This is a genomic window from Paenibacillus sp. SRL342 (assembly GCF_984798905.1).
In genome coordinates this window covers 3,862,306-4,092,991 of record NZ_OZ481790.1, presented here as the reverse complement: position 1 = coordinate 4,092,991, position 230,686 = coordinate 3,862,306, and the positions used below count along the sequence as shown (strand labels likewise).

The 230,686-nt window shown below is 44.9% G+C and carries 199 protein-coding genes and 5 pseudogenes (2 of these 204 running past the window's edge); 105 read left to right on the top strand and 99 right to left on the bottom strand.

The window, feature by feature from the left end:
* On the top strand, window positions 1-455 hold the 3' portion of the coding sequence (locus AC4E8D_RS17885) for a hypothetical protein (protein WP_490205051.1). 625 nt of this gene lie to the left of the window's left edge; only the last 455 of its 1,080 coding nucleotides appear in the window; the start codon falls outside the window, past its left edge; it ends in the stop codon at window positions 453-455.
* 46 nt (window positions 456-501) lie between these two features.
* On the top strand, window positions 502-1,422 hold the full coding sequence (locus AC4E8D_RS17880; RefSeq protein ID WP_221821586.1) for a tyrosine-type recombinase/integrase: 921 nt from the start codon (window positions 502-504) through the stop codon (window positions 1,420-1,422).
* Window positions 1,423-1,701: 279 nt separating this feature from the next.
* On the opposite strand, the gene AC4E8D_RS17875 is transcribed toward AC4E8D_RS17880, so the two are convergent.
* Window positions 1,702-2,631 (bottom strand): L-lactate dehydrogenase, encoded by a 930-nt coding sequence (locus AC4E8D_RS17875; protein WP_076217081.1) that lies wholly within the window; start codon window positions 2,629-2,631, stop codon window positions 1,702-1,704.
* Window positions 2,632-2,968: 337 nt separating this feature from the next.
* Between AC4E8D_RS17875 and AC4E8D_RS17870 the strand changes: the two genes are divergently transcribed.
* The 17 genes from AC4E8D_RS17870 to AC4E8D_RS17790 all read left to right on the top strand — a co-directional run bounded on the left by AC4E8D_RS17870 (window position 2,969) and on the right by AC4E8D_RS17790 (window position 18,928).
* Window positions 2,969-4,246: a WD40/YVTN/BNR-like repeat-containing protein gene (locus AC4E8D_RS17870; RefSeq protein ID WP_221821585.1), complete on the top strand. Its 1,278-nt coding sequence runs from the start codon at window positions 2,969-2,971 to the stop codon at window positions 4,244-4,246.
* A gap of 146 nt (window positions 4,247-4,392) precedes the next feature.
* Window positions 4,393-4,602 (top strand): hypothetical protein, encoded by a 210-nt coding sequence (locus AC4E8D_RS17865; protein ID WP_339304152.1) that lies wholly within the window; start codon window positions 4,393-4,395, stop codon window positions 4,600-4,602.
* Window positions 4,603-4,803: 201 nt separating this feature from the next.
* Complete coding sequence (locus tag AC4E8D_RS17860; protein ID WP_490205050.1) at window positions 4,804-5,583, top strand: phosphotransferase family protein; 780 nt, start codon at window positions 4,804-4,806, stop codon at window positions 5,581-5,583.
* Window positions 5,584-5,641: 58 nt separating this feature from the next.
* Window positions 5,642-6,067, top strand: a complete 426-nt coding sequence (locus AC4E8D_RS17855) for an NUDIX hydrolase (protein WP_237174907.1) — start codon at window positions 5,642-5,644, stop codon at window positions 6,065-6,067.
* 26 nt (window positions 6,068-6,093) lie between these two features.
* Window positions 6,094-6,516 (top strand): NUDIX hydrolase, encoded by a 423-nt coding sequence (locus AC4E8D_RS17850; RefSeq protein WP_490205049.1) that lies wholly within the window; start codon window positions 6,094-6,096, stop codon window positions 6,514-6,516.
* Between the two features lie 34 nt (window positions 6,517-6,550).
* Entirely contained in the window at window positions 6,551-7,297 is a 747-nt protein-coding gene (locus AC4E8D_RS17845; RefSeq protein ID WP_490205048.1) for a class I SAM-dependent methyltransferase, read from the top strand.
* Between the two features lie 138 nt (window positions 7,298-7,435).
* On the top strand, window positions 7,436-7,930 hold the full coding sequence (locus AC4E8D_RS17840; RefSeq protein WP_490205047.1) for an AAA family ATPase: 495 nt from the start codon (window positions 7,436-7,438) through the stop codon (window positions 7,928-7,930).
* A gap of 41 nt (window positions 7,931-7,971) precedes the next feature.
* Window positions 7,972-8,565, top strand: a complete 594-nt coding sequence (locus AC4E8D_RS17835) for a C39 family peptidase (RefSeq protein ID WP_490205046.1) — start codon at window positions 7,972-7,974, stop codon at window positions 8,563-8,565.
* Between the two features lie 317 nt (window positions 8,566-8,882).
* A complete protein-coding gene (locus tag AC4E8D_RS17830; protein WP_490205045.1) occupies window positions 8,883-10,103 on the top strand; it encodes a collagen-like protein in 1,221 nt (406 codons plus the stop codon).
* Between the two features lie 217 nt (window positions 10,104-10,320).
* On the top strand, window positions 10,321-10,926 hold the full coding sequence (locus AC4E8D_RS17825) for a hypothetical protein (protein WP_490205044.1): 606 nt from the start codon (window positions 10,321-10,323) through the stop codon (window positions 10,924-10,926).
* A 209-nt stretch (window positions 10,927-11,135) separates the two neighbouring features.
* Entirely contained in the window at window positions 11,136-11,528 is a 393-nt protein-coding gene (locus AC4E8D_RS17820) for a DUF2500 domain-containing protein (protein WP_490205043.1), read from the top strand.
* Window positions 11,529-11,675: 147 nt separating this feature from the next.
* Window positions 11,676-12,425: an SDR family NAD(P)-dependent oxidoreductase gene (locus AC4E8D_RS17815; RefSeq protein ID WP_490205042.1), complete on the top strand. Its 750-nt coding sequence runs from the start codon at window positions 11,676-11,678 to the stop codon at window positions 12,423-12,425.
* A 204-nt stretch (window positions 12,426-12,629) separates the two neighbouring features.
* Window positions 12,630-14,315, top strand: a complete 1,686-nt coding sequence (locus tag AC4E8D_RS17810) for a hypothetical protein (protein WP_490205041.1) — start codon at window positions 12,630-12,632, stop codon at window positions 14,313-14,315.
* Between the two features lie 159 nt (window positions 14,316-14,474).
* Window positions 14,475-14,897 (top strand): cell wall hydrolase, encoded by a 423-nt coding sequence (locus AC4E8D_RS17805; protein ID WP_221821779.1) that lies wholly within the window; start codon window positions 14,475-14,477, stop codon window positions 14,895-14,897.
* A gap of 75 nt (window positions 14,898-14,972) precedes the next feature.
* Window positions 14,973-15,431 (top strand): spore coat protein GerQ, encoded by a 459-nt coding sequence (gene gerQ, locus AC4E8D_RS17800; RefSeq protein WP_076217085.1) that lies wholly within the window; start codon window positions 14,973-14,975, stop codon window positions 15,429-15,431.
* A gap of 225 nt (window positions 15,432-15,656) precedes the next feature.
* The gene (locus AC4E8D_RS17795) at window positions 15,657-17,240 is read left to right on the top strand and encodes a sigma-70 family RNA polymerase sigma factor (RefSeq protein ID WP_490205040.1); all 1,584 of its coding nucleotides are present in this window, start codon (window positions 15,657-15,659) and stop codon (window positions 17,238-17,240) included.
* A gap of 371 nt (window positions 17,241-17,611) precedes the next feature.
* Complete coding sequence (locus AC4E8D_RS17790; protein WP_076250316.1) at window positions 17,612-18,928, top strand: hemolysin family protein; 1,317 nt, start codon at window positions 17,612-17,614, stop codon at window positions 18,926-18,928.
* A 70-nt stretch (window positions 18,929-18,998) separates the two neighbouring features.
* Here the strand turns inward: AC4E8D_RS17790 and AC4E8D_RS17785 are convergent, their stop codons facing one another.
* Window positions 18,999-19,649: a hypothetical protein gene (locus AC4E8D_RS17785; protein WP_490205039.1), complete on the bottom strand. Its 651-nt coding sequence runs from the start codon at window positions 19,647-19,649 to the stop codon at window positions 18,999-19,001.
* Window positions 19,650-19,880: 231 nt separating this feature from the next.
* Here AC4E8D_RS17785 and AC4E8D_RS17780 point away from each other — a divergent pair, with 231 nt between their 5' ends.
* Complete coding sequence (locus AC4E8D_RS17780; RefSeq protein ID WP_490205038.1) at window positions 19,881-20,393, top strand: hypothetical protein; 513 nt, start codon at window positions 19,881-19,883, stop codon at window positions 20,391-20,393.
* Between the two features lie 5 nt (window positions 20,394-20,398).
* Here the strand turns inward: AC4E8D_RS17780 and AC4E8D_RS17775 are convergent, their stop codons facing one another.
* The 4 genes from AC4E8D_RS17775 to AC4E8D_RS17760 all read right to left on the bottom strand — a co-directional run bounded on the left by AC4E8D_RS17775 (window position 20,399) and on the right by AC4E8D_RS17760 (window position 24,721).
* Window positions 20,399-21,349, bottom strand: coding sequence for a hypothetical protein (locus AC4E8D_RS17775; protein ID WP_221821569.1), 951 nt, complete (start codon window positions 21,347-21,349; stop codon window positions 20,399-20,401).
* Window positions 21,327-21,917, bottom strand: coding sequence for an RNA polymerase sigma factor (locus AC4E8D_RS17770; RefSeq protein WP_074095416.1), 591 nt, complete (start codon window positions 21,915-21,917; stop codon window positions 21,327-21,329). Before AC4E8D_RS17770 ends, AC4E8D_RS17775 begins: the two co-directional genes overlap by 23 nt.
* Window positions 21,918-22,164: 247 nt before the next feature.
* Entirely contained in the window at window positions 22,165-23,397 is a 1,233-nt protein-coding gene (locus AC4E8D_RS17765) for an aminopeptidase (protein ID WP_449005465.1), read from the bottom strand.
* A 91-nt stretch (window positions 23,398-23,488) separates the two neighbouring features.
* Window positions 23,489-24,721: an aminopeptidase gene (locus tag AC4E8D_RS17760; protein WP_449005464.1), complete on the bottom strand. Its 1,233-nt coding sequence runs from the start codon at window positions 24,719-24,721 to the stop codon at window positions 23,489-23,491.
* Window positions 24,722-24,931: 210 nt separating this feature from the next.
* Here AC4E8D_RS17760 and AC4E8D_RS17755 point away from each other — a divergent pair, with 210 nt between their 5' ends.
* The 20 genes from AC4E8D_RS17755 (at window position 24,932) to AC4E8D_RS17660 (ending at window position 52,002) form a co-directional block, all read left to right on the top strand.
* Window positions 24,932-25,204: a hypothetical protein gene (locus AC4E8D_RS17755; RefSeq protein ID WP_047843332.1), complete on the top strand. Its 273-nt coding sequence runs from the start codon at window positions 24,932-24,934 to the stop codon at window positions 25,202-25,204.
* Between the two features lie 180 nt (window positions 25,205-25,384).
* On the top strand, window positions 25,385-26,194 hold the full coding sequence (locus AC4E8D_RS17750; protein ID WP_076217060.1) for an MBL fold metallo-hydrolase: 810 nt from the start codon (window positions 25,385-25,387) through the stop codon (window positions 26,192-26,194).
* A 179-nt stretch (window positions 26,195-26,373) separates the two neighbouring features.
* The gene (locus AC4E8D_RS17745) at window positions 26,374-27,384 is read left to right on the top strand and encodes an aldose 1-epimerase (protein ID WP_490205037.1); all 1,011 of its coding nucleotides are present in this window, start codon (window positions 26,374-26,376) and stop codon (window positions 27,382-27,384) included.
* A 132-nt stretch (window positions 27,385-27,516) separates the two neighbouring features.
* On the top strand, window positions 27,517-28,905 hold the full coding sequence (gene fumC, locus AC4E8D_RS17740; RefSeq protein ID WP_490205036.1) for a class II fumarate hydratase: 1,389 nt from the start codon (window positions 27,517-27,519) through the stop codon (window positions 28,903-28,905).
* A gap of 176 nt (window positions 28,906-29,081) precedes the next feature.
* Window positions 29,082-31,826 (top strand): CHASE3 domain-containing protein, encoded by a 2,745-nt coding sequence (locus AC4E8D_RS17735; RefSeq protein WP_490205035.1) that lies wholly within the window; start codon window positions 29,082-29,084, stop codon window positions 31,824-31,826.
* 426 nt (window positions 31,827-32,252) lie between these two features.
* Window positions 32,253-33,875 carry a PucR family transcriptional regulator gene (locus AC4E8D_RS17730; RefSeq protein ID WP_490205034.1) on the top strand — a complete coding sequence of 541 codons (1,623 nt, stop codon included), beginning with the start codon at window positions 32,253-32,255 and terminating at the stop codon, window positions 33,873-33,875.
* A gap of 239 nt (window positions 33,876-34,114) precedes the next feature.
* Window positions 34,115-35,620, top strand: coding sequence for a factor-independent urate hydroxylase (gene pucL, locus AC4E8D_RS17725; RefSeq protein ID WP_490205033.1), 1,506 nt, complete (start codon window positions 34,115-34,117; stop codon window positions 35,618-35,620).
* Complete coding sequence (gene uraH, locus AC4E8D_RS17720; RefSeq protein WP_221821561.1) at window positions 35,620-35,997, top strand: hydroxyisourate hydrolase; 378 nt, start codon at window positions 35,620-35,622, stop codon at window positions 35,995-35,997. The genes pucL and uraH overlap by 1 nt, the downstream gene beginning before the upstream one ends.
* 43 nt (window positions 35,998-36,040) lie before the next feature.
* Window positions 36,041-37,444, top strand: a complete 1,404-nt coding sequence (allB, locus tag AC4E8D_RS17715; RefSeq protein ID WP_490205032.1) for an allantoinase AllB — start codon at window positions 36,041-36,043, stop codon at window positions 37,442-37,444.
* Window positions 37,441-38,748, top strand: coding sequence for a Zn-dependent hydrolase (locus AC4E8D_RS17710; RefSeq protein WP_490205031.1), 1,308 nt, complete (start codon window positions 37,441-37,443; stop codon window positions 38,746-38,748). Before allB ends, AC4E8D_RS17710 begins: the two co-directional genes overlap by 4 nt.
* 6 nt (window positions 38,749-38,754) lie before the next feature.
* Window positions 38,755-39,996: a pyridoxal-phosphate-dependent aminotransferase family protein gene (locus AC4E8D_RS17705; RefSeq protein ID WP_490205030.1), complete on the top strand. Its 1,242-nt coding sequence runs from the start codon at window positions 38,755-38,757 to the stop codon at window positions 39,994-39,996.
* Complete coding sequence (gene ggt / locus AC4E8D_RS17700) at window positions 39,990-41,585, top strand: gamma-glutamyltransferase (RefSeq protein WP_490205029.1); 1,596 nt, start codon at window positions 39,990-39,992, stop codon at window positions 41,583-41,585. The genes AC4E8D_RS17705 and ggt overlap by 7 nt, the downstream gene beginning before the upstream one ends.
* A gap of 45 nt (window positions 41,586-41,630) precedes the next feature.
* Window positions 41,631-42,953, top strand: a complete 1,323-nt coding sequence (locus AC4E8D_RS17695; protein ID WP_490205028.1) for a 5'-deoxyadenosine deaminase — start codon at window positions 41,631-41,633, stop codon at window positions 42,951-42,953.
* A 42-nt stretch (window positions 42,954-42,995) separates the two neighbouring features.
* A complete protein-coding gene (locus AC4E8D_RS17690; RefSeq protein WP_490205027.1) occupies window positions 42,996-44,276 on the top strand; it encodes an XdhC family protein in 1,281 nt (426 codons plus the stop codon).
* On the top strand, window positions 44,248-44,889 hold the full coding sequence (locus AC4E8D_RS17685; protein ID WP_490205026.1) for a nucleotidyltransferase family protein: 642 nt from the start codon (window positions 44,248-44,250) through the stop codon (window positions 44,887-44,889). The genes AC4E8D_RS17690 and AC4E8D_RS17685 overlap by 29 nt, the downstream gene beginning before the upstream one ends.
* A 132-nt stretch (window positions 44,890-45,021) precedes the next feature.
* Window positions 45,022-45,153, top strand: a complete 132-nt coding sequence (locus tag AC4E8D_RS17680) for a hypothetical protein (protein WP_490205025.1) — start codon at window positions 45,022-45,024, stop codon at window positions 45,151-45,153.
* A gap of 26 nt (window positions 45,154-45,179) precedes the next feature.
* Window positions 45,180-46,094 (top strand): FAD binding domain-containing protein, encoded by a 915-nt coding sequence (locus AC4E8D_RS17675; RefSeq protein ID WP_490205024.1) that lies wholly within the window; start codon window positions 45,180-45,182, stop codon window positions 46,092-46,094.
* Between the two features lie 33 nt (window positions 46,095-46,127).
* Window positions 46,128-48,542: a molybdopterin cofactor-binding domain-containing protein gene (locus tag AC4E8D_RS17670; protein WP_490205023.1), complete on the top strand. Its 2,415-nt coding sequence runs from the start codon at window positions 46,128-46,130 to the stop codon at window positions 48,540-48,542.
* The gene (locus AC4E8D_RS17665; protein ID WP_221821545.1) at window positions 48,539-49,057 is read left to right on the top strand and encodes a (2Fe-2S)-binding protein; all 519 of its coding nucleotides are present in this window, start codon (window positions 48,539-48,541) and stop codon (window positions 49,055-49,057) included. Before AC4E8D_RS17670 ends, AC4E8D_RS17665 begins: the two co-directional genes overlap by 4 nt.
* A gap of 365 nt (window positions 49,058-49,422) precedes the next feature.
* Window positions 49,423-52,002: a glycosyl hydrolase gene (locus AC4E8D_RS17660; RefSeq protein WP_490205022.1), complete on the top strand. Its 2,580-nt coding sequence runs from the start codon at window positions 49,423-49,425 to the stop codon at window positions 52,000-52,002.
* 106 nt (window positions 52,003-52,108) lie between these two features.
* Here AC4E8D_RS17660 and AC4E8D_RS17655 read toward each other — a convergent pair whose 3' ends face one another.
* A complete protein-coding gene (locus tag AC4E8D_RS17655; RefSeq protein WP_490205021.1) occupies window positions 52,109-52,729 on the bottom strand; it encodes a YczE/YyaS/YitT family protein in 621 nt (206 codons plus the stop codon).
* A 122-nt stretch (window positions 52,730-52,851) separates the two neighbouring features.
* Between AC4E8D_RS17655 and paiA the strand changes: the two genes are divergently transcribed.
* From paiA to AC4E8D_RS17625, 6 genes are all read left to right on the top strand, one after another.
* Window positions 52,852-53,370, top strand: a complete 519-nt coding sequence (gene paiA / locus AC4E8D_RS17650) for a spermidine/spermine N(1)-acetyltransferase (protein ID WP_490205020.1) — start codon at window positions 52,852-52,854, stop codon at window positions 53,368-53,370.
* A gap of 691 nt (window positions 53,371-54,061) precedes the next feature.
* A complete protein-coding gene (glpX, locus tag AC4E8D_RS17645; protein WP_076217229.1) occupies window positions 54,062-55,144 on the top strand; it encodes a class II fructose-bisphosphatase in 1,083 nt (360 codons plus the stop codon).
* A gap of 280 nt (window positions 55,145-55,424) precedes the next feature.
* Complete coding sequence (locus AC4E8D_RS17640) at window positions 55,425-56,474, top strand: LacI family DNA-binding transcriptional regulator (RefSeq protein ID WP_490205019.1); 1,050 nt, start codon at window positions 55,425-55,427, stop codon at window positions 56,472-56,474.
* A 53-nt stretch (window positions 56,475-56,527) separates the two neighbouring features.
* Window positions 56,528-57,700: a Gfo/Idh/MocA family protein gene (locus tag AC4E8D_RS17635; RefSeq protein WP_145321882.1), complete on the top strand. Its 1,173-nt coding sequence runs from the start codon at window positions 56,528-56,530 to the stop codon at window positions 57,698-57,700.
* A gap of 70 nt (window positions 57,701-57,770) precedes the next feature.
* Complete coding sequence (locus AC4E8D_RS17630; RefSeq protein WP_490205018.1) at window positions 57,771-58,496, top strand: ThuA domain-containing protein; 726 nt, start codon at window positions 57,771-57,773, stop codon at window positions 58,494-58,496.
* A gap of 96 nt (window positions 58,497-58,592) precedes the next feature.
* Window positions 58,593-59,699: a Gfo/Idh/MocA family protein gene (locus tag AC4E8D_RS17625; RefSeq protein WP_490205017.1), complete on the top strand. Its 1,107-nt coding sequence runs from the start codon at window positions 58,593-58,595 to the stop codon at window positions 59,697-59,699.
* 166 nt (window positions 59,700-59,865) lie between these two features.
* Here AC4E8D_RS17625 and AC4E8D_RS17620 read toward each other — a convergent pair whose 3' ends face one another.
* Both AC4E8D_RS17620 and AC4E8D_RS17615 read right to left on the bottom strand, forming a co-directional pair.
* Entirely contained in the window at window positions 59,866-60,684 is an 819-nt protein-coding gene (locus AC4E8D_RS17620; RefSeq protein WP_490205016.1) for an SPL family radical SAM protein, read from the bottom strand.
* Window positions 60,681-61,265 (bottom strand): bifunctional transcriptional activator/DNA repair enzyme AdaA, encoded by a 585-nt coding sequence (locus AC4E8D_RS17615; protein ID WP_490205015.1) that lies wholly within the window; start codon window positions 61,263-61,265, stop codon window positions 60,681-60,683. Before AC4E8D_RS17615 ends, AC4E8D_RS17620 begins: the two co-directional genes overlap by 4 nt.
* 190 nt (window positions 61,266-61,455) lie before the next feature.
* Between AC4E8D_RS17615 and AC4E8D_RS17610 the strand changes: the two genes are divergently transcribed.
* From AC4E8D_RS17610 to AC4E8D_RS17600, 3 genes are read left to right on the top strand one after another with little or no spacing between them, the layout of a single operon-like run.
* Window positions 61,456-62,436 carry a Gfo/Idh/MocA family protein gene (locus AC4E8D_RS17610; protein ID WP_490205014.1) on the top strand — a complete coding sequence of 327 codons (981 nt, stop codon included), beginning with the start codon at window positions 61,456-61,458 and terminating at the stop codon, window positions 62,434-62,436.
* Window positions 62,437-62,466: 30 nt separating this feature from the next.
* Window positions 62,467-63,237: an SAM-dependent methyltransferase gene (locus AC4E8D_RS17605; protein ID WP_490205013.1), complete on the top strand. Its 771-nt coding sequence runs from the start codon at window positions 62,467-62,469 to the stop codon at window positions 63,235-63,237.
* 12 nt (window positions 63,238-63,249) lie between these two features.
* Complete coding sequence (locus AC4E8D_RS17600) at window positions 63,250-64,143, top strand: NAD-dependent epimerase/dehydratase family protein (RefSeq protein ID WP_490205012.1); 894 nt, start codon at window positions 63,250-63,252, stop codon at window positions 64,141-64,143.
* A gap of 228 nt (window positions 64,144-64,371) precedes the next feature.
* On the opposite strand, the gene AC4E8D_RS17595 is transcribed toward AC4E8D_RS17600, so the two are convergent.
* On the bottom strand, window positions 64,372-65,388 hold the full coding sequence (locus tag AC4E8D_RS17595) for a LacI family DNA-binding transcriptional regulator (RefSeq protein WP_490205011.1): 1,017 nt from the start codon (window positions 65,386-65,388) through the stop codon (window positions 64,372-64,374).
* 411 nt (window positions 65,389-65,799) lie between these two features.
* On the opposite strand from AC4E8D_RS17595, the gene AC4E8D_RS17590 reads away from it, so the two are divergent.
* From AC4E8D_RS17590 to AC4E8D_RS17575, 4 genes are all read left to right on the top strand, one after another.
* Window positions 65,800-67,590 carry an L-fucose isomerase gene (locus AC4E8D_RS17590; RefSeq protein ID WP_490205010.1) on the top strand — a complete coding sequence of 597 codons (1,791 nt, stop codon included), beginning with the start codon at window positions 65,800-65,802 and terminating at the stop codon, window positions 67,588-67,590.
* 124 nt (window positions 67,591-67,714) lie between these two features.
* Complete coding sequence (locus AC4E8D_RS17585) at window positions 67,715-69,205, top strand: rhamnulokinase (protein ID WP_490205009.1); 1,491 nt, start codon at window positions 67,715-67,717, stop codon at window positions 69,203-69,205.
* A 70-nt stretch (window positions 69,206-69,275) separates the two neighbouring features.
* The gene (locus AC4E8D_RS17580) at window positions 69,276-69,938 is read left to right on the top strand and encodes a class II aldolase/adducin family protein (protein ID WP_237174947.1); all 663 of its coding nucleotides are present in this window, start codon (window positions 69,276-69,278) and stop codon (window positions 69,936-69,938) included.
* 131 nt (window positions 69,939-70,069) lie between these two features.
* A complete protein-coding gene (locus tag AC4E8D_RS17575; protein WP_036613800.1) occupies window positions 70,070-70,420 on the top strand; it encodes a hypothetical protein in 351 nt (116 codons plus the stop codon).
* Between the two features lie 284 nt (window positions 70,421-70,704).
* On the opposite strand, the gene AC4E8D_RS17570 is transcribed toward AC4E8D_RS17575, so the two are convergent.
* Window positions 70,705-71,331: an FMN-dependent NADH-azoreductase gene (locus AC4E8D_RS17570; RefSeq protein ID WP_074095370.1), complete on the bottom strand. Its 627-nt coding sequence runs from the start codon at window positions 71,329-71,331 to the stop codon at window positions 70,705-70,707.
* 236 nt (window positions 71,332-71,567) lie between these two features.
* Between AC4E8D_RS17570 and deoR the strand changes: the two genes are divergently transcribed.
* From deoR to AC4E8D_RS17540, 6 genes are all read left to right on the top strand, one after another.
* On the top strand, window positions 71,568-72,506 hold the full coding sequence (deoR, locus tag AC4E8D_RS17565) for a DNA-binding transcriptional repressor DeoR (protein ID WP_062836066.1): 939 nt from the start codon (window positions 71,568-71,570) through the stop codon (window positions 72,504-72,506).
* A 213-nt stretch (window positions 72,507-72,719) separates the two neighbouring features.
* Window positions 72,720-73,370, top strand: coding sequence for a deoxyribose-phosphate aldolase (gene deoC / locus AC4E8D_RS17560; RefSeq protein WP_076215422.1), 651 nt, complete (start codon window positions 72,720-72,722; stop codon window positions 73,368-73,370).
* A 223-nt stretch (window positions 73,371-73,593) separates the two neighbouring features.
* The gene (locus AC4E8D_RS17555; protein ID WP_237174948.1) at window positions 73,594-74,781 is read left to right on the top strand and encodes a NupC/NupG family nucleoside CNT transporter; all 1,188 of its coding nucleotides are present in this window, start codon (window positions 73,594-73,596) and stop codon (window positions 74,779-74,781) included.
* A 30-nt stretch (window positions 74,782-74,811) separates the two neighbouring features.
* Window positions 74,812-75,990, top strand: coding sequence for a phosphopentomutase (gene deoB / locus AC4E8D_RS17550; protein WP_490205008.1), 1,179 nt, complete (start codon window positions 74,812-74,814; stop codon window positions 75,988-75,990).
* 136 nt (window positions 75,991-76,126) lie between these two features.
* Entirely contained in the window at window positions 76,127-76,834 is a 708-nt protein-coding gene (gene deoD, locus AC4E8D_RS17545) for a purine-nucleoside phosphorylase (RefSeq protein WP_017688193.1), read from the top strand.
* 178 nt (window positions 76,835-77,012) lie between these two features.
* On the top strand, window positions 77,013-78,314 hold the full coding sequence (locus tag AC4E8D_RS17540; RefSeq protein WP_036613808.1) for a pyrimidine-nucleoside phosphorylase: 1,302 nt from the start codon (window positions 77,013-77,015) through the stop codon (window positions 78,312-78,314).
* Between the two features lie 125 nt (window positions 78,315-78,439).
* Here AC4E8D_RS17540 and AC4E8D_RS17535 read toward each other — a convergent pair whose 3' ends face one another.
* Together AC4E8D_RS17535 and AC4E8D_RS17530 are read right to left on the bottom strand one after the other, a co-directional pair.
* Window positions 78,440-79,423, bottom strand: a complete 984-nt coding sequence (locus tag AC4E8D_RS17535) for a TIGR03943 family putative permease subunit (RefSeq protein ID WP_490205007.1) — start codon at window positions 79,421-79,423, stop codon at window positions 78,440-78,442.
* Window positions 79,424-79,505: 82 nt separating this feature from the next.
* A complete protein-coding gene (locus AC4E8D_RS17530; protein ID WP_490205006.1) occupies window positions 79,506-80,540 on the bottom strand; it encodes a permease in 1,035 nt (344 codons plus the stop codon).
* Window positions 80,541-80,775: 235 nt separating this feature from the next.
* On the opposite strand from AC4E8D_RS17530, the gene rpmG reads away from it, so the two are divergent.
* The 6 genes from rpmG (at window position 80,776) to AC4E8D_RS17500 (ending at window position 84,983) form a co-directional block, all read left to right on the top strand.
* The gene (rpmG, locus tag AC4E8D_RS17525; RefSeq protein WP_036613813.1) at window positions 80,776-80,925 is read left to right on the top strand and encodes a 50S ribosomal protein L33; all 150 of its coding nucleotides are present in this window, start codon (window positions 80,776-80,778) and stop codon (window positions 80,923-80,925) included.
* Between the two features lie 49 nt (window positions 80,926-80,974).
* Window positions 80,975-81,682 (top strand): metal ABC transporter ATP-binding protein, encoded by a 708-nt coding sequence (locus AC4E8D_RS17520; RefSeq protein WP_490205005.1) that lies wholly within the window; start codon window positions 80,975-80,977, stop codon window positions 81,680-81,682.
* The gene (locus AC4E8D_RS17515; RefSeq protein WP_490205004.1) at window positions 81,628-82,521 is read left to right on the top strand and encodes a metal ABC transporter permease; all 894 of its coding nucleotides are present in this window, start codon (window positions 81,628-81,630) and stop codon (window positions 82,519-82,521) included. The genes AC4E8D_RS17520 and AC4E8D_RS17515 overlap by 55 nt, the downstream gene beginning before the upstream one ends.
* Window positions 82,508-83,590: a metal ABC transporter substrate-binding protein gene (locus AC4E8D_RS17510; protein ID WP_490205003.1), complete on the top strand. Its 1,083-nt coding sequence runs from the start codon at window positions 82,508-82,510 to the stop codon at window positions 83,588-83,590. The genes AC4E8D_RS17515 and AC4E8D_RS17510 overlap by 14 nt, the downstream gene beginning before the upstream one ends.
* 164 nt (window positions 83,591-83,754) lie before the next feature.
* Window positions 83,755-84,222 (top strand): hypothetical protein, encoded by a 468-nt coding sequence (locus AC4E8D_RS17505; RefSeq protein ID WP_490205002.1) that lies wholly within the window; start codon window positions 83,755-83,757, stop codon window positions 84,220-84,222.
* 59 nt (window positions 84,223-84,281) lie between these two features.
* Window positions 84,282-84,983: a M50 family metallopeptidase gene (locus AC4E8D_RS17500; RefSeq protein ID WP_490205001.1), complete on the top strand. Its 702-nt coding sequence runs from the start codon at window positions 84,282-84,284 to the stop codon at window positions 84,981-84,983.
* 114 nt (window positions 84,984-85,097) lie between these two features.
* Here AC4E8D_RS17500 and AC4E8D_RS17495 read toward each other — a convergent pair whose 3' ends face one another.
* From AC4E8D_RS17495 to AC4E8D_RS17475, 5 genes are all read right to left on the bottom strand, one after another.
* A complete protein-coding gene (locus tag AC4E8D_RS17495; RefSeq protein ID WP_237174956.1) occupies window positions 85,098-85,469 on the bottom strand; it encodes a DUF4363 family protein in 372 nt (123 codons plus the stop codon).
* A 26-nt stretch (window positions 85,470-85,495) separates the two neighbouring features.
* Window positions 85,496-86,224 carry a DUF421 domain-containing protein gene (locus tag AC4E8D_RS17490; RefSeq protein ID WP_237174957.1) on the bottom strand — a complete coding sequence of 243 codons (729 nt, stop codon included), beginning with the start codon at window positions 86,222-86,224 and terminating at the stop codon, window positions 85,496-85,498.
* Window positions 86,225-86,394: 170 nt separating this feature from the next.
* Window positions 86,395-87,258 (bottom strand): SDR family oxidoreductase, encoded by an 864-nt coding sequence (locus AC4E8D_RS17485; protein ID WP_124115137.1) that lies wholly within the window; start codon window positions 87,256-87,258, stop codon window positions 86,395-86,397.
* Window positions 87,255-88,322: a mannonate dehydratase gene (gene uxuA / locus AC4E8D_RS17480; RefSeq protein ID WP_490205000.1), complete on the bottom strand. Its 1,068-nt coding sequence runs from the start codon at window positions 88,320-88,322 to the stop codon at window positions 87,255-87,257. Before uxuA ends, AC4E8D_RS17485 begins: the two co-directional genes overlap by 4 nt.
* Window positions 88,323-88,362: 40 nt before the next feature.
* Window positions 88,363-89,040: a GntR family transcriptional regulator gene (locus AC4E8D_RS17475; RefSeq protein WP_026081054.1), complete on the bottom strand. Its 678-nt coding sequence runs from the start codon at window positions 89,038-89,040 to the stop codon at window positions 88,363-88,365.
* Window positions 89,041-89,313: 273 nt separating this feature from the next.
* Here AC4E8D_RS17475 and AC4E8D_RS17470 point away from each other — a divergent pair, with 273 nt between their 5' ends.
* Window positions 89,314-89,616 carry an ArsR/SmtB family transcription factor gene (locus AC4E8D_RS17470; protein ID WP_017688208.1) on the top strand — a complete coding sequence of 101 codons (303 nt, stop codon included), beginning with the start codon at window positions 89,314-89,316 and terminating at the stop codon, window positions 89,614-89,616.
* Window positions 89,617-89,706: 90 nt separating this feature from the next.
* Window positions 89,707-91,110, top strand: a complete 1,404-nt coding sequence (locus tag AC4E8D_RS17465; RefSeq protein WP_490204999.1) for an aldehyde dehydrogenase — start codon at window positions 89,707-89,709, stop codon at window positions 91,108-91,110.
* A 76-nt stretch (window positions 91,111-91,186) separates the two neighbouring features.
* On the opposite strand, the gene AC4E8D_RS17460 is transcribed toward AC4E8D_RS17465, so the two are convergent.
* A complete protein-coding gene (locus AC4E8D_RS17460) occupies window positions 91,187-92,098 on the bottom strand; it encodes a helix-turn-helix domain-containing protein (RefSeq protein ID WP_339176967.1) in 912 nt (303 codons plus the stop codon).
* A gap of 220 nt (window positions 92,099-92,318) precedes the next feature.
* Here AC4E8D_RS17460 and AC4E8D_RS17455 point away from each other — a divergent pair, with 220 nt between their 5' ends.
* The 9 genes from AC4E8D_RS17455 to AC4E8D_RS17415 all read left to right on the top strand — a co-directional run bounded on the left by AC4E8D_RS17455 (window position 92,319) and on the right by AC4E8D_RS17415 (window position 103,058).
* On the top strand, window positions 92,319-94,508 hold the full coding sequence (locus AC4E8D_RS17455; RefSeq protein WP_490204998.1) for a glycoside hydrolase family 52 protein: 2,190 nt from the start codon (window positions 92,319-92,321) through the stop codon (window positions 94,506-94,508).
* The gene (locus tag AC4E8D_RS17450) at window positions 94,505-96,652 is read left to right on the top strand and encodes an alpha-glucuronidase family glycosyl hydrolase (RefSeq protein ID WP_490204997.1); all 2,148 of its coding nucleotides are present in this window, start codon (window positions 94,505-94,507) and stop codon (window positions 96,650-96,652) included. Before AC4E8D_RS17455 ends, AC4E8D_RS17450 begins: the two co-directional genes overlap by 4 nt.
* Window positions 96,653-96,733: 81 nt before the next feature.
* Window positions 96,734-97,801: an NAD(P)-dependent alcohol dehydrogenase gene (locus tag AC4E8D_RS17445; RefSeq protein WP_490204996.1), complete on the top strand. Its 1,068-nt coding sequence runs from the start codon at window positions 96,734-96,736 to the stop codon at window positions 97,799-97,801.
* Window positions 97,802-97,985: 184 nt separating this feature from the next.
* Entirely contained in the window at window positions 97,986-98,234 is a 249-nt protein-coding gene (locus AC4E8D_RS17440; protein ID WP_017688214.1) for an HPr family phosphocarrier protein, read from the top strand.
* A gap of 144 nt (window positions 98,235-98,378) precedes the next feature.
* Entirely contained in the window at window positions 98,379-98,630 is a 252-nt protein-coding gene (locus tag AC4E8D_RS17435; RefSeq protein WP_062834756.1) for a type B 50S ribosomal protein L31, read from the top strand.
* Window positions 98,631-98,779: 149 nt separating this feature from the next.
* Window positions 98,780-99,085: a Dabb family protein gene (locus AC4E8D_RS17430; protein ID WP_221821497.1), complete on the top strand. Its 306-nt coding sequence runs from the start codon at window positions 98,780-98,782 to the stop codon at window positions 99,083-99,085.
* Window positions 99,086-99,234: 149 nt separating this feature from the next.
* Window positions 99,235-99,996, top strand: coding sequence for an SDR family NAD(P)-dependent oxidoreductase (locus tag AC4E8D_RS17425; protein ID WP_221821496.1), 762 nt, complete (start codon window positions 99,235-99,237; stop codon window positions 99,994-99,996).
* A gap of 255 nt (window positions 99,997-100,251) precedes the next feature.
* Window positions 100,252-101,979: a ubiquinone-dependent pyruvate dehydrogenase gene (gene poxB, locus AC4E8D_RS17420; protein ID WP_490204995.1), complete on the top strand. Its 1,728-nt coding sequence runs from the start codon at window positions 100,252-100,254 to the stop codon at window positions 101,977-101,979.
* 323 nt (window positions 101,980-102,302) lie between these two features.
* A complete protein-coding gene (locus tag AC4E8D_RS17415) occupies window positions 102,303-103,058 on the top strand; it encodes an SDR family NAD(P)-dependent oxidoreductase (protein ID WP_062834752.1) in 756 nt (251 codons plus the stop codon).
* Between the two features lie 108 nt (window positions 103,059-103,166).
* Here AC4E8D_RS17415 and AC4E8D_RS17410 read toward each other — a convergent pair whose 3' ends face one another.
* The 4 genes from AC4E8D_RS17410 to AC4E8D_RS17395 form a co-directional block, all read right to left on the bottom strand.
* Window positions 103,167-104,351: an MFS transporter gene (locus AC4E8D_RS17410; protein WP_449004913.1), complete on the bottom strand. Its 1,185-nt coding sequence runs from the start codon at window positions 104,349-104,351 to the stop codon at window positions 103,167-103,169.
* Window positions 104,352-104,582: 231 nt separating this feature from the next.
* Window positions 104,583-104,867: an ArsR/SmtB family transcription factor gene (locus tag AC4E8D_RS17405; protein ID WP_036613842.1), complete on the bottom strand. Its 285-nt coding sequence runs from the start codon at window positions 104,865-104,867 to the stop codon at window positions 104,583-104,585.
* Window positions 104,868-105,038: 171 nt separating this feature from the next.
* Window positions 105,039-105,380, bottom strand: a complete 342-nt coding sequence (locus AC4E8D_RS17400) for a ribosomal protein L7/L12 (RefSeq protein WP_237174968.1) — start codon at window positions 105,378-105,380, stop codon at window positions 105,039-105,041.
* 33 nt (window positions 105,381-105,413) lie between these two features.
* Window positions 105,414-106,619, bottom strand: a complete 1,206-nt coding sequence (locus AC4E8D_RS17395) for a cytochrome P450 family protein (RefSeq protein WP_490204994.1) — start codon at window positions 106,617-106,619, stop codon at window positions 105,414-105,416.
* Window positions 106,620-106,772: 153 nt separating this feature from the next.
* Here AC4E8D_RS17395 and AC4E8D_RS17390 point away from each other — a divergent pair, with 153 nt between their 5' ends.
* The 10 genes from AC4E8D_RS17390 (at window position 106,773) to AC4E8D_RS17345 (ending at window position 123,512) form a co-directional block, all read left to right on the top strand.
* Window positions 106,773-107,786: an aldo/keto reductase gene (locus AC4E8D_RS17390; protein WP_490204993.1), complete on the top strand. Its 1,014-nt coding sequence runs from the start codon at window positions 106,773-106,775 to the stop codon at window positions 107,784-107,786.
* 421 nt (window positions 107,787-108,207) lie between these two features.
* Window positions 108,208-109,308, top strand: coding sequence for an ATP-binding protein (locus AC4E8D_RS17385; RefSeq protein WP_490204992.1), 1,101 nt, complete (start codon window positions 108,208-108,210; stop codon window positions 109,306-109,308).
* On the top strand, window positions 109,296-111,764 hold the full coding sequence (locus AC4E8D_RS17380; protein ID WP_490204991.1) for a DUF5682 family protein: 2,469 nt from the start codon (window positions 109,296-109,298) through the stop codon (window positions 111,762-111,764). The genes AC4E8D_RS17385 and AC4E8D_RS17380 overlap by 13 nt, the downstream gene beginning before the upstream one ends.
* Window positions 111,749-112,972: a VWA domain-containing protein gene (locus AC4E8D_RS17375; protein ID WP_490204990.1), complete on the top strand. Its 1,224-nt coding sequence runs from the start codon at window positions 111,749-111,751 to the stop codon at window positions 112,970-112,972. The genes AC4E8D_RS17380 and AC4E8D_RS17375 overlap by 16 nt, the downstream gene beginning before the upstream one ends.
* 19 nt (window positions 112,973-112,991) lie before the next feature.
* Window positions 112,992-116,549 (top strand): DUF4132 domain-containing protein, encoded by a 3,558-nt coding sequence (locus AC4E8D_RS17370; RefSeq protein WP_490204989.1) that lies wholly within the window; start codon window positions 112,992-112,994, stop codon window positions 116,547-116,549.
* 85 nt (window positions 116,550-116,634) lie between these two features.
* Window positions 116,635-118,386, top strand: a complete 1,752-nt coding sequence (locus AC4E8D_RS17365) for a hypothetical protein (protein WP_490204988.1) — start codon at window positions 116,635-116,637, stop codon at window positions 118,384-118,386.
* Complete coding sequence (locus AC4E8D_RS17360; RefSeq protein WP_490204987.1) at window positions 118,373-118,651, top strand: hypothetical protein; 279 nt, start codon at window positions 118,373-118,375, stop codon at window positions 118,649-118,651. The genes AC4E8D_RS17365 and AC4E8D_RS17360 overlap by 14 nt, the downstream gene beginning before the upstream one ends.
* Window positions 118,652-118,870: 219 nt before the next feature.
* Window positions 118,871-119,413, top strand: a complete 543-nt coding sequence (locus AC4E8D_RS17355) for a sigma-70 family RNA polymerase sigma factor (protein ID WP_490204986.1) — start codon at window positions 118,871-118,873, stop codon at window positions 119,411-119,413.
* Window positions 119,414-119,426: 13 nt separating this feature from the next.
* On the top strand, window positions 119,427-120,824 hold the full coding sequence (locus AC4E8D_RS17350) for a hypothetical protein (RefSeq protein ID WP_490204985.1): 1,398 nt from the start codon (window positions 119,427-119,429) through the stop codon (window positions 120,822-120,824).
* Window positions 120,825-121,004: 180 nt separating this feature from the next.
* The gene (locus AC4E8D_RS17345) at window positions 121,005-123,512 is read left to right on the top strand and encodes a WG repeat-containing protein (RefSeq protein WP_339304034.1); all 2,508 of its coding nucleotides are present in this window, start codon (window positions 121,005-121,007) and stop codon (window positions 123,510-123,512) included.
* Between the two features lie 153 nt (window positions 123,513-123,665).
* Here the strand turns inward: AC4E8D_RS17345 and AC4E8D_RS17340 are convergent, their stop codons facing one another.
* Window positions 123,666-124,139, bottom strand: coding sequence for a YbaK/EbsC family protein (locus tag AC4E8D_RS17340; RefSeq protein WP_490204984.1), 474 nt, complete (start codon window positions 124,137-124,139; stop codon window positions 123,666-123,668).
* Window positions 124,140-124,193: 54 nt separating this feature from the next.
* Complete coding sequence (locus AC4E8D_RS17335; protein WP_490204983.1) at window positions 124,194-124,751, bottom strand: helix-turn-helix domain-containing protein; 558 nt, start codon at window positions 124,749-124,751, stop codon at window positions 124,194-124,196.
* Window positions 124,752-125,182: 431 nt separating this feature from the next.
* Between AC4E8D_RS17335 and AC4E8D_RS17330 the strand changes: the two are divergent.
* The 5 genes and pseudogenes from AC4E8D_RS17330 (at window position 125,183) to AC4E8D_RS17310 (ending at window position 131,085) form a co-directional block, all read left to right on the top strand.
* Window positions 125,183-126,976 (top strand): annotated as a pseudogene (locus AC4E8D_RS17330) (ABC transporter ATP-binding protein).
* On the top strand, window positions 126,973-128,721 hold the full coding sequence (locus AC4E8D_RS17325; protein WP_490204982.1) for an ABC transporter ATP-binding protein: 1,749 nt from the start codon (window positions 126,973-126,975) through the stop codon (window positions 128,719-128,721). The pseudogene AC4E8D_RS17330 and the gene AC4E8D_RS17325 overlap by 4 nt, the downstream one beginning before the upstream one ends.
* A gap of 79 nt (window positions 128,722-128,800) precedes the next feature.
* Window positions 128,801-129,766, top strand: a complete 966-nt coding sequence (locus tag AC4E8D_RS17320; protein WP_490204981.1) for an ABC transporter substrate-binding protein — start codon at window positions 128,801-128,803, stop codon at window positions 129,764-129,766.
* Between the two features lie 174 nt (window positions 129,767-129,940).
* Window positions 129,941-130,378 (top strand): hypothetical protein, encoded by a 438-nt coding sequence (locus tag AC4E8D_RS17315; protein ID WP_490204980.1) that lies wholly within the window; start codon window positions 129,941-129,943, stop codon window positions 130,376-130,378.
* Between the two features lie 308 nt (window positions 130,379-130,686).
* Entirely contained in the window at window positions 130,687-131,085 is a 399-nt protein-coding gene (locus AC4E8D_RS17310) for an RDD family protein (protein ID WP_449004924.1), read from the top strand.
* A 167-nt stretch (window positions 131,086-131,252) separates the two neighbouring features.
* Here AC4E8D_RS17310 and AC4E8D_RS17305 read toward each other — a convergent pair whose 3' ends face one another.
* The 6 genes from AC4E8D_RS17305 to AC4E8D_RS17280 all read right to left on the bottom strand — a co-directional run bounded on the left by AC4E8D_RS17305 (window position 131,253) and on the right by AC4E8D_RS17280 (window position 138,781).
* Window positions 131,253-131,843 carry a hypothetical protein gene (locus AC4E8D_RS17305; protein ID WP_339185409.1) on the bottom strand — a complete coding sequence of 197 codons (591 nt, stop codon included), beginning with the start codon at window positions 131,841-131,843 and terminating at the stop codon, window positions 131,253-131,255.
* Window positions 131,844-132,314: 471 nt separating this feature from the next.
* Window positions 132,315-134,006: a dihydroxy-acid dehydratase gene (gene ilvD / locus AC4E8D_RS17300; RefSeq protein ID WP_490204979.1), complete on the bottom strand. Its 1,692-nt coding sequence runs from the start codon at window positions 134,004-134,006 to the stop codon at window positions 132,315-132,317.
* Between the two features lie 15 nt (window positions 134,007-134,021).
* Window positions 134,022-134,687: a GntR family transcriptional regulator gene (locus AC4E8D_RS17295; RefSeq protein WP_490204978.1), complete on the bottom strand. Its 666-nt coding sequence runs from the start codon at window positions 134,685-134,687 to the stop codon at window positions 134,022-134,024.
* A gap of 552 nt (window positions 134,688-135,239) precedes the next feature.
* The gene (locus tag AC4E8D_RS17290) at window positions 135,240-137,216 is read right to left on the bottom strand and encodes a sigma-70 family RNA polymerase sigma factor (protein WP_221821475.1); all 1,977 of its coding nucleotides are present in this window, start codon (window positions 137,214-137,216) and stop codon (window positions 135,240-135,242) included.
* A 314-nt stretch (window positions 137,217-137,530) separates the two neighbouring features.
* Window positions 137,531-137,800 (bottom strand): hypothetical protein, encoded by a 270-nt coding sequence (locus AC4E8D_RS17285; RefSeq protein WP_221821474.1) that lies wholly within the window; start codon window positions 137,798-137,800, stop codon window positions 137,531-137,533.
* Window positions 137,801-138,235: 435 nt separating this feature from the next.
* Complete coding sequence (locus AC4E8D_RS17280; protein WP_221821473.1) at window positions 138,236-138,781, bottom strand: helix-turn-helix domain-containing protein; 546 nt, start codon at window positions 138,779-138,781, stop codon at window positions 138,236-138,238.
* A gap of 257 nt (window positions 138,782-139,038) precedes the next feature.
* Here AC4E8D_RS17280 and AC4E8D_RS17275 point away from each other — a divergent pair, with 257 nt between their 5' ends.
* Both AC4E8D_RS17275 and AC4E8D_RS17270 read left to right on the top strand, forming a co-directional pair.
* Entirely contained in the window at window positions 139,039-139,932 is an 894-nt protein-coding gene (locus tag AC4E8D_RS17275) for an MBL fold metallo-hydrolase (RefSeq protein ID WP_221821472.1), read from the top strand.
* Between the two features lie 26 nt (window positions 139,933-139,958).
* A complete protein-coding gene (locus tag AC4E8D_RS17270) occupies window positions 139,959-140,960 on the top strand; it encodes an alpha/beta hydrolase (RefSeq protein WP_221821471.1) in 1,002 nt (333 codons plus the stop codon).
* A gap of 774 nt (window positions 140,961-141,734) precedes the next feature.
* On the opposite strand, the gene AC4E8D_RS17265 is transcribed toward AC4E8D_RS17270, so the two are convergent.
* The 3 genes and pseudogenes from AC4E8D_RS17265 to AC4E8D_RS17255 form a co-directional block, all read right to left on the bottom strand.
* Window positions 141,735-142,424: an IS3 family transposase gene (locus AC4E8D_RS17265; RefSeq protein WP_221821470.1), complete on the bottom strand. Its 690-nt coding sequence runs from the start codon at window positions 142,422-142,424 to the stop codon at window positions 141,735-141,737.
* Window positions 142,425-142,440: 16 nt separating this feature from the next.
* Window positions 142,441-143,172: pseudogene (locus tag AC4E8D_RS17260) on the bottom strand (helix-turn-helix domain-containing protein); the annotation flags it as partial.
* 129 nt (window positions 143,173-143,301) lie between these two features.
* Window positions 143,302-143,730 (bottom strand): NUDIX hydrolase, encoded by a 429-nt coding sequence (locus AC4E8D_RS17255; protein WP_313771464.1) that lies wholly within the window; start codon window positions 143,728-143,730, stop codon window positions 143,302-143,304.
* 912 nt (window positions 143,731-144,642) lie between these two features.
* On the opposite strand from AC4E8D_RS17255, the gene AC4E8D_RS17250 reads away from it, so the two are divergent.
* Window positions 144,643-145,248 carry a GNAT family N-acetyltransferase gene (locus AC4E8D_RS17250; RefSeq protein ID WP_221821467.1) on the top strand — a complete coding sequence of 202 codons (606 nt, stop codon included), beginning with the start codon at window positions 144,643-144,645 and terminating at the stop codon, window positions 145,246-145,248.
* A 122-nt stretch (window positions 145,249-145,370) separates the two neighbouring features.
* On the opposite strand, the gene AC4E8D_RS17245 is transcribed toward AC4E8D_RS17250, so the two are convergent.
* From AC4E8D_RS17245 to AC4E8D_RS17215, 7 genes are all read right to left on the bottom strand, one after another.
* Complete coding sequence (locus AC4E8D_RS17245) at window positions 145,371-145,772, bottom strand: DUF3888 domain-containing protein (protein WP_221821466.1); 402 nt, start codon at window positions 145,770-145,772, stop codon at window positions 145,371-145,373.
* A gap of 325 nt (window positions 145,773-146,097) precedes the next feature.
* Window positions 146,098-146,271 (bottom strand): hypothetical protein, encoded by a 174-nt coding sequence (locus AC4E8D_RS17240; protein ID WP_221821465.1) that lies wholly within the window; start codon window positions 146,269-146,271, stop codon window positions 146,098-146,100.
* Between the two features lie 236 nt (window positions 146,272-146,507).
* Entirely contained in the window at window positions 146,508-147,266 is a 759-nt protein-coding gene (locus AC4E8D_RS17235) for a formylglycine-generating enzyme family protein (RefSeq protein ID WP_221821463.1), read from the bottom strand.
* Window positions 147,267-147,726: 460 nt separating this feature from the next.
* On the bottom strand, window positions 147,727-148,404 hold the full coding sequence (locus AC4E8D_RS17230; RefSeq protein WP_260632769.1) for a hypothetical protein: 678 nt from the start codon (window positions 148,402-148,404) through the stop codon (window positions 147,727-147,729).
* Between the two features lie 1,023 nt (window positions 148,405-149,427).
* Window positions 149,428-150,264 (bottom strand): alpha/beta fold hydrolase, encoded by an 837-nt coding sequence (locus AC4E8D_RS17225; RefSeq protein WP_145148156.1) that lies wholly within the window; start codon window positions 150,262-150,264, stop codon window positions 149,428-149,430.
* 250 nt (window positions 150,265-150,514) lie between these two features.
* Window positions 150,515-151,537: a glycoside hydrolase family 43 protein gene (locus AC4E8D_RS17220; protein WP_221821462.1), complete on the bottom strand. Its 1,023-nt coding sequence runs from the start codon at window positions 151,535-151,537 to the stop codon at window positions 150,515-150,517.
* A 1,057-nt stretch (window positions 151,538-152,594) separates the two neighbouring features.
* Window positions 152,595-152,837, bottom strand: a complete 243-nt coding sequence (locus AC4E8D_RS17215) for an RNA polymerase sigma factor (protein WP_490204977.1) — start codon at window positions 152,835-152,837, stop codon at window positions 152,595-152,597.
* Window positions 152,838-153,707: 870 nt separating this feature from the next.
* Between AC4E8D_RS17215 and AC4E8D_RS17210 the strand changes: the two genes are divergently transcribed.
* On the top strand, window positions 153,708-154,916 hold the full coding sequence (locus tag AC4E8D_RS17210; RefSeq protein WP_490204976.1) for a sugar efflux transporter: 1,209 nt from the start codon (window positions 153,708-153,710) through the stop codon (window positions 154,914-154,916).
* A 150-nt stretch (window positions 154,917-155,066) separates the two neighbouring features.
* On the opposite strand, the gene AC4E8D_RS17205 is transcribed toward AC4E8D_RS17210, so the two are convergent.
* On the bottom strand, window positions 155,067-162,383 hold the full coding sequence (locus AC4E8D_RS17205; protein ID WP_339304013.1) for a DUF5695 domain-containing protein: 7,317 nt from the start codon (window positions 162,381-162,383) through the stop codon (window positions 155,067-155,069).
* A 376-nt stretch (window positions 162,384-162,759) separates the two neighbouring features.
* On the opposite strand from AC4E8D_RS17205, the gene AC4E8D_RS17200 reads away from it, so the two are divergent.
* Window positions 162,760-163,692, top strand: a complete 933-nt coding sequence (locus AC4E8D_RS17200) for a helix-turn-helix transcriptional regulator (RefSeq protein WP_260632768.1) — start codon at window positions 162,760-162,762, stop codon at window positions 163,690-163,692.
* Between the two features lie 137 nt (window positions 163,693-163,829).
* Here AC4E8D_RS17200 and AC4E8D_RS17195 read toward each other — a convergent pair whose 3' ends face one another.
* From AC4E8D_RS17195 to AC4E8D_RS17175, 5 genes are all read right to left on the bottom strand, one after another.
* Complete coding sequence (locus tag AC4E8D_RS17195; protein ID WP_490204975.1) at window positions 163,830-165,815, bottom strand: glycoside hydrolase family 127 protein; 1,986 nt, start codon at window positions 165,813-165,815, stop codon at window positions 163,830-163,832.
* Between the two features lie 616 nt (window positions 165,816-166,431).
* A complete protein-coding gene (locus AC4E8D_RS17190) occupies window positions 166,432-167,415 on the bottom strand; it encodes a glycoside hydrolase family 43 protein (protein WP_221821457.1) in 984 nt (327 codons plus the stop codon).
* 28 nt (window positions 167,416-167,443) lie between these two features.
* Complete coding sequence (locus tag AC4E8D_RS17185) at window positions 167,444-168,262, bottom strand: carbohydrate ABC transporter permease (RefSeq protein ID WP_397376262.1); 819 nt, start codon at window positions 168,260-168,262, stop codon at window positions 167,444-167,446.
* A 31-nt stretch (window positions 168,263-168,293) separates the two neighbouring features.
* Window positions 168,294-169,190 (bottom strand): carbohydrate ABC transporter permease, encoded by an 897-nt coding sequence (locus AC4E8D_RS17180; protein ID WP_221821455.1) that lies wholly within the window; start codon window positions 169,188-169,190, stop codon window positions 168,294-168,296.
* Between the two features lie 84 nt (window positions 169,191-169,274).
* Window positions 169,275-170,612, bottom strand: coding sequence for an ABC transporter substrate-binding protein (locus tag AC4E8D_RS17175; RefSeq protein WP_221821770.1), 1,338 nt, complete (start codon window positions 170,610-170,612; stop codon window positions 169,275-169,277).
* Between the two features lie 244 nt (window positions 170,613-170,856).
* On the opposite strand from AC4E8D_RS17175, the pseudogene AC4E8D_RS17170 reads away from it, so the two are divergent.
* Together AC4E8D_RS17170 and AC4E8D_RS17165 are read left to right on the top strand one after the other, a co-directional pair.
* Window positions 170,857-171,069: pseudogene (locus tag AC4E8D_RS17170) on the top strand (GntR family transcriptional regulator); the annotation flags it as partial.
* 72 nt (window positions 171,070-171,141) lie between these two features.
* On the top strand, window positions 171,142-171,939 hold the full coding sequence (locus AC4E8D_RS17165) for a substrate-binding domain-containing protein (RefSeq protein WP_490206491.1): 798 nt from the start codon (window positions 171,142-171,144) through the stop codon (window positions 171,937-171,939).
* A 187-nt stretch (window positions 171,940-172,126) separates the two neighbouring features.
* Here the strand turns inward: AC4E8D_RS17165 and AC4E8D_RS17160 are convergent, their stop codons facing one another.
* From AC4E8D_RS17160 to AC4E8D_RS17130, 7 genes and pseudogenes are all read right to left on the bottom strand, one after another.
* On the bottom strand, window positions 172,127-172,963 hold the full coding sequence (locus AC4E8D_RS17160) for a class I SAM-dependent methyltransferase (protein ID WP_047843251.1): 837 nt from the start codon (window positions 172,961-172,963) through the stop codon (window positions 172,127-172,129).
* Window positions 172,964-173,488: 525 nt separating this feature from the next.
* Window positions 173,489-173,626, bottom strand: coding sequence for a paeninodin family lasso peptide (locus AC4E8D_RS17155; protein ID WP_221821453.1), 138 nt, complete (start codon window positions 173,624-173,626; stop codon window positions 173,489-173,491).
* Window positions 173,627-174,047: 421 nt separating this feature from the next.
* Window positions 174,048-175,226, bottom strand: coding sequence for a hypothetical protein (locus AC4E8D_RS17150; protein WP_221821452.1), 1,179 nt, complete (start codon window positions 175,224-175,226; stop codon window positions 174,048-174,050).
* Window positions 175,227-175,464: 238 nt separating this feature from the next.
* Window positions 175,465-175,759: pseudogene (locus tag AC4E8D_RS17145) on the bottom strand (LLM class flavin-dependent oxidoreductase); the annotation flags it as partial.
* 285 nt (window positions 175,760-176,044) lie between these two features.
* Window positions 176,045-177,040 (bottom strand): glycoside hydrolase family 43 protein, encoded by a 996-nt coding sequence (locus tag AC4E8D_RS17140; protein WP_036613892.1) that lies wholly within the window; start codon window positions 177,038-177,040, stop codon window positions 176,045-176,047.
* 375 nt (window positions 177,041-177,415) lie between these two features.
* Entirely contained in the window at window positions 177,416-177,769 is a 354-nt protein-coding gene (locus AC4E8D_RS17135; protein ID WP_490204974.1) for a hypothetical protein, read from the bottom strand.
* A gap of 508 nt (window positions 177,770-178,277) precedes the next feature.
* Complete coding sequence (locus AC4E8D_RS17130) at window positions 178,278-178,967, bottom strand: SDR family NAD(P)-dependent oxidoreductase (RefSeq protein ID WP_490204973.1); 690 nt, start codon at window positions 178,965-178,967, stop codon at window positions 178,278-178,280.
* 157 nt (window positions 178,968-179,124) lie between these two features.
* Between AC4E8D_RS17130 and AC4E8D_RS17125 the strand changes: the two genes are divergently transcribed.
* The gene (locus AC4E8D_RS17125) at window positions 179,125-179,709 is read left to right on the top strand and encodes a TetR/AcrR family transcriptional regulator (protein ID WP_490204972.1); all 585 of its coding nucleotides are present in this window, start codon (window positions 179,125-179,127) and stop codon (window positions 179,707-179,709) included.
* Between the two features lie 759 nt (window positions 179,710-180,468).
* Here AC4E8D_RS17125 and AC4E8D_RS17120 read toward each other — a convergent pair.
* Window positions 180,469-181,428, bottom strand: coding sequence for an L-threonine 3-dehydrogenase (locus tag AC4E8D_RS17120; protein WP_076250511.1), 960 nt, complete (start codon window positions 181,426-181,428; stop codon window positions 180,469-180,471).
* Between the two features lie 37 nt (window positions 181,429-181,465).
* Entirely contained in the window at window positions 181,466-182,656 is a 1,191-nt protein-coding gene (locus AC4E8D_RS17115; RefSeq protein ID WP_221821445.1) for a glycine C-acetyltransferase, read from the bottom strand.
* Between the two features lie 301 nt (window positions 182,657-182,957).
* Here AC4E8D_RS17115 and AC4E8D_RS17110 point away from each other — a divergent pair, with 301 nt between their 5' ends.
* Window positions 182,958-183,158, top strand: coding sequence for a hypothetical protein (locus AC4E8D_RS17110; RefSeq protein WP_221821443.1), 201 nt, complete (start codon window positions 182,958-182,960; stop codon window positions 183,156-183,158).
* Between the two features lie 661 nt (window positions 183,159-183,819).
* Here the strand turns inward: AC4E8D_RS17110 and AC4E8D_RS17105 are convergent.
* From AC4E8D_RS17105 to AC4E8D_RS17045, 13 genes are all read right to left on the bottom strand, one after another.
* Window positions 183,820-184,590, bottom strand: coding sequence for an AAA family ATPase (locus tag AC4E8D_RS17105; protein WP_373865029.1), 771 nt, complete (start codon window positions 184,588-184,590; stop codon window positions 183,820-183,822).
* 306 nt (window positions 184,591-184,896) lie between these two features.
* Window positions 184,897-185,967, bottom strand: a complete 1,071-nt coding sequence (locus AC4E8D_RS17100) for a hypothetical protein (RefSeq protein ID WP_221821442.1) — start codon at window positions 185,965-185,967, stop codon at window positions 184,897-184,899.
* Complete coding sequence (locus tag AC4E8D_RS17095) at window positions 185,964-186,839, bottom strand: ABC transporter ATP-binding protein (RefSeq protein ID WP_221821441.1); 876 nt, start codon at window positions 186,837-186,839, stop codon at window positions 185,964-185,966. Before AC4E8D_RS17095 ends, AC4E8D_RS17100 begins: the two co-directional genes overlap by 4 nt.
* Before the next feature lie 133 nt (window positions 186,840-186,972).
* Complete coding sequence (locus AC4E8D_RS17090; protein ID WP_490204971.1) at window positions 186,973-187,665, bottom strand: hypothetical protein; 693 nt, start codon at window positions 187,663-187,665, stop codon at window positions 186,973-186,975.
* Window positions 187,640-188,212 (bottom strand): RNA polymerase sigma factor, encoded by a 573-nt coding sequence (locus AC4E8D_RS17085; RefSeq protein WP_260632765.1) that lies wholly within the window; start codon window positions 188,210-188,212, stop codon window positions 187,640-187,642. Before AC4E8D_RS17085 ends, AC4E8D_RS17090 begins: the two co-directional genes overlap by 26 nt.
* Before the next feature lie 369 nt (window positions 188,213-188,581).
* Window positions 188,582-189,022, bottom strand: coding sequence for a hypothetical protein (locus AC4E8D_RS17080; RefSeq protein ID WP_221821439.1), 441 nt, complete (start codon window positions 189,020-189,022; stop codon window positions 188,582-188,584).
* Window positions 189,023-189,229 carry a helix-turn-helix transcriptional regulator gene (locus AC4E8D_RS17075; protein WP_076215179.1) on the bottom strand — a complete coding sequence of 69 codons (207 nt, stop codon included), beginning with the start codon at window positions 189,227-189,229 and terminating at the stop codon, window positions 189,023-189,025.
* A gap of 327 nt (window positions 189,230-189,556) precedes the next feature.
* Window positions 189,557-189,991 (bottom strand): Imm26 family immunity protein, encoded by a 435-nt coding sequence (locus AC4E8D_RS17070; protein WP_221821438.1) that lies wholly within the window; start codon window positions 189,989-189,991, stop codon window positions 189,557-189,559.
* A 32-nt stretch (window positions 189,992-190,023) separates the two neighbouring features.
* Complete coding sequence (locus tag AC4E8D_RS17065) at window positions 190,024-190,398, bottom strand: DUF2750 domain-containing protein (RefSeq protein WP_221821437.1); 375 nt, start codon at window positions 190,396-190,398, stop codon at window positions 190,024-190,026.
* Between the two features lie 202 nt (window positions 190,399-190,600).
* On the bottom strand, window positions 190,601-192,649 hold the full coding sequence (locus tag AC4E8D_RS17060; protein ID WP_260632764.1) for a glycoside hydrolase family 16 protein: 2,049 nt from the start codon (window positions 192,647-192,649) through the stop codon (window positions 190,601-190,603).
* A gap of 154 nt (window positions 192,650-192,803) precedes the next feature.
* Window positions 192,804-194,345: a response regulator gene (locus tag AC4E8D_RS17055; RefSeq protein ID WP_221821436.1), complete on the bottom strand. Its 1,542-nt coding sequence runs from the start codon at window positions 194,343-194,345 to the stop codon at window positions 192,804-192,806.
* A gap of 3 nt (window positions 194,346-194,348) precedes the next feature.
* Window positions 194,349-196,187 carry a sensor histidine kinase gene (locus AC4E8D_RS17050; protein ID WP_221821435.1) on the bottom strand — a complete coding sequence of 613 codons (1,839 nt, stop codon included), beginning with the start codon at window positions 196,185-196,187 and terminating at the stop codon, window positions 194,349-194,351.
* Window positions 196,188-196,260: 73 nt separating this feature from the next.
* On the bottom strand, window positions 196,261-197,913 hold the full coding sequence (locus AC4E8D_RS17045; protein ID WP_260632799.1) for an extracellular solute-binding protein: 1,653 nt from the start codon (window positions 197,911-197,913) through the stop codon (window positions 196,261-196,263).
* 199 nt (window positions 197,914-198,112) lie between these two features.
* Here AC4E8D_RS17045 and AC4E8D_RS17040 point away from each other — a divergent pair, with 199 nt between their 5' ends.
* Window positions 198,113-198,370 carry a GlsB/YeaQ/YmgE family stress response membrane protein gene (locus AC4E8D_RS17040; RefSeq protein ID WP_074095306.1) on the top strand — a complete coding sequence of 86 codons (258 nt, stop codon included), beginning with the start codon at window positions 198,113-198,115 and terminating at the stop codon, window positions 198,368-198,370.
* Window positions 198,371-198,530: 160 nt separating this feature from the next.
* Here AC4E8D_RS17040 and AC4E8D_RS17035 read toward each other — a convergent pair whose 3' ends face one another.
* The 3 genes from AC4E8D_RS17035 to AC4E8D_RS17025 form a co-directional block, all read right to left on the bottom strand.
* Window positions 198,531-199,322 carry an SDR family oxidoreductase gene (locus AC4E8D_RS17035; protein ID WP_221821433.1) on the bottom strand — a complete coding sequence of 264 codons (792 nt, stop codon included), beginning with the start codon at window positions 199,320-199,322 and terminating at the stop codon, window positions 198,531-198,533.
* Between the two features lie 406 nt (window positions 199,323-199,728).
* Window positions 199,729-200,175, bottom strand: coding sequence for a GNAT family N-acetyltransferase (locus tag AC4E8D_RS17030; RefSeq protein WP_221821432.1), 447 nt, complete (start codon window positions 200,173-200,175; stop codon window positions 199,729-199,731).
* Window positions 200,176-200,338: 163 nt separating this feature from the next.
* The gene (locus tag AC4E8D_RS17025; protein WP_036673638.1) at window positions 200,339-200,767 is read right to left on the bottom strand and encodes a MarR family winged helix-turn-helix transcriptional regulator; all 429 of its coding nucleotides are present in this window, start codon (window positions 200,765-200,767) and stop codon (window positions 200,339-200,341) included.
* A gap of 166 nt (window positions 200,768-200,933) precedes the next feature.
* On the opposite strand from AC4E8D_RS17025, the gene AC4E8D_RS17020 reads away from it, so the two are divergent.
* Entirely contained in the window at window positions 200,934-202,244 is a 1,311-nt protein-coding gene (locus tag AC4E8D_RS17020; protein ID WP_221821767.1) for an amidohydrolase family protein, read from the top strand.
* An 83-nt stretch (window positions 202,245-202,327) separates the two neighbouring features.
* Here the strand turns inward: AC4E8D_RS17020 and AC4E8D_RS17015 are convergent, their stop codons facing one another.
* A complete protein-coding gene (locus tag AC4E8D_RS17015; RefSeq protein ID WP_221821431.1) occupies window positions 202,328-202,747 on the bottom strand; it encodes an ester cyclase in 420 nt (139 codons plus the stop codon).
* A gap of 371 nt (window positions 202,748-203,118) precedes the next feature.
* Here AC4E8D_RS17015 and AC4E8D_RS17010 point away from each other — a divergent pair, with 371 nt between their 5' ends.
* Entirely contained in the window at window positions 203,119-203,475 is a 357-nt protein-coding gene (locus AC4E8D_RS17010) for a winged helix-turn-helix transcriptional regulator (RefSeq protein ID WP_221821430.1), read from the top strand.
* A gap of 196 nt (window positions 203,476-203,671) precedes the next feature.
* Here AC4E8D_RS17010 and AC4E8D_RS17005 read toward each other — a convergent pair whose 3' ends face one another.
* The 19 genes and pseudogenes from AC4E8D_RS17005 to AC4E8D_RS16915 all read right to left on the bottom strand — a co-directional run bounded on the left by AC4E8D_RS17005 (window position 203,672) and on the right by AC4E8D_RS16915 (window position 222,042).
* The gene (locus AC4E8D_RS17005) at window positions 203,672-204,505 is read right to left on the bottom strand and encodes an SPL family radical SAM protein (RefSeq protein WP_221821429.1); all 834 of its coding nucleotides are present in this window, start codon (window positions 204,503-204,505) and stop codon (window positions 203,672-203,674) included.
* A 15-nt stretch (window positions 204,506-204,520) separates the two neighbouring features.
* Window positions 204,521-204,760, bottom strand: coding sequence for a hypothetical protein (locus AC4E8D_RS17000; RefSeq protein WP_260632763.1), 240 nt, complete (start codon window positions 204,758-204,760; stop codon window positions 204,521-204,523).
* Between the two features lie 109 nt (window positions 204,761-204,869).
* Complete coding sequence (locus AC4E8D_RS16995) at window positions 204,870-205,238, bottom strand: YhjD family protein (protein ID WP_036613922.1); 369 nt, start codon at window positions 205,236-205,238, stop codon at window positions 204,870-204,872.
* Between the two features lies 1 nt (window position 205,239).
* Complete coding sequence (locus tag AC4E8D_RS16990) at window positions 205,240-205,587, bottom strand: YolD-like family protein (RefSeq protein WP_100527527.1); 348 nt, start codon at window positions 205,585-205,587, stop codon at window positions 205,240-205,242.
* Window positions 205,584-206,801 (bottom strand): DNA polymerase IV, encoded by a 1,218-nt coding sequence (locus AC4E8D_RS16985; RefSeq protein ID WP_221821766.1) that lies wholly within the window; start codon window positions 206,799-206,801, stop codon window positions 205,584-205,586. The genes AC4E8D_RS16990 and AC4E8D_RS16985 overlap by 4 nt, the downstream gene beginning before the upstream one ends.
* A 307-nt stretch (window positions 206,802-207,108) precedes the next feature.
* Window positions 207,109-208,569 (bottom strand): glycoside hydrolase family 1 protein, encoded by a 1,461-nt coding sequence (locus AC4E8D_RS16980; RefSeq protein ID WP_221821428.1) that lies wholly within the window; start codon window positions 208,567-208,569, stop codon window positions 207,109-207,111.
* A 20-nt stretch (window positions 208,570-208,589) separates the two neighbouring features.
* Entirely contained in the window at window positions 208,590-210,455 is a 1,866-nt protein-coding gene (locus tag AC4E8D_RS16975) for a beta-glucoside-specific PTS transporter subunit IIABC (RefSeq protein WP_449004686.1), read from the bottom strand.
* Window positions 210,456-210,601: 146 nt separating this feature from the next.
* Complete coding sequence (gene licT / locus AC4E8D_RS16970) at window positions 210,602-211,441, bottom strand: BglG family transcription antiterminator LicT (protein WP_076250546.1); 840 nt, start codon at window positions 211,439-211,441, stop codon at window positions 210,602-210,604.
* Between the two features lie 259 nt (window positions 211,442-211,700).
* Window positions 211,701-212,030 (bottom strand): metal-sensitive transcriptional regulator, encoded by a 330-nt coding sequence (locus tag AC4E8D_RS16965; RefSeq protein ID WP_047843212.1) that lies wholly within the window; start codon window positions 212,028-212,030, stop codon window positions 211,701-211,703.
* Between the two features lie 240 nt (window positions 212,031-212,270).
* On the bottom strand, window positions 212,271-212,510 hold the full coding sequence (locus tag AC4E8D_RS16960) for a glutaredoxin family protein (protein ID WP_074095290.1): 240 nt from the start codon (window positions 212,508-212,510) through the stop codon (window positions 212,271-212,273).
* A 33-nt stretch (window positions 212,511-212,543) separates the two neighbouring features.
* The gene (locus tag AC4E8D_RS16955; RefSeq protein WP_221821426.1) at window positions 212,544-212,747 is read right to left on the bottom strand and encodes a heavy-metal-associated domain-containing protein; all 204 of its coding nucleotides are present in this window, start codon (window positions 212,745-212,747) and stop codon (window positions 212,544-212,546) included.
* A gap of 5 nt (window positions 212,748-212,752) precedes the next feature.
* Window positions 212,753-213,382, bottom strand: a complete 630-nt coding sequence (locus AC4E8D_RS16950) for an NAD(P)/FAD-dependent oxidoreductase (protein WP_221821425.1) — start codon at window positions 213,380-213,382, stop codon at window positions 212,753-212,755.
* Window positions 213,383-213,394: 12 nt separating this feature from the next.
* Window positions 213,395-214,276: a DUF8832 domain-containing protein gene (locus AC4E8D_RS16945; protein WP_260632761.1), complete on the bottom strand. Its 882-nt coding sequence runs from the start codon at window positions 214,274-214,276 to the stop codon at window positions 213,395-213,397.
* Between the two features lie 28 nt (window positions 214,277-214,304).
* Window positions 214,305-216,692, bottom strand: coding sequence for a heavy metal translocating P-type ATPase (locus tag AC4E8D_RS16940; protein ID WP_486094569.1), 2,388 nt, complete (start codon window positions 216,690-216,692; stop codon window positions 214,305-214,307).
* An 80-nt stretch (window positions 216,693-216,772) separates the two neighbouring features.
* Window positions 216,773-216,973 carry a cation transporter gene (locus AC4E8D_RS16935; RefSeq protein ID WP_047843207.1) on the bottom strand — a complete coding sequence of 67 codons (201 nt, stop codon included), beginning with the start codon at window positions 216,971-216,973 and terminating at the stop codon, window positions 216,773-216,775.
* Window positions 216,974-217,333: 360 nt separating this feature from the next.
* A pseudogene (locus tag AC4E8D_RS16930) lies at window positions 217,334-217,984 on the bottom strand (RCC1 domain-containing protein); the annotation flags it as partial.
* 178 nt (window positions 217,985-218,162) lie between these two features.
* Window positions 218,163-220,094 carry a fructose-1,6-bisphosphatase gene (locus AC4E8D_RS16925; protein WP_221821424.1) on the bottom strand — a complete coding sequence of 644 codons (1,932 nt, stop codon included), beginning with the start codon at window positions 220,092-220,094 and terminating at the stop codon, window positions 218,163-218,165.
* 256 nt (window positions 220,095-220,350) lie between these two features.
* Window positions 220,351-221,067: a class I SAM-dependent methyltransferase gene (locus tag AC4E8D_RS16920; protein ID WP_221821423.1), complete on the bottom strand. Its 717-nt coding sequence runs from the start codon at window positions 221,065-221,067 to the stop codon at window positions 220,351-220,353.
* A 66-nt stretch (window positions 221,068-221,133) separates the two neighbouring features.
* Complete coding sequence (locus AC4E8D_RS16915; protein ID WP_221821422.1) at window positions 221,134-222,042, bottom strand: LysR family transcriptional regulator; 909 nt, start codon at window positions 222,040-222,042, stop codon at window positions 221,134-221,136.
* Window positions 222,043-222,187: 145 nt separating this feature from the next.
* Between AC4E8D_RS16915 and AC4E8D_RS16910 the strand changes: the two genes are divergently transcribed.
* Window positions 222,188-223,207: an alpha/beta fold hydrolase gene (locus tag AC4E8D_RS16910; RefSeq protein ID WP_221821421.1), complete on the top strand. Its 1,020-nt coding sequence runs from the start codon at window positions 222,188-222,190 to the stop codon at window positions 223,205-223,207.
* Between the two features lie 293 nt (window positions 223,208-223,500).
* Here AC4E8D_RS16910 and AC4E8D_RS16905 read toward each other — a convergent pair whose 3' ends face one another.
* From AC4E8D_RS16905 to AC4E8D_RS16880, 6 genes are all read right to left on the bottom strand, one after another.
* Window positions 223,501-224,541 carry an NADH:flavin oxidoreductase gene (locus tag AC4E8D_RS16905; protein WP_221821420.1) on the bottom strand — a complete coding sequence of 347 codons (1,041 nt, stop codon included), beginning with the start codon at window positions 224,539-224,541 and terminating at the stop codon, window positions 223,501-223,503.
* 205 nt (window positions 224,542-224,746) lie between these two features.
* Window positions 224,747-225,322: a TetR/AcrR family transcriptional regulator gene (locus tag AC4E8D_RS16900; RefSeq protein WP_221821419.1), complete on the bottom strand. Its 576-nt coding sequence runs from the start codon at window positions 225,320-225,322 to the stop codon at window positions 224,747-224,749.
* Window positions 225,323-225,647: 325 nt separating this feature from the next.
* Window positions 225,648-226,622, bottom strand: a complete 975-nt coding sequence (locus AC4E8D_RS16895; RefSeq protein WP_221821418.1) for a phosphotransferase enzyme family protein — start codon at window positions 226,620-226,622, stop codon at window positions 225,648-225,650.
* 409 nt (window positions 226,623-227,031) lie between these two features.
* Window positions 227,032-227,736 carry a hypothetical protein gene (locus tag AC4E8D_RS16890; RefSeq protein WP_260632760.1) on the bottom strand — a complete coding sequence of 235 codons (705 nt, stop codon included), beginning with the start codon at window positions 227,734-227,736 and terminating at the stop codon, window positions 227,032-227,034.
* A 101-nt stretch (window positions 227,737-227,837) separates the two neighbouring features.
* Window positions 227,838-229,232, bottom strand: a complete 1,395-nt coding sequence (locus AC4E8D_RS16885; protein ID WP_221821417.1) for a sensor histidine kinase — start codon at window positions 229,230-229,232, stop codon at window positions 227,838-227,840.
* Window positions 229,233-229,273: 41 nt separating this feature from the next.
* Window positions 229,274-229,981: a response regulator transcription factor gene (locus tag AC4E8D_RS16880; protein WP_127549319.1), complete on the bottom strand. Its 708-nt coding sequence runs from the start codon at window positions 229,979-229,981 to the stop codon at window positions 229,274-229,276.
* A gap of 157 nt (window positions 229,982-230,138) precedes the next feature.
* Here AC4E8D_RS16880 and AC4E8D_RS16875 point away from each other — a divergent pair, with 157 nt between their 5' ends.
* Window positions 230,139-230,396: a GlsB/YeaQ/YmgE family stress response membrane protein gene (locus AC4E8D_RS16875; RefSeq protein WP_024630063.1), complete on the top strand. Its 258-nt coding sequence runs from the start codon at window positions 230,139-230,141 to the stop codon at window positions 230,394-230,396.
* Between the two features lie 143 nt (window positions 230,397-230,539).
* Here AC4E8D_RS16875 and AC4E8D_RS16870 read toward each other — a convergent pair whose 3' ends face one another.
* Window positions 230,540-230,686: the end of a TetR/AcrR family transcriptional regulator gene (locus AC4E8D_RS16870; protein ID WP_221821416.1), read on the bottom strand. The gene runs 489 nt beyond the window's last position; only the last 147 of its 636 coding nucleotides appear in the window; the start codon falls outside the window, past its right edge; the stop codon is at window positions 230,540-230,542.

The window sequence follows — 230,686 nt, the reverse complement described above, 5'->3', positions numbered from 1 at the left end:
GTAACCATAATCTGATCGAGCAATTTGCCGAAGGCAATTTGTCAGATACGTTGCTGGAAGAGGGGCTGATGGCTCTTGCCTGGGGCGTGACTCCGTGGTGTTATTCACTCTATTCTGCACCAGATGAGCAGTCTGCTCGAATACTTGCCGTGGACAAGCTGGGCGATGAACCTGACTGGCAAGGGATCTACCATATTGATCCGTCCATTCAACAATTAAGTATCGTACCTGCGAATGAGCTGGCTTACTGGCCTGCCTGTGTGCAGAACGAATGGCCTGTTATTGATGTGGCGGGTGAAGGCGAGACGTTGCATATGGATTTGTATACTCAGATCTGTGAATCCGTGAATGGTCTGCACGAGAATCCATTGCCATCGTTTGTACTTACTCGCAGTCAAGGCAAACCCGAAACGATCATTCCGCTGATCGACATTGTCATTGTGGATGAAGCGTAGAGCACTGTTCAACTTATATAGAACCGAATTGAGGTGACGTAGACAGATGATGACCGAGGAGATTCAGGAGCAATATGCGGACGAGCTAGAAGCTTTTCACATATGGATGAAGGATGCCGGATATACAGGCCATACGGTAAAATCATACACAGGTGACGTAGTGGAATTCCTGGTCTCCATTCAAGGAAAGTCACTGGAGCAGGTCAAAAAGCTGCATGTGTTGTCTTTTCTGTCCCGCGCGCGGGAGCGTGGGGTTAGTGATGCCACGAGAAATCGCAAACATGCGGCGGTGAACTGTTTTTACAAGTCCCTCATTGAACTTGAATTGTTAAGCAATAATCCGGCGTTTGGGATCAAAAAATCCAAAACCGAGAAAAACCGTGCGCCCGTTTTCCTTGATGAAAGTGGGCTGACACGTTTTCTGGAGTCGGTAGAAGGAAAGTATCGTACACGTAATCTGGCTGTTTTTCTACTGATGGGATATATGGGATTACGGGTTGGAGAAGTGCATGCTCTGGATTGCAAAGACTATAATGCGGAGCGGCGTACATTGGATGTATTTGGTAAAGGTCGTAAATGGCGCTCCCTACCTGTACCGGAGACTGTGGCAAAAGTCTTATCACAAGCGATGGCTGAGCGTCTCGATCCTTGGCGACCGAAAGAGGAAGCGTTATTTGTCTCGCAAAAAGGGAAAAGACTGTCGATTCGCAGCATCCAGCTCATATCTACAGAAACGTTTGAACGCTTCCAGCAGGAATCACCAGCTAATCAACGTCAAAATTACTCCAGTCATAAGCTGCGTCACTCTTTCGCGACCATGATGTTACGGCGTGGAGCCGATCTGCGTACCGTGCAGGAGCTACTGGGTCACGCTTCGATTCAAACAACAACGGTGTACACTCACGTCACCAGTAGGGAGAAAGAAGAGGCTATGGCTCTGCTGGACGTTAAACTCCCGACATATTAGAAGTAAAAAGCCAATATTTATCCCAAAAAGGAGTCTGTCCAAGTGACAGGCTTTTTTGTTATTGATTTGGATGGCGGATATTTAAACATAATTAATATTATGTAAACTAACATCTAATACCTAATATCTAAATAGTCATATAAGTAGAAGTCAAAACAAAAAACCATTTGCTTCTTCTCTCTGGAAGAAACAAATGGTCCTTTTAGCTAGCACAGATATCTTAATTCACAACGTTTAACATGCTAAATCGTTCACGATATGAATGAATGCGAGGCTAGATTATTCCAATCCAGCGATCTGTTCTTTTAATTTGTTAGCAGATGCCTGGAAAGCCACTTTCTCGGATTCATTCAGCGGAAGAGGCAGAATTTCGCGCACACCGTTGCGATCGACAACACATGGAACTCCGAGATAAACATCCGATACACCATTGTAGTCTTCAAGGTAAGTGGATACGTTCAGAACGGAGCCTTCGTTGCCGAGAATTGCAGCTACAATGCGGTCCAGAGCAAGGGCGATTGCATAGGAAGTCGCTCCTTTGGCATTAATAATCTCATACGCTGCATTTTTGGTACGGTCAAAGATATCCTGTTGTGTTTCTTCATCCAATTCCAGATCTGTTCCTGCAACGTTAGCCAGGCTCCATACCGGTACTTCGGAATCTCCATGCTCACCAATAATGTGTGCGTGAATACTACGCGGGTCGATCCCTTTATTTTTACCAATCAGGTAACGGAAACGTGCGCTATCGAGCAATGTACCTGAACCGATGACACGGGAAGCAGGCCATCCACTTTGTTTCCAAGAAGTATAGGACAAAATATCAACAGGATTGGTTGCAATCAGCAAAATACCATGAGAATTCACTTCAGTAATACGCTCGATAATATCTTTGAAAATGCTTGCATTTTTCTTCAGCAGATCAATCCGGGTTTCGCCAGGCTTCTGGGAAGCACCGGCTGTAATAATAATGATATCCGCATCTTTGCAGTCGGAATAATCGCCAGCCCATACTTTCACGCCTCCCGTAAATGGAAGACCGTGGTTCATATCCAGCATTTCGCCGGTTGCCTTATCATGATTCACATCCACAAATACCAACTCGGACGAACGCTGTCTCAACATTAGCGTGTATCCCGTTGTTGTTCCCACCGCACCCATGCCTACAATCACGACACGACTTGGTTTCAGAGCTGCACTATTTGTCATGTTCATATCATCTCCTTTTTGGGTTATACTCCCATCCATATTAAGGGATTAGAGAATATAAAGCGAGTGTTGTCTATAAAATAGTTCACATTTCATGTCTTTTTACCAATTATTCCGTCGAAAAACAGTTTAGGATGAAATTAATGGTAATAAATGTGCGACCTATAGCCCAGAGTATGAGCTGGAAAAAGGGAGTGGGTCAACCATGAGTCGGCAATTGAGCCTTTTACATAAGGTTTGTGGTAGAATAGGAGCAGTGGATTCTGATGAATCGTAAATAAAACGCCATAGGACAGGCATGCGCGCCTGTATATTGGATGAGAGAGGTGGAACCCACTTGCGTTTGCAATGGATTAAAATCGCGCAGACAGCATTGCTGTCTATAGGTATAGCAGCTGTATTGGCTGCATGCACCGACTCAGATCAACCTCCGGAAGCAGAACCTCCGCAGCAGCAGGAGGACGCCGGGAATACAGGGCAGACATTAACTGTCGTTCCCCCTGTGAACAGTACAGAATCTGCAGATATGGCCAAGTACCAAATACAGACCCGTTTGACCGATTTTCAGTTGCTCAATGACAACGGAGGATTGGCGTGGGGTGTGACGCGGAATGCACTGCGCCTGTACTACACTCAGGATCAGGGAAAGACCTGGACCAATATTTCACCTTCGGAAAATGTACAGTTTCCGGCTAACCCTAAATATGGACAAAGCATTTATTTTGTAGATCGTGCACATGGTTGGATTGTTCGTGAAGGCATGGGTGGAACAGATACCATGGTGCTTCGCACCAACAATGGGGGCGTAACCTGGAGCCTGTCTTCTCTGTCCAAGACGGATAAAGTGACTGCGATCTCATTTGTATCTCCTGAGAAAGGCTGGATTCTCACCACGGTCGATACCGCTATTGGTAAACAGGACAAGAAACTTTACTTCACCGAGGACGGTGGAATTACCTGGAATCGGATGTCATCCAGTGATGAAGATGGCAAACAGGAAGCAGAAGAGATTTCCAAACGTGGATACACCATGGGGATGACTTTCTCGGATCCAAAACATGGTTTCTTAACAGCGCTGGAGTTCGGCACACCGAAGTTATATGTAACATCAGACGGCGGAGAGAACTGGAAAACTGGACCATCCTTCTTTGATCGAAACAAATTCAACGGGTGTGGTAATTTCAGTGTTAGTTCACCACAATTTTTTGGACGTGAAGCGCAATCAGCCTGGATGTCAATGTCCTGTTCTCAAGGGGAGAGCACGACATTCAATGGATTCTTTACCACCGATGGCGGAAAGAGCTGGAAGCTGTCCAATTTCACTTTAAACAAACAAACGGGTCCGAATCGTAACCTTTCACCGGTATTTCTGAACGCATCGGAAGGTTGGGCGATGCAAAAGGGCATAACCTACCACACCAAGGATGCGGGCAAAACATGGAGCGTTCTTCCTGCAAGCAGTGTACTGGAGAAAATTCTCGAAGACTATCCGGAGATTGTGAAGATGCAAATGGTTACTCCCAAGCTTGGCTGGATATTGGTTGAAAATACAGATGCAAAAAGATCGTTGTTATTGCAAACGGTAGATGGCGGTGTACATTGGAAAGTACTCTAAAGTAGAGTGTTATCGATGTTAATAGATAGGAGAAAGGAGAGGAGCCTAAGGGTTCCTTTTCTTTTTTGCTTAGTTTGTGAAATAAATCACAAATAAATCCACTAGAAGGTGATATATTTAACTCAACAAGAGAAGGAGTGATGAAGATGAGAACCAACGGTCAAACTCAAATCACGCAGGCGGATGAATTAACCAGATATATGCTTCAATTGTGCTACACATGTGACGATGCGAATCGTTGTACAACAGAGGAAGCAGTGAAGGCTTGCATGGCAGAACACGCACAAGCAGACCAGCCCGAACCAGCCGAAGGTGAAGATGTAACTCGCGAGTTTATGGATCTGATGTACGCTTAGGCTAATCATTCACAGAGAACGCTCCTGCGGGAGGGTTCTTTTTGATTTGGAGAGAAATGTATGCGCTTTTAAATTCACTTCGCAAATATTGCAGCATGGGTTATTATAGAAATAATTAAGGTAAATTACTCAAAATGTGGAATTGACTTACTGACTTTATCTGAAAGAGAAAGGGCATGAAATTGTAGAAAGGATAAAACTATGAACATTCAAGATCTCCCAATTGAAATAAAAGAACATATAGGGGAAGTCCAGAAAATCACTTTTCCTAAGCAAGGTCATACTTCTACTGTGGCTATTCTGGATACGTTCGACCAAAAGTACATCATCAAGAAGACAGATAACGATCTTTATAATGAATGGTTATCCGATGAATATAAGGTGCTCCAATACCTTTACCGTACGGGACCCCCTGTTCCAAAGGTATATTCATTTCATACTGAGGACACATCGGGATGGCTTCTGATGGATTATATTGATGGAATAAGTTTAAGAGAATTTCTCTCTAAGATGCCTGACCTCCAAAGTAAAGAAAAAGCGATTTTTAACTTTGGGCTTTGTTTAAAGAAAATACATGAATGCTCTTGTCCTGTTGAATTATTGAACAATGACATTCCTTGGTTAGATACAATGCTTAATAAAGCAGAATATAATCTAACTCACTTTGCTGTAGACGGATCAGCAGAACTACTTCAACAGTTGAAAGAAGCAAGACCAAAACCAATAGAGAACACTTTCATTCATGGAGATTTTACTATAGATAATGTGCTAGTTAATGATTGCAATATTGTTGGAATTATTGACTGGGCAGGTGCCGCTTATGGCGATCCAAGATATGATGTAGCATTAGCCATTAGACCGAAACATAATGCGTTTGATAATGAAAGAGATAGGGAAATATTTTATAACGGGTATGGAAAGTTAAGAATAACGGATGAAGAATACAATTATTTTGAAGATGGGATATATAACTTCTTTTAGTCTGGCTATAAATTGTTCTTCTAACGTATATTAATCTCTCTGAGAAGGAGTCGAATAAATGAGCCCTCCAAAACATATCGTATCTGCCGCTGCAATCGTGATCAACGAACAAAATGAATTATTACTTATTAGAGGACCACGAAGAGGATGGGAAATGCCAGGTGGTCAAGTAGAAGAAGGAGAATCCCTAAGTCGAGCTGCGATCAGAGAAACGAAAGAGGAGTCCGGAATCGACATTGAAATCATTAAATTCTGTGGAATATTTCAAAATATCGAAAATTCAATATGTAATACATTATTCCTAGCCAAACCAATAGGAGGAGAATTAATCACATCATCGGAGAGCTTAGAGTCTGGTTTCTTTCCGATCGAAGAAGCCATTTTAAAAGTCGAATGGAAAAACTTCAGAGAAAGAATAGAGTATTGCTTAAAACCTGAGATGCAACCTTTTTGCATTGAGTTCAGTGATAAGAATAATATTTAAAATTTTCCAGAAAGGAAGTTCAATCAATGAAACGAGTCGATGTAGTTTACTCATTATTAACGAATCCATCCAAATCTAAAGTGCTTGCGGTAAGAAATGTAGGACGTTCAAGCTGGTCGCTGCCTGGTGGAGCTTTTGAAGCTGATGAATCATGGGAACAAGCAGCAATCCGGGAAGCCAAAGAAGAAACAGGACTTGATGTTGGCGTCCACGGTATTGTAGCAATAAACGAGTGTAAATTTGAAGAAATCAAGGAACATGCCATTTTTATCACATTCAGAGCGGAAATCGTCGGAGGGAGAGAAGAGATATCAAGACCAGACGAAATCTCTGAGATTGCATGGTTGGATATAACACGGGCAGATGAGCTTATGCCTTACTACAAGAACGGTTTTAAAAGCTTACTTAATGGCAATGAGATTACATATTTCAACGAAGGTAACAAGTAATGTTCTGAATGTAGTGTATAAAGGAGGCTATCAGATGAACAAGTACAGTGTTTATGAAACAAACAGCTTCTATTGGGATACAAAAGGGAATGACTTTTTGAGAGCAATCGTGCTTCCGCATTATGGAGCATTTATTTCAGAAGAAAAACACCAACTTTTTGGGGATGTCTCAGGATTAAAGATGCTAGAGGTGGGCTGTGGAAATGGTCAATCCTTGCAGTATCATGGAGACCGCAAAGCAGGTGAACTGTGGGGTATGGATATATCCCAGAAACAGATAGAAAAGACACAACAACACTTGAGGACATACGGAATTCCTGCAACATTGATATGTTCACCCATGGAAGAGGAATGCGGTATTCCTACTAATTATTTTGACGCTGTGTATTCGATTTATGCCATAGGTTGGACAACCGATCTTGAAGGTACTTTCAGCCGAATCGCTTCTTATTTAAAGAAAGATGGTATTTTTATTTTCAGTTGGTCTCATCCAATTCATAGATGTGTCGTTGAAGAAAATGATAGATTTGTCTTCAATAAGCCATATTCTGATGAATCGTGGTATGCGATATCTCCTGACTTTTGTCAGGGTGAACTAACCTTGGCTGATCGTCAACTATCAACCTATGTCAATGCGTTAGCGAAAGCGGGATTTGTCATTGAACAAATGATAGAAGAATCCGATGAGGATATCATGCAATTACATAATAAAAGCGATAGTCTCCTTAAAAGAGCAAAGATGTTACCTGTATCCTTTGTGATTAAAGCAAGAAAACGATGATGAAATGAATCGGAGAGTGGACTATGTTTAAATATCAAATAGATACAGCTACCTATATATCGCTATTATTTATGGTTTGAAAGCAGATCAATGGAGAACGTAATAGATCAAATTTTATTTTAACTAAAGGAGCTAGTTATGAGAAGATTACCGCTTTTTATAGTGACAGGCGCAAGTGGAACAGGAAAAACAACGATCTCTTCGCTTGTTCGCAAGCAACTTCCCGAATTTGACGTCTTTGACATGGATATCATCGATAACGTGGATTGGCAGATTGCCAAAGAGAATTGGTTGAGGATTGCGTATAACATATCGCTAAGTGGGCGAGGGACTGTTTTATGTGGAACGATGGTTCCGGAAAACATTGCATCGTCCGATTACATAGATCGATTTGATCGAATTCTATATATGAATTTGCATTGTGACGATGTTACTCGCGAGACGCGTTTAAGAGCCCGTGGGTGGGACGAGAACCTAGTTGAAGATCACAAAAGTTTTGCCAACTGGTTACTCCAGAATTCGGAAACTGCGTTTGACCCGCCAATGCAAACAATTGATACGACAGAAGTTACAGTAGAGGGAGTAGCTGAACAAATTAAAGAATGGGTTTTAAAGAACTGGTGTGTTGAATGAACACCTAAAAGACATCTTGATGAGACGAAGGAGGTCACGTGTTGTTTCTCAATGTATTACTTTGGTTGATTATTCTCTGGGTGATCTCCCTTTATTTCAGTTTCCCTAAGAAAGATCGCATGTACACAGTCAATGTGCCAAGCACATATTACATTCAATCTTCAAATCGGTTGGATATTCAGAAAAACTACGAATGCGCTGCATTTTCAAGTGCGTTTGTCTTGAGACATTTCGGTTTGGAGTCCAACGGAACAAAGTTATATGAAACCTATCCTCGCAAATTACTGGATGGGACGGTATATCCCAAAGCGGTCGTTGTTTTTTTCAGGAAGCTAGGATATCAGGCAATGTACTTACGAGGAAATGTGAATACGTTGAAAAAACAGATCAGCCAGGGTGTGCCTGTTATTTTATTTATTAGAGTACATCCCAAGCAACGTTATTTGCATTTTGTTCCCGTCGTTGGCTATGATGAAACACATTTTTACTTGGCAGAATCGTTAGACCACAAGATTAATTGTGATGAAGGATATTACAATCGAAAAATCAGCATAAGTGAACTCAACATGTTATGGAGGTCCTTGTTACCTTTTTCTCAAAACTCCTATATCGTCGTACACCCGATGCAGATGTAAGACGACTCTCTTTCAAGGGGTATGATATATTAGCTTTAAACGAACTAATCTGCTTTATTCGGAACGTCTGCGTGATTAAACCAAGCAACTCATGCCCAAATGGCATGAGTTTTTTTGTGAACAAATACCGTTACGTAAACCAGCTCGACTCAATTAATGGTTATGACCAATTTAGATCAACCGTAGGGACGGTGTGATTCAATTTTATTGTTTTTCCTGGGAATAAGCTGAGTTTTTCACTAAAATGGTTGTTCGTCCACGCACCTTTTCATCTACATACGTACGTTAAACTATGTCTGTAGGGAGGTGTCCACACGGTGAGTTACTCAGAAGTGAAGAAACGTATGAAGAGAAAAAAGGCAACATTACATCCGTGTAAAATTAAAAGAAAAGAACGCCGATTGAAAGTGGTCAAAAAGTTCGTTCAAGTAAAATGTCCGCCTCCAGAAGTGAATATATCTACACCTACTGTTGTTGGCCCAACAGGGCCACAAGGTATACAAGGCGTACAGGGCGTACAGGGCGTACAGGGTATTCCAGGTAAACAAGGGGTTGAAGGACCACCAGGAGCTCAAGGACCAGCAGGGGGGCCACCTGGACCACAAGGACCTCAGGGACAGCCTGGTCCTGCTGGAGCGGTAGGCTCTCAAGGCCCGGTCGGACCTGCTGGACCCATGGGAGCACAGGGGATTCCGGGAGAAGCAGGGACCGTAGGGCCACAAGGTCCGCAAGGTAATCCAGGTCCTGCCGGAGCGATTGGACCTCAAGGTTTTCCTGGCCCCGCTGGAGCTGTTGGGCCGACGGGTGCGACAGGAGCAGCAGGTCCAGCAGGCCCAGCCGGTGCAGCAGGAGCGGTAGGTCCCGCTGGGGCAGTAGGTCCGGCAGGCCCAGCCGGTGCAGCAGGAGCGGTAGGTCCCGCTGGGGCAGTAGGTCCGGCAGGCCCAGCCGGTGCAGCAGGAGCGGTAGGTCCCGCTGGAGCAGTAGGTCCGGCAGGCCCAGCCGGTGCAACAGGAGCGGTAGGTCCTGCTGGAGCAGTAGGTCCGGCAGGTGCGACAGGAGTAGCTGGTCCTGCTGGAGCCACGGGAGTTACAGGTGCCACAGGAGCAGCTGGAGGCGTACTGGGGTTTGCTGACTTTTTCGCGCTGATGCCACCTGATAATGCAGCAACGGTTGCTCCCGGTACTGATGTAAGCTTTCCTCAGGATGGGCCGACAAGTGGAACAACTATCGCACGTACGGGGCCTAGTTCATTCAATCTGGCAGCCATTGGTACGTATCAGATTTTGTTCCAGGTGAGCATCAATGAAGCGGGTCAATTAATCTTAACCCTCAATGGGGCAGATCTGGCTCCCACAGTAGTTGGGCGAGCAACGGGAACGTCTCAGATTGTGGGTATGGCTTTGGTGCAGACAACCGTAATTAATTCTATTCTGACCGTACGGAACCCGGCTGGTAATGCTACAGCATTAACAATCACGCCACTTGCGGGCGGAACAAGACCTGTATCGGCACATCTTGTGATCACACAATTAGCTTGAGTACGTTAACAGCCTAGGCTAATTGTCCTCAGCTTTATTAAATATGCATCTACAATGGTAATATGGGTTTGCTTGAACTGAGATAGCAGTGCTTTACCCGAGGCTGTTATCTCAGTTGGAGCGGATAATGGTACAGGAGTAACTACATATCGGATCCCCTGTTGATTTGTGAGGAATGGTGAAAACGTCACTACTAATTATTTTCTCAGTTGTTAATATGATAAAATATTGGAAAAACATCAGAGGTGAGTACATGAGGAATGGACACTGGAGAAAAATAACATGGATTGTTGCGGCGTTATTATTAATCATGATCACGGCTTGCGGCAATAGCAAATTCAATCCAAACGAATTTTCAGAACAGGATCTGGCTGTGACGAAGACCGACAGTGAGGATAAGATTACGTATGGAATGAGTCAGGAAGAGGCGGAGAAGATACTCGGTGAGGGAACATCCACTGGTGTGGGTCAATCCTATCAATACAATAACGGAATCACGATTGGCTATAGGGATGCCAAAGTCGTTAGTATCATCTTGAATAAGGACTCGAAAGGGTACTTTAAGGCGGCTCGCGGGGCAGAGGCGGGGATGACACATCAAGAGATTCTCGACCTGTATGGCAAGGAACATGTTTTAGTCGAATCTGAACGTAATATCGATTATGCCTATCATATTCAGAAGGAAACATTCCTGGATGAGAAGTCGCTGCAAGCGGAAAAAGATGATCTGGCTATCTATCGTGCATCGTTTATGCTGACAAAAGAAGGACAGGTTAATCAGGTTATATTGTCGGATCAACGATTTGCAACAACCTTTAAATAAAACAGGGCTGCTAGTTAAGCAAGGTATTAGATAATGAAATAGTACTTATTTTCGGATAAAGCAACCCTTCGGTATTCTGCCGGAGGGTTTTCCCCTTCACACCGTTCGATTTCAATCCGGATAACAAGTTCCTTGTTTACGTGCATATACATTACAGGAGACGGGTCAAGACTCCGGCTGTCCTAAGTTGTATGAACGGAGGGAGAGACATGGGCATTGAATCATCCTGGATGTTTGATTTGTTTGGAACCGTCTTTCCGGTTGTATTTGTTCTAATCATAGGCATTGTCCTTCTGTCAGTGGGAAAAGAGGTATGGAGGTGGGGTCGCAATAACTCCGAGCCGCTGCTGACCGTACCCTCACGAATCACCAGCAGACGGATGAAGATGAGTCAGTCGCCATCTGAATCAGGCAGTACAGCACGAACACTATATTACGTCACCTTTGAAGTAGAGAGCGGAGATCGGCTTGAATTCAAAGTCAATGGTGAAGAGTATGGTTTGTGCGCTGAGGGGGATGAAGGACGGCTCTCGTTCAAAGGAACGCGTTATGTAGGCTTCGAGCGATATAATCGCGTATATTCTGAACGCCTACGTGGTTAAACTGAGCAGCTTGCGCCAGAATGGCGTGAGCTTTTTTTGATTATTTGCTGGACAAGCGTTTCTTAATGGGCCTATCGTGTTTTTATATAAGAAGAGGCTTAATGAGGTTATGATCGAAGGATCATTACAATAGAGGAGGCAATCAATATGTCATATACAGATCAGGTCGTTGTTGTAACAGGGGCCGCTCAGGGAATAGGACGGAGTGTGGCTGAGGCTTATGCAGTCGCCGGGGCCAAAGTTGTACTTGCCGACTACCAGGAAGCAGAAGGGGCGGCAGCTGCAGCTTCCATTCGTAATGAAGGCGGAGAAGCCATCTTTGTCCAATGTGATGTTCGGAGCGAGCAGGATATTACGAATCTTTTTCGTACAACCGTGGAAGAATTCAAACAAATTGATGTTTTGGTGAATAATGCAGGAATCGCCAAGTGGAAGTCACCCTATGAGCTGACGCTGGAAGAATGGGACGATGTACTCAATACCAATGTGAGGAGTTGCTTTTTGGCGAGTCGGGAAGCAGCCAAACATATGAAAAGCAATGAACATGGGGGTGCCATTATCAACATGGCTTCTACCCGTGCGCTGATGTCTGAGCCGGATACCGAAGCTTATGCCGCATCCAAAGGAGCGATTGTAGCTCTGACGCATGCGCTGGCGGTCTCACTGGGCAAGGACCAAATTCGGGTCAATTGTATCAGTCCGGGATGGATTGAGACAGGTGACGTGGAGAAATTGAAAAAGGAGGACCATGAACAGCATCCCTCCGGTCGTGTGGGTGTTCCTTCGGATATCTCCCGTGCTTGTTTATATTTGTCTGATCCAAGCAATACCTTTGTCACAGGGACCAACCTCGTTATTGATGGAGGCATGACCCGAAAAATGATATATGAGGACTAGAACCGGGATTGAGCCGGGCGAGCCCTAAGCTGTCCCAACTTAAGAGTAATAAGCCCAAGTTAAGCACTTGGGCTTATTTGTTTTTAATAACTCGGTTGCTATAATAAATGTGATTTTACAACAGTAGAGGAATGGAGGGAGTATATGTTCGGGAAACAATCCCGGAAGGTATTTTGGCTGTTACTGCTGATCGGAGGGATGATAATGATAGGGAATGAGTCACCTGCTGAAGCTGACGGCGCAGATATACGGGCGGCCTGGGTATGGCAGGCACAGTCTGTTAGCAACGGAGATGAGCTGTTAGCCAATGCAGCTAAACATAAGATAAACAGGCTGTACGTGAATGTAGACATGACGCTGTCCAAAGAGGTATACCAGACGTTTATAGCCAAAGCCAGCCGTGCGGGTATTACGGTTGAAGCACTGGGAGGCGATCCATCCTGGGCACTCAGTGGCCGTGAAGGCCCCATGCTCAGATTAGCGTCGTGGGTAAGTGATTACAATCAAGCTGTTGAGACTAACGAGCAATTTGATGCCATACATCTGGATATCAAACCCTATGTGTTACCGGCCTGGAAAGAGGATGCCAAGCCACTGGTACAATCATGGGTAGCCAATATGAATCTGTTATTTGAGCAAGTGAGACAGGATGGCGCAGTTGCAGTGAATATTGACCTGCCATTTTGGCTGGATTCCTATACCATCACAGGAAATAGAGTTTCTGAGGATGCAGATAACGAACCATTGTCACGTTGGTTCATTGAACGAGTGGAGCATGTCACTTTACTCGCTTACCGTGATAACGCGCAAGGGAACAATGGTATTATACGTTTAATTGAACAGGAAATGAACTGGGCCGATACCAGCAATGTGAGCGTTACGGTTGGGTTGAACACCAAGCCCATGCCTGGCGAGGAGTTCACGACATTTGCCGGGAAAGGTGCAGCGCAACTGGAAAGCGTTATCGAAGAAGTTGCCTCCGCATTCAGCGAGCATAGTTCCTACGCAGGTTCTGCTGTACATGACATCGTATACTGGGGACAACTGGAGCCGTCGGAACTGCCATCACCGGAGATTCCATCCAATCAGCCAGAGATTCGGGGAACGTATATCTGGGAGGCTTCTCAGGTGACGCATGACGGGGGAGAGCACATACTAGCGTTTGCTAGAGAGCAGAATATTAACTGGTTGTATGTGCGGTTAGATCTGGATCAACCCTATTCCAGTTACCGCAGTTTTGTGAAACGGGCAAAAGCGCAGGGCATAGAGATTCATGCGATGGGTGGACATCCGATCTGGGGCAAGAAGGAGAATCGTCCACGCATTAAGCGCTTGATTGATTATGTGAAAAACTATAATGCCGAATCCGAGCTGGATGAACGATTTGAAGGCATCCATCTGGATATTGAGCCTTACACATTGCCAGAGTGGGAGAATAGTCGGGACACCCTGTTGACCGAATGGGCTGCCAACATTACATTTTTCCAGGAAGAAACAAAGAAGGACAGTGATCTCGAAACAAGCGCAGACCTTGCTGTATGGCTGGATAGCTTCGCGTTGCCAGGAAAGGATACATCTGTGGCTGAATTTATGATCCGTACACTCGATCATGTGTCGCTGATGGCTTTCCGTAACAACGCCGAAGGTTCCAATGGGATTGCTGCTATTGTGAGTCAGGAGATGGAGATTGCGGATCGTTTGGGTAAAAGGTTGATGATTTCGGTAGAAATGAAGCAGAACCACGAAGGTCCTCATATTTCTTTTTATGAAAAAGGGGCAACGGAGATGGAGCTTCAGCTTGCCAAGCTTCCGGATCTGTTGGCCGAACATCAGGCTTACCAAGGCAACATTGTCCATGCCTATGATTATTGGATTGAAGCCAAGCCTTGAACAGGCGAGTATTATAAGAAACGAGTTGCTTCGGGACTTCACCTTGGGTGAGGTTCCGGGCTTTTTTTATGGAAAAAAGATGGAATCGTGTCACCGAATGGGCTCCTGCACAATACGATGTACGGTGATGAACAGCTGAAACAAAGGAGGAAACAGACTATGGCTGTTATTAAAGCCAACTCAGAGGACGTCAAGCTGCTGGCTAGGCTCATGAGGGCAGAGGCTGAAGGTGACGGCGAACAGGGTATGTTGCTTGTAGGCAATGTAGGTGTGAACCGGGTGCTTGTGGATTGTCTGGATTTTAAGGATATTCGCGATATCAATCGTATGGTATTCCAGAATCCAGGAGGCTACGAGTCAACACAGAAGGGGTACTTTTACCAGCGGGCTAGACAGTCCGAGATTCGTCTCGCACAACGGGTGATCAATGGAGAGCGCATCTGGCCAGCGAGCAATTCATTGTGGTTTTTCCGACCTGTGGGCGACTGCCCACCAACGTGGTATAACCAGCCAAATACAGGACGTTTCAAAGCGCATTGTTTCTTCAGTCCGACAGGCGATGACTGTCCGGAAGTATATTAAATTTTGGGAGGAATCACCATGATTAATCAGCCTTATCAACCAACGACTCAAACACTGGGTCAGCAAGCGAATTCTGTGTTGGGTCAACAAGCCAATTCTCAGGTTCAAGGTACGTCTTACAAAATTGGTAACGGAATGCCTGCCATGTCACCAATGCCAGGGATGGTATCACCAAGCTCCACAAGTGTACCCCCACTCGTATCCAGTGGAAGCCCAATGACACCAACGGGTGCAGTGATTACAACAACGGCTCCACAGTTTGAGCAATCATACATTGAGAATATTTTACGTCTGAACCTTGGTAAATTCGGTACATTCTATATGACTTACGAAGGCAACAAAGAATGGAACGCTCGTATTTTCCAAGGTATCATTGAAGCAGCGGGCCGTGACCATATTATCATAAGTGACCCTAAGACAGGAAGACGAATCATGCTGTTGATGGTCAACTTCGACTATGCTACATTTGATGAGCCGTTGTTGTATCAATATCCAGGAGTGGTAGGCAATTACCCGCAAGCTCCAAGCAGATAATCATTGGCCCTCATCATTTTGATTGATAACTGACATGTCTAACACATACTGATTTACTTCGCTGTCCTGAATGTGGAGGTAATCCGCAGACAGGACAGCTTTTTACATAAACATATATACGAAGGTTACTATAGGTTTAGAGTCATACGTAACCTTTTGGCGATAACATGGCACTTATACATGAATAGAACAAGCAGCATGCTTATATGAAGGGAGTCCATAGCATTGAATTCATGGATTGAAGGAGCGATGAAGGGCGAACCCGAAGCTTACGCACAACTGATGTCTCAATATCGCGGGATGGCACTTGCTGTTGCCTACCACCGGTTGGGAGATACATTTTGGGCTGAAGATGTCGTACAGGAGGCATTTACTGAAGCCTTTGGCAATCTGTCCAAGCTGGAAGCTCCTGAGGCTTTTCCCGGGTGGTTCAAGGTGATCGTGGAGAGGCAGTGTTATCGCTGGCTAAGACGGAAGCAGCATACCATGATTCCAGTTCAGGAGCTGGAGCATGTATTCCATGATGAGGATCAGGCGTATGATCCGGAAAAACAAGCGGTGCAAAATGAAATGCATCGTACGCTTCGTGATTCCATTGCAATACTGCCATCATCGATGCGGATTGCTGTTGAACTGTTTTATTTGGAAGGATACTCGCTCAAGGAAATATCGGATTTCCTCGGGGTGAAGGTACCTGCATTAAAGAAAAGACTGTTCGATGCCCGATCCAAACTCAAGCGCTCTATGCCAGTAAGGGATCTGGTCTCTGTATTCAGTGACTTGTATGAAGGGGGAAAAGGATTGTTACACATTATGAATGGGGATCACGCTGCCAATCGTTTAAGAGAGAGTGGAATTCAGGGAGACATCCTGGTATGGAGAGAGTTGTATACGTACGGCCCGGTAGCCAAAGAGATGGGAGATACGAAGGAGCGGAAGAATCGTGCATCCGTGTTAGAGCAGCAGTTGGGCATTCCACAGGCGGAATACTTGAAGATTGAGGAACTTGAGCACAAGTTGCATTCGTTTCAAAAATACAAGGAAATTGTCTTATGGTTCGAATACGATCTCTATGATCAGACGATGTTATCGTATCTATTGCATTATTTCAGAGGACAAGCGCTCCAGAATACAAAACTGAATCTGCTGTGCATTGACTCGTATCCAGAGATTGAGCACTTTAGAGGACTGGGACAGCTTACCTCCACACAGATTGAACGTCTGTCCGGTAGTTGGCATGTGATTGAGAAAAACGAGTTACAAGCCGGTGCACAGTTCTGGGAAGCTTATACGTCGACTGATTTCCGGCATCATCTGGATTACTTGCAGGCAGACACTTCTGCTCTACCCTTTGCAAAAGCTGCCTTTAAGGCACATTTGTCCCGTCTGCCATCTGTATCGAACGGTCTGGGGCTCATTGAGCAGGCAACACTAGAGACTATTAGAGCAGGTGTGGAGCGTCCGTATCCATTATTTCGAGAGGTAGGGGACAAGCTGCATATTCTTGGGATGGGTGATCTTGAATACTGGGCACATCTGAGGCGGATGACAGAAGGACCTCATGCCCTTCTTCAGATGAGCGGTGCAACCCCTTTCCCTAATTTCAAGCAGCATGATGAAAAATTCCGTGACGGAGTCCTGTCGCTAACGGAACTCGGAATTCAGGTGTTGAATGGAGAAGTCGATTGGGCACTGCTGAAGCAGGATGAATTCTGGATCGGCGGATTGCATAACGCAAGCGGGAAACAAGCCAAGTGGCGCTGGAACCCCACTTCTGAGACGATAGTGGAGATTGAGTCGACATCGTAATCAGGGGATAGAATTTGAGAAAATAACAGTATTACAAAAAGTGAGTATCCAGCACTGCGGAAGCATAAGCGAGGATACTCTCTTTGGTTTGGTTAGATTATGTTTGTGAAATGTTAAAAAAACAGCGTAATCGAGACTTTTGTTAAAGAAAAAAGGCGTTTGTGCCATTTCGTTGTCATAGGACACGGATTGACTGTGTAGTGTAGAATTATATAATAAAAGAAGCATATCTTTGTTATTCGACAGAACAAGGTGGAGGTGGAAGCATTGGGAAGTTGAAATTGCATATGAACGGCAGAATGGCAAATATCCTACATTTTCGAAGGAGGTGGACCTATTTGCCGAAGAATGACGGCGAATAGGATGAAAATTTGAGTGACCCCTTACCGAGTATTTTAAATTTAGTAATCATTGGTTTACTTGTATTAATGAATGGTTTCTTTGTGTCGGCGGAATTTGCGATGGTGAAAGTTCGTGGAAGCCGGATTGAGGCTTTGGTTGAAACAGGCAACAAAAATGCCATCTATGCTTCCAATATCGTACGTAATCTGGATGCATATCTGTCAGCTTGCCAACTAGGTATAACTTTGGCTTCACTGGGACTCGGGTGGCTGGGAGAACCGGCAATTGCACATCTGTTAGAGCCCGTGTTTACTGCATTTGGACTGGGACCAGTCTACGTTCATGGAATCTCTATTGCCATTGCATTTGTGATCATTACGATCTTGCACATTGTACTGGGAGAACTTGCTCCCAAAACGATGGCGATTCGAAAGTCTGAGACGATCACATTGTGGTCTGCGGCTTTGCTGACGTTCTTCTACAAGTTAATGTATCCATTCATATGGGCACTGAACGGTATGGCTAACGGCTTGTTGAGACTGTTCCGAATGGCACCAGCTTCGGAGATGGACTCGGCACATAGCGAAGATGAAATACGTATTCTGATGAAAGAAAGCAATAAGAGCGGTTTAATTGATAACACTGAATTAGCACTTGTTGATAATATATTTGATTTTACGGATACAACCGCCCGTGAAATTATGATTCCGCGGACGGAAATGATCTGTCTGAACGCCAATGAGTCCATGCTGGAAAATCTGGAGATTGCCAGTGAAAGTATGCGAACAAGGTATCCGGTATATAACGGAGACAAGGATCATATTATCGGCTTTATTCACATCAAGGATCTGATGCGATCCCAACTCACGGATACCATCTCCGTAATCCGGCCCATCCTGGCTGTGCCAGATACCACGCTGATCAGTGATCTGCTCAAGCGTATGCAGCGTAGCAAAACACAGATTGCGATTCTGATTGATGAATACGGCGGAACCTCCGGGCTTGTCACACTTGAAGATATCATGGAAGAGATCGTAGGCGAGATTCAGGATGAATTCGACCATGAGCGTCCTGTCATTGAGCAAGTGGATGAGATGGAATACTCCATTGATGGATTGATGCTGATTGAAGAAGTCAGCGAACGATTCGGACTGGAGATGGATCGTGCCGATTACGATACCATCGGGGGCTGGTTATACTCCAGAGTAGACGCTATTCCACCTGAGGTCGGTCAATCGGTTGAGTATGGGGGGTATGTATTTGTCATTCAAGAGACAGAGCATAAGCGGATTTCCCGAGTGAATGTGATTAAGCTGGAACTGTTGGTTGAAGAAGAAGGCGCGTAGCCGGATTCGAAATTGTAACAAATGAAGCTGTATGGTGACGTAATGGTCGTCGTACAGCTTTTTTGCATGCTCATGATTCTTTGGGTGCATGAATGACAATATCGGCGTAACGATTCTCCGTGACCAAGCTATTCTCGATAGAAATTCGCTTATAAGTGACGTAAACATTCTCTCCCGGAGCAAGATCATACTGGATATTCAGCTTTTTTCGAGTGGATTGGGTTGTTGTCGGTGTCTTAATGGTGATGATGGCGTACATAGGCGTATCGACAAAAGTAACCTCGTGAGAATTGTAGTCCCCCACCTTAGTGGTGGATAACACGGGATTTTGCTTAAACTGGGTCAGGTGATCATTCACCATGCCAAGTGTTACGGGTAACACATAAAACAGAAGTACCAGAGGCAGAAGGCAGAAAGCAACCCCGAAAACACGTAAAAATTTGACATGGGAAAGGGTTCGGCTGCTCTGCTTGAGGAAAAGAAAAGCAAGGATGGGGGACAGTACAAGTCCCCAGATCATAAAGGGCAATACATAGCGGTCAATCCCCATGCTTATCCAGCTTTCCCGAGCTGTAGCCAAGAAATATATTAAGGTCACTGCGGTAATCGCACTCACCAAGATAACAAGCCAACGTTTGAACGAGCCGGAAACTTCGATATGTAGTTCATTCGGATTGGAGCTGTGACGATGCCTTTTGGATTTGGATTGAAATTTACTCAAGTTATACACCTCATTTGCAAATCTTGTTGGTTAATATGGTTTCGTGTATCCATTACCCAATACATACGGGCTGGAATAATTTAGGTTTCAACCATGCTGGAGATTCATGCAAAGACAAAAGACGCTGCCGACAGAAACATCGGAGCGTCTAATTTTTTTGAAACCTGTCACCTGATCCGTCCGTTTATACCCTTACACAAAATCAAGTATGGAAGCGGAGGATGGATCAATATGCGGAAAATGAAAACGAAGAGTGCAGCATCTATGCTAAAAATAACCTTTGTTGCCTTGTTAATGGTGCCAACAATCCTGGTTATACCTACGTCCGAACCAGCCGTTGCAAGCCAGATGATCAACGTGTCCTCTGGTGCCCTTACACCCCCACCTCCGCCGGAACCATCCATCCATTCGCTTGTTAACACTCGAGAACTTGGACATATCTATCAAGCGGTCGGTGCAGTCATTCCTGGGGGTGGACTATCGGCTATCGTCAATACCAAGACCATGACATATACAGCAATGAAGACACTTTCCGTAGATTATCGACTTGAGCGCTGGACAGGAACAGCATGGGTAACTTTTAAAACGAGTTCCAACAATGCAACGAATACAAACTTACTGAATGCCGCATCGGATTGGACCGTAATGCCAGGATATTATTATCGCGTTACCAGTATTCATACAGCGTATGATGGAAGTACCACGGAAACAAGCAAACATGTCTCTGGCACCGTGTTATTCTGATCTTATCAACGGGTGCTACCGGGAAACTTCTGCTCTTGGAAATCGTTGGCAATAGCAGTCATTTCTTCTTCCGAAAGGGTGCCAAACAGACTCATATTGTTGGAACCCATCATCCACTGAAAGGAGTTATAGGGTGGGCCGATATACATCAGTGCTTCCGATCCATCCGCCAGCTTTACGGTGCTCATATCACGAAGCATGGCCCCTTCAATTTTCTCCCCAGGCATGACATAGACATAATCAAACTGGATAATCTCATCCTCTATGCTCTTGCCTTCACTGGTATATTGAACTCTCATTTGTGTGGACTCATAATAATCGTCTGGATTCACAGGGTTTTCAGTATCAAGCACGAGTTCGAATTTGACCTTGTTGAATCTCTCGGGAATGGCATTGGATAACAGAAAGTCACCCATGAACCCTTCGCGTGCGATCTCTTCCGTAACAAGTACTGGACGAAGCAGGTGGCTCGATAACTCATACGAAGGTGTATTAAGAGCTTCTTCTTCCTGTACTTTAAGAATGTCGTCTAAGCTGGTTTCCGGTGGTGGAGGTGTTTTGGCTGTTGACGGATCAGCCCCCAGATGGGTCGTGCGATCCTCGATGATAATGGATTTCATGCCATTGCCCCAATCCTTGATGGATTGCACAAAAGGGGATACCGCTTGCGTACCGGACGGCAGGCTGAAAATAACGGCTCCGATGGTCACGGACGCTGCTACGACAACTGAAAGTCGTAAGGTACGAATTCTTTTTTTACGTAAACCGATTCTGTTAATTTCCCTGTGTACCTTCTGCCAGGATTGCTGCATGGATTCGGTATGGGAGGCGGAAGGGGCAGAGACGGCCTGATGGAAAGCTTCATCAAAAGCCAGGTCAAACGCAGCGTCGAAATATTCGTCTTCCAGCTCTGAATCGAATGGCTCTACGTGCTTATCGGACTTGCCTTTGCTCAATGCTTCCACCCCATTCCTTATGTAATTTCTTCTTGATACTGCCACGGGCTCTGAACAAACGTTGTTTCACAATGTCTTCGGAGGTATCCAGCAGTTCGGCCATCTCTCGGTAAGAGAGACCTTTTTTCCACCGTAACTCCACCAGTACACGGTATTCCGGTTTGAGCTGTCCGAGATAATATTCAATGGACTCTTCCATCATCTGCGTTTCTACCATGCTTTCCACGGAAGCTGCCGTCTGATTCATCGTCTCCATATCTATAAAAACACTATCCGTATCCAATTGGTTACGGTTATTTTTATTTTTTCTCAGATAATTAATAGCTGTGTTCCGTGTGACAACCTTGAGCCAGGCTTTCAGTTTGACCTCGTCTTCAAAGATGGGTTTGTTTTTAATGATTTTGATAAAAGCTTCCTGAATAATATCTTCTGCTGCAGCACGCTCCTTGATGATATAAACGATAAGACCATGTACCATATTATAATATTCATAATACACTTCTTCTTGAAGTGCAGAGCCTAAATTATGGAAATCTGAGGCTAGTAATAACTGGAGCCGATTGGCCATGATGTTCTCCTTTCTGGTGAACAATCCACAAACATTGGTATCATTACATTTTACAACATAATATGGAAACGATACAATGGGATGTTGGTCCGGGAAAAACCAGTTGAGAGAAGTGTGTATAACATGCGGGAAAGTTTGCTTAAGATTAATAAAAGGCCGTCTCGCCAACCATGAAAAAATGGTTGCAAGACAGCCTTTTCGACTGTTCAGAGAAAATACATTAAGGGAGATAACTCTCCGTAATCAGTTAGAATGCCCAGTCTCCCTTAAGGAAGATAGCTTCACGTTCGCCGTTTGCCGTGATACCGTAGATGTCCGTCTCGGGTGAGCCCATCATGAAGTCCACATGGGTGATGCTGGTGTTCATGCCACGGGCTGCAAGCTCTTCAGGAGACATCGATTTGCCACCTTCGATATTGAATGCATAGGAACTGCCAATCGCAAGATGGCAAGACGCATTTTCATCATACAATGTAGTGTAATACAGGATGCCACTCTCAGAGATCGGTGAATGGAAGGGAACCAAAGCGACTTCGCCGAGGTAATGAGAGCCTTCATCCATGGAAATGAGTCTTTCCAGCGTATCCTGACCTTCTTCAGCTTGAAAATCAATGATACGTCCGTTCTCAAATGTGAGTGAAAAACGATCAATGATACTGCCGCCATAGCTGAGTGGTTTGGTGCTGGACACCTTACCGTTAACACCGTGCTTGGCTGGAGCGGTGAATACTTCCTCTGTCGGGATATTGGCGACAAAAGGGGTGCCTTGCTCATTCACGCTACCAGCCTGCGCCCAGATATGACCTTCTGGAAGCTCGACAGTAAGATCCGTCCCTGGGGAGAGGAAGTGCAATGCTTGATACTTCTTGTTGTTCAGGGCAACGGCTTTGGTCTCCAGTCGTTCAATATGCTGTTCCCAAGCCGCTACAGGGTCCTCCAGATCGGCTCTCACCGCAGCAAAAATGGCTTCCCACAGCTGGCTAACCTGCTCGGCTGCCGGGAGATCCGGGAATACTTTGGCTGCCCAATCGGGGGAAGGACAAGCCACACCCGTCCAGCTCATTTTATCCGCCTGTTGATACTGACGGTACTTGGCCATAGCCTGACCAAATGTACGTTGATGGGTCGAGATCCGCTCCGGGTCAATACCTTTCATCAGGTCTGGGCTGGATGACAATACGGTCAGAAAGGCTGCATTATTGGCCGCCAGTTCTTCAAGCTCCGCTGCATGCCATTTCGGCGGCTCTTGGAAGGATTCCTCAGGGGCCATCTCAAACCGCAATCGATTGACGGTTTCATCTCCGTATTTTACAATCACCTGCTTGGCGCCAGCTTCATATCCCTTACGTACCAGCAAACGTACGAATTCAGCGGTATCAATCATCGCAGAGATGACAAATACTTGTCCTGGTTGCACGTTAGCACCTACTCTTACAGCCAGTTCAGCGTAACGATCCAGTTTTTGTTCAAAACTTAACATATGAGTTCCCTCCAATTGTTGAATTTTCGACCTGTTGACGCAGGAAAAGAGAGGAGTAATCTCCTCTCTCCTAAATCACATCAAACGGTTATTAAAATGCCCAGTTTCCTTGCAGGAAGATCGGCTCTTCCGCGCCTTCGGAGGTCACACCGTGGATGTTCATTTCTCCGGATCCAATCATGAAGTCTACATGAGTGAGACTGGAGTTCATGCCACGTTCAATCAACTCTTCTTTGGACATCGTTTTACCACCTTCCAGACAGAAGGCATAGGCATTACCGATAGCCAAATGGTTGGAGGCATTTTCGTCAAAGAGTGTATTGTAGAACAAAATATTCGTATCCGAAATTGGTGACTGATGTGGAACGAGGGCTACTTCACCCAGATAGTGTGCACCTTCATCCATCTCGATCAGGTTTTTGAGTGCATCGAGACCTTGATCAGCGGTGTAATCTACGATTCGACCGTTCTCAAATGTAAGGGAGAATCCGTCAATCAGGTTGCCACCGTAGCTCAGTGGTTTCGTGCTGCGCACTGTACCGTTAACACCTGTTTTCAGCGGAGCCGTGAATACTTCTTCGGTAGGCATATTGGCAATAAAGACATGTCCTTGCTCATTCACACTTCCACCGGATACCCAGATATGGCCTTCTGGAAGTTCAATGGTCAAGTCTGTGCCTGGAGCTGTATAGTGAAGTTTTTTGTATTTCTTGTTGTTCAGCAGATCAGCGCGGGAATCCAGGTTTTGCAAATGGGTTTTCCATTCGGCAACAGCATCATGCTCACCGATCCGTACCGTTTTGAAAATGACGTCCCACAGGCGATCCACTTGCTGTGCTTCTGGAAGATCCGGGAACACTTTAGCTGCCCATTCCGGAGAAGGAACGGCCACGATAGACCAGCTGAATTTGTCAGCCATCTGATAAGCACGATATTTTTCGAGCGCTTTGCCGCGCACTTTTTGGCTGGTAATAATGCGTTCCTGCGCTACACCGTTCAGCAGATCAGGATTTTCAGCGATGACGTGCAGAATAGCGGCACCTTCTTCAACAAGTTCAGTCATTTCAGCTGCAAACCATTTCGGTTCAATGGAGAAGGCTTCATCAGGTGCAAGATCGTAATGAAGACGTGTAACGGTTTCATCGCTCCAGTTTACTTTGACCAATTTCGCACCTTTACCGTAAGCTGCTTTGACAATCAGTCGTACAAAATGTGCTGCCGAGATTGGAGCGTTAACCACGAGTGTCTGTCCAGGATGGACATTGACACCGACTTGTACAGCCAGTTCAGCATATTGCTGCAGATTCGTTTCAAAAGTGTTCATGCTATTTTTTCCTCCAATGTGATAATAATATCGTAGCTTGTTGGCTATTATAGTCCTCATTACAACTATGTAAGGACTCAGAATGGTTCCTTCATTGAATAAGGTATACGTTGCTACGTTATATATTGTACAATTAACCAATAATAATTACCAAACTAGGTTTACCAGAAATGTTGGAGACCGACTGTAGATGAAAGATTAAAGGAGAGAATGATTGTGAATATTGAAATTATAAGTGCTGAAATGCGCCGTGAAGGTGAAAAAGGATACGTGGGAAATACCGTTTACCGCACAGAAGGCGAAAAGTCAGTATATGAGATTACCTTCATGAGCAAGAACGGAAAAGATTGGGACTATAGCTTGCATTTCACGGAGCAATCCGGTGATGAAGAAGAGTTACTGCGTATGGACGAGTTGCTTGAAAATGATGACGATCTGTACAATCAATTGCTCGATGCTGCTTTGGAGGCATTTCCGGCTTAACTAGCCGAGATGTTCTTGTTCTATTGTGTTGTGTCGATGACTATACTAGACGGTGTATGCCCGAAACAGGGTGTATACCGTCTATTTTATTGGAAATGTTGAATAGATGATCCAGAAAAGGGAAGTCTACGAGATGAATGGAACCAGAGAGACAATCCGCCTAATGGGAGGTAACCGTGAATGGCATCTGACAATCTGATTACAGAAGGGTTGACGGGACTTGAAGAAGTCGCGCCCGATATTCTCAGTTTACGTACACTATTCGTTAATGTCGTGTTCATCGGAGAGCCAGGAAGCAGGAACTGGGTCCTCGTGGACACCGGAATGGCGAGGTTCACAGATCATATTGTTCAGGTTGCAACAGAACGATTTCAAGGTCCGCCGTCTGCGATCATATTGACGCATGGTCACTTCGACCATGTAGGAACCGTTATTGAGCTGGAACAATTCTGGGGTGTGCCAGTGTATGCTCATCCGCTTGAAATTCCGTATTTAACGGGATTAAAAGATTACCCGCCAGCGGACCCTTCTGTAGGTGGAGGTTTAATGTCCAGGTTGTCATTCGCATATCCCAATGAGGCGATCAATCTGGATGATCGGATATTCAGTCTACCCAAAGATCATTCCGTTCCAGGTCTATCAGGATGGGAGTGGGTGCACACGCCAGGTCATACGCCTGGACATGTGTCGCTGTTTCGGGAAGCAGACCGTTTGTTAATTGCGGGAGACGCGATCATCACAGTGAAGCAGGAGTCGCTGTGGAGTGTATTGCTTCAGGACAAACAGTTGCATGGTCCACCTTCCTATTTTACAACCGATTGGCAGGCTGCTCATCAATCTGTCCAGCATATAAGGCATCTGGAGCCGAAACTTGCAATTACCGGGCATGGGCATGCCTTGAGCGGAGATATGCTGAGTGAATCCTTGAAGCAGCTTGATCTGGACTTTGAAGAGAGCACTGTGCCGGATCATGGCAAATATGTGGATTAATTGAACCATCCTATGAAAGACAGCAGAGACAGCCGTAACGTATTACAGCTGTCTTTTTCCTGTCTTTTTTGTCTTTCTATTATGAATTTGTTCTCTATCATAGATTGGTATTTTGCGCTCGGGCATGATATAGTCGAGCCGTATAATATAACCTTAGTATGCAGGAGGTACATATAACGATGACACAGCAAAATGCAGCATTTGAAGAACAATTTGGAGGGATTCCGGCCGTTTGGCTTCGTTTTAATCAGTTTGAAGCGGCAGTTATTCCAAGCGTGGGTGCCAACCTCGTTGCTTTCCGTGATACAGAAAAGGGTTTCCGTTACTTGAGAGAGCCGAATCAGGATCAGATGGATGAATTTATGGCTGCACCTGCGGTCTATGGAATTCCGATTCTTTCTCCACCAAACCGTTATGAGGATGGACGTTTCCCGTGGAATGGTAAAGTCTATCAGTTGCCTGTGAACGAACCGGCTACGGGTAACCATTTGCATGGATTTTTGCATGATGCCGAGTGGAAGGTCGAGGGATACGGTTCTGATCAGCTGGAGAGTTATGTGTTGCTTAGTCAGGACGTGAAAGAAGGACATACATTCTATCAGTACCTGCCGTTTACGTTCACGGTGACGCTTCGTTACTCTTTGAGCAGCCAAGGACTTCAGCAACAATTGATCGTCCGCAACAACGGGACTGAATATATGCCGAATTTGTTTGCATTCCACACGGCGATTGCTGTACCTTTTGCACCGGACAGTCAGGCCTCGGATTACACGGCCAAAGTTACAATTGGACAACGTCGTGAATTGAACGAGCGATCTCTGCCAACAGGACAATTTCAACCGCTTACACCTGAGGAAGAACAATTGAAAAAAGACGGGGTTAGTCCGTTCTTTGCTGCCATGGATAATCATTACACTGCGGAGCCGCAGAGTGGACGTAACTATATGGAACTTACGGATCACCGTACTGGAGACAAACTGGTATACGATGTGGGTACTTCGTACAAACACTGGATGATCTGGAACAATAACATGGGTGGCGAATTCTTCTGTCCTGAACCACAGATGAACTTGGTTAACGCTCCTAATGTTGAAGGCATACCTGCAGAAGAAATCGGATTGATCGGTTTGGAACCAGGTGAACTATTCGAACAGAGCAGCCGATTGTATCCAATTGCGTCACAAAAATAATTCACGCTCATTTTGCGCTACGCTTACAATTTTGTCAAAAAGGTGAAAACCTGCTCGCAAATCATGTATAATATGACGAGATACACAAGCTTTGTAGAGACCCAAACCATTTTTTTGGAGGAGGACAAGCAAGTGGAATACCGCATTGAGAGAGATACGTTAGGCGAAATGAAAGTACCAGCCGACAGGCTGTGGGGAGCTCAGACGCAGCGCAGCAAGGAAAACTTCCCGATTGGCAGTGAACATATGCCGATGGAAGTTATCCGTGCCCTTGCCATTTTGAAAAAAAGTGCTGCGGCCAGTAACCATAAATTAGGTAAATTATCTGCGGCTAAGTCCGATGCTATTGCTTATGCAGCAGATGAGATTATTGCAGGCCGAATTGATGACCATTTCCCATTGGTAGTGTGGCAGACTGGTAGCGGAACACAATCCAATATGAACGTGAATGAAGTGATTGCGAATCTGGGGAACCAACTGCTGGAGCAAAAGGGCAAGGAAGAGCGTCTGCATCCAAATGATGACGTGAATATGTCCCAGAGTTCTAACGATACATTCCCAACGGCTCTGCATGTCGCAGGTGTTCTGGCTGTTGAGGATCAACTCTTGCCGGCCATTGCGGTATTAAAAGCTACTTTTGCAGAGAAGTCGGAGGCATTCAAGGATATTATCAAGATCGGACGTACCCACCTCCAGGATGCAACACCAATTACACTTGGTCAGGAGATCAGTGGTTGGGAAGCCATGCTGGGCAAGAGTGAGCGCATGATCCGTGAAAGTATACAGTATCTGAAGGAGCTTGCGATTGGCGGTACAGCTGTCGGAACGGGCATTAATGCGCATCCGGACTTTGGGGACTTCACTGCCAAGGAGATTGGCAAACATACAGGGAAAGATTTTGTATCTGCACCTAACAAATTCCACGCACTTACAAGTCATGATGAAGTTGTATATGCACACGGTGCGGTTAAAGCGCTTGCAGCTGATTTGATGAAAATTGCCAATGATGTTCGCTGGTTAGCCAGTGGTCCTCGTAGTGGATTGGGCGAGATCCGTATTCCGGAAAATGAGCCAGGCAGCTCCATTATGCCGGGTAAAGTCAACCCAACTCAGAGCGAGGCCATTACTATGGTGGTTACGCAGGTCATGGGTAATGATGCAGCGATTGGTTTCGCGGCAAGTCAGGGTAATTTTGAGCTGAATGTGTTCAAACCGGTTATCATCTATAACTTCCTGCAATCCGTGCAACTCCTGGCGGACTCCATTATTGCGTTTAATGACAAGTGTGCCGTAGGCATCGAGCCTAACCTGGATCAGATTGAACATAATCTGAACAACTCGCTTATGCTGGTTACAGCGCTTAATCCGCATATTGGTTATGAGAATGCAGCCAAAATTGCGAAGCTTGCGCATAAAGAAGGCTTGTCTTTGAAACAGGCGACGTTACAAACGGGCCTGCTTACCGAAGAGCAATTTGATCAATATGTCGATCCGGCCAAAATGATCGCTCCAAAGGCCTAAAATCAGCCATAATGAGCAATATAGATCACTGAAGAGGACGACCTGCATAAGCAGGTCGTTTTTCTTATGATTACCGATGAACTTAAAGCTTGTCAGACTATACGTATACATATAAACTACATATGCACCAGTTTTAAATTAATTATGGGATTCGTATATATTTGGAGGTTTCCGCGTTGTCAAAAACGAGAAGATTTACGATACGCTCCAAAATTTTATTGGGCTATCTTGTGGTTGTGCTTTTGTTTGGAGCTGTTCTGCTAGTGCTTACGGCCCAAATTAATGTGTTACAGAAGGAAAATGATTTTATCTCCCATCATGATCTGGAAGTACATAATCTGACCAACGCGATTGAAAAAAATGTCTTGAACATGGAGACAGGACAGCGTGGATTCATGATTACAGGCAATGAAAGTTACCTGGAGCCTTATTCCCAAGGCATATCCCAGTGGAGTTCCAACTATGATCAGCTGAATGCTCTCATTAGTGATAACCCTTCACAGCAGCAGAGTCTGGAGAATATCAAAGCACATATTACACGCTGGATTGAAATCGCTGGGGAACCGTCTGTGAACTTAAAAAAGCAAGGTGATCAAGCCGAGGTCATTGCGTTCTTCCAATCTGACCCGGGTAAAACGGAAATTGATCTCTTGAGATCTCAGCTTACGACCTTCCGTAACACAGAAATTGCTCTGACGGAAGCAAGAGTAACCGATCTTGCCAGACGAAGTTCCACCCTGCTGACGATTATGTACACGCTGTGGGGTATTATTGCAGCATTATCCATTGCAGCTGCGATTGTGATATCAGGAAATATCGTCAAAACGTTGCGAGATGTTATGCAAACCATTAGTGATATCTCCAAAGGTGGAAACCTGAAACAGCGGATTCAGGTGCGCACACATGATGAAGTGGGAGACCTGGGCCACGAAACCAACAAATTACTGGATGAAGTACAGGAACAGAATCGGGTCAAGGACCAGATCACAGGGATTGCCACACTCTTACAGAACCCGACCAATCTGGAAGGATTGTCCCGCTTGTTCCTGAACGAGATTGCCATGTTGTTTGAAATTCCCTATAGCGTCTTATATTACTGGAAAGACAATCGACTGCTGCGCGTGGCTGCATATGCTGGGGATGGAGAGAAAGAACGTTCGCTCGGTAAAGTGTCGCTTGCCCCGGGTGAGGGGCTTGTGGGTCAAAGTGCTGTGGAGAAGCGAGTTCTACGCATGAATGATCTGCCGCAGAACTATATCCGAATCTCTTCAGGTCTCGGGTATACATCCGCCACATCACTTACCGTAGTACCGGTCTTGTTCGAAGGCAGAACGATTGCGGTAATCGAGCTTGCTTCAATGAAGCCATTGCAAGAGAATGATATGAAGCTGATGAAAGAACTGACGGATATTTTTGGTGTTTCACTACACTCTACCGTCACTCGTATGGAATTACAGCAATTATATGATGAGTCACAAGTTCTGAATGAAGAATTACAGGCACAATCGGAGAAACTTCAGGCTCAGACCGAAGAGATGTTGTCTCAGACGGAGGAACTGCAAATGCAGACCGAAGAGCTTCATATGCTTAATGATCGCCTGGAAATACAGAAGAGTGCTGCTGAGACATCAGCCAATGAACTTGCAGTTGTGGCTGATCAGTTACGAACAAGCTCGGGGTACAAATCCGAATTCTTGGCGAACATGTCCCATGAACTGCGGACACCGCTCAACAGCATGTTGATTTTATCCGAAATATTGTCTGAGAATAAAAACCAACACTTGAATAGTGAAGAACAGAACTATGCTACGGTCATTCACAAGTCGGGCAAGGACCTGCTGAATCTGATCAATGATATTCTGGATCTGTCCAAGGTAGAGGCCGGGCAGATGGAAGTGGATTTCGATGATGTTTATCTAGGGAGTCTGCCTGAGGTCATGAATCAGTATTTCCTGAAAACAGCGGAGCAGAAAAAAATAGATTTCCGAATTCAACTCCAAAGTCCTTTGCCGGAAACAATCGTGACAGATGAGATGAGATTGCACCAAATTCTTCGAAATCTGCTCTCTAACGCATTTAAGTTCACCAGTGAGGGTGAAGTTGCCTTAACGATCTCCAGCATGAGTCTAACTCATCCGGTAGCCAAAGACCAAGAGACCGACGTGATTGCTTTCTCCGTCAGTGATACAGGGATTGGCATTGCGGATAACAAACTTCTACAGATCTTTGACGCATTCAAACAGGCGGATGGGGCTACGGCACGTAAATATGGTGGAACGGGACTTGGGCTGTCGATCTCTCAATCGCTTGCGACTCTGCTGGGGGGTTCAATCTCTGCAACAAGTCGCGAAGGACATGGCAGTGTGTTTACGCTATTCCTGCCACTGCGAAGAGATGAACCTGAGACTATGAATGCATCGCGTTTGTTCCTGAATGAGGTGGCTACCACTACACCTGAGGTCAATAAGATTCCTTCATTGACTTCCGAACAATCTGATGTTTTATTAACACCTCTGGAAGAAGCGTTGCTCAGCGGACGCCAAGTGCTTGTCGTTGATGATGATATTCGAAATGTATATGCGCTGGCTAACGCTCTTGAACAATACGGCATGAATGTTATTTCAGCGCAGAACGGATACGAGTGTCTGGAACTTTTGGAGCGCGGAGGAGTAACGCCTGATCTCATCATGATGGATATCATGATGCCGGAACTGGATGGTTATGAGACCACTCGCCAGATCCGTGAACGACTTGGCATGACCCAGCTTCCGATTATTGCGCTGACAGCCAAGGCGATGAAAGAGGATCGGGAGAAATGTATTGCAGCAGGTGCTTCGGATTATCTCAGCAAACCACTGAACATCAAAGAAGTATTATCCCGCATGAAATTATGGATGAATCACGAAACATTGGAGATCTGATCGTAGTTGAACTAAAAGTTATTTACACTGACACTACGATGACAGAACAACCCTCCAATCGCTGTTATCCCCAGATTTTTTCGATTCCCTTTTTCAAAGGGGAAAATCCGGGGATAAAGGCGAACGCTTCGCTTTTTCAGGTTTTTTCTGCCCTCTCCGTTATCGTGTAAATGGATTACTTCAACGTTATGTGGATCATAGTAACTTATAAAACCTATGCCGATTACAGTAAATTGCGCTGTAATTAGGTCATAGGTTTTATTTTTTTGCCGTGTAAGCTTTATTCAGAAAATTGATGTTATAATACTTAACAACAAATAAAAGTTAAATGCATAAAGATGGATTTAATTAGAAAAATCATGCGAAATTTAGTTTCGTTAACCAGAATGACATTATATTGTGTTATATATATGGGAGGTAGTGTCCATGCAACTTACGGTTAAAGAGGCTTTACAGGTATACCCGTTGTCAGAGGCCAAACTGGTTGCGGGTGGGGAAGGGACTTCACGGATGATGAAATCCGTTAACGTCATGGACGCTCCTGATATCGCGGATTGGATCAAATCCGGAGAGATGCTGTTCACCACCGCTTTTATTATGAAAGACAGTGAGACGGATGCATTACGTTTGATGCGACGTTTGAATGAACGCGGCTGTGCAGGACTCGGCATCAAGCTGGGACGTTTCTGGCAGTCCATTCCCCAAGGTATTGTCGAAGAAGCAGATCGACTTCGTTTGCCGCTGCTCGAGCTCCCCTTTCAATTCACCTTCTCGGACCAGATGAATGCCTTGTTCAAGGCTGAACATGAACGTAGCAACCGATTGCTGCATGAGGTCGTGCAGAAGCAGAAAAAATTAATGCAGTTTGCACTGCAACAGCAGCCACATCGGAATGTGTTTGCCGAACTTGCCACGGTGCTGAACTATCCGCTTGCCGTCATTGGTTCACGTGGGCATGTACTGTATGGTAGTGAAGGCATTGCAGGGGATGCTGTAACCCAAGGCTGGCCTTGGAAATCCGTCATGCACCGAGTGAAATGGAATCAGGGAAGTTGTCATCGCGTACCGATTAAACAAAATGATGAAGAATACGGATCGTTGCTTGTGTTTACCGATTCAGCCTTATCCCTTCGAGCGGAGGAAGAGCTGTTCCAACAGGCTGCGGATGTACTGGCATTTTATATGGATATGACTTATCGTGAGCATATTAATCCGACCGTGCAAGATGAGATGCGTACACTGCTTTCACAGTATCTGGATAACAAAATGACTGTTCAGGAATTGATCACCTTGAGTGAAAACAAAGGTGTACATTTATTCCAGGGAACTTATCAGTGCGTATTGATCACACTTGAGCCGACTGTATTTGCCGAGGGGAAACTGCTTAAACAGATTCATCGCGAATTACAGTATAATCCGCTGATGCAATTCACGGCTTCACAGCATTTTCAGATTGAGGATGGCATTCTGTCCATCTACACCTGCCCAACAGGGCGAGATTATGGAGAGGAGCTGTCAAGTTTTCTCTTGAGCCGTTTCGGTGATGTTCTGGCAGCTCAAGAAGCGAAAGGAGCACCGGCTCCGCGTTTCTGGATCAGCAAAATGAAGCATGAACCCAAATCGCTCCGTGAAGCATACCAGGAGTGTCTGGATACACGACAACTGGCTCGTCGATTCGGCATGAAAGACCGTGCGTTACAATTTGAAATGCTCGAATTTGCCTATGTGTTCCAACACGTACCGGATAACATCATGGAGAACTACTGCAATAAAGTACTCGAACCACTACTTGCCAGGGACGGTGACCCCAATCAGGTGCTGATGAATACATTGGAGTCCTTTATCGAGAATGACGGGCTGATCAATGAAGCTGCCAAGCAGCTGTTTGTGCATCGCAACACCGTTACCTATCGGATGGAGAAAGTCGGCAGCTTGCTGCAAATGGACTTTAAGAAGACAAATGATCTGCTGAAGTTGAAGCTGGTATTCACCTTCCGCAAGTTTGTTCGGGATAAAGCCGCTGCAAGACCATACAATGTCCAACTCTAAACCGCACATTGTGCAACATGACAATGCTACCGAGTTAGACCCCCAAGAACCGCATTCCCTTGATGGAGTGCGGTTCTTTCATGTTTGAGGACAACAAAAGCTGATTTTCCCGTGCACAGCAAACAAATCGCAACTATGATGTTATGTTATATTACAAAATTGCGTAAATATTGTTGTCGCGATATTGAACGACACTTAGAATGAAGAACAATAATCCACAACAGACCGGAGGTTCTAACATGAGCGACTTAATTAAACTTGTTAACAACTGGTCTATCACACAGTTCGTGCATACGTTTGGCGGCTTATTTGAGGAATCACCATGGGTGGCTGAGCGTGCCGGGCTTCTACGACCTTTTGATTCATTGGAACAGATGATGAAAGTGATGAAAAAAGTGGTTCAGGCATCGGATGATCAGGTGAAGTTGCAGTTGCTTCGAAATCACCCGGATCTTGGAGCACGAATCAGCATGAGCAGCAACTCCGTTCAGGAGCAGGCTGGTGCAGGACTTGATTCACTCTCACAAGAGCAATACAACGAACTTCAACAATTAAACAAAGCATATACAAGCCAATTTGGCTTTCCATTCATATTAGCCGTAAAAGGCCATACCGCAAGCTCCATCCTCGAATCCATGCGGCAACGTCATTGCCGAGGCAAGGAAGAAGAATTCGAGACTGCCTTGAAGGAAGTATTCAAGATTGCGGGCATTCGCTTGGAGCAGTGGCTCGCACAGATCGGTCATGAACATGAGTTCGTGAGCAAACCAGCCGCAGTGCAGCAGCGGACCATGTATTACGGCAAAGGGGATGTGTGGATGTATCGTTCCTACGCCAAACCGTTGACGGGCATACAGTCGATCCCGGAATCTCCGTTCATGGGACGCAGTAATATTCTGTTTGGATTGAACATTAAGGTCGCTGTGCAGGGTGATGAATTCTTGCCTTCTTTTGCAGAAGGGGATAATTCGCTGGTGGTCGCAACCGATTCGATGAAAAATTTCATTCTCAAACATGCAGCGGATTACACAGGAGCGACGGTGGAAGGGTTTCTTGCGATGGTAAGTCGGCGTTTCCTGGAGACGTATCCGCAGATGAGCAAGGTTCAAATGACAGCGGACCAGATTCCGTTTGAAGATATACCCATTGGATTAGAAGGAAGTTATCGACCGAGTGCGCTCGTATTTCGTTATTCGCAGAATGATCGTGCGACAGCTGCCGTGGAAGCAGAACGAACAAGAGACTCGATTGAACTCAGCAACCATTTCAGTGGTGTAGCCGATCTGAGACTGATCAAGGTCAAAGGCAGTGAATTTGCCGGATTTATGCAGGATGAATATACCACTCTTCCAGAGACAAGGGATCGACCGTTATTTATTTTCCTGAACATCAATTGGCGTTATGAAGATCCGAGAGATGGCATCGACGATCAGCGTGGACGGTATGTAGCGGCGGAACAGGTCAGAGATTTGGCTGCTGCGGTATTTCATGAGTGTCGATCCGCTTCCATTCAACATCTGATCTACCAGATTGGACGAAGGTTATTAAGTCGATTTGAGCAACTGAGTGAGGTTTCATTTGAATCCAACAATCGGACTTGGGAGACGGTGCTGGAGGAAGTGAAAGAGGGAGAAGGCAAAGTATTTACCGAGCCGAGACCACCATATGGATTCCAGGGTTTCTCGATGACAAGGGATGATCTGGGAACAGACGGCCGTAACGCCGGGAAAGAAGGTGACGTCTGATGTCGATATCTGGTGGACGAATTACAACACATGTGCTGGATACATCCAAAGGCGTGCCTGCTGCGGGTGTTCGGATCGAGCTGTATACCCTGAAGAGGGATGGAGAACAGGAAAGCAAGCTAAAAGTGGCTGAGTCGGTGACCAATGCAGATGGACGTTTGGATGCACCGCTGCTGGATGGAGGCAAGTTGGAGTCAGCCATATATGAGCTTCAATTCCATGTCGAGAGTTATTACGCACAGCGTTCGTTGGAGGAGCTAGGCCAAGCATTATGGACGATTGTTCCGATTCGTTTTGCCGTATCTGATGCCTCAAGCCATTACCATATTCCATTATTGATTGCTCCAGGAGGTTACAGTACATACCGGGGAAGCTGAATATGTACACATCCGGTTCTGATTCAGGGGGAGGGTCATCCACATGACAACATTTGATACCATCATCCGGGGGGCCCGGGTGGTGCTGAGAGATCGGGTAGAACAACTGGATATTGGCATCACTGGTGAGAAAATAACGGAACTATCCACGCGGCTGACCGCTGGTGAAGCGACTTGCATCATAGAAGCTGAGGGGCTTACAGTGATGCCGGGTGTCGTGGACATTCATGTACACTTCAATGAACCTGGACTCGCCAGTTGGGAGGGATTCCGATCGGGTTCGGCAGCCCTTGCCGCAGGGGGAATCACAACCTATGTCGATATGCCACTTAACGGCGTACCACCAACCACGAGACCAGAAGCATGGGAGATGAAAAAGAAAGCAGCGGCAGACCAATCGTACGTTGATTATGCGTTCTGGGGAGGTTTGGTTCCCGGCAATCGTGAGGAACTTGCTCCACTGTCACGGCTGGGTGCTGCCGGATTCAAGGCATTTATGTCCGAGCCGGGTGGAGAAGGGGAAGATATCTTTGCCAGAGCCGATGACCATACGCTACTGGACGGGATGAACGAACTTGCCAAATTAAACCGTGTGCTGGCACTTCATGCAGAGGACGAAGGCATGGTTGCCGAACTCGGTGCAAAAAGCATTGCTGAGGGAAAGACTGAACCGATGGATTATGTCCGGTCCCGTCCTGTGGAAGCCGAAGTCGTCGCGGTTGCGCGGGCATTGAGATACGGTGAACAGACCGGGTGTGCGCTGCATTTTGTGCACATTAGCACCCGGGAAGCCCTGGATCTAATTGCAGAGGCTAAACGGCGTGGGCAAGACGTCACTTCGGAGACATGCCCTCATTATCTGACGCTGACCGATCAGGATGTGATCCGATTGGGTGCTGTGGCAAAATGCGCTCCACCGCTTCGTAGCTCTTCCGAGCAGGAGCAGTTATGGGATGCACTGACGTCAGGATTAATTGATGTTATTGCCTCAGACCATTCGCCATGTCCGCCATCCATGAAACAATCCGATAGCTTTTTTGAAATCTGGGGAGGTATATCCGGAGCGCAAAGCACACTGCTGATCATGCTGGAGGACGGACATCTTCAGCGTAATATAAACCTCCCGTTGCTCGGAAGAGTACTCTCCCTTCAGCCTGCCAGAAGGCTTGGTCTGGAGAGTAAAGGGGAGATTGCAATTGGCAAGGATGCAGATCTGGTCCTGATTGACTGGGAGAGAAGCACAACCCTGAACACGGAGGATCTGCTCTACACGCATAAACAGAGCCCTTATGTGGGACGTACATTTAAGTGTCAGATTGCAGACGTATTTTGCCGTGGGCAGCGTGTTTATAACTCGGAATCCGGATTATCTCCTGAACCTATTGGGAAGCACATTGCAGCCTACTCCTCGAGTCCCATCGAAGCGGGAATGGAGGAGACGTCATGACGGAGTCTGGAGTATACCGGTCATCCGGTACAAATAATGCACCTCTTCCTTTGCCCAATGTAGAACAGGTGGAGCTGCAGGCCATGCTTGACTGGCTGTCGACATACGGTGCGGATGCACAGGGCGGTGTCACACGACTGTTGTATGACACGGCCTGGTGTGAAGCACAAGGTGCCGTTGCAGCCAAAATGCAGGAGAAAGGGCTGTCTCCCGAATTTGACCAGTCCGGTAATCTGTATGGCACACTCAAGAGCGAGGGTAAGGAATCAGCGACTGGTGCTGAAGAATTACCGATTGTCACCGGATCACATATAGATACGGTGGTGTATGGCGGCAAATATGATGGTGCTTACGGTGTGGTGGCGGGTGTCCTTGCTTTGGAGTATTTGCAGAAGCATTTTGGAGCACCGAAGCGCACACTTCAAGTGGTATCGTTATGCGAAGAAGAGGGAAGTCGATTCCCTTTTGCGTATTGGGGTTCACGCAGTATAACAGGAATGACAGTTCTCGAGGACGTAGAGCATTTGAAAGATCAAGACGGCCTTACCTTTGCACAAGCGATCCGCGATGCGGGCTTTGGACCCGATAGTGCATATAGACCTGCCGCGAAAAATTACGGTGCCTTTATTGAGCTTCACATTGAGCAAGGTCAGGTTCTGGAACGTCTTGGACATTCGATTGGAGTTGTATCCGACATTGTAGGTCAGAAGCGATTCAGTATCACCGTAAGCGGTGAAGCGAATCACGCGGGGACGACGCCGATGTCCTGGCGCAAGGATGCACTTGCCGGAGCAGCCGAGATGATTGCTGCGGTAAGGAGTATTGCATTGGATGCAGGCGAACCGCTCGTAGCCACGGTTGGGCGAATCACGGCCGATCCGGGTGTTGGGAACGTGGTTGCAGCCCGGGCGGTGTTTTCACTGGATATCCGCCATATCCGGCAGGAGAGTATTGATCGCTGCTGGCAGGATATGCTTCAAGCTTTTAGTCGAATCGCAGCCGAGCAGCAGCTTGGACTGGACTGGGAAGAACATCTATCTGTCACACCCATCCCCATGAATGCGCAGATGATCTCAGACATTCAGGATACCTGTGAGCAGGAGCAGTTGTCCTACTGGTTAATGCCAAGCGGCGCGGGACATGATTCGCAGATTTTTCAGCCGGCTTGTCCAACGGCCATGATTTTTGTGCCGAGTCAGGACGGTATCAGTCATAATCCACTTGAATATACAGCTGAAGCAGACCTGATGCACGGTTTTCGGGTTCTGGTCCGGCTACTCTATAAATACGGTTACGGGAGTTGAATGAAGATGTCCAACTATAAAGAGTTATCTCCGTCCTTGCGGACCATTATGACCCCGGGCCCCGTTGAGGTTGATCCACGCGTACTTAGAGCATTATCTTTTCCGATCCTGGGGCAGTTTGACCCGGAGTTCACATCTTTGATGAACGAGACGATGGCGATGCTACGAGAGTTATATATAACAGATAACGAGTGGTGTTATCCAGTCGATGGTACATCCCGTTCAGGGATAGAAGCTGTGTTGGTCAGTCTGATCCAGCCCGGTGATAAAGTTCTCGTTCCGATCTACGGACGATTTGGACATTTGCTGGTTGAAATCTCGGAACGCTGTGGTGCCGAGGTTGTTTTTTTTGAAACGGAATGGGGAACGGTATTTGATCCGGAAGAAGTGATCAAGGCTATTCATACCCATAAACCGAGTCTGGTTGCGATGGTTCACGGTGAGACTTCCACCGGTCAGATGCAGCCCCTTGCCGAGATTGGCAAAGCCTGTCGCGAGCTTGATATTTTACTCGTTGTAGATGCTGTGGCAACCATTGGCGGGACACCCGTGGAGACGGATGCCTGGCATCTGGATGCGGTGATGGGTGGCACGCAGAAATGCCTGTCCGTTCCTTCAGGAATGGCACCTCTCACGTATAACAGTCGTGTGGAGCAGAAACTGATGAGCCGCAAAACAGTTGAACGCGGACTGCGGGATGCAACCAGTGCGCGGGCAGAAGGCCGCACGATTGCCAGTAATTATTTTGACCTGAGCCAATTGCAGGATTACTGGAGTTCGGCACGGTTGAACCATCATACGGAGGCTACCTCCATGCTCTACGGTCTTCACGAAGGATTACGCATTCTGCTGCAAGAAGGATTGGAGGCCAGGTTCCAGAGACATCTGGTAAATGAACGTGCGTTGGTCGCTGGAATTCAAGGAATGGGACTGCAACTGTACGGGGATATGTCAAGCAAACTTCCGGTGGTCACTTGTATCACGATTCCGGAGGGGATTGATGGTGAGTCGGTGCGCAGCATGTTGCTGAACGATTTTGGTATTGAGATTGCCAGTTCATTTGGACCGTTGAAAGGACAAATCTGGCGGATCGGTACAATGGGATTCAGCTGCCAACGCAAAAACGTACTTCATGTGCTCGGAGCGCTGGAAGCTGTTCTATTACGTCATCGTCACGTATTACCAGCCGGTGAAGCGGTGCAGGCCGCATTGGATGTGTATGCAGGGAAGGAGGGCGCCTTATGTTAAATCAGATGCCAATCTCCAGGGAGGTCATGGTTACTACTCCTCATTATCTGGCGAGTGCAGTGGGAAGCTCCATCCTCCAGCAGGGCGGGAATGCTTATGATGCTGCTGTTGCGGTCAGTGCAGCTCTGGGTGTGGTATATCCGCATATGACCGGACTTGGCGGGGATGCCTTCTTCCTGATTCATGACGGAGCCAGCGGTGAGATTACCGCCTATAACGGAAGTGGCCGCTCAGCCGCAGGCATTCATGCGGATACGTTCAAAGCGATGGGCATGAATGCCATTCCTCAGCGCGGAGTACTTAGTGCCATCACGGTTCCGGGAATGGTGGATGCCTGGTGGGAAGTCTGGTCCCGGTACGGTAAGTTACCGTGGGAGCTGTTGCTTGAACCTGCCGTGCAGTATGCGGAAAAAGGATGCCCTGTATCCCGGAATCTCCGCCTGTGGATGGAAAGGGATGAAGAGTTCATTATGGGGCATACACCGCTGAGAGCGGTATTTGCGCCTTTGGGTACACTTTTGCAGGAAGGTGAGCTGCTGATCCAGCCTGATCTTGCTGCCTCCATTCGTCTGATTCAGACGGAAGGTCGAGATACTTTTTATACAGGAGAACTCGCGAATCGTCTGACTTCGGCTATTCGTGAGGATGGGGGCATGCTTGCACCAGCAGACTTTGCAGGGCATCGGGGCGAGTGGGTGAAACCCGTTAGCACGGAGTATCGTGGCTATGAAGTTCATCAGATGCCGCCCAACTCGCAGGGATTCTCGATGCTGATGATGTTAAATATGCTGGAGCATACGGATCTGTCCTCTGTAGCACGTACCTCACCGGAATTCTATCATCTGATGGCGGAAGTGGTGAAAAAGGCGTTTCGTGATCGTGACCGTTATCTGACGGACCCGGATTTCAGGGACATTCCGCTGGATCATCTGTTATCCAAGGGTTATGGAGACCAATTGTGGAATGAGATTCAGGCTGCTCCACCTGTGGCACAGCCATTTTTGTCCAAAACGATAGGTCAGGACACGGCGTATGCAGCGGTTGTGGATAGCGAAGGCAATGCCGTTTCATTCATCCAAAGCCTGTATTTTGACTTTGGTGCAGCCTATGTCCCAGGGGATACGGGGGTTATCATGCAGAACCGGGGGTCGTTTTTCTCCCTAGATCAGAGAGATGCCAACGTACTGGAACCGAACAAACGCTCATTCCATACCCTCATGCCGGGCCTTGTTACACGAGATGGCAAACCTTATATGCTCGTGGGTACACAGGGGGGAGAAGGCCAGCCGCAGACACAATTATCGGTGCTTACCGGAGTGCTTGATTATGGGCTGAACATTCAGGAAGCGATTAGCCTGCCACGTTGGGTTTATGGACGTACCTGGGGCGAAGAAGGCGATACGATGCGTGTGGAGAACCGATATCATGATGACGTATGTGCAACCCTTGCCCAGTGGGGACATAACGTTGAAGCGAGAGCGCCGTGGGACGGTATTATGGGACAGTCGCAAGGCATTGTCATTCGGGAGGACGGCATGATCAGCGGCGCAGCAGACCCTAGAGGCGACGGTATGGCTATTGGATGGTAACAGCTACATGAATACTATAGACAGACACAGATAGGGGAGATTGGCATGGGAACGATCCTGTTGAAAGGCGCACAGCTTGTGACGATGAATGCAGAAGAGGAAGTGTTCATCGGAGATCTGTTGATCGAGGATAACAAAATCAAGGAGATCGCAGCGCACATTGACGTTCAGGCTGACCAGGTCATTGATGCTCGTGGCAAAGTGGTGTTGCCAGGTTTCATCCAGACGCATATTCATCTGTGTCAGACCTTGTTCCGTGGACGTGCGGATGATCTTGAACTGATGGATTGGCTCCGTCAACGCATCTGGCCGCTGGAAGCAGCGCATGATGAGGAGTCCGTCTATTATTCGGCAATGCTTGGACTTGGCGAATTAATCTCCAGCGGAACGACGACCATTTTGGATATGGAGACGGTTCATCACACGGACTCGGCGTTTCAGGCGATGGCACAGAGCGGCATCCGGGTCATCTCCGGCAAGGTAATGATGGATCATGGAGACGAAGTTCCGGAACCCCTGCGTGAGGATACAGCGACTTCGCTGCAACAGAGTGTGGATCTGCTGGAGAAATGGAACGGGTTTGGCGGAGGACGCATTCAATATGCTTTCTGTCCACGCTTCGTTGTATCGTGTACCGAGGAATTGCTGGTAGAGGTGCGCGACCTGTCCAATAAATATCATGTCAAAGTCCACACCCATGCCTCCGAGAATCGCGGAGAGATTGAACTGGTCGAACACGAACGCGGAATGCGTAACATCGTATACCTCGATCATATCGGTCTGGCTACCCCCAGATTGGTGCTGGCACACTGTGTATGGCTGAGTGAGGAAGAGAAGGAAATCATCCGCAAGCGCGGTGTCAAAGTCACTCACTGCCCTGGATCAAATATGAAACTTTCCTCCGGGGTAGCCGATATTCCAGATCTGCTGAATCGTCAGATCGCCGTTGGGATTGGGGCCGATGGTGCCGCATGCAACAACAATCTGGATATGTTTCAGGAGATGCGCCTCACAGCGCTGATGCAGAAGATTCCTCATGGTCCAACAGTGATGGATGCCCGGACCGTATTGCGTATGGCTACCATGGGTGGTGCAGAGGTGCTTGGCTTGTCGAAGGAAATTGGCAGTCTTGAAGTGGGCAAAAAGGCAGATATGCTGCTGCTGGATCTGGATGATTTCCACACGTACCCTTCCTATGAGACGGATGTCTATTCCCGCGTAGTGTACTCCGCAACACGTAGCTGTGTGGATACCGTTATTATTGACGGAAGTATAGTGCTCAAGAATCGTAAGATTCAGACGATTGATCGTGGCATTGTGCTGCGTGAGTCGGATAAGAGCATTGCGAGATTGATGAAGCGTATCTGATCGAAGGAAGTTTATGCGATTCCAGAAAGGATGGAGACCGATATGGAAATGCATGATCTGTGTGCAATTGCAGCCCGTGAAACGCGCTGCGTGCTCGCAACGGCGATCAAGGTAGAGGGTCATGCTTACCGTAAGCAGGGAGTCTCTATGCTGTTGACCGAGGATGGCAAAATGATTGGCAGTATCAGTCCGGGATGTCTGGAGAGTGATCTTCAGGCCCGGGTGAGCCGTGTGCTGGATACAAACCAGATGGAATTCGCGGAGTATGACATGCGTCCCGAAGATGATCTGTCCTGGGGGGAGACGATTGGCTGCGGCGGACTCGTTGTTGTGTTGCTTGAACCTGTGTGTGGTGAACTCCGATATACGTTGCATAAGATGTACGAGTGTTTTCAATCCGGCATTGCAACAGCGTTAACCCGAACGTTCCAAGATGATTATACGAAGGTTCAATATGGCTGGAAACGGATTGAACTAACGAGTACTCCGCGCCACGCAATCATGCGTCCTTCGCTCGTCCCTCCTCATGATCGCGTGACGAATTATAATCCAGCTTCATTGCAAATTGAGGTACAGCACAGCAGTGGTAATATCAAGCATGAACATTCGGTATCAAAACAACATTCTCCCGAAACACCTCGCCTTACGCTTGTGCCTGGAGTGGTAACTGCTACGTCAAACGAATCTCACTCTTCCCATCTATCCGGTGATTCACAACATATCTCTGATACTGATGCTGAAATACCGACAAATGACGGGGGTTCAACGAATCCCTGGGACCTTCCGCAACAACTCACGTCGCTGTACACGCCTAAGCCTCGCCTGATTATCGTCGGAGCCGGGAATGATGTTATTCCTGTTGCCAGACTCGCCGGGTCTGCAGGATTCCGTGTTGTAGTAGCCGATTGGCGAGAGTCCTTATGCACCTCGGAACGATTCCCTGAAGCTGAACTGGTAATGGGTTTCCCGTGTGAGATTATGCCTTTGTTAAACGTGCACAACGGAGATTATTTGATTTTAATGAGTCATAATTATCCCCGCGAACGTGAACTGTTGGAGATGTTAGTGGACTGTGAGTACGCGTATCTTGGCATCATGGGTTCCAAAACACGAACAGCCCGTCTGCTGGATGGCTTACCACCGTTGAAATATGTGCATTCTCCCGTTGGATTGAGCATCGGAGCAGATGGGCCCGAACAGATCGCCATCAGCATTGCAGCGGAATTGATCGCATGTAAACAGAAGGTCTCTTCCTTGAGTTCTGAGGTTCAGAAGGGGAGCGTTGCACATGCGAATGACGGGCATAGTTCTGGCAGCAGGTAAGAGTCGTCGTCTTGGTCGGGATAAACTCGCGGTTGTCATGCCAGACGGGAGGTCCCTGGCTGCATGGTCACTGGAAGCTGCGCTGAATTCGGAGTTGGATCAAGTGGTTTGTGTGGTCAAACCGGAAGATTCGTTGGCATGGCTGCCTGTAAAATGGTTTGATTCTGCCGCGTATGCCTATCATCCCACAGCAAGACTTCGAATTGTGGTCTGTGCTGACTATGCCTGCGGCATGGCCAATTCTCTTCATTCTGGCGTGTTGTCGGCCATGGAGTACAAACCGGAGGGCATTCTCATGTTACTGGGCGATCAGCCTTTATTACAAGCACAGGATATCAATCGGGTGACCAGAGCACTGGCTACCCACAACCTGTGTGACTATGTCGCAGCTACCGATGGTGAGGGAGGCAAGCCGCCTGTTGCTTTTCGCTCCCATATGTTCGGGCCTCTGTTGTCTCTACATGGAGATGAAGGGGCACGCAAGATTATGCGCAGCGCTAATTATTCAGGTGTACATGTACCACTGTCTGAAACTAGTTTCTGGGATGCGGATACAGAACCGGAATTGGAACGCATTCTGAGTCATGTATATGAATCGCAGCAGACAGACTAAATAACAGGAGCAGATTATTAACTATGTATAATTTAATAACATGATCAGGTCATCCAGGCAGTCTGGTTGGCCTGTTTGTCTTCTTTTATCATGTGGTGAAAGAGAGTTTGTGTTAGCTTTCGATAGATCATCATGCATCAAGCACAAATAGAACGCAGGTTTTATACATTTATCCAAAACGATGTGAAGGTAATTGACGTTGCTGTTGAACTCTCATATGATTTGAAGAATTATCTGGATCAGACGGTTGAATTTCCTGCCTAAGGAAGAGAGAGAAAGGGGGTGCAGCGATGGTAACACCGGCATACGGTTCTGGAGCATTGCCATCGGTATGGCAGCCTGAGAATCTTCAAGAACTGCAAACGTTGAGAAGTAGACTCAAGGGTATATGTTGTTTCACGGCAGGTGGAACATTGCTAAGAACCCAGTGGGAGGGCGGCTTGGTTCCAGCGCCTGAACACATGATTAGCCTGGCTCGTATTCCTGAAATAAGCGGTGTATCTACTCGTGGAGACGAGATGGTCATTGGAGCCATGACCCGATTAAAAGAATGTGCTGCACAAGTGTTGCTGCATCAACTGCCGATCCTGCAAGAAGCGGTGAATGCAATTGCTGCTCCTTCCATTCGAAATGTGGCAACCATTGGCGGGAATATTGTATCCGGAGTAGGAGATACGTTGCCTGCTTTGCTTGTATATGATGCGGAGCTGCACTGGTTGACTGACAACGGAATAGAGATTCGTAGTGTGTCTTCCTGGCTTCAGGGTGGACGGGATGGCAGCCGTAATCCAGGGGACGTATTAATCTCGATTCATATTCCGATGAGACCGTCCTCTATGCTTGATGTGGAAGGTGAGTACAGACCTGCTGCACGAGCAGTTTCCTTTTATCGCAAGCTGGGTCGACGGGAGACGTTCAGTGCATCGCTGGTGACGGTTGCGTTATACGGTGAGATTGATTCGGATAACCGCTGGACCAAGATTGCGATTGCGGCTGGCGGGGGCTCAGGCATGGCGATGCGACTTCTGGAGTCAGAACAACAGCTTCTTGGTAACGAAGTTTCTGTCATGCAAGCCGCGGCTCTTTCAGCTGCTGTGGCTGATGAGTTTACAACGTATGATGATGCATTTGCAACAGAACAATATCGCAAACAGACCGCAGGCAATATGCTTGGTGCTGGGCTATGGGAGGCACTTCACGAATAGAAGACTTCGATCACACAAAGGGGGAGAGGGATCATGCTGCTGAACCGGAAACAGAGCGGGAAACGTTGGCACCTGCGGCCAGATGGGGCGCCCAAAGTAACAGGCCAGCTTCAATATCTGACGGATATGACGCTACCTGACATGATTCATGGCAGAGTATTGCGAAGTGAATATCCTCATGCTCGCATTCTGTCTATAGATACTTCGGAAGCTGAGGCGTTGGAAGGTGTCTATGCGGTTCTGACCTCCAAAGATGTGCCTGGTCTGAATCGTTTTGGTATTGCGACCCCGGACCAGCCTGTGTTCTGTGAGGATATTGTGCGTTATGTCGGTGACGCCATTGCAGCGGTTGCTGCGGATTCCCCGGAACGTGCGGCGTTTGCACTGGATACGATCCGTGTAGTGTATGAGGAACTCACACCTCTGAATAGTACAGACGCTGCCTTGGCTCCAGGTGCACCAGAGTTACATGAGCATGGTCCAGGCAATGTGCTGCATCGCACGGAGATCAAACGTGGAGATGCCGAGCAAGCTTTTGCCACGTGTGATCATATCGTGACAGAGACGTATTATACGCCTCGTCAGATGCATGCGTACATGGAGACAGAAGGTGGCCTGTTTGTCCCGGATGAAGAGGGGAGGCTGAATGTATACGCGGCAACGCAACATGGTTATAAAGACCGGATGCAGCTTGCGCGCATCATTGGTTGTCCTGAAGAAGATATCCGGGTGGTGTCTTCACCGATTGGTGGTTCATTTGGCGGAAAAGATGAACTAAACGTACAGCCCTATGGTGCACTACTGGCCTTGAGATGCCGACGTCCTGTGAAAATGCATAATTCTCGTAAAGAATCCGTACGTGCAGGGCTGAAACGTCACCCAATGAAGATTGAAATGCAGACTGGCATGAGTCGAGAAGGCATCATACAGGCGCATCGTGTCCGCATTACAGCAGATACCGGAGCGTATGCCACACTTGGTGCACCCGTGCTGAACTTCTGTACCGAGCATTGCCTTGGACCCTACGCTATTCCGAATGTGGATGTGGAAGGTGTATCTGTGTATACGAATAACGGGCTGTCAGGTGAGTTTCGCGGATTTGGCGGGAATCAGGCGATTTTTGCCATGGAAGGCCAGATGGATCGGCTTGCAGCAATCATGAACATGGACCCTTGGGAGTTCCGCAGACGTAATATGAGGGAAAAGAATGATCCTGGACCACTGAATCAACGCATTCTGGTTACGGATGGACTGTCCCAAGTATGGGAGGCATTGGATCGCTCCGAACTGTGGCAAAAACATCAGAGTCCCCCGGCAGATCCTTCTCTGCCTCCATGGATCAAGCGCGGAGTCGGAGCAGCCATCGCTATGCATGGTGCAGGGCTGGGTTATGGCATTCCAGATCCTGCGGGAGGCCGCCTGTCCCTGAACAACGAAGGTAAGATTGAGGTGGCGTTCAGCTACGAGGAATTTGGTCAGGGGCTTATTGCAACGCTGGAAATTATGTTATGTGATCTGTTTCAATGCAGTACATCGGATCTCAGTATCATCATCGGAGATACGGATCGTGTGCCACACAGCGGATCAAGCACAGCTTCACGTTCAACAACGATGGCATGGATGGCTCTTCAACGCTTGCAGACTCCATTTCGTTCCCGTGTTCTCACTGTCGCGTCTGAAATGTCGGGCATTCAGGCGGAGCAACTGGTGACAGGACCTGGCGGTGTATGGCGTAAAGACCAGCTTCCTGGTGAAACTCCTGAAGTGGAAACAGCTGGGCAAGGGGCAGGAACGAGCGAGAAGGAGGAAATGCAGGCGCTGAAGGGAGTAGATCAAGATTCTGCAGCAAAAGAAGGAGTTCGCTCATGTGCTGTGGTTTCGTATGCGGAGCTTGTCATGCAGGGCGAGCCCGATGAATGGATTTTCGATACAAAGTTCGATTACCCAACTACGCCGGACAATGTGGTAGGCGGGCATTATCTGTATACGTATGCGGCGGTTGCGGCAGAGGTGGAAGTGAATACTTTGACCGGAGAAACCAAGCTGCTGGATACGCGCCATGTTGTTGCGGCAGGCCCGGTTATCAACCCTATGGGCTATATCGGACAGATTGAAGGCGGCAGTGTCATGGCGCTTGGATTCACGTTAACCGAGGATGCGGTGATGCAGGACAGCCGTTATGTAACCACCAACCTCGACACGTATCTGATCCCAACCATTCAGGATATTCATACCAATCTGGAGGTTGAGGCAATTGAAGACTTGCCAGAAGGTGATGCGTTTGGCCCTAGGGGGATCGGTGAAATTGGCTCCGTTGCGCTTGCGCCGGCCATAACAGCTGCAATTCATCAGGCAACAGGCGTATGGGTTAACCGTCTTCCTGTACCGAGGGAACAACTGGTCAGACCTTTAAATGTACCTTTGCAGGAAGGAGTGAGTCCATCATGAGTAAGCCAATTGATAATCACTGGACAGCCGTGGTGAATGGCGAGCAGAAACATCTGGAGATTGCACAAACGACCCGACTTGTCGATGTGCTTCGGACTCATTTGCAGCTAACGGGTACCAAAGTATCCTGCGAAGTTGGTCGCTGCGGCGCATGTATGGTTCTGATGAATGGAGAGCCTGTGAATTCCTGTCTTGTCATGGCTTATCAATGTGAAGGCAGTGACATTATGACGATTGAAGGTCTGCACGGCGAGGAGAAAGGCACTCTGCATCCAATTCAACAGGCTTTTGTAGAGGAAGGTGGTTTTCAGTGCGGCTATTGTACTCCGGGCATGGTGATCTCAACCAAGGCATTACTGGATGCACATCCTGAGCCTTCTCAAGAACAGATTGAAACGGGATTGTGCGGGAATCTGTGTCGTTGTACCGGCTACGGTGGCATTATTCGGGCGGTACGCAAGGCAGGGGAACGCTGTGTGATAAAGGAAACATCTCCCGAGGAATCCGTTAGTTGAGCCGGGACGCAGGACGTAGACATAAAAAAAGATGAATTGAAGAAACGCACTTTGAAAAAGCACCCGATCCAGGAATGCTTTTTTTGTTTTTGTAGGTTTTCTGCCAAGTACATTCATCAAACGGGAGACGAAGTTTAGGCCCGAAACTGGTTAGATAATGAACCGTTTTCGAATTGTCTTCAATATTGGTGGGACGATGGACAAATGGCGTTCAAAGTACTGGTACAAAAGAATTTCAAACATTCTTATTCACCATATATTTACAAATATTGGTGTGCGTGCTATGTTTAAAATGAAAGCGCCATCATGAATGGGTTCATTGACATTTCATTATCATATTTCACTTGGGAAGGAAGATGGAATTGATGAAAAATTTGCTCAAAAAGGCAACCGCAATGATGCTGGCATTGGTCCTACTGCTTGGATTAATGACAGCGCCCGTTCATGCAGACACACCATTGTTCACCATCGAAAGCGAAGATGCTCAGCTCACCCCGGATCTTCAAGTGGTTACTTCAATCTATGGGCAACCCAAGCCCGGATTCTCAGGGGCCGGATTTGTCTGGATGCAGAACTCTGGCACATTAACCTTCACAGTGACTGTCCCGGAAACCGGCATGTACGCGATCTCCACACGATATATGCAGGAGCTCAGTGCAGATGGAAGGTCACAAAATTTAATCGTAAACGGTGTTACCAAAGGTTCGTATATGCTTCCGTACACGACAACGTGGTCAGACTTCGATTTTGGCTTTCACAAGTTGAATCAGGGTGCCAACACAATTGAGCTGAAGGCTGGCTGGGGCTTCGCGTATTTTGACACCTTCACAGTGGATCATGCTGATCTGGATCCTCTGAATGTGCAGCCAGTTCTCACTGATCCTGAAGCTACACCGGAAACTCAAATTTTGATGAATTATTTAACCGAGGTATACGGAAACAACATTATTTCTGGTCAGCAAGAGATCTACGGAGGAGGGAATGACGGAGATACAGAGCTTGAATTCGAGTGGATTCATGATCTGACTGGAAAGTATCCGGCTATCCGTGGCTTTGATCTGATGAACTATAATCCGTTGTATGGTTGGGAGGATGGTACAACCGATCGTATGATTGATTGGGTGAATAACCGTGAAGGTATTGCAACAGCTTCCTGGCATATCAATGTACCTCGTAATTTCAATACGTATGAGCTTGGGGACTTTGTGGATTGGAAAGAGGCGACCTACAAGCCAACAGAAACGAATTTTAATACAGCAAATGCGGTAATTCCCGGTACGAAAGAGTATCAATACGTGATGATGACCATCGAGGATCTGGCAGAACAATTGCTGATTTTGCAAGACAACAACGTACCGGTTCTGTTCCGTCCCTATCATGAAGCAGAAGGCAACGGGGGACTGAACGGGGAAGGGGCATGGTTCTGGTGGGCTTCGGCAGGCGCAGAAGTGTACAAAGAGCTATGGGATCTGCTGTATACCGAACTTACGGAGACGTATGGTTTGCACAATCTGATCTGGACCTACAACAGCTACGTATACAGCACTTCTCCTGCCTGGTATCCGGGTGATGATCAGGTAGATCTTGTCGGATACGATAAATACAATACGATCTACAACCGTTATGACGGTTTGTCTGGCGTACCGAATGAGGATGCGATTACATCGATTTTCTATAAGCTTGTTGAGTTGACGAACGGTACGAAAATGGTAGCCATGACGGAGAACGATACGATCCCAAGTGTGAAAAATCTGACAGAAGAGAAATCAGGATGGCTGTACTTCTGTCCTTGGTATGGCGAACATCTGATGAGTTCTGCTTTTAATTACCCGGCAACATTGAAAACGCTTTATCAAAGTGATTATGTCATTACGTTGGATGAGCTGCCAAATCTAAAGGTTAACAATCCCAACCCCAGTGCATCCATTACACCTGGAAACGTTGAATTTGACAAACACACACCCAATCAAAGCGATAAAACCGTAACCGTGAATGCAAACGGCAATACGCTAACTGCTCTCCGGGCAGGCAACAATGCGTTGACCGCAACGACAGACTTTATTTTGAACGGAAGCACATTACTGTTGAAAAAAGCTTATCTGGCAACCCTGCCAGTTGGTGAGCATTCGATTGTTTTGGATTTTAATCAAGGTCAGGACCCTGTGTTAAAAGTCAAAATTGTGGATTCAACACCGGGTACAAATGCTGTGATTTCTCCTGTGAATGCAACATTTGATAAAGCGACGACTCCGTCACAGGATATTAACGTAGCTCTCACCCTAAATGGCCGTCAGCTTACAAGCATCACAAAGGGGAATGTTACGCTTGTATCAGGTCAGAATTATACAGCGTCCAGCTCTGCTGTTGTTCTGAACCATTCCTACCTTGCTGCACTGCCGCTGGGCGAGAACGTATTGACCTTTCACTTTAATGGAGGCAATAACGCTGAACTTGCAGTGAATGTAGTAGACAGCACGGTTACTGTACCTGCGGGGGATTTGACGATTCAAGCTTTTAACGGCAATACAAGTGCATCCGCCAACGGTGTCTCACCCAAGTTCAAATTGATCAACTCAGGCAATTCGGCTATTCCGTTGAGTGATGTAAAACTCCGGTATTACTATACCATTGACGGGGAGGAAGCTCAGAGTTTCTGGTCCGACTGGGCCAGTATGGGCAGTGCGAATGTAACGAGCCAATTCGTTAAACTGGCGACTCCAGTTGCCGGAGCGGATCATTATCTTGAAGTGGGCTTTACAAGTGCAGCGGGATCACTGAATGCAGGCCAGAGCGCAGAGGTTCAAGCACGTTTTTCCAAAAACAATTGGACGAATTACACACAGACTAACGATTACTCGTTCAAGGCATCCGGTAGTCAGTTCGCAAACCATGATAAGGTTACCGGTTATGTGAACGGCCAGCTGGTATGGGGAATTGAGCCGTAAAAGGTAGAAAGAACGTTTAGTGAGCTGGATCAGGGTTGAAACCTCTGATCCAGCTTTTTATTTTGTAGACGGTGTACACTCATTAGATCGAATGTTCTTTCTCATGCTAAGTGCTCGACGATGTATCCATGTCTCTTAATATGTGATCTATTATCTTTTTCGTATGGCCCATGATGAACTGAAGAAGTAGACCCGCAAAACATACGGTTAACAACGTTCCAAGCCCGATCGGTCCACTGAGCAGAAACGCCAGAATCAAAAATACAAGGTAAATGAATGTTCTTGATATAAATAAAGGAGTTCGAGTGAGTTCATGCAGGATTAATGTTAAGCGGTCAATCGGAATGGGTGCGAAGTTAGTCTGCAAATAGATTGCTGTACCGATACTGATGATCACTAAACCAATGACAAAAGTCATCAATTTGGTGTACCAAACTTCGGGCGTAATCAAGAAATCAGATACATAAAGCCATATATCAATCCCCACACCAGTAATGAATGCGGTGACGAGTCCCAGAAACTCGGGTTTTTGCTGCTTCAACAGCGAATTGCATCCGATTAACAGGAAAGCAAGGATGACTTCCCAGCTCCCTACACTTAGGCCTACATGTTGTGACAACCCTACCAGCAGTGCGTCAAAAGGTGAAGTACCCAGTCCAGATTGAATGGTAAGGGAAATACCAAGCGTTAAGATTAGAATACCTGTGACAAAAAGAACATATTTCAATTCATTCAACCTCTTCTTTTATATTATGTTGCAAATACAACAAAATTGAGTTAAATTCAATGTAATACTTTTTTATTGCATTTGCAACAAATGATTAACTTGATAAAGGAATGTGATTATAGATGAAGATTCGTATAGGGATATGTACCATCGAACAGGTGTGTGAACTGCAGGAGATTAGTTATGAGACGTTTAATGAAACGTTTAAAGCGCAAAATTCACCCGAAAATATGAAAGCTTATCTGGAAAAGGCGTTTAATCGGGAGCAATTAGAAACGGAACTATCCATTGCGGATTCACAATTTCTTTTTATTTATGTCGATAATCAAGTTGCTGGTTATATGAAGGTGAATATTAATGATGCTCAATCTGAGAAGATGGGGGAGGAATCCCTTGAGATCGAGCGGGTATACATCAAGAAAGAGTTCCAAAAACATGGGCTGGGTAAGGTACTGCTCCTTAAAGCCATAGAGATGGCAACAGAGCATCACAAAACGAATATTTGGTTAGGCGTGTGGGAGAAAAATGAAAATGCCATCGCATTTTATGAAAAGATGGGGTTTGTTCAGACTGGAGCCCATGCCTTTGTTATGGGAGATGAGGAACAGATTGATTTGATAATGACCAAAACGATACTATAACTGGATCATCGAGGGAAAAGCTTGGGAGAAAAATGCTATTGAGCAGAATTCTTTCGGGCTTTTTTATGTTTAGTCAAAACCATTGAATAATAAAATGAAGAAATAGATGAAGATTAATACATAATAAATATTATGTAAACTTATTATTTTCGATGACCTCCATAAGCTGCATCTATGGCTTTAACAAAAGTTAAAGGCCTGATTAATACATCATTGTCGGTATAAATTAGCTCAATAATCGTGAAGGTAATAAGCTGATCCCAAGGATCATCAATACAATTTATTAGTTTATTTCTACGTTTGGACAGTCAGCCGAAAATCGTTTTCGTTCGTAGTCCGTTAGATAGCGTTACGTTCTTAATAATCAGTACATAAGTTGTATATACCTCATGTTAAAAGAACTTTTTACGCACGAAACGGACGTGTTAATCCACCATGTTGAATTATTTTGTTTTTGAGCGGAAAATGGAAAATAAAATTAATATTATAAGTAAGAAATCAGGAGGATTGGACGCTTAACATCAGCCCAAAAAAGGAGCGAAATTGATCAATATATTAATTGGATAAATAAGGTATACATCGTTGAAAAGGCGCTACTACGCCGATTATAGATCAATTTCATATGGATTTGCGATGGATTTAGTACCGCTTTCACGTTATGCTTTTGGAAATTGGAAAGGAAGTGGGAAAAATGGAACGCGAACTGGCGTTGGAAATTGTCAGAGTAACAGAATTGGCTGCGTTAGCCTCAGCCCCTTGGATGGGACGAGGCGACAAGAACAGTGCAGATGAAGCGGCTACTTTGGCCATGCGCGCCATGTTCGATTCCGTGTCCATTCGCGGCACGGTGGTAATCGGTGAAGGAGAAATGGATGAAGCACCCATGTTGTACATCGGCGAGGAAGTGGGCAACGCTGAGGGGCCTGAGGTTGACGTGGCTGTAGACCCGCTCGAAGGTACAGAAATCGTAGCCAAAGGACTAAACAACGCTCTATCGGTTATTGCAGTGGCGGGAAAAGGTAACCTGCTCCATGCACCGGACATGTATATGGAGAAACTGGCGGTAGGGCCTGCGCTTGTAGGCAAGGTCAGCATTGAAGACCCGGTTGAAGTCACACTGGAGAAAGCCGCTGCCGCATTGAACAAAAACATCTCGGATCTGACAGTGATGATTCTGGATCGTGTACGACATGAGAGCACCATCAAGACGCTTCGCAAGGTTGGCGTGAGAATTAAGTTCCTCAGTGACGGTGATGTTGCTGGGGCGATGGCACCGGCCTTCCCGGAGGCAGGCATTGATCTCTATGTCGGATCTGGAGGAGCGCCAGAAGGTGTGCTGGCTGCCGCAGCGCTATCTTGCCTTGGGGGTGAGATTCAAGGTCGCCTGATGCCTGCCAACGCAGACGAATTCCAGCGCTGCTTGCAGATGGGAATTGACAATCCTTACAAAGTGTTAACGATGCAGGATATGATCGGCACGGAGGACGTCATTTTTGCCGCAACAGGTGTGACGCCAGGTGAGATCTTGGGAGGAGTACGGTATCTTGCGGATGATCGCGCCGAGACGGATTCGATTGTTATGCGTGCCAAAACCAAAACAATTCGGTTTATTCGTTCCCAACACTTCCTGCCGAACAAAGAAGTACTGCACAAAGTAAGACAGCTCCAATCCACGCCAGAACCCTCGGATCGCATTCCGAGTCATGCGAAAACAAAGGAGCAGGCTGAGTTCAGCCAATCCTCCGTTGATCTTGGCGTTACAACGACGTTGTGAGCTGTACTCTCCAATTAATCGAACAAATAGGATCAACCGTAATTGTTGTAGTGTGTTTGATAAGTAACTTGAACCCCTAAAATTACAGGTGCTCGGATTCAATGAAAGTACCATCTCTGGCATGATAATAATGAGGGCTTGGATTAACCCAAACCCTCATTATTTTTTATGTTAAAAGCATTGACAACGGTTACATAGCATGAGAAAATGTACGCGCGTACATAAATATCGATTTTAATTACTACATCATTAATAGGTGAGCTAGAAGGGGGTGAAATTCATGGCATCTCGTAAAGAAGTGGCTGATCTTGCGGGTGTTTCCGAGGCGACGGTCTCCCGGGTGCTGAATGGGGTAGGTCCTATTAAAGAAGAGACACGCCGCAAGGTTCTTGAAGCTTCCGAACAGTTAGGCTATGTGCCCAGCGCTCTTGCTCGCAGTTTTGCCAGAAGTAAAAGTGGGAATCTTGGCGTGGTATTACCTTATGTTCCGAAGGCGCATCTGTTCTCGGCGTATTTTTTCTCGGAAATGCTGAGTGGGATTGGGAGCAAAGCCAGAGACAATGGCATGGACCTGTTGGTTATGTTCCGAACACCCGGTGAAGTGATGAATTATACAGATCTGTTCCGGCGTCAGAAAGTGGATGCCTGCATTATCCTTGGTGCCAGAGATGATCCTGAAGAACTGGCGGCCATGCAGCAGCTTCACCAGGAAGGACACCCATTCTGTGTCATGAATCAGCATTTTGAGGGGCAATCGTTCACGGAAGTGGATGCGGATCATGTGGAAGGAAGCAGGCTTGCCATACGTCATCTTACGGATCAGGGGTATCGCAAAATCGCTTTTCTCAATGGTCCGGACAGCTATTCCAACAGCCAGGAGCGAATGGAAGGTGTCTGTCTTGGCCTGCAAGAAGCAGGTATGGAGCTGGACCCGAGTCTATTGCTTGAGGGGAATTATAGTAGACGAAGCGGCACTGAGGCGGCAGCGATTGTAGCAGATCGCCTACATGAGATTGATGCTGTATTTGCGGCCAATGACCGGATGGCAATTGGGGTCATGCATGGTTTGCGTGAGCGGGGAATAGGGCCTGCGGATTTTCCGGCATTTGTGGGTTATGACGACTCCGATGCCGCCGAGATGGCGGTTCCGCCGCTGAGCAGCGTCAGGGTTCCATTTTTTGAGATGGGTGAACTTGCAGCTTCGAAGCTTATGCATGAGTCTGTGGGTGACACACATAAAGCGAATAACTCTGTTGTAACGGTAACCGAATCAGCGAGAGCGTTGTTGCCTACCGAACTGATCATCCGTGCTTCTTCTATCCGTCAATAGTTTATTGGTACACCTATAGAAAGACTTTTTATATTCCAAAGGAGGAAGTGACCATGTCAAATCGTCTTCGTGTCGGAATGGTTGGATACAAGTTTATGGGGAAGGCCCACAGTAATGCCTATCGCAGTCTGCCGATGTTTTTCCCGTCTGCTCCGCTGCAGCCTGAGATGTCTGTGATCTGTGGACGTAACGAGCAGGGAGTACAGGAAGCAGCGAATCAGTTCGGCTGGTCCGAAAGTGTAACGGATTGGCGTGAACTGGTGAAGCGGGATGATATCGATCTGATTGATATTAACGCGCCAAGTGATGCCCATAAGGAAATTGCGTTGGAAGCAGCTCGTCAGGGCAAACATCTGTTTTGTGAGAAACCACTGGCCCTGTCACTTGCGGATTCGCGTGAGATGCTTCAGGCAGCAGAGGATGCTGGAGTCGCACATATGGTCGGGTTCAACTACCGTTTCTCACCAGCGGTGCAATTAGCGAAGGATCTGGTGGAGAGCGGACGATTGGGTAAGATCTATCATTTCCGTGCTTTTTTCTTGCAGGACTGGATCATGGACCCTTCGTTCCCGCTGGTATGGCGTTTGCAAAAAGAAGTGGCTGGCTCCGGTTCCCATGGGGATCTGGGGGCGCACTTAATCGATCTGGCTCGTTTCCTTGTTGGTGAATTCCAGGAAGTCATCGGCATGAGCGAAACCTTTATCAAAGAGCGACCGCTTGCATCTGAGATGACCGGACTAAGTGCAAAGGGCAGTTCCAATGCAGATGCACCGAAGGGAGAAGTAACTGTTGATGATGCCACGCTTTTCTTGGCACGATTCGCAGGAGGTGCGCTAGGAAGCTTCGAGGCTACACGTTTTGCAGCAGGTCATCGCAGTACGAACTCGTTTGAGATTAACGGTAGTCTGGGTAGCGTACGATTTGATTTTGAACGGATGAATGAACTGGAAGTCTATTTTACAAAGGATGAAGAGGACGTACAGGGATTCCGTCGTGTACTGGCGACTGATCCGGCACACAAATATTCCGAAGCTTGGTGGCCTGCCGGACATACGATTGGATTCGAGCACACGTTCACACATGAAATGCTGGAGCTGGTGACAGCGATCTCTGAAGGACGACAACCATCACCGAGTTTCCACGACGGGGTCGCCTGTCAGGCTGTACTGGAAGCGGTAGAACGTTCGGTAACAGAACGGCGTTGGGTGACGCTTGAAGAGATGTGAGCAAGCAAGGCAGTGACGTCAGGAATAGGGTTGAACACAACTAAACTAGGCGAAAGCGAGTGAATAAACGATGAGTAAAGCACTGATTGTATGGGGCGGCTGGGATGGACATGAACCGGAGCAGGTAGCAGCGATTTTTGAACGTATTTTGAAGGAAGAGCAGTTTGAGGTTGAAGTCTCGAATACGTTGGAGTCTTATGCGGATGCAGAGAAGCTGATGGGTCTGGATTTGATCGTGCCTTTGTGGACAATGGGACAGATTGAGCAGGAGCTGGTCAATAACGTATCAGCGGCTGTTCAGAGCGGTGTGGGCTTGGCTGGTATTCATGGTGGCATGTGTGATGCCTTCCGAAATAACGTGGACTGGCAGTTTATGACGGGTGGACAATGGGTTGCTCATCCAGGCAATGATGGTGTGGAGTATATGGTAAACGTGAAGCGTGGCTCTAGCCCGTTATTGGATCATATTGAAGATTTTCAGGTGAAAAGTGAACAGTACTACCTGCACGTAGACCCGGCAGTGGAAGTGCTAGCAACCACTCGTTTCCCAGTGGTGGCTGGTCCGCATGCGGCGAATGGTCCTGTAGATATGCCTGTTGTCTGGACGAAACGCTGGGGCGCAGGGCGGGTATTCTACAACTCCCTGGGGCACCATGCAGACATTGTAGACATGAAACCCGTGACTGAAATGATGCGCAGTGGTTTCAAATGGACAGCAGCAGGCAAAGAGCTTGCCAAGAGTCGAGTAAGTGCATCAACAGAAGTGTACACAGGTATGGCGGACAACCAGAACTAATGAGATTATAGCTTGATTGCAAACGTAACTTCAGTATTAACCATTCATCCTCAACGGATAAACCATTTCTGATCCACGGCGAAGGGAGCCCCAGGTATGAAAACAATGAAAGTAGGCATTATTGGCTGCGGTAAAATCAGCGGCATCTATATGGAAAACTGTCATCGGTTCGAGGTGCTGGAACTTGTTGCTGTTGCGGATCTCGACCGGAAACGTGCCGAGGAGCAGGCAGCAGCCTATAACGTGCCTAACGTATACAGCGTCGACGAAATTTTGGCTGATCCCGAGATTGAGTTGATCATCAACCTGACGATTCCTTCCGTTCATGCGGATGTATGCTTGCGGGCGCTTGAATCTGGCAAACATGTTTATGTAGAAAAACCGCTCGCTGTTACCCGTGAAGAAGGGCAGGCCGTGCTCGAAACAGCGAAGCGTAAGGGACTGCTCGTGGGTTGTGCACCAGAAACGTTCTTTGGTTCAGGCATCCAGACTTCACTTCAATTGGTGGAAGAAGGGGTTATCGGCAAGCCGGTGGCGGCGACCGCATTTATGATGAGTCGTGGTCATGAGCACTGGCATCCCGATCCGGAGTTTTATTACGCATCAGGCGGTGGGCCAATGTTTGACATGGGTCCATACTATCTTACCGCATTGGTTCAACTAATGGGACCGATCAAGTCGATCGCAGGTATGACAGGTAAAGCCATGGAAGAACGGACGATTACGAGTGAGAAAAAGAGGGGCCAGACGGTTCCTGTCGAAATTCCTACTCATGTTACCGGTCTGTTACAGTTTGAACAGGGGGCCATTGGCACACTGATTACAAGTTTTGACGTATTTGGCGGAAGTGCATTGCCACCGATTGAGATATATGGCACGCACGGTACACTGCAGGTACCTGACCCCAACACCTTTGGTGGTTCGGTTCGTTACCGCTTGCTGGGTGAACATGAATGGACCGAAGTTCCGCTTCTCCCAGGATATCAGGAAAATACACGCGGCATCGGTGTGGCAGATATGGCCTATGCAGCACATAGTGGACGTTCACACCGTGCGAGTGGGGAACTCGCATACCACGTACTTGAGGCCATGTGGGCATTCCACGATTCATCAGATCAGCAGACGTTTTACCAGATGAAAAGCTCATGTCAGCGCCCGGCTGCATTGCCTGTGGATCTGCCATTGTATACATTGGATAAATAAGATAGCCATTATGCTTTATATCATGACGAAAAGCCCTTTTCCTTCGAACAAGGAAAGGGGCTGTTTTTTATTAAATCAAAAAATCTGAGGATAACAGCGAACGGAAGGTTGTTCTGTCATCGGAATGACCAGTGTAAATATTCTTTAGTTCAACGTATATAGCCATTTAAGGCTCAAAACCCGCCTGACTGATCCAGATCTCATCCTCTGAAAAAACGTTTTTCATCCGCTGAACAACAGTCTGATATGCATCTGGATGATACCAGTGCTCCATCTCCACTTCTTGATAGAGCGAGTCCATACCGAGTCGGCGGGTTCGCTTGCCCTCACTGCCATCACCCATGAAATAATCGTCAATGCATACACGCTGAACCAGAGGTCTCAAGATGGCTGCAAACTGTTCACTGCTGGGTAATACGGGAGCAATCGCAACCTGTGTCGGTATTCCGGCATCCCGCAACTGTTCCAATGCGCGTAATCGGCCTGCAATTGGGGGAGCGGAAGGGCTGAAATGCTTGCGCATATCGTCCAGATCCGTCTCTACCGTCATGCTGACCCGAACCCGGTCACCTAACTGTTGTAGCAGATCTATATCCCGGGTAACGAGTGGACTGCGGGTTTGGACTAATACAAAATCGGGTGGATGCTGTATCATCGTTTCAAGTAATGAACGTGTGATACACTCCCTATACTCGGCGGGTTGATACGGGTCGGTACTGGATGACATGAACAGAGTGACTTTCCCTTTGGTCAGGGCGCGTTGTAACTCTTTGGCAAATACTCGGGATGCCTCTTGTTTCACATCTACCCAGCTCCCCCAATCCTCTTTGCGAAATAAGGAGACAGGCATCTGTCTGACATAACAATAGGAACAACCGAAGGCGCAGCCTGTGTAAGGATTCAGCGTATGTGTATATCCATTAAGGAACCCAGTTCCCTTGTTGAGTAACGTTTTGGGTACTTTGTAAGTAAGATTCGTCTTCATAAGTTCTCATGCCTTTCGCGGTAGTGTGCAGGTGTGAGACCTGTGTGTTTGCGAAATACAGTAATGAAATAAGCTGAGTTAGGTATACCGACATTGCGTCCAATATCGGTGACGGTAAGTCCGGTATGTTCAAGCAACTTCCGAGCTTCAGTGATTCTTTTTTCCTGAATATATTGAACCGGTGTGCGGCCTGTAATCCGCTTGAACACACGATGCAGATGATAAGGACTGCCATGACTTACAGTGGCAAGGACATCCAAGGTTAGAGGTTCGGCGTAATGATGTTCGATGTAATCCGTGATTCCGTATATCCACTCCTGATCAGGTACCCGCTCGCCTGTGGGCTTGCAACGTTTGCAGGGTCTGAACTTTAATGCTAACGCTTCTTCAACATGTTGAAATACAAGCACATTTTCAGCTTTAGGTGCTCTGGATTTACAGGAAGGTCGACAGAATATACCCGTGGTTTGCACGCCGTAATAGAATGTTCCATCATAAGAACTATCGTTGTGGATGATGGCATGCCAGTATTTTTCATCTATAGATTCGGGCAGTATGCGATCTTGATCTCGACTTTCCACGGTGATCACCTCATCTTTAATTATACCCCTGATTCAAAAGGATTGACGAAGTTTCAACTTAAAAAGCAAGATATCAATATCTTGGATAAAGTACCTTCCTTCAATCTGAACGAAATATGAGCTACAATATAGAAGATGGTATACAGGATAGAACTCAAATGAAATTTATAGATGAAAGAGGTAGGTAAGCATGGTTCGTTTTGGCGTAGTGGGTACCAACTGGATTACAGAAAGGCTTCTTGAAGCCGCAGCACAGGTTAAAGGATTCAAATTAACTGCCGTGTATTCAAGAACTGAAGATAAGGCTAATGCATTCGCAGATAAATACGATGTTGAACACCGTTTCACCGATCTGGAAGACATGGCGGCAAGTGATGTAATCGACGCAGTCTACATTGCAACACCGAATACGGTTCATGCGGAGCAGGCTGAGCTTTTTCTGAGAAACGGTAAACATGTATTGTGCGAGAAACCTCTGGCTGCAAATAGCGCCGAAGTTCGGAGCATGATTGATACAGCACGAGAACATCAAGTTCTGCTCATGGAAGCGATGAAATCTACCCTTGTTCCCCAGTTCAAAATGGTGCAGAAGAACCTGCATAAAATCGGTCCTGTCCGCAAATATGTAGCAGGATACTCTCAGTATTCTTCGCGTTACGACAAGTACAAAGAGGGGATTGTCCTGAACGCGTTCAAGCCTGAACTCGCTAATGGAGCTTTAATGGATCTCGGTGTGTATTGTCTCTATCCATTGATTACATTGTTCGGTGCACCTAAGCGGGTTCAATCCCAAGCGATGATGCTGGAATCTGGCTTGGATGGACAAGGCAGTGTGCTGCTGGATTATGATGGGATGGATGCGGTCGTTACATACTCCAAAATCTCCAACTCTCATCTACCAAGCGAAATCATGGGTGAGCTGGGCAGCATCATCATTGACAAGATTGGCTCACCGGAACATGCAGAGATACGATACAATGACGGTACGGTGGAGCAGCTCACAGTCGAACAAAACCATCCGGCGATGTATTATGAAGTGGAGGAGTTTGTGAATCTGGTTCATGAAGGCAAAAAGGAGTCTGACATGAACACGTATGAACGCTCCGATGTTACGATGCAGGTCATGGATCAGATTCGGAAGCAGATTGGGCTTGTGTTCCCTAACGATTGATTCAAGCGCAGGAAAGGAAGTTGAGACGAGATGAGCAGAGATGAGCTGAGCAAGAGTAGAGAGGGTCAGAAGAACAGCGGAGAAGATCAGCAGTCCAATGATTCTGGAGGTTTGGAACTGACACAGATTGTTTTCATAGGAAGAACCTTTGAGGAATATATGAAGATGTTCAACCTGACCGTGGAGGATCTTACAGGCAAGTCCATTTTGGATTGTCCAGGTGGAGCATGTTCGTTCAGTAGCCAGGCGCGCAAGTGGGGTGCAGACCCCATGGCCGTGGATATTGCCTACGAATACGAGATCGACGAGCTTGAGGTAAAGGGATTTCAGGACATTGAGCATACGATGAAACAGATGGAATCGGTGCAAGGCATATATGTGTGGGATCAATTTGGATCAATCCAGGGGTTAAAGGAAGAACGAACTCGTGCCATCACAGATTGCATTGCAGATATGAGAATGTTTCCTGACCGTTATGTGGCGTCTATGCTCCCGGATCTACCCTTTACGGATGAACAATTCGATCTAACGTTATCTGCCCATTTCCTGTTTACGTATGCGGATCGATTGGATGTTGATTTTCATGTTGCAACCGTGATGGAGCTGCTGCGTGTGAGCAAACAAGAGGTTCGCATTTTTCCAACAGTGGATCTGTCTGGTGAACGTTACAAGCACATGGATGAATTAAAAGTAATACTCGAAGAGCGTGGGTGCATCGTATCCGAAGAACCAACAGCTTATGAGTTTCAACGGAACGCTCACACGATGCTTCAAATTGTTAAACATAATCGAACAAGATAGGAGGTTTTTTGGATGAATAAAGTACTTATACTTGGGGGTACACGTTTTTTCGGTAAACGTCTGGTGGATCACTTGCTGTGGGAAGGGAAGTCTCAGATCACAGTTGCAACTCGTGGTAAAACGGATGTTGACTTCGGACCCGAAGTCAACCGAATCAAGATGGATCGTGAAGACCCGGAATCTCTGGCAGAGGTTGCACAGACAGACATGTGGGATGTTGTGTACGATAATATCTGTTATTCCCCAGATGCGGCGAAAGCGGCATGTGAAGCTTTTGCAGGACGCACCAAAAGATACGTTCTGACATCCACACTCTCGGTATACGGTGATCCCCGACCTGGATTTAAGGAAACGGATTTTGACCCATATACATATCCATTACAGTATGGGAGTGCGGAGGATTTTTCGTATGGAGAAGGCAAACAGCTTGCGGAGGCTGTATTTTTCCAGGAAGCAGATTTCCCGGTTGTGGCGATGCGTATTCCCATTGTACTCGGGATTGATGATTATACGAGAAGACTTCATTTTCATATTGAACATGTGCAAAAAGGAAAACCGATCGGCATGCCAAATCCGGATGCAGAGATTGGATTCATCAATTCCACAGAAGCGGCAAGATTTCTCGCTTGGCTTGGACATTCGTCCATTACCGGTCCGGTGAATGCAGCTTCCAAGGGTGCGATTACGCTGTCAGCCATGATGCATCTGATCGAGACGGTCACGGGCATGCAGTCCCAGATCCTTAAGGAAACTGTGAAAGAAGACATGTCACCCTTCGGGATCGAGCAATCATGGACGATGGAGACGACCAAGGCAGAACAAGCAGGTTATACGTTCGAACCTCTGATGGACTGGTTCCCGGGACTCGTTCGTGAGGTCGCTCTCGCATTACAGTCGGAGCGGTAGAATATCGGCTCGGATGGAACCATAATGAAACTGAATGAACCTGACGAAACAACCGGTTCGGACGAACAGGTCATCTAACGAATGAATATCAAATAGGGTGCAACCAGAGTGTAATCTCCGGTGCACCCTGTTTATGTTGTATATTTTTCGAATTTGAACGGGACTTAATCTAGATAAGGGGGACTAATCTTTTACACGATAATATTTGGTCAACTCTTGCGCTTAACTCTATTCTTGTTCACGTGGGGCAGTAGCTGAAGCCCGTATGCGCAATTCTGACGGTAGAATAACGGTTTGGGCTTCGGAGGGGGCCTTGCCCTCAATTCGGTCAATCAGCATCTGTACGCCCTGAAACCCAAAGTCATATGCTGGCTGTGCAGCTACAGTCAGAAAAGGATCAAAAGCAGAAGCCAGATCCAGATCGTCGAAGCACACAACAGAGATGTCTTCTGGTACACGCAGTCCTCGTTTGCGCAAAAGCCGAATGACCCCAATCGCCAGCATGTTGTTGGCAGCAAAAATGGCTGTTGGTTGATCCGGTTGAGAGAGTAGTCGATCCAGTCCTTCTTCATCGCTGAAATCCCGGTACCCGGTTCGAAGCACAAGCTCGGGATTGATATCAGCTCCGGCCTCTCGTAAACCCGCTATATAACCTTCCTCCCGCAGTCTGGCGGTAGAAACCTCCGAAGAACCATTGACCAGTGCAATGCGTCGGTGCCCCAATTGCACCAGATATCGGATGAGCTCAATCGCGCCTTCTAGGCTATCTCCAGCAATGATATCTGACGTAATGCCAGGTACGGTGCGGTCCAGAAAGACAAATGGAATGTGACGTTCCTGCAGCTGTTTCAGATGAGGAAGAGAACGATCCCCCGCAGGGGCATAGAGTACACCATCCACACGAGTAGACAGAATCGCATCCACGTAATCCTTTTCCTTATTGTAATCCTCGTCACTATTGCCGAATAAAAGTCGGTACCCACGAAGATGGGCTGCATCTTCAGCACCACGTGCCAGTGTTGTATAAAAAGGGTTGGTAATATCCGTAATTAGCAGGGAGAGCATCTGGGTTCGTTGAAGCACAAGGCTGCGCGCATTGGAGTTCGGGATGTAACCCAGTTCGTCGATCACCTGTTGCACACGTTCACGTGTCGCGGAACTTATGCGGCCTGTATGATTAATGACCTTGGAGACCGTCATGGCGGAGACGTTGGCTTTTTTGGCAATATCATAAATGGTAATCATTAGAATCTAACCTTTCCGCAACATAGTCTTACCATTCTATAGGATAATGCCAATTGACAGCAAGATAGGCTCATGCTATCTTAGGGTTACCGATAACCCTAAAGGGTTCTGAACGTCTTTACTACATAAACCATTTCGTTGAATTCGCTCATGCACGTTCCATTTTCTTGAATAGAGGAACTACATACAAGGCTGATTAATGAAATGGTTTATTGGTATTTTTTCAAATATGTAAACGCATTCAAAATTAAGTAAGCTCTTGATAATCTGTGTATGCAACTCTTGTGTGCCAATCGGGTATCGGTTGTATCTCCGTCATTATCTCATTCCAATCAACGCACATGGATCAGACAGAAGGTTTCTCAATTCAACCCAAATTCTATGAAACGAATTGAAGGAGGACATTCCAGTATGACACATCAGGATTATCGTTATAAGCAGGCTTTTCCCAAGATTGGTATTCGTCCCACGATTGATGGAAGACGCAAGGGTGTTCGGGAGTCACTGGAAGAACAAACGATGCGGATGGCGACATCTGTTGCCGAGTTGCTTGCAGCAGAACTACGTTATCCTGACGGGTCCGCAGTGGAGTGTGTTGTGGCTGAGACCTGTATTGGCGGGGTGGCCGAGGCGGCCGCAGCATCAGAACTATTCAGCCGTTCGAACGTTGGTGTAACGATCACCGTGACACCGTGCTGGTGTTACGGTACGGAAACGATGGATATGTCACCATCCATTCCTACAGCTATCTGGGGTTTTAACGGGACTGAACGTCCGGGTGCAGTCTATCTGGCAGCGGTACTTTCTGCTCATGCACAGAAGGGGATTCCTGCCTTTGGAATCTATGGAGAGGATGTTCAAGACGGAGGGGATACAACAATTCCCGAGGACGTGCGTGAGAAATTGCTCCGGTTCAGCCGTGCGGGTTTGGCAGCCGCTACCTTGAAAGGGCAAGCGTATCTGTCCATTGGATCGGTATCCATGGGGATTGCAGGCTCGATTGTGAACGATTCATTTTTCCAGGAGTATCTGGGCATGCGCAACGAATATGTGGATATGAGCGAACTCACTCGTCGTATTGAAGAAGAAATCTACGATCCTGAGGAGTATAAGCTCGCACTGGCCTGGGTGAAGGAGAATTGTAGCGAAGGTCCGGACAACAACGCTGTCCATCTGCAAACGGATCGCAAACGCAAAGAGTACGAATGGGAAACCGTTGTGAAAATGACTCAAATCGTGCGTGACTTGATGGTGGGCAACCCAAGATTGGCAGAACTTGGTTTTACAGAGGAATCGATGGGCCACCACGCGATTGTATCCGGCTTTCAGGGACAACGGCAATGGACGGACCATTCACCTAACGGAGATTTTCTGGAGTCGATATTAAATTCTTCCTTTGACTGGAATGGCAAACGTGCGCCTTATCTCGTTGCAACGGAGAATGATAGTTTGAACGGTGTGTCCATGTTATTTGGCTCGTTACTCACGCATACGGCACAGATCTTTGCTGATGTGCGCACGTATTGGAGTCCGGATTCGGTACAGCGTGTAACAGGGCACCAGTTGGAAGGAAACGCGAAGGACGGTATTCTGCATCTGATTAACTCGGGTTCCGCGGCCCTGGATGGCACCGGACAACAGTCCAGAGATGGCAAGCCTGTGCTCAAGCCTTTCTGGGAAATTACAGATGAGGAAGTTCAGGACTGCCTGAAAGCAACATCGTGGAGACCGGCATCCGTAGAGTATTTCCGCGGGGGCGGCTATTCAGCGGATTTCTTGACCAAAGGCGGTATGCCTGTAACGATGACACGTCTGAATCTGGTCAAAGGACTGGGTCCGGTGCTGCAAATCGCTCAGGGTTACACGGTCGATCTGCCTGAAGATGTACATGATACGCTGGATCGGCGGACAGACCCAACCTGGCCATCCACCTGGTTTGCACCTGTTCTAACCGGATCGGGAGCGTTTACTTCCGTATACGAGGTCATGAATCAATGGGGAGCGAACCATGGGTCCATCTCATACGGACATATTGGTGCAGATCTGATTACTCTCGCTTCCATGCTTCGCATTCCGGTAAATATGCATAATGTACCTGAAACGGAAATTTTCCGTCCGCGTGCATGGGGATTGTTCGGCACAAGTGAGCCGGAGAGTGCAGACTACCGTGCTTGCAGTGTGTTTGGCCCGTTGTATCGTTAAAATAAAGTTCCATTCCTGTCAAACGCCATGTTCCTTGTGAGATGAGGTAACATGGCGTTCTCTTGAAAGCTGTGTTCAGAACTCGAATACGGCTTATCGCGTAGAGTTAAGGAGGCTTGAAAGAATGGGCAATCAAGCAACACATGTGCTTGCTGCCGATTACGGCGCCGGTAGTGGACGCGTAGTCCGGGGTTCTTTTGATGGAAACAGACTCTCGTTACAAGAAGTGCATCGATTCAACAATGAACCCGTGCAGCTGGGGGATGGATTGTATTGGGATTTCTTGCGACTTTTTCATGAATTAAAACAAGGCATTGTGAAAGGGACACAAGGCATCTCTCCATCGGTCCGTTCTATAGCTGTGGATACGTGGGGAGTGGACTATGGACTGGTGGATGGTGCGGGAAGGTTGTGCTCGAACCCACGTCACTATCGGGAAGCACGCAATGCACAGTGGATGGAAGAAGTTCTGCACATCGTGAAAGAAGAAGAACTGTATGCTATGTCGGGGGTTTTGCCGCAGCAGATCAATACAGTATTTCAACTGCTAGGCAGTGTACGAGAGCAGGCCGAAGGTTTGCGTCCGGATGTGCGCATGTTATTTATGCCGGATTTATTTCACTATTATCTATCTGGTCAGCAGGCTTGTGAGTATACGATTGCAAGTACCAGTGGGCTGTTGCATGCAGGCGAGGCGCGTTGGAATGAACATCTGATCGGGCGTCTCGGTATACCGGAAACATTATTTCCAAAACTCGTTCAACCCGGTACCGTGCTGGGCAATTTAACGAATGAGTTGTGCGCCGAGTTACGGACTGGACCGATGCAGGTAGTCTCTGTGGGATCACATGATACGGCATCTGCCTTGGCAGCGATTCCTGCGATGGATTCGGATTTCGCTTTTATCAGCTGTGGCACCTGGTCTCTTATGGGGGTGGAGCGTGATGCACCTGTATTGGATGAGCGAAGTCGTGCATTGGGATTCACCAATGAAGGGACGGTAAGTGGAAAAGTACGCACCCTGAAAAATCGTTCAGGCTTATGGCTGCTACAGGAATGCAAACGGCAATGGGAGCGGGAGAATCAACTTTTTACACATGAAGAACTGATTCGATTGGCTACCTTGGCAACGCCGCATCAAAGTTATGTATCGCCGGGAGATGGCGTGTATTTGGCGCCAGGAAATATGTCTGAACGAATACGGCAACAATGTAGTCTCACCGGACAGACTGTGCCTGAAACGAATGGAGCGATTGTGCGCTGCATTCTGGAAAGTCTTGCACTGGAATTCAGACAGACGCTGGATGAACTGCAGTTGATTACAGGTACAAGACCTCGTGTCATTCATATGGTTGGTGGTGGTGTACACAATCGCCTATTATGCCAGTTTACAGCCAATGCAGCCGGTGTCCCGGTGGTGGCAGGCCCGGCAGAGGCGACTTCAGCCGGGAATTGCATGCTGCAATTCCTTGCGCATGGAGAAGTGAGTAGCTTGGCCGAGGTACGGGAGGTCATGGCTGCTTCCTTTTCACCCGAGACCTATGAGCCTGAGGATACAGAGCTGTGGCAAGAGGCTTATGAAAACTACCAAAGTTTGAATCAAATCAAAAGGTAATAAATAGATTCAATGCAATGAGCATTGACGCAAAATGCTAAAAAGAAAAGTATGAGGAGTGGTGAGCAACATGTCTGAACAACAAGTAAGGGAAGAGTTGACGAAATATGCACGCAGAGCAGTTGCCCAAGGGTTGGTGGTAGGACCCGGTGGGAATCTGAGCGCTCGCTCTGGCGGAACGATGTTGTTGTCTCCGAGCGGTTATGCACTTGAAGACCTGGAACCGGACGAGTGGATCGCTATTGATATCGAGACAGGGGCGACTAGCGCGGGATCAACACGTCCGTCTTCCGAAGTATTAATGCATCTGTATAGTTATCGTGTGAATTCTGATATCCAAGCCATTGTGCATACGCATCCGGCATATACGATCGCACTTAGTCTTGTTTTCGATGAATTGCCACACTTGTTCCCTGATCAGTCGGCATTGGTTGGCGATATCGGATTTGTTCCATATGTTCTGCCAACGACGAAACTTCTTGCCGATGCAGTCTCCGCAAAGGTAGAAGAACATACGGCACTCATTCTCGTCAATCACGGATTGGTCACAACGGGTAAAAACCTCCGCGAAGCCTATTACCGTACTCAGGTGGTGGAAGAAAGCGCCAAGGTATATATGATCGCCAAGGCAGCCGGGGAACCCAAAGTGTTAACTGCTGAAGAATATAAGGAAATTCAATCCCTTGAAAGTGAAGCCTATCGTGTACAGTTGTTGCAACAACTCAAGTCTTAAACGGAGATTAATCATTCGTCAAAACATGACATGAAACTGGACAATCCACTATTTTTCTCGACAACTATTGCATAACCTGAAATACCGAGTATAATACTTGGTAAATAGACGAAAAGGGGATGCAATAAACGATGAAAACACATGCTGAATTGAACTCACTTCTTGTTGACGATTATCTGGATCTCCTGAACATTGCGAAACAGCTAGGTGATGACGAATGGAAAGATGCTATTCTGCAAGCATTGAAGGAAGAAGTCGATGCGAATCATCATTTGGATTCTAAAGAGGTAAGACAGGATTTATGGATTCAATTTGAAGGCATTAATGAACAAATGCATGATCTGTTAATGCAACTGAAGCATGCCGACAGTCCTGAGGAGAAAGAGCAGATTATTGAAATGATCTGGGGATTGAAAGTAGACCGTCATGCAATCACACGTAAACTTGAAACCATGAGCCGTGCCAGCGCTGGACATCAATAAGCTCTAGGTTGATTATACATTGAAAACCCGCGTGTTTCCTGGGATTATCCCCTAGGTCGCACGCGGGTTTTGTTTTTGCTTTAATTGTTATTCTATACTTTAAGTGAGTGTTCAAAAAGGTCGGTTTTCAGTACCGAGAAGATGGGATGAAGCTAGAAATGGAGTAGCGGAGCGTAGGGGAAACTACGTGAGCAACGGACATTTCGGCTGAATTCCATATTCGATGCTGATGATGCCATTAGGCATCCTTCGTAATCAAAAGCGGACTTTTTGAACTACCTTTCTTAAAACTGTTTTGCGAAAGTGCGTGCTTGCTCGATAGCCTGTTGCTTGATCTCATCCGCACGATCTTTATACTGATTGTGCCCCTCAACAAAAATGCCATCAAGCTTCGGCACACCGAGGAATGACATGATAATGCTTAAGTAACGATGACCGGATTCCATCTGAGCCGCTGGGCCTTCGGAATAAATGCCACCGCGAGCTTGAATATGCAACGCTTTTTTGTCAGACAACAGTCCAACAGGACCTTGTTCGGTATAACGAAATGTTTTGCCAGCTACGCAGATCGAGTCCACATAAGCCTTCAGAATAGGAGGGAACGAGAAGTTCCACATCGGGGTTACAAAAACATATTTATCTGCTGCGGCAAATTGATCCGACAATTCATTCAAACGGCTTACTTTGGTCTGCTCTTCGGCAGTCAGATCACTACCCGATTGCAGTTTGCCCCAACCACTGAAGACATCTGCATCGATATGGGGGATATCCGAACGATACAGATCGAGGTGAACAACCTCATCAGAAGGGTGACTTTCACGATACGCATCAATAAACGCTTTGCCTGTAGCCATGCTGAAGGAGGTTTCATGATCATGAGGATGGGCAGTAATATACAATAAGGTAGACATGTTGTTATTCCTCTCTGTGCGATTAATGGGGTGAAGCGATCTTGGCAATGATGAAGCGACCGCAGTAGTATGCATCGTTTCCTCCGTTTTATACGTCAGAAAGGGATATGAATGGATTGATCATGATACTGAACTGGATGCTTTATGGTGACCTGATACTCAATCCATGTATAATATATGGGACGAGTATTTATTTTCCAAAGACAATAGGATGAGTGAGATGAGCGCACATGGGAATGGACCTGGAGAAGCAACGATTAAGCATTGAAGCAGCGAAATTGTATTATCAGTCCGATTATAGCCAGCAGGATATTGCCGCAAGATTGGGCGTGTCACGTCCAACCGTATCAAGGTTACTTCAGTACGCCAAAGATCGTGGATACGTCCGGATTGAAATTATGGACCCGCTGGAGGATATCGACATCATTGCCGGAGAACTTAAGTCGAAATATGATCTGGATACGGCACTTGTGTGTTTTGCCCCGTTGAAGAGTGATGAGGAAATACAGAAGCATATTAGCAAACGAGCAGCAGACTACCTTCAAGAGACGGTTCAGGATGCGGATATCATCGGGGTGACTTGGGGAACAACCATGCATGCTGTAGCACGCCAACTTCGTCCCAAGCAGGTCAAAGGTGTCGAAGTCGTACAATTGAAGGGGGGCGTAAGCCACTCCCATGTCAATACCTATGCCGCTGAGATTGTTCATTTGTTCGCTGAGGCATTCCATACGGTACCAAGGTATCTGCCGCTGCCTGTGATTTTCGACAACATTGAAGTAAAAAACATGGTGGAAGCGGATCGACATATCGGCAGAATCGTGGAACTTGGCAGACAGGCCAACATTGCTTTGTTTACCGTGGGTACTGTGAAGGAAGATGCATTATTGTTCAGGCTCGGTTACTTCAATGAAGAAGAGCAACAATTGCTGATGAACTCCGGTGCAGGTGACATATGTTCACGCTTTTTCGACGCGGAAGGTCAGTTGATCAGTGAAGAGATTAACAGCAGAACCGTTGGAATTGATCTAGCAGAGTTGAGAAATAAGGAAAAATCAATCCTTGTCGCCGGGGGACAACGCAAAATTGAAGCCATACACGCCGCGCTCAAAGGTCATTACGCTAATATTCTGGTCACGGATCAGTACACAGCGCAGGCATTACTTCGATTTTAATTTCAAATGGATATGGATGACAACATCTGCCACGTAAAAAGGGCGGATGTTTTGCTTTTTTAGGAAGAAAATATAACGAAGAAGAAATGCAAGTGTAACTGTGAACAAAAGTTCAAGTTGATTTTTACATATGTTCATGTTAGTGTAAGGGTATAGAAAATAACTAGTTCAGATAAGGGAGAGATTCAATTGACTACACCACAATTAGCTAAAATGATCGACCATACGTTGCTTCGTGCGGACGCAACGCAAAGTGAAATGGCCAAGTTAACCGAAGAAGCAAAGCAATATCAGTTTGCTTCCGTATGTGTTAACCCAGGCTGGGTTGCTTATGCTGCTGAGCAGTTGCAGGGTTCTGGCGTAGATATCTGCACCGTTATTGGTTTCCCTCTGGGAGCATCTACATCGGAGACAAAAGCTTTCGAAACGAAAGATGCGATTGCTAAAGGTGCAACTGAAGTCGATATGGTCATCAACATCAGTGCTTTGAAAGATGGCAAAGATGATTTCGTTGAACAAGATATTCGTGCTGTTGTTGAAGCGGCTGCGGGTAAAGCTTTGGTGAAAGTTATTATTGAAACTTGTCTGTTGACGGATGAAGAGAAAGTACGTGCTTGTCAGGCAGCTGTGCGAGCTGGAGCTGATTTTGTTAAAACTTCTACAGGTTTCTCCACAGGTGGAGCAACGCCAGAAGATATCGCTTTGATGCGTCGTACTGTAGGTCCTGATGTTGGCGTTAAAGCTTCCGGTGGCGTACGTAGCCTGGAAGATATGCAGAAAATGATCGAAGCGGGTGCTACTCGTATCGGTGCAAGTTCTGGCGTTAAGATTATGCAAGGTGGTCAGTCTACATCTTCTTATTAAGCAAAAGCACTTTAGAAAAAGCTTAATAAATAAAAGTAATGTTATATTCTCTGTACTTGGGCGTTCGACTCAGGTACAGGGAATACAACTTACACTTTTTTAATTAACGGAACTTATTGTAAGCGCTTCATAAGTTTTCTGAAAGATTACTGATAAAAATGCTTAAGAACCCTTTGAGCTGAATTTTCACATCCGGCTTAACTACCTTCAAAGGAGAAATCAAATGAAATTTCTAATTGCCCTTCTTGGTTTACTCGTTGTTTTTGGACTGGCTTATATCGCGAGCAACGGCAAAAAGCAGATTCGTTACCGGCCGCTGGCTATCATGATTGTTTTGCAAGTTATACTAGCTTATGCTCTGTTGAATACAGGAGTGGGTACTTTTTTAATTGGCGGTTTCGCGACCGTATTTAAAAGTTTACTCGACTATGCGAATGAAGGTATCGCATTTGTATTTGGGGGTTTGACTACCGTAGGTGCCGAAAGCGGGGGGGCACCGTTCTTCCTCAGCGTATTGATGCCGATTGTTGTCATCTCCGCCCTTATCGGTATATTGCAGTATATCCGAATCTTGCCTTTTGTTATAAAATATATTGGTCTGGTATTAAGCAAAATCAACGGAATGGGCAGACTGGAATCATATAACGCGGTTGCTTCGGCTGTATTGGGGCAATCTGAAGTGTTCATTTCTGTGAAAAAACAAATTGGGTTGTTGCCAAAACATCGGCTGTACACCTTGTGTGCTTCGGCGATGTCCACGGTATCGATGTCGATTGTTGGTGCTTATATGACCATGATCGAGCCGAAATATGTGGTTACAGCTCTTGTACTGAACCTGTTTGGCGGTTTTATCATTGCTTCGATTGTGAATCCTTATGAGGTTACAGAGGAAGAAGATATATTGGAAGTACAGGAAGAGGAAAAACAGTCCTTCTTCGAAATGCTTGGCGAATACATCCTGGATGGATTCAAAGTTGCTATCATCGTAGCTGCGATGTTAATCGGTTTTGTTGCCTTGATTGCACTTGTTAACGGAATTTTCAGCGCTGTGCTTGGCATTTCGTTCCAAGAGCTACTTGGTTATGTGTTTGCACCATTTGCCTTCATCATGGGTGTTCCATGGAAAGAAGCGATTCAGGCAGGAAGTATTATGGCAACCAAAATGGTATCCAACGAATTCGTAGCTATGCTTAATTTGAAGGAAACTGCAATGTCTGCCAGAACAACGGGTATCGTATCTGTCTTCCTCGTGTCGTTCGCCAACTTCTCCTCCATCGGTATCATTGCTGGTGCGGTGAAGGGACTCCATGAGAAGCAAGGGAATGTGGTCGCCCGCTTCGGTCTGAAGCTGCTTTACGGTGCTTCGCTTGTCAGCGTGCTGTCAGCGATCATTACTGGACTGTTCTTGTAAGCTGGATTATTTGGAAGGAGTGCTTAAGTTATGTCAACATTCAAAAGAGTACATCTGATTGTTATGGATTCTGTAGGGATCGGCGAAGCGCCGGATGCAGCAGAATTTGATGATTTTGATGTAGATACCTTTGGTCACATTGCACGTGAACGCGGAGGTCTGAAAATGCCTCACATGGCCAGTCTCGGACTGTCCAACATCAAAGAAATCGAGGGTGTCCCTGTAGCGGATACACCTAAAGCGTATTACACCAAGATGCAGGAAGCATCCAGAGGCAAAGACACAATGACAGGTCACTGGGAGCTGATGGGTCTTTACATTGATACACCTTTCCGTGTGTTCGAGAATGGTTTCCCCGATGAGTTGATTCAGCGCATTGAAGAGAAAACGGGCCGCAAAGTAATTGGTAACAAACCGGCCAGCGGCACGGAAATTCTGGATGAGCTGGGTGCAGAGCATGTTGAAACTGGCGCGCTCATCGTGTACACATCCGCGGATTCGGTTCTGCAAATTGCAGCACATGAGGACGTTGTTCCACTGAAAGAATTGTATGAGATCTGTGAGTTCTGCCGTGAGATTACACTTGAAGATCCGTACATGCTGGGCCGCATTATTGCACGTCCATTTGTAGGAGAAGCGGGTAACTGGAAACGTACTGCGAATCGTCATGACTATGCACTCAAACCTTTTGGTCGTACGGTTATGAATGAACTGCAAGATGGTGGATTTGATGTGATTGCCTTGGGCAAAATCGCAGATATCTATGATGGCGAAGGTGTAACCAAGGCCGTTCGTACCGTCTCTAACATGGATGGTATGGACAAGTTGTCCGAAACGATGGATGAAGAGTTCACTGGACTCAGCTTCCTGAACCTGGTTGATTTTGATGCCCTGTACGGTCATCGTCGTGATCCGCAAGGTTATGCTCAGGCACTTGAAGACTATGATGCACGGCTGCCAGAGATTTTTGCCAAAATGACCAATGATGATCTGCTGCTGATCACAGCTGACCATGGTAACGATCCAACATACCGTGGTACAGACCATACACGTGAATATGTACCACTCCTTGCCTACTCTCCGCGCTTCAGCGAGGGCAAAAAGCTTGATCTGCGCAGCACATTTGCTGACCTTGGCGCAACCGTAGCTGAGAACTTTGGAGTGAAAATGCCGGAATATGGTACCAGCTTCCTGAAGGATTTGAAATAAGTTAATTCTAGGTGACGGAAACTTTAGGATTTAAGTATTTTTTCAAAAAATAGATAAGGGATGTCGGAGTAGCTGAGGCTGCTCCGGTTCCTGCCATCGTAATAGAGATAAACATATAACTGGAGGAGATTCATTCATGAGTACACATATTGGAGCAAAACCCGGAGATATCGCAGAAACGATCCTATTGCCAGGAGACCCTTTGCGCGCGAAGTATATTGCAGATACGTATCTTGAAGATGTTGTATGTTACAACGAGGTTCGTGGAATGCTCGGTTACACAGGTACATATCAAGGACACCGGATTTCGGTGCAAGGTTCAGGAATGGGTATTCCGTCCTTCGCAATCTATGCAAACGAACTGATCAGCGAATATGGCGTGAAAAACCTGATTCGTGTAGGTACTTGTGGCGGTATGCAGGAGCATGTACGTGTACGTGACGTTATCCTTGCACAAGCAGCATGTACAGATTCCAGCATGAACAAACACGTATTCGGTGGTTATGACTTCTCACCAATCGCTACGTTCTCCCTGCTGAAAGAAGCATATGACCGTGCAACAGCTAAAGGTATGAAGATTCACGTCGGTAACGTATTCAGCTCCGATTCTTTCTACCGCGATGACCGTTCCGTAACCGAGAAGTTGATGAAACACGGCGTACTCGGCGTAGAGATGGAAACAACAGCATTGTACACTATCGCTGCCAAGTTTGGTGTTAACGCACTGACGATCCTGACGGTAAGTGACCATTTGCTGACAGGCGAAGAAACATCTGCCGAAGAACGTCAAAAAACGTTCAATGACATGATGGTTGTTGCCCTGGATACAGCAATCACTCTGTAATTGTTGCATTTTATATTCATAATCATTTGATTTGGCTCGAAACTTTTGTTTTAAGCACGTAGTGAAGGAACCGGAATTGATTCTGAAGAAGCGAAGCGTTGAAGGAACGATCCGGAGCCGTAACGGACTAACATCAAAGTGTTCTATACAATCAGTACACACACAAGGAGAGATCATCATGAGAATGGTAGACATTATTGCCAAGAAACGCGACGGAAAAGAACTGACAACAGCTGAGATTGATTTTGTTGTTCAAGGATACACACAAGGAGAAATCCCGGATTATCAAGTCAGCGCATGGGCGATGGCGGTGTTTTTCAAAGATATGACAGACAAGGAACGCGCGGATCTGACGATGTCAATGGTGAATTCCGGTGAAACGATCGACCTGTCAGCTATCGAAGGCATCAAAGTAGACAAGCACTCCACAGGAGGAGTGGGCGATACAACAACACTGGTACTTGCTCCGCTTGTTGCTGCGCTGGATGTTCCTGTTGCCAAAATGTCCGGACGTGGACTTGGTCACACGGGTGGTACAACAGACAAGTTGGAATCCGTTGCTGGTTTCCACGTAGAGCTTGAAAAAGAAGAGTTCATTCGCCTCGTAAACGAACACAAGGTTGCAGTTATTGGACAAAGTGGTAACCTTACGCCTGCAGATAAAAAGCTCTATGCACTGCGTGACGTAACAGCTACCGTTAACTCCATTCCACTGATTGCCAGCTCCATCATGAGTAAGAAAATTGCAGCAGGTGCAGATGCAATCGTATTGGATGTTAAAACGGGTGCTGGTGCATTCATGAAAACAACGGAAGATGCTAAAGAATTGGCACATGCCATGGTAAGCATCGGTAACAATGTTGGACGTAAAACGATGGCTGTTATCTCCGATATGTCCCAACCACTGGGTCTGGCGATTGGTAACGCGCTTGAAGTGAAAGAAGCAATCCTCACCCTGCAAGGTAAAGGTCCAAAAGATCTGGAAGAACTGTGTCTGGCTCTTGGACGTCAGATGGTATTCCTTGCTGGCAAGGCAGATTCCTTGGAGCACGCTGAGGAAAAATTGAAAGAAGTGATCCAGAACGGTAAAGCCCTGGAGAAATTCAAAGATTTCCTGGCAAACCAAGGCGGAGACGCTTCGGTTGTAGATCATCCAGATCGTTTGCCACAAGCACAATATCTGGTTGAAGTCCCAGCAGACAAAGACGGTTATGTTGCCGGAATCGTCGCTGACGAAATCGGAACTGCAGCAATGCTGCTTGGCGCAGGCCGTGCAACAAAAGAGTCCGAGATCGATCTCGCGGTTGGTCTGATGTTGAATAAAAAAGTCGGTGACCCAGTCAAAGCTGGTGAGTCCCTCGTAACGATTCATGCCAATCGTGAAGACGTAGCAGATGTCATCGCGAAGATCAAAGAAAACATTACAATTGCGGATCATGCCGATGCTCCTGTATTGGTTCATGATATCGTAACGGAATAATACAATCAGAGCAGACGAGATGTAATCTCATGTCTGACTGAACATGAAAGCCCCAAAGCGATGTAATCCATTGCTTTGGGGCTTTTTGTCGTTGAGGTTCAAGTAGTTACTACTACTACTTGAACCTACGGGCTCTTTATTTTCTCATACACCATCACCGAGTCCGCATTGGTATAAATATAAGGCGTGGATGGCTCGGATACAGGTGTCACCTTTGTGGCCCGAATCTCAATCGTATCCTTACCGTTAACCTGTGCAGAGCCTATGCTGCCATCAATCTGCACCCAGCTGTCTGTAGGGAAGCTATCCGCTTCTGGGATGTGAATCATCACGCCAAAGGGAGCCGCATCCGCGGGGCAACACATGACGAGAAACCGTCCCAGTGCAAAATGTGATTCATGATCCATACTTTTGTCCCGATAAACGAACCCGGTTAAGGAGATATCTTTGCCTACAAATTGTCGCTGGAACATATCGATCGTGCCGAGGGTTTCAGAGAAGATCTCGGGATAGACTCGGATGACCTGTTCTGCATACAACTTCTCCGCCAGTTCAGCGAATTCACGGCTATACTCGTCTGGGGGAATGAATTGTACTTTGGTAGCCGATGCAGGCTGAACGGTCGTTGGTTTTTTTGTGTGATCTTGTACATTCAATTGTGTTGCCGGATCAGGTAAAGGCTCTTTGCGACGAATCTCGGGAGGGGCATAAGTGAGAGACATGCCTTTCTGGCTAGCCATGGAGCTGCCGAGCGCCCGATCAGGTAACAGAAACCCCAGCAACAAGGGGATAGCAATCAGACCATATACCAACGAGCTGCGTAGGAAACCGGAAGGAGGTGGATGTTCACAATCGCAATGAATCTCGTTACTACTGAACAGTCCATGCCACGCCATGATAACTGCAATAAACAATAAGGGAACAGGGCAGCATAACAGCAGTTTTTGCATGGTAGGCGCCAAATAATAATGAAGCGAATCACTTGAATTCAAGTGAATAATGTACACTGCCACCCCGCCGATCCAGCCCGCACGAATCAGGTTATGCCATTGAATGATGTGTGATCTTGGAACGGGAGGTTTGGTCATCGTATAGACCGTGTGATTCATATCATCACCTCATCTCTATTCATAGTCAGGATGAAAGTTCATGGGATTAACCATTCAGGTCATGAAGTATGTTGCTCAACCTTTATACCAGCAGGTTAATCAACCATGAGCCAGCGAAGACGAGCGTAATAATGGCTAGACTTAGACCAATAACAAACCGGGTACGGAAGGTGGAGAGCAGCATGAGCGTGCTTTTGAAATCCAGCATTGGACCAAGCACAAGGAAGGATACCAGCGGCCCCAGTGCAAACGTATGTGAGAACGCAGAAGCCACAAAAGCATCTGAAGTGGAGCAGAGAGACAATACATAAGCAAATCCCATCATAAACACATAGGAGGCGACAGGACCATTGCCAAGTGAGATCAGATCGCTGCGGCTAATGAATGTCTGGATGCAGGCTGTAATCAGGGCACCAATCACCAGATATTTGCTCATATCGACAAATTCGTCTCCGGCGTGAATGAAGAAGCTGCGCCAGTTTTTTACATGGTTATGATCATGATCATTTGCGTGTCCATGAGGTTGCGCCATTTTAAACCCGGGATGTGTCTTGACCTCTGTCACTGCGATCTTTGGCATCCGAAGGGGATTTCGACGAACAAACACATACACAAGCATGCCTATGGAAGCTGCTACGGCAAAGGCCAGCCCCATACGGGCAATGGTAATCTCAGGATGGGAGGGAAAGGCAAGCAAGGTTGCCGTAAATACGATGGGATTGACTACGGGACCACTCAAGATGAACGTAACTGCGATATAGGCTGGCATGCCTTTGTGCATCAACCTTCTCACTACCGGGATCATGCCGCATTCACAGATGGGAAAAATAATACCGAGTAGTCCTGCGACCAGCACGCCGCCGATAGGATTCTTGGGCGTGAGTTTGCGGACCATTTCTTCGGATACAAACCATTGCATGAGCGAGGATAATAGCACACCCATGAGCAGAAAAGGTGCGGCTTCAAGGAAAATACCTATGAATACGGTTTTCATATTTTGCAAAGCTTCACTGTTCCATGCTTCCTTCAGGTCTGGAGCCATTGTGATCAACACGGGAACAAGAAATGCACAAGGGATCAGGAAGGACAGGAGCTTCAAATTGGCTGCCATTTTCATGAAACAGACCTCCACAACTAGGACTTTGCTAAAATATATGCTTGTACGTGCAGCAACATACATCATTCCTATGTTCTAATCAACATTTTTACGATTAATCAAGATTCTTCATCCATATGTAGAACTGGCGTGAACTTGAATGTTCATTTTCCGGCGTGGAGTTGACAAAAGAAAAGCTATAGACTAATATCATTAAATAGTAATAATTACGATTAAATAAGAGGAGGCAACAACCATGAGAGTCATTGTAACTTTAGCCTGCACCGAGTGCGGGGACCGCAACTATACAACAACCAAGAACAAACGTAACCATCCAGAGAGACTTGAGATGAAGAAGTACTCCCCACGTTTGAAGAAAATGACGATTCACCGGGAAACACGCTAAATTTTTTTGCTCATTTTAAATCGTAATATTTACGGAAAGAGGGGAAGACATGATATTATCCTCCATGCGTGATGTTGTATTTGGATATGGCAAAGAGCCGGTCATTGATCAACTGTCGCTGGATATCCATGTGGGAGAGTTCATAGGCATTACTGGCCCTAATGGTTCTGCCAAAACAACCCTGTTAAAGCTGCTGCTGGGGCTATTGAAGCCCTGGAGCGGCACGATACATACGAATTCGCAGTTGAAACGTGGGAACACATCCAATATCGGCTATGTGCCCCAACAGGTGGCATCGTTTAATAGTGGATTTCCCAGCACGGTGAACGAACTGGTCCGATCCGGATGTTATACCAGACTGGGACTTTTTCGCAGATTTACATCGGAACAGGATGCCATCGTTGAACGCAGTTTGCGTGAGGTCGGTATGTGGGAATATCGGAATACACGCGTCGGTGAGTTGTCCGGTGGACAGAAACAGCGGATCTGTATTGCCAGAGCCATGGCTGGGCAACCGCAGGTTCTAGTACTGGATGAGCCAACAACGGGAATGGACCGCCACAGCCGTAAAGGATTTTACAATCTGATGCGCCACTATGTTGATGCTCATGGGATAACGATTATTATGGTTACTCATGGACTGGAAGAGATGGGAGATCGATTGGACCGAACCATTACTCTGGAACGGCAAGAAAGTGAGGAATGGCAGTGTTTGAGTACGAATTCATGCAACGTGCCTTCTGGGCAGGTGGACTGATTGGAGTCATGGCTCCAATTCTTGGGGTTTATCTGATGCTCAGGCGGCAGGTCCTAATGGCAGACACGTTATCCCATGTCTCACTCGCAGGGGTGGCGCTCGGTTCGGTCATGAATCTTAACCCGGTGGTCTGCGGATTTGCCGTTGCCATTATCGGTGCATTACTGGTTGAACAACTGCGGCGAAGTTACCGAACCTACAGCGAGGTACCTGTGGCGATCATCATGACTTCGGGGCTGGCTCTTGCTGTAGTGTTGATGAGTCTCAAAACCAATCTGTCCAAAACATTCAGCTCATACTTATTTGGATCTATTGTCGCGGTTAGCGATATACAATTGTGGATGATGGCAGGAGTATGTGTCATAGGTTTACTTTTTTTCATCCTGCTCCGGAGACCGTTGTATAGCTTTACGTTTGATGAAGAGACAGCTTCCATTGGAGGCGTTCAGGTGAAAGGATTATCGTTTGCATTTGCCATTCTGACAGGAATGACTGTAGCATCAGCCATGCCGATCGTCGGTGTGCTACTAGTGTCTGCTCTCATTGTATTGCCCGCTGCCTTGGCACTAAGAGTGTCTCGCAGTTTTACAACAGCCATTATTGTTGCGATAATTACAGGTTTAATCGGTATTTTTAGCGGACTCACCGCATCTTACCATCTAAATACACCACCGGGAGGAACAATTGCACTCATCCTGTTGGTCATCCTATTGACTGGAATATCAGCGCAAAAGCTGATTGCACGATATAACCGCAAGCGCCATCGCAAAGAAACGAAATCACAGCACGTCATTCTGGTCAACCATTCTAGGAGGAATATATCACATGAAACTCAGTAAAAAAGCTACGCTCGGATTGTTGTTTAGTCTTACACTTATCGTCGCAGGCTGCGGACAAAAATCCGCTTCTGATGCAAATACAAGTTCTACGGGTGCTTCTAATACGGTCTCCACAGAGAATGAAGTAGCAAAATTAAACGTGCAGGTTAGTTTCTACCCCATGTATGAATTCACTAAAAATGTAGCAGGCGACCTAGCGGATGTACATACGCTCGTTCCAGCAGGAATGGAGCCTCATGATTGGGAACCAACACCGCAAGATATTGCCAGCATTGAAAAAGCGGATGTGCTTGTATATAACGGTGCGGGTATGGAATCATGGATGGATCAGGTCACCGGAAGTCTGAGCAATGCTTCACTCATTCAAGTGGAAGCAAGCAAAGACATCAACCTGCTTGAAGGTGGAGAGCATGATCACCATCATGAAGATTCAGAGGCAACAGAACATGACCACGATCATGACCATGGGATTGAAGCGACTACAGAAGAACACGTCCACGATCATGACGCCGAGGCAGAAGCAGGACATGATCACGATCACGGGGGACTGGATCCCCACGTATGGCTGTCACCTGCATTGGCTGTAAAAGAAGTGCGCAATATTGAAGCAGGTTTGGCGCAGGCTTCTCCAGAACACGCTGAACAGTTCAAGCAGAATGCAGATGCCTATGTTGCTCAACTGGAGTCACTGGATCAGGACTTCAAGGCGGCTGTGACGGAAAGTAAACGCAAGGATTTCATCACACAACACGCTGCATTTGGTTATCTGGCACAGGAATACGGATTGCAACAGGTGCCTATCGCAGGATTGTCTCCTGAGCAGGAACCTTCGGCAGCGCAGATGGCATCTGTCATTGATTTTGCAAAAGAGCATCAGGTGAAGACGATTTTCTTCGAAACACTGGTTTCATCCAAAGTGTCTGAGACGATTGCAAGTGAAGTGGGGGCCAAGACAGCTGTATTGAACCCGATTGAGGGACTTACCGAGGAAGAAATTGCGGCGGGAATGGACTACATCAGTGTGATGAGAAAGAATCTGGAGGCTTTAGAACTGGCACTGAACGAATAATTAAAGATCAGTTTGATGCCTTTCACCGAAAAAGGTACAATAATACAACATGCTGAGGAATGGAGTGCCATTCCTTTGCCTTTTTGCGAAGCAGAGAGCACAGTGATGTGCTCTCTCTTTGTTGAATAAGGGACCGGATCGAGGAGAACAGGAGGACGCATTAGATGAATTTAAATGAAGAACATGAAGTGCTGTTAAGTGAACAGCCTGCCCATCTGTGGAGACGGCGTAAGCTCGAGCTGATGCACTGGACGGAACGTGATAAACATACGGTATCCGCGAAGAAAACGGAGATTTGGAACGGTGTTGAAGTTGATGCAGAGCTTGTGAACGCATTGTCCATACTTCGGAATGCGGGCGTGAAGACTGAATTTTCATGTGCAGGGGTGAGTCCGCTTGATGAACCTGTCGATCATTCCCTCTATGCGTATGTTACCCTTGTGCAAAGTGAAGTTGCGGATCAATTCGTGAACTACGCGCTCCGTCGGATGCGGAATCGACTGCTCGTTACGCTAGAGGCCGAAAAGGGCCGCTATGATCTATCTTCTTTTTTCATTGGACACAATCGGAGCTTCTGCTGGTGGATGGAGCACTGTGCTCTACAGTTTTGGAAGCCGAAACGAATCGATTGAAAAAAGCGTAGTATAAAGGATAGGCTTGTTTATTTGAAGGTAAAGGAGGTATGGCACGATTGAATAAGTGGGTCAAAACGATACTTTTTCTACTAGGCTCCGTCTTTCTTACACGATTCATCCCATTTTCGTCCTTGTTCCGTAACCTGGATACGATGATTCACGAATTCGGTCATGCACTAATGACACTGGTATTGTCCGGTAAAGTGCTGCGCATTGAATTGTACGCTGATCATAGTGGTGTAACTTACTCTTCCATGCTGACGCCAGGCAGATCGATCCTGGTTTCTCTGGCGGGATATATCAGTGCATCACTGTTCGCCTGGCTGTTGTTTTACTTATACCGCAGAGGCTTGCACATGTGGGGACTCGGTATTATGACAGCTGTCGCTCTGGTGTCACTCCTGTTATATGTAAGAGGGGAGTTTGGCATGTTATGGCTGACCGGGTTCATCGTACTGAATGTTGTCATTATGATTTTTGGTGCCAAGATCGTGAAGTTCTATTATCTGTTACTGGCGTTTCTTACGCTGGAAGAGTCGGTCGTTAGTGCCGTATACGTTGGATTAATGTCCTGGACTCAGCCTTCACGGGCAGGGGATGCAGCGAATCTTGCTCAGCAGACGTTCCTTCCGGCGCTATTCTGGGGCACGTTGTTCGCTTTGTTTGCACTGTGGTGTGCCAAGGGAGCACTCAGTCTCTTTTTCCGCAAAGAAGGCACTTCGCGACCGTCACGGTCTCGGGGATTACGAAGAGCGTAACGGATAGTAAGTTATATAAAGCAAAGAAGGCACTTCCTTTCTTCATAAAAGGATAGTGCCTTTTGTTATTGAACTTACATCTGATATTAGAGCCTGATATTAAAGATATTGAACCTAATCTCCAAGATTATCCCATAGGACATAAAAGTAATAAATCTCTTCCATAATCGCCTTATCATCCTCTGCCGCAACGCCGCCCTTGATCCGAGCAAGGGTGCCCAGTATATCATATATCGTTTCACGCTCCACACTGAACTGAATGCGGTTGACGATTTTATCCCAGGCCTTCATTGCGTAATTAACTTGAGACTTGGCTTCAGTCCATTGATTACCCTTAACCTGTTGCTCTAACGTTTGTATAGATTCAAGCAAGCGATCATCGGTGCCAAAGGGCTTTTTGAGAAAGGATCCGCTAGCCATAATTGCAACGAACACAAGAATGAGGAAGATCGGAAGCACATATAGCAGCCAGAAACGCGTTTTCATTCAACCGCCTCCTTGATGTGAAGAGTTTAGAAAGGCCCCTCATAATCGCCCATATCTATTTTTTCAGTGATTTTATCCTTGAACAGATCTACATACAATTTGTCATTGGGCAATATGGCGGCAAAAGCAATATCCTGTATCGTGATCTTTTGTTTCTTGAGCTGCTCGCTGAGCCAGTTGATATCTTTGTTTCTTTCCTCCAGATTTTGCTTAATCAGCAGGCCATCAATGATAATCTCGGTCATTAGCTTGCTCTTGGGCGGGTGCATATGCATGTCTTTGGCGGTTACCGGTTGATTCTCAGGTTTCAATACAACTGAAAGGCTGCCGTCCGGTTCCAGAATGGCATAATCCAGCGTTGTGATATCAAATACATCCTTTTGCCGCAGCATCATGGTCAATTCGTCAATTTTGACTCGCATTTTACTCAGGTTCTGTTCGAGAATTTTACCGTTCTGGATGATCAATGTGGGATCAGAGTCCATTAATTTGGAGATGGTGCGATTTTTAAGTGTAATATACTGAAAGATGATCGTAATGATTGTGAAAATGGTCAAGGCCACAAAATGAATCCACGCTTTCGATGAGAGATCGGTTGCAAAAGTCCCTGCAATGGAACCAATTGTGATGCCGTTAATATAATCAAAATACGTCAAGTTACCCATCTGTTGTTTGCCCAGCACCCTTGTGTAGATGATCAGAGTCAGAAAGGCAATAATAGAGCGTACGGCAACAACCCATGTTTCTTCCATCATGTATGTATCACCTTCCTTTACTTCACTTCGCATAGTTACTATAACAAGCTTTTCCTACACTGGATGATCTTATGCTTGAACGCAAAAAACCGAAACCTGGGTAAGTATCCCAAGTTTCGGTTTCTATAAATTCTCTATATTAGTTGAACTGATTAATTACACGTTACTCGTTATACACCAGAATAGGCCATAAATCCGCCATCTACCGGAATGACTGTGCCAGTGACAAAGCCGGATTGTCTTTCATCCGCAAGCCACATCAATGTGCCAAGCAGGTCTTCCGGTTTGCCAAAGCGGCGCATAGGAGTATGGGCAATGATTTTACTCGAACGTTCGGTAGGAGAACCGTCTGGTTGCAGTAACAGATTACGATTTTGCTCAGTCAGGAAAAACCCGGGTGCAATAGCATTGACACGAATTCCGGATTCGGCCAGATGAACGGCGAGCCACTGCGTGAAGTTGTTAATGGCTGCCTTCGCAGCGCTGTACGCTGGAACTTTCGTCATGGGCGATGGGGCGCTCATGGAAGAAATGTTTATGACAGTAGCGGGAACATCGCGCTCTATCATATGTTTTGCAAAGATCTGAGTAGGGATGAGAGAACCGACAAAATTCAGATCCATCACCTGACGAAATCCCTCTACACTTACATCGAAAAATGTAGTGACATCGCTCTTTTCCAGATCTTCCAATCTGAAAATTTCATTCGTGGTGTTGGCACTGGCGTTATTGCCACCTGCGCCATTGATCAGAATATCACATGGTCCGAGCTGTTCCAGCACCGCATCTGCCGCTGCTTGCACACTATCGGCCTGGGTTACGTCACAGGCAATAGCAATCGCTCTGCCACCTGCGGCTTCAATCGCAGCTACAACTTCCTGCCCCTTGGACACGGTACGATTCAGGATGGCTACACTTGCACCATGCCGAGCGAGTTCTTCCGCCATGGAGCGGCACAGTACTCCAGCACCTCCGGTGATTACAGCTGTTCTGCCATTGAGACGAGATGAGCGTTCATATTGGTGTTCACTCATGCTTTTGCCCTCCTTTGCAGGGAATCCCAGACGCCCCAGAGATACATGATCCCCAAAGCCCGGTCATAAAGTCCATAACCAGGTCGGCACTGTTCTCCCCAGAGATGACGACCGTGGTCGGGTCTTGCATACCCTTCATAACCGATATCGTGATAAGCCTCAACAACCCCTGCAATATCAACACTGCCATCCTGACTGCGATGTGAGGTCTCGATAAAGTCGCCATTATCGTAGATTTTGACATTACGAATGTGGGCAAATGGAATCCGATCCTTGAACTCGTGTATCATCCCGATAATGTCATTATCAGCATTTGCTCCCAAAGAGCCACTGCATAGTGTCACGCTGTTGTAAGGGCTGTCATAAAGATTCAAATATTTCCGAACATTCTCCTGACTTGTAATAATCTTTGGTAATCCAAAGATTGGCCATGGCGGGTCATCCGGATGGATGGCCATTCGAATCCCCAGCTGTTCGGCTGTAGGCATAATCTCTTGCAGGAAATAACGTGCGTGCTCCCACATATGATCCTCGGTTACATCCTTGTAGGCTTCGAACAGACCTGTTAAATATTGCAATCGTTCCGGTTCCCAACCTGGCATGGTGAGTGCGGAGTTTTCCGTAATGCGTCGAACGAGTTCTAGAGGTTCTATATCTGCGAGTTTACTGTGCTCATAGAAGAGGGCAGTTGAGCCATCCTCCATTTCCTTGTGCATATCCGTGCGAAGCCAGTCGAAGATTGGCATAAAGTTGTAACAGATGACCTTCACACCAACTTGAGCCAGTTTCTCCATTGTTTTAATATAGTTCGCAATGTATTTATCCCTTGATGGCAGGCCCAACTTGATATCCTCATGGATGTTCACACTCTCAACGACATCCAGATGTAACCCGGCCTTGTCCGCTGCTGTTTTGACAGCGAGTATTTTGTCCATTGGCCATTCCTCGCCAGCAGGAACATCGTGCAGTGCCCACACAATACCTTCAACTCCCGGAATCTGCCGGATATGATCCAGCGTTACCGTATCATTGCCTTCGCCGAACCAGCGAAAAACCATTCTCATCACGTTCACCTCATCATGAATAGTAGGAAGAAAAATTCAGTCATTGAAAATAGGACGGATATGTATCCTGCAGGACAGCCAAATCGGTGACAGTTAAATGCAAGTGTTCCTGCATCAGTCGCTCTGCTGTGTCGGCATCATGCTGCTGAATGGCCTTGACCATAGACCGGTGCTGTTCAATCAGGTGATCCCACTGGTGGTCTGAGGATAGGCGTAACATGCGACTTCGATTCAAATGTACATTCATCTGCTGGATAACAGTCCAGGTGTTGCTTTTGTTGCAGCCTGCAAAAAGAGTGCTATGGAATTCCTCATCCAATTGGAACATTCGTTCATCATCCGGTTTGACCCTGCATTCCTGTTGCCATGCAAGGTTCTGTTCAAGAGCTACCATCTGTTCGTTCGGAAAGTTCTCGCAGGCGAGCCTGATTACGGCTCGTTCGAGCTGTTCACGCATGAACCGTGCTTCCTCAACGAGGTCGACCTGAATCAGAGAGACGTATGTGCCACGCTGTGGATACACTTCTAGCAGACCTTCCTGAGCAAGCCTTACAAAACTTTCTCGAACAGGTGTCCGGCTTACCTGGAATTCCAGCGAAATCTCCTTCTCAGAAATAGCTGTTCCCGGAGGCATTTTCAAACTCAAAATGAGTTGTTTCAGCGTGAAGTAAACGACATCTCGCGTTGAGTAAGATTGCTTATTATTCATGGAAGACATATTGCTCGCAACAGGCAACAAACCGGCTTTGGATGATAACTTTGGGGTATATTCCACAACTTCAACTCCTTCAATGCCATACTACCATACTTGTATGGTAGTATGGAAGCGCTTTATCATCATTATATTAAATTTAGTTGATGGTTCACTTGCAGTTCATGTGATTAAAGAGTACAATCCAGTTATTAGGTTCGAATGTTTAAACGAACAGACATCAGACAGAAAATAATATGCGTAGAAATAATAAAGAAGAAATAGTATAGAGGTGAAACCATGGGACAAAAAGCAATTAGCGTTTTTCAAACCTGTATCCCGTTATTTCAGGTGTTAAGTGACAACCATCGTCAATCCATTTTGCTGACACTTACCGAGAAGGGCAGAATGACGGTGAATGAAATTACTGAACAATCCAGCCTATCCCGGCCAGCCATATCTCATCATCTCAAGCTGTTGTTAGAGAAGGGACTTATATCTGTGGAACAGAAAGGCACACAGCGCTATTATTCGGCTTCATTGAATGCATCGGTGGAACTGTTGAAGGAACTGGTAGCTGCTCTGGAAGAAGAGTGTCTGTAGATTAATAGTAATAAAACATGCTTTTGCATGTGCCTTATAGGTTCGTAAGTTTAAACGCTTGATCAATAATAAATAGAGGGGTGTGTATATATGACAACGACTATACAGGAAGTAACCAGTCAGGAAGTTGAACAGATCTTGGAGCAGCAACGACAGTTCTTTCGTTCCGGGGCCACACGATCTGCAGAAGCTCGAATTGCACGTCTGACCCAACTCAAGCAGGCCATCCAAAAGTACGAATCCAGACTGACAGGAGCTCTCTATCAGGATTTGGGCAAAAGTGAGTTCGAATCCTACACAACCGAGATCGGATTCATGATGGATAGCATCACACACACCATTCGTAAAGTGAATAAATGGGTGAAACCCGTTAAAGTGAAAACGCAAATGGCGCTCCTGGGTTCGAAAAGTTATATCATACCCGAACCCTATGGGGCGGTTCTGATCATCGGACCGTTTAATTATCCTTTTCAACTCTTAATCGAACCATTGGTAGGTGCTATTGCGGCAGGCAACACAGCCGTGCTCAAAGCGTCAGAGAATACACCTGCGGTGTCCGCTGTTGTCCGTGAAATGATTGCGAGCGTATTCGAACCCGCATACGTACAAGTGCTCGATGGTGCAAAAGATACAACGACAGCACTGATTAACGCGCCATTCGACTATATCTTTTTTACAGGCAGTGTGCCGGTAGGCAAAATTGTGATGGAGGCAGCTGCCAAAAATCTCGTTCCCGTTACGTTAGAACTGGGAGGCAAAAGTCCTGTTATCGTTGATGAACAGGCGGATATCAAAGTAGCAGCTGAGCGCATTATATGGGGCAAACTGCTCAATACGGGACAGACCTGTATCGCACCCGATTATTTACTTGTGCATGAGCGTGTGAAGGAACCGTTAATTACAGAGATGAAAGCAGCGATCGTGTCCTTCTTTGGTTCGGATATCCAGCACAACAAGGACTATGGACGAATCGTGAACAAGGGACATTTTAAACGTCTGACAACTTTGATTGAGCGGGATCAGGCCAAAGTGATATATGGGGGAGCTTCGGATGAGGAAAATCGCTTCATTGAACCTACTTTAATTGATGCGGAGTCCTGGGATGCAGCAACGATGGAAGATGAGATTTTTGGACCGATTCTGCCAATCATTAGCTACCGTAACATTGATGAAGCCATTGTAGAAATCGTAAAGCGGCCGAAACCACTCGCCTTGTATCTGTTCACTTCCGACACCCGGGTTCAGGACAAAGTGCTGCGCGAAGTTTCTTTTGGGGGCGGCTGCATTAACGATACCATCACGCATGTAGCGAATCCGCGTCTGCCATTTGGCGGTGTTGGTCATTCTGGTATTGGCTCGTATCACGGGCAGTACAGCTTCGAAACCTTCTCTCATCTCAAAAGTGTACTGAAAAAAAGCACCAAATTGAATCTGCCGATTCTGTATCCACCGTATGATAACAAGCTGAAGCTGATTAAGCGTTTGTTAAAATAACACTTCATATAAAAACAGAGAACAACTTGAATCGAATCATGCAAAGAGTTTAAGCCCAACAGCCTGCTACTGGACCTTATTCCAGAGCAGGCTGTTCCTGTCGGTAACGGGATGGTGACATGCCAGACCAGCGCTTGAACTGACGACTGAAATGGGCAATATCCTTATAACCAAGCATGACGGCAATATTCTGAACGGACAGCTTCGGATTGCCCAGAAGAAGCTTCGCTTCATGCAAAACCAACTGGGACAATACAGCACGTGGAGACTGACCAAACACCTGCTTGAACACGCGATTACAGTGAGAAGAACTGATGCCCAGCTCTGCTGCAATATCATCAATGCCATAGTGACCGTTGGATTCGTGTCCCTGTTTGAATTGTTGACTCATCAGGCCTTGCAATCGATTACGAATCTGGTGGGCGAGTTCGATCTTCTCGTGTCCGTCGGTAAACCATTGCGCTGCCTCTTGCGAGACTGCCTCCCACAGATGGCCAAATAGTTCAAATACCGCAGATTGCAGCTGCATACGCTGTACCATCGTATTTGCTACTTCATCATCCGCAGATGACATCAATTTGCGCAAAACAGGCTCGATCTGCTGCGTAACCGGGCTATCTGCACTGAATCGCACTTGTTTGATACGCGCCAGCAACGATAGGAACAACTGATCATCAATGTCAAAATGCATGCAAAAATACGTGAATCCCTTGCCGTTATGGCTCTGGCTGGAATGAATGCTTCCCGGAGGAATCAGGAGCAGTTCGCCAGCCTTTTGAATGTATAGGGTACCATTCACCATCATGCGTTGCTCGCCTTCCGTGACATAATTCAATTCATATTGAGGGTGCTCATGCGCCGGATAATCCCAGTCCATACCAACACTTCGTAAATGAATGGCGAACAGATTGACCGTTGTTTGTACATCTGGATAAAAAACTTCATGGACACTTTCTCCCAAAGTAGGAGGTAAATACGTTGAAGACATGGAAGATCCCCCTTTATTAGAGGTTGTTCTAAAAATGTGATTTTGATTACGCACGTATATCAAATGGAATGTTTTTTTGTAACCGCTTTAATCCATTATAGTCTATCAGCTTGATTTGGGTAAATATCCGATTGATTTGATCATGGTCGGAGGTGGAACCACGTGTTAGGATGGGGCTAATGAAAACGTATGCATACCATTCTGAGAGGGGTTATGATTCATGAGCACATTCAAATCCATCTTTTATAATGCACATCACGCACCGATTGGTGCTTTTGCGAGTTTTACACTGGGTTACAAAGGAGCCAAAGGCGGGCTGGGTCTTGAACTCGGCAAGCCGGCTGACCAGAATGTATATATTGGATTACAATCTCGCGATGGCGACAATTATCAGGCGCTTCCTTTTTATGAAGCTTCCGAGGATGAGAGCAGCCGCTATGATGTAGAGAAGTTGGAGAATGGGGACCCGGCGTCGACAAACGCGACCAAAGTTCAACAACCTCTTATTACGGCTTTTCGCGATGAAGAGATTACCCGTGAATTTACCTCAGGTACGGATACGTGGACTGCTGGAGATCTGACGTTCCGTATCTACTCGCCTGTACGTCCAGTACCTGATCCAACGAATGGGGATCGTGAAGAATTAATGGATGCGCTCGTACCAGCTGTATTGGTTGAGATGACGATTGACAATACGGAAGGTCAACAATCCCGCAAAGCCTACTTTGGCTATCAGGGCAATGATCCGTACTCTGCGATGCGTCTGATTGGGGGACCGGAAGGTGGTTCCATCACAGGTGTGGGACAAGGTCGACTTACAGCAATTATGTCTGCAGATGACGGACTGTGGCCCGCACGCGGATTTACGCTGGAGAAACTGTTGCAGGAGAAACATCGGGAGAATCTGGCATTTGGACTTGGCTCAACCGCTGCACTACTGATGGAGGTTCCGGCTGGAGAGAAACGTACGTATCAATTCGCAGTATGTTTCTATCGCGGGGGCATTGTGACGACCGGAATGGACACAACGTATTGGTATACGCGGTACTTCTCCGATATTCAGGCAGCAGGAGAGTATGCACTACAACGCTTCAGTGAGTTGACCGCATCCTGTGGAGAGGTTGAACAACGCCTTGGATCGGCTGCTTTGACCGAAGATCAATCATTCATGCTTGCTCATTCCATTCACAGCTATTATGCCAGTACTCAATTGCTGGATGCCGATGGTGAGCCACTCTGGGTGGTGAACGAAGGGGAGTATCGGATGATGAACACACTTGATCTGACGGCTGATCAGTTGTACTTCGAGCTTGCCTTGAATCCATGGACGGTGCGTAATGAGCTGGAGTGGTTTGTGAAACGATACAGTTATACGGATCAGGTTCGTTTCCCGGGGGAAGAGAAGTTATATCCGGGCGGAATCACCTTTACCCATGATATTGGTGTTGCCAATGTCTTCTCACGCCCTGGACACTCGGCATATGAGCTGGTTGGCATTGACGACTGCTTCTCACAGATGAGCCACGAGGAACTGGTGAACTGGCTCTGCTGCGCGACAGTATACATTGAACAGACACAGGATCAAGCTTTTGTGAAAAACATGTTGCCTGTTATCCAGGATTGCTTCGAAAGCATGCTTAATCGTGACCATCCCGACGCTGAGCAGCGTAACGGTTTGATGGGTCTCGATAGCAGCCGTACCCAAGGTGGAGCGGAGATTACAACCTACGACAGCCTGGATGTGTCACTTGGACAGTCTCGCAATAATATCTATCTGGCGGGTAAATGTTGGGCGGTCTATGTCGCATTGGAGAAGCTGTTCGCAACTGAGAAGTTGGCAGATCTGTCCCATCAAGCAGGGCTTCAAGCGGATCGCTGCGCTGCCAGTATTGCTGCACAGTTGACTGATGGCGGCTACATTCCAGCTGTTATTGCAGAAAATAATGATTCTCGAATCATTCCGGCGATTGAAGGTCTGGTGTTCCCGTACTTTACAGGCTGTGAAGCAGCACTGGATGTCAATGGTCGTTTTGGACCTTATCTGAAAGCACTCCAAACTCATCTGAACACGGTTCTTGTACCGGGAGCATGTCTTTTCGAAGATGGAGGCTGGAAACTGTCCTCAACAAGCAATAACTCGTGGCTGAGCAAAATCTATTTGTCCCAGTTTATCGCTAGAGAGCTGCTGGGTGTGAAATGGAATGAGACAGGCAAGGCAGCAGACGCGGCTCATGTCAACTGGCTGCTGCATCCGGAGGAATCCTACTGGTGCTGGAGTGACCAGATCCTGTCTGGTGTAGCGGTTGGCAGCAAGTACTATCCGCGTGGTGTAACGTCGATTCTATGGCTACTCGAAGGAAAAGGGAATCACCTTGGGCAGATCTATGCCAGCAAGGAGGCGGTACAATGAGCCAATCCGTCATTCAATCTGCCTTGTCAGGTCCACAGTACGATGCGTGGCTGGGGTATCACTCCGAATTGCCAGAAGCGAATGGACTTGCTCAAAAGACGGCTCCTGCGTGGAGCAAGCTGATATTGGTGGAAGAGAACCATGGAGTAATTACAACAGCTCTGACCGAACTTTCACGGGGACTGGAGAGGTTATATGGCGTGAAACCGTCGGTCAGTCATCTTTCTGATACTCAGGAAAGTGAACGGGACAGTCATGCTTCCGCTCCCGCAATACGAATCGGCACTTGGACAGGGAGCGATTCCGTGGCTGGGTTGTTCAGCGAGACAGAGCGTTCAACTGTTCAAGGGGAAGGGTATATCATTCGTGAGAACGAGACCGAAGGTTTACTGGTCATTGGATCAGAGACTCCCCAAGGTGTGCTGTATGGTGCATTCCATCTGCTTCGAGAGCTGACAATGGATCAAGGAAGAGCACATGAGGCGGATGACGCTGTGAATAAGTGGAGCTTCATTAGAGAGCAGCCAACCAATGCGCTACGGATGATTAATCAGTGGGATAACGTGGACGGCAGCATTGAGCGTGGTTACGCAGGAGAATCCATTTTCTATGATAACGGGGAATTCACGCTGGACTTGGGACGGATCCGGGATTACGCACGTTTACTCGCTTCCACGGGAATCAATGCCATATCGATCAACAACGTCAATGTACACCGCCGTGAGAGTCTGTTTCTGACGGAACGTTATCTTAGTGATGTGGCAAAGGTTGCAGCTGAATTCAGAGCGTATGGCATTCGATTGTTCCTGAGCGCCAACTACGCAAGTCCAATTGAGATTGGTGGATTGCGTACGGCTGATCCGCTGGATGCGCAGGTACGGGAATGGTGGAACATTCAAACGGCCAAGGTGTACGCAGTGATTCCGGATTTTGGCGGTTACCTGATCAAGGCAGACTCCGAGAATCGTCCGGGACCATTCACGTATAACCGTGATCATGCCGATGGTGCGAACATGCTGGCTGAAGCCCTTCGGCCATTCGGTGGATTGGTCATCTGGCGTTGCTTTGTCTATAACTGCAAGCAGGACTGGCGGGATCGTTCCACAGACCGTGCGCGGGCAGCCTATGACCACTTTACGCCGCTGGACGGGCGTTTTGCCGAAAATGTCATTTTGCAGATCAAAAACGGGCCGATGGACTTTCAGGTGAGAGAGGCGGTATCCCCGTTGTTCGGCGCCATGGAAAATACAAATCAGGTGATTGAATTTCAGATTACACAGGAGTATACCGGGCAACAACGTCATCTCTGTTATCTGGTTCCCCAGTGGAAAGAAGTATTGGACTTTGACACATATGCCAAAGGTGAAGGTTCAGAGATCAAGAGAATTGCGGACGGTTCTCTGTATAAACGACCATACAGTGGCTTCGCCGCAGTATCCAATATTGGTGCAGATGCCTGTTGGACAGGACATCCACTCGCGCAGGCGAATCTATATGGATATGGAAGACTTGCGTGGAACCCGGAGCTGTCCGCGGAAGAGATTGCCGATGAGTGGGTGAGACTCACATTTGGACATGAAGACGAAGTTGTGCGGCAGGTTACCGGCATGCTTTTGACTTCACTAGATATCTATGAGAATTATACTGCGCCTCTCGGTGTGGGTTGGATGGTTAATCCGGAACATCATTACGGGCCGAATGTAGATGGATACGAGTATTCCAAATGGGGAACGTATCATTTTGCCGATTGTCATGGCATTGGTGTAGATCGAACCGTGAAGAGCGGTACAGGATACACTTCACAGTATCACCCTGAGAATGCTGATCGTTATGAGTCCGTAGACACCTGTCCGGATGAGCTGATCTTATTTTTCCATCATGTGCCGTACACCCATGTTCTGCATTCGGGTAAAACGGTCATTCAGCATATTTATGATACACACTTTGAAGGTGTTGCGCAGGCGGAGGCGTTAGCCGAGACATGGAGAGGGTTAGAGGGCAAAATCGACCCGGTTATTTTCAGCAAAGTTGCTTCATTACAGGACAATCAGGCCGAACATGCGAAGGAATGGCGTGACATGATCAATACGTACTTCTATCGCAAGAGCGGCATTGCGGATGAACAAGGTCGAACAATCTATTGATTGGTGAAGTGAAGAAAGAAGATACCTTGTTTTCTTTGATGTAGAATAGACAGCATGGACATACATGAGGAGGAGAACCGTATGGGACAATATCAACTGCCTGAGACCATGAAGGCCGCTGTCATGACAGAGCCAGGACACATTATTATTGAGGAACAACCCGTCCCGCAACCGGCAGCGGATGAGGTATTAATCCAGGTGATGGCTGTCGGGGTGTGTGGCTCGGATGTGCATTATTTTGAACATGGACGCATTGGCAGATTTGTGGTGGAGAAACCGATCATTCTGGGTCATGAGTGTGCGGGGATCATTGCTGCTGTTGGCTCGAACGTATCACGTCTCAAAACAGGGGATCGGGTTGCTATTGAGCCTGGGGTGACTTGCGGACGTTGCACGGCATGCAAAGAAGGTCGTTATAACCTGTGTCCGGATGTACAATTTCTAGCGACCCCTCCGGTGGATGGGGCATTTGTACAATACATGGTGATGCGTGAAGATATGGTATTCCCGATCCCCGATCATCTGTCTTATGAGGAAGCAGCTATGAACGAGCCATTCTCAGTTGGTATTCACGCTGCACGCCGCAGCAAACTGGCTCCGGGTACAACCCTGGCGATTATGGGCATGGGTCCCGTTGGACTCATGGCCGTGGCTGCTGCCAAATCTTTCGGTGTAGAGAAGATCATAGTAACGGATCTGGAGGAAGTTAGGCTGGTAGCAGCTCGCCGCATGGGTGCCACGCATACCATTAATGTGCGGAATGAAGATGCGCTGGCTGTGATTCGCGAGTTAACAGGTGGTGTGGGTGTTGATACCGCATGGGAAACAGCGGGGAATCCAAAGGCGCTACAATCTGCTCTGTATTCACTTCGACGTGGAGGAAAACTTGCGATTGTGGGCCTGCCTGCACAGGACGAGATCGCACTCAATGTTCCCTTTATCGCAGACAATGAAGTTGATATCTATGGCATATTCCGTTATGCCAATACGTATCCGGCAGGAATTGAATTTCTGAGCTCCGGCCAGCATGACGTGATTTCCCTGATTACAGATCGTTATTCACTCGAAGAGACACAGCAAGCGATGGAGCGCGCATTACACAATAAAAGCGGCAGTCTGAAGGTCATGGTATATCCGAACGGTATGTAAGAACAACCTGGAAAGAGTCCTGCGGTTCAGGACTCTTTTTTTGTTTTTTTCACAAAAAAGTATGGGTCAAGCTCCCATAACATGGTATAATTCATGAAGATTTTAATATATAAATGGATACACACCATATTGGTGAATAAGTACTTAGCGAAAGGAACTGAAGGTTGTGAGAGTACATGAATTTATGATACACGCTGATTTTCATCGGGATGATCTGATGTCGGTATCTTCTCAAGCGTCACGTTTTTCCTCGGATATTATTTTGTCGTATATGGAGTCTGAGCATGAGCATCGTGTAGATGTCAAAAGCCTGCTTGGAATGGCGTTACTACCCATTCGATATGGTAGTGTTGTCAGATTACAGACAAGAGGCAGGGATGAACTGGAGGCTTTGGAGTACATGTTGAATGTACTGGAGAAAGGGACGGCGTGACACCTGATTAGGTGCAAAATCACAGATATCATATTTTTTTTAGCTATTCCTCAAAACCTGCTGGTACTTTGTCCAAAAAAAGAGTATAATAAAATGTAGTTTGATTCTAAAGAAGTACCCATATTAAAGGAGTGTAAATAGATTATGCCAAAAGTTGACATCCATCCAAAGACACAACTCGTAATTTTTTACGATGCAAGTGCTGATTTCAAATTCCTGAGTTCTTCCACGAAGTTCTCTAACGAAACTATGGAATGGGAAGACGGTAACTCTTACCCAGTAATCCGTGTGGACACTAGTTCCGCATCCCACCCGTTCTTCACTGGTAAACAAAGAAACGTGGATATCGGTGGCCGTGTTGATAAATTTAACCGTAAATACAACATCAACAAATAAGTTTGTCCATACATTGCAAAAAACCTCGGGATTTGTCCTGAGGTTTTTTTGTGTACATTAAAAATTAATTCAACCAATTATTGCGCTTACAACACATTCGGATGTACACTAGGAAACAGAGTACGAACATATTGGAGGAGGAAATAGAGATGAGCAGCATCACACATATGGTAACGTTTACACTTTACGCGGGTAAAGATACACCGGAGGCCGAAGCCTTTTTGAAGGAAAGTTCGGATGCACTGGCTGTCATTCCTGGCGTAGAGCAGTTTCAGATTCTGAGACAGGTAAGTGAGAAGAATGAGTTTGACTACAGCTTCTCGATGGTCTTTGCAGATCAGGCTGCGTATGATGCATATAACAATCACCCGGTTCACCGTCAATATGTAGAAGAGCGTTGGGAAAAGGAAGTCAGCCGCTTCCAGGAAATTGATCTTATTCAACATCATAATTAATAGTCTCCTCATATAGGAAAAAGTTGAACTACCATATACAGCATTGAACAATGCTGTATATCTCTCTGAATGATGCGTAATTGTGAGAGATAATAAACATATTTACGAAATCGTTTTCGGAAAATTAATTCAAGGAGGTTTTCGCTGTTATGCAATTGGATCTCTCAGGAAAAACGGCTCTGGTTACAGGAGCAACCGGACAATTGGGGAGAGTCATCGCCCGCACGTTGGCAGCCTGTGGCGCCAATCTGGCTCTACATTACATAAATAATGATACCAAGGCTCGGGAGCTTCAAGGTGAGATTGAAGCACTCGGTCGTAAGGCTGTAATTGTACAGGGGGATATTACAAAGCAGGATACGGCATTGCGGATGCGTGATGAAATTCAGCCTATCTTCGGCGGAGTCGATATCGTTGTTGCCAATGCGGTCATTCAATATGAATGGACAACGGTGTTGGAACAGTCTCCTGAAGATTACTTGAGCCAGTTCGAATCCTGTGTCATGCAGAGTGTCTATCTTGCCAAAGCTTTTATTCCACATATGCAAGATATCAGAGCCGGTCGGTTCATTGGCATCAATACGGAATGTGCAATGCAAAATTTCGCTCATCAATCGGCCTACACCGCTGGTAAGCGTGGAATGGATGGTGTATATCGCGTACTTGCCAAGGAGGTTGGCGAGTATCAGATTACCGTAAACCAGGTTGCACCTGGATGGACGATAAGCGAACGTGATCGGTCTAGTGAGCCTGGACATGATGAGGCATATACACGTACTGTGCCGCTGAAGCGCAGGGGTGAGGATCAGGAGATCGCCAATGCGGTAGCTTTTCTCGCTTCGGATCTGTCCTCATTTATCACTGGTGCCTATATCCCGGTAAGTGGTGGCAATGTGATGCCTGCTATCTAGTGTCTGATTTGGATTCGGGGAATCACATAAAAATGAATAAACTGAGTTTAACCGTAATCCGTTTGTCATTCGACAAGCGGATTTTTTGGCATTTTGCTAACAATGAAATAACTGTTCAAGGGGCAGGTTTTTGTTTCATATATCCAGACATACATATGAGTTGGTTCGGTTTTCGGAAGATTGGGGTATAAGAATAGGTATATTAACAGAGTGGAAACATAATCAAAATGAGCAATTAAAGGAGACCCATCACTTATGAAAAAAACAGTCGCGGACGTTCTGGTTGAATCCTTATTGAACGCTGGCATCAAACGCATATATGGCATTGTTGGAGACTCCTTGAATGCGGTACTCGACTCCATTCGTCGTTCGGGCAAGATCGAATGGATTCATGTACGTCATGAAGAAGTAGCTGCATTTGCTGCTGGGGCGGACGCTCAGGTCAGTGGAAGTATTGCTGTCTGCGCAGGTAGCAGTGGTCCTGGTAATATGCATCTGATCAATGGTCTGTACGATTGTCATCGCAATCGTGTGCCTGTACTCGCCATCGCTGCACATATCCCAAGTGACGAGATTGGCAGTGAATATTTTCAGGCGACGCATCCGGAGTATCTGTTTCAGGAATGTAGTGATTATTGTGAAGTCATTACGACAGCAAAACAGATGCCGCGTTCTCTCACGATGGCCATTCAGACAGCAGTCGCACGTTCAGGTGTGTCTGTCGTTGTATTGCCGGGGGATGTAGCAGGACTTGAAGCAGCAGATCTGCCTGTGCCTGAGCATGTGTATCATGCGACCAATCCCGTGGTACATCCTTCTGAGACTGAACTCGTGAAACTGGCGGAGTATCTGAATCAAGGCAAAAAAATTACGTTATTGTGCGGTGCAGGCTGCGCAGGCGCTCGGGAACCCCTTATGCAGCTCTGTGATCGCTTGAAATCCCCGATGGTTATTGCGCTACGAGGCAAGGAATATTTGGAGTATGACAACCCCTATTCCGTGGGTCTTACGGGTCTAATTGGGTATTCATCCGGTTATCATGCCATGATGGACTGTGATGTATTATTAATGCTGGGAACGGATTTCCCATATCGTCAATTCTATCCCGAAGATGCGAAAGTCCTTCAGGTCGACATTCAATCTTCCCATCTGGGTCGGCGCACGAAGCTGGATTACGGCGTATGTGGGGATGTGAAAGCGACCATTGAAACTTTGCTTCCTTATCTGACAGAGGAACACAGTGACAAACATCTGCGTAAAAGTGTGGATCGTTATGTGAAAGTACGCAAAGATCTGGACGAGCTGGCCGTTGGAAAACCGGGTAAAAAGCCCATCCATCCGCAGTACCTGACCAAGGTCATTAGTGATGCCGCAGCTGAAAATGCCATCTTCACCTGTGATGTCGGAACTCCGACAGTATGGGCGGCCCGTTATATCGAGATGTCTCGTAATCGCAGGCTGCTCGGTTCATTCAGTCATGGTACGATGGCAAATGCTTTGCCACAGGCAATTGGTGCTCAGGTCGCTGATCCGGGCAGACAAATCATCTCGTTGTCGGGTGATGGCGGTATTACGATGCTGATGGGTGATCTGTTGACACTGAAACAGCATAATCTGCCGATCAAAGTTGTGGTGTTTAATAATGGAGCGCTCGGTTTTGTTGAGTTGGAGATGAAAGCTGCCGGATTCCTGGAATCTGGAACAGAGCTTGTCAATCCCAACTTTGCGATGGTTGCTCAAGCCATGGGCATGGAAGGTATTCGGGTTGAGGATCCGGATGAACTGGAAGGAGCTGTGCAGCGTGCGCTTCAGCATGATGGTCCTGTGTTGATTGACGTGGTGGTGAATCGTCAGGAATTGTCCTTACCTCCGAAGATTGATATCAAACAGGCGGAAGGATTCACCTTATGGATGATGAAAGCCGTGCTCAACGGACGCGGTGACGAAATTATTGAATTGGCAAAAACCAATTTGCTGCGTTAAAGTGTTTTGATAAGCGGATATGCACCGTTTGAAGTTGAATAGATACCAACTTAAAAAATATTGTATATGTAAAAGAGGAGCATGCAACAAGACGTTATAGTTGTGTGCTCCTTCAATAAAAATGCTGAAAATATGACAGGTTATATAGTATGAATACATATTATATGATTTGTTTTTATGTCGAAAGTCTATTAGAATAGGTAAAGTCAGGAAGGTTTTATGCCATTTTTGACCTACATATTGCATCATTGCATGTAAGTACGTTTCATATCGTATTCATCGATCCAATCACAAGATGACACACACACATGGAGGAGATCAAAATGAGTCACGCAGGAAAAGTAGCCATTATTACTGGAGCAGGAAGTGGATTGGGCCAAGCAGCAGCACTGAAGCTGGCTGAGAAGGGTGCATCCATTGTCGTTGTGGATCTTGTCGAAGAGACAGGTCTTGAAACGGTTAAGCAGATTGAGAAGCTGGGAAGTAAAGCTATTTTTGTACAAGCAGACGTGAGTAAAGCACCTGAAGTGGAGAATTACGTAAAAAAAGCAGTCGAAGAGTTCGGACGAATCGACATGTTCTTTAATAATGCAGGTATTGCAGGTCCTGGGATCAAGCTGATTGAACATACGATTGAGCAGTTTGACCAGATCATTGATATCAACCTGAGAAGTGTATTCTACGGGTTGAAGTATGTAATTACTGAAATGCTCAAAACAGGTGGGGGTTCTATTCTGAACACGGCTTCCACAGCCGGTATTGTTGGTGTACCCGCAGTTGCACCATACGCAGCAACCAAACATGGCGTAGTGGGCTTGACCCGCACAGCTGCAATTGAATATGGCAAGGACAACATTCGTGTAAATGCGATTGCACCAGGTACTATTGAGACACCGATGGTTGTTCAGTTCGGTAAAGACAACCCTGAAGTGTTCAAGGCAACCGTTGATAGCATTCCATCTGGACGTCTGGGCAGACCGGAAGAGATCGCTAATCTGGTTTCCTTCCTGCTTGGAGATGAAGCGCCATATATCAATGGTGCAGTATATCCGATCGATGGTGCAGTTACGGCTCAATAGGAGTTCTGCTTATCGGTAATAGAATAGCCGTTAAAATGGTTAAAGAGAGGCTGCTGTATACATACAGTGCCTCTCTTTTTGGTTTGTTTTTTGTACTAGGAATGCATATTATGCAACGTTGTGCGTTGTATTGGTTTGTATACTTTTTACAGATGCTGAACGATACGAGCCTATAACGATGATGATGGCAACAGCAACCCCGACAGCGCCAATCCAGGTAATGGATGATAATGAAACGTTGCTGACCACGATTCCGCCAATACCTGCGCCGGCAGCCATCGCCAGTTGCATCACCGAACTGTTGAGGCTTAGCATAATGCCTGAGGATTCCGGAGCCATGGTGATCAGGTTATATTGCTGAGTTGGACCCGAAGACCAGGCGGCAAAAGACCACAAAATCAGAACAAGGAAGACAGCGAGATGAGAGCTTGCCGTTATATTCAACAGGACCAGACTCACGATATGCAAAGTCATGCCTGTGATTAGCGTTCGTTTGACACCCCATCGGTCAGCACTGAATCCTCCAACTTTTGAACCGATCAGGCTTGCTATGCCAAATGCGAGTAAAGCTGAACTGAGTAGTGCTTCGCTCATTCCTGAAACGGATACAAGGTAAGGTGAAATGTACGTGTAGGCAATGGAATAACCACCTAACCAGAAAAATGTCACCAGCAGTGCCAGTACAATTCGTGGCTGTTTGAGCAAAGACAGTTGTTTCTTCAGTGGAACAGGTGCTTCTGCTTTGGAAGGCGGAATGGCGGCCGCGATCACCAGCATGGCGAGAATGCCAAGAACGGCGATACCGGCGAAAACAAGCTTCCAATCCCAAGATGCAGCCACAAGCCTTCCGAGCGGAACGCCAACGATCAAAGAAGCCGTAAATCCAGTGATTACTGTGGCGATTGCACTAGCTTGTTTGCCCTCTGCCGCTATTTGGGAAGCAACCGTTAATGCCGTGACAACAACAACGCCCGCGCCCAAAGCCATCAATACTCGTGCTGCGACGAACAGTCCATAACCCGGCAACAGATAGGCAAGAACATTAGCCACAACGAATAGACCGAGGAAGTATAGCAACAGCTTGCGACGGTCCCAGCGCGAAGTCAGTGCAATAATGACAGGTGTACCTAGCGCATATACGAGTGAAAAAATCGTAATGAGCTGTCCGGCAGCGATTAAAGAGATATTCATGGTATGTGCAATACGATCCAAAATACCGGCAATGACATATTCGGACGTTCCCACAAGGAAACTGACCAAGGCAAGAACATAGATTTTGAGCGTAGAAGACATGGAAACATAACCTCTTTCTGATTATAATTATTATATTTTTAGAAATATAGAAATAAAGACGATAGAACAAGACATGAATGCTCTGAATGCAACCCATCTGCGCGAATGGTAATGCTACAACCTAGATAATGAATATTGGTATAAGCGTAAACTTAGATGACCTCGTTCTACTAATGAATATTGTACATTGTTTCAATATTTCTAATTATATAGAAATACAACTCAAATTTTTTATTTATTTAGCAGATAGGGAACAAACTTTTGTGCGGTCTCCGTGTTCAGGCTGTAGTAGATATACGTACCTTTCTTTTGCGATGTAAGCAGACCACAATCGGACAGCTGTTTCAGATGATGAGACAGAGTCGATAGGGCAACCGTAACAAGGCGGCTCTCCAGATCGGCAGGACACAGGTTGCTTTCGCCCGATAAAATCTGAATGATTTTGTAGCGTGTTTGTTCGCCCAGCGCTTTATGAATTTTGACGACTTGTTCAATCTCATTTGAGTTTGATTGCATGATAATTTGTCCTTTCGTCTTTATTTCTTATTTCTAGTAATATAGAAATAACAGTAGCATATGTCGTTTGAAAAGTAAAATCTCGGACGAAGGTTCCAGACTTTCTACTGCGTCTGTGTTAACAGCAGAAAGTCTGGAGTGACTTCCCCCGAGAGTTATGTGAGTTGTATATTACTGATCCAGAGAATCAACATAGTCTTTGGCTTCCTTCAACGAAAGACCTCTGGCTTCACGCAGTCGTTTGATCGCCATAATTTTTTTCCCTTGTTGTATAAGTGTAAGCAGTTCCTGATCCAGATCCGTTTGGGCTGGTTGGCTAGTGTGGGAAGGAGATGCTTCCTTCGGCGACAAGGTGTAATTGAAGTCTGAGCGTGCGCCTGCGGTTGAACCGTTCTCCAGACGCTCCACATCTCTTTTCAATTCATTCAATTGGCGTTGCAGGCTGGTGACTCTGACCAGTAACACAAGGATCAGAAGCAGCAAAACGATCCATACCAAGGTGTTCATTTCCATGATGTAAGGTGCCTCACTTTCATTTATTCATATTTAGCCATTATTTAAGTTGACCGGGATTTCCTTGACACCACTAACAATCATACCAGGTCTCCATTCGAGTTCATTTACGTCAGCCTGAAGCTGCATATTTGGAAAACGATTCAGAAGTGTGCTGACCGCAATTTCACCTTCCAGACGAGCAAGGGGCGCTCCGAGGCAGAGATGAATGCCTGTGCCAAATGCCAGATGCGAACTCTTCTCGCGGGTAATATCAAAGACATCAGGATCTTTGAACTGCTCCTCATCCCGGTTAGCGGAATCAAGCGCAACGATAACAAGTTCACCTTGAGCAATATGCTGTCCACGGAATTCGATATCGTCCAAAGCCCATCGAGAAGTACTGAACTCCACCGGACCATTGTAGCGCAACATCTCTTCAATGGCGTTGTGAATAAGCTCCGGCTGCTTGATGAGCAGTTCGCGTTGCTCAGGGTGCTCCAACAGAGCAAGTATCCCATTGCCGATGAGATTAACAGTCGTTTCATGGCCCGCGATGACTAATAAGGAGACAACGCCAAGCAGTTCTTGTTCAGTTAACTGCTGCCCGGATTCTTCCGCAATGACGAGCTGGCTGATCAGATCAGTGCCGGGATCTCGGCGAACTTTCGCAAACCAGGCCGTCAGGTAATCCGTAAACTCCCTGGCATGCTGCTCAAACAGCTCGGCGCTCTCGGCTATGGAAGCATCAATAATCGTATTGGACCAGATGCGGAATTTGTCACGATCCTCAAGAGGGACTCCCAAAATTTCACTAATGACAATGATGGGCAGCGGGAAGGCAAAGTCATCGATCAGATTCATTTTTTCCTGTGACGGGAGGTTGTCCAGCAGTTCATCAGCAATGTCCTGAATATGGCTCCGCATGTCTGCGACCAGTTTGGGTGTGAATGCTTTCTGCACAAGTCCACGAAGACGTTTATGATCCGGCGGATCGGAGAATAACATATTATTGGAGAAGATGCTTTGATTCTCAGCGCCGTAACGTCGGACCATGTCTTTGCTGAAGCGAGGATCTTTCAGGATCTGGACTGCGTCCACATATCGGGTAATAATCCAGCCGAATTCGCCATGAGGAAACATGATTCTGAAAACGGGCTCATCTTTTCTTAACTTTTCATACACCGGGTAAGGGTTATGCGTGAATTCTTTCGTGAAAAAAGCTGGCTTTGAGAACTCGTTGGCTTCATTCGGGTTCAAATGCAAAATCTCCTCTCATATTCCTGCATAATACCTGCACCCTCTATATATTCAATACACAAGCTTTTGAAACCTTGTTTCTTCTTCATATAGATGATAGAGCAGGAAAATAGAGGAAGATGGAAGAAGACATGGTAGAGAGAATCGGTTATTATGCTTGGTAAAAATGAAAATGAGGTGAACGCTGACATGTTTTACGCACAACTTCCTTTGCATCACCACCAGATTCCGGCAAGTCGAATTGTTCTTGGGTGTATGCGGTTTGGGGGTGAATGGGATGGGCTCCCCATTACTTCAGATCTTGTGGTAGAAGGTCATCGAGCGGTAGAAGCAGCTATCGAAATAGGCATTAATCACTTTGATTTGGCGGATATTTACACACGTGGTAAGGCAGAGCATGTCTTGGGGCGAGTTTTATCCGAAACTCCTGGCTTGCGTGAGCAGATCATTATACAGTCGAAGTGTGGTATACGTCTTGTAGGTGATGATGAAGGACCGCAACGTTATGACACCTCAGCTGCACATATCCTGGCGAGTGTGGACGGTATTCTGGAACGGCTCGGGATCGATTATCTGGATATTTTGCTGTTACATCGTCCTGATCCACTTGCCCATCCGCAAGAGATAGGAGAAGCACTGGCTGAGCTGCATCATTCCGGTAAAGTGCGCCATTTTGGTGTGTCCAACATGGGTTCTGAACAGATTCGCCTTCTTCAGCTTCATAGTAAAGTACCTCTGATTGTGAACCAGCTGGAGATGAGTCTGGACAAAATCGGATTCGTAGAAGCTGGTGTAACGGTAAATCGGCCGCAAGCCAGAGACAACGTGTTTCCCTATGGCACGATGGAATATTGTCAGGCAGAGCATATTCAACTGCAGGCTTGGGGTCCACTAGCTCAGGGGCGATTTACTGGCAGGGTGGTTGAGGGACAGCGCGCAGAGATTGAGCATACGGCTCAATTGGTTGATCGAATGGCCAAGGAGCGTGGAGTTACACCGGAGTCTATTGTACTGGCTTGGTTAATGAAGCATCCAGCAGGGATACAACCTGTCATTGGTTCGATTCGACCAGAACGTATCCTGGCCTGTCGTGATGCAACGAATATTGAGCTTACCCGCTATGATTGGTACGAGCTGTATTCGGCTTCATGCGGGCGTAGAATGTAAGTAGGGACTTCAAAAGAGATGGTCAGTTTCGATCAAAATTCATAGATGTTGGGTGAAATTTGAACATATAAGAAGACACAGGCAGCTAATGGCCTGTGTTTTCTTTGTGATAATCAGCTTCATTTGGTTGAAACACATGATCGAAAGTGTAATGAATCCTGAGGTCATATGGCCTACAATGCGTTTACATGGGTAATAAGCATGCTGATTCGGATCCGGAAACAGTGTGTTGGCACGGCTGTAAGGATGGTTCACCTTCATACTTGCGCTAGCGGCTATGTCCATGGAATTAGGAAAAGTGCTGATAAGAAGGACGTTTCAACCATTTTTATCGTTTTACCGGGTAGTTGTTCGAGGGCTGTGATAAAATGATAGGAATAAGAACATACGATCTGTTTAATTGAGAGGAGACACCTTGACGATGGAGATGCTCAAACCACCCGCCGAGATATTATACGAGGTTGAATTACGCGCGCTGCGAGAGGAAGATCAGGGGAAACGTCCCCCTAACTGGCTGTTATCTCCTGCCTATGTGCGCGATTTTATTATTGGCAGGGATAAGCCTGCATTATTGAATGGAGAAGAGATCCTGATTACCCGCAAATTCTATGGCAATGACGTGTTAATTGAACGTGCAGTGGTTACTCTGGCAGGCAATCGAGGATTAATGCTCGTGGGAGAACCCGGCACAGCCAAGACCATGCTTAGCGAACTGTTAACTGCTGCGATTTCCGGTACCAGTCTAAACACGATTCAAGGTACAGCAGGCACAACAGAGGATATGATCAAGTATTCCTGGAATTACGCCATGCTGCTTGATAAAGGCCCTTCGGAAGCGGCACTTGTGCCATCACCGTTATATAACGGCATGAAGAAAGGTATTCTTACCCGTTTTGAAGAGATTACACGTTGTCCCGCGGAAGCGCAGGATAGTCTGATCAGTATTCTCAGTGACAAGGTCATGAGCATTCCTGAACTGGATGGTGGTGTACTGTTTGCCCAACCGGGATTTAACGTCATTGCTACAGCCAATATTCGGGATAAAGGTGTTAACGAAATGAGTGGTGCATTGAAACGGCGGTTCAATTTTGAAACGATCAAGCCCATTCATAACGTGAAGATGGAAGCCAAAATCATTGAGTCCCAGGCACGAAGCCTGTTATTACATAGTGGAATTGATATTGACATTAACCCGGACGTGGTTGAATTGCTGGCTACAACATTTATGGAATTGCGTACCGGCATGACACGGGAAGGCTACAAGCTCGACACCCCTCAAGCATCCATGAGTACGGCGGAAGCAGTGTCTGTCTATGTCCAGAGCGCGATGACTTCCTATTATTACGAGGATAAGGCTATTGGGCTGGATCGGTTGGTGCAGAACATGCTGGGTACCATTGCAAAGGAAAACGACAAGGATCTGTCCATTCTCAAAACCTACTTCTCCAAGGTCGTAAAAGAACGTTCCAGAGAAGAGGGAATGTGGAAGGACTATTATGAGGAGAGAAAATGGATCGGTTAACAGCGGTACTGGACCCTGATGTTGATCAGTTACAATCCTTGTTCGAATCCCAGGTGTATAACCTGAGTAATCCTACGGTCTATTATCCAATACGACACCATAGCCCTGCATGTTCATATCACTTGTTACGATTAATCGGAGAGTACAAGCCGGATATCATTCTGATCGAAGGACCAGAGAGCGGTAATCCATTAATTCCGGTGCTGAGTGATGAGGCAACCTTACCTCCTGTCAGTCTGTACTATACCTACGAGAGTGAATTGGAGAGAGAAGCCTGCTATTATCCGATGCTTCGGTATTCGCCTGAATATGTAGCTTTGAAAGAAGCAAAACGGTTGGATATTCCGGCGAGGTTTATTGACTTGGACTATCAACACTTCTCCACTCGTGCATCCAAATCCGGCCAGACAGAACAAAAGGAGATCTCCATCCAGGACGAAACCTTGCTTGCGGGGTCTGACTTCATTAACCGGTTGTGTCAAAAAACAAACTGTCGCAGTTTTGATGAATTGTGGGAAAAGGTGTTTGAGATCGGTGGCCTGGAGAAATCTACTGAGGAATTCGTGCAGGATGTATTCACATATTGTACGTTATCCCGAATGTGCTATTCCACGGAACGATTACAATCTACAGGTGATCTGGCAAGAGAATCACATATGAAACAACATATTAATCAAGCGGTGCAGGAACATGACCGTGTGCTTGTCATTACCGGTGGATTTCATACGTATGGACTGTTGATGTCAGAAAAACATGAATCCCAATTGGAACAGCCAGAAATGGATAAACAGCATGCAGACCAACGTTTGGATGGACAAGGTAAACCAGGTACGTCTCAACAAAGTGCGGTGAATCCAGATACGGTTCACCAACAAATGTACCCGATGGTCTATACCTTTGCTGAAGCGGATCGGCTCAATGGATATGCGAGCGGCATGCCTTATGTAAATTATTACGATCAGATCTGGAACCAGCTGCTTCGCAAAAAGAGTACACCATATAATCTAACGGCTCTGGACTTGTTATCCCGGCTGATGCGCCAATTACGGGACGGACACGAGCATGTATCAACCAGTGATGCAATTGAGGCATACAGTATGATTCAAGGTCTTGCCGGGCTTCGGGGTAAAAGGGAAGGCGGCGTCTATGAGTTGATGGATGCAGCACTATCTTCCTTTGTGAAGGGGGAGCTTACCTTGGCGACCGATAAACCGCTGCAAGAGCTGCAGCAGTTATTGACAGGAGACGTCATTGGAAGTGTGGCTCCCAATTCATTCAGTATTCCCATCGTGGAGGACTTCAAGGCGCGTTGTACAGAGTACAAACTGCAGATCCGCACAACAGGACAGCACAAGAAAGTGCTGGATCTGTATGCGAAACCGGAGCACCGTCAGATAAGTCAATTGATTCAGTGCATCACCTATCTGGTTCCGGAATTCGCGAAACGGCAATCGGGGCCGGACTGGATCGCAGAGCGTGACATGAATCTCGTACGTGAAACCTGGGTTTATATGTACTCCTCCCGTATTGAAGCCAGATTGATAGAAAACTCTCTCTATGGCGGAACACTTGCTGGAGCGGCTACGCGCAAAATGGAAGAACAAATGCAAGAAATACCGGATCATCATAGCGGTGAACTTGCCCGACTCATGCTTCAAGCGCTACTTATGGGGCTTCAGGACACAGCGATGAAACTCTATGAACAGGTCCGCTCAGCGCTGAGAACGGACGGGAATTTTCTATCCCTATGTAATAGTCTGCATGTCTTGAACCGAATTCATCAACACCGCAGGTTGCTGGGATTATCTGACGAGCAACATCTCCCTGATCTGGTATCCGAAGCTTATAGGAACGCCGTGGACAAGTTGTTACAGCTCTCCAGAGCCAATCCGGATGAACATGAAGCCATTATTCAGGGATTGAAGCTGCTAGCTATGCTCGCGGAGTCATCGGAGGAGCATTTTCAGGATGAGACATTCCGAATACATCTGAATGAGCTTCTGTCTGATCACCAGCTTCCGGCTCAGCTGGAGGGTGTGTGTGTGGCTATTTCCTCAGGGCTCGGTGACAGGCCCAGGGATGAGATTGTTGATCGTGCTCGCGGGTATATCCATGGTACACCGGATCAGACCCGTCAAACGGCACTTTTTTTACAGGGAGTGTTCACTGTAGCACGTGACGCTTTTTTGTATGAAGATCAGCTGTTGTCCGAGTTGAATTATCTGATTGAACAGCTGTCATACGACGACTTCATCAGTATGGTACCGGAATTGCGGTTGGCATTCACCTACTTTACACCAATGGAGACGGGCTTGATTGCTGAACGGGTGGCGAGTCTGCATCAGGTTGAGCCAGAGGAAATGTTGAGGCCTGCGGTGGATGAGCAGATGCTGACTCAGTCCAAAGCATGGGACGAAGCGCTTCGAAAGGAGTTTGCGTCATGGAAGCTAATATGAATGAAGCGAATCGGACAACGGAAGAAATCGGAGAAATAGATGAACCCTCCAATCTGGATGGAAGCAACCGAGGGGATCATCATTCTGCTGAAACCTTAAATCGATGGCGTCTGATTCTCGGTGAATCCGCTGAAGAAGGGTTGTGTAATACAGACCAATACACTTCGGCTGAATTTCAATATACGGAAATCGATGAGATTCTGGGGTATCTCTATAACCGTGAATACGGTGAAGAACAAGGTTATCGAAAAGAGGGAGGACGCGGTGCGTCTAACCTGACTGTACCGAAATGGCTGCACAAGGTCAGGGATCTATTCCCCAAACCAACGGTAGAAATATTGGAAAAACAGGCGCTTGATCGTTATGGGCTGACAGAATTGTTAACGGACAAAAAGCTGCTTGAATCCCTTGAACCAAACATGAATCTGCTCAAGAACATTATGCAGTTCAAAGGAAGGATGAAAGGTGAGGTGTTAAAGAGCGCCAAGGATATTGTGCGAACCGTGGTTGAAGAGCTACGCAGCAAGCTGGAATCTCAGACCCGAGCGAGTATCATGGGCAAGCGCAGTCGCTATACCTCCAGTTCAGTGCGATCCTTACGCAATCTGAATTTCAAGCGAACCATCACCAAGAATTTGAAGAATTACGATAAAAACAAGCGCAGGTTTGTGATTGATCGTCTGTATTTCGATGGGAATATTCAGCCCCATAACAAGTGGAACATCATCATTGGTGTGGACGAGAGTGGCAGTATGCTGGATTCAGTCATCTACAGTTCGGTGATGGCCAGCATCTTCTATCGCTTGAATGCACTGCGCACGAAATTATTCATATTTGATACGCAGGTTGTTGATCTGAGCGACAGGTTGGAAGACCCCGTAGACGTGCTCATGAATGTACAGCTCGGCGGGGGCACACATATTACCAAAGCGCTGCGTTATGGCGAGACGTTAATCGATAATCCAGGCAAAACCATCTTTATTCTGGTCAGTGATCTGGAGGAAGGGTACCCGATCGCGCAAATGTACAAAGCCTGTAAAGATATCATCGATACAGGATGCAAGCTACTGGTTCTCACTGCACTCGATTTTAACGGGGATTCAGTCTATAACAAACATGCTGCACAGACGTTAACGAATATGGGCGCACATGTAGCAGCAATTACGCCTAACGAACTCGCGGATTGGATTGGCGAGATCATCACTTAAATTCAAGGAGGAATGTGTAATGCTTACCGCAGACCGCGCAGTTGAAACTTTGGTGGAGAAATTCGCAGTAACCTGTTCAAACGAGTATTCATTAAAAACAGATCGCAGCTCCGAAATTATCGATTACGTCTTGGGAACGACAGACAAGTTCCCGGATATGATGGGAAATTCGAGTCATTATGTGTATCAAACGATTGATCTGCTCATGAAGCTTGCCAAAAAAGACGATGGAGATATCTTTTACCGTGCCGGGGCTATTGTGATATATCTGGAATCCAATTATTCCAAAAGAAATTCATGGAGAACGGATGCCTTTACTGTCTGTATGGGAAATGACTCCGAAGCCTACGGATTAAGCGGGAAGAGCAAAAGCGCTGATCGCATGGATGGATTGTTGTCCCGGTTGGAGAAGATCAAACAGTTTGCAGGCGAGAACGAAATTCTGACTGAATTAAAGAGTAAATTAAAGCGTGCCCAGTGGCTTTTTGATTCCAAAAAAGCGGACAGTCAAGGGGATTACCGGGATGTAATTAATGCATTAATGCTGCTGCAACTATATTCAAGACTCAGTGACACGGCTTCTCATCTTGCAGAGGTTCAATCTTCTGTTCAATCGTTACCAGTGTTGTTTCAACATGTAATGGCTAATGATCCAGATAAGTTGCGGGACGAGCTACATACGTTGATTGAACCTGTAGTGGTCAGTAATATTCAAGGAAAACATAACGGATCTTCCCAAGAATTGAAGGATGAATTCCTCAAGGAGAAGCGTAGTCAGCTCATAGCTGAACTGTATCCCAATACGTCTTTCTCTTCAAAAGAGCAATGTTCACACACTGTATTCCATCAAACTATGGTGCTTGTGAGTGGTACCTTGTTGTACCTGATTAACATTAGCGGAGGTAAACAACGATTCCTTGATACGAACAGTGAGATTGGACATGTTTTGCTTCACACAATACATCAATTACATGAGATTTATCCACTTGAAGTTCGCCGTTACTTGCTGAGTATGGACCCTAGAGCAAAGAGTCCAAATGATCTGCTTGCTGGACTTGTGCCTCTGGATGAGCCTTATCAGTTGGTTGAAATGTTGCGGGACGAGCTTAATTCGTACACGGTATCTTGGAACATGTTACAATCTGCGATCGCGAATCGTCCTGAACAAGCGATTCGAGCATACGAGATTATGAAACCGCCATTCCTGAAACTCTGCATTCAGAAATTCATGGAGGATCAAGGAGTGACATTGCCTAATGCGGAGGGGTCACTGGAGCAAGCGGTATTTAACGCTCTTCGGCATCCTTTGGACGGGGGACGTCAAGGACTTGCGATTGCAAGATACTTAAGTGGGGAAAACACGCTGGAGGAATATTGGGAGGACCCGAATAGTCGTGGGTTGTTTAATCAACTGAATCGGGATAAGAAGCGTGTTCACAACCTCATTAGTATTAGTTTTCTGCCCTTGGATTCGGAGGCGATGCGCAGGTTCGCAATCCTGACCACTCATCCCGATTGGACACTGGATATTATCTCGGACATGTACAATTCATACGCGTTTAGTGGAGAGCAGCTGCTTCAACGTTACGGGCAAGACCCTGAGGTGCAACGTGAGAAATTGCTAACCAGCCTGATCTCACTCAATGGCATGACCGACTACAGATACAAATCGATGCCGCATGACGAATACCGCCGAATCATTCAGCAGAATCTGGACTATGCACTGACACAGTACAAGAAATTGCCAACAGATACGCGCATTTTAATTCTGGAGATTACCTTTGAACAGCGTGATGAGTTATCGAAGAAAATATTGGCTGAAGCGATTCGTGCCGGACTGCAGGATTCTTCCAAAAAGGCCAACGGCGTGGCGTTAGCGGAATTCAACCGTATTCCTGATCAGGACTTGTATACGCTCGTATACCTCTCGGAGAAAAAAGTGGCGATCAAAGAAATGGCTCTGACCGCGATCCGCAGTTTGGAAAACAGCAAGGAGCTGTATGGTGAGCTTTTGAAAAAAGAGAAGTCCGATGAGTGGAAGAGCTTGATCCAAATTCTGCTGGATACCGCAGATCTAAGTCCAGAGTATGCCCATGCTGCACTCGCTGATCAGGCGGATGCCAAAAAGTTGTCGAGACTGAGCTGGTTGTCCTTGAAAGATCTCCCTTCACTGATACGTATTGAAGACAATCAGCCTTTAGATGACCGGATTAAACAGTATGCTTTGGTCCAATCATTGGATCATACATCCGGTCCTAATGAACGGTTGAATGAATTACGAGATTACGTAAGTGAGGCATCGCTCGCTCGTTTTGCAAGTGAATTGCTTCAGGTCTGGATTCAAGAAGGTGCCCCCGCGAAAGAAAAGTGGGTGATGTATGTTTCAGCACTCTTTGGCGATATTCAGATTGTGAATATTCTGGCTCCGCAAATTAAGGAATGGACAGAAAACAGTCGTGGCGCGATTGCAGCAGATGCTGTAAAGGTGCTCGCTTATCTGAAAGATCCATCCGCTCTTATGGCGATTGACAAGATCAAACGTGGCGTGAAGAACCGTCAGGTGAAAGGTGCAGCAGAAGAAGCATTGCAACTTGCAGCCGATAATATGGGACTTACCTCGGAACAACTGGAGGATCGGCTGGTCACCACACTTGGTTTTGATGGAAAAGGAACCATGCAGCTGAGTTACGGAGAGCGTTCCTTCTTGGTTAAGATCAATGGAGACTTACAAGTCGTTGTCTTAAATGAAGAAACGGGCAAATCCGTGAAGAGTCTTCCTGCTCCTGCACAGAAAGATGATCCTGAATTGGCAGCGCAGTCCAAGGCACGTTTCACACAGCTGAAAAAAGATCTCAAATCCATGGTTAACATTCAGGCGCAGCGTCTGGAAGAGTCATTGTCCAAGCAACGTCTGTGGTCTGCCGATGAGTGGAAAGCACTGTTCGTACAAAATGTAATCATGCAAAAATTTGCTGTTGGTCTGATCTGGGGAACGTATGAGGATGGCGCTCTGATCAGCACGTTCCGTTATATGGAGGATGGCACTTTCAATTCTGTGGATGAAGATGAGGTTGATCTGCCTTCGGGTGCGCAAGTGGGACTTATACACCCGCTGGAACTGGATCAGGCGACGCTTGAAGGTTGGACAACGCAGTTGGAGGATTACGAGATCAAGCAGCCATTCGAGCAATTGAATCGTGAGATTCACCAGCCGGAAGATGAGGATAAAACGAAGAATGAATACGATCATCTGCCCGAGTCTGATTTTTCACCAACGGCTTTCCCCAAAGCACTGGAGAAATACGGTTGGATCAAAGGACCGGCACAGGACGGCGGGTGGTATCATGAATTCTATAAAGAGTACGGAGATCTTGTTGCGGAATTGCAATTCAGTGGTACAAGCATCACGTATTACGAGGGATTGGATGACATTACCCTGGAATCCCTACATTTCTTCAAACCGAATAACAAGCAATATTATTACTATGGGGACAATAAACCCATTGCTCTAGGCAACGTTCCAGGTCGCGTGTTCAGTGAAACGATCTACGATATTCTGAGAGCAACGGGGCGTTGATGACGTGAGTGGATTCAAGGAAAAATTCCGGATTTTTTCGAAGCTGTGTACGGAGGATTATTTGATTCGGTATGCCAACAAGGGGTTGTATAAAAGGTCTTTGAAAGAGTTGGACAACGGTGTACGTGTAACGTACACATGGAATGAATCATCGGTGAATTGTCAGCTCAGTGACGGGACACAATGTACGCTTGAGAATACACTAGATCATTGGGAATGCTCCTGCCCGGCCGATCATATCTGCAAGCATGTGCTGATTGCAATTTTGTATGATCAACGGGAATATACGGCAGAGGATTCAATGAATGCAGACGAGAAGCATGCGCTGGATAAGGACTCAGGGATATCAGATAATGATCCGTTGGATGTATCAAAAGACGTATCAGAAACAGAAACAGAATCAAATTTAGTATCAAATGTGGACGATCCAAGCGAAATTCCGCATACGGTATCACGTGAGATCGAGTCTCGCTTCCGCTGGATGACGGAGTCTGACCTTCCCGTGTTAATTAAATCGTATAGTTCTTCCATGATTGAGGAAGTTGTTTTCCGATTGAGATACCCAGAGGAAATTAAGATCATTGAAGATTCACTTCTTACGGTTCATCTGACCACCCAGAATATCGAGGTTTCTTTTACGGAGGAACCGAACCTTGCAAAAGCACTATGTAAGGTGCAGCAGACAGCCGGGAAAATGGCCAAGCTTGAAGCTTTGCTACGGTACCGGAACTTAAAAGGCCTGGATGATACGGATGCATTAAGTGGACGGGTGTACGAGGCCAAGTTCTCTCTTCAGACAGTGCAGGAATGTCGGGTTATGCTGGCAGGATTGTTGAAGACGGGACTGGCCCGCCTTCCTCAGTCCTATATGGCACAACTGGAGACTTTGGCAATTGCAGCTCATAGTGGCAACCTGCCTGACATAGAACGCAGCTTACGAGGGATTCAAGGGGAACTACAGTTGTTTTTCAACAGACATATACGTTTCTCCATGCAATCCATGTTGGATCGGGTAAGCAAGCTGTATCTTGCACTCCAGGTTCTTGAAGAAGAAAAGGTACCTGTCATTCAGCAGAGTCAGCTCATTGGCAGTTTTCGAAGTAAATACTTTACGGTGCCTTCACTTCACCTGTATGGACTGGGAGCTGATGCGTGGGAGACACGATCCGGTTTCCGTGGAATCACCTATTATTTCTATTGTTTCGATGATGAGGAAATCTACACCTATAGCGATGTACGTGCTGTATATTACGATGATCAGCAGTTCTCATATACAGAGCATTATGGTGCATTCACACCATGGCTGCCTAATCTGACCTTTCGCCAGTTTGTGGGTGAAGAAGTTCAATTCCATTCAGTTAAAGTAAATGAAGAACGCCGGATCTCTTCCGGGGAAGGTGCCAAGCTTGCGATTTTGCCACGAACGGGTGTGGAAACGTTGAATATGGGCAAAACCATGCAAGATGTAACGTCTGTACTTCAAGAGGAATCGCGATCGTACGACTTGTTTGCTGCTCCCAAAGAACGATTGGCTGTAATCAAAGTTGCTCGAATCGTGGACCATAACTTTGTCAAACAAACGCAGGAGCTTGTCCTGACGGTTGAGAGTGCCAAAGGAGAACGATTGGCACTCACTCTTCCGTATTCAACTGATTGGCAATCGATGATCCAAAGACTGGAGTCAGGATATGGTTCCCAATCGCTTGAACATTTCTATGCCCTTGTGCGTGTGGAACCAAAACGGATTAGCCCAATTAGTTTCCTGAAGGGTCAAACGGTGCTCAGTCTGAAACTGGATATCGGTAATGGAAGGATGGGCAGACTTGGAAGAATATAATCAGTTTATGCAGAGAATTAACGGCTGGTCAGAAGAGTTGCTCCTGCGTGGGTTATCTCAGTTTACGACCCGGGATATTGAGGTACTTGAGCAGCTCGCAGCGGAATCCTTGCGGTTGCAGATGAGTTTCCTCGATGAGTTGTTGAATCACCTCATCAAGGAAGGGCGTAGCGTGGCTCTTGGACAAGGTAATGAAGAGCTTCTGTTATTTCAGTATTGTCGTCTCACCCAGTATGTGCAGCTCAGTATGAAAGAAGAGGCGTAATATTGGTTAGTATTCCAAGCGAAGGCACATGAAGCGATATGATGTAATAAATAAGATATAGTATAGGATATAAGAAGATTTGCAGAAGGCCACAAGGTCACTGCAAATCTTTTTTTATCGTGGAGTAAGAAAAAGTCATTTGTTAAACGAATATAGGTAGGTAGCACGGATCAATACGAGCATTCGTGATATGAGCATGGAAGGGAGGGATACATAATCGTGGAAGAAGAACAAATACGGAAGGCAGTAGTGAATCGTGATCCTGAAGCCATGGAATGGGTGATGAACCACTACGCAGGTTTGTTATGGAAGATTGCTCATTCCATCCTACATCATGCATCGGCGGAAGAGATTGAAGAATGCGTAGCAGATACATTCTTTGCTTTTTGGCAGAATCCGGATGCATTCCAATCTGGGCGAAGTAGCCTGAAAAATTACCTTGCAACGATCACAAAACATAAAGCGATTGATCGCTACCGGAAACTTAATCGAAGAACTGAGCTTACATATGAAGAGGAGATTCATTCGGTGCAAACGGAGGATTTGTTGGTTCAGGTGGTCAGTAAAGAGACATATACGGAACTTAATCAAATGATTGAATCTTTTCCAGAACCGGAACGGGAGATTATGAAACGTCGGTTTTACGAAGGACAGAGACCCCATGAGATATCGGAAGCATTGTCCCTACACGTTAGGCAAGTCCATAACAAGCTTTATCGCTCCAGGCAACGATTGAGGACATGGTGGATGAACAGGAAATAAAGGAGGTGATCCAATGCGAAAATCCGAAAAAGAATTTACTGAGCAGAACCTCTTTAACATTAAGAAGTTATTCTATGATAAATTGGCGCTGAATGAACCACGAACCATGACGAGATCAGATTCATCATTATATGCACCTGTATTATATCCATCCGCACAGACCAAGAAGTCCATGAATAAAAGAAAAAGGTATCGCAAAGCCATCTATATTCCTGTAACCGCTGCGTTATCGTTATGTCTTGTTACAGGGGCAGCTGCATCCATGGGCATCATTAACCTGCCTTCTATTCTTCATTTTATAGGTGCAGATCGGATTGGCATTATTCAGCCTGTTCACCAGGTGAGTGAAGATCAAGGGATTCGAATGGAGGTTATAGGTGCTGTCAGGGACGGAGATACAACGGAAATCTATGTTTCTTTGTCAGATCTGACGGGTCAACGTATTGACGAGACGCTGGATGTATATGATTACAGGGTCACCGGAGGTAATGCAAACAACGCTCAGATTATTCATTATGATGAAGCTAATAAAACGGCTATTGTTCGATTCCTCATTCAAGGAAAAGTCAGCAAAAATCGAATTACCGTTCAGATTAATACGCTGATGTCAGGTACATCTCTTCAAGATGGTTACAACGTACAAGTGGACTGGGAGAAGTTGCTACAAGAAAAGCAAATCAATAGCTATGATATCCTGGATCGAGATCGTATAAGTGGCTGGGGAGGTGAAACTGATATTCAAATGGAAACCGATCCAATTCCGGTATTGCATCGGGATGTAACGAATATCCCTGTTGAGGGTATTGATTGGATGCATATTTCCAATATGGGTTTTGTGGATGGCAAGTTGCACATTCAGATTAATCCGGATAATGAGATAGGCGAGTATAATCATGGATATTTCTACTTCACGGATGAGCAAGGTCAAAAGCTCAATATTCCCCAATATTCCATTAGCTACGGGAGATACATGAAAAATGGAGTAGACATTGGTGGGGATTACATTGAGTATGTGTATGATCTGTCCTCTGTTGACCAATTAGATAAGCTCAGACTCCAAGGCAGCTTTACGAGCATTAGTGAAGTTGTACAAGGGAATTGGAAAACTACTTTCAACCTGAGTCAAAATGCTTTGAGTAAAAAAGGAAACATTCAGCTTGATGCAAATGGAGCCTCACGGGCAAATGTAACTCTTTCCGCAGTTGGCGTCACGCTTACAGGTGAGGCACTGAGCAAGATTCGGGTGGAGGACTTGAATATTGAAGTTCACCTGAAGGATGGTACCAAGTTGTCTGGCTCATCCGGTTTCCTCCAGCTGGATCAGGATCTCATTAAGTGGATATCCCCTAAGACCATTCCGGTGAATGATGTGAGCTACCTGCTAATCAATGGAGAAAAAGCGACTTTGTAAGAAGAATAATTAAAAGGTGAATCAAAAATCGGGGGATAAGTGCAATCAGAAGGTTGTTCTGTCATCGGAGTGGTAAGTGTGAATATTCTTTAGTTCAACTTATATAAAAGAATTACATGTCATATCCCGATTTATGACGCATACCATTAGGCGAATGCGGTCATAAGGGAGGAAACTGAGATGTCCATGAGCGAACCGCTGTTAACGCAGATTGTGAATCAACATATTCCGGCTGGTGCAACGGTCGTCACTATTGATAAACCTGTTCAACATCCAGCGATCTATGCGGCAGATCTTACCGGTGACGGTATGCCGGAGATTGCTGCAGTCTATCAGTTGAATGGTGAGCTATATCTGCTCATTCTGAAATTTGTTCAAGGGCATTGGATCAAGATGGCACTAATTAAGGGATTGGGGTATGGGGTGACTTTAATGACTGCTGCCCCTGTAACTTCAACGGCAAGGAACAATCTCATTATCGGTTGGCGGATTGGTTCTATTTGGTCTAAGCTTGCCGTATATGAGTGGACTGAATCAGGGCTCAAAGATCTGGCGCCTGACGATCTATATTATAGCTATGCAGAGATTATAGATATGCCTGGTACACATGGACGAGATGGCAAGGTGGAGATTGCACTCTGGATTCATGATACAGGGGAAGCCTATCGTGTGGAGATTATCCGATGGCAGAATGGTAAATGGGTTCCTGCACCGGACGTATATGCAACCTATTATCCAAAAGTGGTGCAATATTACGAGCAACTAACCCAGCAATATCCTGATTATATCTTTTACTGGTATTACCTTGCGGATGCTCAGTACCATGCGGGCCAGTATCCTGCAGCACTCGCTTCCGTTCGGAAGGCACTCAGTTTCCCGGAAGCGTATCCTTCCAGAGAAGTACTACAAGAGCTGGAAAAGAAAATTGAGCAGGCGATGGTCCCTATAAGCCATGCCAGGGTAGCAACAAGGTTATATCCAGTCTCCGTTCGAACCACGAGTGGGACGCGTTGGGGGTATATGGATGCCCAAGGGCACATTCGGCTTGAGCCTGTACTGGATGACGCGCAAGAGTTTCAGCCCAATGGATTGGCTGTGGTTGTGAAGGATGGTCGTGCCGGCGTTATTAATCTTCAGGGGCAATATGTCGTTCAACCTGTATACGATTCCATCAATTCCTTTTCCGAAGAACGCGCAATAACAATTGATTCTCAAGGATTTAAGATGATTAATGAACAAGGTACTGTCCTGACCAAACGGGCGTACCCGTATATCTCGAATATGAACGACGGCCGAGCGTTGTTTTACGATTCAAACCCTGGTCAGGCAGATGGATCGATGAGTCGGTACGGTTATCTGGATGCGTCGGGCAATGAGGTGATTCCGGCACAGTTCGCTTCGGCGAATGATTTTCAAGATGGCAAAGCAGTTGTGCAGATTAAGGACAATGAATATGCACTCATTAATCGCAATGGACATCGGCTAGCAACATATCCATATGCCTATGTGGGACCACTAGGGGATGGGCTGTTGGCTTTTCAAAAAGAAGTATCGGGCAAATATGGCTACATCGACGAACGGGGGAATATTCGTATTCAGCCCAAATTTTCATCGGCATTTCCTTTTAACGGCGGCCAAGCGATTGTTAATACAGCGGAGGATTACAAATCGAACTATGGTGTCATTAATGCGGAAGGATCGTTTATTATTCAACCCGCGTTTAATGACATTCGCGAACTAGGCGAGCATCGTTATGCGCTGGGGCAAGCAATTCATCCGGAGCAGCCTTATATTGGCTCTGTATACGCGATTGCAGATACTAACGGTAGAAAGCTTACGGAGTTCCTATATCGGGAAGTAGGCAATTACAAAAACGGCCTTGCTTCCGCATCGGATGGAAGACAGACCTATCTGCTGGATCTGAGTGGTAGGCCTGCAGCTGGGTATCCTCATGTCGAAGGTTCGGGTACGCTGGAAGTCATGGCATCAGATCTGATTAAGGCCTATGTAGATCAGCGCTTATCGTATGTGAATCGGGCCGGACAGATCATCTGGCGGCAAAATACAATCGTTCCACTTCATCCACCGTACCGTGTACGCGAAGAGAAGTACAAACCAAACAGGGACTATCTCGTATATTATCCGCAGGTGGAGGGATTAACGAACCAAGCGGAGCAGCTTGCGCTGAATGCCAAGTTGAAGCAGCTCTCCCAGGTTAAACCGATCCCTGCAGATCAGCAGCTGGATTACACGTATACAGGTGATTTTGATATTACGTTTTATCAGCAGCAATTGCTGCAACTGCAACTCACAGGCTATAACTATCCGGCGGGTGCAGCGCATGGTATGCCTACAATGAGCTATGCGATCATTAATCTGACGAATGGTCGGTTATATGAGCTTAAGGATTTATTTAAACCGAATAGTGACTACGTAAAAGTGTTAAGCCAGATTGTGGGGGATCAGATCAAAAACGATCCTCAATACTCGTATGTGTTTCCGGACACCTATACGGGGATTAGTGCGGATCAGCCGTTTTTTGTTACAGCGGATGCTCTGCATCTCTACTTCAACCCATATGATATCGCACCCTATGCGGCAGGGTTTCCAACGTTTAAAATTCCCTTTCTCCAGATCAAGGATATCATTAATACAGAGGGTTCGTTCTGGAAAGCTTTTCATAGTTGATTGAGGGACAGCCAACATTTTAACGAAAATATACGCTAAGGACGTTGAGGCACAAAGACAGCGAATTTTTCCTGCTTTAAGCAAATGTTCGCTAATACTTAGCGTATATAACAGTCAAAATGTTGGCGCTACCCCATATAGAACTACTATAAATCAATCATTCCATCCTTTACATACATCAATCCACTCTGAATAACTAGAGTATTTTTCTAATTGTTTTATTGTAAGTTCAATAGCACTATTGCTACTCCCGCAAGCTGGATAGATTGTCTCAAAACGTTTTAGAGATATGTCTAGATAAACAGAAACATCATTTTTGATAGCAAATGGACAAACACCTCCAATGGTATGACCAACCATATCAATGGCTTCTTCAGGAGAAAGCATTTTTGCTTTTGTTTTGAAATACTCTTTGAATTTTTTGTTATCCACTTTTGCATCACCGGCGGCTACTACTAAAACAGCTTGTCCATTCACCATAAAAGAAAGTGTTTTTGCGATTCTCTCTGGCTCACAATCTAATGCAGTTGCAGCCAAATCCACGGTTGCACTAGATACTTCAAATTCGATAATTTCAGAATCCATACCATATTGTTTAAAAAAATCTTTTACTTTTTCAATTGCCATAATCATCACACCTCATTTTAAAATATTTTCTAGAAGATCATAGATGAAACTTACCTATGTTCTTGGGTAAAAAATCATGTTGTAAATGACACATGGTTCTTGATAGGGATTATTATATGAATGAAAAACATTAGCACGAAAGCGGAGTGCTTGATTTTCTTTTAGAACAATTTTTTTTGTGTTGACTACCAGCTCTAACATACCTTGTACCACAAAAACATATTCTTCCACACCATCAAGGTGCCTTTCAGATGGATGGTGACATCCAGGATCAAATTCGATATAAAATATTTCAACGTTACGGGTAGGGTCAAAAGGAAAAACAGGAAAAGCTCTCATTTTTCCATCATTTTCAATGATAGCATCTTTGGATCGTGTATCAACCACACTGCACTCATCTTCTAGTTCTTCCAATAATAAAGATAAAGGAACTTTTAAGCCGACTGCGATTTTCCAAAGAGTTGTAATCGTTGGTGAAGATTGTCCTCTTTCAATTTGTCCAAGCATAGGCTTACTTACATCAGTAAGTTTAGAAACATCTTCAAGTGTAAGATTTCTAGTTGCTCGTATTTCTTTTAACCGTTCTCCAATAGTTAATACTGGCGATTGCATTGCATCACTCCTTTTGTATGTTATAACATTTTAAAATATAATATAACATACTATCAGTTGAATTCAATAGGCGGCAGTTTAATGATGTAAGTAACTCCTTCACATATTTATCCATACTAAATGGAAAATATTACGGGAGTTACAGATCAAAGAAGTCATATTTATCTATACAAGTAAAAAACGAAAATCTTCTCCAACAACACTTCTTTTGCTTGGCGAGAATGTAAATACTTCACCAGTCATTCTCAAGTTACGCGACGAGGTCATATGTCCAATAGGGCTTATAAGATGCTGTGAGACAATAATAATCCGTGATGAGGTAGTATTGCTCCGTGAAGAGGTAGTGATCATTCAGGGCTCTATGAGATATTAATGTGCGTATATAGCACTGAGCTATATTGAGAATGATTATTAATATCAGGAGGGGTGAGATGAACAACACATCTGAAGTGTCCGGACTAATGCAAGTAACGAAGGAGCGCAAAGGTCTGCTGATTACAGCAAGTATCTTCTCGACCCTGTCGAGTCTGTTGCAGATCCTTTTGTCGGAGTGTATAAGATCGTCGAGGAACTGCTAACGCATGCGGGGCAACCCTCTGCCATGGACAAAGATTTGTTGATCTATTGGGGGATCGTCGCATCCGTAGCCCTGATTGCAGGGCTTGTTGCGCTCTATATCGGAGGGATGTGCTCACACATCGCTGCGTTCAACATTTTGTACCAGCTCAGAGAGACTTGCGGAACATGTTGCCAAAGTACCCATGGGGTATCACACTCGGACGGCAACCGGTGAGCTGAAGAAGATCATCGAAGTCAGTGTGGAGAAAATCGAGAAATTTATCGCCCATCAGTTGCCTGACCTGGTAAGTGCGATCGTTATTCCACTGATGCTCTTGGGATATATGTTCTGGCTCGATTATCGCATGGCGCTGACACTTTTGGTTCCGATTGGAATAGGGTTCTGGCTCCAAAGTCGCCTTTTCCGCAGCGAAAAAGGCCGTCAGGCTTATCGTGATTTTCAACTTGCCATCGAAGAGATGAATGCGACGGGTGTTGAATACGTGAGAGGTATGCCGGCAGTGAAAGTATTTGGGATTACAGCCGATTCGTTTCTGACGTTTAAACAGGCGGTGACGCGGTATCGGGATATTTCATTGAAAATAACAGATTTGTGTAAAACATCCTACGGGCTGTTTTTTGTAATCATGATCTCGTTATTTACCTTCATCGTTCCGGTGGGTATTCTGCTGTCGAGTGGAAATGCGGGTAATAAGTCGTTTGCGATCACGTTTATTCTGTTTCTGATCATTACCCCGAGTCTATCTGCTCCGTTATTGAAGTTAATGTATCTGGGTAGTGGGATGCGAGAGATTGTGGAAGGACAGAAACGGATAGAATCGGTGTTTGCCGAGCCGGTTGTACAAGAACCTGTGTTTCCCAAAGTTCCGGATACATATGAGGTTGCCTTTCGGCAGGTATCTTTTGCTTATGAACGTAAGGAGAGCAAAGCATATAAACCCGTACTTGAACAGATTGATTTTGTAGCCAAAGCAGGCGAGATGACCGCACTTGTCGGACCTTCTGGCGGAGGGAAGTCAACCATTGCAAACCTATTGCTTCGTTTCTGGGATGTACAGGAAGGTGAGATTACGATTGGTGGGATTCCGATTCAGGAGATGGGGACCGAGAAACTAATGGATACCGTGTCCTTTGTATTTCAGGATGTACATCTGTTCTACGATACGATTGAAGAGAATATTCGGATGGGCAATACATCAGCTTCACGACAGGACGTTATAGCTGCGGCTCAAACTGCTTGCTGTCATGAATTCATTGAGAAATTGGATGCCGGTTATGACACCAAAATCGGAGAAGGCGGCACGTATCTATCTGGCGGTGAAGCACAGCGAATTGCGATTGCACGGGCATTGCTCAAAAATTCCCCCATTCTGGTCCTGGATGAAGCGACAGCCTACGCGGATGCAGAGAATGAACACAAGATCCAGCAAGGTCTGGCCCAATTGGTTCAAGGCAAAACGGTACTAATTATTGCGCATCGTCTAACAACGATTCGTTCAGCCGAGCAAATACTCGTGATCCAAAAGGGAACGATTGCCGAGCGTGGGACACATGATCAATTACGTGCATTAGGCGGAGTATATGAGCACATGTGGCAGGCCCATATCAGTGCGGCTTCCTGGAAGCTTGGAGGTGCAGGACGATGAAGAATTATTTATACAATATATCTGACGGTAACCCGCGTAGTCTGCTTCCTTCGGTAATTGCAGCGATTCTGGACGGGATTGCAAAGATTTTTCCTGCGGCGCTGCTTGTGGATATATTCAATACGATCTATAAGTCTTTCGCTGATCCGGACAAAGGACTGGATATCAACCGAATGTGGATTGTATGCTGCATCCTGTTTGCCTGGCTTCTGGTGGAGTATGCGGCTTATGCTTCGCTCTATGATAAGACCTATCGGGCAGCATACAGCCTCGCGGCTTCAGGAAGGTTGAAGCTGGCGGAACATATTCGCCATCTGTCGTTAGGATTTTTCGGAAAACGTGATCCTGGGGATCTGACGAACCTGATCCTGAGTGATTATGGTCAAGTCGAGCATACGATTTCTCACAATCTGTCACAGCTGATCAGCGCGATTGTGCTTCCGGTCCTTGCTTTTGGCGGACTTCTGTTGGTGGATTGGAGAATGGCCGTAGCCATGTTTATTGCCGTTCCCTTAGGTGTGGCTCTGTTATGGCTTACGGATTCGATTCAGGCACGGCTGAGTGAGAACCATGTTCGAGCCAAAAACGAAGCCGCCAGTCGGCTTCAGGAGTATCTGAGCGGTATTCGTGAGATTAAGGCCCACAATATGGGGGGCAAACGTTTTGAACGGCTGCGTCGTTCTTTTGACGAATTGAAATCAGCTTCCATTCGGTTGGAAGGTATCATGGGACCGATGATCATGGGCGCGATGTTGCTTGCACGATCAGGTATGACGTGGATGATTCTGGTGGGCAGTTATTTGCTTGCAGGCAGTGAGTTGTCCCTACCGGTATTTCTGTTATTTTTGCTAGTTGGCACAAAGGTATTCGAACCGTTAACGGTTGTACTCATGAGTTATGGGGAGATGCGGTATTCCGCATATAGTGCAAGGCGCATTATGGATGTGCAGCAGGAAGCTCCGATGGCAGGAAAGGGAGATGTACAGCCCAATCAGGCGATTTCATTCGACCGGGTGACCTTTGGATATGATGACCAGCAGCCGGTGTTGAAAGACTTGTCCTTTACGATTGAGCCGCATACCATTACTGCGCTGGTTGGGCCATCCGGTAGTGGTAAGAGTACAGTCACACGTCTCATTGCCCGCTTCTGGGATATACAGCAAGGCACTATTCGCATTGGTGGCAAACCCGTTGATCAGATGGACCCCGAGAAGCTGTTGCAGGATATCTCTGTGGTCTTCCAGGACGTATATCTGTTCCAGGATACGATCGGCAACAACATTCGTGTAGGAAAGAAAGACGCTTCGCAATTCGAGATTGAGGAGGCAGCACGCAGAGCTTGTTGTCATGCGTTTATCTCCAGTCTGTCCCAAGGGTACGATACGCTGGTTGGCGAGGGTGGATCGACGTTATCTGGTGGGGAGAAGCAACGTATTTCCATTGCACGTGCTTTGTTGAAAAATGCATCGATCGTATTGCTTGACGAAGCCACCGCTTCACTTGATCCGGAGAACGAAGCCGCGGTGCAGCAAGCGATTAATGAATTGGTCGCGGACAAGACGGTCATTTTGATTGCACACCGATTAAAGACCATTCAGAATGCCGATCAGATCCTTGTATTGGACCAAGGTCAGCTCGTAGAGCAAGGAACTCATGCGCTTTTGTTAGATCACTCAGGCATCTACGCTCGGTTGTGGCAATTACAACAGGATGCGAAAGGCTGGCAGGTAAAAGTGAACGGATAATGAGTTCGATGAGATAGATAAGTAACTGAAGCAAATAAGCCTAATGTGGCTATTGAACTGACATAAAAGGAGAATGACAATGATGTTTAAACGAATTCCTGTATGGATTGCACTATACTGTATGCTCACCTTGGCGGCCTGTGGAACAACCCAGACGACCAGCGAAGTGAACAGCCCCTCCGAGGGAACGGTAAAAGCAACGACCAAAGTGATTACCAACCCGAATGGAGAAGAGATTACGATCCCTTTGAATCCAGAGCGCATTGTTGATCTATCCGGCTCTACAGAAGAGCTACTGATCATTAGGAAAACACCTGTGGCCACGATGAGCGCGGATTACGGTAACCCGGAGGAGATCACGCCTACCATCAAGGATCAACTGAGTACAGATACCGTTAATTTGGGCTGGTATGGTTCACCGTTCAGCATTGAAGCTATAGCGGGTGCTAATCCGGACCTCATTATTCTGGGAAAGGATTTTAACACGGATCAGTATGAAACCTTATCCAAAATTGCGCCCACGATTGCATTGCCATACTCATACTATGATTGGAGAGAAAGATTGACATTCCTGGCAGATACGTTTGAAGAAGAAAGCAAGAAAGATGAATATCTGTCCAAATATGATGCGAAATCAGCAGAGTGGAAACAAAAGCTTGAGACGGCTGTACATGGTGAATCCTTTGCCGTAATTGAAACATATCCAAACAATCTGGTCATCTATTCCAATAAAGGTGCAGCGGAGATGTTATACGGTGAATGGGGCTTAAAGCGCACAGAGGGGATCCCTGATCCAGAGGGCTGGGGAGGCAAAGAGATCGCTCTAGAGGCTCTAGTTACCGTTAATCCGGATCGTCTCCTATTGATGGAGAATAGTGAGAATAAGATGGTAGACAGTAAGGTGTGGAATAACATGAACGCAGTGAAGAATGGCAAGATCTATAAAATCTCTAATGTCGATAATTACAATTATTCGTACACAGCGATGGGTAGAATGGAGCTTATGGACGGTTTGGGTACGATGATTCTGGAAGGTCAGAAGTAAGAAGTAGTCGTTGGATTAGAGCAATTGAAACGATAGATAAATTTAACATTTAACAGAACCTAATAACGCCTATGTGTAATTGTTTAATTTGTTCGAAAACATGTAACTTGAGCGGTTCTGGCTGCGTTTAGACATTGGGGTGATCTGATGTTGGTGAACGCGGTTCAACGGTACATGGTATTAGGACTGATATTTATCGGGATTTTCTTTACAGCACTCATCGTTCTTGAAAGGATTGAAGGATACCATATTACAACGACAGAGTATTACGGTTTACGTAATCTAGGGGGCTTGATATATATTTTGTCGCTCATCCTGGGATTCGGTCATTATTTAGTCGCTTTTTATGTTGTTATTTTTAGCACGATCTCATGGCTGCTGCGGAAATATGTACACTTTCCTATGGTGAGAACTTTCATCTATATGATTGGGTTTGGATGGGGCGGGCTGTGGGTTTTTGATCTCATGTACAATCCATATTTCGTGAATGGATATCATCTGAATCAAAGGACATCGATATGGATTTTTGCCATTGCTGGTGTAGTGTATAGTATCTTGGAGAATAAGATTGTGCGAAGAGGGCAGATGCAGAACGAACAGAAGGCTACTTAACACATGTTGAGTAGCTTTCTTGGTTTACATAATTATTATGGTGTTTTCATTGGGGATTCAGAAGCTAATTACAATATTAGAAAGGATTATGTAAGAGTATGTAGTGAACATGAACAGCGGTTGAGTTGATAGTTTGTTATAAAATTCACAAGGGATGCGAGTGAAATGAAATAGGAGTTTTATCGTAAATAGGTAAAATTTTCTGTTATACTATTTGAGTTGTGTACATAAAGTTAGTATTTTAATGAAGGGAGTTCATGAAGTAATTTAGCCGTTTAGTTTAAAATTGTAGTTTGGAGGAAAGCATTTTGTATAAAGCAGGTTTTTGGATTAGATTAGCAGCAAGTGTGTTGGATAGTCTGATTATTTCAATTCCATTAGTAATTATTGCAGGTGTGCTTACGGGGAACTTTGATGCGGATGAGCCGATTGCCAAACTACTTAGTGCGTTATACTCAATTTTATTACCAGTTTACTGGTATGGTCGAACCATAGGCAAACGTATATGTGGAATTCGAATCCGCCAATACGATACACACGAACCGCCAAAAATTGGTACGATGCTGATGCGAGTTGTTGTGGCTGGACTTGTGTACGTATTAACTTTGGGTATCGGAGTTATTGTGAGTGCTTTTATGGTCGGTTTGCGTGAGGATCGACGTGCGATTCATGACTTCGTAGCAGGAACAGAAGTAGTTTGGGATTAATCGGATTAAAGTCAGGTAGAAGTAAAAAAAAAGGCTGCACAGAGAGTTAAAAATCATGTGCAGCCTTTAAAAACATTATTACTGTTTCACAAAACTCGTATTTTGTACATATGTATTCAATTCATATCGCTATCGTTTCCCGATAGTTTAATCCGTGCTTGTTGAAGCTATTCAAGACTAAAGACAATCTTTGTTCCCGTCTCTTTTTCACTGAATGGCTTAAAATATTCTATAAACGTTAACTCAAGTCCTGGAGTTTTATCAGGTAATGGCGGTGATACTACATAATTAGTAAAAGCATGACCTGAATGACCACCACCTTTTAGCATTCGGCAATCATATTCATCTCCAATTTGCAATTCAAAATGGTGGTGATTATTAGTAAATGAGGGTACCTCAGTCTCATCCCAATCAATATTAAAAGTCACTACACTTGCATTATTATATTGCTTTATTGAATTTAAAGTATAAAAGAAATTCCCTTTTTCGACTGATTTTAATACGGGTATATGTTTTCTGAAATCCGATGGATCAACCATTGGTTTATAATGCTCTTCACTTCTCAATGTTCCAAAAACGACTTTCAGAAAATCCTCGTAAAGTTCAAAAGTTTCAGCCCATTCAGAGATATATTCAAATGGCGGGAAACCAGGATTGTTGTGTGAAAGCTGCTTCCGAAGTTTCAACATCTCACAAATTTGCTCGTCAATTTTAGAAATCCGTTCGTCATAATGCTCCGTTGGTCGTTCAAAAGGCATTCGTTTCAACTTTGATCTCCCCTTTACCTTGCTTAGTTATCGACTTCTCCCAGAGGTTATTCTCCACCTTCACTAAACTATCCTGCCCGTTAGTTTAATAAATTTACGGGCCAAATAACGATTAGATATACGCCTAATCGGTAATCGGACCATGTTCTTGTCCCTCGACAAACATTCCTGCACTAGCCGGAACCTGCCTGCTATTCGTAGCGAACCCCCAATTAATGAAAGTCGAGAAACGGTACAAGCAAAAATACACCCCCTAGAATTTCATCGGCTAAACTCAGGGGTTTTTCCAATGTCTATTCTAGGGGGTGCACTTCATTTTCAAATGATGAAACTAAATTCTTCATCTTTTTCTTGCGACATTCTTGATCTCTAAAGCTGGCGTTTTGTTGTTTAGCGCGCTTCATGCATTCGTTGTAGTAGCTTCTCCCCTCCCATTTTATATGTAGCAACATGTTTAATTGTCTATTCCATCAAATCTGTTACTGCACCTCTTGAAGCAGAGGAAACTAATTTAGCATATTTGGCAAGTACACCGGATTTCACTTTCAGTGGCGGTTGTACCCAAGCTTGCGCTCGAGCGGCCAACTCTTCTTCTGGCACTTCAACCTTAATTTCCTGAATGTCGCTATCAATGGTGATAATATCTCCATTTTGGAGCAAAGAGATCGGTCCACCTACTTGTGCCTCAGGGGATACATGGCCGACTACAAATCCATGCGAGCCACCCGAGAACCTACCATCTGTTATGAGAGCAACTTTCCCACCGAGACCTTTCCCTACAATGAGTGCTGTAACGGAAAGCATCTCAGGCATACCTGGTCCACCCTTCGGTCCACAATAGCGTATGACCAATATGTCCCCTTCTTGAATTTCATCATTCATGATCGCTTCTGTCGCTTCATCTTCGCTATCGTACACCTTTGTCGGTCCGGAAAACTGTTGTATCTTCATGCCTGACATTTTGGCAACAGCGCCTTCAGGAGCTAGGTTTCCTCGAAGCACAACCAGTGGTCCATCTGGTTTAAGCGGATTATTGAGTGGACGTATGATCTCTTGATCATTCTGAAGTGGAGCAGCTTCCGCTAAATTCTCCGCCAACGTTTTACCAGTTACGGTGAGGCAATCCCCATGAAGTAATCCCTCAGCGAGCAATAGCTTCATTACCCCGGAAACACCACCAATATCATTCAAATCCTGCATGACATACTGACCACTTGGCTTCAGATCTGCCAAATGAGGAACACGCAAGCGAATTCGCTCAAAATCATCCAAGGTCAAATCCACTTCTACGGAGTGCGCAATAGCTAGCAGATGGAGAAATGCGTTGGTTGATCCCCCTAGAGCCATAACAACGGTGATCGCATTCTCAAATGCTTTCTTCGTCATAATGTCTCTTGGGTAGATTTCCTGTTCAAGAAGTGAGATGACCTGCTTACCGGCTGCTTCGCATTCCAATGCTTTATCCGCTGAGATAGCTGATGTCGAAGAAGAACCAGGCAAACACATACCCATTGCTTCTGCAGCTGCGGCCATCGTATTAGCGGTATACATCCCCCCACAAGCCCCTGGACCTGGACAAACACTGCATTCGACCTTATGCAATTGTTCGTCTGTTATTTTTCCATCTTGATATTGCCCAACGGCTTCAAAAGCTGAAACGATATCCACTTTTTTACCGTCGAGATTACCAGGTTGAATGGTTCCTCCATATACATAAACAGAAGGAATATTCATCCGTCCAATAGCCATCAAACATGCAGGCGTATTCTTGTCACACCCACCGATTGCAACAACACCGTCAAAACGCTCGGCTCCGGTCACAATTTCAATCGAATCAGCTATAGCTTCCCGACTTGGTAGCGAGAACAACATCCCGCCATGCCCCATTGAGATCCCATCAGAAACGGTAATCGTATTAAAAATTAGTGGAGCACCGCCGTTATTACGTGCGCCCCGCTTAGCTTGCACCGCTAAATCATTGATGTGCATATTACACGGTGTTACTTCACTCCACGTACTTGCTATTCCGATCATTGGCTTTTTAAAATCCTCATCTTGAAATCCAACTGCACGCAGCATCGCTCTGTTCGGTACCCGGTTAGCACCTTCACTGATTACCTTGCTACGAATGCGAAGATCTTTTTTATTTTCCATGTTTCTTCCCTCATTTCAAAGTATTTCGTTCAGTTCCTGCATCGGTCGAATAAAATTTTGTTTCATTAAATTATGGGCATTGTTGCTATTTTTGCCTTCAAAAGCTTTAATAATCTGATCATGTTCTTCAACTGAAGCTAGTGTAGCCGTAATAGGTTGTTTTAAAAATACGTATTTAAATCGCCTAATGTGAATCTGAAGAGATGTATTAAATGTAGCTACATAAGGATTATCTGAGAGCTCCACAATATAATTATGAAATTGCTCATCCACCTCCATAGCCTGATAAACTTGTCCATTTTTAATAGAACTTGCGAATTCCAAATTTATGGATTTTAGTTTCTCGATCTGTTCTGGAACAATAGTTTGGGCGGTGATTTCAGCAGCTAAGGCCTGAAGAGCAGCCATCGTTGAATACATCTTAAAAATATCGTTATTCTCAATATTCGTTACTTTTGTTTCTTTTCCTGGATGCATGGACACGAGGCCTTGAACTTCGAGTAACTGAAATGCCTCCCGAATCGGTGTCCGGCTGACTCCAAGCGATTCAGCCATTTCCGCATCAATAAGCTTTTCACCTGGTTGCAGTGTTCCATCAATGATCCATCGCTGAATCTGAGAAAACGCTCTTTCTTTTGCGGACATACGGACTGGTAAGGAAAAATCTTTAGGTATTGGCATTGTTTTCATCCTCATTACAATTATTCTTATATGCAATATATCGCATACACGATCGAGAAGCAATTATTATTTCATTTACTCGCTCAATTAAGTTTATCCAGATAACTACCTGTTTTTATTGAGAGTCTGAGACAAAAAAGAGAACTATAATTTAAGAGTCTTTCTTTGAGAAATGTTACATAAGTAATATATTTTAATGTGAATGTTCTTATATAAAATTATTTGGTACTAATGAGGGCTTATGTACTTTTTATTTTAGTACACATCTAATCGGCAATCGGACGATGTTCTTGTCCATTACGGTAATCGGTACAAGTTCTTGTCCCTCGACATGAGTTTGTAGCTTTAACTCCCACCCCTCCGTCGTATAATCTATCTAAAACGCCGAACTCATATTCCGAGTTCGGCGTTTTTAAAATTCAATGGTCACAATTAATATGCCGGTTTGATCGACTCTCGCATCCTCCAGATTCATGAATTTATGCCCTTTGTCTAAATAATGGCAAATGAATGCCTTCCAGCCCTTAGTTTCGGGCTAGATATTTTTGTTTGTCAGTAAAAAGTATTTTCGTATAACTTCCCCGTATGCGCATCAAGCACTTCGGGCGTCCGCTCGTGCTCGCTACCAATCATTCGATACACTAGTTCGTACGGGGCCTCTTCCGGCCGAGCATTGTGCATCCGTTCCCATTGCAGACGCAGCTTGGCCTGTGCCGTCCATCGGAGGATGGCTGTCTGGTAATCAAATGAAGGCACGGTCTCCAGCTTCTTTAACTGTTCTGGCCTTATGGAGGGGGACATCAAACTTTTGACCCTCCCATTAGAGCGGTCAACAGCTAGTTGATAGCATTCATCCCTGACAGATACGTCTTGAACATATACACCAAAGCGAATGATTTCCAAACGATCTTCGTCGTCGGTCTCTTCAGTTAGAAGCTTGAGATACGGCAACATTTCGGCTGCTAGTCCTCGGACATAGTCCATAGCTACTTCTATACATGCGTCTCGATCCCAGGTTAATGGAGCTAGTTGATCTGGCTTACCATGCGAAACAAAGTCAATCAGTTGTCCGGATTGGCTGTCTACTCGCGCCTTGACTGCTCCCTCCATCTGATCAGCCCAATAGGCCTTCCAAGACCGGTCATTCTTGGCTGGACGCTCTTCATTCTGTTGCTTCCACACCATCAACTTGGTGTTCGAGCCAATATTGTCGTCTTGTACTAACTGAAATTGGTCGTTGTCTACGCCAATCCACTCTTCTAGGCTTCGTGCGGGCGGGAACTCACCTGGCCACTCGTCCAGAGTTCTTGGGTCAGAGGGGACAGCTTCTGCCCTATAGGCTGTCGGAACTTCCTCCTGTGATGATGCAGTATAGATTAGCCCTCTACTTCGGGGGGCGTAAACAAGATGGACCTGATCGTCACCATCCGTGTACACGGCTTTGTCCAATACGCAATATTCCACATGTAGCAAAAAATTCGCCTTCAGACACGCCATCTGTTCCTCTTCTGGTGTGATCATGGTTGGGAGTGCTGGCCCTGGAACGGTTCCGTAGTACCTAAATCCGACCACGCGACCGCTGGGGTGAACCATAATCAGGCATCCAGTCTCAGGAAGCGGCAGCCCCATCGCCTTCTGCTGTCGTGTGTACCCAAACATCCCTTCCATCCACTCCATCTCACAATACGGAAAATCACGCAGTGCGCCGGGATAATGATCTTCCAGGAATTGCACTGCCTGCTGTTTGAGCTCCTCCTCAGATATCCGTGTCTCGTTGTCCAATGAGGCCCAGGAAATGGCATAGTCTAGCAAGTTGCCGTCCCTGGAGAGCGTGGCAGAAACGGCGTCATCACTCCCCGTTTTAACCCATAAGAATCCCGCTTCTCCCTTCCGTGTTCCCCTCATGGTATTCTCTTGATAGTCATTGACGATCAGATCATAATCCGGTGAAACGGCAAACTGGTGCTCTGCCTGTTGTCTTAACTGCAGGCGTAATGTATCCAGGTCTCGTTCGAGAAAATCTTGAGCCATTTCGTTGCGCAAATGTTCCAGCCCCTTCCGTAATTGTGTTTTTACAGTACCTAATGGCATATCCAGGAGATGGGCGATTTGCTGCTGGGTCAGGTCCTTCTTATATTTTAAGAAAAGGAGCTGACGCAGCTTCGGATTCAGACTGGCCAATGCACGCTCCAGATCCAGGGTTTGATCGATATCATTAACGACCAATGGCTCTTGCGCCTGCGGGTCTTCGCTCAGGTGAACACGCTTGGATTTCTCCAAATGATTGAGCGCCCGGTTCACCACAATTCTGGTAAGCCAGCTCTCAAACGCTTCGGCTTGCTGCAGCGTTTGCAGTGACTCATAAGCCTTAACCAGGGCATCCTGAACGATATCCTCCGCATCTTTGGACTCCCGTACATAATGGCGAGCCACTCGGTGCAGCTTATCCGTTCGATCCTTTATAAGAGAAACGAAGGCATCGTGATCTCCGTTTTGTGCGGCGTTGATTTGTTGCTGTGCATCGATCATTGTCGTTCACCTCCTGTTATATAGACAGCTTACTCGGGGGTTTGGATTTAATTAATGTAACATTATTCTGGAACTGACCGATCAAGTGACCACTCGCATGCGGCAAGCACGGGTGCCAAAGAGCGCGTCACTCTTGGTGTGTTCCTGCTGAAGCTCCTTCATCCACTGAAGCGGTTCTTCCAGCCCGGTACGGGTATTGGAGAACTCACAGTCCTTTCCCCGTTCGATCCCCCGGTAGTCGATGGCGCGAGCGACATGGATTTCTTTCGCAATATCCTCATGGTTTCCACGCCCTTAAACGTACACCCAAATCATCACTCTTCCATTGTCCATCCACTAATTTGGCCTTCCTGATCGGTATTCTCTACCTCGATATCTGCATTCCACCATTGTTCCTTGAATCCTTCCTTCTGTGGCTCCAGCTCTACATTGGTCATTTTAGTTTTGACGATCGTTAGCGTTACGCGGCGCTGTTCTTGCTCTAATGCTTTATAAAGGTTTTCAGTCAGATACGGCTTTGAATTCTTCAAAAAAGCATCTTTAGCATTGAACGGTACGTGCACCTTCAGAAACTCCGGAATCACTTTCTGAATCTCCGTTGGAACTTCTACCTCTTCGGCCTGCTTCTCTTCTGCTGCTTCGCGGCAGCGGCTGTAATCGGAATATCCATTGTTCGTTCATTTTTATTTCTGAAATTCCTTTCCATTCCCAAGTGTCTATATCTTTGCCATTCTGCTCATGTATCCCCAATAGTAATGTGGTTGATCTGTTGCTTACTTTGTTTTACAATGCTATCGTTTCCCGTTAGCTTAGCAATGATTTACTCTTTTATTTCATTTTCCTTTTGCAGAAGACTCTTGACCAGAAGAAAGGTGCATTTCCTATCAACACAATAGTAACCTCCCAGCCCGTTTTACCTTTCGAGAATAAATTGATTTAATGACAAAACCAACAACGCTGAAGTAAAAATATGTAAGTGTTTTTAGCAGACTTACTATTTTGACATTGTCAGTTTGGACTTAAAAAGTTGGAGGCGTCGACACGGCAATCACCAAGGTCTCACCTTTATATACATTCTTATAGCTATGCGGTGTCTTGGCATCGAAATATATACTATCCCCCTCTTCTAACGTATATCTATCATTCCCAAGCATGAACTCCAGGCAACCCGAATGGACATACAGAAACTCCTCTCCTTCGCTGTGTCCTACGCCAACATCACCAGAAGTCGCACCTTCTTCAAGCACCCCCCAGATTGGTCCCATCTTATTTTTACTTCCTTCGCTAAGGGAATACCATGTAATACGTGAGCCTTCAGAATGTACCAACGGTTTACGTTCGTCTTTTCTCACAACGATGCTTTGTTCTTTCTCTCCAAATAGATCAGTAAAATTCACGTTTAACGCATTGGCAATCCTTTTTAGGACACTTATCGACGGATTCGCTTTGTTCCGTTCAATTTCGCTGAGAAAAGAGACTGAGATAGATCCTGCTTTTGCTACTTCTTTAAGAGTTAATTTCTGCTTTTTGCGGGTATTTCTAATGACCTCGCCTATAGAATTCATCTTTCATGTCTCCTTCACATTTGAATTTTTTCGCTCTCAGCGAAATTTATAATTTGATAATAATTAAAATATCTAGCAATAGCAAGCTTTCTTACGGTGGTCCAATTTCGGTGTAAAAACGTTGATTTAAGAACATTATTGGATTAAGATTTTAACAAGACTGATGTGCAAATACGTTCCCGGGACATGTACACATAATTCTTTTTAAATATAGAATTTCATTTCCAGCGAAATTTTGAAGGAGGGCGATGAGCTATATGACTAAGCTACCTAAGATTTACACCGTAGGCGATACTACTGTTACCCGAGTCACCGAAATGGTAATCAGTGGTGTTCCACCAGAAATTTATTTCCCAGGTACGTGGGATCCCTCTGTATTAGAAGAGAACCAACAATTCTTCCCTGAGGGCTTGCTTGACGAAAATTCGCAACTCATCGTGAGTATTGGCACCTGGGTCGTGAAGACACCCCATCATACGATTCTTATTGATACGGCTACAGGTAACGATAAAAACCTGCCACTAAATCCGGATCTTGCTAATCTGCAGCTACCTTATCTCGAGCGACTTCAAGAGGCAGGCGTTACTCCTGAAGAAGTCGATTACGTGTTACTAACTCATTTGCATGTGGATCACGTCGGTTGGAATACGAGGCTAGTTGACGGCAAATGGGTACCTACATTCCCCAATGCCAAGTACGTATTCCCTATTAAAGAACAAGAGTATTACTCCAGCGAAGCGAGCCATAACAAAGAAAATGAAGCAAATTTCAATGTTTATGAAGAGAGTGTACTTCCGATCGTTGAGGCAGGCTTGACGGAAACTATCGGTCCAGAAGGCGGAAAGTTACTAGATATATTTACATTCATTCCGACTCCAGGTCACAGTATCGGACAAATGTCTATTCGTCTTTCATCGGGTGGTGAAGAAGCTTTGTTCGGCGCCGATATCATGCATCACCCATTCCAAGTTATGCGACCGGACTGGAATTCTATGTACTGTGAATTTGGCGATCAGGCCCGAATTTCACGCCGCTGGGCTTTGGAATATGTTGCCGACCGTCCAATTATCTATTTCAGTACGCACTTCCCAGAGAGTTCAGCGGGATACGTCACCCGAAGCGAAGACGGCTTCAACTGGCGCTTTATCTAATACATTGAAGAGAGGCGAAAAATATAATGTCTAACAACACATTCAACAAATCTATCTCCATCGTATCTGAGAACTTTAACATAGCTAGCGATACGCCTGGTATTGAGCTATCGGTCCTTAATAAACGTCTTGCATCTATGACTGTCTTCTCTAATGAGAAAACGATCGTCATGGTTCACGGTGCTACTTATCCAATTGGCAGCCTATATGATGTGGAGCTAGACGGTTTCACCTTCCTTGATTACCTCGCAAGTCACGGTTATGACGTCTATGCAGTAGATGTTCGTGGCTATGGTGGATCCACAAGACCGCCAGAAATGGAGCAACCTGCTGATCAGAATCCTCCGCTTGTCCGTACAGAAACCGGAGTTCATGACTTTGGCTCGGCCGTAGACTTCGTCCTAAAGCATCGAAATCTATCGAAGGTCAATGTACTTGGGATGTCTTGGGGCGGTACGGTGGCTGGGGCATATACAAGCCGTAATAATAACAAAGTGAACAAGTTAACCCTTATTGCTCCTCAGTGGCTGAGCAACAAACCAATCCCTATTGATACAGGCGGCCCGCTTGGCTCTTATCGCCTTGTGCCCGCAGCTACTACTAAAGAACGCTGGTTAAGTGCTGCTCCTGAAGGAAAACGTGACAGCTTGCTCCCTGAGGGTTGGTTTGAAAAATGGGTTGAAGCAACGCTGGCCTCCGATCCTAATAACAAGACCGTACACCCTGAGCATATTCGCGCTACCAACGGGCCGATTCTAGACATACGTGAATATTGGACGGTTGGCAAAGCCTTCTATGAACCTAAAGATATCACCGTACCCGTACTCCTCATTCATGCGGAGTGGGATATCGATGTACCATTAGATTTGGCACAAAACTTCTTTACTTCCTTAACTGGAGCTGCTTATCGCCGTTGGGTGGAAATCGGAGAAGGTACTCATATGGTACTGCTCGAAAAAAATAGAGTTCAAGCGTTCCGAGCTGTTCAATCATTTCTAGACGAGAATTACACACCAGCGGGTCAATAACGACGCGATTAGCGGATTTTAATACTATCTCGCACCCGCAGCTTATTACTGCGGGTTCTTTATTAAGCAAACAAAAACGACAATCATTCTATATTCATTAAAGGAGGAAAATTCACCATGAATCATACTATGATTACATCGGCACAAGCGCCGGCGGCAATAGGCCCCTTATACGCAAGACATTGCTACCGGAAATGTTGGCTCCAGATCAACTGCGGAGCAGGTTACGTTGCCTCATGATGCTATGATCTCTAAGTTAAGAAGTCCTAATGCAGTGATTAGTGGAAAAAAAGGATATTTTCCCGACGGAACTTATGATTATGTAAAGAAGCTTTATATTTTGGCTCGTTACTATTCAACTCATTTTTGTATATCCGACACGTTGACCTTCCCTCTCCTCAATTTATTCAACTAACATGCCCGTTAGCTTAATGAAATTAAAGAGGGCAAAATAACGATTACACCTATTCTGCAATAGAAACATTTTCTTGTTTGTGCCTAACAATGACAAATCAGCACAAAGTACAATATCTGCATATGTTTCTCCTCCCTTAATCCAGAATCACATTCATCTTCCTCCCCTTTTCTTGCTAAGTGCTTGTTAACGAACTTGTTTTATCTATTTCAAATGGGATTACAGTTCCAGTGGAAATACCTCCTAGCGTTGAAAGAACTTGTACCGACAAAATAAAAAAGTCGCTATTTTGGTCATAACCCTGTCAAGTAGACAGTACAAAAAAGACAAAATTTAAGCTGCGGCCGTTTCCCGGTATTCTACCGGAGAACGGTCGTTAGTTTTTTCTGAAATCGGTTTTGGTTGTAAAAGAGCTGTTCCAGTTTACGGTTAAAAGGCTTCGAGGTATATTGAAATCCTTGATCCGAGTGCAGAATTACGCCACTCAGATCCGCGTGCTGACGGAGTCTATCCAGCGTTTCATGAACCAAAGCCAGGTCATTTCGTTCAGATAGATGCCAAGCTAAGATCTCATTATTGTATAAATCCTGAATGACAGACAGGTACACAAAGTGTTCTCCAGCACGAATATAGGTGATGTCTGTGACCAGTTTAGTACATGGCGTATCCGTCTGGAACTGGCGCTGAAGTCGATTCGGATTCACCACAGAAGCTTGTTTTCCAAAGAATCGACGCTTCTTTCGAATGACAGAAGAGATTCCTAATTGTTTCATTAATCGACACACCTTTTTGTGGTTGACTCTAAGGCCTTCTTTTCGTAAAGCTACCGTCATTCGAAGATAACCATAATAGGGATGTGCCCGATGGATCGCAAGCATATGCGACTCCAATTCATGTTGTTTGTGTCTACGTTCTTTTGCCGCTGGTATGCTTTTTCTCCACTTGTAATAGCCCGAGCAAGACACCGCAGCTAACTTTAAGAGCCAAGAAAGGCTGTGGCGTACTCGTAAATCCTCTATGATCTGAAATCGGGCAGCTTTACTCGTCACTCCTTGTGTAGATTTGGATTCGGTGTTCACGATTAACTAGTTCATCACGGATACGACGATAGCCATAACGCCCCTGATGTTCCTCGTAAATGGATTGAATAAGGAGTTTCAGGTCTGCGTCTAGATCGGGCTTGTCAAACTGTTTCACCCAGTAATAGGGTGCTACGTGGGACTTCAGCGAACGCTAGCAACGCAACCACCGGGAATTCAAGCCTTAATTCGTAGACTACTTGCGCTTTGTCTTGTTTGGTGATTTTTCCTTGTTTTGAACTAAGGCATTCAACTTTTTTAAATAAGTGTTTTCCATACGTAAACGTTCTAATTCAGCTTGTAGAACTTCGACTGATTCATCGGCAGGTTCTAGCTTCTTCGTCATATTTTTGTTCGTATTTTTCATGAGTGGACGCCCCTTTTTCTTTGATTTCAGGCCGTCCATTCCATTCTCATTGAATTGAATACGCCATTTTCTAATAATCCCAGGAGAGGGTATATTGAATATGACCGCAGCTTCATTTGGAGACGTCCCATTCTCGTTCATATAGGTGAGTACGTCTAGTTTAAATGTCTTAGTGTAAGCTGTATAGCTCTTTTCAAAAGCTTTGACGCCGTGATATTCGTATTGCCTAATCCACATACGTAAAGTTTCATGATTTATCCGTAATGATTTTGCAATACTTTTGACTCCTTCAGCACCATTCTGATATCTATGAATGGCTTTCAATTTCTCATGTAAACTGAATTTAAGCAAAAAAACTGCACCTCCATTGTTAGTGTGTCTAACAAATGGGGTGCAGTTCAGTTATCGGCTGTTTTTTGTTCATTTAATTGTATTGAGCTATCCGTTCCCCGTTAGTTCAATACACTATCCCTCTTACAACTAAACACTCCTTTGAAACTTGACATCAAATTTTGTCGTTGACGCAGTTACATACTCCATATAATTCACAGATCCGTTAAAGTTCAAATAAGCTTCATAACGCATGCGGATTCCAGGTAAAGTAATCAAATCCAGAACATTTTCCTTTGGTACCCACCTGCATTCGCTCGTTTCATTAGAAGTAGCTAACTCTCCCCCCACAGCTTTACACACAAAATCAAACATGACCTTCGTAGGGACATCAGTCACACCGTCATACCACTTATGGATTGCTGTATTCGAAACAACACTAATCAAATGGCTAACCTTGGCATCTATTCCACTTTCCTCTTTGATTTCACGAATGACGCCATCAATCAGGTTTTCTCCTACTTCAGTTATTCCACCAGGATACACCCAACCATCGTCATGAGCTTTTACTAAAAGGATATTTCCAGTTCCATCTTCTACAATTCCGCCTGCAGATACACAATATGTGTCGGGAACGCCATTTTACAACCTCCAAATAAGATAAAGTTGTATATTTATTCCACACAATTCCTACACTTTCCTGCCTTTGTGGATTTCTAAAAGATACTGCCGGCATGATTGAAGCAACCTGCCCGTTGGCTTAATGAGGCAGGCATTATCACTCCAATATAATTTCTTCGTTCTCTACCGTCCCTAAAGGTATATAAAAAGGATCGTCAGCAAATCTGCAACGATCCCTATTATCATCCACTAGTTGTAAACCGCAGTTGATCACGAGGATGCTTTAAGCTAACATTTCTACGTTAGACTAATCGATGCTCGTTGAAGCTATTCCAGTCTAAAGACAATCTTTGTTCCCGTCTTCTTGTCACTGAATGGCTTACAATATTCTATGATCATTAATTCAAGTCCTGATGTCTTATCTGGTAATCAATGTTCCAAAAACGTTTTTCAGAAAATTCTCGTAAAGTTCAAAAGTTTCAGCCCATTTAAAGATATATTCAAATGGCGGGAAACCAGGATTGTTATTTGAAAGCTGCTTCCGAAGTTTTAACATTTCACAAATTTGTTCGTCATAATGCTCCGTTGGACGTTCAAAGGGCATTCGTTTCAACATTGATCTTCCCTTTTTAACTAAAATTTATTAAGTTAACTTGGTTTTGTTATTGAATTCTATCTGAATTTATCCCCCACCTTCACTAAACTATCCTGCTCGTTAGTTGAACTTAATAGAACACCTGTAGAGAATTTGTGATGCATGAAAGTACAATAATTCAACGGTTAATGCATTCAACGTCGATACCAATAAATATATACTAATCCCACCACGTTAAGATAATGAATCACAATGGAATCGGAGGTGTAAATGACATGAATCAAAATGTTACTTTAATAGGCAAGACAATAAAACTCTTACCCCTAGAATCTAAACATAAAGAAGATTTACTTGAAACACTGATGGATCCAAACATATGGGAATTTACTTGGAGAAAAAATGCAACATTTGATGATATTAAGCATTTAATCGAACAAGCCATACAAAACCAGCTTCATGGCACCCAACTCCCTTTCGTCATCGTCGAACTCATGTCGGAAAAAATTATTGGAACCACTAGAATCGGAGATATTGATATGATCAATCAAAATGCGGAAATCGGCTGGACATGGCTAACACCAACTTACTGGCGTACAGGTGTAAATACGGAATGTAAGTTTTTACTGTTAAATTATTGCTTCGAACAATTAGCGCTAGTCCGCGTGCAATTTTCCATCAGCGGCTATAACATAAGGTCACAGCGAGCGATAGAACGGATTGGGGCAACTAAAGAAGGCATATTTAGGAAGCATAGGCGGGATACTCAAGGTAGATTTCATGACAATGTTTTTTATAGCATTACGGATAACGACTGGCCTGAGGTAAAAAGCACTCTTAAACATATGATCCATATAAAATACTCGCCAAAAAACACAAGATAGATGTTTGTATAAAAAAAAGTAAAAGAAGCACTCTGATATTTTCCTAGCCAAATGCCATTGGTAAGCTCAATAAATGCCCATCGTAACAAGGGCCTTTATTGAGCTATAGTTTCTTTGTTAGTTCAATGATTTTTAATAATTTCTTGCCAGTTAGGAGGCAAGTCATAATCCCTTATATGCTTATACTCAAGAACCACTATTGATCCCGAGTTATCTATACTAAACCTCATTGAGTCGAGTCCAACATTTAAATGAGGTCCTACGTACGGGATAGTTTTAACCTGAACATCAATATGTGAAGAATGATATTTAACGTCTACATCAGTTCCATCCAAAAAAGGCGTAAACGTAGGTGATACAGTTAATTTATTTTTGTAGTAGTGGTTAATCTGTTCCTGTATTTTTGGAGCTAACAAAGTAAGTACAAGCCGTTTCAATGGTTCATCGTTTGGCTTTGCACAAATGGGCTGGATTACCATCAAGAAAATGATGACTGTTAGCAATGATCCCATAAATCTTTTCATTTCTGAAACCCTCATCCCCAGATTTTTAAGGATAGTTTTCACTAAATGAAGATAATTTATTATGCTAACATGCCCGTTAGTTTAATGAATTGAAGGGCAAGATGACGAATAGTTATGCGTCTAACCGGAAATAGTAACATGTTCTTGTCCTCAACAGCAAGTTTCAGTCTGATATTTCGCTTTTTTAATACCCATCCAACCATGTTTAACCTCTCTTTGATTCAGTTGTCCATAACAATATGAACATTTTTATGTGTTATGGTACTTAATGAAGTTTAAAGTGCATGTGATCAATGTTTAGATATATATCTAATTGTCAATCAGACTATGTTCTTGTCAATTCCGGCAATCGGTACAAGTTCTTGTCCTTGGCTTGGGACAAGAACTTGTACCGATAAAATAAAAAAGCCGTTAAAATAGCGACTTCAATGGGGACCACATGTTCTTGTCCCTCGACAGGTCCGCAGCAGTTTTTCAATCCTGCTATTTTATCTTTCATGGCCTATAATTTCATACTGTTCATTCTAAAAACGACGACATTAACTATCTTTTCTTGTTCTATAATCTTACCATAAAAGACTAATATCCTATTGAATTACCTTGCCCCCGTTAGCGCAGCTAAGGCAGCCGTCTTAGTCGTCGGCTGCCTTCGAGTCATCAGTAAGCTATAGTTTCACGATAGTTGAACACTTACCGTATGCTCAACGACTTGAGCAAACTCGATGTGTCGTTTTCTCAAGGATTTGTAAGTGCAATTCTAAAACCAAGATCATCTATTTTGAAAATGGGCATGCTTTTCCTTCTACACGTAGAACCACAATTGTTCTCCACTTCAGCCCAACTGCCTCCCCTGAAAACTCTATAGTTCCCATATCGTTCAGCATCATATAGATCCCAGCACCATTCCCAGACGTTACCGATCAAGTCATAAAGTCCCCATGGATTAGGAAGCAACTGTCCTACTTTATGAACAGATCCATTGGAATTTCCTTGATACCATGCAATTTGATCAATTCTTGCATACCGATATTCCGTTGATCCTGCTTTGCACGCATACTGCCATTCAGCGTCTGACAGTAATCGAAATCCATTCGCTATTTTGTTATATATTGTGTTCTCACTTTCGTTTGTAACTGTGTAACATTCCATCCTGCCAAGCTTTCTCGATAACTCATTACAGAAAGCAATAGCATCCATCCACGAAACTTCCGTAATTGGCAGCTTACTCACAATCGGCTCTATTTTTTCTTCATGCATGACAAAATGATATAACTGCTGTGTTACTGGATACTTCATTACATGGAATGGCTCAATAGCTTCAGTCCACGTTACAGTCTTTTTACTACTTCCTGGGTTAGATAAAGTGTAATCAGTACTAAGCCATTTATCTGTATTAAGAAAATCGCGTAGTTCAATTGATCCGCCTTCTATGGGTACCATCAAATCCATTATTTCTTTTAGAAAACGTGCCTTGTCACTCCCGTACTTTTCCATATCTTATTCCTCCCCCACTCTAACTTACCGCCAACCAAATTCGACCCAGAAACTGTATTACCCTGCTTAATAGTTGCTAACGACGATAAACTCGTCGATACTTTTAGTGTGGTTCACCGCGTCTAATCTTGAAAGTATCCTGCCCGTTAGTTGAATAAAAGCAGCCGATCACATGGAGCAGCTGTATATTATGCTAATGTTTTCCATGACTAAATTCAGTTCAGAATTTCTCCCTGAATCGCTAGGCATCCAATCGCCTTAAATCGTTCGTTCTACCTCCATGGTTTTGCCGAAATAATCGGCTGGATCAACGTCTTCCATCAGTCCCCATTCGACCATATCTGGCGTACGGGTCAGCAATTTCCGATGCGACTATCGAGAATCCTCTCTATCGCTGGATATTCCTCGAATCTTCTTTCGATGAAATGTTGAATAACCGCCCCGTAAAGGGGCGGTTTTCTTAGGCTTGCATAAATGCTTCTAACGGTTCCAGAATCGCGAACGTCTTCTTTGCATCCTTCTTCCGTTGCTCATCATAGAGTTTGGTCAACTCTTCGAATGATTTAGCTTTAATCTTCGTATAACTCGATTTGGTGTATCTGATTATGTACCTCTTTACCCCTTCCTCTTCACTCCACTCGTAAACGACATCATATTTGTCCCTCAAATTCTTTAAATGAAGTGACCGGCGCAACACTGCAAAGTGTTCTTCAATGGCTTCATCGCATTCCTCCATAATCTTCTCGTATGTGCAGCCAACTCGCATCAGAATCTCCGATGCCCGTTCATCGCCGTATCTCGCGAGAAATTCCTTCAACGAAACCAGCGCATATAGCAATATTTGTTCCTTGTCATGCGGATTCCTGTATTCATAACAGCCTACAACCAAATTGCGGTCGGTCATCTCCTCCTTACTGAATTGCATATTAAACAAATACTCGAGTGTCTTTTGCTTCATAACGGTTTCCAACATCTGCTCTTTATCAATCCTGATGCCCGTTGTCACCCAAGGAAACGGTAGTTGGCCGTTACCTTCACGCGGTATGCTACCCCTAAGATTCAAAATCGGCATACCCGTAGCAATTGCGTACGACCTGTTATATCCTTCGCCCGCGAATTTTTCCTGTTCTTCTAGCATGTGTCCTGCCTCCTTTTAGTACCAAGTTCCATTCGGCGACTATTGCATATCCATAAAACTACCACTTTTTTGTGCTGGTCTCTTATTAATTCATCAGCGCTTTTCATTAACCCACAGATATTTCTGGGATATATTGTATCATATGAGAACAATAAGTCCATCTAATGGTTCCGTTATCCTGCACGTTGGCTAATGCCGACTGCCAGTCTATAACTTTATTTTCACAGAACAGCTGAAGCCCAGGCGACCGGCACGCCACTGCTCTCTCCGATCCGGACGAGATCCGCGCAGCTTCATACATAGTGCCCAAAGGTGCAGCTCACACACAGGACGTTCCTATTAAGCTAACCTGCCCGTTAGCTTAATGAATTAACGAGGGTAAGAACCGTTTAGGTTTATGCCTAATCGGTAATCGGACTATGTTCTTGTCCATTCCGGCAATCGGTACAAGTTCTTGTCCTTGGCTTGGGACAAGAACTTGTACCGATAAAATAAAAAAGTCGCTAAAATAGCGACTTCAAAGGGACCATGTTCCTGCCCCTCGACATATTTACATACTCAGTAACGGTATTAAGCTCAGCTGTTGAAGTACATGCAATATATAATGGAAATATTTTAATTTGTTCACCTCTTCGATTTTTATATATGCATATGTCCTGGCCTTAGATTAAGATTAATTATCAAAACTTAGGGTTAAGGTGGTCTTCTTCTATCTTCGAACGAAGCTCTCTTCATTAGAATATACAGGTTAGTTGGCGTATACAAAGTACTATTAATTTCAGACAGTGTTTCAGTATGGAAAGTCGTTGATAATAACTCATTGAGTTTGGTTTTTAGTTCGTCATGGAGTGAAGAAGCGGTCGCTTCCTTGCACAACAAGGTTGATACAACCAGGATTGTCCGGGAACAACATGATACAGTCGAATTTCTGTAATCGTTAAAAGAGCAGGACACCCCTACTCCAAAAGGGTGTCCTGCTCTTTTTTTATTTCGTATGTTTTTCTAACCAGTTTTAATCAAAGCTTAGCTCTTCAGAAATTCGATCAACGCTGCATTAAATGCTTCAGGATGTGTCGCATTAAAGCCATGTGGTCCACCTTCTACAACAACAAGCCGGCTGCCAGGGATAGATTCATGTGTACGTTGTCCACTGACTTCAAGCGGCACAATGGCATCGGAATCGCCATGAATAACCAGGGTCGGAATATTGAATTTCTCCAGGTCCTGACGGAAATCGGTAAGAGCAAAGGCAGCAATGCAATCCAGGGTACCCTTAGGGGATGCCAGAGCAGCAATATCCCGGTTATATAGACGGAACGGCTCGCTCACAAGGTCTGTACGATCTCCTGCAGCGAAAAAGTTATTTGTAAATCCATCCAAGAAGGCTAGACGATCACCCTTAACCCCATTTTGGAATTCAGCAATGGTTGCATCGTCCAATCCTCCCTGTGGATTATCCTCGGACTTATACAGGTAAGGAGGAACAGCGCCTGCAAATACAGCTTTGGAAACCCGTTCCGTTCCATATGTTCCGATATAGCGAGCTACTTCGCCGCCTCCCATGGAGAACCCAACCAGTGTAGCGTCGCGCAGATCGAGGTGCAAAATCAATTTATGTAAATCAGATGCAAAAGTATCGTAGTCATAACCATCCCAAGGTTGGGAAGACTGACCAAAACCACGACGATCATACGTGATAACACGGTAGCCCGCTTCAATCAGGATAGGTACTTGTTTCTCCCAGGATCTTCCACTCAAAGGCCAGCCATGAATAAGGATGATGGGTTTCCCCTCGCCATGATCTTCGTAATACAGTTCAATTGGTTGTGCATTCTCTTCGCCTACGTTTACTTTAGCCATGGAAAATCCCTCCGTTTAGTTATGATCGTTTAATTGTTACTATTCAAATGCTACATATGCAATCTACTATTGTCAATCGTACCCAAGAATTAAATAGAATCGTTCATTGTAAATCATTTTCTCCTGTTCTACACATAGTCTCACAGTAAAATATTCTTTGTTCAGCAGAGATTTTCTCCAAAGTTTGAGTAACACAACTGATCCTCCTATCAAAAAAGCAGCCCCGTCAGGAGCTGCCTCATGTTATGCCTTATTTTGTAATCCTATCTGTTTCCGCTAACTCGCCACCCGGATAAGGATTGATCTTCTGGATCGTTCCGTCTTCGTTGTATTTCAGTTCGGAATATTTAACGCAGCGCTTGTGGTTGACGCCTTCCGACAGGGAGCTGTCGTGATAGAACAGATACCACTTATCTTCAACTTGCACAATGGAGTGGTGGGTTGTCCAGCCGATAACTGGAGAGAGAATCTCGCCCTTGAACGTGAATGGTCCCATCGGGTTCTTGCCGATCGCATATACGAGCTTATGCGTGGTTCCTGTAGAGTAGGACAGGTAGTAATAGTCGTTATATTTATGCATCCATGGGCCTTCAAAATATCTCCGTTCCTCATCCCCGGCCAGAATCGGATTCCCGTCTTCATCGACAATTGATATCTCGGCAGGCTTGCCCTGGAAGGACAGCATATCGTCACTAAGCAGTGCAACTTGCGGTCCAAGCGCTGGCTGTTCAGAAGCCGGTCCTTCTGCATCTGGAACGAAGCTGCCGGTCTGCCATTTCTCCAGCTGGCCGCCCCAGAGTCCGCCGAAATAGATGTATGACTGATTGTCGTCATCCACCAGTACGGCCGGATCGATACTGAAGCTGCCTTCCATATAATTTGGTTGCGGCGTGAACGGGCCTGCCGGAGACTCTGATGTTGCCACACCCAGACGGAAGATGCCGTCATGATCCCGTGCCGGGAAGAACAGGTAATAGGTATTGTCCTTATAAGCGGCATCCGGTGCCCAGAGCTGCTTGGAGGCCCACGGAATATCTCTCAGATGCAACGCTTCGCCGTGATCGACCACCGGGGAATCGAAGTTGTCCATCGAGAGGACATGATAGTCTTCCATTTTATACTGGTCCCCGTTATCGTTGCTCGGCTCGTCATGATCAAGGTCATGGGAAGGATAGATGTAGAGTTTGCCCTCGTAGACATGGGCGGACGGGTCCGCAGTGAAGATGTGGGTTACGAGTGGCTGGTGGGGCTTAGGTAGTTGTTGTTGATTCATAAGGCATCTCCTTTGGTATTGGATAATAGAATCCTTCATAATTAGGGCTGGTGTTCTCTGTACCGTTGCCCAAGGCGCGCAGCCCCAGGTAGACGCCGGTGAAGCAGCTGGCTGAGGCAAGCCAACAAGGGAGGCGCTTCATCGTCCAGCATGTAGGCATTCCCGCGCTCGGTTCAGAATAGCGCTCAAGTATCCAGCGATTACGGTAATTCATTGATTGCATCCTCAGAATTCAAAGCAAGCGTTTACAATCTCTAATGTTATTGTATAAGCCCCGCTTATTCTTTCCTATACACATAATAAAGATCTTTCCCCGAAAAAATGTACAATTCCCGCCTATTTGATTATATTGGAAATATACACCTATTGCTCGCGTTTTGCTTCTTGTTTTGTGTCGCCGCACAACAAGGCCAAGAAAAAAAGGCCGCTGGCGCAAATGATTGCGGGTGGCCTTTTGCTGTAATCGAATATGAGGGTGTGCAGAAAAGGAGGAAAGCGCGTATTAGCTTGAAAAATTAGACGCGTTCATTGTGCCTCTTCTGACCACGAATAGGTCGTTCCTGCCGTTCTTAGGTAAACATTTAGGATAGCGTCACCATACATACCTGTGGACGAAATGGAGAATCGCTCCGACGGAATCGGTCTACACTGGAATTCTATCCAGTTTCTTCCCTTTTTGCGAATCTTGATAACTGACTTGCGACTGTAAAGCCTTCGCCCATTTCCAGTGAATTTCCTTCCTCGGCAAAAAACTGGAATTGTAGTTAGATATCCCGTCTATAAGTCAACTTTTTGCCAAGTTTATCAAAAAGGAATCTTCGGGGATACCTATTTAGGTGGAGCATCCATGTTGGAGCCAAGCAAATCTTCTACCGTTACTATGGATTGGATTCAAGGGTAAGAAAGATTATTAATGTTGAACAAAAGTGCTCTCCGACTGAGATCGGCGAATGTTGCTTAGATAATCTGTACTCACTCTTTACTTTGTATTTGAGTTTGTTGTTTAGAACACTAACGAGATGTAATCATCTCTTCAGCTATTTTGACCAGATCCTCTTTACCTAGCGTCCCTCCATCCAATTCGATGGTAAGTAACGTAATTAGTTTCCTTATCCCTGGCATCGGGACTTTTATTCAGAATTCCAGCAATTTCAGCAAACGATTTTTCTTCAAAAACGCGCAGAATCAATAGGTTCCGTTCAACTACATTTAGTTTCTCAAGCGCCCGGCTTAGTGGTTCGTTAAAGAGTTGGCTATCCAGCATTTCAGCAGGACTAATGGTAGATTGATCTTGAGCCATTAATCTGAAATTCCATTTCTGTTGCATTTTTTTCGACGGATTATGTTTATGTAGTGATGATAGGCCAATTTGTAGAGCCAGGCGGAGAAATTAACCTCAGGCTAACGTAGTCCTGAATTTCGCCCGCTCGTACTCTTTTAATTCTGTATTCAGTTTCCTCATCCATGTTTCTTTAAGACACCTCCCAGGTATTCGCGATGAAGTTGATATATGTATAACAAACTAGGTAGTTCTAAAGGGACATTTTTTAGAAAAAGTTTCTAACAACAATATGGTAACTTAGGGAGTTCGCATCTGTGTATTTTATAAAACAAAATTAAAGCTGATTTGAGTACACCTGATTTGTTTTGAAACCTCAACTTTTTTATCATGGGCATCCCTTCCTTTGGTGCTCATCTCATCTTTTTAAATCTATCGCCTGTCTTTAATTGCGTTAACTTTAACGCTCATCCCCCTATCTTGTAAAAGGAGATTTTTGGTGGCTTCAAGCATAGTTTACAGCAGAATGAGGCCTTCGATCATGCTCCACATGTACTGTCTTAGAAATGACTATGTATCTCTTTAATAACAACCTGTTGATAGTGAAAAGGGAACCTCCTTTTTCCGGGAAATGCCTTTAATTTACTGTATACTCACACGAGTCTATGGTAGGTTTAGGCAAGCATTTGGCACGAATGTTATATTGTTTGTGTTGTCATTTAGTACATAATAAAGATGTACGATTGATTCTATTCAGCCATGAATGTGAGCGTTTATTAGCTTCCCAAAGTGGATGTGAAGAATTCACCAGTAAAATGCACTTAGACGAGATAAAGCAAGGTCATGCATGGTGGTTACACAACAACAAATTCTGAGGAGTAATTTTACACTATGATCAATCGATTCATCAGCTTGTTTTCCATTCCTTCGTATGCTTTACTCTTTATGTGTATGACATTACAGGGAATGGGCATTTCACTCAGTACCCCCTTTTTATCTATTTATTTCACGGAACAGCTTGGCGTATCCATTGGAATGTTTGGTCTTTATCTAGCTGTTACACTAATTGCAGGAATATGGATCAGTACGCTAATCGGGAGACGTTCTGACCTCGGCTTGAATCGGAAGAACGTTTATCTTTTCTCTACTCTCTCTAATGTCCTGGCCTTTAGTGGATACTTGTTCATTCAAGATTTTCCGATGTTGTTCATTTACATGACTGTGTTTACTGCCCTTGGTGCACTAGGGATGCCCCAGTTGTTCGCTATTTCCAGAGAAGCAGTGATAAAGAGTCATTTTACGGAGCGTGCGTTTGCTAATTCTACCTTGCGTTCTGCTTTCTCTCTCGGCTTTATTACAGGTCCTTTAATCGGCACTTTATTACTCACTGCTATTGGATTTAAGGGGATTTTTTTGGGGACGATCGGAGCTTTCCTGCTCGTAGCTCTGCTTGTTTTCCTGTTTCTCAAATCAAACACAGAAATGAAGAGCAGTAATGCTGAAGCGAATATAAAAAGTTTCCGACTGGCTCAAAACCGGGATATTCTAATTCCTTTTCTCATTATGATACTCATGTATACGGCTCATTGGATGAGCACCATAAACACGGCTCTCTTTATTACAAACAATCTTGGGGGAACGACAAGTCATGTCGGTTTAGTCAGCAGTATATGTGCTGCGCTGGAAATTCCCTTTATGATTGTACTCGGTCTACTTAGTGCAAAGTATAGTAACCGAATCTTGGTGTATTGCGGGGCTATTTTTGGAGGAGCTTATTATTTCGTTATCCTTATCTCGAACGAGATGTGGCAAATGCTTGCAGCACAAATTTTGCTCGCTGTTTTTGTCGCGGTCATTTCTGCGATTGGAATTAGCTACATTCAGGACCTGCTGCCTAGTATGCCGGGATATGCTTCCACACTCTATTCGAATTCATCCACTATCGGCAGGCTGATTGGTAGTCTTGTTGGTGGTGGAGTAGCCAGCATTGTGGGTTACCGATACTCATTTATCTTCTGCTTTATACTTATCATTGTTGCTGTAATTATGCTTGTGGTAAGTGGACGACAGCCTGTAGATGAACCGCAAATTTCGACTTAACTACGCCAATTCAACGGGATAATTTAGATTTTTAAGTTTTTCCAGGTATGGGGTAATTAACATTGGGCACGGCATCATGCTTGAAGCACTCCCTAAAAAGGAAACCGACCTTGGTCCTTCATAAAACAGAATCAAGGTCGGTTTCTTTAATTATAGCTGCAAGAAAATCTTATACAGAACCTGAACAGCTTCTGCTCTGGTTGTCGTTCCGCCAGGACTCAGGGTGACATTGCTTCGCCCGTTTATGAACCCCATTCTAACCATTGCAGCCATGTCATCAATTGCGTACTTTGCTACATTTTCCGCATCTGTAAATCTCTTGAGATCCTCAGCTGTACGGGTCTGCTCGGTTTTCCCAACTGCCCGCAAAGCCCGCATGGTCAGTACAGCCAATTCTTGTCTAGCAATTTCCGTTTCCGGATAGAACCTGCCCTTCATGCCCAGGGCGATCCCGAGTGCTTTGGCGATTCCAATTTCCTCATAATAGAGGTCTGTTCGCTTCATATCACTGAAGGTGGTGTTTAACTCTGCTTTGAGATCCAGTGTCTTTACCAACCAAGCTAGATACTCACCTCTTGTGACCTTTTGCTCGGGACTAAAGCTTGTTGCTGATGTCCCGTCGATGAATCCTTTGGACGCCATTGTTTCAACCGCTGGTGCGTACCACGAATCCTTGACGACATCATTGAAGAACTTCTTCGTATAAACAACTGCATATTCACCTGTGTTTTCCGCTGGAAAAACCATGGCTTGTAGAGCACTGTCGTACTTGCCATTCAGTAGCTGAACAAATGTACTATTTGCAGCCACGTACGAAACTGTAAGATATTTGGAATTGGCCAATTCTTCAACATCAGGAGTATAAGGCAGGCTGATTTCAACCGGTGCATTCAAGGTTGCCATTTCTTCTCCATCTAATTGCACAGCGAATGCAATAACAGGTCTGCTGGCTATCACTGATTTTACATCTGAATGAAGCTTTACAGTATCTAGCCGGCTCAGTGACAGTTCCACATTTTTGGCACCTGATACATACTTTAGCAAATTAGAAGGTACTGCAATGGTTCCAAATTCCGTGTTAATCTCGATCTTGATGTTGGCATGCGCTGCGCTTAGTGCAGCTGCAGGAAGCTCAACCGCATAGGAATGGGCTCCCTCTGCTTTCGGAATATCCACCATAATTGTTTTAATATTATTGCTATTCGCCTTTACATGCTCCAGAGCCTTATTAAGGTCTTCCTGCCGGAGGGGTGCTCCCTTAGCTTTACCGGTTTTGGTATCCGTCTTTGGTGCCACAATCTTAATCCAATTCCCTTCGACTTTGATGTTTTCAGGAACCGGTGAAGGTGTGGTCACTGACACAGGTGCATCCGTTGACGGCGGTGTTTCCGTAGGCTTCGGATTGATGACTGGATTGCTGATAACGACAGTAAGAGATTGGCTCGCATAATGAGTTGCCGTCTCTTTATATCTTACCTCGTAAATTCCGTTGCCAAGACCTGTAACCTCTGTGCCTGTGATCGCATTCCAGCTGCCAGCGTCCACTCCTACTAGCCGATATTCCATTACAGGACTTACACCAGTGATCTTACCATCCTTGGCCCCAGCTGCACTGACATTTACAGCCTTGACCTCTGCACTGGACGGCGGACTTTGCTCCTGCTTGGTTCCGTCAGGCACAACGATCAGGATAGCAGGACTTGGATTGCTCATATCCGTCCCGGCGTACCGGAGCTCATAGCTGCCGGCTTCGAGGCCTTCAATGCTGGTTCCACTCACCGGCATGTAACCACCTTGATCCACCTTCCGGTACTCCATATCGACAGTCACATTTTCAATTCTGCCGTCATTTCCGCCTGCCGCTGTAGGCGGTGTAATGACGAGTCCTTCCGCTGTTGGTGCCTCTCTGTCTGCCCTGGCTTCATTGCGAATGTCCACGGTTACCGGCGGACTTGCCTTAAGGCTGTCTGTGGCTGCATACCGGATCTGATAGCTGCCAGGCTCCAGATCGTTGATACTTGAACCTGTAACAGGCGTGTAGTCCTCTTCGCCCAGCTTCCGGTATTCCATCGTATCATTCAAACCCTCAATTATGCCTTTTATGCCGGTATCCGAATTGGCGTGTGAGATTACCCACCCACTCTCATCGGGTGCAACCTGCTCCTGTGTCTGCTCTTCCGGAATAAAGACTTCCTTATCCAGGCTGGCGCTCAGCGAACCGGTCTTCATATACCGGACATAATATTTACCGGCGGTGAGACCTGTGACCTCAATTCCTGCAATTGCAATATATTCTTCTTCGCCTTCCTTCTTATACTCCATTTCTGTTGTCACACCGATCAGTTTGCCGTCATCTCCATCAGGAATGGACGGTGCCATACCGGCCGGTGTTACTGGAGCCTCACGATCAGGACTGGGTATGGCCTGGTGAACTTCCCATTCCCATAGGCCTACACCGTTATCGCCTGCCCGCGATTGTTTGGTCAGGGTAACCCGCAGTGCTTTTACATTCAGCACCGAGTCAAACGTGTACGGATTGGAGGATTCCACTGGAGTATGTTCAACCACTTTGATTCCCTCCGTAATCGTTCCCGCTGTTATCCATTCATCAGTTGCGCTATCCGCAGGGATGTAGGAATATACAATTTGTGTAGGCGGCTTGATTCCGCCGCCATCTGACCACAGCACCAGATTCGAACTCCGGATGGTGGAACCCTGCGGCCATTCATATTGCACCCACTCCTCTGCGCCCTCATGGCCCCAGGTTCCCCAATGCAAAATGTTATTGCCATCTTTCTTTCCGTCGTTTACTGCAGCCAGACTCTCCCAAGGAGAGGTATAGCTGGAAGAAGCATTTGCGAGGAAGGCCATATTGCCGTCTCTCGGACTGAGCAAACGCAAATCCATCAACAGCTTCTCAAGCGCCAGGCTAACTTCTTCGTCTTTTGCATTCATATTCTTGATCACAGCAGATGCATCTGTCTTCGCCGCTTCTATTGGAGCAAGGCCAGGATCTGCAAGGTTCGAAGAATTTAATGTATTTACATAGTTATAGACCTTGATCAGTTCTGACTTATCTACCGCTCCGGTATAGCCGTATATCTTCCATTCCAGAATACCACTGCCATTAACGGAGGGCTTCATGTCCATACGAACACCTGTAATATATGCGGGCTCAAAGGTAGTCGTATTGTATTTATTAAGTTCATTGCCCAATCCCTTTATGTCCCGCGGGGTGTACCATTTTCCATCTTCGCCGCGAAGCATAAGTTGCATATCCTTTGGACGGAAGTTCCCGCCGTTGTCTTGAAATACATATACATCCATTGATGAGGCCAGGAATGGCTGATCCCATTCATACGTCACCCATGCTGGATCTCCTTCTCTACCCCAGTTATGCCATGCACTGTTGGGGGCACCACGGTTCGGCGAGAAATCTGCCGAGCTTTTAGGTTCAATGCCGTTATTCATCGCTTCCGGATATCCGTCGCCACCAGAGAAGCTAGCGGAAGCCTTGGCTGTCAGCGCCGCATTTTGAAGCTCAGTATTCACGACATGTACGGTAGCCCATACCTCCAAGGCACTGCCATTGACCTTTCCTCTGGCTTCAAATTGGCCTACACTAGCATAGCCGCTTGGATCAATAGCATCCCAAGTGATTTCCTGCTCTAGATACCCTTCCTCTGACAGAATATAGATTTGTCTAGGAAGTTCTGGTTCAATATCCTTCTTGGTGACAACGCTGAGTGCCCGGTAAACGTCAACGGTATCTTCCTTAATCTCTATCGTTATATCCTTGCTGGCCTTCTTGTCTCCGTCTGTCGCACTGAAGGTAAACACGTAGGTGCCTGCCATGCTTACACGCGCATAGGCTGCTGTTTTGTCACCATCCACAAATGAAATGTCCACTGAACCTTGAGGCTTTTGCTTGACGGCCCAAGTGTACTTCAACTGGGGTTCTTCTGCCTCGCTATGCACAGGGTCAGGAATGGCCTCCCCGGACAATACCACGATACTGTTATTTGCAACATCCTGAACCGCAGTTACGTGGCCAATTGCTGGAGGCTGTTTATCCGGCGGTGAAGCCAGTTCGAAGATGACCTGGCTGGAGCCAGTCAGTTGTCCATCACTTGCGCTAAGCTTAACCGTATATGAGCCTGCTTTGGTACCCGTAGCCTGTGTAATGCTTGCTTTCGGATGAGTAAAGGTTAGCTTGGCGCCTTCTGGGGCACTGACCACTTCCCATTGGTAAGACAGAGTTCCTTCCGGCGCGCCATCATCGGTTACAATCCCATTCAGCATAAATGGAATCAACGCCTGTGGATGTTGTGTCGCCAGCTCTACAGTAATTTGCGGAGCTTCATTTTCACCGCCGGCTGACTTTTCAATGATCAATTCAGCACGCTGCACGCTACCCATCTGAAACATGGCAACGCCTTCATTGTTCTGAACATAGAACTGTCCGGCATCTGCACCATTCAGCTTCATGGTATAGTAGCCATTCTCGATCCCCACTCCATCGAACAAAATCCGTGAAGTATGCTCTTTCCCTGATGGATTCAGGAGCTGAAGTGTAAAACCCTTACCATCTTTTTGAATTTGCGCGCTTTCTACTTTATCGCTTTCCAGCTCCAAATAGATTTTCTCATCGATCAGATTGATTCGTTTGCCGAAACCGTCTTTCGGCGTAATGTTGTAGCTGTCTCCTGCGTCACTCACCAGCGCTCCATAACCAAACAGCCCGAATATCGGATCTGTAACAATATCGGAGCTGATGCTGAGAAGGGAACCATAGAGGCCTTCTTCTGATTCGCCCGAAAAATCATTCCAGCCGTTACTCATGACGCGTGAGCCGCCATCGTATACGTCCTTCGTACCTGTGCCTCCTTTATACATCGAATATCTCCAAGAGGTACCGCCAACTGAATTAGCCGAAATCTGTCCCATATTGACGGCATTGAAATTCGAAATCTTAGCGGCATAATTGCGCTGCTGTGCAATTGCCTTCTGCTCCACCGATCTGCCATCATTCTCATACCTTAGCCAGTCATCCATAATGTAACCTGCTAAAGACGCAGTATATTGGAAATTCCACCAGCCTTCACCGCCGCGGAAAACGGGCACGGAATAATGGAACCAGGTAGGCTGAATCCCGCGCATGGCACGTGTTTTCCAATCGGCCATTTCCATACTTTTCTCAGCTGCACCTGTAAGCGCGTCTGCTGGATAGTACGTGCGCAGAGCCTTCGCTGCTGCATAAGCCCCCTCTTCGCCAGTATTGTCATATTCAAATTCCGATCCGTAAGGATAAGTGGCTCTGGTCATATTCCGTCCCTTGTCGAGGGCGAACTTCTTCTGCAGATTGGTTGACTCGTTCTGCATCCCCTCTTCCTTCAGTGCTTCAATCATATCCGGGATTTGCTGCTCGCCATAGAATCCGATGGCCCCGGTGGAAACGCGCTTATAGTAAATGTTATAAGCTTTCTCCAGATAAAACTGAGGCGATTCCCGGTACTCGATCAGATTAGGATAAGCCTTCTGAATCCGGTACATGTTGAAAAATCCGGTAGCTTCCATGATTTCGGAGAAGGTACGTGTATAAGGCTTATCTTTGTCGGTATACGCTCCAGAATCTTTCAGCCAGTTCGCAACGATGTAGCTATCCTGAGTATTCTTCATGTATCGTTCCCACATGAAGTCGATCAGGAATGTCTCGATAGAGCGAATTTCATCGGGATTGGGAGCCAGATAGTTCTTCATCGTCATGAAGTTGATGTTGTCATGGCTCCAGTCATCTCCCCAATGGCTTGTATTTAGATCGATGCCGCTTGTAAGATACCAGTCGAAATAGTTACCATAAGTTGGACTTTCCGGATTCTTATCCTGTGTTTGCTGGACCATGAATTCGGAATGGGCATCCGAGATTGCATCCAGCTCGGCTAGAACATTGAATTCAAATTGAGTGAATTTATCCACCCATTCGTTGCCGTCCTTCAGCTTATATTCGATACGCACGCTGTTATTGCCGATCGAATCAAACTGAAGCGAATAGATGTGATGCTGTTCACCATTTACGATCTTGGTCTCCACAAACTCAACCGACTCGTTGTAGCCGGGGTTCCCGTCAGGCAGTCCACGTTCCGCCCGCGAGTTGTCAACCATTTCCTTTCTGCTCTTCCCAGACTTGATATCCGGAATATGCGCTTCGTCAAACGGATCATTCTCTGCCACATTTTGAATATCGATGGATTGTACATCAACGATATTGTCGTCATAGTGCAGGTCTATCTTGACAGGCATATCGATCGCTGTCTGGAAGCCCGGCACCGCTACGGCATCAATCATACCTGATTTATATAGGATGGACCGGAGATTGGCTTCACGGTCTTCCATCGAGGTCGAACTATTATTTGGGCTTTGGGCGCTTTCCTGCGGCGTATTGTCGCCTCCACGGACTGCGGAGAATTTGAACTTATACGTCTTGGACTCATCCGGTCCTAGGACGAGGCTGGAAGCATCAGTAAAGTACCCGCGTCCCGTTTTTTGGATTTCTTTGGAGTGAATATAGAGCACGTTCAGCCCCGGATACCAGCCGCCACTGTCTCCTGTCCAGTTCTTAAAGGTGTCTGCAGCACGTCGCTCTCCTGCTTCATGCATCCAATAATCCACATACTCGATTCGAGCGCCGCTTTCCGGCACCGGAGTGAAGAGCATAAAGTTTCCCTCACCACTGGTGCGGATGGCATAAGAATATCCACTGTCAGCACCTGCGAAATTATGCACTGTCACACGGTCATCATAGGTATCGGATAAGGTCTGATATTTGTTATTCCAAGGCATTGGCAAGCCGATATCTCCGAATTCGATATACTGATTGCTCTTGTTCTTCACCGTAATTTCCCAAAGCAGTGAACCGTCATTGGTCTCCATATCAAAAACGGATTTCACATCGAAGCCCTTCATTACCCGCTGGCCCGTAGAGTCTAGGTTCTGTCCAATAAAGTTGACTTCTACCTTCTTGCCGTCTGCTGATGCGGTCTTGTTCATATAGGGGTTATCCGGATTAATGGTCGAATATTGTGTAGATCCCCCGGCAGCCAATGTTTTATTGGTATCAACTTCTACAAAGCCGTCCCTGTTATCAGGGAATTGTCCATTGGCACCCGTACGGTAAGAGAAGATCATTTCCCCCATCCATTGGTGCTGAGTACCATTCTGCGGCGATGTAGTGTTAGGCAGGACGAAATTGATTGGCTTCCCCTGTTTATTGGTAGGATTGTTGTTGATATAAAGCTCCTCAATCTGACCTAAGTCGCCAACTTTGGCCGACAGGCTGGCATTGGAGATACCGGTCTTTACCGCAGCCGTCGCGGCCCCAGGCAAAGCGCTAACCTGCAGCGGCAGACTTGAAAATGCCAGGAGCAGCGCGATCATGAGCGGCTTCCACTTCTTCGAAATCATTGTCATTATAACCTCCTGTATATATGTGATCATATCCATTAGGGGTTTAATTCTCTTAAACCGGTAAGTATAGTTTCTTCTACGAAATACCTTTGACCGATCCATCGAAAATGACGTTCATTCTTTCGTCTAAAGTAGAATCTCTAAGTCGATTGTTAAGATAATCGAATCCTATAACCGTTACTCCACTTACGTGGAGCCTATATCGTGTAGCCATACAGGGGCATGATAATAATTTCCATTGGAATCATCATCACAACCAGTACGAGAGTGAAGATAAGGTTCTAAACCTTAATCCGTTGAAGGTTAAAACTGAATTTCGTAAGCGCTTTATTTTCTATGTTACTTGCTGTATCATAAAAAATAAATTCTCGATGCCAACATGAATTTTAAATATTTCAACCTGTTCGGAGGTGCCGGATTGGACTCGCCCATCCTTCATTTCATTACCCCGCCCATTCCCTATTTTATTGATTGCGGACGTGCTTGTTACGAAGCCGGTGAATATCACATTAGCCGCAGTGACATCGGTGTCTTTGATCTAATTGTTGTTACACGCGGTTCGCTCGCCATTAGCGAGAACGGGACAGAATGGCTTCTGAACCAGGGAGAAGCACTGATCCTTAAGCCGGATGGACATCATTACGGCAGCGCAGCCTGTAAGGCGGAAACGGAAATGATCTGGATTCATTTTCAAACCTTTGGCAGCTGGAGAGAGTCTGCCAACATGGACGAATGTCTCGCCAATCAAGCCGAACTAATCGAGACACATAAGGTGAGCGCATATCTGAACCACTGTGATGTCTGTTCCATCTTCATTCCCAAACATTTGCACATTGCAATCAAAGATATGGAACTGCTGGAGCATTTCTCTCAGCTTGATCAGGAGCCTCAGTCCCTGCGCAATTGGAAACGACAGGCGACCTTCCAGCAATTTATGCAGCATCTGGATCTTGGGCTGTCTTCACTGTCAGACGTTGCCGCAATCCGGATTGCCGAGAAAGTTGAACTCTATATCCGCCACAATTACCCGCTACCGATCTCCAATCCGATGCTGCAAAAGGAACTTAACTACCATCCAAACTATCTCGCACGCAGCATGCTGAAAGTGTATGGCATGACACCCATGGAATATCTGCTGCATTACAGAATCGAACAGGCCAAAAAGCTGCTGCTGCAAACCGCCTGGTCCGTTGCTCGCATCGCCGAAGAGATCGGCTTTAATCATGTATCCTACTTCTCTTCCTGTTTCTCGAAAAAAGAGGGCATCTCTCCTTCCAACTTCCGCAGCAAGTTTACCAACTCAGATAAATAAACTGACTCAATCAGAACTGATGCCGTGAAAAAAGTGTCCGCTCATCAAAGATCGCGTTATCCTACAGCGCGTATTGTGGGTCTATCGGGCGCTTTCCTTTTGCATACCTTTTTACAGCAGCACGAGTAGACTTCTTCTTATTCGCTTTCGCGAATCCAAACGCTCATTTCTCCTTCATCCCGATTGGCCCAAGTGAAGTAAGGAATGAACCGAAGCTCGGCAGGCTGTATATCCCAGTGAACATCACTGCGATACAGATGTATTCCCCAGTCTTCTTGGGATACGATTCTCTGCCCAATGGTTGTAAGAGCCGGAACCCCCAGAGGCATCTGTTCCCCGCTACCGATATGAAACTCGGCATCCCGGGGCAGCTGAATGCGATGCAATCCGCGGCCATTGTCGACTTCTTCGAGACAGTACATAAACGGTCCCCGCTGGATGGCTACTTTTCCGAAAGCGGTTTTGATGTGATCATGCCCTTTCATCCGCAGCAACTCCATAGGGAAGTGAAGTTTAATCTCATCACCGGCTTTCCACGAACGGGTCACTTTTATGTAACCGGATTCAAAAGTAAAACCATCCTGTTCGCTCTTCTCCCCATTAATCCACAGCTCGGGAATCTTGCACCAGTCCGGCTTTCTCAGAGCTATCGTAAACTGCATTCCCTCTGGGGAATCAGGCCGAACGATCAGCTTCACATCTCCAGTGGAGGTATAGTCAGAGTCCATGGTTAGGGCTGCTCTCCTACCCTCAAGTGTGAATTTCCCTTCCCCTCCGATGTACAATTGTACATACAACGTAGCCTGTTCCACAGCCGGGGTATATACATATTGATCCAATGAGGCAATTAATCGCGCAATGTTCGGCGGACAGCAAGCACAACCAAACCACCCTTGCCGGCGTGTTCGCACGTGGGCATAATTAGGATTTACACGTTGCATCTTCGGATCGACTTCAAGCGGATTCACATAGAAGAAACGTTGACCATCCAGAGACATTCCACTAATCACCGTGTTGTACAGGGCTCGCTCCATAACGTCTGCGTACCGGCTATCCTGCTCCATCTGCAGCATGCGCTTCGCCCAAAAGATCAGGCCAATTGAAGCACAGGTCTCTGCGTAGGCGGTATCTCCAGGCAGATCATAATCGCCTGTAAATGCTTCTTCTTTGGCTGATGACCCAATGCTTCCCGTAATGTACATTCGCTTGCTTACGATGTTGCTCCACAACCGTTTACAGGCTTCTTTCACCGATGTATCCTCCGTTTTCGCAGCTACATCTGCCATAGCCGCGCACATGTAAACCAGTCGAACCGAATGGCCTTCTGCTGTCGACTGCTCCCTAATAGGCAGATGGCACTGCGAGTACGTGTGTCGGTGAACCATATCCAACTCGCCAAAATGTATGGTACGGCCTCTTTGCTCCCATTCCTCTACAAAAAAATGCGGACTCGCTCCCCGCTGATCCAGAAAATAACGGCTCAGTTCCAGATATTTCTCTTCTTTTGTCGTCTCATACAATTTGAAGAGTGCAAGTTCAATCTCCTGATGTCCATCATAACCTGGCAATTGTCCCGGTTTTGTACCAAATACGGTGCCTATATGATCCGCCAGGCGAATAACCACATCCAGCAGCGTGCGCTTGCCCGTGGCATGATAGTACGCCACACCAGCCTCAATCATATGTCCTGCGCAATAAAGTTCATGACACTCGGCGAGGTTCGTCCAGCGCGCCCCAGGTTCACGCAGGGTGAAGTACGTGTTCAAATAACCATCGGCTTGCTGTGCCCGAGCTATGGTCTCAATAACAGAATCCACGAGGACTTCAAGTTCCGGGTCGGGCTTCGTGGAGAGCAGGTACGAAGCTGCTTCAATCCATTTCGCAACATCGCTATCCTGAAAAACCATGCCATAATGATCGCCCTCTTCATCCCCTGCAGCAATGCGGAAATTCCGAATGGCCCGGCTTGGTTCAGCTCCTTCAATACGGTCATTGAGTGCTTCCCATTGATAAGGAACAACTACGTTGCGGACCAGTTCAATATAATGCGACCAGAATGGATCATTGATTTTATGGCTATAACCTGATGTCTGTGGATGGTGCGTGACGTCTGGCTTTGTCATGGGAACCTCTCCTTGTTCTTTTTTGATAACCTTATTTTACAAATCATTACATCAGGCTGAAATCATCATTTCCAACTGAAATTTACATAATTACAACCTTGTACATATGCTAACCTTGTAACAAATCAGAAACTTACCTCTTACAGTTCGTCTCGCTGTAAGTGACTCAATGCCCGTTTTTGTATCTTATCGAGTTGTTTGTCCCATAAGAAATTTGAAAACTGTGCAAAATTTATGCTGCCTGTTAAGATTTAAATTACATCTTTATTCTTTAGATGTACTTCTTAACGGTAATCGGACAATGTTCTTGTCCATTCCGGCAATCGATAGAAATTCTTGTCCTTGGCATGGACTAAAACTCGTACCGATAACATAAAAAAAGCCGCCGATCCTATTGATCAGCGACTGTTTTTGTTTTTTTGATATGATTTTCCGGGATAACTGGAGCGGCAAGTTTTAAGGCAACTTTCCACTACTTGTATTACGGTTCGACGTATTATCTGTTGAGCGAAGTCGAAGGCACCCAGTAGGGTGCCTTCGATGTTCTAACTGTCTCTCTTTGGCAAGTTGGATAAACGAACTCAAATCCATCAATCAACCTTGTTGGGACACTCGTTCACTGTACAGAACGTGCAAGTGCTGCAACAGAGCTGCGGAAATCGGGTTTGCCGTCAGCCGTCCACAAAAGCTCCGTCACAAATGTATGGCGATTCGGATCGTACAGCGGATCTCCTATAATGTTCTTGTACGTTCTTGCGTGGAACACAAATAGCGTCTCTTCGCCGTCCTCTGACACCGTGAAGGAATTATGACCGGGACCATACATTGAGATACTCTCATCTGTAGAGAAAACCGCTGCTTGAGACTTGCGCCATGAGTTGGCATCGAGCAAATCAGCATCCGCATCGGCTTCAAGTAAGCCCATGCAATAATTGAAATCCGTGGCGCTAGCCGAGTAAGAGAGGAATACCTGATTATCCTTGCGAATAAATGCCGCGCCTTCGTTCACTTTATAACCAATGATTTCCCAGTCATATTCCGGCATCGAAATCATCGTTTGCGCCCCAGTCAACGTCCACGGATTGCTCATTTTAGATATATACAGATTAGAGTTACCTTCAATATTCGGATCCTTTTGTGCCCATACGTAATAACGGCTGCCATTATGCTCAAAGGTAGTGGCATCGAGGGCGAAGCTTTCCCACTCGGTACGAACCTGCCCTCTTTCCGTCCAAATGCCTTCGAGCGGATTGGCATTTTCATTCTTTAGCACGTACATCCGATGGTCGAACAAGCCTTCATTCGTTTCCGTCGTGGGTGCGGCAGCGAAATACACGTACCATTTGTCATCAATAAAATGCAGTTCTGGTGCCCAAATATTAGCACTAAGGATACCAGTCTCGTGCTTTCTCCAGATCACTACAGGAGTTGATGTAACAAGCCCCTCAAGGTTCTGGGCTCTACGGATTTCAATCCGATCATACTCCGGAACGGATGCTACGAAGTAATAATAACCGTCCGAATGTCGGTAAATAAAAGGATCAGCTCTTTGCTCAATCAATGGTTGAATGTCATGTAACGCTCGTTGTTGGATTTCCATCTTATCACCTGTTTCATCATAATATACACTACCCTTTGACAGCACCTGCAGTCATACCATCTATGAAATATTTCTGAAAAGCAATGAACAGTATAAAAATTGGAATGATGGAGAAGAACGAGCCTACGATCAATAGATCATAGTTATTGCCATAAGGAGTTAACAACGTTTTCAAACCGATTGGAAGTGTATATTTACTCTGATCTCCGAGGACCATGAATGGCCACAATAGATTATTCCAGCTATTCATACCATTCAGAATGGCCATTGCTGCAAAGGATGGCTTCATAATCGGAATAATTAGTCTAAAATAAATCGCATACTCGTTTGCGCCATCAACTCGCCCAGATTGAATAATTTCTTTGGGTATGCTTCGTAGATATTGCCTGAAGAAAAATATTGTCGCGGCATTGGCTATACCGGGCAGAATGATTGCCGAATAGCTATTCACCATTCCCAAATCATTAATTAGGCTGTACAAGGGAACCAGCAGTATTTCGAAAGGCACCATCATAATGAGCAAAACACATATAAAGAGGAAGTTCTTACCTTTAAAATGATATGCTGCAAAACCATATGCAACAAATGCGCTTACAAAAAGCGTTAAAACCACTTGAACGATTGTTAAAATCATACTGTTCCAAAACCACACAAAATAATCATGTTGTCCAGTAAACAGATAGATGAAGTTATCAAAACTCATGATTTCAAAATCCAAACTTAGGTTAAGACCATATCTTACTAATGATTCACCTGGTTTAAAGGAAGATAGGGCCACTGCGTAGAATGGGATCATAATTATAACGAATAGTATAATGAATAAACAAATAATTACTATTCTAGAGATGAAATCACTCCTCGTCTGACTTCTGCCCACTTTAATCCTCCTCCTTTTTGAACATTCCACTAAATTTCAACTGCGTTAAATTGATAACCATAGCAATGACTAACAGAATGATACCAACTGCAGCTGCGTAACCCAGCTTATTCTGCTCAATCCCTTGTCTATACAGGTATCCAACAATGGTTAAGCCAATATTTTTGGGTGAATTGTTACCGTTAAACATCATCAGGCTCTCGGTAAACATGGCTAAACCTGCATAAACACTAATTGTCGTAACATATACCGTGGTCGGCTTCAATAATGGCATTGTGATCGTTCTAAACTTCTGCCAAGCAGATGCCCCGTCAATTGAAGCAGCCTCATAATATTCATTGTCAATGCTTTTCAAACCGGATAGATAGTAAAGCATATTAACACCTGTCCATCTCCAACATGCGAGGATTAATAGTGCTGCCATACTCCAATTTCCGTCTTTCAAAAATTTAATAGGCTCTATACCAAATAGACCCAGGAAACTATTCATTAATGAACCTTCCATTTCACCGAATGTAAGGCGGAAAATGGTACCCGCAACTGCGACAGAAGTCAATGCAGGGAGAAAGAACGAAGATTTAAAAAACTCTCTTCCCTTCATTAACTTACTGTTTATCATAACGGCGAATAACATAGGAAAAGGAATTAACAGCACTAAGGTTCCTAACATGTACACAACGCTATTTTTAATAGATGTCAAAAACACTTTATCAGTAAGTAATTTCGAATAATTCGCTTCACCAATCCATTTAGGATCCTGTCCTAACATTCTATCTTGAAAGCTCATTACGAATGAATTTACAAGTGGAAAAAACCAGAATATCAAAAATATAAGTATAAATGGCAATACAAAAACATAAGGCGCAACTTTTTGAGAGTATACAAATTTCTTTATCATATTCTCAATCTCCCTTGACTAAGGTTAAACCTGCCGACTACTATACCTGCCGACAGGTCTAATCAAATCATTTACTTATTATATTTATTTCAATTCTTGTTCAATTGCTGCTTGTGCTTCATCCAAAGCTTCCTTCACGTCTTGGCCATCTTCAAAGATAGCATTCAAAGTTACCGTATTGAATATATTGCCGATGGTTGGTGAGGCTTTAACGGACTTAATCACTCTAATTTCGTCCTTGATTTCATTCAAAGTATCAAATGCATTTGTTTTAAAGTATTGGACGTATTCATTATCAGGGTTTTTCGTAACTGCATCATCTTTCCATACTTCCATGTTAATTGGGTCAAATCCAAGTGTATTCCAGATTTCAGTAGTAGCTTCTTTCGAAAGCTTAGCAAAGGCTACAAATTCTTTTGCCAACTGAACGTCTTTACCATTCTTAGTAACAACTGTGCCAGTACCGCCTAAGCCAACGGAACGAGGATTACCTTCTTCAAATACAGGCAATGGAGCTATTGCATACTTACCTTTAAGGTCTTTCATTTCGTTTACAAAGCGGGACATGTACCATTCAGGCATCAATGCACTTGCGTAGTTGCCTTTGTTGTATTCGCCTTTTGCTTCTTCTGTGTCGGGTTGTCCGCCAGGGATCGTGTGAATAACATTGTTCTTCTGCAGATCGACTAACATTTCATACGCTTTAATCATTTCAGGCGAGTTAACTTTTGGATTACCATTTTCATCTGTAAAATCAGCGTTTTGCTGAGCTAGTAGCAGCGATGCTTGCCATGTAGCTGATGTATCAGCAGTACCTAAGTACTTGCCAGTCTTTTCATAAACCTTGATACCTGCTTGTTTGTAATCTTCCCACGTTTTGATTGTCTTGTAGTCAACACCTGCTTGCTCGAGAATTTCAGTATTGTAGAAAGCAAGCGTCGCACCTACGTGATAATCGAATCCATAAACCTGTTCGGCTTTGGAATAAATCTCGACACGTGAAGGAACAACAACGTCTTTGTATGGTGCAAATACATCATTCAAAGATTCCAGTGGAACGTTGTCACCTTCCAAGAATTTAGGAAATTTACCAAGCTCAATATCCGCGATATCAGGAGCACCTTTTCCACTTGTAACTGCCAATAAGAGCTTGTTGTGCATATCATCGTAAGGCATAACCGTTACATTCAACTTAATCTGTTTGTCTGGGTTCTGTTGGTTCCATAACCCCAGCATTTTATCCAAATGCTTGCCGTGCAAATCTACGAATGTCCAAAATGATAATTCTGTTGCATTCTCACCGGCATTAGCGCCTAATTGCTGCGTTTCCGTTTTTGAACCGGAAGGATTACCACATGCAGTAAAAACAAGTGACATAATAAGGAGTGTAACGATGGAGATTAAAGCACTGCGTTTTTTCATTTGTTCGTCATCCTCTCTTTTTTTGTTATGCATTTGAAAAGTTGGCTGACTAGTTAGTTCTGTTAATTTAAGCGGTTTCAATACACCTTGGCACCACCATCCTTAACATAATTCTAACCTTTCAAAGAAAAGACCCCTTCGCAACAATTTCTTAGATTCCATATTGTAAGCGCTTTACATGCCGTATTATAATATATATGAAATAAGCTTTATATAACCAATTGATTATAAAATCATAAAGTTTATGGGGAGATGCTACTCTTTGAAAAAGCTGGCGCTCTACAAACAAATTCGAGAAAACATTATACAGAAAATTAAATCAGGGCAGCTTCGGCCAACGGACCGCATTCCTTCTGAACAAGAACTAATGGACGAATTCAGAGTAAGTAAAATAACCGTCAGGAACGCCCTAACCCTACTAGCTGACGAGGGATTAATTATACGCGTACAAGGCAAAGGCTCATTCGTCTCTTCTAGTCTTGTTGTTTCTAGCATCAATTTCTCGCCATCCCCATGCAGCGCGTCCTCCATGCCGCTCATCGGCTTCATCATTCCGACGATGAGAACCCGTGTCATTCAGAAGCTCGTTGACTACACGGAACACTACCTACAAGAAGCCGGCCTCAGCATGGTACTAAGCATCACGCGCGAGTCCTCCTCTATCGAATCAAACGTCATTCGTACACTAACGGAGCTCGGTGTGAAGGGGCTGATCGTTTTTCCAACAGAAGATGAGAAGTACAACGAATCATTACTGCGTCTGTCGCTCGATAAATTCCCGTGTGTGTTCATCGACCGCTATCTGCGCAACATTGAGACGTACACCATTACATCCGACAATTACGGCGGTGCGTATAAAGCTGTATCCCATTTGCTATCCAAGAGTCATCAGCAGATTGCGCTCATCTCACCTGAAAATGCCAATACAGCCGTCGAGGACCGCACGCTCGGCTTCGAGCAGGCGTACACAGATCAAGGCATCTCGATTGACAAGCGCTTGTGGTGTCACATTCCTCTCGACATTCTACGCAGCGAGCAAGCATTGGACTATGTAAGCAACTTCTTGCAGAACCACAGTGGAATTTCGGCAGCCTTCTCCTTGACTGAAGAAACCGCACGCCTTACATCGGCCGCGATCAGTCGTCTGAACGATCACTCAAATATCGATTTGCTATCTTTCGATAATCCACATCTTTCAGGCGTAGCTTATGTGCAGCAGGATGAACAGGAAATGGCACGAACAGCCGTCAAGCTGTTATGTGAACAGATGGAAGATATTTATTCTCCTAAGAACGCCGTCATCCCCGTGCAACTCATCTTCCCTTGACACGACAAAGGTTGCAGCCTACACATTGATCTTGTCTTCAGCTTGGGACAAAACTTGGTTCCTAAAAACAAAAAAAGGCACCTCTGTGGAGAGATACCTTTACCTATATTATCCGCAAGACATGTTTCTGGCTGAGCAACGAATAAACATTGAATAATGCTGCAGATTTCAAACACCATAAATAAATTTAGTTGTCATTGTATACAGCCTCCCTTTTTCGCAGTACCACTACGATATCTGTCTGAGGTACAAATAAATTATAATTCGTTACATGCACTTGTCTCGTTTCGGTTACTGATTCTATCTTTAATTCAGGAGGAAGACAACGCTCTATGTGAGTAATTAATGTTTCTTTGGTAAATCTCCAAATTACACCATCAATCGAAGAGTTCGCCATATAACCACCGTCCGTTACAGAACCTGAAAGAGACTTGAGAACAACCGGGTCCGCAATAATGATAGATCCACCGTCACGTAACAGTCTGCAGCTCTCTATGAAGGCTTTTTTGTGATAGCGAATGTGATGAAAGCTTCTTGCAAACAAAATCATATCGCAGCTATGATCAGGTAAAGAAGTCGGTTTATCAATGAAAGCATGGATATAAGAATTAAACCTTCCCCACTTCTTTCCAAGTTTTAGAGCATTTATATTCGGATCCATGTTGAGAAAACGAACATCCTTCTGCTTGCGAAGATACTTGTTCAATAAACCTGTACCACAGCCCACCTGAAGAACATCGCCCTTTAAAGGGGGTAAAACTTTATAAACATTACGAGGAATAGGAAAATTTTGAACGTACATGGCCAATTCGTAGAAAATCGGATAACGCTCTTGCAATCGAACCAATTTACTGGTGTAGAAAGGATTCCGCTTTTTGTGACGTTTAAAGTCCCATTTGTTCAAATAGTAGACAGGGGTTAACAGCAAGAACAGAATAATAAAGACACTTTGGACGCTATAAATTCCAAGTTTACTAAAACGATCATTGGAATTATGAGACATCATTTGTTTAGAAGTATTCAAAATGATCACTCCCCTCTCACAACGCTATAAATGGTGTAGAACCTCTTTAACATAATAAACGAATCCAATATATGGTTGAATGCGCCGAAAAATACAGACATACTGTCCGTAAGCAATGCTTCCTTCCAAATGACTTACGAAGCGAAGGGAATCTGATCATGCAAATTCAATCGTATTTAGAGAAGAGTATTTTTTGACTCCTTCACCTCCGTCCATTTGAAGCTGACAAAAAAAGAGCCGTTTACGATGATGCATCACATGTGTTTCAACCACTGGATTTGAAAGAACAGGTTCCGTTATAATTATGAACTGTCTGTATAAGCCGTTTTGGAGATATCATTTTTTCGTGGAGGCCTCAATTGGACAATGTTTGTCGAGCGGCGTAACGAATTTCGCAACGTATTCGAACAAATGTTACATCAACAGGAGGCTGGCTACGTTCTTATCCCTCATCTGAGCATCGAAAAAGCCGCCCACAGGCGACCTTTTGAGCAAGAATACGATATTCAATTTGAAGTATGATCATCAAGACGATGGATCATATAGGTCTGCATCATGTTCTTCGATCCAATCAATTTGCCTGAATCCATAGCCAGCCATCCTTTGCTGCACATCCAGCACCTCTAATTCCGGTGCCTGCCAAGGCGTTTTTTTCGTTTCCATCGGTCGTCCCCGCTATCTACAAAAACTGGAACCAAGATGCGAGCACCCTTAAATTACTTGTGCGATACAAACTTTTTAAGATACGATATGTATCTTTTTTAAAATTATAAGACACAATACGTATCTAAGTAAACAACTATTTCATCCCTTTCTATGGGTTAAGTATTTCCCTGTAGCGCTACTGACCCAAGTTAAAGCCCACTCTCCTCTATATAGCTTTTTTATTTTGATACTCATCTAATCGTTAATCGGACTATTTTTGATCTGATCACTGAAGTGAAGAGCAGTAAAGAAATCATTCATGAATTGATGGCTGACTTTATTAAGGAGTAGCATAGGTCACCTGGATCATATGATATCAAACAAACCGATAACTGACTTGTTTCAGTTGTCGGTTTGTTTTCCAGAATTTGTTAAAACCTTATTTCAATAAATGCTTTGAGATCCTATTCTCATTCCAGTCGTATACTAAGACACTATTCTCACGGTAGTCCAATACAGACCCTTTTATTCCATTAAATTCGTGAATAGAGGCCAAAGTTTTTACATCTAAAATATACTGGGTGGTAAGCAAATCTACATATAGGTTTCCTTCTACCGTTTTTTTTGCTGTCGGCAGACCGTCTCCCTCAGGCATATTAAAATTCGATAGTACCCTATCCTTTACTAAACCCTTCTGGTTGAACAATCTTAATTTTTTGGTTTGAGGATTAAATACCATATAATCATCCCCAGCTTGGAAAGCAAACCCAAATTGATCGATTGTTCTTCCCCAGATAGCGGAACCTTTTGGAGATAAAGCTATTAGTTTACGCGTATTTGCTTGATATACTGAAAACACAAAAGTACCATCATCGAGTGCAAAAGCAGTATAAAAGTTGACTCCTGCTCCCTTTGGGAATGTGTATTGAAATGAGCGCTGTAAGGAAGAGTTGTATACTTCAACTTTTTGAGCATTGCCTTGCTTTGTTAACAGCTCTATGGCGATTTGGTTCTTCGACACAGTAGTTAGCTTTCCGGATACCACCTTACTTGCTTTCTGCTTGCCATTTTTATCGAAAGATAGTAGTTGTACCGTTTCTGCACCGATTGTATTCGATTTCTGACCTGCAATAATTAAGTTTCCGTCACTCATGCGATATAACTTGCCGTCAAATGCCCCTAGATCTTGTCCTACGCGCTTACTCCAATTTTCCTTCCCTGCAGGGCTCACAGAATAAAGAATTCCTGGAAATGAGAAATAGGCGTATACCGTACCGTCTGGTGCATAAGCAAAAGGATATTCTGTACTTGGCCATCCGTATCCCGCCTTTGCAAACGAGAATACCCATTTAATCTTTCCTGTTTTGGGATCTACGGCTCGAAGTGTATCGGGTGACCAAGCTTTTGTCTCAGAGAATCTTTCTTCTCCAACATGTAAGTACAGCGTATCTTTTCCTGGCACATAAAAACTCTCTGGTTGAATCGGTATGTAATCTTCATTCGGTGTTTGAGTCCAAACCGCTTGTGGCAAGGATTCATAATTCTTAGCAGCCACCACCCCACCAACATTTGCAAAAACCAGGGTAGCTACCATGAGACTGATTAACTTCTTTTTCATACGAAAACCTCAACTTTCCTTTTTGAATTGATACTTCATAACCGGAGTAAGATTTAATAGGGTTGCCCCTTATAAACTTGCATTGTTTTCCCCTCTCCTATTGGACTATATAATTTTATCGACATTATTTCACTATTATTAAGGAATATAACATGACATTTTTTGAAAACACCTAACAGCGACATATTTCATTCTTCGTAGCATACTGTTTAGAGGCGCTAATCCGCTTTGATGCGGCTGTAACACGCTCTTCTTCGTTAATCTTCAGCAGTAAAGCCAATTTCTCTTCAAACAATTCTTCATAGTTACTCACATCAAAACCTAATAACTCATATGCACCTAGACGTGAACCACTTCCTGCAACAATCTCAGCACGTCCATTTGAAATCAGATCCAACGTTGCAAAATCTTCATATACCCGAACCGGATCGGATGTACTCAGGACTGTTGCTGAACTGGCGATTTTTATAGGTATGTGGCTGGGTTGCAAATAATGGCTGATGACTCTCCCCTACTACGAATACATCAACTCCTCTTACTGGCACCTAGTCCGAGCTTCTTGAGAAGATCGGTTAACTGTATTTTTTCTTCAGTGGTAATCGAAGACAGATTTTTGGATTTAATCCTAATGTTTAATTAAGTTAAATTTATTCATTCAATCAGTATACTGCTGAAGTATTCTTTGTTCAGCAGAGATTTTCTCCAAGTTTGAGTGAAACAACTGATCCTCCTCCTATCAAAAAAGCAGCCCCGTCAGGAGCTGCCTCATGTATTATCCCTTATATTGTAATCTTATCTGTTTCCGCTAACAAGCTAATTTACTCGGCACCCGGATAAGGATTGATCTTCTGGATCGTTCCATCTTCGTTGTAGTTCAGCTCCGAATATTTAACGCAGCGCTTGTGGTTGACGCCTTCCGACAGGGAGCTGTCGTGATAGAACAGATACCACTTGTCTTCAACTTGCACAATGGAGTGATGGGTTGTCCAGCCGATAACCGGAGAGAGAATCTCGCCCTTGAACGTGAATGGTCCCATCGGGTTCTTGCCGATTGCATATACGAGCTTATGCGTGGTTCCTGTAGAGTAGGACAGGTAGTAATAGCCGTTATATTTATGCACCCATGGGCCTTCAAAATATCTCCGTTCCTCATCCCCAGCCAGAATCGGATTCCCGTCTTCATCGACAATCGATATCTCGGCAGGCTTGCCTTGGAAGGACAGCATGTCGTCGCTAAGCAGTGCAACTTGCGGTCCAAGCGCCGGCTGGTCAGGAGCAGGTCCTTCTGCATCTGGCACGAAGCTGCCGGTCTGCCATTTCTCCAACTGGCCACCCCAGAGTCCGCCGAAATAGATGTATGACTGATTGTCGTCATCCACCAGTACGGCCGGATCGATACTGAAGCTGCCTTCCATATAATTCGGTTGCGGCATGAATGGGCCTGCCGGAGACTCTGATGTTGCCACACCCAGACGGAAGATGTCGTCATGATCCCGTGCCGGGAAAAACAGGTAATAGGTATTGTTCTTATAAGCGGCATCTGGTGCCCAGAGCTGCTTGGAGGCCCACGGAATATCTCTCAAATGCAACGCTTCGCCGTGATCAACCACCGGGGAATCGAAGTTGTTCATCGAGAGGACATGATAGTCTTCCATTTTATACTGGTCGCCGTTATCGTTGCTCGGCTCGTCATGATCGAGGTCATGGGAAGGATAGATGTAGATTTTGCCCTCATAGACATGGGCGGACGGGTCAGCAGTGAAGATGTGGGTTACGAGCGGTTGGTGGGGCTTAGGTAGTTGTTGTTGATTCATAAGGCATCTCCTTTGGTATTGGAATAATAAAATACTTCATATACGGGATTACGGTAATTCATTGATTGCATCCTCAGAATTAAAAGCAAGCGTTTACAACCTCTAATGTTATTGTATAAGCCCCGCTTATTCTTTCCTAGTACACATAATAAAGATCTTCCCCCGAAAAAATGTACAATTCCCGCCCATCTCATAATTCTTATATTCTACAATGAAGTGATCTTTTTTTGCGTTGTCTTGTCGCACATATTATTTCTTCTCCTCTGGATCGCAACCATTATATGTCTTCTATATGTCTTCACAAGTTTTTGAGCTCGTAAGCTTTTTTCTCGAAGTTCCACCGTCTCACGTTCGTAATACACTTTTCCTTTATTATCACTGCACTCTTTCGGAAATATTTTCACTTATTTCTTCAGGATTTTCAACACCAATGATCAACTTTGATATTTTGAACATACCAACTTTCAAGCTATTCAAATCTAAATGAAGAGTTTCAAGCTCATTTTCAAAAAAGTGGAGTTGATAACCACCATTTGATCTAAATAACCCATTTCTCTTTTCTCCTAATAAAGCACCATATAGTTTAAAAGCCTTGGGTATTGGTCTACCTGTTGTTATTCCCTCGATTGAAGAGTATGGAATTTGCAACCCTTTATCTAATTTTAAAAAGGGTGAGTTTCCAAAGTCGATATTTACGTAGGTTTCCATTAGTTGAATTTTACGTTCCATATTTTGATTCCACCATTTTCTTTTCAAATAATCCATTTATTTCATAACCCATAATTACATATAATACCACAGACACCTCTTTTATTCATGAAAGTCTAACCACTGCCCTCCGCGCCTTCGCGGGTTACGTCCTCCTTTTTATATTCCATTTCCAATCATTTATTAAAGAACCTACGCGTGTAGCATGTAGTGCTTAAACAGGGACTTATCTTTAACCTAGACACTAAGAAAATACTATATTTTCACTGGACAATTAGTTTATTTTTCCTACACATTTGTTAAATGAAATTGCATGAAACTTAGTTAGGTGTTTATCTAATCGGCAATCGGTACAAGTTCTTGTCTTTGACTCGGTACAAGAACTTGTACCGAAAAACAAAAAAGCCGCTAAATTAGCGACTTCTTCATCTCTTTCAAGCGTCTCTTAGCACAAAATATATGCCTAGTTCTCAAGCTCATCTACTTGGTTACAACTGTATGTTATGACCTGCTGAAATCATCACCAATGTTAAAACAGAATGGTTTCGGGGGTAACCCCCTTAGGATACTCTTCTTCCCATACGTTTTTCTCTACATAGGCCTGGTACCACATCTCTGCAATTACATCCGGATCATTAATTGCGCCGGTACCTGACTCCTTGATCAATAAACCTAATGAGCGGTGGCCCACAAAAATCCCTTGAGCAGACAATGAAGTATGAAGATTAGCAACATAATTGCGTAACCCTGAAAGAGCAATACCGATATTCCCCATCATGGACACAGGGTACATGGCGGATAATCCTGAGGTAAAGAGCAAGGCTCCCTCTTTCCTGGCGAGCATATCAGGGAGAACCGTATTGACGACATGGATGGCACTAACCACATTCGCCTCAAATGCGTCCCTGGCGTTCTCCGCCGTTAACTCCAATACAGAAGTGGGAGGATAATTGCCTGCTGTTGGACTGAATTCCAACACATCAATCTGACCATACTTTTCTTTCATGTTGGTCATAGCCTGTGCAATCTGTTCCTTGTTAAAAATATCTGCTACGAAATAAGCTGCCTCGATACCATCCGCCTTCAGTTCATCCACCATATCTTGCAGTTTTGCAGCATTTCTTGCAACTAATGCCACTTGGAAGCCGCGCTTGCCAAAGCTCTTCGCAATAGATAATCCTAATCCCTTACCTGCACCAACAATCGCCAGTGTTTTCATTTATGATTCTCCTTTTATGAATGAGTTAGTGAGTTCAATTGACAGTTGTAATTGTAAAACGTACACTTAAAAGACTCAATGGTCGATATAATTCAATGTGTTAATTAAACATCACTTTTGATAAATTCGACTATTATTTATGGAGGGGAAGCACGAATTGGGTAAAGATAAAGTCGATCTGCGCATTCTCAAAACGCGGAAAGCCATTAAAGAAGCGTTTCTGAGATTAGTACAAACCAAAGGCTATGAACGAATTACTGTGCAGGACATTGCCGAAGAAGCGATGATAAATCGCAACACATTTTATTTGCACTATGTAGATAAACCTCAATTCATGGAGAAGTTATTTCAGGAAAACGTGGAGAGTTTAAATGCTTGCTTAAGCCTGGAAGTGAATTCAATTCATGAGATGGATAAAGATATGTTTGCTACCATGTTAAAAACGATTTTCGACGATATTGAAGCCAATATGATATTTTTTAAGACAATGATCACTCAAAATATTTATCCAAACTTCTCCGTATACTTGAAAGAGGCTTTTAAAACGATCATTTTTTCGGGAATCGGCGATCATCGCCACGATGAGAAGATAAAAATTGGCATCGAATACATGATATCTGGATTGGTAGGAGTAATTTGTCTCTGGATAGTTGAACCGGAGAACTACAGGGTAGATAACTTTATCGAGCAACTGAGTGAAATTCACTATTCTAACATGGTTGACTTGCTGAAGGATACTTGATAATAAACTAGTATGATCTGAACAGAAAGGCTATTCTTGCCGAATCTGATCTGGCTCGACTCCCTGCTTAGATCTGTCAGAACTAGGCAGGCATAGAATAATGTTTGCAGTCAGATACGAAGATAACGGTACTGTCCTTACTCCGGCGTTCTCAACGCTTCCAAGTACCATGAGCCTGTCATGAATCCACATGACAAAAGCTACGTGGCTATAATGCGAGTCCGATATACTTTGAATCAACTTGCTCAATGGGTAATTTCCACCACTACAAAGTAGAATATCCCCGTTAAGTATAAATCCTCATACATCTTCATATTTGGACACGAACATTTGAATTACTACCTCTGCCAAGAAGCCACAATTCGTGTTCCTAAGCATGAGCGTGAGATACCAAGAGCAATCTACGAAACCGACATCGACAAGTTCGTAACATATTCGCGTCCCGATGGTTGGCGCAGATTGATTGGTCTTTACCGGAAAAACGTTATTTCTAATAAAAAAATCGTTATTCACGCGAATTCTTAAATTCATGTGCTTTTTTCTTGCCACATGATCTTCATCATGATGCTATTTAGATAGATACCTAATCCGAAATGACACAACGTTCTTGTCCTTAAAACAAAAAAAAGCCGCTGTAATAGCGACTTTAATGGAACAATGTTCTTGTCCCTCGACAATTTCGTTCTATTTTTGTTTTTATAAGTTCCCCTTTCTTGCTTTTTTTAGCGATGTCACTCTTCGATCGAATTCATAATAACTTTAAGCCTTGCGAAGCATTTGTCTCTCGCTTAGATGTGAAAGCATATCCTTCGTCATGGCCTTCAGGTCGTAGCGAGCATGAAATCCCCATTCTGTTTTCGCTGCCGTCGCATCAATGGAATGCGGCCAGCTATCGGCAATCGCCTGTCTCTTCGGATCAACGTCATAATCGAGGATAAAGCCTGGAAGCTCATCCCGAATCGCTGCAGCGATCGCCTCCGGATCCACGCTCATTGCGGTGACATTAAATGAATTTCGGTGCATCAACCGGGAAGAATCCGCTTCCATCAAATCGATGATAGCGTTCAGGGCATCCGGCATATACATCATGTCCATGTTTGAGTCCTTGGCGATATAAGATGTATACCGGCCAGCCGTCACGGCTGCGTAATAAATTTCCACGGCGTAATCCGTCGTTCCTCCGCCGGGAGGCGTCATATAAGATATCAATCCCGGGAATCGCAGTCCCCTAGTATCCAGGCCGTATTTGTGAAAATAATAATCACAAAGCAGTTCGCCGGACACTTTGTTCACGCCGTACATCGTATTGGGCCTCTGGATCGTATCCTGAGGGGTATTGTCTTTCGGAGTCAAAGGACCAAAAGATCCAATGGAGCTTGGAGTGAAAAATTGGCAGCCGAGCTCCCTGGATATTTCAAGTGCATTCATCAATCCACCCATATTCAAATTCCAGGCAAGTAGCGGTTTCTCCTCTGCGGTAGCCGACAGCAGCGCAGCCAAATGGATGACGGTATCAACTTCGTACCGCTTGGCGATTTCGAACATCGCCTTATCATTCGTCACGTCCAGCAGCTCGAATGGCCCGGATCGGGTAATTTCGTGGGCTGATGATCTGAGATCCGTAGCAATGACGTGATCCGCACCATAAATTTCACGTAATTTAACAACTAACTCAGAACCGATTTGGCCCAGTGCTCCGGTCACCAAAATCTTGTTCATAAGACATTCCTCCCGAAATGTACTCCCGCGAATGCAGCTAAATCAGCTTCATTTCCTTGCCAACTTTCTCATAAACGGAGATCACCTGGTCGAGCATATCCTTGGTATGGGCAGCTGTCGGCATGTTGCGTATTCTTCCGGTTCCTTTCGGAACCGTCGGAAACAGGATTGCCTTGGCGTAAACGCCTTCTTCATAAAGCCGTTTGCTGAACTGTTGGGTGGTTACTTCATCGCCAATGATACAAGGTGTGATCGGCGTTTCGCTTTGGCCTACATCATATCCAAGCCGGCTCAAGCCATTTTTCAAATCATTGCCGTTCTCCCACAGCTTCTCGATCAGCTCTTTGTCATTCATTAAAATGTCGACAGAAGCGCTACAAGAAGCGATTGCAGCCGGAGGTAGCGATGTCGAGAACAGAAACGGACGGCTTCTCAGCTTCAACCATTCAATCAGTTGTTTTTTACCCGCCACATAACCGCCGACAACGCCAATCGCCTTGGAAAGAGTACCAATTTGAAAGTCAATGCGGTCGGACAATCCAAAATGCTTCACGGTTCCCGCACCTGCTCCGAGAACGCCCGAACCATGGGCATCATCCACATAAGTAATCAGATCGAATTCTTCTGCTATTTTCACGATTTCAGGCAGCTTTGCTATATCACCATCCATGGAGAAAACCCCGTCGGTGATGACCATAATTTTATGGTACTGACCGGATTCCTTGGCATCTTTCGCCTGCTGTCTTAAATCATTCATATCCGAATGCTTAAAGCGAATCACCTTGGCTCTAGACAGGCGGCAGCCATCAATAATCGAAGCGTGGTTCAGCTCATCTGATAAAATCGCATCATGCTGGTCCATTACCGCGGATATAGCAGCCATATTGCAGTTAAATCCCGATTGATACACGATAACGGCTTCCGTTTTTTTGAAAAGGGCCAGTTTTTCTTCAAGCTCAATATGAAGATCCATCGTACCATTAATTGTTCTCACAGCCCCTGCGCCTGCCCCGTATGTCTGCGACGCCTTAACTGAAGCATCAATCAGGCGGTGATCTGTTGCCAGTCCCAAATAGTTATTGGAAGACAAATTGATTAAGGACTTTCCGTTGATACGAATAACAGGACCATTTGCACCCTGCAGCGTATCGATGACGTTATATAGACCTTTAGTCTTTAGATCTTCGATGTTCGAACTTAAAAATTCGTCCAATGCTTGACTTGACATTCCATTCCCTCCTCGATATACGCATGTCCTCGTACAGGAGACACAGTATTCTTCGAAAAAAACCTGTTATAAAAGGAAATAAACTAAATTCAATGTATCATCATTTTTATTTTTTGTACACATGAGGCGGACAAAAAAATAAAAAAATCCGCAAAAAAAACATAGCGATTGCTTCCCCATTCTCGGAAGCAATCGCTACTAAATCTTTGCTATACTTTTTGTTACATTCTATACTAATTCATCATGTATTAAACTATTATTATGCAATGAGAAACTCTATTTCAACCTGTGAGGTGATTTGATGAACAAGATTTTAGCGATCTCGATTTTGGGAATGGGTTTAACAGGTGCTGTTTTAATCATCTCAATTGCTCTGTTGTTTAACCCTCCAATAGGAAGTGTGTTGAAGATGGTTGCTGTTGCTTCAACATTATCTTTTATTATATTTGCTGTTTCGGCTTTGATATTTCGTCGGCGATTAGATGATGAAAATAGAGAATAGTATATTTATACTTCCTCGATTTAGGACGAATGCTTCACAGTTGCAATCCTAACAATGTTTCTGCTTATCTTCAGAAAATAATGAAACATGCATTCCCCCCTACAAGCACCCATGCTAGAAAATAGAATCTTCTGTTTTAGAATATATAGAAGCAGTGGCTTTCTATACCTTACTTTTCCATAACAGTCCAATATAGTTGTACCGTTCTTCCTGTTCGATCCGTTGTTTCTCTGTGTAGAGCGTTTGAATGGTTCTACAAAATCACTTCTACTAAGCCTACAGCATGTAAGATACTCAGCATCACCAAAATTACCGATCGGACTGTGAAAAATAAAAACGTCACTTTGCCGGGCAACACCCACTGTTTTCCCTTTATATCCAGGTACGTGATCGCTGACCTGCACTTGGGGCTCCTAGTCTACGGAGGAGCCCTTTTTCGTGATTTAAATACTCATACGTAAACATATACAAAAAAGGATCGTTAGCATTTCTGCAACGATCCCTGTTGTCAGTCCGCTAGTTGAAATCAGCAGATGATCAATTTGATGCCTTATTAAGTTTGATTAAGCTAACGTTTCCCGTTAGCTTAATCTCGACAAGAGATCGCTTTCTTTGTAACGATCTCTCTTAAGCTTTTAGATTCTATAGGATAGCAGTGGATTTAATCTTGAGTTTCTTCGAATAACTCTCTGAGCATCCTATCCTTGTTATTCACAAACTCTTTCATAATCATATAATGGTCGGTTTCTTCCAATACTTGGACTTCGATACCATCTGGCTTTAGATTGTAAATAATCGAATCTGGATATGCCATAAGGATTGGGGAGTGGGTCGCAATTATAAATTGAGAGTTTTGCAAAACAAGTTCATGGATTCGTGTCAGCATCGCCATTTGGCGAAGGGGAGACAATGCAGCCTCAGGCTCATCCAGTATATATAATCCCTTCTCCCCGAACCGATGAATGAAAGTGGAAAAGAACGACTCTCCGTGCGATTGCTCATGCAAGGACTTCCCACCGTAAGATTCTATAATAGGGCGAGCGAATGATGGTTGGCTGTCCAACTCATCGATCGTTGTGGCTAAATTATAATAACTCTCTGCCCGGAAGAAGAAGCCATCCTTCGGGCGTCGCGGACCTCTGATCAATTGTATATATTCATATAAGCTCGAGTGAGTAGCCTGGGTTGAAAAGGAAAAGTTGATCGTCCCACCCTCCGGGTTAAATCCCCATGCGACAGCAATGGACTCCATCAGTGTTGATTTGCCCATCCCATTTTCACCTACGATATAGGTTACCTTGGGGTGAAAATCAAGAGTATTTAGGTTTCGAATGACCGCCAAATCAAAGGGGTAACGATTATAGGTGGGTACTTGTTGCCGCTTAAGCTGAATTTGTCGTAAATAGGGATGCTGTATATTAATATAGTTCACTCCCTTTTAAAACTTTGATCGTTATGCTTACCTTTTTTTTGGAAAATACTGACTGATGTTTGTCTCAAGCTTTAGTTTACTCCATCAAACAAATAATACCACATACCGAAACTATTCTGCCCGTTAGCTTAATGAAACAGATAAATGTTCTAATCGACATGGGTACAATGTTCTTGTCCTTTTGGCAATGGAACCAAGTTCTTGTCCTCAGCTGGGGACACTGCCATGCTTATTCATATGAAAAGAAGTCCGCAGAAACTGCGGACCTAATTGTGTAATACATCATGTTCCTCATAGTGCTTCAAATCAAGAAAATACCTCACGATTACGGAACGCTCGATATGTACCAAGTACAACTACAGCTGTAACTACAGTCATAATAAGCAAATACAACTGTAGATATGACACCTCCACCCTGAATATGGAGTAGTTTACTGGAGTTTGAAACAGTCTCGTTACCCGCATCATTGTACTGAAGGAAAATTCCTCAATCCACTTCGCCCATCCTGGGTTAAAGTTCATCACATCAAAAGCCAGATAGGGCACGCCTACAATAGCCACATTAATGATTATGGCAACAAACGCTGTTGAACTGAGCGAAGAAACCCATAGCACAACGCATCCAAAAATCAGGCTGCCTGCCAAGTGTGTGACCAACTGAACTACATAATACTGAAGCGCAGACAACCTATAAGGCGAGTACTCATAATCGAAGCTTTGAAAGTACATGCCTACACTCTGTATTGGAGTATCTGCTCCAGCCAAATTCCCAAACCTCAACCAGTAGATTAGCAAGTTGATACTTGTAAACAAGATGACGCATAGGACAATATATACTACTGAAGCCATCAATTTAGCCGATACGATTTGGCTCTTCCCTCGCTTGCTGCTGCGTACCAATGCTGCCGTTCCCAATGCATATTCCTCTGCGAATACGGGAGCCAGTCCCAGCAAAATCATGATCATCATAAAAAGCACGCCAAATTGATCAATGTATTCCAACAGATAACCCCAAGGTTTATTGTAGTGAATTTCAGTGACGTTTACGGTCCGTTCCATGACATTTCCGCTATCATCAGTTTTGGTGTAGTTTTTTATGAATTCCGGCGAAAACATGGAAATCTCATAAAATACGCCATATCGATTCTGATTCGCTTCATCACTGTAACCCTTGTTTTGTAACTGTTCCTGTGCAGCCTGAACCTTCTCAGCCGTAATGGCTCCTTCATAGGGTTTGTAGAACGACGTACCGTTCATCGGCCCCGGATGTCCGAGATAGGCATATAGAACAAGAAGCATTAGTAGCCCGGTGAGTGCAAGATAGATACTTTTACGCGTCATTATTTTAACAAATTCATATCGGGTCAAACGAATCACGATGTCGCCTCCTCATCAAAATAGTGCATATATACGTCTTCAAGCCGAGGGGCCTCTGGCATAGCTTGTGGGACAGGCCGTTCTTTTGCCAAGATTCTCGCCACAATACCATCGGACTGATAGGACAATCCGCTTACCTTGAAACGAGAGGTGAGTTCGGCAAGCTGCTGTTCTGTTAACGTTGCAGTCCAAACGCTGCCTTGCATACTGTTCATGATCGCTTCCGGTGTGTTCTGAGTAATCAGTTGACCTTCATTCATCAGGATCATTTCCTTACACGAGAACTCCAGATCAGAGATAATATGCGTCGATAACAGTACAATCCGGTCTCTTCCCAACTCACCGATAATGTTACGAAATCGAATACGTTCCTTCGGATCAAGGCCAGCCGTAGGTTCGTCGAGAACTAGAATTTGCGGATCATTTAGCAAGGCTTGTGCAATTCCGAGCCGCTGTTTCATACCGCCAGAAAACGTACGAATTTTATGTTGTGCCTGCTTTTCCAGATCAACCATACGTAATGTCTCCTGCACTCGAATAGCGGCTTGATTTGTACTCAGTCCTTTTAACGAACACATGTACATGAGAAATTTATGAGCACTGAAACGATTATAAAATCCAAAGCGCTGCGGCATATAGCCCAATATATCGCGATAACGATCCCCCATCTGTTCAATGGGTTGCCCATCCAGCATAATTTGTCCGGACGTTGGCTTGGCGATGTCTACAAGCATGCGAAGCAGCGTTGTTTTGCCCGCTCCATTTGGTCCAAGCAGGCCGTAGACGCCACCGCTGGACAGCTCTAGCGTGAACGATTTCACGGCCCACTTGTTTCTATACTTCTTGGATACGTTATCCATGGTCAATTTCAAAGGAATAACCTCTTTCCGTTTGTGATGTATATTTTCGCGTCATCTGCCGGATCTGACTGATCAACAGAACCACTCCACATAATGCGATTGCAATAAGTACTGGGGTCTGGATAGATTGTACTAAAGTAACAAATCAGGGATTGCTTAACATAAGCCAGAAAAGCCCAAACCATGCGACCAAGAAAATACTAACAGCTGTTCCACCCCGAACACGCATAGCCAGCCACAAACTAGCCCCTGCCGCAATCATCAGTTGGGTATACCACAGACCGACGCCACTCCATGAGATGAAACTTCCTCTTCCGCCAGATACCAATAGCATAAGAAGCAGAACAAATACCATATTTCCTGCAAGCACGACGATCAGACGAGTCAGCATTAGCTGTTGTGCCGTAATTTTACAGGTCAGTTCGATCTCCATCAGCCCCTGATCCCGACCTTTGAATACTTCCAGTAATCCGAGAATAAAAGGTACAGGTACCAGAATAAGTCCACTCATGTATGGGGATATTGTGCTGCGGGTTCCCAACCAGAATCCGCACAACAGAAGCAATGCGCAAACTAGCCAGTACGATTTGTGGAAAACCATAACCTCACCCCGAACGAGTTGGAACAGTTCTGTAAATGATTTCCCCGGTGATTGCTCCAGATGAACATTCATCTGTCCCGGCATATGTGCATCCAAGGCCCTTATCGTCCTATCGATCTCCATCTCGGATGGATATTCAACCACATAGTCATCCAAAAAAGGGGCAATTTCGGCGTACTCCTCCATCTCCAATTCAGCTCGACGCTTCCTTCTATCTTCGTTTTCCGTACGTTTCATCCCGCTCACCTCCCACAATGATCTCTTTTAATTTCGTTATGCCCAAGCGTATACGTGATTTCACTGTCGACTCATTCGATCCCGTCAGCTCGGCAACCTCTTTGATCTTTAGTCCGTTGTAATAGTTCAGAATGACCGCGTCCCTCTGGTGCTCAGGCAAACTTTGTATCGCCAGCCTGACCTTATCATTCTGAAGCCGTTTATAGAATATGTTCCACACATTCTGGTGCTCACTTGCTGGGAGCGCCTCTTCTGTTAACTCACTCTCTCTGAGTTGTTGCTTGAACTCGCGCCCACGAAAATAATCCATACAATGATTCACTGCTATTTTCAATAACCAGTGACTGAATTTTCCGTTATCTCGATAATTCTCCAATGAATTCATCATTTTTACAAATACCTCTTGAGTTAGATCAAAAGAGATATGATAATCTCCCGTTTTTCGGTACACATATGAAAATATCGATTTGTAATGCCGCTTCACCAAAACTTCCATTGCAGCCCGACTTCCTTCACGAATCTCATGAATTAACTCTTCATCATCCAACGCTCCCTCACCCCCTCAAACTAATTAACGATAACTTGATCATAAAAGATCAAAACTATTTATGTCTTGTTTTATGCATAATGCAAAATTAGCCATTACGAATATTCCTGGGTAGCCCATGTGAAGGTCAAGGCCTTATATTATCAGAACAGCGGGGAAATTCCTGCTTCCATGCTGTTGAGAAAGTCTCACCGGCCTATGGATATTCATCTAATCGGTAAGCGGAAGATGTTCTTGTACCGATAAAACAAAAAAGCCGCTAAATAGCGACTTTAATGGGATCATGTTTTTGTCCCTCGACAACTTTGTTATTAAGTATTATCGATATCCGGTGAACATTCATCTCTCTCCACTGCTTTGATCTAAACCTTAAATTGCTCTCGCATAATACATCCACAGTGCAAAAAATACGATTAAAACAAATAATAAGCAAGTTAGTAAGGTGTAGAATATCAAGGGATTAAAGAAACCGGCGATCACGGAGGCAACGCCCAGACTAATGAGAATGATTGCTGTGCTGAGTGTGCCGGCTCTCTGGAGTATCATTACACTCCGCTCGTCATTCTCCTCAATATACTGCTTCTTCAGCTCGGCTTCATTAATACTGGCTTTTATATACCTGACGAGGAAAAAAGCGACGGCCACTTCAACCCCGATAAAAGCGCCTGTGTGAAATCCCTTAATAAAACTAGGTAAATCGGGTAGTCCACCTCGGTAAAATATAAGTCCTACATAGATCAATAGGGTAGCAGCGGCTACTAGTGACAGTACGTTTTTACGAGTTTTTACTTTAATCTTGTACTTGTCCATTTACATTTCCTCCACTTCGCTGAAATCAAAAACATCTTCAATGGCGAGTCCAAAAAAATTGGCAATTTTGTAAGCAAGAATAAGGGAAGCCGTATACTTTCCCCTTTCAAGAGAGGTGATGGTTTGCCGGGTAACACCAACAATTCGTCCCAGCTCTTCCTGTGACAGCTTATGCTGCTTACGCAGTTCTGCAATTTTTGTCTTCAAGTGATCACGTCCTTGCAATGTTTACTTTGCATTTTTAGCATAGTTCACTTTGCATTATGTGTCAAGTTAACTTTGCATTATTATTTGGCTCTGAATGCAAACCAAGCCAAGCCCCTCTTTGTAAAAGGAGGGGCTTGGCTTGGTTGATTTTGTTTATATAAGATGCCAGAAGAGTGTACTTTAACAGAGCAAATGGTTGAAGCGCTTGGTGTTACCCCTATAGAAACGTATGTAGGCCGTGACTTAATGTTTGTATTGGAAAGTGAATAAGCGGTTCAAACCGCTACACCTGATCTCTGGAACCTTAGATGGTATACTCTTACACTATTAATTCGGGTAACGGTGCCACTTATCATCTCCCATTATTCTATCAACAATATGATGGGCTTCCCAAACAGCCGCAATCTCTAATCCTTCGCTTTCTTCGCTATTAGAAGGTCTAATCTCTCCCATATGATAAATCAAATATTCTCCTGATATCTTATCAATGATACAGGCAGGTGGGGGCCAAGCCTCTTCTTCATCCGGGAATGGACGATTCTCAATGACCGGCCAATCGCCTGATTTCAGTACATCATCATATACACCCACGATAAATTGGTATTCCTCTTCTTGAGGTATCTCTTCTATCGTGTCACTTATCACATTATAGATTGCAATGCTGGCATCTTTAAGCCTTCTCCCAAAGGCAAACTTAGCGTTAGGCAGAGGTATAGCGTAGATATCACCCAATTTTATTCGTTTACGTCTCGTATTTTTCATGGTTTTCCAAACTCCTTCGTTGAGGTTTTAAGTTAGTATTTTTCAAGTTCTGTCTTTAAATCCTCAATTAGTATATCGACTTCTAATACAGCAGAATCAGCATTATTTAAGAATATTGAAGGTTTTAAACCCTCTTTTTTTAAATTGGGTAGAAAATCGTCTATGAACTCGTACAAATCCATACTTTTACTTGAGTAAATTTCCCAACCATCAGTTGCACAATGTTCCGCGAATTCTTTCTTAGGCCAAAATGGAAGTAATTTATTACCTTCATCATCTTCAGTAACTGACCAACCATTCTCATAAAGCCCCCACACTTCTTCTGAATCTACTACTTTTTTGATGAAGTATTCATAACGAATATTTGCAGGGAGATTGATGACTGATTCAAATTCTTTCTGATTCATATTTCCTCCTAATGATGTTGTCCTTCGACAAGAGTTGCAGCCGAAGAACTGAATTATCGAGTCTAAATTTAAACGACCGATTCCCAGGTAGAAATATTGGGAATCGGTCGTAATCCTATTTTTGAGTATGAGATTTCAGGTTCTTCGGTTTGGCCAGTATCTGTTCCATCTGATCTTCATTCGCTATATCCGAAATCGCAAATTACTGTTCTTTATACACGCGTACATAATCCACTTGCATCGTCGCCGGGATATCGGAGGCGTTCGGGGTACGGCCGCCGTCAAAGTTTCCGCCGATTGCCAAGTTCATAATGAGGTAGAACGGCTCATCAAAAGGTGCATTCGGATTATTCGGTGCAGCTGCGGAATACCACTGCTCGTTAGTGACTTTATAGTAAAACTTGCCGTCTACATACCATTTAATATTGTCCTCTTCCCAGACTACCGAATATACATGATAATCATTGGCAAAAGTTTGCCCCGCCGGGAAGTGATAATCGCCGCCCGAATACTGGTTCCCGGGCCATTGTCCACCAAAGTGTATGGTACCGCTTACTGATCCAGGCAGACGGCCTCTCGCTTCCATAACATCAATTTCGCCTGATGCAGCCCAAGTGCCGTATACTGAATCTTTTGGAAGCATCCACAGTGCTGGCCATACCCCATCACCTGTAGGAAGCTTGGCACGAAAATCGACTCTGCCGTATTTCAAGGACAGCTTATCCTTGGTGTTAATCTTTCCCGAAGAATACTGTGCATACCGATTCGGGTCTTGTGGGAAAGATTTGCTGTCGTTCATGGCTTTGATATTCAGCTTCCCGTCCTGTACATAAACATTTTGAGTGCTGTTTGTGTAGTGCTGCAGTTCTGCATTTCCCCATCCCCAAGTACCGGGATCGTTATTGAGATAATATCCTGTTTCATAGTTCCATTTATTTGTATCCAGCGTAGTTCCATTGAATTCATCCTGCCAAATGAGGTTCATGCCCGCGATTGCCGGGTCGGTTGGCGTTCCGATTGAGATATCCTCTTGATCGGATACATCCGGACGCGGAGCATTTGGATTGCCGATGAAGGTATAGTTGACGAAGTTGTTGCCAATATTTCCACCCGCCTGTCCGTTCAGCGGATATCCGATACGGATCTGCATATTTTCTTGGATTGGCTGGAACCAAAGACCATAGATATAATCGGCCCAGTAACCCCACTGATTGGCATCGGACATATTGTTATACCCATTAGCGGAGTATGCAAATTTGCTCTGGCTGGAGTTACTCAAATCCACCCATTGCCCATTCATGTTAATTTGGTATACAAAATTGCCCAGTTCCTTGGCGATTGGCGCGCCTCCATCAATTTTGGGAAGCGGAACCCCTATGGAACCATTCGCATCTGCTGTGAAGGTTGTTCCTTCGTATGGCGTAATGACATATGAATTTCTTGTAGGTTCATTAAACGTAATGGTATAAACAAGGTTAGTTGAAGAAGTCTTTGATTCCAATTTGACATTGATCGACTCCGTTACGTTAAACCAGTAACCTCCTCCACCGTCGGTGAATTGGCCAAAGTTGTGATCGTAGATCCATCCGCTGGCTGCGTTATTGTCAATATCAATCCAGGTGTTGCTGTTTACAGGTTTGACATACACCTTCAAATCATCCGCAACAGCTTCATAAGTGACCGCAGGATTATTGTTGAACGTTGGATATGTAAAGCCTGCACCGCCTGTGAAACTTGCTGTGATTTGTGGACCTTGTGTTGGATTCATCGCGGTGATCGTTGTTTTGTTGATGTTTTGGAATACAAGTTGATACTCCAGCTTAACACCATTCGCTTTGGAGTACAGTTGAATCTCAGTTGTTGCGGAGAGGGTGAACCAATAACCATTGAAGCCGCCATCGCTCCAGTGCCCCCAGTTTTGGTTATAGATATAACCGCCTGCCTGGTCGATATCAACCCAGTTGTTGCCCACTTTTACATTCACGCCGACATCACTGTGAACATCATTCCATGTCGCGGAGCCTCCATTGAACTTAGGCATAACAAATCCGTAGCTGGCCTTGCCAACCCCTGATTTTGAAATAACAGGCCCGTCTGCTGGTGAGAAGTACTCCATTGAGGTTACGGTAGTTCCCGCTGCCTGAACCTTTGAAGCTGGCAGTATGCCAATACTAGTCAGCATCACAACCACAAGGAACATACCGAGTACCTTTTTCATAAACCGTTTCGCCGCAAAGTGAGATGGTTTCATGATAGTCCTCCTTTAATAAAATATTAGCTTCTCCCAATCCATGCGCATTAAGGAAATCGCTTACATGAAGGGGTATCTTTATTCTATCGAATAGATTAATTCGCTGAAAAGGTACAATTGTTTTTGTGGTATCCCATTTTTTTTGGCTTTTGATTCATTCTGCCTTCTGCCGCATCATCTGTCGGTACTCTGTGGGTTGGATCTGCATCGCAAGTCGGAACGCGCGTGTAAAGCTTTTATAGCTTTCATAGCCAACCATAGCAGCCACCTCCACAATTTTATGATCGGTTTCGGCGAGAAGCCGCCGCGCTTTATCCAGACGCACATCTCGTAGGTATTCAGCAAAACCTTTACCAATATTCTTCTTAAACAGATTTGAAAAATAAGCATAATTAAGCGATACATGATTGGATACCATCGCGAGGTCCAGTGGTTTGTGGTAACTCTCGTGTATAAAACGAATGGCTTCATTTAGATCCTGCGAATGGCGATAGCTGCACTTATAGTCATAATATAACTGATTCAGCCGAAGCAGCTGCTGTTGCAGTGCTTGTAGATACTCACGTATCCCTTGATAATCAAAGAGATTACGCAAGGATTCAAGATCCAGCACTTCTTCCCCCATATAAGGGTGGATAACTCGTTGGTATTCCTCCATCATCTGAACGGTGGCGGCGCAGAGCTGTTGGGTATAGCGAATAGGATAACGTTGCAGCACCTTTTTGTGAAATATTGCAGAAATACCCTGAGTAATTGTTCCGCTGTTATCTGTTCCAATCGACTGGAACAGTTCATATAAGTCTTCATAGGGCAGTTGCCACTGCTGTTCCATATGCTCAATATGTGCTGGGGAGATACTGTACTGATCAGGAAACAGGTAACTGTGGCGATAGAGCTCAAGCACTTGGTTATAGCTGTCGGGTAGTTCTTTTAACCCCTGCATCGGGTTAGTCATGGCCGTTATGGCATCGATCTTTGCTTCCTTGAGCGCTGCTGGCAAAACACTTGGATCTATGGACGCATCCACCGCAAGGATCAGGTATGGGCGATGTTGCAGGCAAATACAACCTTGTCTGCCAAACACACGACAAGCAATGGCTTCCATACTATGAGCGCTGCTGGCTCCGGGCTGGTTCATGTAAACTTCTTCCCGCAGCAGGGCTAGGCGATAATTACGCCATAACGCATCATTTTGTTCCTCAATCTGAAGGATCCATGCGTCATCACTTAACGCACCTTGCATAAACATTCTTAATTCTTTACGATCGGTCTCTTGGGCGAGGCGGGATACACGCTGCATATTATGCGTAAGTGCCTGCCGTGTCTGGATCTCTTGCCATACATGCTCCAGGGAATGTTGCAGATCCTCTCGCTTCAAAGGTTTGAGCAAGTAACCCTTTGCACCAAGCCCGATAGCTTGTTGGGCATATGTAAAATCACTATAACCGCTGATAATGAGGTATTCCACATCCATGTATTCCTCTTTGGTTTGAGCCATGAGCGTCAACCCATCCATATCGGGCATCATAATATCGGTAATAACGATGTGAATGCAATGCTGCCGCAATAGGGACAGCGCCTCAATCCCACTCGCGGCACAGTATACGTTGTTCAGCTCCAGAGGAAATTGATGCAGCATGGCTTGCAGGCCGTCACGAATGTGTTTTTGATCGTCCACAATCAGGATATTAATCATGCTCTACCACCCTCCAAGATTTACATTTTCCCAAGGCAAGCGTATCGTTACGCAGGTATATGCACCTTGCACACTATCAATCCAAAGACCGCAATTCTTGCCATAATGAAGCTGCAATCGCTTATTCACGTTTTCCAAACCAAGTCCGCTCCTGCTAGTAACCATCGGTGTATCCGATTCGCTCCGCAGTAATGCCTGAAGACGGTGTAACATTTCAGGCTCTAACCCCTTTCCGTCATCTCTTATGTTAATGAAAAGCAGACTGTCATTCTCCACAGAAAAGGTAATCTCTATAGTTACCCTGCCGCCTGAAGGTGCCCCGTGATGAACTACATTTTCAACGATAGGCTGCATACACATCTTGGGAATGGCGTAGCGAAGTATCTCCGGAGGAAGATCCGCCGTCATAACGATACTGCCGCCTTCCATAAAGTTGATAAATTCAATATAACTTTGGATATTGGCAAGCTCCTCACGAAAAGCAACGGTATCGCTGCGCCACTGCATGCTGTAACGTAGCTGGGAGCCCAACGACACCAATGAATTAGCTATAGCAGGCTGCCTCTGTACCTCTGCCTCCATACGGATCGATTCCAGGGCGTTATATAAAAAATGAGAATTAATCTGCGAATGTAGGGAATGCAACTGTGCGTTTTTGGCAATTAACTGCTTATCCACGACCTGTGTCATTAGACGTTTGACCTCATGTAACATTTTATTGTAATTCACCGCCACCTCATCGATTTCATCCCCTCTTTCGTTCTCATCAAGGCCTATATCAATCATTGCATCCAGCTCGCCTTTCCCTACCTGACGCATAGATACCAGTACGCTGTCCAACCGCCGGAAAATACGCCGCGTCGTTTGGGATACGAGTAACATAATGAGCAACAATACACATAATGTAATCATTACCACAAATGCATACCAACTGCGCGGCCCTTTCATCAATGCCTGATGGGAAGCAATCTCGACCACATAAGTGTTCAACGGAGCGATGTATCGATACAATGCATAGAAGCTCTGATCTCCCACCTTAACCTGAAGCGGGCTTTCCTGCGGCACTATATCCAGCTGGTGATGAATACTGCCAAGGATCTCCTCCATCCCCTGCCCGTACTTCTCAGAAAACTCATGCTGGGGATTGTAAACATATTGGGGAGGATCGCTTGCGTTCATCAACACCGAAAAGAAGTCCCCCTTGCTCTCCTGGAGCAGGTCGCTGAAAAACATGCTGTGCGGGGCTCGCACTTCCATAATACTAGGGCGTTTTTGCTCCTGCCCTTGAAGGCGAACCAGACGATAGTAGGATAATGTGTGTTCACCATCCCTAAAAGAAAATAAACGGTAAGCCGCACCACCTTCGTCCCGAAGCTTTACCCAGTAATCCTGCGGCCAAAATTTCTTATAATGATAGATTTCAGGCCAGATTTCATACAAGTTTGGGTTATCAACGTAAAAGCTAAGCTCACTGATCATCGCATTGCTTTGAATGATATTAAGCATTTGCTCAAACTGGTTCTGCTTAAACTTCACCAGACGCAGTCCATCCACAAGCATATTGGAATGAATAAAATCCACAAATGACTTTTGAGTAAGGGCTGTATTGGAAGCGTTCTCAATCATATCCATTCTTCTGCGCAATTGTTCATTCAGCCATGAAACGTGGCTGTTGCCCGTTGCCATAGCGTCCTTATATAGCTGGGTTTCTTGCATGCGGATATACACAAAGGATATCAAGATAACAGGTATGGCAATCATCAGGCTAAATGCCAGAAACAGCTTTTGGGATATACTGGCATTGCGATAAAGCTTCCTCAATCTCGTTAGTGGGTATTTCATTCTGATGTATTCACCACCTTCTTTATACCATATATTACTAGTTAGCTGATCGTTAACAATGTAGTAGGAATGGTTATCTGGCTATCTTGGCTTTCCGCAGTTCCAGTTCAGCCTGGCGATATTCCATCACCTGGTTAAAGCCGTAGTTCACACGACGTATCAGAAAATTCTCAAAAATTTTGTCAAAGGCAGCTTCATCCTTCGCTGTAAGCAGTTCTGGCAGCACTTCTTCCCAATTCTGAGAAATACGTGACCAGGCTAACGCTATATCGGAATCCCCTATAGGATCTAGTCCCTTATAGATGCCGCTGTCCAGATCGGCCTGTTGGTTGGCGAACTCCTCCATTTGCTTAATGGATGGGGCATTCTCTGGTCTCCACTTGTTAACGAAAGCAGGGTTTCGCAGCATCCAGTAGGTATCCATAATGCCATATTCCTTTTCCAGCCGCTCCCTATCCGTGTCATGCAACTGAAGCATTGCCGCCGTCAACTGTGGTTTGCCGTTCTTCATCGCCCAGGTTTCACCTTCTATGCCCAAAAATAAATCCCTTTGGCCTTCTTCGCTGGCCAGATAGGTCAAAAATCGGATGGCCCGTTCAGGGTTTTCCGTGGATCTGCTAATCATCGTAACCATCCAGCCATCCATGCTGCCAGGAAACAGTTTGGCGGATTCTCCCCTGCTGCTCCGGGGTCCATCTACAGCAATATAGTATGAACTCTGATTCGTAATGACTTCCAATTTCGAATTAAGGTCTTCTATGTCTGTCCATTCCCGAATCATCATAAAATATTGGGCTTGGTTGGTTTTTTCCTGCACCTGTGCACTGGAGTCGACCAGAAAATCAACATTAATCAGGCCCTGCTCGTAAGCGATACGAAATGTTTTCAGCCACTCAATATAATCCGGATCTGTCATTCGGTCGTATACTTTACCGTTCTGTTCATGGGGGATCGCAAGCAGATTTTGCAAATATTCGGTCATCCCATAGGATGCATTCCCCTGTGCCCAGAACGGACTGATCAGCTTGCCTTTATAAACAGAATATTGATTCTTCAGCAATTGCAATGCATTTAGAAAACCTTTTGGTGTGGTAAGGTCCGGTTTGCCCATCGACTCATACAGATCTTTACGTACGAGAAAGGTTTGGTTCGCTCCCGTCAAGCCGGTTGAACGCATCTGTTCGGGACTGTACGCATCATTGGGGATGACATAGGTATGGCCGTCTTCCTGCCGATACCATTGCAGAGCATCATCACCTGCTACCTTGTAAAAGTAAGGATCATACTTGTTGGCTAGCTCATCCAGGGCATAGATGAGATTACTCTCCCGAAGTTTGTTAACCGCACTCTCCCAGGAGCCGATGGTTATCAGATCCGGCAGACTACCGGTCGTCAACATCCGTGATAACATCTCGCTTGGTTCACCAGTTGATACTTCAAATTCGATATTGACCCCTGTTTTTTGGGTGACATATTTGGAAGTCAGGCTCTCACCCCAAGTTTGCCCGTACCATTCAGCTCCAACGAACCACGTTAGATTCACGGGGGTGGTATCCAGCTTCCATGACGGTTCTTCCAGATTCAGATTAAGGCTCTGTATCTGCTCCGTGAAGTCAACCTTTGTCGAAGCACGCCTATCTTCCGATTGCTCTGACTCAGAACAAGCAGTCAAGCCTGACATCAGACACATCATCAATAAGGCTATAATAAAAGGACTTCGAAACATGAACACCTAAGTGCCTCCTTCCTATACTGGCGATCTCCAATCCCCATCTGCATCAGCATTCATACTAGTGGTGGTACAACCGATTTTACTACCCTTGGATTAAAATGGAAATGGTTTAATGGTCGATTCGCAGATGATCCGCAACATTCCCCCTAACGAAACATAACTTGTAATAAATCAATGGAAGGGAGACCAATTCGTGTATTTAATCTGGATACTTATTGTCGGTGGGCTAATTGGCTGGTTAAGCGGAAATCTGATTGGACGAGACGTGCCGGGAGGCGTACTCGGCAATATCATTGCTGGCTTTGTTGGATCGTGGTTAGGGTATGAACTGTTGGGACCGAGGGGGCCGGTGGTGGGTGGATTTCATATCATACCCGCGATCGTCGGGTCGATCATTGCTCTCTTGATTTTCTATGCTCTGGCGCGCGGTGGAGCGTTCCGAAGACGTTAAAAGGCGGAGACGACAAGTTTTTAACCAATTGATTGGGTATTGAAGTAAAGCTTCTTTCGCCACCGTTGCATAATCTTCTTCATAAAGTGTAGTTTCCACCCGGTAGTCGAATAAAGCCGCCGATCCTGTTGATCGGCGGCCTCCTTTGGTTTTATGGAAATTAGAATCCACCTCTAGAATGAATGATTTGTCCGGTGATCCATTGAGAATCGTCGCTTGCCAGAAAAGCAATCAGACGGGACACATCTTCAGGAAGACCGATACGGCCCATTGGAAATCCCGGTAGCAAAGCTTTTTTCACTTCTTCCGACATCCAACCCGTATCGGTAGGCCCGGGATCAACCGCATTCACAGTAATGTGAAACGGAGCCAGTTCAGCAGATAGACATTCGGTAAAGGTGGAGACAGCGCCTTTTGTTGCGGCATAAGCGAGATTGCCAGGCATCGGCCCCTTACCTTGACCAGACGTGAGGTTGATGATCCGGCCGCCGCAAAGGACCTGACGGCCGGCCAGTTCAACCTCCAGCATACGCGCAAATTCGGCCGATAGCATGAACGTACCTCGAATGTTCATGGCGCAGTGCGCATCGATCAATGATGCATTTAATTGACGGAAATCAGCTGCTACACTGTAGGTAGCGTTGTTGACGAGAATGGTCGGCAGCCCGAGAGCCGATCGGCATGCATCAAGCAGTTGCGCTGGAGAATTGGGATCGGTAAGATCGACCTCCATATGCGCTGCCTTAACGCCATAGGAGCGAAGTTCTTCGGCAAAGAGATCCGGCCAGTTTTTGTCGGCATCCCCCGGATTCTCTGTTTTATCGTAATCGTACAGATGGGTATAGAACACATTAGCGCCTTCTTGTGCCAACGTGCGGCAGACAGCGGTTCCAATACCTCCGGGGCGGCTTGTGCCTGTCACAATAGCGGTTTTTCCGTATAGTTTGGTCATTTTATTACCTCCGTTTAATAAGGGAGGGAGAAAACCATTTTTCATTGGAGATGGAATTATCCTAGGTATAACAAAAAGCGGATACATCAAGTATCCGCGCCCGGGTTTGATTCAAACGGTTCCTCGCGTCCCTTGAATGATTGCGGATCGGCATCACAAACCAGGCGTGTGGTTATAACCAAAACACCAAGTCGAGCGATCCAGTTTAGATAACCATTACAAGGAAGTCCACATTGTCCGGCGAGTCCCCTTTCCTACATCTCCACTTTAAATATTACGAGTCAGACTCAATTACTGTCAAGACAAATACATGGGATTACATTTCCAGTGAAAATGGTTGGGTGGTCAAGCATCCTGCTAACCTGCAGACTGTTCACTTTTTTGAATGTAACTTTATATTCGATTTTTACAACTTCAATTCATATCGTATATCAGGTAAATTCTCTTCATTTTCTTGTCCTCTACCAGTAATTTCAAATCCATTATTCTCATAAAATCTTTGGGCATTTTTATTCACTTCAAATGTATATAAAGTTAATTTTCCATTTGCTTGTGCTTTTGCTTTATTAAGCAAGGTTCGCCCTATTCCATTCCCTTGATAATCAATATGAATATAAAGTTGGCTTATCTCAGTTTCACTATAGGCAATCATTCCAACTACTTTTTCATCAATTAACGCTAAATCTATTTGATACTGTTTAGATAATATATGATTTAAAAAATATAGATGGTTTTCGAAGCTATGGGTTTCAGCCTGACCAATTGCCCGTTCCTTACTATCTCTCCACATTTTCACTGTATGTTCAGCATACTTGGGATTATAGTTAGATACTTTAATTTCAAATTTGTTCATTAATATACCGCCTTAAATAGAAAGATTTTCAAACGATGCAGTAATGACTTGAAAAATATCTTCTTGATCCAAGATTTCCGTTCCATTGTAAGTAATAATTCCTGATGAGAAATCAATGTCATCAGTGTTCTATGGCCACCAGTTACCTCTGCCTGCCAGTCTATTATATGCGTTCATTAATTCTGATCAGTAATTTCTTTAAGATTTGCTTCTCCTCGTCATTAAGGGCTTGAACGATTTCATCCTCCACTTTTTGAAATGAGTTATTGAAGTCTTCAATCAAGTCAACCGCTTTTGGTAATACATAAATATTTTTTTGCCGTTCATTATTGGCCGGGATTTTACGTTCGATGAAACCTTTTTGCTCTAGACCTTGAAGCATGCTTGTAACGCTTGCCCCACGCAGGTGAAACCGATCTGCAAGATCCTTTTGAATAATATGATTATCTTGATTCTCATAAATATAATCGATTACTTTTCCTTGTTGAGAACTTAATCCTAGCTCTTTTATACTCTCATCCGCTCTTTTCTTTAACTTAAGACCGATAATTTGAAACAAATCCATATAAGGTGTATCTTCTCGGGAATGCATGACCGTCCATCGTCCCCTCTGTAATTGTTAGGAATCTAATTGTAAGTAGCTAAAATATACAGTGATCCCAGTAGGCTTGTCAAACAAAAGTTAGACTATTGACTGTTAGGTATCTAACAGTTATACTCCGAAGTGTTGAAACACAAACACATTAGGAGGAGTTATGATGGAGAAATTAAATCAGAATGCTGGGTCAGAAGGAATTACGGCGATTACAAATGTACGAATCTTTGATGGATATCAAATTATTGTTCCCAGACATATTGTCATTAAAGGGGTATCCATTATTTCAGTGGGCGGAGACATCCCAAGCGATGCAACAATTATCGATGGAGAAAATGCGACATTAATGCCTGGTCTGATTGATGCACATGTCCATACCTCCATTGGTGGATTACGAGATGCCTTAAAATTCGGTGTTACAACAGAACTCGAAATGAACGGCGATTTTACGAAAAGAGGGCGCGAAATTCAGCTAAAAAATGTGGATGACATAGCAGACGTCCGATCTGCTGGGACAGCGATTACCGCTCCTGGTGGGCACCCAGATGAATTACTGCCTGATGGAGATGAAATACCTGAATTCGTATTAAAGGAACTAGAGAAGTTATCGGAGGAAGACCGGGAAGCAATGTTAGCCGCCTACGCTCACGATCACGACGAAATACCTCAAGTGACGACGGTTGATGAAGCGATCAAACATGTGCATACCCAGGTGGAGAATGGATCTGACTATATTAAGATCATGATTGAAGAGGGAACGGTTATGGGTGCACCTGGCCTGCCTGTTCTAAGTGATGAGATTCTAAAAACAGCCGTTACTGAAGCCCACAAGTTCGATAAGTTGGTCATTGCCCACGTTTTGACGGCTCTTTCATCGAAAGCTGCCATCGATTTTGGAGTCGACGGTTTGGGCCACTTGTTTATCGACAGACCCGAGTACACGTCCGAATTGGTTAAATCCATAGCTGATTCTGGAGCTTTTGTTACACCGTGCTTGGTGTTGAATTCATCAATTATAGGTAATCCGGCATCAGAATTGGCTAATGATCCACGAGTTCATTCCAAATTAAGTCCGGATTGGATCGATATCTTGAACTCAAGCTTCAATACGTTCCCACAAGGCAATATGGAGAACAGCTTTAAAAATGTGATGGATCTTCACCGTGCCGGAGTTGATATTCTTGTAGGGACGGATGTCGCACCGGTTCCTGTTCCGAACCTTGGTGGCCTTGCTCATGGGGCTAGTGTTCACCACGAAATGCAGTTGCTGGTGAAGGCTGGGTTCACTCCGATCGAAGCTCTTCAGTCGGCTACTTCCAAACCGGCCCGTTGCTTTGGTCTACATGATCGTGGCCGGATTACCGAAGGTGCACGTGCTGATCTTATTCTCATAAACGGTGATCCGATCACTAATATTTCAGATACCTTGTCAATCAAATCCGTGTGGTTCAATGGTTCGCAAAAACTAGGCTAAAACTAGTAGTTTATATTTCCTAATTGTAAAATCACTAAGAAGAGGGAGTGCAAAAATGCAGTCCCTCTTCTACTTTAATCTAATTATGCTTTTGGAATTGCCCCTATTTGTTGAAGCAAGCCAAGCATATCAGGTTGACCATACTCTTCAATAATTTGGCCATTGGAGATCCGATAAAAATTCATTGCATTTACTTCGATTTTTTTGCTCGTTGGTGGAAACCCGAGAAACTCTCCGTCTTGTGTGCCCTTCATGACAAAATGAGCTGCTATTAGATCCTCTTCTGCTACTAGCTCCTTAACAGTCCACTGTATATCGGAAAAACCAGATCTCATCATATGAATTATGGAGAGATAACCACTGGGACCATTCATTGGTTCTTTTTGCATAGGTACATAAAAAACAGCATCTGGAGCAATCAATTCTTCAGCAAGCTCTTTGCTTGCCGTATTAATGAAGTTCGTGAATCGATGCATCAATTGTTTGTTTTCTGTAATCGTCATATTTAAACCCCTTTCTATTTCGTGAGCATATGCCTTCACTTAAATTTTATCTCTACTTTAGATACTTGGTAAGTAGGCACCTTAATGTTGCATAGGAACCTTTTTGTAACTATTATTTTATCTTTAGGTTGCAGAGCCAATAAACTGATCTCTAAATGCTGTCTCCAAGAATTCAAGAACGTTAACATATGATTCAAAAAATAGTCACTCAGTTGTATCCATAAACTATTTTGCGAACTCCCTCCTCCTTTCATTCATTTTCATTTGATTTTTCATAGACAGAATTATAATATAAGCAATGTATTGTTTTGAAAGTAGGCGCCTTTTTGTTATATAGGAACCTAATAGTAACTATTGGAGGCGATAATACAGTGATTTCAAAAAAAGAGTTACCGTTGTGTCCCGTCGCAACGACAGTTGGATTGATAGGTAACAAGTGGAAGTTATTGGTTATGAGGGATCTTTTGAAGGGAACTCATCGATTCGGAGAACTTCGTAAAAGTATCCCGGAGATCAGCCAAAAGGTTCTCACTGAAAATTTACGTTCAATGGAAGAGGATGGAATTGTCATTCGTACTGTTTTTGCAGAAGTCCCTCCGAGAGTCGAATACAGCTTAAGTGATTTAGGAAATTCACTGAAGCCAATTATATTCTCTATGGAAACATGGGGACTCGGGTACCAGAAACTCAATGATGAACTTCCAAACGATATTGATCAGAGTGAATGATGTCAAATTGTTACTCCACGGTCATTTCAAAATAGAATAAATTCCTCTACATCTTCAAGTTAAGTCAATGGAGGACTCATGCGTCCTCCATTAATTCGTATGAGAGAGTTGATCTTCGAACACCAGTTTCTGCAATATTTCTATTGCATGAAGAAAAAACGGACAAGATCCTCATTAAATAATTGGCTATTTAAAATCAAAATGGATATGCATTGTTTTTGGATACATGAATAATTTCAGATGGAAACCTTGCCTTAAAATATTTTTCGACTTTCAGATGAATGCTTTTCTCGTACCATCTGTCCCAGCCGTTCGCCTCAAATAATTGTGGCATCCCTAACCGCTTAGATCTCATCCCCATTTGACCATCACCAATCAATAGCGTATCAATCCAAATTCGATCAGTTATGCCTTGTAACATGTTAGCGAAATTAGGTGAAAAAGGTAGCACAGGGGAGATAGATATTTGTGTATGTATCCCTGCATCATTTATCTTTTTCAAGGCTTTAACTCGTAAATCTATTCCAGGAGCATAGGGCGAAAAAATTCGTTTCACGTCTTCGCGATCTGTCTCGATTGTCATTGAAACCATAATTCGACATTTTCCTTTTAATTTCAGAAGTATATCAAGGTCTCTGGCAACCAGCGGGCTTCTAGTTTGAATTTGAAGTGAATCTGGTGGGTTTTTATCCATTTCTTCCAATAGGCTTCTTGTAATGTTTGCCCTCTGCTCTACAGGTTGATAAGGATCTGTGGCTGATGACATGAATATACTTATGGGTTTATTTTTACGTCTTAGAAGAGAGACTTCCTTTAGATAGTTTTCTGCTGCATTTTTCTTGACATCCACCCACGATCCCCAAGGAATATCCTTAAACTTTTGAATAGGCATTTCTCTGACATAACAGTATTCGCAAGCAAATGCACAACCCGTATAGGGATTTAGTGAATGAGTAAAACCAATATCTAGATAACCTTTTACTTCACTTAATATTTTCTTAGACACAATGTCTTTGATTTCAATTGGCATGACGCTACCATCCCCTCAATTACTTTTACGCCCACTTCTCCTCTTGCGTTTTATCTTAAAATTTCTCATGCTACTTGAAATGATGACTTGATAATTACGTCCCGCTAGCGAACCCGAAAATTGGGCATCCTGCTGATTTCTCGATTGTCTTAAACCTTCTGCTATTCCTCCTCCTTCGCGGCTTTTCTTTTGAATGTCCTTACCGAATAAAGGGGCAGATATATAATAATGAGTTTTTTTATCTTTGACATCCAAACATAGTTTACTCTGCCTTTTTATTTATCTTTTTCGTGATTCCCAGTTTGCCGAAAGATCTGCTCGTATTGGTTGCCGCATCCATGAGTTAGATTCTTATTTTCTATGTTCATGTGGGCAATTCAGTAATATCAACGTTCATATGTTCGGTAAGCATTAAGGTTACATCCACTTTCACTTTGCTCCATAATAATGTCATTTTATGAATGTAACCTCTCACCGAATAATCTACCGTTAAACTCAGCTCAGATCTCACTTCATCTATGATTTTAATATGATGTTCCTTTAGCCTTTGTTTTGATTTGTACATCTCTAAAGCAATTTTCTTTTGAGTACCGTCCAAGTAGTCAACATACACAGATTTCATTTTGAAGTTTGAAGCGTATATTTTATGTTTATCTACCTCCAGAGCACCTAAAAGATAAGGGAGCTCTACCACCCTCTTCACGAGTGAAAGTTCCTCGAAAGTCTGTCGCACTTTACACGCCTCCTTCTTCAAGTTTTACAGCGACCAATTGATCAAAATCGACCCATTCAAATCCATTCTCCATTTCAATTTTGATTTTCTTTCCAAAGGTACTGACTGAAGTGACGATCCCGTGTATATCCCGATTGCCTGACTCAGTAAATATTTCAAAGGTGGCTTGCAATGTATAATTGAGCGACATATCTATATTTTGTGTAATAATCTCCCACTCATCTTCATGGATCAGCGGTTTCGTTAGATAATGAACTTGAGTACGATGCTGTATAATTCGTTCTTTATGTTGAGGAAGCATCATGCGGCTCGATTCCCATAATCCATTGGCCTCCAGTTTTTTGCTCATTTATAATGCCCCCCAATTTTAGATGCTCGATCGATCGCTTGACCCGCAGCCGTAATGGAGCTTGCTCGTAGAATGGCAATGTCGCCAAATCGATCCTTAATATCGTCCATCACCTGATCAATGGCCCGTTTCTGCTCTTGATCATCAAAAAAAGATAGTTGATATGTATCCGCGTTGGATAATTGAGACAGGGATACGCCTACACGGCGCACAGGTTGCCCATCCCAGTGTTGATGAAATATGCGTTTGGCTATCTTGCATACATCAACGGTTATGTTTGTAGGATCAGACAGTTTCACCTGCCTGTGAAAACCAGTGGGGTGGTCAAAATCCGCTCCAGACACACTCACAGATACTACACTACTCATCAGTCCCTTTTTGCGGGCTCTTCTGCATACTTCTGTGCAGATATCGAGAATAACCACTTCGATCTCCCAAGCCTCTGTGAAATCTCTAGGTAGGGTCATTCCGTTTCCAATATCTTTTTGTGTACTGTGCGTGTTGACGGTTACCGGCGAATTGTCGAGTCCATTTGCGACTCGCCAAATGACTTCTCCATTAACACCCCACTTACTTCTTAATTTGGAAAGAGGCGTATTCGCCAGGTCTCTAATGGTTCGGATGCCCATCTTCCACAGATGTTTTTCCATTCTGGAGCCGATCCCCCACATATCGCGGATGGGCCTATCTCCAATATGGAGGTGTAACTCCTCTTTTTTTAAGTGGAAAATGCCCCCCTCTGCTTTTTTAGCGATCATATCGCAGCATAATTTACTGATGATTTTGTTTTCACCAATGCCAGCTCTCGCGTAAACGCCTGTTTCATTATAGATTTTGTCTTGAATTTGCTTGGCCAAATCAACTGGATCATTACCGAATAGATGCATAGACCCTGTAAAATCAGCGAATAATTCGTCTATACTGTACGGTTCGACCAGATCGGTGAACTCTTCAATAATGGACATGATTTGAGTGGATACTTCGATATATTCTTGCATGTGTGGTCTCACAATGATCAGTTCAGGGCACTTCTGAAGAGACTGCCAGAGTGGTTCCGCGGTAGACACACCCTTCGCCTTGGCTAGTGGACAAGCGGCAAGGATAATTCCAGAGCGTCTTGCGGGGTCTCCCGCAACAGCTAATGGTCTATTTTTGTATTGAGGCATTTTTGCCTTTTCGACTGAAGCATAAAACGACTGCATATCAATGAGCATAATGGTTCGTTGCTTAGTCAACACTGTAATCACTCCTGTACTTTTAAGAACGTATGTTTGTATATATTATAGACCGAACACATGTTCTTTATGCAAGAGGTAAATATTTATATTTAGCTTTTGAAAACCCTTGGACACCATAATGAACTGTAGACTGGATATTGTCAGCCACTGTAGCCATCAAAATAATTAATTCTTAGTTTTATTATTGATGCACAAAAAACCAAGTACTTGTCTCACAAAGTGATAAGTACTTGGTCTATTTGATAGAATTTAAAGATTGGATCATCTTTCGTTCGAGTGCAAATTATATTTCCAAATCCAATCTTTCCCCGTTGGATTCAATCACCTTTTTATACCAGTGGAAACTGTCCTTTTTACTTCTTTTCAGGGTACCACTGCCCTCGTTATCCTTATCTACATAAATGAATCCGTAGCGTTTCTCCATTTCGCCAGTTGAGGCACTAACGATGTCGATGCAACCCCAAGCCGTGTAGCCGATAAGATTAACGCCATCGAGGATAGCTTCTCTCATTTGTTCGATATGATCTCGCAGGAAATTGATCCTGTACGTATCATGGATAGAGCCATCCTCTTCGATGACATCAACCGCTCCCAGACCATTTTCAACGATCATTACAGGGATTCTATACCGATCGTACACATGATTGAGTACGTAACGAAGTCCAACTGGATCGATTTGCCATCCCCAATCATTTGCCTTCAAATATGGATTTTTGAATCCACCAAAGACATTCCCCTGGGTCTCATCACCCTCTGGGCGGGTACCCACTACATGAGATTTGTAGTAGCTGAAGCTATAAAAATCAACACAGCCTTGTTTTAGCACTTCTACGTCTTCTTCTGCCATCTCAATCTGAATATTGTTCTCATTAAAATATCTCTTGGCAAAGTCAGGGTATTCCCCTCTAACTTGCACGTCACTGCTCAGCATATTGTTAATCTGATCCATTCTCAGAGCCTTCAACATATCTTCCGGTTTACATGTACTTCCGTAACCATGACTATAATTAATCATGCAACCGATTTGGAACGCCGGATTAATCTCATGAGCAAGCTTGACAGCTTTTGCACTTGCTATAAATTGATGATGTAAAGCCTGGAATCTTAATTGCGTACTATCCACAACCGTATTGTTAAATACACCACTATCATCAACTAATAATGCCCCTGCTATATATGCACCTGCTGGAACAATTAAACTATTGATCTCATTAAATGTAATCCAGTACTTCACGACATCCTTGTAACGGGTGAAAATGGTCTCACAATACCGTACGTAGCAGTCGATCATCTCTCTGGAAGCCCAAGCATTGAACTTCTCAGTTAGCGCAAACGGAGCTTCGTAATGTGAGATCGTAACGATGGGTTCAATATTATACTTTTTCAGTTCACTGAACACCTTGTCGTAAAATTGAAGTCCTGCTTCATTTGGCGTTATATCGTCCCCGTTGGGGAATATTCTGGACCAAGCAATGGACATTCTGAAGCATCGAAAGCCCATCTCTGCAAACAGACGGATATCTTCTTTGTAATGATGGTAAAAGTCTACTGCCTCATGGGAAGGATAGTTTACGCCCTCCTCAATGTGTTTAGTGATCCGTCTTGGAATAGTATGCGTTCCACCCGTCATCATATCTGCTGTACTTGCCTTTTTACCATCAATGTTCCAGGCACCCTCGTATTGATTCGCCGCTGTTGCGCCGCCCCACATAAAAGAGTCCGGGAATACGGTTGTGTTCTTCATTGGAATTCCTCCTTGTATTCTTATATGATCTTCATTAGTTTTTCACCGATCATAATCGATGGTTTGTCTATACCAATTACATCTGTAAAGTCATCTGAATTCGTAACAATAATAGGTGTAGTCAGATCATAACCTTTGGCGGCTATTGCATCTGTATCGAATTCGATAAGTAAATCCCCAGCTTTTACTTCATCACCTTCTTGTACATGCACCTTGAAATGTTCACCTTTCAGCTTCACCGTGTTCATGCCGATATGAACGAGGAGTTCAGCCCCATTATTCGAGCTAATACCGATTGCGTGGAAGGTAGGGAATACCGCGGATATGACACCATCGGCTGGTGAAACAAGCTTTCCAACTGTAGGTTCAATGGCGATCCCTTTTCCCATAGCTCCAGTTGCAAAAGCTTCGTCCTTTATTGTTGATAACTCTAGAACTCGACCAGTCATTGGTGCTATGAGCACATGTTCAGAAACACTAACAACAGGCACACGGTTTGTTGAAGATGAATTGGCTGGTGTTTGTTGATCCTCTCCATCCTCAGGCACATCTTCAAATCCTAAAATAAGCGTCATCAAGAAGGTAACAACAAAGCCAATGACCAGACCAATTGCTGCATGGATTAGGTTCCATGGATTATCTGTGATAAATGCTGGCAACGTAGCCAAGCCGGCAATGCCTAGAGCAGATCGAGCTACTCCGAACAAGCCAACGTATATTCCGCCTACAATACCACCAATGACAACAGCGATCAGCGGTTTTTTCAACCGTAGATTTACACCAAACAATGCAGGTTCGCTAATTCCTAACAGCGCAGTTACGCTAGTAGAGTATGCAACTTGTTTAAACGCCTTATTTTTGGTTCTTAATGCGACCGCGAGCGCAGCTGCACCTTGAGCAATATTGTGTACGAGCATACCTGGGCCAACAATGCCATCAGTTTTTGTCTGCGCATAAGCAGTGAGGACAACGGGTCCCAAACTATAGTGCATCCCCGTCAGAATCAGGAATGGGAATGCTCCGCCGATAATACCAGACACTAACCATCCTGCGTGTGTATTGACATAGGATACAGCAGAAGCAAGATAGTTACCGGCAATTGCACCCAATGGTCCTAGAATAATTAATGTTAGAGGCGCCATAACAAGGATTACAACTAAAGGTTTCAAAATGGATTTGATCACGGAAGGAGAATACTTTTCAGCAAATCGTTCCACATATGACAGGATCCATACAGCTAGAATAATTGGAATAACGGAAGAAGAATACGTTGCTTGTGTAACAGGCAGACCGAAGAACGTAACAGGCTCACCCGCAGACATCAACGCCGAAAAGCTAGGATGTAACAAGATACCCGCAATGGTTAACGCAAAACCCACATTAGCTTTAAGTTTAACAGCAGCACTCCAGGCGAGCAGCATTGGCAAGAAGTAATAAGCCGCATCCCCGACGAAAGTCATAATCGTATTAAATTGACCGTCAAGGTCAACGAGATCAAAGGTTTTCAAAATAAGAAGAACTGCCTTAATCATGGCGCAACCAATCATCGCCGGTAGGATAGGTGTAAAGATTCCGGAAATCGTGTCCAGAACAGTGGAGACTTTTCCTTTTTTCACAGTTGGAGTATCATTCTTGCTTGTAAAGTTCCCTAGTTGCGCAAGGGCTTTATAGACGTTGTTGACCTCATTACCAATAATGACCTGATACTGACCTCCACTACTGGCAACGCCCACAACTCCTTGTACGTTTTTCAGTGCTTCGTTGTTTGCAATCGACTCGTCTTTCAAATTAAAGCGCAACCTGGTAGCACAGTGTGTAACACTTTCAATGTTTTTTTCACCACCAACAAGTTTTAGAATGTCGGTAGCCGTTTGTTCATGTTTCATTTTTGTTCCCCCTTCAATGTATTATTCTACAAAAAAAGACCTAGAGTTCTATCGAATATAGATATGCTCTATACACGATGGAACTCTAGGTCTTGCCTGCATCACCAGTAACAATCCTAGTATAGTCATTATGGAGCGATGATGGGTCAATCCCTTTCTTCATCAGTCACCCTTTTGATATGAACAGTTAAATACACCAATTCGTCTTCGGTTAATTCTTTCCCATAGTCTACCCGAATCAACTGCGCAATTCTTAGACTACATTGGTACTCTAGCTTATATTTTTCTTTAATAATATTGAGGAAATCGTTATCATTACTTTTCATCACCGTATTGTTAAACAGACGATAGGCAAAAAACTTTAGATGCGTGATCAGTCTAGAGTAGTGAAGGGAGCTTTCGTTAAAGTGAATTTTGAACTGATAACGAATAATATTTAAAACCTTTTGAATCAATTGTGTCATCTTCATGGTATCTTCCATTTCAGATCCGAGCTCTGCATTGACAATATGAAGCGCAATAAATCCAGCCTCATCTTCAGGCAACGTAATGTTGAATTCTTGATTAATCATATCCAAAGCCTTCAAAGCCACTCGATACTCATTGGCGTAGAATGCTTTAATTTCAGACAATAACGCATTGTTGAAGTTCATTCCCTGTTTATAGCGTGATACGGCGAAGTTAATATGGTCTGTTAGCGTCAAATATATATTTTCATTCAGCTCTTTATCCAAGGACTGCTTGGCATATTGAATAATACTATCGGACACACGGATGTACTCCATCGGAATCTGCGCGAGCAGGGCATATAATTTGCCAGTTACATTTTTGGACTTCAGGAAAAATTCTTTCTCAATCTTCTCTGTGTCCACATCGTCTCCTTTTTTCTTCTGAAAACCAATGCCACTTCCTAGAAGCATCATCTCCTGGCGTCTTTCATTTACAGCGCAGACGACATTATTATTAATAATTCGCGTGATTTTCATACGAATCTCCTTTTAAAATGAAACGTTAACAGAATTTAGCAAATAAAAAAGACCATTAATAGTGCACCCATGGTATTAAACTCTACATGTTTGCATATTAATCGGTCTTGCCTGCTGATCAGTAACAATCCTGATTATATTCATTATTTACTTGTACGATTATCTTAGTGGAAGGCGTTAGATTTGTCAATATGGTCATTTGAAGTACTGATGGGGCATTTGCCTGAATAAAACAAGAGGATATCTCCCCTATCCTAGCTTACTTAATTAACTTATTTACAGTGATCATCAGTTCATCCAAAACTTTGTGATCGCCTTCTGAAATGCGTTCAATGACACAGCTTTTCATATGATGTTCCAAAAGCTGCTTTCCTACGCCATTCAATGCGGATTGAATGGAGGCAATTTGGTGCAACACGTCATCACAATACGTATCCTTCTCAATCATTCCTTTTACTCCACGCACTTGCCCTTCAATCCGATTCAACCGGCTAATTAATTTTCGCTTTGTACTCTCCGAATGATGGCTTTTCCGCTCGTTTGAAGATGTATGGTCACATGAGGCGGCCTCAAGTATCGTATCATCCATGTAGATCAACTCCTTTATTAACACATTACCATCCCCCCCTACCCTATGTAAAGGGAGCAAGAAGTATCATGGTACGTGCTAAGAGAACGGCTTGTCATCAACCAAGATTGAATCGGTTGGGCAACCATCTACTGCATCTTGTAAGCATATTATACCCTCCACTCCTACAAAGATATATCAGTCAAAGGTATATTTTTATTAAGAATAACCCCGGTCAAAAGTTGACCGGGGTCGTAAGAGTTACTTAACTAACTCACTGATTTCAGTGAGATTTTCGGCAAAGCCTACAAAGACCTTATCTCCAATGACAATGGTTGGAACAACCTGTTTGCCAGTCAACTTCCAGACTTCCTCAGCGTACTTGGCATCTTCTTCACAATTGTAATCCGTATAGGGAAGCTCATGCTCTTTAAAGTAACGTTTAGCATAATTGCAATCGCTGCAGGTTGGGATTGAATAAATCTGAATGGATTCCGTCATGCCCAATTACTCTCCCTTGTATTTCAATATATATTACGCTCCGACGTTATATCCTTTTTTACGGATCGCTTCTTCAATTTCAGCGATTTGAACTTTAGAATCGTCAAATCGAACTTCTACTGTTCCTTGTTCAAAATTAACGTGCCCTTCAGCTCCAATAGCGCTAATTGCACCTTCAATTTTAGTTACACAAGAACGGCAAGACATACCTTGAATTTTTACAGTTGCTTCTTTCACTGTTTTCACCCCCTTTCAAGCGTCATAGACTTCAAGTTTTCCAGTGTCATTCGATTAACGAATTTGCTGAACTTTTCTTTGCCTTTTGCATGCATCTTATAATAATCAACAATTGCGGTAACAAAAGGAATAAGCTGATCCTCCGTTAATCCGGAATGTAGCAGCTTGGCGAAGGAGGGTTTAAGCCCCTTCGACTCGCCACCAACATAAACATCGAACTTATCGCGCATCTTTACGATCCCAATATCCTTAATCAACGGTTCACTAGTGCCTAAGGCGCATCCAGCATATCCAATCTTGAGTGGTGTAGGCGTCTCGATACCGGAAATGGCCTGATTTAAATTTTTGGCTGTTTCCATGCCTGCTTCTTCTGCACCTCTACAAAAGTTGCAAGCGATCAGACTTTTGGTTACAAATCCTGCAGGGTTTATTTCAAGACCGTGATCCTCAAGTTCATTTGTGATCTGCTCTCGTTGTTCAATCGATACTTCTGCGTAGAGTTGCTTAAAGGGTGTCATCTCCACTTTTGAATCTGGACTAATAATCTCGCCAATTTTAACTAGTTGCTCCGGAGTGAATAAGCTTCCACCAAGTTGGATTGCTGGACTAATCGCTATTTTAATTTGATCTCGCATGCTCATACCTCTCTACTCACTTACATCTACTACAAAAGGTACTGTAAAAACTTCCCCATCATGTTGGAATTGGCCCCAGATTTTATAGATTCCGCTATGCGGGAAGGAGGTCATAAATTCCGCTTTTGGACCTGGTGCCTTTTCCTCTGTTGGATGAACATGCAGATATTGCTCTGCATCCTCAGAAAGGATAACAACATGACCTACAGCACCGAGGTATTGTTCAAGATTATTAATCCCTTCGTTCGTTGACGCATCCATGATATTAAAGGTCAGATTTACGTCGTTGTTGGCCTTTTTGGTACTCAATGAAAGTTCGATTTTTTTACCATCCACTTCTTTTACAAGGTTGGAATCCGCATGAACAGGCTTTTGGGCTTTTTCTTGTCCCCCAACGTTCACCCATTCACTGAGTGCAGTACTCGCTCCACCTTTTGGAACAAAGTCGGCAAGGATTTTGTATTCGCCACCGACTGGAAATGAAGTTTCAATCGCAAACTTTCCATCGCCTTTATAATCTGGATGAATGTGATTAAAGTAAGAAAGATCTTTACTCACCACGATAAGGTGCATTCGTTTTTCGTGGCCCATCTCAAATTCATTAACCGGATTTCCATCGGCGTCCGTGATTTGAATTGTCAGATGCGAATTTTCATTGGCCTTCACATCTGATGCAAAGGAGAACGAGGCTTTAAGGATACTTGCTGTTGAATCAGCATGAGGCCCTGCATGATCATGACTCGCACCTTCAGTTTCAGAATTCTTCTCAGTATGATTCATACCACCATGTCCATCTGTATGTGCACTTTCTTTAGGGGTTCCGCAAGCAGACAACACACCGAAAGCTAAAACACCGGTTAACATTAGCATGATTTTTTTACTCCTCATCATCATTATGTTCGCTCCTATTCTAGTACTTTGACTAGTGACGTACTTTTACGCGTTGCAATCGCAGGGCGTTTAGAACGACGGATACCGAACTCAAGGCCATCGCTGCTCCTGCAACCCATGGTGCTAACAGACCGATAGCTGCAATAGGGATGCCTAAAGTGTTGTAACCAAGTGCCCAGAACAAGTTTTGCTTAATGTTGTTCATAGTCTTACGACTCATGTAGATAGCATCAGGAATACTGGATAGATCGCCGCGCATAAGTGTTACATCAGCTGCTTCCATCGCTACATCTGTCCCCGTACCAATCGCCATACCAATATCTGCAGTTGCCAAAGCCGGTGCATCGTTAATACCATCGCCAACCATGGCCACTTTTTTACCTTGAGATTGCAGTTTTTTCACTTCTTCCGCTTTTCCTTCCGGCAAGACCTCTGCACGAACGTGGTCAATACCTACTTGAGCAGCGATGGCTTTTGCCGTCCGTTCATTGTCACCTGTAATCATAATGACCTGAATGCCCATTTCTTTCAGACGGCTCACTGCAGCTTTCGAAGTTTCTTTAATCGTGTCTGCTACAGCGACCATACCTGCATATTGGCCATCAATGGCAACCAGCATCGCGGTTTTGCCCGCTTCTTCCAAACGTGACATCGAATGATAAGCTGCTTTTGCATCGATATTATACTTTTCCATCAGTCGACGTGTACCCACGAGTAGTTGTTTACCTTCAACCGTTGCCTGGATTCCGAAGCCCGGAAATGCTTCAAAGGATTGTGTTCCTGGTAGTTCGATATTTCGTTCCTGGATGCCTACAACGATGGCTTCTGCAAGTGGATGCTCAGAATTTTTCTCTGCAGCTCCAACAAGTTTCAGGAATTCATTTTCATTGCCAAGAGCGACGACGTCAGTCAATTCAGGTTTACCTTTTGTAACAGTACCGGTTTTATCCAGAAGGATCGCATCAATTTTATGCGTCTGCTCCAGATGCTCTCCGCCTTTGAACAACACCCCTAGTTCAGCCGAACGACCAGACCCCGCCATAATGGATGTTGGGGTTGCAAGTCCAAGTGCACAAGGACATGCGATAACAAGAATCGCAATTGCTTTTTCTAACGAACCTGCAAAATCGCCTGGTGTAACCCAGAAGTACCAAACCACGAAAGCAACTATTGCAATTCCTACAACGATCGGGACGAATATGCCAGAGATCACATCGGCTACCCGCTGAATTGGTGCCTTTGATCCCTGAGCTTCTTCAACAACCTTAATAATTTGTGCAAGAGCGGTTTCTTTACCTACTTTGGTTGCTTTGATCCGAAGAATACCGTTTTTATTAATCGTAGCTCCAATCACAGCATCTCCGACTTGTTTCTCTACTGGAAGGCTTTCGCCCGTAAGCATGGATTCATCTACAGATGAGATCCCTTCCAGCACCTCTCCGTCTACAGGAACTTTATCTCCTGGGCGAATAAGGACAACATCTCCTACAATGACTTCATCCACTGGAATGGTAAGTTCTTTGCCATCCCGAACCACTAATGCCGTCTTCGCCTGCAGACTCATCAGTGATTTAATTGCCTCTGATGTTCGGCCTTTCGCAAGTGATTCAAACAATTTACCCATAAGAACCAAAGTAATAAGGACCGCACTCGTTTCATAATACAGGGATGGACCATGATGCATCCCGTCAGCCATACTTGACCATTGAATGGTCAAATATAAACTGTAGAAGTACGCTGCAGAGGTGCCAAGTGATACCAACACATCCATATTCGCACTCCCATTCCGGAGAGCCTTATACGCACCCACATAGAACTGTCTACCAATATAAAATTGTACTGGTGTAGCCAGAATTAGTTGGAACCACGGATTCATAAACAATTCCGGTACATAGATCCATGAAGTGAACGAGAAGTGACCTACCATAGTCCACAACAACGGCAAGGAAAGAATTGCCGAAATCAGTAATTTCCGTTTTTGATTGCTCAGTTCTTTAGCACGATGCTCACTTGCACCACCACTGGAACCGTCTGCTTTGCTGATCGCTGTATAACCGAGTTTTCTTACCTTGTCTTTCATGTCTTCGATGGAAACTTCACCAGGAGAAAATTCAACTCGAGCCGTTTCCATGGCGAAGTTTACTGAAGCGTTAGTCACGCCGGGCAATTTGTTCAGGCCCTTTTCAATTTTGTTCGCACATGCTGCACAGGTCATGCCTTCAAGATTGAATTGCGCAACCTCTGATACGGAACCATATCCAAGTTTTTTGATTTTTTCCTCAAGTTCTTTCATTTCCACTTTCGTGGGATCATACGTTACACTCGCCTTTTCCAAAGCAAAGTTAACATTTGCTGATGTGACCCCGTCCATCTTACCGAGGCCTTTTTCGATTTTGTTTGCACAAGCTGCACAGGTCATACCTGTAATTTGTATACTCGACTGTTTTGTCTGAGCCGCTGCTGTTGCCACAATAACTCACTCCCCTCATCGTCCATTACTTACGCTACTTCGTAGCCTTGCTCTTCAATAACTTCTTTAATTTGCTCCAAGGAGACTTGATTTTCATCATACGTCGCTTCAACCGAATCATCACTGAGGTTCACCTTGCCACTCACTCCAATTTCTTTCAGAGCACCTTCGATGGAGTTTACACAATGTTGACAGCTCATACCTTGTACATTCAATACAATGTTTTTCATCTTATTTCGTCCCTTCTTGTGGGTAATTTTTTGGTTTAGTTTGACCTAAACGATGGGCTGTACTCTCGAGGCCAGTTCCTCAGGTCTCGTTGACCTCTTGTTAAATACTATACCCCCCTACCCTATATTTAGTCAACATCTTTTTATACCCCTCCACCCTATATGAACTATCTTTCTCGTTAGCTCAATGAATTTATGGAGAGAAGAACCGATTATCTGTATGCTGATCGGTAATCGGACCATGTTCATGTCCTTGACTTGGGAAAACTTGTACCGATAAAATAAAAAAGCCGCTAAAATAGCGACTTCAATGGGGTCATGATCTTGTCTCTCGATATAAAATTCCCTTATTTATTGTTGGATGCTACTCCATCCATTTACATCACATTGTCCACAATCATTATCACCCACAGCAACCACCGTACCATCCGATTTCAGTCCAATCGTATGGGCACATCCCGCCGAAACAGCCAATATGTCGCTCCAGTCGTTTATGCTACATTGGTTATACTTGTTGTTACCAACCGCTGTTACCGTTCCGTCTAATTTTAGACCAACTGTATGCCAGTCACCCGTCGTGACCGATACAATATCATGCCAGCTGCTCACGTTGCATTCCCCTTCATTATTTCGCCCCACCGCCACCACGGTGCCATCTGATTTAACCCCAACAGTTCGGCACCAACCTGCCGAAACGGTTACTATATCGCGCCATTCGCTTACATTGCATTGGTCATGCTTATTCCAACCTATAGCTGTTACCGTACCATCAGATTTAAGACCAACGGTATGGGCATTACCGGTATTCGTAGCCATATGAACATTACCAGCAGCAACTGCGACAATATGGCACCAATCGCTTACCTTACATTGACCGTATTTATGATCACCCACCGCTATTACTGTTCCGTCAGATTTAAGAGCAACGGTATGACGACGACCTGCCGCTATGGTACAGTTACGGAACCGTTTCGTCTCAAACACTGCTTCCTTCCGTGAATTGTAGTCCATATCTTCCTCCTCTCCACTAATTGAAGGCAAATTTACATTTCCTCTACGTTGTTAGATCGCACTGCTACAAAAGAAAGGCTCGTACAGGCTGGGTATTATTACTTCCCTGCCCAATACGAGCGTCTACGTCATATTGCACTCAAACGGTTGATCCAGGTGTGTATTTTTAGCAATCGTTTCATTTCATGTCGCGATAGTCTAATAGATCCTTCAAATTTGAGATTTTCTGTAACAGCTGTTCACCGACATTGGTTTCCCTCACTAGTTTCCGTGCCAGTTCTTTGTCCACCAATCTTTTTAGAGATAACACGTCCGTTCCGTTACATAAGACATCTTCTTTTGAGTTAAATTTCTTATGGGCGACAAGTTGCATGCCAAAGGAATTGTACAACAAGGTATATCCGGCAATTCCCGTTGTGGATTGATAGGCTTTGGAAAAACCGCCGTCAATCACGATCATTTTTCCGTTTGCTTTAACAGGGCTCTCTCCACTAATTTCTTTGACTGGTGTGTGGCCGTTAATGACATGTCCATGATCTGGATTCAAATCAAACTCCTGCAAGATTTTTCGACAGATCTCTTCATTTTCACGTAAATGGTAGTACGGATTCTTTCTCTCTTTATGTGCTTCTTTATCTTGGATAAAATACCGTTCAAAAGTGGTCATTTCTCTCTTTCCAAAGAGCGAGGAACATTCTCCTGTCCAGATGTACCATACCATATCCGTCGCCAGATCTTCTGTCTCTTCCGGATGCGCAAAGGCGTAACGTAGATAATCTTCAAAAACATCAAGCAATTGACGGCCCGCATATGTCTTGTCTTCAATCTGCAGTTCTTCCATATTTCCTTCTTCATCCAAAGGAATACAGCCGTGGATTAACAAATTCCCGTTGTATTTTAAATAAAGGCTGCCCTTTTTCATGAGAAAATTCATATGTCTGGCCATCTTTTCGGAATGCTGAACGGAAAACAACAGCTTTTCCATCACCTGACGTTCTTCCTCCAGCAATTGTTCAGGTTTCTGCGGATTTACGGTTGCGAAACAGGTGTTTTCCAGCAGGTACGTTTTACCGCAGATATTGATTTCATTGTTGTCGTAATCAATCTGCTCCAGCAAAAGTCTTTCAGACATATTAAAGTATGGGCGTCTCTTGATAATCGGGATTTCAAGTTTAAACTGGATCATGGCAATGGCTTGGTGAATTTTGGTGATCTGCAGAATTTCCTGCTCCGATACATTATGGCCAGCCTGCAGCTTAGGTCTGAAGGACGGATTGTCTTCATAATATTTCTCCGCCAGGTTTAGCAGTGGGCGCAGATTGATTCCGTATACATCTTCAATGATGTCCAGATTGTCGTATCTGGCGCAGATCCGAATAATATTCGCAAGACAGACCAGGGAACCTGCGTAGGCTCCGATCCAGAGGACATCATGGTTCCCCCACTGTATGTCTACAGAATGGTAGTTGATCAGCGTATCCATAATTTTATCGGGGTACGGCCCCCGGTCATAGATATCTCCAACCACATGAAGATGGTCAACGACCAGGCGCTGTGTCGTATAAGCAAGTCCGATAATGAGATTGTCCGCCTGGCCCAAGGATATAATTTGCCGATATATTTCCTCGTAATAAGGATTCTTATTGTTGGTCGAATCCGTCTTGTATAAAAGCTCTTCTACAATATATACATATTGCTCCGGCAGAGCTTTACGCAATTTTGAGCGTGTATACTTGGAAGAGGCATAAGAAATAAGCTTAAGCATGTGTTCAATTGTTAGTCTGTACCACTGGTTCAAAGCCTGTTTATTGCTCAGTTCCCCTATAACCAGCTGTATTTTTTCTTCCGGGTAATAAACTAACGCCGCAAAATCATTGATTTCTTGATCTGTCCAAACCTCCCGGAATAATTCTTTGATTTTCTCTTTGACGGTACCCGAACCGTTTCTTAGTACATGCTGAAAAGCGTGGAACTCCCCATGCAAATCACTGACAAAATGTTCGGTTCCCTTTGGGAGATTGGAGATCGCTTCAAGGTTGATGATCTCTGTTATGATTTTTTCTTCCGTATCATATTTCTCGGCCAATAAATCTAGAAACTGCTCATCCAAAACAGATGTCCCCCTTCAAGGAAGTATGATGTTGTATAGCCGGGTCCAAAAGCTTTAGACCTATATCAAATTACACTCTATACTTGGCATTGATTATATGATAATTATCAGCAACGCCTTCCCCCATCATACTCCAGTTCATCATATATGAACAAATTTCATTGAATGGATTTGAATGAACCATGTTTTGTAGTTATTTTAGGAATAAGAAGTGTGTTCAATCTGCTCTGGTCCCTTGAAATTTTTTTACTAACTGCTATTTTACACAATGAAAAATAAACGATCTATTCTGAGAATTTGCTTGTTTGAATTCCCAATCACCATATGTTTTAATTTTTGAAAAACCGATTTGTTTCAGCGACTCATCGAATTCTTCTTGATTTCGAAACCTCAGCTGCATTTTTTCATGAACTAACACTTTGTCTGTTTTAGTATTTTTTACTATTTCATAGAAAGTGTAAATATCTCCCTCAAACCCTTCATATTCTGTATAAATTTCTAAAGGATCTCCGCTTAGTCTATCTTTAGCTAAGTCAGGAGTTTTGTCCTTCTCCCATTCTTCCCATCCTTTTACCAAAGGGTTTCTTGTATCAAAAATAAAGTGACCCCCGATTTTTAGGGATCGGAATACGTCTGAGATTACTCGTTTCCAGCTGTCATCTGTAAGAAATACCTGTGCAACATTCGCTGTCATAATTACCGCATCATAGGTATTGGTTTGTAAATCCGCACTATCACCTATAATCCATTCCACACTTTCAGAATTATCTTTACTTCGCGCTATTTCAATCGCTTCTTCATTGGGATCTATAGCGGTAATTTTATAACCGTACTGAACAAGATGAGTAGTCCATCTTCCTGTTCCACAGCCCAGGTCAGCTACAGATTCTACTTGTAATCTCTTTAACAATGAAAGGAAAAATTCATCGTCTTTTCCCCAATGGTTAATCTGGTCATATACTAATGGAATCATAAATAATGTCTCCTCACTTTCAACAGCATTTTACTGTGCTCAAGAGTTTGATGTCTCGTACATAAGCTATACGGTTTTATTTTCACTCTGTGAACCAAAAACTACCCTAGTTGCTTCTATAAAAGATAACATGATTGGTGAAAGCCACTTGTCTTTATGCCACAACATCTGTGTATATACCTGCAAGTCCGGAATTTTCCATGGGAGGACAACAAGTTCTCCACGTTCAACTTCAGATTCCGCGACGATCTCAGGAAGAAAGGCAATACCGATTCCTGAAATTGCACATTGTTTAATGGCTTCAGCACTTTGAAACTCTAAATATGTAATGCTATCAATGCCCTCTTTCTCAAATGACCGATCAAACATCGTCCGATAGGGACAACCCTTCTCATTTGTCAGGAACACTTCATCATGAAAATCTTCCAATTGCAGCACAGTTCGTTTGGCGAGTGGGTGATCTGGAGCAGCTAACAATCGGAAATGTTCTTCCAGCAAGGGTTCCACGGAAAGTCCACTCGAGCGAATGGGTTCATCCAACATATAAACAATATCCGTGGTTCCCTCAAAGAGCGTTTGCTTGAGCTCTTGATTCGGAACTGAGCGGAAAATTAGGCGAACTCCCGGATGCTGCGAACGAAACCGTTGGAAGATAGGTGGAAGCCGGTAGGAGCAAATAACCTCATTGGCACTTATCGTTAAAGTACCACTTAGTTTTTCATTATCATGGACAGCACTTCGAGCTTCGTCCATTTTTTCGAGAACGCCTTGGGCGTGTGTTAAAAAGCGTTTACCCGCAGTTGTGAGCGCGAGTTGCTTGCCCAACCGATCAAAGAGGCGAACCCCTAGCTCATCTTCCAATGCTTTAATTTGCATCGTGACGTTGGAAGGAACGTAGCTCAGCGCTTCTGCTGCCCGCGTGAAATTCAAAGTTTTTGCAACCGTACAAAACGTATTCAGTTGACGGAATTCCATCCGATGATCCCTCCTTCATCTTTCAATTTTATTGAATACTATCTTTAATTATATTCACTTTTATTGAGAGTATCACAGCTCTATACTGAGTACAAGAGATCACAGTGAACATGTGGTTTTTCATTTTGAAGGGAGCAATTATACGATGGATTATGAAATTTTTAATTTGGGTGATGTACTCTTACAATCAGGAGTGACGTTACCAAACGCTTATCTCGCTTATCAAACTTACGGAAAATTAAATGAACAGAAAGATAATGTTATTGTCTATCCAACGGCTTTTGGAGATCAGCATATTCAGAATGAATGGCTCATTGGCAGCGGGATGGCACTGGATCCAGAGAAATATTTTATTATCGTTCCCAATTTGCTGGGCAATGGGCTCTCTTCCTCTCCCAGTAACACGCCTCCTCCATTCGATCGGGCTAACTTTCCACAGGTAACCATCTATGACAACGTTCGATTCCAGCAACAACTGCTGACCGGAAAATTCGGTATTGAAAAGATTGCTCTCGTCGTCGGGTGGTCGATGGGCGGCATTCAGGCATTTCAATGGGGGGCAAGTTACCCGGAGATGGTTGAACGAATCGCACCTTTCGGAGGCATCGCCAAACCTTGGCCACACACATTTGTGGTCCTGGAAGGCGTGAAAGCTTCACTGCTATCTGCAGTCGGCTTCGACTCAAATAAATTAAACCAACTAAGTTCTACAGACATGCGTGCCGTTGGTCGGGTCTATGCAGGATGGGGACTATCACATGCATTTTATAGAGAAGAGCATTACCGTGAGATGGGATTTGACACATTGGAGGATTTTGTAGCTGGTGTCTGGGAAAATAGCTTTATGAATATGGATCCGCATAATGTTCTGGCCATGTTATGGACAGGCCAACATGCTGATATCAGTGCAAACCCCTCCTATAACGGAGACTTTGATAAAGCACTTCAGAGCATAAAAGCACTTGCCTGTATCATGCCGGGAAGCACGGATCTCTTCTGCACAGCGGACGATAATGAATATGAAGCTAAGCGTATACCTAATGCTGTCTTGAAACCAATTCAATCGATCTGGGGCCATTTTGCCGGTCGTGGAATCAACAGTGCCGATAATCAATTGATTGATGACAATCTAAAACACTTGTTGTCACTTAGCACTAATGAATAGATCGTCACTTGCATTGGGAATTCAGTGAAGAGAAGCGTTGATCTTTCGGAGGGAGAGCTCCCCCCCGAGCAGTGGTGTTGTTGAGTGATGATGTAGAAATTAAGGAACCAGCAATAATGAAGTTGAGGACCTTATTCCGATGTTTCTTTTGCATCCTCTGCCAGTCTCATCTCTATGTCTTTCATCTTTAATTCCACCGGATAGCTCACTCTGGTTGCCATTATAAACACACCTCCAAGATGATCTTGAAGGTGTGTTTAATTAATACATATTCCTAATGATTATAACTGCAATTAAGTAAGTACAGTCATCGCCTCTCTTGTGAATGGAACCAGATCATCAATACGTCCTTCTTGAATTTTCTTAACCCATTCAGGGTCGACTAGAAGAGCACGGCCTACAGCAACCAGATCAAACTCATCATTCTGAAGTCGTTGTACCAATCCCTCGATACCGACGTTACTTGCGCCTTTACCTTCTGTGAACAGACTTGTAAAGTCACCATCAAGACCAATCGATCCAACAGTAATTGTTGGTTTACCAGTCAGTTTTTTGGTCCATCCAGCAAAATTCAGATCAGACCCTTCGAATTCCGGCTCCCAGAAACGGCGTGTGGAACAGTGGAAAATATCGACTCCAGCTTGAACCAACGGTGCAAGAAGCTGCTCTAGTAATTCCGGTGTTTCAGCCAATTTAGCCTGATAATCATCTGTCTTCCACTGAGATAAACGCAGTACAATAGGGAATTCCGATCCCACTACTTTACGGCAAGCCTCAATCACTTCAACTGCAAAACGTGTGCGAGCCATCATATCTCCACCGTAACGATCTGTACGAGAGTTGGTTTTCTCATACAGGAATTGGTCGATCAGATAGCCGTGTGCTCCATGGATTTCAACACCATCGAACCCAACGCGTTTCGCTTCTGAGGCTGCTTGTGCGAATTCCTGAACGATTGTAGCAATCTCAGCTTCCGAATAATCATTAACATGACCTTTGGCTCCCATATGCCAGATCTGTGGAATAATTCGACCGCCAGCTTCATGTACTTCAGATACAACATGTGCCCAACCATTCATTGCAGCTTCGCCATAAAAGTGCGGCACATTGGCTTGATTGGATGCATCCGGATGATTAATTATTGTCCCTTCTGTTACAATAAGTCCCACTGCGTTCTCTGCTCTACGGCGGTAATAGCCCGCAACATTCGAACCCGGGATACCGTCCGGAGAAAATTGACGCGTCATCGGCGCCATCACGATCCGATTGGATAACTTCAAGTGACCTAACTCTACAGGTTGGAACAATGCTTCTACGGATTGAGAATAATTCATAATAACCTCCACATATTTCGTTTTATATAAATTGACCTAGGAGATGTTAAACAGCAACCAGCCTGGTTAACAGCTAGACGTTATTTCCAAATGAATCAATACACGATTTTTATCGAAAAGCTCCACCTCCTTCAAGGTTTCGTGGTGTATTAATCCGCCTTCAATTATTTTTGACTTCGTAGTCAAGAATTTCACAAAAAAAAGATCAAGACATGATCATGCCAAATGAAGTACGCAGAACCGTCTCGATCTGTTCACGGGATGAACCTGATTTCTCCATAACTCTCACACCAAGAATGGTGTTATTTAGATAAGATGCAAGCTCTATACTCGTATACCGGTTGGAAATTAACTGTTGTTTCTGGCCACTACGTATGATCTTCTCTAATACCAGTTGAATCTCTTCTGCCATGAGCTCAGCTTCTCGTGTGACCTGCTCGTCATCTGTTCCGAATTCGAGTGATGCATTCACAATTAGACACCCTTGGCAGCTAGTTTCATCGTCTAAAAGGGAATATCGTAAGGTATCCAGTTTATCAACGGGAGACGAATCCAGGGCTTCAATCTGTTTCAGTTTCGCTATAACCTGTTCACGGTAAAGTGCCAGCGCCTTCAGGAACAACGATCGCTTGTCTTTAAAAACACAGTACAAACTTTGCTTTTTGACTCCTGTAGTACGCGTAAGGTCCTCATAAGAAGTTGCTTTGAAGCCTTGATTCCAGAACACTTCCATAGACTGGTGTAATACACGATCGACATCAAATTCTCTTGGTCTGCTCATGGGATTAATGTATCAGTTATTGACCATGCAGTCAAGAACTGATCATTTTACATCCTGTTTGAAAACTGTTTATGTTTTTGTCGTTCGCATACCTGGCGTATATTCACAAAATTCATCTATCCTGCCCGTTAACGTAATGAAGGCTGCCGGCTAACACAGGCAGCTTCATTTTCGTCGTTTATTCAATTATAATTTCTACGTTAGCGCAATAAAGCATTAACTTTTAATATCTTCTTTAGCCTTTTGTCTATATCTTGTATTCATGTCTTGAACTCTGTTTATATTATAACGTTATCTAGAACGGGAAATTACACTAACCTACTCCTTAGTTTAACAAAAATTTTTCTCCTTTAAGATATTTCCTAAAATAGTTTTCAATAACTGATGGAAAACTTGCCGCTAAGGATTGTTGTTCAGTTGGATTTAGTGAATGGAATGCGAAAGTCCTAATGATTGACCAAATAAAAAATGCTTCTAATAACTCGACATAATTCTCTTCCAGTTGATTTACTTTGCTATACGATGAAATAAATACTTTCCTATTATCAGATGAAAGATGCAAAAATGTTTCAGCCATATCAAATAAATAAAAGCCATAGCCACAATTCGAAAAATCTATAGGTTGAGGAGTATTGTCATAAAATACATAGTTACTCTCATGAAGGTCAGAATGAATAACTCCCCAGTTACTTGGCAAAGGTTTATAATTTTGTATCACATTTGCTATTTTATGTGCTGACTCTTCCACATGAACAAACACTTCACTTGGGATAAGCTCTAAATTTACTAACCGTTTTAATTGATTTAGTGATGAATATAAATGATCAGAATTGTATATTGGTCTATTAAAGCCTTCAGGTGCATTCCACTGCATAGAATGTTTATGTAGAGCCGCCATTAAGAGAGCTAAATTTTCAGTTTCATTACTTGTTGGCTCTCTTTGAAGTACGCTTCCATGAATCCAATGATGAATAGTCGCCATGATTGTATTTTCGCTAAGATCAGTTGAGATTTCTGTTACCAGATCACCTTGAAGATTTCTAACAGGTGCAGGTACGACGAGATTTGTATCTTTAACCAAAGCTTCAAGCCAAATAAGCTCTGATGCGATATTCCCTTTTGATTGAATGGAAATTGTTGAGATATGGATTTTGATAAGAAACTTTTGATGATCATCGTTGGTCTGAACTTGAAATGTAACATTATCACTCTTTCCGAGATACAGAAGTTTTTCCCAATAGATTGGGTATTGATGTAAAGCTTCTTTCGCCACCTTCGCATAATCTTCTTCAGAAAGCATAGTATCCACTCCAGTTAATGTGATTTTTACTTTACAATTTTACCAAGTGAACTTTATTTTATGGTGATAAAAGTTGATTATAACTAAACTTTACTGCCCGGCCGATCCTGTTGATCGGCGGTCCCCTTTGGTTTCATGGAACTATTGTTTCCCTTTAGTTCAATCGACCTTCTTCGTTTACGATACTGTCCTCCGTGTTGTCTGTAACAGCAAGTTTTAGAGCCATCCTATGAGGGATGACCCTTTCGCTTTGTTATACAATCGTATACTTAGGACAATCGTTACGTTTTCTTTACTGATATCAGATCCTACCCTGTGTATGCCATGGCATCCCATTGTACCGATAAAATAAAAAAGCCGATAAATTAGCGACTTCAATAGGACTATCTTCTTGTCTTTCGACTAAATATTAATCCAAAAGGCTGTAGATCTGAATGCTCTCTACCTTGGCATCCTTGATATGAAACGACATTACATCCACATAATTGGATGGCTCGTAACGGTAGTCATCTTCCTCATTAGGGGCTCCATCACCAAGCAGTTTCCCCTCGGGGTAGGCGTCTTTGAGTGTATCCAGACTATCTCCTGCTTTAATGTTTCGCACTGTCGTGTACTTAGGATCTGTGATTTCGATATGAAAGATGGAGTCTTGTTTTCCTTCCGGTATACTGATTGTTTTAATCTCCAGACCAGGATACGTATAGACCTTTTCTGTAAAACCGATTAACGTATCCATGTTGGTTCCATCGTCGGCACTGTACGTATGAGATTTCAGGTTATCCGGTTTGCCCAGCATCTGTTCCATCTGGTCTTCATTCGCTGTATCCGAAATCGCAATGGTGTGCTCATTATAGACAAAAGCAAGCTCCTTCAGCACCACATTGCCTTCCTTCTCCATCGAACCTTCTTTAATAGCTTCAGTACCCTTTTCTTCCGAACTTTCGGAAGCAGGCGCAGGAGAATTGGTTGCTCCTTCGCCTTTGCTCTGTTCATTCGCTGTGTTCTGTCCGGTTGCTGGGGGCGTAGCATCATTGGACTGACAGCCCGCTAATGCCACCGTTAGTAGAGCACCTAGTACGATAACACCTGTTGCTTTGTTTATCAATTTCATCATGATCCCTCCATAAATGTGTGATTTGTTCTTATGAAGTGATTATAAATAAAACATTTGTTAGTCTCATAACAGAAATGTACCAATCTTGTAACGTTAATTATTTACGATTGTGTTTCCGCACGGGGCAACACAATCGTAACGGTTGTTCCTTCCCCGATTTGACTTTCCATGTCAATATAACCATTAAACCGCTCGACAATCTCCTTGCAAATAGAAAGCCCAAGACCTGAACCGTTCGCTGTGCTAGCATTTTTGGCCCGGTAAAAACGTTCCTGCACTCGCTCCAGCTCCTCGCCCGAGATACCGATCCCTTGATCACGTATCCGTATAACTACCTCACTTGGCGTATGTTCCAACTTCAATTCGATTAGCGATGGACTGCCTGAATATTTGATGGCATTGTCCACAAGGTTCGCGATCGCATGGGACATCAGCATTGGATTCACGTTGGCGTAAACTTTTGTCGTACCCTCATCATCTGGTTCTTCCTCCACTTGACTGACTCTGATCTCGATACCTTTATCCTTAGCCTTGGCTCCCATATTCATTGTGACTTCCTGAATAAGTTCATTCATTTCCGTTGTCTCGACTTCCAGTTCGTTAGAACCAGCCTTGTCGAATCGGGATAACAACAACAGTTCATTAATCAAGCGTGTCAGCCGATCCGATTCCTGCAGCAGATGAGCATAGATTTTTTGCAGCTCCTTGTTCTCAGTCTCCCCTTCAACCAAGTATTGAGAGAAACCACGAATGGCTGCCAAGGGTGTTTTTAACTCGTGAGATACGTTGGAGACAAATTGTTTCTGATACTGAATGTAATCATGAAGCTGCCGCCCCATGGAATCCAGCCCATCTGCCAGCATGCCCAGCTCATCCTTCCGGTTTAGATGAACTCTACGAAACTCCTGTCTAGAGAAACTTTGCGCAGCGCTAAGCAACAGTTTAATCGGCTTGGTTGTGTTGCGGGCAATCCACAGACTGGATAACGTAATCAGTATAATAAATCCGCCTGCGCCGACAAACAGGATATAACGGATTTGATCCATAATCGCATAAAAGTAGGAAATATCCTCCACGAACTCATACACATAAGCGTTTTCGTAGAATTGATCCTGAATGGGCGTCGCAAAATAAAGCAGATGATCTTCCGTGACGGTGTAGGTATAACTGCCGCTCAGGGCTTTCTCTATATTTTTGTCAAAAATAAGCGGTTTGGCATCATTAATGATGATGCCATCCACAGCCAGGCCCAGCAACTGCTTGGAGCTGTCATAGATACGTACTTCCTTGCCTGAAGCTTTCAGCTTCTCTAGAGCAAGTCTGACAATTTCCTTGGTCTGGGGCTCTCCTGAAGATGACCTATGTTGCGACAACACCTCACGGAAGGACAACTCGGACAGATCCGCTTTCTCCATCATCTGTTTCTCAATGGTAATGAAGCTGTAGTAATCGATGGCTTTATTCACCGCAAAAATGATGATGCCAAAGGACAGCACGGAGAAAAATAAATAATTCAGCAGTAACCGGGTTGCATACTTCAGGCCTCGCCACCTCCAAGTTGATAGCCAAATCCATAGATCGTCCTGACATACTTCGGTTCGTCCGCGTTATCCTCCAGCTTCTTCCGTAACCGCATGATGGTCATATCCACACTGCGACTGTCTCCCATAAAATCATATCCCCATCCGATCTGCAACAGCTCATCCCGGGTAAAGATTTTGTCTGGCCTTTTGAGTAACGTTTCCAGAATTTTAAACTCTTTAGCCGTTAAAGACACGGGTACACCGTTTTTCAGCACCCTGCGGCTTTCCAGATCAAATGTCAGCTCTTCATGAATGATGCGTGTAGATTTCACCTCTGTTCCTTCACTTGATTCTTCCTTGCTCTCGTTTCTTCTCAGAATGACCTTGATCCGAGCGAGCAATTCACGGTTGTCAAAGGGTTTGGTCATGTAATCTTCCGCCCCTAGCTCGAGTCCCAATACCTTGTCAATCACCTCGTTTTTGGCAGAGAGCATGATCACAGGAACGGCACGTTTCCCGGTAATTTCCTTACACAAGTCATATCCGGAGCAGTCTGGCAGCATCAGATCAAGTACCACTATATCGGGTTGAAAAGAGTCGAGCAGCTGCAAGCCCGTTTTGCCGTCCTCTGCGGTCTGCACATCGTAGTTTTCTCGCCTTAGCACCAGCTCAATTAAATCTCGAATTGCGATTTCATCATCAATGACTAGGATTTTCTTCAACTGTACACCCCTATCTAGCCCTGTTTTCACCAGCTTTAATCAACTATTAACCCATCTTAGCACAGGCGATTTAGATTCCTCCACCCGCAGGAAGATGAGGTATATTCAAACGAACCCTACATAACCTGTAATAACCCCGAAGAAAGAAGAACAATCCATGGATCTGCTCTGGGTACTCATTGTTGGTGGACTTATTGGCTGGTTAAGCGGCAACTTGATTGGGCGGGACGTACCGGGCGGTGTACTTGGAAACATTATTGCGGGTTTTATCGGTTCCTGGTTAGGAACGGAATTGCTGGGACCAAGGGGGCCGGTGATTGGCGGATTTCATATTATTCCCGCCATCGTTGGCTCGATTATTGCTCTGCTCATCTTCTTCGCTCTGGCACGCGGCGGAGCCTTCCGAAGACGTTAACCAAGAGAGACGGGAACTATACCGTCGTTCATTAAGGATAAACACAAAAGGACCGAAAGCATTCATCGATGGAAGATGAACATTTACGGTCCTTTTTTATTTTTTGAACAAAATCGCAATCAGTATGATGGTTGATTTTCGTTTTAAACGGTACGAGGTCCATAAGCACTAAGAAAGACGCGTACGCCTTCAGTGATGATACGTTTGGTTTGTTCCTCTTCGAATGCCTCTGTTTTTCTAGGTTGATTAAATACCAATAAAAACGTTAATGCAGCGAAGTGCTTTGTAGC

Bases quoted from the DNA above. Each gene is read 5' to 3' on its own strand.
- AC4E8D_RS17200 (WP_260632768.1), top strand. From the start codon at position 162,760: ATGAATTTTAAATATTTCAACCTGTTCGGAGGTGCCGGATTGGACTCG.
- AC4E8D_RS17210 (WP_490204976.1), top strand. From the start codon at position 153,708: ATGATCAATCGATTCATCAGCTTGTTTTCCATTCCTTCGTATGCTTTA.
- AC4E8D_RS17595 (WP_490205011.1), bottom strand. From the start codon at position 65,388: ATGATTACCATTTATGATATTGCCAAAAAAGCCAACGTCTCCGCCATG.
- AC4E8D_RS17180 (WP_221821455.1), bottom strand. From the start codon at position 169,190: ATGATAAAGAAATTTGTATACTCTCAAAAAGTTGCGCCTTATGTTTTT.
- paiA (WP_490205020.1), top strand. From the start codon at position 52,852: ATGAAGATTCGTATAGGGATATGTACCATCGAACAGGTGTGTGAACTG.
- AC4E8D_RS17270 (WP_221821471.1), top strand. From the start codon at position 139,959: ATGTCTAACAACACATTCAACAAATCTATCTCCATCGTATCTGAGAAC.
- AC4E8D_RS17625 (WP_490205017.1), top strand. From the start codon at position 58,593: ATGAAAACAATGAAAGTAGGCATTATTGGCTGCGGTAAAATCAGCGGC.
- AC4E8D_RS17035 (WP_221821433.1), bottom strand. From the start codon at position 199,322: ATGACCAAACTATACGGAAAAACCGCTATTGTGACAGGCACAAGCCGC.
- AC4E8D_RS17290 (WP_221821475.1), bottom strand. From the start codon at position 137,216: ATGATCGATGCACAGCAACAAATCAACGCCGCACAAAACGGAGATCAC.
- AC4E8D_RS17385 (WP_490204992.1), top strand. From the start codon at position 108,208: ATGGAGATGCTCAAACCACCCGCCGAGATATTATACGAGGTTGAATTA.
- AC4E8D_RS17430 (WP_221821497.1), top strand. From the start codon at position 98,780: ATGAGCAGCATCACACATATGGTAACGTTTACACTTTACGCGGGTAAA.
- poxB (WP_490204995.1), top strand. From the start codon at position 100,252: ATGAAAAAAACAGTCGCGGACGTTCTGGTTGAATCCTTATTGAACGCT.
- AC4E8D_RS17580 (WP_237174947.1), top strand. From the start codon at position 69,276: ATGTCTGAACAACAAGTAAGGGAAGAGTTGACGAAATATGCACGCAGA.
- AC4E8D_RS17190 (WP_221821457.1), bottom strand. From the start codon at position 167,415: ATGGAAATCCAACAACGAGCGTTACATGACATTCAACCATTGATTGAG.
- AC4E8D_RS17695 (WP_490205028.1), top strand. From the start codon at position 41,631: ATGGGAACGATCCTGTTGAAAGGCGCACAGCTTGTGACGATGAATGCA.
- AC4E8D_RS17730 (WP_490205034.1), top strand. From the start codon at position 32,253: ATGCAACTTACGGTTAAAGAGGCTTTACAGGTATACCCGTTGTCAGAG.
- AC4E8D_RS17175 (WP_221821770.1), bottom strand. From the start codon at position 170,612: ATGAAAAAACGCAGTGCTTTAATCTCCATCGTTACACTCCTTATTATG.
- AC4E8D_RS17275 (WP_221821472.1), top strand. From the start codon at position 139,039: ATGACTAAGCTACCTAAGATTTACACCGTAGGCGATACTACTGTTACC.
- AC4E8D_RS17045 (WP_260632799.1), bottom strand. From the start codon at position 197,913: ATGTTTCGAAGTCCTTTTATTATAGCCTTATTGATGATGTGTCTGATG.
- AC4E8D_RS17280 (WP_221821473.1), bottom strand. From the start codon at position 138,781: ATGAATTCTATAGGCGAGGTCATTAGAAATACCCGCAAAAAGCAGAAA.
- AC4E8D_RS17780 (WP_490205038.1), top strand. From the start codon at position 19,881: ATGCGGAAAATGAAAACGAAGAGTGCAGCATCTATGCTAAAAATAACC.
- AC4E8D_RS17015 (WP_221821431.1), bottom strand. From the start codon at position 202,747: ATGACGATTACAGAAAACAAACAATTGATGCATCGATTCACGAACTTC.
- AC4E8D_RS17850 (WP_490205049.1), top strand. From the start codon at position 6,094: ATGAAACGAGTCGATGTAGTTTACTCATTATTAACGAATCCATCCAAA.
- AC4E8D_RS17025 (WP_036673638.1), bottom strand. From the start codon at position 200,767: ATGCATTCCCGAGAAGATACACCTTATATGGATTTGTTTCAAATTATC.
- AC4E8D_RS17520 (WP_490205005.1), top strand. From the start codon at position 80,975: ATGATATTATCCTCCATGCGTGATGTTGTATTTGGATATGGCAAAGAG.
- AC4E8D_RS17505 (WP_490205002.1), top strand. From the start codon at position 83,755: ATGAATTTAAATGAAGAACATGAAGTGCTGTTAAGTGAACAGCCTGCC.
- AC4E8D_RS17555 (WP_237174948.1), top strand. From the start codon at position 73,594: ATGAAATTTCTAATTGCCCTTCTTGGTTTACTCGTTGTTTTTGGACTG.
- AC4E8D_RS17340 (WP_490204984.1), bottom strand. From the start codon at position 124,139: ATGGCAATTGAAAAAGTAAAAGATTTTTTTAAACAATATGGTATGGAT.
- AC4E8D_RS17055 (WP_221821436.1), bottom strand. From the start codon at position 194,345: ATGATTAATATCCTGATTGTGGACGATCAAAAACACATTCGTGACGGC.
- deoR (WP_062836066.1), top strand. From the start codon at position 71,568: ATGGACCTGGAGAAGCAACGATTAAGCATTGAAGCAGCGAAATTGTAT.
- allB (WP_490205032.1), top strand. From the start codon at position 36,041: ATGACAACATTTGATACCATCATCCGGGGGGCCCGGGTGGTGCTGAGA.
- AC4E8D_RS17610 (WP_490205014.1), top strand. From the start codon at position 61,456: ATGGTTCGTTTTGGCGTAGTGGGTACCAACTGGATTACAGAAAGGCTT.
- AC4E8D_RS17485 (WP_124115137.1), bottom strand. From the start codon at position 87,258: ATGAGTGAACACCAATATGAACGCTCATCTCGTCTCAATGGCAGAACA.
- AC4E8D_RS17120 (WP_076250511.1), bottom strand. From the start codon at position 181,428: ATGAACAAGATTTTGGTGACCGGAGCACTGGGCCAAATCGGTTCTGAG.
- AC4E8D_RS17425 (WP_221821496.1), top strand. From the start codon at position 99,235: ATGCAATTGGATCTCTCAGGAAAAACGGCTCTGGTTACAGGAGCAACC.
- AC4E8D_RS17640 (WP_490205019.1), top strand. From the start codon at position 55,425: ATGGCATCTCGTAAAGAAGTGGCTGATCTTGCGGGTGTTTCCGAGGCG.
- AC4E8D_RS17590 (WP_490205010.1), top strand. From the start codon at position 65,800: ATGACACATCAGGATTATCGTTATAAGCAGGCTTTTCCCAAGATTGGT.
- AC4E8D_RS17745 (WP_490205037.1), top strand. From the start codon at position 26,374: ATGACACAGCAAAATGCAGCATTTGAAGAACAATTTGGAGGGATTCCG.
- AC4E8D_RS17370 (WP_490204989.1), top strand. From the start codon at position 112,992: ATGCTTACCGCAGACCGCGCAGTTGAAACTTTGGTGGAGAAATTCGCA.
- AC4E8D_RS17810 (WP_490205041.1), top strand. From the start codon at position 12,630: ATGATAGGGAATGAGTCACCTGCTGAAGCTGACGGCGCAGATATACGG.
- AC4E8D_RS17670 (WP_490205023.1), top strand. From the start codon at position 46,128: ATGCTGCTGAACCGGAAACAGAGCGGGAAACGTTGGCACCTGCGGCCA.
- AC4E8D_RS17295 (WP_490204978.1), bottom strand. From the start codon at position 134,687: ATGCCAATACCTAAAGATTTTTCCTTACCAGTCCGTATGTCCGCAAAA.
- AC4E8D_RS17390 (WP_490204993.1), top strand. From the start codon at position 106,773: ATGCTTGGTAAAAATGAAAATGAGGTGAACGCTGACATGTTTTACGCA.
- AC4E8D_RS17050 (WP_221821435.1), bottom strand. From the start codon at position 196,187: ATGAAATACCCACTAACGAGATTGAGGAAGCTTTATCGCAATGCCAGT.
- AC4E8D_RS17620 (WP_490205016.1), bottom strand. From the start codon at position 60,684: ATGAAGACGAATCTTACTTACAAAGTACCCAAAACGTTACTCAACAAG.
- rpmG (WP_036613813.1), top strand. From the start codon at position 80,776: ATGAGAGTCATTGTAACTTTAGCCTGCACCGAGTGCGGGGACCGCAAC.
- AC4E8D_RS17415 (WP_062834752.1), top strand. From the start codon at position 102,303: ATGAGTCACGCAGGAAAAGTAGCCATTATTACTGGAGCAGGAAGTGGA.
- AC4E8D_RS17570 (WP_074095370.1), bottom strand. From the start codon at position 71,331: ATGTCTACCTTATTGTATATTACTGCCCATCCTCATGATCATGAAACC.
- AC4E8D_RS16895 (WP_221821418.1), bottom strand. From the start codon at position 226,622: ATGCTTTCTGAAGAAGATTATGCGAAGGTGGCGAAAGAAGCTTTACAT.
- AC4E8D_RS17845 (WP_490205048.1), top strand. From the start codon at position 6,551: ATGAACAAGTACAGTGTTTATGAAACAAACAGCTTCTATTGGGATACA.
- AC4E8D_RS17020 (WP_221821767.1), top strand. From the start codon at position 200,934: ATGGAGAAATTAAATCAGAATGCTGGGTCAGAAGGAATTACGGCGATT.
- AC4E8D_RS17220 (WP_221821462.1), bottom strand. From the start codon at position 151,537: ATGAATCAACAACAACTACCTAAGCCCCACCAGCCACTCGTAACCCAC.
- AC4E8D_RS17680 (WP_490205025.1), top strand. From the start codon at position 45,022: ATGCATCAAGCACAAATAGAACGCAGGTTTTATACATTTATCCAAAAC.
- licT (WP_076250546.1), bottom strand. From the start codon at position 211,441: ATGAAAATCACGCGAATTATTAATAATAATGTCGTCTGCGCTGTAAAT.
- AC4E8D_RS17235 (WP_221821463.1), bottom strand. From the start codon at position 147,266: ATGGAAAAGTACGGGAGTGACAAGGCACGTTTTCTAAAAGAAATAATG.
- AC4E8D_RS17335 (WP_490204983.1), bottom strand. From the start codon at position 124,751: ATGCAATCGCCAGTATTAACTATTGGAGAACGGTTAAAAGAAATACGA.
- deoC (WP_076215422.1), top strand. From the start codon at position 72,720: ATGATCGACCATACGTTGCTTCGTGCGGACGCAACGCAAAGTGAAATG.
- AC4E8D_RS17115 (WP_221821445.1), bottom strand. From the start codon at position 182,656: ATGTCAAGTCAAGCATTGGACGAATTTTTAAGTTCGAACATCGAAGAT.
- AC4E8D_RS17630 (WP_490205018.1), top strand. From the start codon at position 57,771: ATGAGTAAAGCACTGATTGTATGGGGCGGCTGGGATGGACATGAACCG.
- AC4E8D_RS16945 (WP_260632761.1), bottom strand. From the start codon at position 214,276: ATGATGATGAGGAGTAAAAAAATCATGCTAATGTTAACCGGTGTTTTA.
- AC4E8D_RS17410 (WP_449004913.1), bottom strand. From the start codon at position 104,351: ATGTCTTCTACGCTCAAAATCTATGTTCTTGCCTTGGTCAGTTTCCTT.
- AC4E8D_RS17660 (WP_490205022.1), top strand. From the start codon at position 49,423: ATGAAAAATTTGCTCAAAAAGGCAACCGCAATGATGCTGGCATTGGTC.
- AC4E8D_RS16940 (WP_486094569.1), bottom strand. From the start codon at position 216,692: ATGACCTGTGCAGCTTGTGCAAACAAAATCGAAAAAGGCCTCGGTAAG.
- AC4E8D_RS17440 (WP_017688214.1), top strand. From the start codon at position 97,986: ATGATACACGCTGATTTTCATCGGGATGATCTGATGTCGGTATCTTCT.
- AC4E8D_RS17760 (WP_449005464.1), bottom strand. From the start codon at position 24,721: ATGAACACTTTTGAAACGAATCTGCAGCAATATGCTGAACTGGCTGTA.
- uraH (WP_221821561.1), top strand. From the start codon at position 35,620: ATGTCGATATCTGGTGGACGAATTACAACACATGTGCTGGATACATCC.
- AC4E8D_RS17135 (WP_490204974.1), bottom strand. From the start codon at position 177,769: ATGGAACGTAAAATTCAACTAATGGAAACCTACGTAAATATCGACTTT.
- AC4E8D_RS16905 (WP_221821420.1), bottom strand. From the start codon at position 224,541: ATGAATTATTCTCAATCCGTAGAAGCATTGTTCCAACCTGTAGAGTTA.
- AC4E8D_RS17325 (WP_490204982.1), top strand. From the start codon at position 126,973: ATGAAGAATTATTTATACAATATATCTGACGGTAACCCGCGTAGTCTG.
- AC4E8D_RS17230 (WP_260632769.1), bottom strand. From the start codon at position 148,404: ATGCTAGAAGAACAGGAAAAATTCGCGGGCGAAGGATATAACAGGTCG.
- AC4E8D_RS17880 (WP_221821586.1), top strand. From the start codon at position 502: ATGATGACCGAGGAGATTCAGGAGCAATATGCGGACGAGCTAGAAGCT.
- pucL (WP_490205033.1), top strand. From the start codon at position 34,115: ATGAGCGACTTAATTAAACTTGTTAACAACTGGTCTATCACACAGTTC.
- AC4E8D_RS17090 (WP_490204971.1), bottom strand. From the start codon at position 187,665: ATGAAACGTACGGAAAACGAAGATAGAAGGAAGCGTCGAGCTGAATTG.
- AC4E8D_RS17865 (WP_339304152.1), top strand. From the start codon at position 4,393: ATGAGAACCAACGGTCAAACTCAAATCACGCAGGCGGATGAATTAACC.
- AC4E8D_RS17450 (WP_490204997.1), top strand. From the start codon at position 94,505: ATGAGCCAATCCGTCATTCAATCTGCCTTGTCAGGTCCACAGTACGAT.
- AC4E8D_RS17515 (WP_490205004.1), top strand. From the start codon at position 81,628: ATGGCAGTGTTTGAGTACGAATTCATGCAACGTGCCTTCTGGGCAGGT.
- AC4E8D_RS17805 (WP_221821779.1), top strand. From the start codon at position 14,475: ATGGCTGTTATTAAAGCCAACTCAGAGGACGTCAAGCTGCTGGCTAGG.
- AC4E8D_RS17225 (WP_145148156.1), bottom strand. From the start codon at position 150,264: ATGGCTAAAGTAAACGTAGGCGAAGAGAATGCACAACCAATTGAACTG.
- AC4E8D_RS16915 (WP_221821422.1), bottom strand. From the start codon at position 222,042: ATGGAATTCCGTCAACTGAATACGTTTTGTACGGTTGCAAAAACTTTG.
- AC4E8D_RS17535 (WP_490205007.1), bottom strand. From the start codon at position 79,423: ATGAATCACACGGTCTATACGATGACCAAACCTCCCGTTCCAAGATCA.
- AC4E8D_RS17140 (WP_036613892.1), bottom strand. From the start codon at position 177,040: ATGAATCAACAACAACTACCTAAGCCCCACCAACCGCTCGTAACCCAC.
- AC4E8D_RS17755 (WP_047843332.1), top strand. From the start codon at position 24,932: ATGATTGTGAATATTGAAATTATAAGTGCTGAAATGCGCCGTGAAGGT.
- AC4E8D_RS17530 (WP_490205006.1), bottom strand. From the start codon at position 80,540: ATGAAAATGGCAGCCAATTTGAAGCTCCTGTCCTTCCTGATCCCTTGT.
- AC4E8D_RS17030 (WP_221821432.1), bottom strand. From the start codon at position 200,175: ATGAACAAATTTGAAATTAAAGTATCTAACTATAATCCCAAGTATGCT.
- AC4E8D_RS17705 (WP_490205030.1), top strand. From the start codon at position 38,755: ATGTCCAACTATAAAGAGTTATCTCCGTCCTTGCGGACCATTATGACC.
- AC4E8D_RS17465 (WP_490204999.1), top strand. From the start codon at position 89,707: ATGACAACGACTATACAGGAAGTAACCAGTCAGGAAGTTGAACAGATC.
- AC4E8D_RS17245 (WP_221821466.1), bottom strand. From the start codon at position 145,772: ATGAAAAGATTTATGGGATCATTGCTAACAGTCATCATTTTCTTGATG.
- AC4E8D_RS17765 (WP_449005465.1), bottom strand. From the start codon at position 23,397: ATGTTAAGTTTTGAACAAAAACTGGATCGTTACGCTGAACTGGCTGTA.
- AC4E8D_RS17315 (WP_490204980.1), top strand. From the start codon at position 129,941: ATGGTATTAGGACTGATATTTATCGGGATTTTCTTTACAGCACTCATC.
- AC4E8D_RS17320 (WP_490204981.1), top strand. From the start codon at position 128,801: ATGATGTTTAAACGAATTCCTGTATGGATTGCACTATACTGTATGCTC.
- AC4E8D_RS17840 (WP_490205047.1), top strand. From the start codon at position 7,436: ATGAGAAGATTACCGCTTTTTATAGTGACAGGCGCAAGTGGAACAGGA.
- ilvD (WP_490204979.1), bottom strand. From the start codon at position 134,006: ATGGAAAATAAAAAAGATCTTCGCATTCGTAGCAAGGTAATCAGTGAA.
- AC4E8D_RS16900 (WP_221821419.1), bottom strand. From the start codon at position 225,322: ATGAGCAGACCAAGAGAATTTGATGTCGATCGTGTATTACACCAGTCT.
- AC4E8D_RS17195 (WP_490204975.1), bottom strand. From the start codon at position 165,815: ATGACAAAGCCAGACGTCACGCACCATCCACAGACATCAGGTTATAGC.
- AC4E8D_RS17445 (WP_490204996.1), top strand. From the start codon at position 96,734: ATGGGACAATATCAACTGCCTGAGACCATGAAGGCCGCTGTCATGACA.
- AC4E8D_RS17855 (WP_237174907.1), top strand. From the start codon at position 5,642: ATGAGCCCTCCAAAACATATCGTATCTGCCGCTGCAATCGTGATCAAC.
- AC4E8D_RS17165 (WP_490206491.1), top strand. From the start codon at position 171,142: ATGCCGCTCATCGGCTTCATCATTCCGACGATGAGAACCCGTGTCATT.
- AC4E8D_RS17005 (WP_221821429.1), bottom strand. From the start codon at position 204,505: ATGCCAATTGAAATCAAAGACATTGTGTCTAAGAAAATATTAAGTGAA.
- AC4E8D_RS17380 (WP_490204991.1), top strand. From the start codon at position 109,296: ATGGATCGGTTAACAGCGGTACTGGACCCTGATGTTGATCAGTTACAA.
- AC4E8D_RS17540 (WP_036613808.1), top strand. From the start codon at position 77,013: ATGAGAATGGTAGACATTATTGCCAAGAAACGCGACGGAAAAGAACTG.
- AC4E8D_RS17750 (WP_076217060.1), top strand. From the start codon at position 25,385: ATGGCATCTGACAATCTGATTACAGAAGGGTTGACGGGACTTGAAGAA.
- AC4E8D_RS17455 (WP_490204998.1), top strand. From the start codon at position 92,319: ATGAGCACATTCAAATCCATCTTTTATAATGCACATCACGCACCGATT.
- AC4E8D_RS16920 (WP_221821423.1), bottom strand. From the start codon at position 221,067: ATGATTCCATTAGTATATGACCAGATTAACCATTGGGGAAAAGACGAT.
- AC4E8D_RS17685 (WP_490205026.1), top strand. From the start codon at position 44,248: ATGACGGGCATAGTTCTGGCAGCAGGTAAGAGTCGTCGTCTTGGTCGG.
- AC4E8D_RS17860 (WP_490205050.1), top strand. From the start codon at position 4,804: ATGAACATTCAAGATCTCCCAATTGAAATAAAAGAACATATAGGGGAA.
- AC4E8D_RS17240 (WP_221821465.1), bottom strand. From the start codon at position 146,271: ATGAAAGATAAAATAGCAGGATTGAAAAACTGCTGCGGACCTGTCGAG.
- AC4E8D_RS16980 (WP_221821428.1), bottom strand. From the start codon at position 208,569: ATGAAGAACACAACCGTATTCCCGGACTCTTTTATGTGGGGCGGCGCA.
- AC4E8D_RS17815 (WP_490205042.1), top strand. From the start codon at position 11,676: ATGTCATATACAGATCAGGTCGTTGTTGTAACAGGGGCCGCTCAGGGA.
- AC4E8D_RS17375 (WP_490204990.1), top strand. From the start codon at position 111,749: ATGGAAGCTAATATGAATGAAGCGAATCGGACAACGGAAGAAATCGGA.
- glpX (WP_076217229.1), top strand. From the start codon at position 54,062: ATGGAACGCGAACTGGCGTTGGAAATTGTCAGAGTAACAGAATTGGCT.
- AC4E8D_RS17400 (WP_237174968.1), bottom strand. From the start codon at position 105,380: ATGGAAATGAACACCTTGGTATGGATCGTTTTGCTGCTTCTGATCCTT.
- AC4E8D_RS17130 (WP_490204973.1), bottom strand. From the start codon at position 178,967: ATGAAAACACTGGCGATTGTTGGTGCAGGTAAGGGATTAGGATTATCT.
- deoD (WP_017688193.1), top strand. From the start codon at position 76,127: ATGAGTACACATATTGGAGCAAAACCCGGAGATATCGCAGAAACGATC.
- deoB (WP_490205008.1), top strand. From the start codon at position 74,812: ATGTCAACATTCAAAAGAGTACATCTGATTGTTATGGATTCTGTAGGG.
- AC4E8D_RS17435 (WP_062834756.1), top strand. From the start codon at position 98,379: ATGCCAAAAGTTGACATCCATCCAAAGACACAACTCGTAATTTTTTAC.
- AC4E8D_RS17635 (WP_145321882.1), top strand. From the start codon at position 56,528: ATGTCAAATCGTCTTCGTGTCGGAATGGTTGGATACAAGTTTATGGGG.
- AC4E8D_RS17675 (WP_490205024.1), top strand. From the start codon at position 45,180: ATGGTAACACCGGCATACGGTTCTGGAGCATTGCCATCGGTATGGCAG.
- AC4E8D_RS17250 (WP_221821467.1), top strand. From the start codon at position 144,643: ATGAATCAAAATGTTACTTTAATAGGCAAGACAATAAAACTCTTACCC.
- AC4E8D_RS17080 (WP_221821439.1), bottom strand. From the start codon at position 189,022: ATGGACAAGTACAAGATTAAAGTAAAAACTCGTAAAAACGTACTGTCA.
- AC4E8D_RS17510 (WP_490205003.1), top strand. From the start codon at position 82,508: ATGAAACTCAGTAAAAAAGCTACGCTCGGATTGTTGTTTAGTCTTACA.
- AC4E8D_RS17575 (WP_036613800.1), top strand. From the start codon at position 70,070: ATGAAAACACATGCTGAATTGAACTCACTTCTTGTTGACGATTATCTG.
- AC4E8D_RS17065 (WP_221821437.1), bottom strand. From the start codon at position 190,398: ATGAATCAGAAAGAATTTGAATCAGTCATCAATCTCCCTGCAAATATT.
- AC4E8D_RS17150 (WP_221821452.1), bottom strand. From the start codon at position 175,226: ATGAAAAAGAAGTTAATCAGTCTCATGGTAGCTACCCTGGTTTTTGCA.
- AC4E8D_RS17665 (WP_221821545.1), top strand. From the start codon at position 48,539: ATGAGTAAGCCAATTGATAATCACTGGACAGCCGTGGTGAATGGCGAG.
- AC4E8D_RS17060 (WP_260632764.1), bottom strand. From the start codon at position 192,649: ATGAAACCATCTCACTTTGCGGCGAAACGGTTTATGAAAAAGGTACTC.
- AC4E8D_RS17690 (WP_490205027.1), top strand. From the start codon at position 42,996: ATGGAAATGCATGATCTGTGTGCAATTGCAGCCCGTGAAACGCGCTGC.
- AC4E8D_RS17875 (WP_076217081.1), bottom strand. From the start codon at position 2,631: ATGACAAATAGTGCAGCTCTGAAACCAAGTCGTGTCGTGATTGTAGGC.
- AC4E8D_RS16950 (WP_221821425.1), bottom strand. From the start codon at position 213,382: ATGCGAGATCAAATTAAAATAGCGATTAGTCCAGCAATCCAACTTGGT.
- AC4E8D_RS17215 (WP_490204977.1), bottom strand. From the start codon at position 152,837: ATGGCTCAAGATCAATCTACCATTAGTCCTGCTGAAATGCTGGATAGC.
- AC4E8D_RS17585 (WP_490205009.1), top strand. From the start codon at position 67,715: ATGGGCAATCAAGCAACACATGTGCTTGCTGCCGATTACGGCGCCGGT.
- AC4E8D_RS17770 (WP_074095416.1), bottom strand. From the start codon at position 21,917: ATGGCCAATCGGCTCCAGTTATTACTAGCCTCAGATTTCCATAATTTA.
- AC4E8D_RS17405 (WP_036613842.1), bottom strand. From the start codon at position 104,867: ATGCAATCAAACTCAAATGAGATTGAACAAGTCGTCAAAATTCATAAA.
- AC4E8D_RS16960 (WP_074095290.1), bottom strand. From the start codon at position 212,510: ATGACGGAATCCATTCAGATTTATTCAATCCCAACCTGCAGCGATTGC.
- AC4E8D_RS17155 (WP_221821453.1), bottom strand. From the start codon at position 173,626: ATGGAAACGAAAAAAACGCCTTGGCAGGCACCGGAATTAGAGGTGCTG.
- AC4E8D_RS17460 (WP_339176967.1), bottom strand. From the start codon at position 92,098: ATGTCTTCAACGTATTTACCTCCTACTTTGGGAGAAAGTGTCCATGAA.
- AC4E8D_RS16990 (WP_100527527.1), bottom strand. From the start codon at position 205,587: ATGAGCAAAAAACTGGAGGCCAATGGATTATGGGAATCGAGCCGCATG.
- AC4E8D_RS16985 (WP_221821766.1), bottom strand. From the start codon at position 206,801: ATGCTCATTGATATGCAGTCGTTTTATGCTTCAGTCGAAAAGGCAAAA.
- AC4E8D_RS17345 (WP_339304034.1), top strand. From the start codon at position 121,005: ATGTCCATGAGCGAACCGCTGTTAACGCAGATTGTGAATCAACATATT.
- AC4E8D_RS16975 (WP_449004686.1), bottom strand. From the start codon at position 210,455: ATGAAACATGAACAAACGGCTACCGACATTCTAAAACTTGTTGGTGGT.
- AC4E8D_RS17825 (WP_490205044.1), top strand. From the start codon at position 10,321: ATGATAAAATATTGGAAAAACATCAGAGGTGAGTACATGAGGAATGGA.
- AC4E8D_RS16910 (WP_221821421.1), top strand. From the start codon at position 222,188: ATGGATTATGAAATTTTTAATTTGGGTGATGTACTCTTACAATCAGGA.
- AC4E8D_RS17205 (WP_339304013.1), bottom strand. From the start codon at position 162,383: ATGACAATGATTTCGAAGAAGTGGAAGCCGCTCATGATCGCGCTGCTC.
- AC4E8D_RS17470 (WP_017688208.1), top strand. From the start codon at position 89,314: ATGGGACAAAAAGCAATTAGCGTTTTTCAAACCTGTATCCCGTTATTT.
- AC4E8D_RS17070 (WP_221821438.1), bottom strand. From the start codon at position 189,991: ATGAAAAATACGAGACGTAAACGAATAAAATTGGGTGATATCTACGCT.
- AC4E8D_RS17305 (WP_339185409.1), bottom strand. From the start codon at position 131,843: ATGCCTTTTGAACGACCAACGGAGCATTATGACGAACGGATTTCTAAA.
- AC4E8D_RS17110 (WP_221821443.1), top strand. From the start codon at position 182,958: ATGAACAAGATTTTAGCGATCTCGATTTTGGGAATGGGTTTAACAGGT.
- AC4E8D_RS17600 (WP_490205012.1), top strand. From the start codon at position 63,250: ATGAATAAAGTACTTATACTTGGGGGTACACGTTTTTTCGGTAAACGT.
- AC4E8D_RS17710 (WP_490205031.1), top strand. From the start codon at position 37,441: ATGACGGAGTCTGGAGTATACCGGTCATCCGGTACAAATAATGCACCT.
- AC4E8D_RS17495 (WP_237174956.1), bottom strand. From the start codon at position 85,469: ATGAAAACGCGTTTCTGGCTGCTATATGTGCTTCCGATCTTCCTCATT.
- AC4E8D_RS16935 (WP_047843207.1), bottom strand. From the start codon at position 216,973: ATGAAAAACATTGTATTGAATGTACAAGGTATGAGCTGTCAACATTGT.
- AC4E8D_RS16965 (WP_047843212.1), bottom strand. From the start codon at position 212,030: ATGGATGATACGATACTTGAGGCCGCCTCATGTGACCATACATCTTCA.
- AC4E8D_RS17820 (WP_490205043.1), top strand. From the start codon at position 11,136: ATGGGCATTGAATCATCCTGGATGTTTGATTTGTTTGGAACCGTCTTT.
- AC4E8D_RS17350 (WP_490204985.1), top strand. From the start codon at position 119,427: ATGCGAAAATCCGAAAAAGAATTTACTGAGCAGAACCTCTTTAACATT.
- AC4E8D_RS17605 (WP_490205013.1), top strand. From the start codon at position 62,467: ATGAGCAGAGATGAGCTGAGCAAGAGTAGAGAGGGTCAGAAGAACAGC.
- AC4E8D_RS17475 (WP_026081054.1), bottom strand. From the start codon at position 89,040: ATGTCTTCCATGAATAATAAGCAATCTTACTCAACGCGAGATGTCGTT.
- ggt (WP_490205029.1), top strand. From the start codon at position 39,990: ATGTTAAATCAGATGCCAATCTCCAGGGAGGTCATGGTTACTACTCCT.
- AC4E8D_RS17490 (WP_237174957.1), bottom strand. From the start codon at position 86,224: ATGATGGAAGAAACATGGGTTGTTGCCGTACGCTCTATTATTGCCTTT.
- AC4E8D_RS16875 (WP_024630063.1), top strand. From the start codon at position 230,139: ATGGATCTGCTCTGGGTACTCATTGTTGGTGGACTTATTGGCTGGTTA.
- uxuA (WP_490205000.1), bottom strand. From the start codon at position 88,322: ATGAGAATGGTTTTTCGCTGGTTCGGCGAAGGCAATGATACGGTAACG.
- AC4E8D_RS16890 (WP_260632760.1), bottom strand. From the start codon at position 227,736: ATGATGAAATTGATAAACAAAGCAACAGGTGTTATCGTACTAGGTGCT.